The organism is Halopseudomonas phragmitis, assembly GCF_002056295.1.
In the GTDB taxonomy this organism is placed as follows: domain Bacteria; phylum Pseudomonadota; class Gammaproteobacteria; order Pseudomonadales; family Pseudomonadaceae; genus Halopseudomonas; species Halopseudomonas phragmitis.
Window position 1 is genome coordinate 1 of record NZ_CP020100.1, and the last position, 230,686, is coordinate 230,686.

Genomic DNA, 230,686 nt, shown 5'->3' on the forward strand with positions numbered 1-230,686 from the left:
ATGAGCAAAAAAGCCCGCCCTTTCATTGACACCCTGCGCGACCTTGAAGGTGGACACCTGCTGGATGAACTCACAGGCGTGCAGCATGGACTGGTCGATTCCATTCGCCACACCAACAAACCAGGCGAACTGACCATCAAGCTGACCTACAAACCAGACGGCTCAGGTCAGATGACCGTCAAGGCAGACGTCAAGTGCAAAGAACCCACCCTGCAACGCGGAACCAGCCTGTTCTTCATGACACCTGAAGGCAACCTGACCCGCAAAGACCCACGCCACCTGATCTCCCTCTCCGGTCGGTAGAGGAAGAGCCAGCAGCGCAACTGCGCACAGCAGGCGAATAACCGCAGCAAAACCATTAATCAAGGAACCGAACATGAAAGACGCCATACAACACCTGGTTGCCCTCAGCCAAGGGCTTGGTAAGCCAATTGAAGGCCATGGCCTGGCCTACCCTTTGGCCCTAGTGCCTGAAAATCTTGAGGTGCAAGACCTCGAACAACACTTGCCAGCCCCGGTGCGAGTCCGGCAACACATCTCAATGCTGGACGCAGAATCGTTTGTCGCCTATGTGAACCGATTCACCACCCCAGCCACCGCTGTTTTTTGCAACGGCCCCACCGGGCGCACCTTCAAAGCCATCATTGACTACCACAAGCCTGAGCAGCCGAGCTGGGCCGACCACACTGTCAGTTACCAATGCCCAAGAACAGTTGAATGGAGCAACTGGAAAGACACAGACCGCAAAAAAATGGACCAGGCCAGCTTTGCCGAATTCATTGAGGACAACGTCAAAGACATCGTCCAGCCCGACCAAGACACACGCGCCCCCAGCGCCGCAGACATGCTAGAGATCAGCCGCACCCTGGAAGCCAAGAAAAACATCAGCTTCCGCCAGGGAACCCGGCTGGACAATGGCCAAGTACAACTTACCTACAACGAACAGATCGACGGCCGCGCCGGCGAAACTGGCCAACTAGCGATTCCTGAGCAGTTCTACATTGGGATCAAACCGTTCCTGGGCGGCGACGCATTCTGTGTTCAAGCCCGCTTCCGCTATCGCATCCGTGAGGGCGCTCTGGTGATGTGGTTTGAACTGGTACGCCCAGACAAAGTGCTGGAAGAAGCCTACAACGCCGTCCGCGCCAAGATAGCCACCGGCATCGGCACAGTACCGATGTACGAAGCCACCATCTAAACACAGCCACGCCCGCCGCCGCCACCTACCACAACCGTCCGGCGGCGGGCACAGGAGACACAGCCATGTCAGCAACCACCGCACTCACCGCCACAGTCATCGCCCTGGCACTGCTCACCAGCGCCGCCACCTACTACGCCCTCACCGCCCGCGAACGCGGCCGGCAAATCGCCCAGATCGACTACAACCACCGCCTGCGCCTCCAGCGTGCAGAGATCCAGCAAGCCCAACAAGCCCTGGAGCACCACCGCACCAGCTACGCCGCCGCCCTGGAACAGATGGCCATCGACCACGACCACGCTATCAACCAGCTCCGCGCCCCCACAGACCTCGATCTGCAACTCATCCAGCACATGGCCGAAAAGCTCAACCTCGCCTCCCAAGCCCTGCACGCCACCCAGCAATACAGCGACGCCAAAGCCGCCAAAAACCTCGCAGATCGCGGCCATCGCCTGCTCGAACGCCTGCGCCCCACCACCGCAGAGGAGGCCGCCTGATGGCACGCAAAGACATCATCTGTGAAGACGAAAAAGCCGTCACCGACGAAATCGCCGGCCACCGCGACAGCCGCTACCGGCTCATTATCAGCCACCCCTACGTCCGGCTGATCAAAGAAAAAGGGATTGAAGTCGACCACATCCGCGACCTCAACCCCAACGAACGCCGCGCCCTCGCCACCATCAACTGGCTGGACGCCGAAATCAAAAGGCTCGAAGCCATCCTCTATCAATTCGAGACCGGGAAACTCGCCGCCCAACACCGCGCCGAATGCCTGCGGGAGATTGCCTGATGAACCACGACATGTACCTCAGCACATTCAGCGGCGCCAAACTGAGCCTGATCGACCCAGACCCGCGCAGCATCCACATCAGCGACATTGCCCAGGGCCTGGCACATCAATACCGGTTCAACGGGCACAGCCACCCGACCTACACCGTCGCCCAGCACAGCGTATTCGTTAGCCACCAGGTGCCCGCCGAACATGCCCTGCAGGCCCTGCTGCACGACGCCACAGAAGCCTACATCGGCGACCTGCCAGCCCCGGCCAAAGCCCTGTGCCCAGATTACAAAACCCTGGAACAGCGCCTGCACGCCGCCATCATGGAACGCTTCGAGCTACCCGAAGCCCTCAGCCCCGCGGTAAAACACGCCGACCTAGTGGCCCTAGCCACAGAAAAACGCGACCTCATGCCCCAATGCGCCGACGACCACTGGCCCATGCTCGACAGCATCGAGCCCGCGCCCCAGCAACTGGGCGTCAGCTTGCCCCCAGACCAAGCCCGCACCCAGTTCCTGATGCGCTTCCGCGAACTGATGCAGCCCAAAAGTTACCCAACAGGCGGGATCATGCCAACAAGCAACTCGCCAAAAATGGCGACTAATGAGGCTAATTCCGTAGAAGTCGCCAAAAATGGCGCCCCGCAACTCAGTTCGCTTTGCCGCCCCACTCAGCAGTATTACTGGCGGCATCTGATCGGCGAGCCCATTACAGATAATGTCGACCCGCTGACCCTTGCCGAGGAACGAATAACCAAATTCCGAGCCCACCTGACCATCACCAGCAATCCGGAAGCACTGGAAGTACTGACAGAAACCGACATCAAGAGAGCATTTGAGCGCCAGAAAATCGAGCGTGAACGCGCTGAGCTGCAGCACATCATCTCAGCAGCCGCCAATGCCAATGAATACTGCCAAGCCAACAATATCGGCCAGTTCGGCGAAAGTGCCATTCAGGCACTGATCGACGATCACAAGCGGCTGCTCGGCATTAAACCCGGTTGCCCACCACAACCCCCACTCGCCCGAAAACACACCGGCATGCGCATCTGCGCCGCAGGTCTACTTGGCCGGGTCGGTGGCCGCCTCAAGTTCGGAGCCCAGCACATGCTGCAGCATCTAACCGAAATGGCGACCAGGTACTACAGCGGCGACATCACAGCCGTCGACGAATTCCTGCAGCTCTACTGCCTCGACGACAAACGCCCGAGCCAACCGGACCAGCAGCAGGTGCAGCCATGACTGACAAACGATTCGATAAGCCGTCCGTGCTGGAGGCAGAACCGGATAACCGTCTGCCAGATCATGTCGCATTGGCGCTGGACAATCTTGTCTACGACAACTACGAGCGTAGCCAGGCTGGGAGTCGGGCAAGACAGGCCGATGCCGATTTGATCCGCTATGCCATAGCATCATCCACTGCTGCGCCGGATGTGGCGGGGTTGCCCTTTGTCCGTAAAGTCCTCGAAAAGCTGGACCGATTTCACGAGTGCGCTATGGACGATGAAGGTGTCGATATTGGTCGGCACTGGCTCGATATTCTGACTCGCCTCGGCCTACTGAACCGAGTCCAGAGAAGCCCGGCGCGATGGGAAATGACGGCGCAGGCTGAGGACGCCCTCGCCGCCCACCAGCAGCGGGAGGCCGGCCAACCATGACCCAATTCCGCATCCACCCCCAGCCCGCATTCAACTTCAGCGGCCTGGTCATCGACAACTTCGCCGGCGGCGGCGGGGCCAGCACAGGCATAGAAATGGCCCTCGGTCGGCCGGTTGATATCGCCGTCAACCACGACCCCGAAGCCGTGGCCATGCACGACATCAACCACCCGCACACCCGGCACTACTGCGAAAGCGTCTGGGACATCGACCCGCGCACAATCACCCAGGGCCGACCCGTGGATCTGTGTTGGTTCAGCCCAGACTGCAAGCATTTCAGCAAAGCCAAAGGCGGCACCCCGGTCAGCAAGAAAATTCGCGGCCTCGCCTGGGTAACCCTACGCTATGCCGCAACCGTGCGCCCCCGCGTGATCATGCTCGAGAACGTCGAAGAGTTCATCACCTGGGGCCCTATCGGCAGCGACGGCAGACCCTGCCCGCGCAACAAAGGCCGCACTTTTTCCAGCTTCGTCAACGCCCTGCGTCGCCACGGCTACCAAGTCGAATGGCGCGAACTCCGCGCCTGCGACTTCGGCGCCCCAACCATCCGCAAGCGCCTGTTCCTCATCGCCCGTTGCGACAGCCAGCCCATCGTCTGGCCAGAACCAACCCACGGCGACCCGAACAGCGAGGCGGTCAAAGCCAAGCGCCTCAAGCCCTGGCGCACCGCCGGCGACATAATCGACTGGTCACTGCCATGCCCGTCGATTTTTGACCGCAAACGCCCATTGGCCGAGGCCACAATGCGCCGCATCGCCAGAGGTATTCAGCGTTATGTCATCAACTCTGCCGCACCCTTCCTGGTAAAGGTCAACCACGGCTACGACTATTTCAGAGGCCAGAGCCTGGGCGATCCACTGCAAACCCTAACCAGCAAGCTCGGCACCGGAGTGGTAGTCCCCACACTGGTCCAGGTCGGTTACGGCGAACGCCACGGCCAGGCTCCACGCGCCCCAGGCCTCGCCAAGCCGCTCGGAACAGTCGTAGCCGGAGGCGGCAAACACGCATTGGTAGCCGCGTTCCTTGCCAAGCACTACGGCGGCAACTACACCGGCCCTGGCGCCGGCCTGCAGGAGCCAACCCCGACCGTAACCACAGTCGATCACAACGCACTAGTGACCAGCCACCTGGTAAAGCTGCGCAACAACCAGCATAGCCAGGCCGTGACAGATCCTGTGCCGACCATCACGGCGGGCGGCGGCCATGTCGGAGAAGTCCGCGCCTTCTTGCTCAAGTACTACGGCACCGGCGAAGGCCAGACCCTCACCGACCCACTGCACACCGTAACCACCAAGGACCGCCACGCTCTGGTGATGATCAAGGGCGAACCCTACCAGATCGTCGACATCGGCATGCGCATGCTCGAACCACACGAACTGTACGCCGCCCAAGGATTCCCGGCTGACTACATCCACGACCACACCGCTGGCGGGAAAAAACTCAGCAAAGCCGCCCAGGTCCGCATGTGTGGCAACAGCGTATGCCCACCCGTAGCCGCCGCTCTGGTCCGAGCCAACCTGGTTGATGTGCGCATTGATGGGAGGGAGGCAGCATGATCACGAACCCAGTCATTCGTTACCACGGCGGCAAGTTTCGCCTAGCACCGTGGATTATCGAACACATGCCACCACACCAAACGTATGTAGAGCCGTTTGGAGGTGCTGCCGGCGTATTGATGCAAAAGCCCCGCAGCTACGCCGAGGTTTATAACGATCTGGACGGTGAAATCGTCAACCTGTTTCGCGTCATGCAAGATCCAGCACAACGCGATCGACTCGCCGAGCTACTTGTCTGCACCCCGTATGCTCGGAGCGAGTTTGAACTGGCCTTCGAGCTAACATCCGACCCGGTAGAAATCGCCCGCCGCACTATCATCCGCGCCGAAATGGGCTTCGGCTCTGCCGGCGCAACCAAGGGCAGCACCGGATTCCGAATCGACACAGCCCGAAAATACGCGACCGCCCAGCATATCTGGCTGCGTTTCCCGGAACGCCTGGCCGGCATCGGCCAGCGCCTGGCCGGCGTACTCATCGAAAACCGAAACGCGATCGAGGTAATGCTGAATCATGACAGCCCAGAGACCCTGCACTTCGTAGACCCGCCCTATGTACACAGCACGAGAAGCCTGGGCGGCAACCGCTACTATCGCCACGAAATGAGCGACAGCGATCACCAGGATCTGCTCAACACCCTGAAAAACCTCAAAGGCATGATCATCCTGAGCGGCTACCAATCAGACCTCTACTCCAAACAGTTACAAGGCTGGATCATCAACAGCAAAAGCGTCGCTTGCGCAGCAGGCCGCGGATCAGCCAAACGGCAAGAATCCATCTGGCTGAATCCAGCCTGCGCCGATGCCCTGAACCAGCGCGGCCTCCCACTGGAGGTGACCGCATGACCACAAAAACCCCCATGGCCATCCGCCCACTCGACCTACAGAACATTTGCGACATCTGCCACCAGCGCCGCAATCAGGGCAACCACGCCCGCTGCTCGCAGCGTCGGCAGGAACTGAACAGGAGGGAGGCTAAGTGACTATCGAACAAGTAGACCGCCTGCTGACAGTCAAAGAAGTGCTGGCCATGGTCGCAATTGGAAAAACCAAACTCTACGAAATGATCCAGTTAGAAGAGTTTCCAGAGCCGATCAAACTGGGGCAAATGTCCCGCTGGTCACTGCTCGAAGTGCAAGAATGGATCACGCAACAGAAAAATAACCGGGCGGCCTAGCCAGCCCGGTATTTTCGCTCAGCCTCAATACAGTAATCCTGCCACCACTGCATCAGGCCCACACGCTCATCCAGGTACTGAGCGTGATTGTATGCCGCCTTGGTCTTGTTATCCTCAGCATGGGCAAGTTGCATTTCGATCACCTCGCCACGGAACAACCCTGAGTCGTATAGATGGGTCGAGGCAGTCGCCCGAAAGTCATGGCACGAGAACCCCTTAAAGCCCAGCCTCTCAAGAGCCCTGTTCAGGGTTGAGCCGTCAATCGGCTTGCCCGGATGGCGCAGCCCGGGGAACATCAACTCACCAGCCCCCGTGATAGCCCTCAACTCTCGCAACAGCTCAACCGCTCGTGCCGGCAACGGCACCAGGTGTCGGCGGCGCTTCTTCATCAGCTCAGGGGGAATGTCCCAAATTGCCGCATCCAGATCCACATGCTCCCAGCGCCCGCGCCGCAGCTCAACCGTTCGAACGAACAGCAGCTGCAGCAGCTCCAGCGCAATCACATTCGCCCTGAACCCACCGTAACCAGACAGCTCAGCCCGGAACCGCCCTATTTCCTCGGCACTCATCGCCGTGCTGTGCTCAACCGGCGGACGAACAAACGCCCCATAAAGTGCCGCAGCAGGATCTGCATCGGCGCGCAGCGTGCGAACTGCAAACCGGTACATCTGCGACACCCAGTTGATCATCGATATGGCGTAGTAGCGAGCCCCGCGCCGTTCCATTCGCTGCAGACACTCAAGCAGCATCGCCGCCGTCACATCACGCACAGGCACCCGCCCTATGTATGGGAACAGGTTACGAGTGAACGCCCGGGTCAGCTGCGCCCTGTATCCATCGCTGACCCCCTCCTTGCTGGCGATCCACTCCAGCGCGACCTGCCTGAACGTGTTGCCGTTCTCGGCCAACTGCTTTGCCCGCTCAGTCTGCCGAACATGCGCCGGGTGCCGCCCCTCTTTGACCAGCACCCGGGCTTTATCGCGCTCGGCCCGAGCATCCGCTAAACTCAGCTCCGGGTACTCACCCAGAGCAAAAACGTTCTCTTTGCCGTCCAGCTTGTAGCGGTACCGCCAAAACTTGCCACCCGTAGGGCGCACCTCTACATATAAGCCCCGCGAGTCGCTGAGCTTTCGGGGTTTATCACCCGGCTTGGCCTGCCGTATCTGGACATCCGTGAGGGGCATAGCGGGTATCGTCTCCGACTCAAAATACCCCGCTTTTATACCCGCTTTTTTCCCGGCTGTCTGCGCATCAATGCGAACACACGCGAACATCAAAGCCGGTCAGAACAAGGGTTTATGTCAAAAGGCGAACTGATGCGAACACCGGTGAACCGGGGTCACAGTCAACATGGATGATCTTGCGCACAGCACAGGTCCGAACCGAAAGTTACACGAACGCCAAGTGTACCCCGTTCAGGCCAGTACCACCCGATTTCGCCCGGCACGTTTACCCTGATAGAGCCCTTTGTCGGCCCGGCGAATAGTGTCCCGAATGGTTTTTTCATCATCCTGAACCCGAGTAACTGCAAAAGTAGCGGTCAACGGGTAATCGCGGTCACTGCTCAACAACAAAGGAGACTGTTCCAGCGCCTGGCGTAGCCGCTCAACCATACAGCCGGCCTGCTGCTCATCGGTATCGGGCAGCAGCATGATGAACTCCTCGCCGCCAAAACGCCCCAGGACATCGGACTGGCGCATGTGCCGGGCAAACAGACTCGCCACATGCCTGAGTGCAGCATCTCCGGCGTCATGGCCAAGCTTGTCATTCAAGGCTTTGAAGTGATCAAGGTCTGCGATGCACAGACACATCGGCGAGTTCTGCCGACGGCAACGCTCACGCTCACGGACAAACAGCATTTCGTATTGGCGTCGATTGAACAACCCAGTCAGCGGGTCAGTGGTCGCCTGGCGCTTGAGTTCAAGCTCCAGCGCCTCGCGCCGCTCAATCTCGGCCTTGAGCTCACGATTGGCCTCGGCCACCTCGGTATACAACGCGAACTCATGGCGCTGCACCAGTTGCAGACGCAGGGCCGCAACAAAACCTACCACCACCGGCAACATCAGGATGAACGACACCCCGACCAGCAATCCAGTGGAAAGCCCCGTGAGCGCCAGGCAATAAAGAGTACCGGCAATACCGAACAACGCCGCCAGCAAGGTCGGATATACCCGGCTGGGAATGAAGATAAACATGCTGATCAGCATGATCAGGGTCACACCGATGTTCCAGATGACGATATCCGGACGAGCAAAGTAGATCAGAAAGAACAGGACGAAGCCCAACGCCTCCAGAGCGGTTACCGCATAACCGGTGGTGGCCAGCTCCGGCCGCTGGCCGAGTCGCCAGGCAAACGCCAACAGCAAAGCCGCCTGCAGAATGCGGGTGGACATCAGTATCAGGAAGCCGTCACTCCAGCCCAAGTCCAGGTAATCAAGCCCGCCAAACAACAGCAGCAGAATCGCCCAGACCAGCACGGCCACCCGCAAATGCCGTGCCATAGAGGGCTCGATATGCCTGCGAAACGCCTGTTCGACCTCAGGCTCGACGAACTCTCCACGCCAGGTAGAGAGCCGATATGAGAGCGCAGCATCTGTTTCTGCCATACATCCCCGCCCCGCAATGTCAGCATTATTATTATGTGTATCACTATTAAACAAAATTACACGAATGCCAAGCATAAAGCACGGCGCAAATGCTGCCAATTTGGCATCATGCAATTTCCGTCTGACCCACCCGTCTCTGCACAGGAAAAATCTTTTTTCATCAGACGCTTGACAGTTATTCGCGAATGCGTAGAATGGCGCCCTCTGACGCGGGGTGGAGCAGTCTGGTAGCTCGTCGGGCTCATAACCCGAAGGTCGTAGGTTCAAATCCTGCCCCCGCAACCAGTTTACAAAACCGCTGATCGGCGCAAGCCAATCAGCGGTTTTTTTTATGCTCAGAAGAACGCTATCAAAGGCTCAACCGCGCCTTCAGCGCGGCTGCAAACTGAATGGTTCGACCAGCCCGGCGCCGATCGCCATACCTACCAGCGCCGGCAGACTGTCGGCCTGCATGCGCTTCATCACCCGCGCACGATATAGATCCACGGTCTTGACGCTGACATGCAGCTGCTCAGCGATTTCCCGATTGCTGTAACCCTGCACCAACGGCAGCAAAATGTCTCTTTCACGCGGGGTCAGGCTATCGAGCCGGGCCTGGACCTCATACCGGGCCCGCTGGTTGGTGGCGATTACCGGTTGACGGTTGAGCGCTCGCTGGACGCTGTCGAGCAGCAACTGTTCGTTGTAGGGCTTTTCGATAAAGTCGACCGCACCACCGCGAAAGGCCCGGACCACAATCGGCACATCGGCGTGAGCGCTAACGAAAATGACCGGCAACTCGAGGCCACGCTCACGCATCGCCTCCTGCACCGCCAGCCCACCCATGCCCGGCATGCGGATATCCAGCAGAACACAGGCCGGTACCATTGGGTCACAGGCATCAAGAAAGGCCTGACCATTGGTGAACGGCAGCGCCTTAAGTCCGACCGAGTCAAACAGCCAGACGGTGGAGTCGAGCATGCCCTGGTCATCATCGACAACATAAACCAGTTGCTGGGACATCTCGGGCATGCGCGCTCCTTTTATTGTTCGCAAAATCAGGGCTGGCAGCCTAATCGACACTGGCGCCAACCGGCAACCAGCAATGCAGGCATAACCCACCATCGTCAACCGGCAGTGCTTCAAGCCCACCACCAAAGCCTTCAACGATACCCTGACTCATCGACAGGCCCAAGCCCAAACCATCCGGCTTGCTGGTATAGAACGGGGTGAACATCTTGCTGCGCTCGTCCTCGGACAAGCCCGGCCCCTGATCGATCACCCGTATATGTACCAGCCCGGCAGCACTGTCGAGTTGCAGGGTGATCTGTGAGGACGCTTGCGGATGGCGTTCACGATTGGCCTCGATAGCGTTGCGCAGCAGGTTCAGCAGCACCTGCTGCAACAGGATTGGATCGACCTGAACCAGTGGCACCTCAGCAGCGAACTGCTCGACCACGCTGATCTGATGCTGGACGGCCTCCCAGGCACAGAGGTTGACCGCTTCACGCAACAACTGTGCCGGCGCGAGCCGTTGCAGTCGGCGCTGACCCTTGCGCAGAAAGCCGCGCAGCCGGCGAATTACCGCCGCCGCATGCTCGGCCTGCTCACTGATCCGGGCCAGCCCCTGTTCGACCTTCTCCAGCCCTACCTGCCCTTGGTGCGCGCCGCTCAGGTAACGCTGACTGGCACTGGCATAGTTGAGAATCGCTGCCAGTGGCTGGTTCAGCTCATGGGCAATTCCCGAGGCCAGCTCGCCCAGGGTCGCCAGCCGGGCGGCGTGGGCCAGCTCATCCTGCAGCCGACGGTTGCTTTCCTCGCTATGGATTCGCGCAGTGATATCCCGCGATACGCTGATGACCTCGACCACGCTGCCGGTGTAGGTTTCGCGGATGGCCCGGCTGGCAGTCTCGAACCAGAGATAGTGACCATCGTTATGCCGGATCCGGTAAGTCACTGTCAGGTAGCCGTCCTGCTCCAGAGCACGCCGGTAACGCTCACCCAATTGGGCACTGTCTTGCGGATGGTAGAGGTTTTGAATCGAACTGCCACGCAGTTGCTCGGGCGAGTAACCGAGCAACGTACGAGCAGCTGGCGAGGCGTCGAGAAACACTCCATCCGGGGTATGGCGGGAAATCAGATCGGTGGTGTTCTCGACAATCAATCGATATAGCCGATGAGCTACGGTAGCTTCATGCTGTAGGCGCAGGCTCTCGGTCGCATCCCGGCCACGTACCAGCACGGCCGCCAGCGCCGGCTGGGGGATATAGCTCCAGAGCAGATAACGCTCCCCAACATGGGCTTCCACCTCGTCGATGCAGCGCTGCTGGCGGCGACAGGCTCCGACCAGGGCCTCATGATTGGCCGGTAACCAGTCCGACAACCCGGGTCCACTAGCCAGCAACTGCTGCAACGCCGGATTGCCCTCGTCGGTGCACGCATCGGTAATCAGCAGACTGGGCTGCGGGTCACTGTCGAGCAGCTGCCTGGCCGCCCGGCGCAATGTGCTGAGCTGTGTCTTCACTCAAATTCCTTATAGTAAAAATACTATAATACTTTAGATTATCTTCCATATATCACAGAAATAAACTATAAATCCCATCGTGAAAGTCTGGTAGCCAGATCCGGACCTGTCACTACAAGAGCCAACAAATAACCAGCCCAGGTGTTGCCATGTCGATTTTTCAGGAAGGTCTGTCCCAGGCCCCGGTCAACCATATCGCTCTGAGCCCACTGAGTTTCATCGAGCGGACCGCCAGCGTCTACCCGCATTACCCTGCCGTGATCCATGGCGCAATCCGCCGCGATTGGGAGGAAACCTATCAGCGCTGCCGACGGCTGGCTTCGGCGCTACAGGGTCGTGGCATTGGTGCCGGCGACACCGTAGCCGTCATGCTGCCGAACATTCCGGCCATGCTTGAAGCCCATTTCGGCATCCCCATGATCGGTGCGGTCCTCAATACCCTCAACGTGCGCCTGGATGCCGAAGCCATCGCCTTCATGCTCAACCATGGCGAAGCCAGGGCACTGATCACCGACCGAGAATTCCATGTGGTCATCCGTGAAGCCCTGCAGCTCATCAACCGACCGATTCTGGTCATTGACGTCGATGATCCGGAATACGGTGAAGGCGAAGCGGTCAGCGACCTTGATTATGAAGCCTTTCTTGCCGAGGGCGATCCCGAGTTCGCCTGGCACTGGCCCAGTGACGAATGGCAGGCGATCTCGCTGAACTACACCTCCGGCACCACCGGCAACCCCAAGGGCGTGGTCTACCACCACCGCGGCGCCTACCTCAATGCGCTGGGCAACCAGATGACCTGGGGCATGGGCCAGCACCCGGTATACCTGTGGACCCTGCCGATGTTCCACTGCAACGGCTGGTGCTACCCCTGGACCGTCACCGCCCTGGCCGGCGTACATGTCTGTCTGCGCCGGGTCGACCCCCAGAAGATTCTCAACCTGATAGATGAGCATCAGGTCACGCACCTGTGCGGCGCGCCCATCGTCCTCAATGCCCTGGCCAACATGCCGGAATCGGCCAAGGCCGCCATCGACCATCCGGTCAAGGCGATGGTCGCCGGCGCCGCGCCGCCGGCCAAGGTGATCGGCTCAGTCGAGGCCATGGGTATCGAAGTGACCCACGTATACGGCCTGACTGAGGTCTATGGCCCGGTCACCGTTTGCGCCTGGCATGAAGAGTGGAACGAGCTGCCACTGGACGAGCGGGCCCGACTCAAGTCGCGTCAGGGCGTGCGCTACCCGACCCTGGAAGGGGTGATGGTGGCCGATCCCCAGACCTTGCAGCCGGTGCCGCGCGACGGCGAAACCATCGGCGAGATTTTCATGCGCGGCAATACCGTGATGAAAGGCTATCTGAAAAACCCCGAAGCCACCGCCGAAGCCTTTGAAGGCGGCTGGTTCCACACCGGTGATCTGGCGGTCTGCCACCCCAACGGCTATGTGGAAATTCGCGACCGGCTCAAGGACATCATCATCTCCGGTGGCGAGAACATCTCCACCATCGAAGTTGAAGACACCCTGTACAAGCACCCGGCAATACTCGAAGCCGCAGTAGTCGCTCGCCCGGACGAGAAATGGGGCGAAACACCCTGCGCCTTTATCGCCCTCAAGGGCAGTCAGCAGGCCAGTGCCGAGGACATCATGCAGTTCTGCCGCGAACACCTGGCCGGCTTCAAGGTGCCCAAGACCGTAGTGTTTACAGAACTGCCCAAGACCTCGACCGGCAAGATCCAGAAATTCGTGCTGCGCGACTGGGCCAAACAGCTCTGAGCCCGACGCCAATCACAGCGCACAACCCGTTTCACAACAACAACAAGCGGCCGGACCCGTTCCGGCCGACGGAGGCTTATCATGCAAATGTTCAAGCGCGCCGACGGCGCCGAGCAACCCTATTGGCCCTGCGGTCCGTTCAAGATCCGTCTGCCCTTCATTCATTACCGCTGGGAAACCGCCGAAATGCTCCAGGCGCTGATCATGTTCGTGGTCAGCCTGGGCATGATTCCGCTGCTGGAAAAATTCCTCGGCCTGCCCTACGACGTGGCGCTGGCCTATGTGGTGGTGTGCGGCATAGGTTTCATGCTGCCAGCTCTGCTTGGGGTGCCCATGGTGCCAGGCTGGATTACCCCGGCGATCCCGGTGGTACTGCTGTTTCTCGGTGATTTCGAGCCCGGCCCGGAAGCGATCCAGGCGCTGTTCGCGTTGCAGTTTCTGGTCTTTCTGATCTTCCTGATTCTCGGCATCACCCGGCTCGGCAGCGTGATGGTGCGCATTGTGCCCAACTCGATGAAGGGCGGGATCATCATCGGCGCCGGTATCGCCGCACTGATGGGCGAAATCTCCAGCGGCGGGCGTCTGGCCAACACGCCGATCTCGCTGGTTCTCGGCAGCCTGATCTGCCTGTACCTGATGTTCTCGGTATCGTTCAAGGGCCTGACCGAGCGTCTGCCGTTCATGCGCAAGATCGTTAACTACGGCATGGTGCCAGGGATGCTGATCGCCATCATCGTCGGCATTGCGGTTGGCGAGTACAAAATGCCCGATGTGCGCTGGGGCATCACCACACCGGCGTTCGGCGAGATGTGGAACTACCTGCCGTTCATGCTCGGTTTTCCGGAGTTCAAGGTATTTCTGCTGGCGGTGCCAACCGCAGTGATCGCCTACATCATCGCCTTCGGCGACATCATCGTCGGCCAGTCACTGATGCAGCGGGCCGATGAACTGCGCCCGGACGAAGTGATCGAGAACAACATCGACCGCGTCCACCTGGTCACTGCCATCCGTAACGCCCTGCACGCTTTCTTCGCTCCCTACCCGGGCCTGGCCGGACCGATCTGGACCGCCGTCGCCGCGACCATGGCCGAGCGCTACAAATACGGCCGCAAGGCCATGGACTCAATCTACAGCGGTGCCGGCACCTTCTGGATTACCGGCTTCATCGCTCTGTTCATGTTGCCGTTGGTTAGCTTCTTCCAGCCGGTACTGCCAATCGCCCTGTCACTGACCCTGATTCTGACCGGCTACATCTGTCTGATGGTCGGCTTCGAGCAGCTCAACAACAACACCGAGCGCGGCGTAGCCGGCACCATGGGTGTGGTCCTGGCAGTCTACGGCGCAGGCTGGGGCCTGGCCGCCGGCGCCGTGCTGTACCTGCTGGTCGAGCGCACCCACATCCTGCGCTTTCGCAGCGTCAAGGACCATGCCGAGACCAAAGCCCCGGCCCGCGACTGAACACAACAATAAAAGAGGATGACCATGAAATTACTGCAAACCACTGCCCTGCTCGGCCTCAGCGGCCTGCTGGCCCTGCCGGTCAATGCGGCTTTCCTTGAGGACAGCCAGACTCGCCTGGAACTGCGCAACTTCTATTTCAACCGCGACTTCCGTCAGTCCGGTGCCGCGCAAAGCAAGGCTGACGAATGGGCTCAGGGCATTCGCCTCGACTGGCAGTCCGGCTACACGCCGGGCCGCTTCGGCGTTGGCCTGGACGCCATCGGCCTGCTCGGCATCAAGCTCGATTCCAGCCCCGACCGCACCGGTACCGGCCTGCTCAAGGCCGACCGCAGCGAAGGTCGTGCGATGGACGAATACGCCCAGCTCGGCCTGACCGCCAAGCTGCGACTGGATGAGCATGTGCTGCGCCTGGGCACCCTGCTGCCACAGCTGCCGCTGGCCATGCACAACGACAGCCGCCTGTTGCCGCAAACCTTCCGCGGCGGCTGGCTGCAGGCCAAGGGCAGCGACGCCCTGAGCTTCGACCTGGGCCGCTTCGACGCCATCAACCTGCGCGACTCCTCCGATCACCAGCGAATGCGTCCGGTGCAGGGTGGCGCACGCAACGTCAGCGTACGCGGCAAGCCTGACAGCAATGCCTTTGACTTCGCTGGCGCCAGCTATCGGTTCAACCCGGATACCCGCGCCAGCTACCACTACGGCGAGCTTGACGGCATCTACCGCCAGCACTATCTGACCCTGAACCACAGCCGCACGCTGGGCACCGGCCGACTCAGCGCCGATCTGCGTTACGCCGACGCCAGCAACGCCGGGCGCAGCAACATCGACAACCGCATGACTAGTCTGGCACTGGCCTGGCAAACCGGTATGCAGCGCTTTGGCGCCAGCTACCAGCAGATGAACGGCCGTACCGGCTTCGCCTATCTCAACGGCACCGATCCATTCCTGGTCCACCTGGTACAGATCAACGACTTCGCCAACCGTGACGAGCGCAGCTGGCAACTGCGCCACGACTACAGCTTTGCCAACCTCGGCCTGCCGGGCCTGAGCCTGATGAACCGCTACACCCATGGCGACAACATCAAGCTGGCCAGCGGTCGCGGCAGCGAGTGGGAACGCAACACCGACCTGGCCTATACGGTCCAGAACGGCCCGCTGAAAAACCTGTCCGTACGCTGGCGCAATGCAACCTACCGCAGCAGTTTTGCCAGTGACCTGGATGAGAATAGGTTGATTGTTGGTTACACCTTTGCTTGGTAGACCGTGCCACCGACATTCTGATCGACGCTTTCGTGTAATGCCGCTCGACAGGCCAGCCAAGGGCGCCAGGATATTCCTGTGTATGATCAGAATGCCGGCCCAGATTTTGCTCAGCCACCCGCACAAGACTGGCACACGTTCTTGTCGGGCGCCTGTTCTGGACCGTCGATGCCCTGGACGGGCATCGTCGAGCGCCCAGGGATGGGTTCACAGCGTGTCCAGAACAGGCGCCCGACAAGAACGCAGAACTCATCACCTCACGTAACGAGAACCCCACCATGCGCACATTCACCACCCTGGAAGGCAACAGTCAGCGGCTTGATGGCGGCGCCATGTTCGGCAACGCGCCCAAGGCCCTGTGGTCACGCTGGGTCGAAACCGACGAGCACAATCGCATCACTCTGAGCTGCCGCGCCCTGCTGGTACAGGAAGATGGCCGCAACATTCTGGTCGAAACCGGCATTGGTGCCTTCTTCGAGCCACGCCTGAAAGAACGCTACGGCGTGGTCGAAGACCGTCATGTACTGCTAGACAGTCTGGCCGATATTGGCCTCAGCCATGAGGACATTGATGCCGTGGTCCTGACCCATTTGCACTTCGACCATGCCGGTGGCCTGCTCAGCGCCTGGCAGGACGACCAGCCAGCGCAACTGCTGTTTCCCAACGCTACCTTTATCACTGGCCAGCGTCACTGGCATCGCGCCAAGCGTCCGCACCCGCGCGACCAGGCCTCATTTATTCCCGAACTGCTCAGACTCCTGGAGGCCAGCGGCCGACTGGAACTGATCGCCGACGGCCAGCAGTCCGCCACCCTTGGTAAAGACTGGCGCTTTCGCTTCAGCGATGGCCATACCCCCGGCCTGATGATTCCCGAGTTCGACATGCCGGACGGTCCGGTAGTGTTCCCCGGCGACCTGATTCCCGGCGCACCCTGGGTTCACCTGCCGATCACCATGGGCTATGACCGCTTCCCTGAAGCATTGATCGAAGAAAAGGAAGAGCTGCTTGACTCACTGGTAGCCCGCCATGGGCGGCTGATATTCACCCATGACCCACAAGTCGCGGTGGCTGGCGTTGAACGTGACGAACACAGCGGTCGCTACCAGGCAACCAACCCGCGCGGCAATGTAGAGACGATCAGCCGATAAGCGGAAACAAGACACAGTACAGTAGTGAGCAGGCACCCTATACTGCAGGTATGGCCCAATTATAATGATGCTCTATGTACCCGATTCGCTACTGCCTGCTGCTGTTGTGCTGGTTACTGCCCATAGGTGTCCTGAGCGCCGATGAAGCAAAACCGCCGCTCAGGTTCATGACTGCCGATGTCTGGCCCTGGGGTTATATCGATGAATACGGGCAACCGGCAGGCTTGCTCAGCCGCCTGGCCAATCGCCTGAGTGAGCTGAGTGATCTGCCACTGGACAATCGCGTGCTGCCACACCAGCGTCTGGTACACGAACTGCGCCTTCATCGGGCGGATTTTGCCGTGCTGTTCGAGAACCCGACCCTGGATAGCTTTGCCAGTAGTCTTGGCGTAGTCATTCAGGCCGATATCCTGCTGGTTACCCGCCCATCCAACAGTCTGAAACTGAACCTGGAGGGTCTGTCTGGCCGCAAGGTGGCTTATATCCGCGGCACCTATTACGGCGAAAGCTTTACCGCCGATCAGCACATCATCAAAGTACCGGTCCACAATCTCGATCAGGCAGTGGAAATGCTGCTCATGGGTCGGATTGACGCGCTGATCAGCAGCGATCTGGTGCTGCATCACACTCTGGAAGCCTTGGGCATGACTACCGGGCAGTTCCGCATCGCCGTGCACGCGCCAGGTCACCCGGGCCATCTGTACATGTCCGATCAGCCCAGTTACCCAGAACAGGCTCAAGCCATGCAGAGCGCACTGGAGCAGTTGCGGGCCAGCGGTGAGCTGCGTGAGCTGTTCGACCGTTCATTACTGGTCAACGAGTAGACCGCATTTGTCCAGAGGCAGGTCTTGGGGTGCGATCACGGTGGTAAACACCTGTGCTATTTAATCTGTAGTACCCTCAGATTATGCAGTGCCCCAAACCGGAGGCCGCCATCATGTCCTCAATACTTCCCCCCACCGTCAAACTGCTGATCAACGGCGAATTTGTCGACTCGCAAACCGATCAGTGGCGCGAGGTCATCAACCCGGCCACCCAGCAGGTGCTGGCCCGGGTTCCATTCGCCACGACTACCGAGGTTGATGCAGCCGTAGCCAGCGCCCAAGAAGCTTTCAAAAACTGGCGAAGCACCCCGATCAGCAGCCGTGCCCGGGTATTTCTACGCTACCAGCAATTGATCCGCGAGCATCTCAAGGAGTTGGCCACGCTGCTCAGCGCCGATCAGGGCAAAACCCTGGCCGATGCCGAGGGTGATGTGCTGCGCGGCCTGGAGGTGGTCGAGCATGCTGCCTCGATCGGCAACCTGCAGCTTGGCGAACTGGCCCATCAGGTCGCCGGCGGGGTCGACACCTATACCCTGCGCCAGCCTCTGGGTGTATGCGCCGGCATCACCCCGTTCAACTTCCCGGCAATGATTCCGTTGTGGATGTTTCCAATGGCCATTGCCACCGGCAACAGCTTCGTACTTAAGCCTTCTGAGCAGGACCCGCTGGTAACCATGCGGCTGGCCGAGCTGGCCATGCAGGCTGGCATTCCTCCCGGAGTACTCAATGTCATCCATGGCGGAGCCGAGGTGGTCAATGCGCTTTGTGACCATCCGGCCATCAAGGCTGTTTCCTTTGTCGGCTCGACTGCGGTCGGCACCCATGTCTACCAGCGCGCCACGCAGGCCGGCAAGCGTGCGCAGTGCATGCTGGGGGCCAAGAACCATGCGGTGGTTATGCCCGATGCCAACCGCGAGCAGACGCTCAACAGCCTGATCGGCGCGGTATTCGGCGCCGCCGGGCAGCGTTGCATGGCCCTGTCGGTGCTGATTCTGGTCGGCGAGGCCAGTCAGTGGTTGCCAGAGCTGGTCGACAAAGCCAGGAAGCTGAAGGTCAATGCCGGCTGCGAACCCGATACCGACCTGGGGCCACTGGTCTCACGTGACGCCCGGACCCGGGTCGAGCGACTGATTGCCCAGGGGTTGGCCGAAGGAGCCGAGTTGCTGCTCGACGGACGCAATCCGGCGGTTAGTGGCTATGAAAGCGGAAACTTCGTCGGCCCCAGCATCTTTGCCGGCGTCACCCCGCAGATGAGCATCTACCGCGAGGAAATCTTCGGCCCGGTACTGTGCGTCATGCAGGCCGACAGTCTCGAGCAGGCCATGGCGATCATCAATGCCAACCCCTACGGCAACGGCACGGCAATTTTCACCAGCTCCGGCGCCAGCGCCCGGCGGTTCAAGGAGCTGATCGAGGTTGGCCAGGTCGGTATCAATGTACCCATTCCGGTGCCAGCCGCGATGTTCTCCTTCAGTGGCTCACGCGGCTCCAGGCTGGGTGACCTGGGCCCTTACGGCAAGCAGGTCATTCTGTTCTATACCCAGACCAAGACGGTCACCGAGCGCTGGTTCGACGAGGACGATCAAAGCGGAGCCGTCAACACCACCATCACCCTCAAGTGAACGGCCAAACTACGGAGGTAGTCACCATGCATATCGGCTTCATCGGCTTGGGCAACATGGGCAGCCCCATGGCCCACAACCTGCTCAAGGCCGGACATCAGCTCAGCGTGTTCGACCTGTCACAGCCTGCGGTCGAGGCTTTGGTCGAGGCTGGCGCCAATGCGCCCGGCAGTGTTGTCGACATCGCCCGCAGTCCGGCTGAGCTGATCATCACCATGCTGCCCGCCTCGGCCCACGTGAAAACGGTTTACCTTGGCGAGCAGGGTCTGCTGGCCCATGTTCAGCCCGGAGTACGGTTGATCGACAGCTCCACCATCGATCCTTTGACTGCGCGCGAAGTAGAAGCGCTGGCCAGAGCCCAGGGCAACCCGATGCTCGACGCCCCGGTCTCCGGCGGCACCACTGGAGCCGCAGCCGGCACTCTGACCTTCATGGTCGGAGGAGAACAGTCCGACTTCGATAACGCCCTGCCAGTGCTGCAATGCATGGGCAAGAACATTGTCCATTGCGGCCCGGCTGGCAATGGCCAGGTCGCCAAGGTCGCCAACAACCTGCTGTTGGCGATCAGCATGATCGCTACTGCCGAAGCCATGAACCTGGGGGTGGCTCTGGGCATGGACCCGAAGCTGCTGGCCGGGGTGATCAACACCTCCAGTGGCCGCTGCTGGAGCTCGGATACCTACAACCCCTATCCCGGAGTCATGGACAATGTTCCGTCGGCACGCGGCTACAGTGGCGGATTCGGCAGTGACCTGATGCTCAAGGATCTGGGACTGGCCAGCGAAGCAGCCAGGCAGACCGGCCAGCCGGTGCTGCTCGGCGCCCTGGCCCAGCAGCTGTATCAGACCTTCAGCAATCAGGGGCATGGTAATCTGGACTTTTCCGCGATCATCAAGCTGTATACCGGAGTGTCCGAATGAGTGAATCCCAACTCCCCGTACTGGCCCAAGTGCGCAACCACATCGGCCATCTGACCCTGAACCGCCCGGCCGGCCTCAACGCACTGACCCTTGAGATGGTCCGTCTGTTGCAGCACCAGCTCGACCGCTGGGCCCGCGACGATCAGGTCCGGGCCGTGGTGCTGCGCGGCGCCGGGGAGCGGGCATTCTGTGCCGGCGGCGACATTCGCGGGCTCTATGACCAATATCTGGCCGGAAACAGTGCGGCGATCGAAACCTTCTTCACTGAAGAGTACGCCCTGGATCAATGCATCCACGCCTACCCCAAACCACTTCTGGCCTTGATGGATGGTTTTGTACTCGGCGGCGGCATGGGTCTTTCCCAGGGCGCCAGCCTGCGCATCGTCACTGAACGCTCGCGGCTGGGTATGCCGGAAACCGGGATCGGCTACTTTCCCGATGTCGGCGGCAGCTACTTTCTCCCACGCCTGCCGGGTGCACTGGGTATCTACCTGGGACTGACCGGCAACCATATCCGCAGCGACGACGCACTCTATGCCGGGCTGGCCGATATCTGCCTGCCGAGTGAATGTCTGGATCAACTCGATCAGCGTCTGGACCAGTTGAACTGGGCCAGCCAAACACCTGAACAACTGGCCCACAGCCTGGCTGTCAGCGACTTGCCGGCCACCGAACTGGCCAGCCTGCAACCAGCCATCGATCAGCACTTCGCCCAACCCGACCTGCCCGCAATTCAGCACTCCCTGAGCCAGGAACAGCGTCCGGCCTATCGCGACTGGGCCCAGAACACCCTGAGCACCCTGCAGGCGCGCTCTCCCATCGCCATGGCCGTAACCCTGGAACTGCTGCGCCGCGGACGCCAGCTTGAGCTGGTCGACTGCTTCGCCCTGGAACTGCATCTGGATCGCCAATGGTTCGAGCATGGCGATATCGTCGAAGGGGTACGGGCTCTGCTGGTCGACAAGGACAAGCAACCACGCTGGAACCCGGCCCACATCGACCAGTTGGACCCGGCCCGGGTGTCCGCCTTTTTCGAGGGGGTCTGAATGCACGACATCGAACTGACCGAAGACCAGCGAATGATCCGCGACATGGCCCGCCAGTTCGCCCAGGGTGAGCTGGCCCCGCGGGCTGCCGAATGGGACAAGAGCGGCTGGATCGACTCAGCGGTGATCCAGCAGATGGGCGAGCTTGGCCTGCTCGGTATGGTGGTACCCGAGGAGTTTGGCGGCAGCTATGTCGACTACGTCGCCTACGCCCTGGCCGTGGAAGAAATTTCCGCCGGCTGCAGCGCCACCGGGGCGCTGATGAGCGTTCACAACTCGGTCGGCTGCGCTCCGGTGCTCAACTTCGGCAGCGATCAGCAGAAGGCCGAGTGGCTGACGCGGCTGGCCCGTGGTGAGGTCATCGGTTGTTTCTGCCTGACCGAACCCCAGGCCGGCTCGGAAGCACACAACCTGCGCACTCGTGCGCAGTTGCAGGACGGCGAATGGGTTATTAACGGCGCCAAGCAATTTGTCACCAACGGCAAACGCGCCGGCCTGGCCATCGTTTTTGCCGTCACCGATCCCGACTTGGGCAAGAAAGGCCTGTCGGCGTTTCTGGTGCCAACCGACAACCCCGGTTTCAAAGTCGAGCGCATGGAGCACAAGCTCGGTATCCGTGGTTCGGATACCTGCGCGGTCAGCCTGGACAACTGCCGGATTCCAGAAGCCAACCTGTTGGGCGCGCGCGGCAAGGGACTGGCGATCGCCTTATCGAACCTGGAAGGTGGCCGGATCGGCATTGGTGCCCAGGCACTGGGCATTGCCCGCGCCGCCTTCGAAGCCGCACTGGGCTACGCGCGCGAGCGCACTCAGTTCGGAGTGGCGCTGACCGAACACCAGAGCATTGCCAATATGCTCGCCGACATGCATACCCGCATCAACGCCGCTCGCCTGTTGATTCTGCACGCCGCACGCCTGCGCAGTGCAGGGCTGCCCTGCCTGTCGGAAGCCTCACAGGCCAAGCTGTTCGCCAGTGAAATAGCCGAACAGGTCTGCTCCAAGGCCATTCAGATCCACGGCGGTTACGGCTATCTGGAAGACTACCCGGTCGAACGCCTGTACCGCGACGCGCGGATTACCCAGATCTATGAGGGTACCAGCGAAATCCAGCGGCTATTGATTGCCCGGGAGCTGCGCGATTACCCGCTATAAGACGTAGCGGGCAAGTAGCCACCCTGCCCGCTACAAACCTGGCCGTCCATCCGCCAAGGCTTGTCGGATCAACCTGTGCTATCTAGTCTTGATTGCATAACGCCCGTCTCCTTCGATGACGCTACAAGAACAACAAGACAAAGGGTGCTCACTATGGCTCTCAAGTTTTTCACAGTACTTGCCATTCTGTTCCTGGCCATCTTCGCCAGCTTCTCGGCCCTGAAGCCTGATCATTCGGTCTCTTGCGCCCAATCTACCTGTTCTCAACCACAGATCAGTTGGCGCTACCTCCAGTGAGTCCTGAGACAAGAACAGCTTTTCTCGACATGAAGCAACCAATATACTGTATATAAATACAGCATAAAGGTATGCCTCATGCCCGCCCTTCTGATCGGCCCGGCCGCCACTGGCGGCCAACGCCTTCCATTGTTCGGCAGCCGAGTGGCTGCCGGTTTTCCCAGTCCGGCTGACGAATACCGTGAAGCCAGCCTGTCACTCGACGAGTTGGCCGGTATTCATGCCCCACATACCTTCCTGTTGCGGGTCCAGGGTGACAGCATGATCGAGGCCGGAATCTACGAGAACGATATTCTGGTCGTCGATCGGGCCGTACAGCCACTGCCTGGCGACGTGGTGATTGCCTGCATCAGCGGCGAATTCACGGTCAAGCTGCTGACCTGGGAAGCCGGCCTGCCAGTATTGATGCCAGCCAACGCCAACTACCGGCCGATTCGCCTGAAGTCCACCGATGAGCTGGAAATCTGGGGCGTGGTCACTCACAGCCTGCATCGACACCGATTCCGCTAAGGCCCACAGACAATGTACGCACTGGTTGACTGCAACAACTTTTATGTCAGTTGTGAGCGGCTGTTCCGCCCCGATCTGCATAAGCGGCCCGTGCTGGTACTGAGCAACAATGACGGCTGCGTGGTCAGCCGCAGCCTTGAAGCCAAGCGGCTCGGGGTAAAAATGGCGGTGCCGTTTTTTCAGATTCAGGACTTGGTCAGCCAGCATGACATCACCGTCTTCAGCTCCAATTACGCCCTGTACGGCGACATCTCCGAACGGGTCATGCGTACCCTGGAATGTCTGGCACCGCGCGTGGAACGCTACTCGATCGACGAGGCCTTTCTCGATCTGACCGGCCAGGGGCTTGAACTCGAACCCTTTGGTCAGCACCTTCGCCAGCGTATCCAGCGTGATATCGGCATGCCGGTCGGCGTCGGCATCGCACCGAGCAAGACCTTGGCCAAGCTGGCCAACTGGGCAGCCAAGCGCTGGCCCGGCAAGACCCAAGGCGTAGTCGAACTCAGCGACCCACAGCGCCGCGACAAGCTATTGGCCTATACCGATGTACACGAAGTCTGGGGCGTTGGCCGGCGTCTGGCCATGCGATTGAACAGCCTGGGCATTCGCAAGGCCATCGACCTGGCCCAGGCCGATCACAAGCTGCTGCGCAAAAACTTCAGTGTGGTACTGGAGCGCACCGCACGCGAACTCTGCGGCGAACCTTGCTTCGGTTTCGACGACAGCCCCGAGCCGAAGAAAATGATCGCCAGCACCCGCTCGTTCAGACACAGGGTTCATGATCTTGACTCACTGGCCCAGGCTGTCACCCTGCATGTCTCTCAGGCTGCTGAAAAGCTCCGCGCCCAGCGGAGCCTGTGTGGCGCCGTGCATGTCTATATCCGACCGGGCGCCTACGCCAGCGACGGGCATAGCGCCCGCTGCGCCGGTACCCTTGCCCTGCTCTCACCCAGTGATGACACCCGAGATCTGCAGGCCGCTGCCCAGCAAGTGTTGCGTAAGCATTACCGGGAAGGGCCGGGCTATGCCAAAGCCGGCGTGGTATTGATGGATCTGGTCAAACGTGAGCAATTCACCCCGGACCTGTTCAGCCCGCCACCACGACGCGGCAGCGAGGCTCTGATGCAGACCCTGGATGCGATCAACCAGCGCCAGGGCCGTGGCTGCATCCGTCTCGGCCGCTTGCCGGCCAACCCGATATGGGCCATGCGCCGGGACCACAAGAGCCCGGGCTATACCACTCGTTGGGAAGAACTACCCAAGGTAGGAGCACACAGCCTGGATAGCTACACGCCCAAGGAAGGCATCAGCCCAGCCAGTGCAGATCTTCTGGCCGGGTTATCTTGATATTGTCGGCCCGCCCCTCGATCAGCCTGGGGGAGTGGCCGGCCCATTCCATCGCCGAGGACTCATCGGTAATCGCCACACCAGCGGCCAAGGCCGCCGCCAATGCCTTGCGCAAGGCACCAAGACGAAACATCTGCGGCGTATAGGCTTGCCAGTACAACGCACGATCCGGGGTTGACTGTACCCGCCCGTCCGGGCCGGCCAGCTTCAGAGTATCGCGCACTGGCACTGCCAGCAGCCCACCAACCGGGTCATCAGCCAGCTCGCGCACCAGCTTGTGCAGATCGGTTTCAGCCAGGTTGGGACGGGCCGCATCATGGACCAGCACCCAGTCCTGTTCATCAGCACCCAGTTCACTGAGCCGTTTTAGACCGGACAGCACCGAGTCGGCCCGCTCCCGCCCGCCCGCAGCACGACTGATGCGGGTATCCAGCGCACAGGCCAGTTGCGGCCACCAGTCATCATCAGCCGACAGGCAGACCACCAGCCCCAAAAGCTCAGGCTGGCCAAGAAAACAGTCAAGGGTATGTTCGATCAGGGTACGGCCCCTGAGAGGCAGATACTGCTTGGGCCGATCGGCCTGCATGCGGGTGCCGACACCAGCAGCCGGAATCACCACCCAGTAGTGCTGACTCATTCGCTGCTCAGTTGAAACAGGATTTCGCCTTCCTTGACCATGCCGAGTTCGTGACGGGCACGTTCCTCGATGGTTTCCAGGCCCTGTTTGAGCTCAATGACCTCAGCGGTCAGCACCCGATTACGCTCCTGCAACTGCTCGTTCTCGCGTTGCTGCGCGGCGATCTGCTGCTTGAGCTGGGCGACATGGGCAAAGCTGCCGTCACCCACCCACAACCGGTATTGCAGACCGGCCAGCAGTGTCAGAGTGATAAGCCAGAGCCATTTCATAGAGGCAGGCCTTGAGAGGGCGACTGAAGGTAGTCTACCCCCTCTCCGACAGGGCGGAGAGGGGATATAACCAGACTATTAGCCACGGAACTCGGCACGGCCCTTGTACGGCGCCTTGGCACCCAGTTGCTCTTCGATGCGCAGCAACTGGTTGTACTTGGACACGCGATCCGAGCGGCACAGCGAGCCGGTCTTGATTTGACCTGCGGCGGTGCCTACGGCCAGGTCGGCGATGGTGCTGTCTTCGGTCTCGCCCGAGCGGTGCGAGATCACTGCGGTAAAGCCGGCAGCCTTGGCCATCTGGATGGCTTCCAGGGTTTCGGTCAGCGAGCCGATCTGGTTGAACTTGATCAGGATCGAGTTGCCGATCTGCTCGTCGATGCCGCGCTTGAGGATCTTGGTGTTGGTTACGAACAGGTCATCACCCACCAGTTGGACTTGCTCACCGATCTTGTCGGTCAGCACCTTCCAGCCGGCCCAGTCGGACTCGTCCATACCATCTTCGATGGAGATGATCGGGTAACGCTGACTCAGACCCGCCAGATAGTCGGCGAAGCCGGCAGCATCAAACACCTTGCCTTCGCCAGCCAGATCGTACTTGCCATCTTTGTAGAATTCGCTGGAAGCGCAGTCCAGCGCCAGGGTCACATCGTCACCCAGCTTGTAACCGGCGTTGGCCACGGCTTCGGCGATGGCGCCCAGGGCATCCTCGTTGGAGCTCAGGTTGGGGGCGAAGCCGCCTTCGTCGCCAACCGCAGTGTTCAGACCACGGGCCTTGAGTACGGCCTTGAGGTGATGGAAAATCTCGGCGCCCATACGCAGGGCATCAGCGAAGGTCTTGGCGCCTACTGGCTGGACCATGAACTCCTGAATGTCGACGTTGTTGTCGGCATGCTCACCACCGTTGATGATGTTCATCATCGGTACCGGCATGGAGTAGACACCCGGCGTGCCGTTCAGCTCGGCAATGTGGGCGTACAGCGGCATGCCCTTGGCCTGAGCCGCAGCCTTGGCCGCAGCCAGAGAGACTGCAAGGATCGCGTTGGCACCCAGCTTGGCCTTGTTTTCGGTGCCGTCCAGCTCGATCATGGCCATATCCAGGCCGCGCTGATCACTGGCATCACGCCCCACCAACAGCTCACGGATCGGGCCATTGACGTTGGCCACAGCCTTGAGCACCCCCTTGCCCAGATAACGACCCTTGTCGCCATCACGCAGTTCCAGTGCTTCACGCGAACCGGTGGAGGCTCCAGACGGCGCACAGGCGCTGCCCACAATGCCGCCTTCGAGAATCACGTCGGCTTCAACGGTCGGGTTGCCACGGGAATCGAGAACTTCACGACCCTTGATGTCAATGATCTTAGCCATGGTTGCTGCTTGCTCCATCGTATACAGAAATCAATCGGTAAATTGTCAGGCGGTTTCCAGCACGGGGAAACTCTTGACCAGTTCATCCAGCGCCTTGAGCTGGGACAGGAAAGGCTCCAGCTTGTTCAGACGCAAAGCACAGGGACCGTCGCACTTGGCATTGTCCGGATCCGGGTGGGCTTCCAGGAACAGCCCAGCCAAGCCCTGGCTCATGCCGGCCTTGGCCAGATCGGTGACCTGGGCCCGACGGCCACCGGCCGAATCGCTACGCCCGCCCGGCATCTGCAAGGCATGGGTGACATCGAAGAACACCGGGTACTCGAACTGCTTCATGATGCCGAAGCCAAGCATGTCGACGACCAGATTGTTGTAGCCAAAGCTGGAGCCGCGTTCGCACAGGATCAACCGCTCATTGCCGGCTTCCTCGCACTTGCTGAGGATATGCTTCATTTCCTGCGGCGCGAGGAACTGGGCCTTCTTGATGTTGATCACCGCATTGGTTTTCGCCATCGCCACTACCAGGTCGGTCTGGCGTGACAGGAAGGCCGGTAGTTGAATGATGTCGCAGACCTCGGCTACCGGCGCCGCCTGATAGGGTTCGTGCACATCGGTAATGACCGGCACCTTGAAGGTCTGCTTGATCTCTTCGAAGATCTTCAGCCCTTCCTCCATGCCCGGACCACGGAAGGAGTTGATCGACGAACGGTTGGCCTTATCGAAACTGGCCTTGAACACGTAGGGAATCCCCAGCTTGCCGGTCACCTCGACATAGGTTTCGCAGATCTGCATGGCCAGGTCGCGGGATTCCAGAACGTTCATGCCACCAAACAGCACGAAGGGCTTGTCGTTGGCGATCTGGATATCGCCAACGGTCACGGTTTTCTGCGACATGCTTGTTCCTCAGGCCTTGGCCGAATGTTGGTTCAGCGCTGCATTGACAAAACCACTGAACAGCGGATGGCCATAACGCGGCGTCGAAGTGAATTCAGGGTGGAACTGGCAGGCAACGAACCAGGGATGATTCGGAGCTTCAACCATTTCAACCAGTGCGCCATCGACCGAACGACCGGTAATCTTCAAACCACCCGCCTCGAGTTCAGGCAACAGGTTGTTGTTGACCTCGTAACGATGGCGATGACGCTCGACAATCACGTCCTTGCCGTAGCAGTCATAGGCCAGCGAGCCCGGCACCAAAGCACACTCCTGGCCGCCAAGGCGCATGGTGCCACCCAGATCGGACTCCTCGCTGCGCTGCTGCTTCTCGCCGCTGGCGGTCTGCCACTCGGTGATCAGACCTACTACCGGATGGGCAGAAGTCTTGTCGAACTCAGTAGAGTTTGCATCCTGCCAGCCCAGTACGTTACGGGCGTATTCGATCACCGCCACCTGCATGCCCAGACAGATCCCCAGGTAAGGGATCTTGTTCTCGCGGGCATACTGTACGGTCTTGATCTTGCCTTCCACGCCGCGCAGCCCAAAGCCGCCCGGCACCAGGATGGCATCGACCCCTTCCAGCAGGGTTGTACCCTTGGTTTCGATGTCTTCGGAGTCGATATAACGCACATTGACCTTGGTCCGGCTCTGAATGCCGGCATGGCTGAGCGCCTCGATCAGCGATTTGTAGGCATCCAGCAGCTCCATGTACTTGCCGACCATGGCGATGGTGACTTCGTGCTCAGGATTGAGCTTGGCATCAACCACCCGTTCCCATTCGGACAGGTCCGCGCCACCACACTCCAGACCGAAGCGCTCGACCACGAAATCGTCCAGGCCCTGTGCATGTAACACCGAGGGAATCCGGTAGATGGTATCGACATCTTCCAGCGCGATGACTGCGCGTTCTTCAACGTTGGTAAACAGAGCGATCTTGCGCCGCGACGACAGATCGATCGGGTGGTCGGAGCGGCAGATCAGCACATCAGGCTGCAGACCGATCGAACGCAGTTCCTTGACCGAGTGCTGGGTCGGCTTGGTCTTGGTCTCGCCGGCGGTGGCGATATAGGGCACCAGGGTCAGGTGCATCAGCATCGCGCGCTTGGCGCCAACTTCAACCCGCAACTGACGGATCGCTTCAAGGAACGGCTGCGACTCGATGTCGCCGACCGTGCCACCGATTTCGACCAGCGCCACATCGGCACCAGCGGCACCCTTGATGATCCGGCTCTTGATCTCGTCGGTGATATGCGGAATCACCTGAATGGTGGCGCCCAGATAATCGCCGCGTCGCTCCTTGCGCAGCACGTCGGCATATACCCGGCCAGTGGTGAAGTTGTTGTTCTGGGTCATGGTGGTGCGCACGAAGCGCTCGTAGTGCCCCAGGTCAAGGTCGGTCTCGGCGCCGTCATGGGTGACGAATACTTCGCCATGCTGGAACGGGCTCATGGTGCCGGGATCAACGTTGATATAGGGATCCAGCTTGAGCATGGTGACCTTGAGGCCACGCGCTTCGAGAATTGCCGCCAGGGATGCCGAGGCGATGCCCTTACCCAAAGAAGATACAACACCACCCGTGACGAAAATGTAGCGCGTCATGAAAAACCCGTGATTGAACTGTTAGGCGGCAGGGCCGCAAGGAATCGAAAGGGAGCCGGGAAAAAGGTCTTTCCCAAAGTCTCGTCAAGATGGGATATCAGGATACCAGAGCGCCCCGTCTTGCTCAATCCGTAGCTGGCCTTTCCGCACACGGAAACCAGCTCAACTCCCAGCCATCCTGGTCCGGCGCGGCCATGAAGGCCTCGGCATTCCAACGACCGGCCACCGATACCAGATGCCCTTGGCAGTATAGCAATGGGATTGATGGACGCAGCCACATAGGAATGCCAGCCTCCTGGAACAACTGTTTGAGTGACTGGCTGGGTCTGCCCGGCAGACGAATGCGCTCCCCGCCCTGGCGATAACCAATCTGCCATGGCCCAGCCCCCGGCAGCAGTCCACCCTGGCGGTGACGCCAGCACAACCAGCCATTACCCGCACGCAGCCGGATATCGGCCAGCTTGTGCAACGCCTCCCCCTTCCCTGCTGGCACGCCCGCTGCGGGCAAGCACCACAGACGATCCGACGAACGGCACAAGCGGTAGCCAGCCAGACTCAGCAGCGGCTGACGATCAGCCGCAGCAGTCAACTGCTGCTGCCACTGCAGCAACTGGCGCTGCTCCGGCGCCACATGGCCCAAACCGTGTAGCCAGAACCGCAGCAGATTGCGCTGCCGGGCTGGACTCAGCTCCAGCAGACGCCTCACCAGCAAGCTGGGCCAGGCACTCAGCCAGGCATCGGCTAAAGCGTCAGTACAGTACTCCAGATCCTCGGCCGCTCGCTCATCAAGCAGATTGTTGGCTTCCTCGGCATGGGCAGCCAGGCGCAGCAGGTTGTCATCCAGATGTGGCCAGGCCTGACGCAGGTTCGGCAGCCATTGGTGACGCAGAGCGGTGCGGGCAAAGCGCGGGTCGGTATTGGCCGGGTCGTCGATCCAGCTCAGCCCACGCCGGCGCGCCTCGCGCTCCAGCTCGGCCCGGGAAAACCCCAGTAGTGGCCGATACAACCGCCCCTGCCCCAGAGCACGCTCACGCGGCATGCCGGCCAGCCCGCGCACACCGGTGCCACGCAGCACTCGAAACAACAAGGTTTCCAACTGATCATCCCGATGATGGGCCAGCAGCAGCACCTCGCCAGACCCAATCTGCCGTTCGAAGGCAGCATAGCGCGCCTGACGGGCAGCCTCTTCAACGCTGCCGCCAGGCGCCAGCGTCACCCGTTCGCAGTGCAACGGCAAACCCCGTTGTTCACAAGCCTGACGGCAATGCTCGGCCCAGGCATCGGCATCGGGATGCAGGCCATGGTGGATATGGATAACGCGCAGAGGGGGAACTTGATGGGTTGTCGCCAACTCGGCCAACAAGTCCAGCAACAGCAGAGAATCCAGGCCGCCGGACAGCCCCAACCACCAGGCCGGGGCATGGGCGCAGGGCGCCAACTGCTCGAGCAGCGCCTGCGAAGACAGCATGTTACTGCAGGCCGTAACTCATCAGCCGCTGGTAACGCTGCTCCAGTAGTGCGTCATCAGCCAGGCCGCCGAGCTTGTCGAGTTCGGCAATCAAGCGGGCCTTGATCCGCGCAGCGGTTTCAGCCGGGTTGCGGTGCGCGCCGCCCAGCGGTTCGGGGATCAGGTTATCGACCAGCCCCAGCTCCTTGAGCCGCTCAGCGGTCACGCCCATGGCCTGAGCGGCATCAGCAGCCTTCTCGGCGCTACGCCACAGAATAGAGGCACAGCCTTCCGGCGAAATCACCGAGTAGGTGGAGTATTGCAACATCATCAGATGATCGCAGACACCGATGGCCAATGCGCCACCGGAACCACCCTCACCAATCACGGTGGCGATAATCGGGGTCTTCAGCCGCGCCATCACTTGCAGGTTCCAGGCAATCGCCTCGCTCTGGCCACGCTCCTCGGCGTCGATACCCGGATAAGCGCCTGGGGTATCGATAAAGGTGAGGATCGGCATCTTGAAGCGCTCGGCCATCTGCATCAGCCGGCAGGCCTTGCGGTAGCCTTCAGGCTTGGGCATGCCGAAGTTGCGCCGGACCTTCTCCCGAACATCGCGCCCCTTCTGGTGACCGATAACCATCACCGGGCGACCATCCAGGCGCGCCATCCCGCCAACAATCGCTGCATCGTCAGCAAAGTGCCGATCACCGTGCAGCTCTTCAAAGTCGGTAAAGATATGACTGATGTAATCCAGGGTATAGGGACGCTGCGGATGCCGCGCCATTTGCGCGATTTGCCAACTGCTGAGGTTGCCGAAAATGCTTTCAGTGAGCGACTTGCTCTTGTCCTGCAGCTTGGCAATTTCTTCGGTGATATTGAGAGAGTTGTCATTGCCGACCAGACGTAGCTCCTCAATCTTGGCCTGCAAATCAGCGATGGGCTGTTCGAATTCCAGGTATTGCTGACTCTTGCTCATAAGCATCCATTATCCGCGTGGCGGCCCGTCGGGCGTCAGAAATTGTTCGGCAATACCTTACGGGATTGCCGCAGATTCGTCGAGGATCACTGCCGTTACCTGCGCCACAAGTCTGGCGGGCAACACGCAGAGCCTATCTGTAGTGCAAAGAGACGCTGTCTTTGCCCAACTGGTCACGCAGGCTCTGCACCAGATCATCGGCCGGTTCAACGCACCAGTCATCACCCAGACGCAAAAGTACCTCGGCGTCCGGGCGCTGCAACTCAACACTGACCGCACATTCGCCACGATGCTGCTGCAGCAGTGCCGCAACCTTGCCCAAGCTATCCGGCCCATGACATTGAGTATCCAGGCGAATGCGAACACTGTCGAGCAAGGCGGTACGCGCCTCTTCCAGACTCATCACCCGCTTGGCCCGCAAGCGCATGCCGCCGGAGAAATCATCCAGCGCCACCTCGCCCTCGATGACCAACAGCGCATCTTTCTGCAATAGAGCCTGGGCGGCAGCATAGGCTTCGGAGAACAGCGAAGCCTCGATCCGTGCCGAACGGTCATCCAGGGTCACGAACGCCACCTTATCACCACGCTTGTTCTTCATCACCCGCAGATCGAAAACCAACCCGGCTACCGTTTGGCTATCACGCGAGGGTTTCAGATCGAGAATCCGCTGCCGGGCAAAGCGTCGTACTTCCTGTTCATACTCATCGATTGGGTGACCGGTCAGATACAGGCCGAGGGTTTCCTTCTCACCACGCAGCCGTTCCTTGAAACTCCATTCGCGCACCCTTCGATAGGGTTCGTAGACATCACGCTCGGTTGACGGTCCCAGCAGGTCGCCAAACAGATCATCATGACCGCTGTCAGCGCTCTTGGCGCTCTGCTCGGCCGAGGCAATGGCCTCTTCCATGGCTGCCATCAGAGCTGCGCGGTTCCGGTCGATCTGCTTCTGGTAGGCCTGTGGCTCCTCGGCAAAGAACGGTCCCAGCCGGTCCAGCGCACCGCTACGGATCAGCGCTTCCATGACCCGCTTGTTGATACGCTTGAGATCGACCCGGGCACAGAAATCGAACAAATCATTGAACGGCCCGCCGGCCTGGCGGGTCTCGACGATGGTTTCCACCGGTCCCTCGCCCACACCCTTGATGGCGCCCAGACCATAAACCACATCGCCGGCTTCATCGACGGTGAACTTGAACTCGGAAACATTGACGTCAGGCGCCTTGATCCGCAGCTTCATGCTGCGGCATTCCTCGATCAGGGTCACCACCTTGTCGGTGTTGTGCATATCGGCCGAGAGTACAGCAGCCATGAACGGCGCCGGATGGTGCGCCTTGAGCCAGGCGGTCTGGTAGGAGACCAGACCATAGGCCGCCGAGTGCGACTTGTTGAACCCGTAACCGGCGAACTTTTCCACCAGGTCGAAGATGTTGCCCGCCAGGTCGGCATCGATGCCGTTGTTCTGGCAGCCCTCCAGGAAGACGGCACGCTGCTTGGCCATCTCTTCTGGTTTTTTCTTACCCATCGCCCGGCGCAGCATATCGGCGCCACCGAGGGTGTAGCCGGCCATTACCTGGGCAATCTGCATCACCTGTTCCTGATACAGAATGATACCGTAGGTCGGCTTGAGCACTGGCTCCAGCCCGGGGTACTGGTAGTTCGGGTGCGGGTAGGAAATTTCCTCGCGCCCGTGTTTACGGTTGATGAAGTCGTCAACCATGCCCGATTGCAGCGGTCCCGGACGGAACAGTGCCACCAGTGCGATCAGGTCTTCCAGACAGTCCGGCTTGAGCTTTTTGATCAGCTCCTTCATACCGCGCGATTCAAGCTGGAACACCGCCGTGGTCTCGGCCTTCTGCAACATGGCATAGGTCGGCTTGTCATCCAACGGGATGAAATCGATATTGATCGGCTCAAGACCCTTTTTGGCCTGCTCGCGGTTGATGGTCTCCATCGCCCACTTGATGATGGTCAGGGTTCGTAGCCCGAGGAAGTCGAACTTGACCAGGCCGGCCGACTCCACATCATCCTTGTCGAACTGGGTTACCAGGCCACCACCGGACTCATCACAATAAAGTGGAGCAAAATCGGTCAGTTTGGTCGGCGCGATCACCACCCCACCAGCGTGCTTGCCGACGTTACGGGTGATGCCTTCGAGCTTGAGCGCCATGTCCCAGATTTCCTGGGCTTCCTCGTCGTTGGCGAGGAAGTCGCGGAGCATCTCTTCCTGTTCATAGGCCTTGGCCAGGGTCATGCCGACTTCGAACGGAATCATCTTCGACAGCTTGTCGGCCAGGCCATAGGACTTGCCCTGCACCCGCGCCACATCGCGCACTACCGCCTTGGCCGCCATGGTTCCGAAGGTGATGATCTGCGACACCGCGTTGCGACCGTACATGTCGGCCACATAGTCGATCACCCGGTCGCGGCCTTCCATGCAAAAGTCAACGTCGAAGTCGGGCATCGAGACCCGCTCGGGGTTGAGGAAACGCTCGAACAGCAGGTCATACTGCAGCGGATCAAGATCAGTGATCAACAGCGAGTAGGCCACCAGCGAACCGGCACCCGAGCCCCGACCAGGGCCTACCGGCACCCCGTTGCCCTTGGCCCACTTGATGAAGTCCATCACGATCAGGAAGTAGCCCGGGAAACCCATCTGGTTGATGATATCCAGCTCGAAGTTAAGCCGGTCGATATAGACCTGACGCTTAGCCTCATAATCCGGGGTATCGGGCGGCAAAATGACCTTGAGTCGTTCTTCCAGCCCCTCGAATGAAACCTGCTTGAAGTATTCCTCGATGGTCATGCCTTCGGGAATCGGGAAATCCGGCAGGAAGTAGGTGCCCAACTGCACCTCGATATTACAGCGGCGGGCAATTTCGACCGAGTTTTCCAGTGCCTCGGGGATATCGGCAAACAGCTCGGCCATTTCCGCAGGAGTCTTGAGATACTGCTCTTCGCTGTACTGACGCACCCGGCGCGGATCGTCCAGCGCCCGGCCCTCACCAATGCAGACACGGGTTTCATGGGCTTCGAAATCCTCGCGCTTGAGAAACCGCACATCGTTGGTTGCCACTACCGGGCAACCACTGCGCACCGCCAGAGCCACGGCAGCATGTACGTGCTCTTCATCGTTGGCCCGGTCGGTCCGCTGCAGCTCCAGATAAAAGCGCTCAGGGAACACCGTCATCCAGAAATCCAGCAGCTCATCGGCCACCTGCGGATTACTAGATAGCAAGGCCTGGCCGATTTCACCCTCTTTTGCCCCCGACAGCGCGATCACCCCTTCACTGGCCTCGGCGATCCACTCCCGGCGTACGGTCGACAGGCCATTGCTCTGACCTTCGGTAAAACCGCGCGATACCAGCTCGGTCAGGTTGCGGTAGCCTTTGGCATCCATCGCCAACAGGGTCATGCGAGTAAGCTGGTCATCATCATCGCGCCCGACCAACCAGACATCCACCCCGGAAATCGGCTTGATGCCCGCCCCCATGGCGGTCTTGTAAAACTTCACCAGACTGCACATGTTGCTCTGGTCGGTCACCGCCACCGCCGGCATGCCCGCCTCGCCCACCGTCTTGATCAGCGGCTTGACTTTGACCAGGCCGTCGACCAGGGAAAATTCGGTGTGTACGCGCAAATGGATGAAGCTGTGGTTCATGCGAATCCTGTGGACGCTGGAGGGATGTTCAAAGCATGGATTGTAGCGGCGGGGGTAGACTGCGGCCAGCCTGGCGCTCAGGAAACACCAAGGAAACACTGATTAATTACACGCAAGCTCAGTAGCCCAGTTGGCGCTGACCTGTTCTGGACTGTCGATGCCCCGGACGGGCATCGTCAAGCCCCCAGGGATGGGTTCACGGCGTGTCCAGAACAGGTCAGCGACAATTGGGTCAACACCGAAACTGATTTAATCAGTGTTTCCCTAACGGTCTAGAACAGCTCACCGCCAACCGTGCACCTGACTTCGGAGCAATTGATCAGCCCGCCTCAAGCGCCGTCAAGATTCCAAAACTGCCCGCACCGGTGCGAACGAGCGCCGATGGATGGGTGTAGCCCCCAGCTCGCGCAAAGCCTGCAGATGCACCGGGGTCGGATAGCCCTTATGCCCGGCCAGGCCATAGCCAGGGTACTGACGGTCCAGCTCGCACATTTCCCGATCCCGAGCCACCTTGGCCAGAATTGAGGCGGCAGCAATCGCCGGCACCCGGCTGTCACCCTTGACCACAGGTTCAGCCGGCATGGGCAGTGGCGGACAGCGATTACCGTCAATCAGCACCCGGTCCGGGATTACAGCCAAACCAGCCACCGCCCGCTGCATCGCCAGCATGGTGGCATGGAGAATATTCAACTGATCGATCTCCTCGACCTCAGCCCGGGCAATGCACCAGGCCAGCGCCCGCTCCTGAATCAGCGGAAACAGTGCTTCGCGGCGGGCCTCGGTAAGCTTCTTCGAGTCGTTCAGACCCTCAATAGGTCTGGTTGGATCAAGAATCACCGCAGCTGTCACTACCGCACCACAGAGCGGACCACGGCCAACCTCATCCACCCCTGCTATCAACTCGTCACCTGCCGGCAAGGCCCAGTCCATACTCAGCTGGGTCATAGCCGGCCCTTATCGCGCAGCAACTCCAGAATCGCCTCGGCAGCGGCATTGTCCGCGTCACGGCGCAAGAGCTGGTGCAGCTCAAGAAAGGTGGCCTGGGCGTCGTCACGTTCGGGACTGGGCTGCAGACGGGCGAGCAGTGCTCCCCCCAGCGCTTCAGGGGTCGCCGCATCCTGAAGGAACTCAGGCGCCACTTCACGCCCGGCGAGCAGATTGGGAAGAGCAACATGGCCGACCTTGACCAGCCGCTTAAGAATCTTAAAGGTCAGACCGGCCATCCGATAGGCCACGACCATAGGCCGTTTGAACAACATCGCTTCCAAGGTCGCAGTACCCGAGGCGATCAGTACAGCATCACAGGCAGCCAGTGCTTCGTGGGCCTGACCATCGAGCAGGGTCAGCGGCAAAACCATCCCGGATTCGGCAATGATTGCTTCCATCTGCTCACGACGCTGTGGGTTGGCGCACGGCAGGATGAACTGCAAAGAAGGGTCGCGCTCCAGGCACCAACTGGCAGTATCCAGGAACAGGCGCCCGAGTTTGCGCAGTTCGCCATTGCGGCTGCCAGGCATCAGCGCCACCACCCGGGCTCCAGCGGCCAGATCCAGCGTCTCACGCGCCGCCAGACGATCAGGCTCCAGGGCAATACGATCGGCCAGAGTGTGGCCGACGCAACGCACGCGCACCCCATGACGCTGATAAACTTCCTCCTCGAACGGGAACAGGGTCAGCATCAAGTCAGTGGATTCGCGAATGCCCAGCACCCGCTTCTCACGCCAGGCCCAGACTGAAGGGCTGACATAATGCACAGTGGCAATACCGGCCTCGCGCAACCGCCGCTCGACCCCCAGGGTGAAATCCGGGGCATCGATGCCGATGAACACATCGGGCCGCTCGGCCTTGAGATAATCGACCAGCTCACGACGAATCCGCAGCAATTCGCGCAGCCGCCCGAGTACTTCGACCAACCCCATTACCGACAGACGCTCCATCGGGACCCGGGTCTGCATGCCCTCGGCAAGCATTTTCGGGCCCCCGATACCGATAAAACGCGCATCAGGGAAACGCTGCCTAAGCTCCCGGATCAGGCCGGCACCCAAGGTATCGCCGGAGGCTTCTCCGGCGACCAGCGCAATACATAGAGGTTGCTGAGTTGCCACTACCGGGTAATACCGCGGGTCGAGGCCAGAATGGAGTCGCGGTAGAGCGCAACTTCGGGATATTGCTCGGCACTGCCTTCAAGCTGGGCCAGCGCCTCCTGCAGGGTCAAGCCCTGACGATAGACAACCTTGTAGGCACGGCGCAGGGCGCTGACCAGTTCTGCACTGTAGCCGCGCCGGCGCATGCCCTCAAAGTTCATGCCGTGTGCACCAGCCGGATTGCCACCGACCATGACAAAGGCCGGAATGTCCTTGAATACCGCGCTATTGGCCGCGCTCATGGCAAAAGCGCCGATATGACAGAACTGGTGCACCGTGGTGTAACCACCCAGAATCGCGCCATTGCCGATTTGCACATGACCAGCGATGGTGGCGTTGTTGGCCATGATGATGTTGTCGCCAACCACGCAGTCGTGAGCCACATGCACATAGGCCATCAGCAGGTTGTTGCTTCCGATCCGAGTCACGCCCTGATCCTGCACGGTGCCACGATGAATAGTACACCCCTCACGGATGACGTTGTTGTCACCGATTTCCAGCCGGGTTGGTTCACCGTTGTACTTCTTGTCCTGACAGTCCTCACCGACCGAGGCAAACTGAAAGATACGGTTGTTGCGACCGATTCGGGTCGGCCCTTTGATCACCACATGCGAACCGATGACACTACCGGCACCGATCTCGACCTCTGGCCCAATCAGAGTCCAGGGGCCCACCTCGACATCATCCGCCAGACGGGCGGATGGATCGACGATCGCCTGAGGGTGAATCCGACTCATACCTTATGTTCCGCACAGATGATTTCGCCGGAACAAGCCTCCTTGCCATCCACCAGCGCCCGACAGGCAAACTTCCAGATGCCCCGCTTGTTGCTCAGGTACTCGGCTTCCAACTGCAACTGATCACCCGGCACCACCGGCTGACGAAAACGCAGCTTGTCGGAGCCGACGAAGTAATACAGAGTGCCATCTTCGGCCTTGGTGTTCATCATCTTGAAGCCCAGCAGACCAGCGGCTTGAGCCATGGCCTCGATGATCAGCACACCCGGCATGATCGGATGGCCAGGGAAGTGGCCGTTGAAAAACGGTTCGTTGACCGACACATTCTTGTAGGCGCGAATCTTGCGGCCTTCCAGATCCAGCTCCAACACCCGATCTACCAGCAGGAAAGGATAGCGGTGTGGCAGATACTCTTTGATTTCGTTGATATCCATGTATGGCAAGGCCTTGCAGTGAAAATTGTGATGCGCCAGCGTGGCGCAAGCTCAGGATTCAGATGAACCCTGCGTCCCTGGAGTCACCGCCAACAACTGTTTTTCCAGTTGTTGCACCCGCTTGACCAGCGAGTCCAGTTGCCTGATCCGCGCCGCGCTCTTTTTCCATTCCGCCGCAGGTTGCATGGCCGTTCCCGAAGAATAGGCACCTGGTTCGGTGATCGAGCGGGTGACCATGGTCATACCGCTGACAAAGACGTTGTCGCAGACTTCGATATGCCCAACCATGCCGACCCCGCCGGCAATGGTACAGTGCCGACCGATACGGGTGCTGCCGGAGATACCGACACAGGCGGCCATGGCAGTGTGATCGCCAATCTGCACGTTGTGGGCAATCTGAATTTGGTTGTCGAGTTTGACCCCATCACCAATCAGGGTATCGGCCAGAGCGCCACGGTCGATACAGGTATTGGAGCCAATTTCGACATCATCACCAATACGCACACCACCAATCTGGGCAATCTTCTCCCAGCGTCCCTTGTTGTTGGCAAAGCCGAACCCTTCAGCGCCGATGACCGCACCGGATTGAATCACGACCCGGGCCCCGATAATCACGTCGTGATACAGGGTTACCCGGGCAGACAACCAACCACCTTCTCCGATCCGGCTTCGAGCTCCGACAAAGCAGCCCGCGCCCAGCGTAACACCCGGACCGATGACCGCGCCGGACTCGATGACCACGTGCGGACCGATTGCCGCACTGGCGTCGACCTCGGCATCCTCGGCCACCACCGCCGTTGGATGAATCCCGGGCGCTGGACGTGGTTTCGGATCAAACTGATGGGACAGACGGGCATAAGCCAGATAAGGGTTGGCGACGATCAGCGCATTGCCGGTAAAACCTTCGGCATCGGCCTCGGTCAGCAACACCGCCTCGGCCTGGCTAGTTGCCAGATACTTACGATACTGCGGATTGGCAAGAAAACTCAGTTGACCCGGTCCGGCTTCCTGCAGGGTAGCCAGACCGGTAATGCGCCCGCCCCCCTCACCAAGTAGCCGCGCATCCAAAAGCTGGGCCAGCTCGGACAGGGTCAGAGAGACAGTAGTACTCATGATGCTCAGCGCATGCTGTTCAGGCGTTCAATCACCTGACGGGTGATATCGAACTCCGGCTTGACATCCACCACCGCGCTGCGATCGATCACCAGATCATAGGAGCCGGCTTGCAGAACGGCTTCGACCGCCTGATCCAGCTTGGGCTTGAGCTGCTCCAGCATCTCCCGATCCGAAGCGGCCTTGGCTTCGTTCAGTTCGCGCGACTCGCTCTGAAACTCGCGGGCTTTCTGACGGAACTCCAGCTCCAGGCGTTCCAGCTCGGCCTGGGCCAGCTTGTCGCCGTCGCGCTGCATACGCTCCTGCAGTCGTTTGGCTTCTGACTCGAGGTTGCGCAGCCGCTGCAACTGGCTGCCAAATTTCTTCTCGGCATCTACGGAGTAGCGTTTGGCCGCATCCGACTCAAGCAGCGCCATCTGGTAGTCCAGCACAGCAATTTTCATCTGGGCGGCAGCCGGGAAACTGGCCATGACCAGCACCGACATCAAAGCAACGCGAATAAACTTACCCACTTAAAGGACTCCTGATAACGTTTCGTTATTAGCCGAAATTAGAAGGTCTGACCCAGAGTGAACTGGAAGACCTGGGTCTTGTCGCCCGACTGCTTGTTCAGCGGTACAGCCAGGCTGAAGCCCAACGGCCCCAGCGCCGTCAGCCAGTTCAGACCGACACCGGCACTGTAACGCAAATCCCCAAGATCGACATCCCCGCAGTTGCGGTTCTCGTTCAGACAATTGGTGTCGAACACGTTGCCGACATCAACGAACAGCACCGTGCGCAGCGAGCGCTGGTCCTTGATGAAAGGCAGCGGGAACAGCACTTCAGCACCGCCGGTGACCTTGACGTTACCACCGAAGGGCAACGGATCCTGATCCGGATCGGTCAACGATCCCTCGGGGAACCGCGGATCATCCTCGTTACTCATACTCGGCGTACTACGCGGCCCCAGGGTACTGTCACGAAAACCTCGTACCGAGCCGATACCGCCGGCAAAGTAGTGCTCATAGAACGGCACCGACTTGGTACTGCCGAAGCGATCCACATAGCCCAGGTCAGTATGCAGACGCAGAGTCAGATCTTCAGTCATCGGGAAAAACTTCTGTGCCCGATAATCGAGCGAATAGAAGCTTAGGTCACTGCCCGGCACCGTAACCTCAGCGCCTAGCGACTGCGAGTGCCCGCGGTCAGGGAAGACCCCGCGGTTGAGGGTCGACTGCGACCAGCCGGCGTTGAACTTGAAGTTGGTGAACTTATCACCTTCCTGGCGCAGGAACTCGTGGATTTCCAGTACGGTATAACGCCCGGTCTTGACCTCGTCATTCTGCACCGACAGACCGAAATTCAATCGCGAGTTGTCGCTGATCGGGTAACCGAAGTTGAAGCCGGCACCGTAGGAGTCAACCGCGTAGCTGGAGATATCGACGTTCAAACGGTCATAGTCGGTGGTGCGATAGAAGGCGTTGTAGCCCATGCTCACGCCGTCAACCGTGAAATACGGGTTGAGAAAGCCAAACGACAACGCCGTCTGGTACTCGGAACGGGTAGCACTGAAACTGACCCGGTTACCGGTGCCGAAGAAGTTGTTCTGACTGATCGAACCACCAAGAATCAGACCGGTACCCTGAGCAAAGCCCAGGCTGGCCGTGATAGAGCCGGACGGCTGCTCTTCCACCGTGTAGTTGACATCGATCAGGTCGTCAGCACCGGGCACCGGCACGGTTTCGACATTGACTTCCTTGAAGAAGCCCAGCCGTTCAAGTCGGACCTTGGACTGGTCGATCAGGTGGGTCGAAGCCCAGCCGCCTTCCATCTGGCGCATTTCCCGGCGCAGTACTTCGTCATCAGTCTTGGTATTGCCACGGAAATTGATCCGGTTGACATAGGCCCGCTGCCCCGGGTCAACCACGAAGGTCACGGTGACGCTGCGATCTTCCTCATGGATCTCGGGAATACCGTTGACGTTAGCGAAGGTATACCCCTCGTTGCCCAGGCGCCGGCTGATCAGGTCAGAGGTCGCCGTCAGCACCTGACGGGAAAAAACCTGGCCCGGCTCAATCAACAGCAACTTGCGTACTTCGTCCTCAGCCACGACCAGGTCACCGGACAAACGCACATCACGTACGCTGTACTGCTCGCCCTCGTCGATATTGACCGTGATGTAGACGTGTTTCTTGTCCGGCGTAATGGATACCTGGGTCGAGACAATATCCATATTGATATAGCCACGGTCCAGATAGTAGGAACGCAGACGCTCCAGGTCACCGGAGAGTTTCTCCCGCGAATACTTGTCGGCACTGCTGAAGAAGCGGTACCAGCGGCTGGTCTTGAGCTCGAACAGGTCGGTCAGGTCTTCGTTGGAAAAAACCGTATTGCCGACCACATTGACATGACTGATCGATGCCACCGAGCCCTCATCGATGACGATTTTCAGCGAAACCCGGTTGCGCGGCTCAGCAATTACCTGGGTTTCGATATCGGCCGAGTAGCGCCCCTGGGACACGTACTGGCGTAGTAGTTCGTTGCGCACCCCTTCAAGGGTCGCCTGCTGGAAAATCTCACCCTCCGCCAGGCCGGCCATACGCAGACCATTAAGCAGATCTTCACTCTTGATCGCCTTGTTGCCTTCCAGCTCAATCGAGGCAATCGATGGCCGCTCGACCACAGTGATCACCAGTACATCGCCTTCGCGGCCGAGTTGAATATCCTGGAAGAACCCGGTGCGAAACAGCGCCCGAGAAGCCTCAACCAGTTGCTGATTGTCGACCTGCTCACCAATATTGAGTGGCAGCGCGCTGAATACGCTGCCAGCGGATACACGCTGCAACCCATTGACGCGAATGTCGGTGATCCGGAAGGCGTCGGCAAGAGCAATCCCAGGCGCCAGGAGTGTCAGCAATAGCGCAGGCAATAGGTAACGTTTCATGAAATCCGTTCTGACTGACTGGTTGATTTTTGGCCATCTGCATGACAGCCACTTATTGGTAATTAGTAATTAGCCACCCAACCGGCTGATATCGTTATAGATGGCGAACAGCATGATCCCGACAATCAGCGTCAGGCCAATTTGCAACCCCCAGGCCTGAATCCGCTCGGACAGCGGCTTGCCGCGGATCCATTCAGCGGTGTAATAGACCAGATGCCCCCCATCAAGCACCGGAATCGGCAGCAGGTTGAGTACCCCCAGACTTATGCTCAGATAAGCAATAAATGTGAGAAAACTCTCCAGCCCCGACTTGGCCGAAGCGCCCGCCACTTTAGCAATGGTTATCGGGCCACTCAAGTTTTTTGCCGAGACCAGCCCGGTCAGCATTTTCTTCAGCGATTCCAGGGTTAGTACGGTCATGTCCCAGGTTTTGCCGACCGCCACCGGGATCGCCACCAACGGGTTGTAGTCAATTGAGCGGATCATGTGCTCGGGCCAGTCGAATGCTTCGACCCCTGCACCGATGAAGCCGACCTGACGCTCGCCCTGCTCCCGGACCGCCGGCACCAGTTCCACACTCAGGAACCGACCATTGCGTTCAACCCCCAGGTTCAGCGTCTGTCCCGCACTGTTCTGAATCGCCGGTACCACCTGGCGTACCCAGTCATCAACCGGCTCGCCATTGACCTCGACAATCAGATCACCCTCTTGCAATCCCGCCGCTGCCGCCGCACCGTCGGCATTGAGCTGACCGATCCGTGGCGCCACCACCGGCTGCCAACTGGTCAACCCCAACGCGGCAATCGGATCAGGCTGATCGGCGCCGCGCAACCAGTCGCGCAACTCCAGGGTGTAGGTTTGCGGCTCGCCGCCTTCCAGGCTCCGGGCCGTGACCTGCATCTGTCCGGTTTCGCCAAGCCGGCGGATCAATTGCAGATTAACCTCATGCCAACTGCGGGTTGTCCGGCCATCGACCTCAAGAATTTCCAGCCCTTCGCTCAAACCTGCACGCGCCGCCACACTGCCCGGCTGTACTGGACCAAGCACGGGCGCCAACGTGGTAATACCAACTACGGCGATAATCCAGAAAGCGACAATGGCCAGCAGAAAGTTGGCCAAAGGCCCTGCGGCAACGATAGCGATGCGCTGTTTGACGTCCTTGCGATTGAACGCGCGCTCCAGCTCCGCCTCATCGACCGGTGCCTCACGCTCATCCAGCATCTTGACGTAGCCACCCAGGGGAATGGCGGCAATCACGAATTCGGTGCCCTGACGGTCATACCAGCGATACAGCGGCGAGCCGAAGCCGACCGAAAAACGCAGAACCTTGACCCCACAGCGGCGTGCGACCCAGAAGTGCCCGTATTCGTGGATGGTGACCAGTAGGCCCAAAGCCACAATGGTCGCCACAATTGTAAACAGCAGATCCATTCAACGCCTCGTTGGTGAAGGCTTCAACTCAAGCCGGCAGCCTCAACTGCGCTGGGCAACCCAGTGCGCGGCCTGCTCACGCGCAACCTGATCGGCCCACATTATGTGCTGCAAATCTTTGACCGACTCCACCGTGATACGGTTCAGTGTGTCTTCGATGATAACAGGGATATCGGTAAAACCAATCCGCCGCTCAAGAAAGGCGGCCACGGCGACCTCATTGGCAGCATTGAGCATGGCGCAGGCAGTCCCACCGGCTTCAGCAGCCTGACGCGCAAGCCCCAGGCAAGGGAACCGCTGCGGATCAGGAGCCTGGAAGTCCAGCCGGGCAGTCAACAGCAAATCCAGCGCACTGACGCCCGAATCGATACGCTCCGGCCAGGCCAGCGCATGGGCAATCGGGGTGCGCATATCGGGATTACCCATCTGAGCCAGTACCGAGCCATCGACATAATCAACCAGCGAATGCACCACACTTTGCGGATGAATCACTACCTCAACCTGCTGCGGCCGGGCGTCGAACAGCCAGCAGGCTTCGATCAACTCCAACCCCTTGTTCATCATGCTGGCCGAGTCGACTGAAATTTTCTGCCCCATTGACCAGTTGGGATGAGCACAGGCCTGCTCAGGAGTCGCGCTTGCCAGCGCCTCCAGCGGCCACTCCCGGAACGGACCACCGGAGGCCGTCAATAGAATCCGACGCACCCCGACCGGTGCCAGACCACGGGTGTAATCGGCTGGCATACACTGAAAAATCGCATTGTGCTCACTATCGATGGGCAGCAACTGAGCGCCGGACTCAGCCACGGCCTGCATGAACAGCGCCCCGGACATCACCAGCGCTTCCTTGTTGGCCAGCAGTACCCGCTTGCCGGCGCGCACTGCTGCCAGGGTCGGTTCCAGACCAGCAGCACCAACAATCGCCGCCATCACCACATCGACCTGACCGCTGGAAGCAACCTGACACAACGCCTCGGGACCGTGCAGCACCTCGGTTGCCAGACCCGCCTCACGTAATTGCTGCTGCAGCACCACCGCCTGCTCGGCATGAGCGACAACCGCCACCTGCGGGCGGTGAGCCAGGCACTGCTCAAGCAGAACATCAACGCGACTGAAGCCCGTCAGCGCCCAAACCTGATAACGCTCCGGATGCCGCCCGGCCACATCCAGGGTGCTGACCCCAATCGAGCCGGTGGCGCCCAGCACACAAAGTTGCTGGCGCCTCACCCGAGCTGACTCCCAATCAACCACCAGCACAGCGAAAACACCGGAATGGCCGCCGTCAGGCTATCAATCCGATCAAGCACCCCGCCATGTCCAGGCAACAGCTTGCTACTGTCCTTGAGGCCTTGTTCGCGCTTGAACAGACTTTCAGTCAGATCGCCGACCACCGAAAACAACACCACCAGCAAGGCACCCAGCAGCCCCAGCAGCAGCGCCGGCAAGGTCCAGTTCAGATAAAGCAGCGCTGCCAGTGCCAGCGCCTGGGTCAGCAGCACACCACCCAGCAAACCTTCCAGGGTCTTGCCAGGACTGACATTGGGCAACAGCTTGCGTTTGCCCCAGGTCTTGCCGGCGAAATAGGCGCCAATATCCGCCGCCCAGACCAGCACTACCAAGGCCAGAATCAGCCACAGGCCATGCGCCTGACCTCTGAGCCAGACCAGGCCATACCAAGCCGGAACCAAAATCAGCAGCCCGAACAACCAGGCCAGCGGCATACCACTGCGCAACCCCTTGGCTTCGGGATAACGTACGATCAGGACACAGGCCAGCAGCCACCACAACAGCGCCGGCACCAGCACCGGGCCAGGTGTCCAGCCAAACTGATACAAGGCCCAGAGAATCACCGCCACAACCGCGGCATAGACCACCCGATGGGTCTGTGCGGTTTCACCAGCCAGACGAGCCCACTCCCAGGCACCAAGGGTGACCACCGCACCGATGAACAGGGCAAACAGACCACCCTGCAGGAAAATGAAGCCGGCAATTGCGATCGGCGCCAGGATTACCCCGGTTATTACCCGTTGCTTGAGCATCAGCCCTCCGCAGCTATCTGTTCGCTGGTTTTACCAAAGCGCCGCTGACGGCAAGCGAAATCGGCCAGCGCCTCACGCATAGCCTCATGCTTGAAGTCGGGCCAGTACAGATCGGAAAAGTACAGTTCAGCGTAGGCCAACTGCCACAGTAGAAAGTTGCTGATCCGCCGCTCACCACCGGTGCGGATGCACAGGTCAGGCAGTGGCCAATCGGCAGTGCTCAACCCTTGCTCCACTGCTCGCTCATCAATCATTTCGGGATTGAGCTCGCCGGCGGCTACCCGGCGGGCCAACTGCCTGGCGGCCTGGGCAATATCCCACTGCCCGCCGTAGTTGGCCGCCACCACTAACGTCATGCGTTGCCCGCCAGCGGTCAACGCCTCGGCATCACGCATGGCCAACTGCAACTCGGGGGCAAAGCGGCTACGATCACCAATGATCCGTAGACGAATACCGTTCTCATGCAGCTTGCGAACTTCACGGCGCAAGGCACCCAGAAACAGCTCCATCAACGCCCCGACCTCATCGGCCGGGCGCTGCCAGTTCTCGCTGGAGAAGGCAAACAGCGTGAGCACCTCAACCTCGGCTTCGGCGCACACCTCGATGACTGCTTTGACCGCCTCAACTCCAGCCTTGTGGCCAGCCACGCCCGGCATCAGGCGCCGACGCGCCCACCGGTTGTTGCCGTCCATGATGATCGCCACATGGCGCGGCGTGGACGCCTTGCGCCCCTCGACAGGCATATTCATGCTGACTTGAGCCGACAGCCTTAAACGGCCATCAGGTCCGCTTCCTTGACTTCCAGGGCCTTGTCAATTTCAGCGATGAACTTGTCAGTCAGCTTTTGCACATCATCAGCGGCACGACGCTCCTCGTCTTCGCTGATTTCCTTTTCCTTCTGCAGATCCTTGAGCTGGCTCAGGGCGTCACGACGGATATTGCGCACCGCGACCCGGGCATTCTCGGCTTCAGCCTTGGCCTGCTTGGTAAAGCCCTTGCGGGTTTCCTCGGTCAGCGCTGGCATCGGCACCCGGATGGTAGTTCCAGCGGTAGCGGGGTTGAGACCCAGATCAGAGGTCATGATGGCCTTTTCAACCGCCTGAATCATTCCCTTGTCGAAAACCGTCAGTGCCAAAGTACGCGAGTCCTCGACGATCACGTTGGCGACCTGACGCAACGGAGTGTCGGAACCATAGTAAGACACCATGACGCTATCGAGGATACTCGGGTGCGCACGACCAGTACGGATCTTGGCAAACGCATGGCCCAGCGATTCGACCGATTTTTTCATGCGCTCCTGCGCATCCTGCTTGATTTCGTTGATCATTCTCAGCCCTCGATCAGTGTTCCTTCGGCGCTACCGACAACCGCATTGAGCAGCGCGCCAGGTTTGTTCATATTGAATACCCGCAGCGGCATGTGATGGTCGCGGATCAGGCAGATCGCTGTCAGATCCATCACTCCCAGCTTGAGGTCGAGCACCTGGTCATAGCTCAGGCTATCGAAACGCTCGGCATTCGGGTCTTTCATCGGGTCGGCATTGTACACCCCGTCTACCTTGGTAGCCTTGAGCACAAGGTCAGCATCGACCTCGATGGCGCGCAAACAGGCTGCCGTGTCCGTAGTAAAGAAGGGGTTGCCGGTACCGGCGGAGAATATTACCACGTCACCGCTACCAAGGTAGCGCATTGCCTTGCGCCGGTCGTAATGCTCGGTCACGCCCTCCATGGTGATAGCCGACATCACCCGGGTCTGGATATTCGAACGTTCCAGCGAATCGCGCATGGCCAGTGCATTCATCACCGTGGCAAGCATGCCCATGTGATCACCGGTCACCCGATCCATCCCAGCAGCACTCAACGCTGCTCCACGGAACAGGTTGCCACCACCTATCACCAACCCCACCTGGACACCAATACCAATCAGTTGGCCAATTTCCAGGGCCATGCGATCGAGCACCTTGGGATCAATACCGAAATCCTCGGTACCCATCAGAGCCTCACCGCTGAGCTTGAGAAGAATGCGCTTGTACTTGGGCTGACGACTACTGGGAACTTGTGCCATGTTCGACTCTCTCTCGCAACATTGGAGGAAACACTCAACAAGTCACCCAGACAACAATTGGAGAGCACTTGTTCAATATTTCCTTAAAAAAGAGGCCCCCCGTCTACACGGGGAGCCTCCGTTCAACCTTGAAACGCGCCTCCGCTCCGAAGACGCGTTCTGCGGCGGTCAGCTCGCACACTTACTGCTTGGCAGCGGCAACCTGAGCGGCCACCTCGGCAGCGAAGTCAGACTCGGCCTTCTCGATACCCTCACCCACCTCAAAGCGAACGAAGGAAACGATCTTGGCGCCTGCTTTCTTGGCCAGATCGCCAACCTTGACTTCCGGATCCTTGATGAACGGCTGCTCAACCAGACTGGCTTCGGCCAGGAACTTGTTGATACGGCCCTTGACCATGTTCTCAACAATATTTTCCGGCTTGCCGGCGATCTTGTCGGCATTCAGCGCCAGGAAGATTTCCTTTTCCTTGGCCACGGCTTCTTCAGATACCTGGGTCGGGTCAAGGAATTGCGGGTTGCTAGCGGCGACGTGCATGGCGACATCACGCGCCAGCTCTTCATTGCCACCCTCGAGCACAACCAGCACACCGATGCGGTGACCGTGCAGATAGGCACCAACCACATCACCCTCAACGCGGGTCAGGCGACGGATGTTGACGTTCTCGCCGGTCTTGGCAACCAGAGCTTCACGGGCAGATTCCTGGTCAGCGATCAGCGGTGCAGCATCGGTATAACCAGCCTCGAAAGCCTTGTCCAGACTGGCGGCAACGAACGCCTTGAAATCGTCCTGCAGGGCCAGGAAGTCGGTCTGCGAGTTGACTTCAACGATAACAGCGGCCTTGTTGTCTGCGGCAACTTTGACAGCGATGGAGCCTTCGGCAGCAATGTTGCCAGCCTTCTTGGCGGCCTTGATGGCGCCGGAAGCGCGCATATCGTCGATGGCCTTCTCGATGTCGCCGTTGGCGGCAACCAGGGCCTTCTTGCACTCCATCATGCCTTGGCCGGTACGCTCGCGAAGTTCTTTGACCAGGGCTGCGGTGATCTGTGTCATGAATGATTCCTCTAAGATGGCTTGATTCTGTACTGCCCAGTTCAAGCGGGGCAGACATCTCATGGTGCGTTCAGGATATTGCAAAAAGGGGGCATAGCCCCCTTTTCGATACGGCAAGACTACAAGCCGTCAGCTCCTCAGCCTTCAGAGGCCTCGGCAGCCGGAGCTTCTTCTTCGACGAACTCGTCGCCAGCACCAGCATTGCTCTTGCCATGCAGAACGGCGTCAGCCATGGCGGCGGCATACAGCTTGATGGCGCGAATGGCGTCGTCGTTGCCCGGAATTACGAAATCAACACCCTCAGGGCTGCTGTTGGTATCGACGATGCCGATAACCGGAATACCCAGCTTGTTGGCTTCGGTAATGGCGATGCGCTCATGCTCAACATCGATAACGAAGATGGCGTCCGGCAGACCGCCCATATCCTTGATACCACCCAGGCTGCGATTCAGCTTTTCCAGATCGCGCGAACGCATCAGCGCTTCTTTCTTGGTCAGCTTGGCGAAGGTGCCGTCCTGAGCCTGAGCTTCCAGGTCACGCAGACGCTTGATCGACTGACGGATGGTCTTGTAGTTGGTGAGCATGCCGCCCAGCCAACGGTGATCAACATAGGGCATGCCGGCGCGGGTAGCTTCTTCAGCGATGATCTTGCTGGCGGCGCGCTTGGTGCCGACGAACAGCAGCTTGTTCTTGCCGGAAGCCAGTTTTTCCACGAAGCTGACGGCTTCATGGAACATCGGCATGGTTTTTTCCAGGTTGATGATGTGAATCTTGTTGCGAGCGCCGAAAATGTACTTGCCCATTTTCGGGTTCCAGTAACGGGTCTGGTGGCCGAAGTGCGCACCGGCCTTCAGCATGTCACGCATAGAGACTTGGGTCATGATAACTCCATATAGTCGGGTTGGGCCTCCACGCATCCCAGCGTCCAACCCCGAAGGGCACCCAGGACACCGTGTCGATACGTGTGCGGTTTCAGTTTTCGCCTGCCGCCAGCATGCTGACTCTATTCAGGCGGGGCGCTTTATAGCATAGAACCGCACACAAGGAAAGGCGAAGCTGTCCGTCGGAATACCGACGGGTCGCGGTCGGGCTGCCCAATCTGGTACACTTTCGTGCTTAATCCCCTGATCGATGCGCCTGCGGGCGTTACTGCACACGAGAGCTCAGCCATGACTGTAACCATCAAGACCCCGGAAGACATTGCCGGCATGCGTATCGCCGGCCGCCTGGCTGCCGAGGTGCTGGAAATGATCGGTGAGCACGTCAAGCCCGGGGTCACCACCAACGAACTGGACCGCATTTGCCATGACTATATCGTCAATGTGCAAAAAGCTATCCCAGCCCCACTCAACTATGGTGCAGCACCAGGGCGGCCAGGCTTTCCCAAGTCGATCTGCACCTCGCTCAATCACGTGGTCTGTCACGGCATTCCCAACGACAAGCCACTCAAGAGCGGCGACGTGCTGAACATCGACGTGACCGTCATCAAGGACGGCTACCACGGCGATACCAGCAAGATGTTCTCTGTCGGCGGCGTGCCGGAGTGGGCCGAGCGCCTGTCGCGGGTCACCCAGGAATGCCTCTATAAAGGCATATCGGTGGTCCGCCCAGGTGCCAGGCTTGGCGATATCGGCGCGATCATCCAGGAGCACGCCCACGCCAACCACTACAGTGTGGTGCGCGAATATTGTGGCCACGGCATCGGCAAGGTCTTCCACGAAGACCCCCAGGTACTGCATTACGGCCGCGCCGGTACCGGCCTTGAACTCAAGGAAGGCATGACCTTTACCATCGAACCGATGATCAACCAGGGACGCCCGGAAACCCGCCTGCTCGGTGACGGCTGGACCGCCATCACCAAAGACCGCAAGCTGTCGGCCCAATGGGAACACACCATTCTGGTCACCGCCGACGGCTACGAGGTTCTGACCCGTCGCCAGGAAGAGACTTTCCAGTAATACCTGCTCAGGGCGTGCCTGTGGACAACGAACTTTTCGACCCCGGCCAGTTTCAGGCGGAACTGGCCCTGAAAAGCAGCCCCGTCGCTGCCTTTAAGAAAGCCATACGTCAGGCTGACAGCGTCCTGCAATCACGCTTTGAAGGCGGGCGCGACATCCACAAACTGATTCACGAGCGCGCCTGGGTCACCGACCAGATTCTCCAGCAGGCCTGGCAACGCCTGCCCTGCGCCAACGACCCGGGCATCGCCCTGCTGGCCGTCGGCGGCTATGGTCGCGGCGAACTGCATCCGCATTCGGACATTGACCTGCTGATCCTGCTCAAGGATAGCGACGAGCCCTTCCGCGACAGCATTGAGCAGTTTCTGATGCTGCTCTGGGACATCGGCCTGGAAGTTGGTCAGAGCGTGCGTAACGTGACCGAATGCGCCGAACAGGCCCGGGCCGACATCACCGTGATCACCAACCTGATGGAGTCGCGCACCCTGCATGGCGATGAGCAACTGCGCCAGGCGATGATCGCCACCATCAGCGCCGGGCACATGTGGAGTGACGCCGAATTCTTCCGCGCCAAGCGCGCCGAACAACAGGCCCGCCACGCCAAGTTCAACGACACCGAGTACAACCTCGAACCCAACGTCAAAAGCTCCCCGGGCGGGCTGCGCGATATCCAGACCATCGGCTGGGTAGCACTGCGTCACTTTGGCACCAACGATCTGCGTGAACTGGTCGAGCGCGGCTTTCTCAACGAAGCCGAGTACACCATTCTAGCATCCGGACGGGCCTTTCTCTGGCAGGTCCGCTTCGCCTTGCACATTCTCGCCGGACGCGCCGAAGATCGTCTGCTGTTCGACCACCAGCGCACCCTGGCCAGGCAGATGGGCTATGAAGACAGCGACAGCAAGCTGGCGGTCGAACGCTTCATGCAGAAGTACTTCCGGGTAGTGATGTCACTGTCGGAGCTCAACGACCTGCTGATGCAGCATTTCGAGGAGATTCTCCTGCGTGATGCCGAGCATGCCGACATTCAACCGCTCAATAGCCGGTTCCAGATCCGCGATCACTACATCGAGGTTACCCAGCCGCAGGTGTTTCGCCGCACCCCCTCGGCCTTGCTGGAAATTTTCCTGCTGATGGCCCAGAACCCACAGATTCGCGGGGTACGAGCCGACACTATTCGTCTGCTGCGTGACCACCGGCATCTGATCGACGACGCTTTTCGCGCCGACATCCGCAATACCAGCCTGTTCATCGAATTGTTCCGCTGCAAGGAAGGTATTCACCGCAACCTGCGACGGATGAACCGTTACGGCATCCTTGGCCGCTATCTGCCGGAGTTCGGCAAGATCGTCGGCCAGATGCAGCACGACCTGTTCCACATCTATACCGTCGACGCCCACACCCTGAACCTGATCAAGCACCTGCGCAAGCTCGGACGCCCGGACTATCAGGAAAAATACCCACTGGCCTGGAAGATCTTCTGCCGCCTGCCCAAGCCCGACCTATTGTACATGGCCGGGCTGTATCACGATATCGCCAAGGGCCGGGGCGGCGACCACTCCGAACTCGGCGCCGTGGACGCCGAAGCCTTCTGCCAGCGCCACCATCTGCCAGCCTGGGATACCCATCTGGTCAGCTGGCTGGTGGAGAATCATCTGGTGATGTCGACCACCGCCCAGCGCAAGGACATTTCCGACCCCCAGGTGATCCACGACTTCGCCGTGCAGATGGGCAACCAGGTACGCCTGGACTACCTCTACGTGCTGACCATCGCCGACATCAACGCCACCAACCCGACGCTGTGGAATTCCTGGCGCGCCTCACTACTGCGCCAACTCTACACCGAGACCAAGCGCGCGCTGCGCCGTGGCCTGGACAACCCACCGGATCGCGAAGAGCAGATCCATCAGACCCAACAGGCGGCACTCGACATTCTGGTACGCAATGGCATCGACGAAGAGGACGTCCAGGCCCTGTGGACCCAGCTCGGTGATGACTACTTCCTGCGCCACACCGCCAGCGACGTAGCCTGGCATGCCGAGGCGATCATCCAGCACCCGGCCAGTCTCGGGCCCCTGGTGCTGATCAAGGAGACCGCCCAGCGCGAATTCGAGGGGGCTACCCAGGTATTCATCTATACCCCGGACCAGAATGACCTGTTCGCCGCCACGGTCGCCGCGATGGACCAGCTCAACCTGAGCATTCAGGACGCCCGGATCATCACCTCGACCAGCCGCTTCAGCCTCGATACCTATATCGTACTGGACGCCGACGGCGGCTCGATCGGCGACAACCCCGAACGCATTCGCCAGATCAAGCAAGGACTGATCGAAGCACTATCCAACCCCGACGACTACCCCGCGATCATCCAGCGCCGGGTACCACGCCAGCTCAAGCATTTTGCCTTCCCGCCGGAAGTCACCATCTTCAACGACCCGGCTGGCCAGCACACCATTCTCGAGCTCAGCGCTCCAGACCGCCCTGGCCTGCTGGCACGCATGGGACGGATTTTCCTCGACTTCGACATCAGTGTGCAGAACGCCAAGATCGTCACTCTGGGCGAGCGGGTCGATGATGTCTTTGTACTTACCGGCGCCGACAACCAGGCGCTGTCCGACCCGCAACTGTGCCAGCGCCTGCAGCAAACCATCGTCGCCACCCTGAGTGACAGCAACGGCAGCGCCACCCCGCGCCAGATAACCATTTGAGGACCCCGCGGATGAATCACGACTTGCAACGCCTGCAGCCCTACCCGTTCGAGAAACTGCGGGCGTTGATTGCCGATATCACCCCGAATCCGGCACTGCGGCCGATCTCGCTGTCGATTGGCGAACCCAAGCATCCCTCACCACCCTTTGTACTCGAAGCACTGGCCAACAATCTGGACCAGGCCGCGGTGTACCCAACTACCGCCGGACTGCCGCAACTGCGTCAAGGTATCGCCGACTGGCTGACCCGACGCTTTCAACTCAAGTCCGACAGCCTCAACCCTGCAACCCAGGTGATCCCGGTCAACGGCACACGCGAGGCGCTGTTTTCCTTCACCCAGGCTCTGGTTCAGCGCGACCCGCAAGGTCTGGTGGTCAGCCCCAACCCGTTCTATCAGATCTACGAAGGCGCAGCCTTTCTCGCCGGGGTCGAGCCGCACTACCTGGCCTGTGACGCCAGCAACGGCTTCATTCCAGACTTTGATCAGGTGCCGGTACAGATCTGGCAGCGCTGCCAGCTGCTGTTCATTTGCACACCGGGCAACCCGACAGGCGCGGTGATTCCGCTAGCGACTCTACAAAGACTGATTCAGTTAGCTGATCAGTACGACTTCGTGATCGCCTCGGACGAGTGCTACAGCGAGATCCATGCCCCCGACCGGAGTGGCCCGGTAGGTCTATTGCAGGCCTGCGCCGCCATGGGTCGGGACGACTTTGCCCGGTGCGTGGTATTCCACAGTCTGTCCAAACGTTCCAATCTGCCCGGCCTGCGCTCCGGGTTCGTGGCCGGCGACGCCAGCCTGCTCGGCCCCTACCTGCAATACCGCACCTACCACGGCTGTGCCATGCCGGTGCAGACGCAACTGGCCAGCCTGGCCGCCTGGCAGGACGAAGCCCACGTCGAGGAAAACCGCCGCCAGTACCAGGCCAAGTTCGATGCCGTACTGGATATCCTTGGCGACGTCATGGACGTGCGGCGTCCGGACGCCGGTTTCTACCTGTGGCCACGCACCCCGATCGATGACGAAAGCTTCTGCAAGCGCCTGCTGGCCGAACAAAATGTCGCTGTTGTGCCTGGACGTTACCTCTCACGCGATGTTGACGGGTATAATCCTGGCGCCGGCCGGGTGCGCATGGCCCTGGTTGCGCCGCTGGATGATTGCATCGAGGCGGCCCAGCGCATTCGTCAGTTTCTCGGGAGCCTGACCCCATGATCACTCTGTACGGCATCAAGGCCTGCGACACCATGAAAAAAGCCCGCACCTGGCTCGATGAGCACGGCGTGAACTACCAGTTCCATGATTACAAGAAAGTAGGGATCGACGCCGAACGGCTGCGAGCCTGGTGCGATGAGCACGGCTGGGAGAAAATCCTCAACCGTCAGGGCACCACTTTCCGCAAACTGGATGATGCGGACAAACAGAACATCGACACCGACAAGGCCGTAGCCCTGATGCAGGCCCACCCTTCGATGATCAAAAGACCGGTACTGGATACCGGCGACCAGCGGCTGGTCGGCTTCAAACCCGAGTGGTATGCCACCGCCTTCGACTGACACTCCATGCACCAGCATCCAAGGAATCACCCATGAGCGAATGTTTCAGCCTGGCCTTTGGCATCGGTACCCAGAACAGCGCCGGCGAATGGCTTGAAGTCTACTATCCGCAGCCCCTGCTCAACCCCGAATCGGCCCTGGTCAAGGCCGTCTCCGAGCAGGTCGGTTACACTGGCGGCAACCAGGCCATCAGCCTGCAACCCAGCCAATGTGGCGCTTTGGGCAAGGCCATGGCCGCTGCCGGCTACGCAGAAAGCGGCGCCCTGATCGCCCAACTGGAAACCAGCAACCGCCCGCTGGTAGTCACCATCCTGGCCAGCGACGAAGCGCCCAGCTCCACCCCCGAGGCCTACCTCAAACTGCACCTGCTCTCGCACCGGCTGGTCAAGCCGCACGGGGTAGTGCTGGCCGGCATCTTCCCGCTGCTGCCGAACGTAGCCTGGACCAATCAGGGCGCTATCGACATCAACGAACTGCCGCAGCGCCAACTGGCCGCCCGTCTTAAGGGTGAAACCCTGAACGTGCACAGCGTCGACAAGTTCCCGTGCATGACCGACTACGTGGTCCCGACCGGCGTGCGTATCGCCGACAGCGCCCGCGTACGCCTGGGTGCCTACGTCGGCGAAGGCACCACCGTGATGCATGAAGGCTTTATCAACTTCAACGCTGGTACCGACGGCACCAGCATGGTCGAAGGTCGCATCTCCGCCGGGGTTTTCGTCGGCAAGGGCTCGGACCTGGGTGGCGGCTGCTCGACCATGGGCACCCTGTCCGGCGGTGGCAACATCGTCATCTCGGTCGGCGAAGGCTGCCTGATCGGCGCCAACGCCGGTATCGGCATCCCGCTGGGCGACCGCTGCACTGTCGAGGCCGGCCTGTATATCACCGCCGGGATCAAGATCGCCCTGCTGGATGACGCCGACAATCTGGTCAAGGTAGTTAAGGCCCGTGAGCTGGCCAACCAGAACGACCTGCTGTTCCGCCGCAACTCGCAAACCGGCGCCATTGAGTGCAAGACCAACAAGAGCGCCATTCAGCTCAACGAGATGCTCCACGCCCACAACTGAGGCGCCGGCTGCACGTTTACAGCTGTGACATACAAAGACCCGCACCTTCCGGTGCGGGCCTTTTTGCTGCGTGCTGTTAACGTAACAGCCGCTGCACTATCTGCGCCGCCGCAACCATCCCAAACGTCGCGGTCACCATGGTCACCGCACCAAAACCACCGGCACAGTCCAGCCGCACGCCCTCACCGACAAAGGATTTCTGCTGGCACACCGTGCCGTCGGGTTTCGGATAGCGCAGCTGCTCGGTGGAATACACGCAGGGCACGCCAAAACTGCGCTTGCTCTCGGCCCGCGGGAAGTTGTGGTCACGACGCAACAACGAGCGCGCCTTGGCCGCCAGCGGATCGTTGACGGTTTTTGACAGGTCAGCGACGCTGACTTTGGTCGGATCAATCTGCCCACCAGCGCCGCCGGTGGTGATGATCGGAATCTTGCGCCGCCGGCACCAGGCGATCAGCGCCACCTTGGAGGCGACACTGTCGATGCAGTCAACTACCCCATCAAGATCATCAGTGATGTAATCGGCCAGTGTCGCCGGGGTCACGAAGTCCATCACCGGATGCACCTCGCAGGCCGGATTGATCGCCCGCAGACGCTCAGCCATGACCTCGACCTTGGGTCGACCAATCTGCCCGGCCAGCGCCGGCAACTGGCGGTTGGTGTTGGTCAGGCACAACTCGTCCAGATCGATCAGCGTGATCCTGCCTATGCCGGTGCGCCCCAGCGCCTCGACCACCCACGAGCCCACCCCGCCAATGCCGACCACCGCCACATGGCTGGTCTGCAGGCGCGCCAGGGCTTCACGGCCATAAAGTCGGGCTATGCCACCAAAGCGGGGATCATCAACAGTCATGTGCACCTCGAAATTCCAGGGCCGGCAGTATACCAGCGCACCACGTACTGATCATTAAACGCACGACCGCTACCAGCCCAAGATTCATCGGCACTGGCCCGGACTGTCCCGAACTTATCCACAGCACCATCCACAGATCGTGTGCATAACCGCAGGCACGGGACTGTCGCCAGCTCGCCCGGCATGGGACACTAAAATACTGATTAATTGCACGCAAACTCAGTAGCCCGGTCAGCGACAATTGGGCCAACACCGAAACTGATTTAATCAGTGTTTCCCTAAAGTTTATCCAGCGAATAATCCAAGCCATGTCCAAAGCCTCCACACCGCCTGCGCGCTTTCACCCGCGCAACCGCCATCAGGGACACTACGACCTGCCCCGGCTGGCCCAGACCAGCCCAGATCTGGGCCGCTGGCTGCGCACCAACCCAAACGGCGAACCGAGCCTTGACTTCGCCGAACCCGAGGCGGTCAAGGCGCTCAACCGCGCCCTACTGACGCACTGGTACGCGCTGCGCGACTGGGATATCCCCCATGGCTACCTGTGCCCACCGGTACCTGGGCGCGCCGATCTTATCCACTGCCTGGCCGACCTGCTGGGCGAAAGCCACAACGGCACGATTCCAACCGGCCCTGGCCTGGTCGGTCTGGATATTGGCACCGGTGCCAACCTGATCTACCCATTGATCGGCACGCATGAATACGGCTGGCGTTTCGTCGGTAGCGACATCGACCCGACGGCGCTCGCCAATGCCCGGCGACTTGTCACCGCCAACGCCTTGCCAACAGCTGTCGAGCTGCGCCAGCAGTCAGACCCCCAGAATATCCTGCACGGCATCATCGGCGCCGAAGAACAGTTCGACTTCAGCCTCTGTAACCCGCCATTTCACCCCAGCGCCGCCCAGGCCCGGGACGGCAGCCGGCGCAAATGGCGCAACCTCGGCCAGCCCGGCCGGGCACAGCGCGAGCCGCTGCTCAACTTTGGCGGTCAGGCCAACGAGTTGCACTGTCCAGGGGGCGAAGCCGGGTTTCTCGGGCGCCTGACCGAGGAAAGTGCGGCCTTCGCCCAGCAGGTGTTCTGGTTTACCGCGTTGGTGTCCAAAGCTACCAGCCTGCCGGCATTACAGGCGCAGCTACAGCAGCTCGGTGCCCGCGACGTCCGGATTGTGCCAATGCACCAGGGCCATAAGCACAGTCGCCTGCTAGCCTGGACCTTCCTGGACAAGAAACAGCGCCGCCGCTGGCGCCGCGAGCGCTGGCCACAGCCCGGTGAATAAGTCACGACGGCGGCCGGGTCTGTTATCATTGCGGCCTGTCCAACGCCGCAAGTGACCGTACCGATGACCGACCTGTCCCCCACCCTGTCCCTGGCCTGCGAACTGATCAGCCGCGACTCCACCACACCTGACGATGCTGGCTGCCAGCAGTTGATGGGCGAGCGCCTGGCGGCCATCGGCTTCCAGCTTGAGCCCATGCGCTTTGGCGAGGTCGATAACCTCTGGGCCCGGCGCGGCAGTCAAGGTCCGGTATTGTGCTTTGCCGGGCACACCGACGTCGTACCGACCGGTCCGCTGGAGCGCTGGAGCAACCCGCCGTTCCAGCCCCGGATCATTGACGGCATGCTGCATGGGCGCGGTGCAGCCGACATGAAGGGCAGCCTGGCAGCAATGGTGGTGGCAGTCGAGCGGTTTGTGGCCGCACACCCGAACCATCGGGGCTCGATCGCCTTTCTGATCACCAGCGACGAGGAAGGCCCCGCCACCGACGGTACGGTCAAGGTGGTGGAAACCCTCAAGGCCCGCAACGAGCAGGTCGACTGGTGCATCGTTGGTGAGCCATCGAGCACTGAACTGGTAGGTGATGTGGTCAAGAACGGCCGACGCGGCTCGCTCAATGCCCGGCTGCTGGTCAAGGGCAAACAGGGCCACGTAGCCTACCCACACCTGGCGCGCAACCCGATTCACCTGGCCGCCCCGGCTCTGGCTGCTCTGGCGGCTGAAACCTGGGACCAGGGCAACGACTTTTTCCCGCCAACCAGTTTCCAGATCTCCAACCTCAACAGCGGCACCGGCGCCACCAACGTGGTACCCGGCGAGCTGGTCGCCCTGATCAACTTCCGCTTCTCCACCGAATCCACGGTCGAAGGCCTGCAAGCACGGGTACGGGCAATCCTCGACCAACACGACCTGGAGTATGAACTGGACTGGAACCTGTCCGGTCTGCCGTTCCTGACCGAGCCAGGCGCGCTGCTTGATGGCGTCGCCGCCGCCATTGAACAGGTGACCGGGCGCACCACCCAGGCTTCCACCTCCGGCGGCACCTCCGATGGGCGCTTCATCGCCACCATGGGAACCCAGGTGGTCGAGCTGGGGCCGGTCAATGCGACCATCCATCAGGTTGACGAACAGATCAGTGCCGCCGACCTGGAGACCCTGACCGACATCTATCAGGCCACCCTGGAACGGCTGCTGGGCTGATGCTGAATCTGATCTGTCCACTGTGCCACACCGCGCTGACTCAGCAGGAGCGCCAGTGGCGCTGCTCCAACCAGCACAGTTATGACCAAGCGCGTCAGGGTTATCTGAATCTGTTGCTGGTCCAGCACAAGCGCAGCAAGCAGCCTGGTGACACACCGCAGATGCTGGGCTGCCGCCAGGCCTTTCTCGATGCCGGCCACTATCAGCCGGTCAGCGAGCAGATCAATCAGAGCCTGGCCGCGCAGACACCGGCCAGTCTACTGGACATGGGCTGTGGTGAAGGCTACTACACGACCCGGTTACAGCAGGCACTGCCAGATACCGCCATAGCCGGGCTGGACATCAGCAAGGACGCGATCATCAAGGCCTGTCGCCGCAGCAGGTCAGTCCAGTGGCTGGTCGGCTCCAGCGCGCGCCTGCCGGTCGCTGATGCCAGCCTGGACGCACTATTGTGCGTGTTCAGCCCCTGGTCTTGGGATGAATGTCTGCGCACACTCAAACCAGGTGGCCGCGCATTGCTGGTCGGCCCCCAGGCCGAGCATCTACTGAGCCTGCGCGAATCCCTGTACGACCAGATTCACCCGACTCCGGATCTGATCCGCGACTGTCCCTCCGGACTGAAGATCGTCAGTGACCAGACCCTGCGCTATGCTTTGAACCTGAACCCGGCCGACCTGGCCAATCTGATCGGCATGACCCCTCACGGCTTTCGCAGTCAGCCCGAGCGCCAGCAGGCGCTGATCGAGGCCGGCATCGAAGGACTGGAGGTGGCCATGCGTCTGGTCATGCTGCAACGCCGCTAAGAGGACCACACGTGCGCCAACCGGACATCGAGATCTACCTGCGTGAAGACCATCTGCCCGCTCTGCTCGACTGGCTGGCCAGTCTCGGCCAACTGCAACAGACCAGCACCAGCGGACGAGCCAGCCTGGAACTGGACGGTGTGCGCATCCCGGTATTGATCGTGCGCAAGGCCGCTGGCAAATGGGCCAGCATCTGGTTCGACAGCGACCGCACCCCTTGGGCCACCGACGCCGATTGCGCCCGTGCCGTGTTCGCCGCGATTGGTCAGGAAGTGCGTTGCTCGGTGGGCGGCTGGTCCGAAGACGATGGCGAAGACGATGCCGATCGCTGGCTCAAGGTCAATGCCGAGGGTGAAAACGAGTTTATCTGGGCGATGCAGCGCTAAGCCAACCTTGAAGAATCAGTGGCCGCAACCAACCTCTGACGCCCTAGCGCCAGATCACAGAGCCGGAAAGAGAAAAGGCTGTCCGCGTGCTCGGACAGCCTTTTTCTTCAGAGCTTGGCCACGTCTTCGGCCTGAAGGCCTTTTTGCCCCTGGGTCACGGTAAATTCCACCTTTTGACCTTCAGTCAGGGTGCGGTGACCATCACCACGGATGGCACGGAAATGCACGAAAACATCCGGGCCGGATTCACGCTGAATAAAACCAAAACCTTTGGCATCGTTGAACCACTTGACGGTCCCGAGCTCGCGTTCTGCCATTACCACAATCTCCACAACTGCCTGATAGGTACACGCTGTCCGAAGAAGGAGCAGCACTGTCGACGCTCCATATCAACCTGTACTTCAAACCCGTGTGCCTGGCGCAGATGCGGTCGTGCTCAACTGGGCGAGGGGCAGCCATACAGCCTGGCCGCGCCTCACATAGAAGGGTGTTATTAGAGGCCGTACCCCGATTCTAGCCAAACCCAATGCCGGTGCAAGTGGTTTTTATGCCGAGACAAAGGCCCTGCCGGCCAGATCACTGACCGGCACAAGCCCCTCCATTACTCGTCAACAGCAGTGCGAATGATATCGGCTTGGCGCTTGTTGAGGTTTTCCATCTGCCCGATACCGATCTGAAACGCCCAGCGCGAATCGGCATTGACCCGGATCTGTTCGGACTCAGACGGCTCCTGTGCAAAGCTCTCGATCACCACCCAGTAGCGGCCGGCGAGCTCATACAGCGCTGCTTGCAGCTCGGTACCAGCCCAGGTGGTGACGGTCATGCGCAGTTTTGGCTGATCCAGCTCCAGGCTATCACGCAGAGCCACACTCTGAGCGCGCAGATCGAGCAGGGCCAGAACCATGCTGTTGATCCAGCGCTCATTACCCTGCTGCTGCTCTGGAGCCAGGCCAGCGATGCGGAAGTTGTAATCGCCCTCGCCGGCCTTTTCGAGCGCCAGCACATCACCATCGGCATGGGCCCAGCGGGCACTGGCCGCAAGCTCCATCGGCAACTCGACCACCTTCAGATCAAGCCAATCATGGCTGCTCAGCGACATGCCCAGCGGCCGGCTGAGCAACCAGACCTGATCCTGCCCGGCAAAACGCATCAACTGACCACTGCCGGCGGCTTCACCAAAGATCAGCCCCAACTGGTTGTCACCAGCGCCCAGCACGACTTTCAGGCTGTTATCACCACTGGCCTGATCATCCAACCCGAGCCGGGCATGGTGCTCCGGGTTGGCGGTCTTGGCTTCAAGAATCCGCGCACCACGCAAAGCGGTCAGCAGTGCCGCCAAGCGCTCGCGCAGCACCGGAAACTGATCATGGACCGGCACGCCCCAGCCGTTCTGGTCGCGACGCAGCTCAACCACCTGATCAGCTCGTGCCAGGCTGATCCATTCAGCCTGCCCCAACAACGCCAATTGCGCCTCATCGAGCATGGGCCGGCTTTCCAGATCGGCCACCCGGTCACTGCTACGCATTTGCAGGGTCAACGCCACCAGCACCAGACTGACGATGGCGGTGACGATTATCAGCTTGTTACGCATATCCGCCCTCCCCTCAGGCCTTGCGCCGCCAGCGACCGATCAGCCACCAGCCCAGCATGCCGAGGCTGAGCAACAGCGGCACCAGACCGATGTTGATGACCTTCAGCCAATTGCCCAGGCGCTCGATGTCGGCGTTGAGCTGGAAACGGACATCACGCAGTTGCTTACGGATTTCCAGTTTGTCGTCGAGAAAACGCTGGATAGCCTCCTGCTGCTCACTGCTCAGCTCAGTCAACTGAGTGGGATCCTGATTCTGCTGCAGCTCGGCCAGACGCCGCTCGGTCTCGGCCAGTTGCTGCTGCAAGCGCTGCTCGCTGGCGCGGAACCGCCGCTCAGCCTTGCGCTGCAGATCCTGTACCACAGTGAACGGACGGCTGAAGTCGCCGCGTGAGCGCACGCTGATCAGCGCCTCGGAACCGGACAGGTTGTCCAGCGCGTTGATCAGGAAGCCACCATTGTCGGCCCAGGGCTGTGGAATACGCTGACCAAAGAAGTCCTGCACCTGCACCCACATCCGATCGCTGAGCAGATCAGTATCGGCCACCAGCAACACATTGATGTTGTCAGCCTCAGTCAGCACCGGTTCACGCCCTTCCAGCCCTTGCGGGTAGGCAGTGCTGGCCGGCCCTTGCAGGCGAGCGGCAAAGTGATAGATTTGCTCATCGGCCTGGAAACCATTGAGCAGCGCTTCCGGGTCCTGCAGGGTGGCAAAGCGGCTACTGTCGACCAACGCACTGCTCGCGGTACTTGAGAGCAGCGGCATGAACCGGGTACTGGCACCCTCGATCGGCTTCAGCGCACCACCGGTGGCAATGGTCAGCAACTGCAGTGGAGCGGTCACGGTGTCTTCGCTATCACGCTGGGCCTGTTCCAGCTCCAGCCAGCCAATATGCCGAGCCGGCAATTGGCCCTGGCCGCGGCTGACCGACATGCCCAGGCGGGTGTCGACCACCACCTTCTCCAGATCGTAGTCCACCCCCCAGGCCGCCAGCAGCGGGCCCAGGTCAGAAGCACGGCCGTCGGCCATACCTTCGATCATGGCATCAGTGCTGATGTCCATTTCCGCATAGGGATCGATAAAGCTCAGCAAACGGCCACCACGCAGCACGAACTGGTCCACCGCAAACAGTGCCGACTCGGTCAGCGACTTGGGGTGAATCAGCAGCAGCACCTCAATGTCCTCGGGTATCTCATCCAGATCAGGTTCCAGGCTCTGAATGGTGAACAACTGGCGAATCTGCTCCAGCACGGTCCACGGTGGCATGGGCTGGCCGCTCATTGGGTTCATCCCACCACCAATCGGCAGACCGCTGATCAGGCCGATTTGCGGTTTCTCTGGCTGCGACAGACTGTTAACCAGACGGCTCAGCTCGTACTCGAGCAGGCCTTCCTGTTCCAGGGTGAAGAACGGAATGATTTCACGCTGGGCCAGGCTGTTGGTACCGGCCAGACCGAAGTACAGCTTGTCACCAGTCTGACTCAGCGGAATCGCCTGCAAACCGAATTCGGCCGCGCGGTCCTCAGCCTCCGAGAACGGTTGCGGATCAATGATCTGCAAGCGCAGCTTGCCGCCGGCTACCCGCTCATATTCCTTGAGCATCTCCTCAACCCGGCGTGCGTAGTTGCGCAGCATCACCATGTCCTTACTGGCACGGTCGGAGAAGAAGAAGTACAGGGTGATCGGCTCGTCAATATCACGCAGGATCTGCCGGGTTCCATCGGAGATGGTGTAGAGCTTCTGCTCGGTCAAGTCGAGCCGGGCACCGGTCAGCAACACGCTGGAGGCCATATTGAAGGCAAGGAAGGCCAGCAGCAGTACCAGCAGGCCGGTACCGGAATACATCAGTCGTTTCATGTCGATCTCCTTTGCCTCAGTCGGCCTTTTTCAGGTCGATGACGATTGCCGTGGCCAGCAGCCAGACGGCCATCAACGAGATGAAATACAGCAGGTCACGCAGATCCAGAACGCCCTTGCTGATGGCATCGAAGCGAATCAGGAAGCTGAGTGAGGCAATGGCGTCCAGCAGCCACTGGGGAGCCCAGCCGCTGAACAGATCAAGCAGTAGCGGAAAGCCACTGACGATAAAGATAAAGCACACCACTACGCTGACGATGAAGGCGATCACCTGGTTCTTGGTCAGCGCCGAGATGCACGAACCAATCGCCAGATAGCCTCCCGCCAACAACCAGCTACCCAGATAACCGGTAAAGATCGCACCATTATCCGGCGAGCCCAGATAGTTGACGGTAATGATGATCGGGAACGTCAGCAGCAGAGCGATGCCGATGAATACCCAGGCCGCGAGGAACTTGCCCAGCACCATGTCGGCGCGTGACACCGGCAGGGTCATCAGTAGCTCGATGGTGCCTGACTTGCGCTCCTCGGCCCACAGGCGCATGGCCACGGCCGGTACCAGAAACAGATACAGCCAGGGATGGAAGTTGAAGAACGGCACCAGATCGGCCTGACCGCTTTCATAAAAGCCGCCGAGATAAAATGTGAATACCGCCGACAGTACCAGGAAGATGACAATAAAGATGAACGCCAGCGGGGTGGCGAAGTAGCTGCCCAGCTCGCGCTTGAAGATCACGCTCAGGTTATTCATGCGGCCTCCCCCGCGGTCAGACGGCGGAACACTTCATCCAGACGGCCCCGCTCGACCGACAGTTCCTTGACCGGCCAGTTGTGGCTTCGCGCCAATTCACCTACAGCCGGGAAAATAACCTCACCAGGCTTGGCCAGCACGGTCAGTAGTTGCCCTTCACGCTGCTGCTCGATCTCGACCACCCCGGGCAGACTCAGCAATGGCTGGGTATCCACCGGTTGCTGTAGCTCCAGGGTCACCGCCTGGTGATAACGTGAACGGGCTTCGAGTTCATCCGGCGTGCCGTTGGCCAGCAACTTGCCACGACCAATGATCACCGCCCGGGAACATACCGCACTGACCTCTTCGAGGATATGGGTGGAAATCACCACGATCTTGTTGCTGCCCTCGGCCAGTTGCTGAATCAGTCGGCGTACCTGATGTTTCTGATTTGGATCCAGACCATCAGTAGGCTCGTCAAGAATCAACACCTTGGGATCATGAAGAATCGCCTGGGCCAGACCAACCCGGCGCTTGAAGCCCTTGGACAGGGTTTCGATGCTCTGGTTGAGCACACCAGCAAGCTCTACCTGCTCTACCGCATGTGCCACGCGCTGCTGTTTCTCAGCACCCTTGAAGCCGCGGACCTCGGCAATGAATTCAAGAAAGCGTTTGACCCGCATGTCGCCGTAACAGGGCGCGCCTTCAGGCAAATAGCCCATCTCACGCTGAGCCTGCAGGGTCTGGGTCTGGATATCGTACCCACATACCGTGGCGCTGCCGCCGTCCGGAGTGAGAAATCCGGTGAGCATTTTCATAGTGGTGGATTTTCCTGCACCGTTCGGGCCGAGAAATCCGAGCACTTCTCCCGGCTTGACGTCGAAGGACAGGTTGTCCACTACAACGTGCTCGCCGAAGCGTTTGGTCAGGCTGTTTATGCTTATCATGGCCTCTGTTCCCCCAATATTTGTGCGACCACCCCCGCGGTCGCTTGGTGCGCCGACTGGGTGCGGATACTGGAGGGAATAGACCGCAACAGGGCCTGCAGGTTCGTCGCACGGCCACAGTTCGCAGGCAGCTTGTGGCTCCGAATCGTAGAAGCGACGCCGCAGGCGTCCCTGAAGTCTGTCCCGTATCGTGCACACGGCCAGTCAACGCGGGCTACGCAGCACACTACCCGGAGATACGCGCGGCGACGCCCAAGGTGGTGACTATATGGGCCCAGTGCCGGTCATTTCAAGCGCTGTCGCGCCAGCAATACGCCAGCCAAGCTGTAACAAGAGATTAAAACCGCTAAAATTCGCCCTGCACCCATGAACGACAGCTGCGCTGTCCTGCACACTGAGAACATGATGTCCGCCGTCTATTCATCCCTGTTCGGCCGTTTGCGCTTCGGCCTGCTCCGTCGTTTGCTGTATCTCTGGGCCCGCTCCGAGGTTATCGGCAATTCTGCGACCAATCCCGGATTGGATTCCGGGCGCCCGATCATCTATGTCCTGCCCTACCGCGCGCTGTCCGACCTGCTGGTACTGGATCGCGAGTGCAGCCGTGCGGGCCTGCCCCGGCCTGTGCGAGCGCCCGATGCCAGCCTGGACGAAAAGGAAGCCCACCTGTTTCTCAGCCGCGAACAGGTGTGGCTCGGCCGCCCCGATCCGCGCGGCCAGTCACCACGCCTGCTCAGAGTGCTGGATGCAGTCGAACAGCAGCGCGTAGAAGACGTGCAACTGGTGCCGGTCAGCGTGTTCTGGGGCCAGTCCCCGGATGTCGAATCCTCGGCCATCAAGTTGCTGTTCGCCTACAACTGGGCGGTCGGTGGGCGCTTGCGCAAGTTTTTGGCCATCCTGTTACACGGGCGCAAGATTCGCGTGCGGTTCGGCCCGCCGCTGTCACTGCGCCAGCTGGTGGCTGAGAACCTCGGCCATGCCCGCAACGTGCGCAAGGTCAATCGCCTGCTGCGGGTTCACTTCCAGCAACAACGCCGGGCCGTGGTCGGACCCGACCTGTCGCACCGCCGGACCCTGCTCAAGGGCCTCCTACACGCACCGCTGGTCCGCGAAGCGATTACCCGCGAGGCCGAGGAAAAGGGCATTGATGAAGCCAAGGCTCAGCAGCAGGCTGCCCGCTACGCCAACGAAATCGCCTCGGACTTCACCTACACCATCATCCGCTTTCTGGAGGTGGTGTTGAGCTGGTTCTGGAACAAGCTCTACGATGGCATCCGCATCAACCATATCGAGCGGGTCCAGGAGATAGCCCAGGGCAACGAGATCATTTATGTGCCCTGCCACCGCAGCCATATCGACTACCTGTTGTTGTCCTATATCCTGTTTCGCAACAGCCTGACGCCACCGCATATCGCCGCCGGCATCAACCTCGACATGCCAATCATCGGCGGCATTCTGCGCCGCGGTGGAGCCTTTTTCATGCGCCGCAGCTTCCGCGGCAACCAGCTCTACACGGCGGTATTCAACGAATACCTGCACACCCTGTTCAGCCGCGGCTTCCCGACCGAGTACTTCATCGAAGGCGGGCGTTCACGGACCGGCCGGACGTTGAACCCGAAAACCGGGATGCTGGCAATCACGCTGCGCAGCTTCCTGCGTTCCTCGCGCCGACCAATCATGTTCGTACCGGTCTACATCGGCTATGAACGGGTACTCGAAGGCCGTACCTATCTGGGCGAGTTGCGTGGCCAGGCCAAGAAGAAAGAGTCGTTTTTCGACATTTTCCGGGTGCTGTCGGCGCTCAAACTGCCATTCGGCCAGGTCGCGGTCAATTTCGGCGAGCCCGTGCCGCTGGCCAGGTTTCTCGACCAGCAGCAACCCGGCTGGCGCGAGCAGACCCATGGCCCGGACTACCGCCCAGATTGGCTGAACCCGACCACCCAGCAACTGGCACTGACCCTGACCCGCGCGATCAATGCCGCCGCCGACGTCAACCCAGTCAATCTGGTGGCCCTGGTGATGCTCGCCACCCGCAAGCTGGCACTGGATGAAACCTCGCTGGTGCGCGCCCTGGATGCCTATCTGACGTTACTGCGCCAGGTCCCTTACAGCACCAGCGTGAGCCTGCCGGAACTCGACGGCCAGACACTGATACGTCATGTCGAGGCCATGCAACTGATCGGTCGACAATCCGACGCCCTGGGTGAGATCCTCTATTTGGACGAACCTCAGGCGGTATTGATGACCTACTACCGCAATAATGTGCTGCACCTGGTCGCCCTGCCGGCGCTGATCGCCGGGCTATTCCTCAACAACGCCCGGCTAGGACGCGAACAGATCACCCGGCTGGTCAGCGCCATCTACCCGTACCTGCAGGCCGAGTTTTTCATCCATTGGGATGAAGCCGAGCTGCCGCAGGTGATTCAGCACTGGATTGATGGCCTGATCAGCCACGGCCTGCTGCGCGAGGAAGATGGTCAGATCGTGCGCCCCGACCCCAGTTCAGGCGAATTCGTGATGCTCACCCTGCTGGCCCGCAGCCTGCTGCAGACCCTGGAGCGCTTCTACATGGTTGCCGCCCTGCTGCTTGACCATCCCAACGGCAGCCTGGACGCAGAGCAACTGGAAAGCCTCTGTTCGGTCATGGCCCAACGCCTGTCGATTCTGCACGGGCTCAACGCGCCGGAGTTCTTCGACAAGACCCTGTTCCGCCAATTCATCCAACGCCTGACTGAGCTGGATGTGCTGTACAGCGACGAAACCGGCAAGCTGCGTTACCTGCCAGAACTGGAGGATATTGCCGAGAACACCGCCAAACGGGTATTGAGCGCCGAGATTCGTCTATCCATTCGGCAGGTAGCGCGCAGCTCCAAGCCGGCTTGAGGCCTTATCTAGGGTCAGACCAGACGCTGCTTGCCGTAGATATCGTAACGACTGGACTGCCCGCTCAGTTGTGCACTGGGGGGCGGCCCTTCAATCGCCGGGGCCTTGCGCGGACGCTTGACTGCTACCCGGTGACTGGCCAGCGCCAGGGCCGCGCTCAGCAGTGCCGGGGCATCCACATCATCGCCCGCCAACGGCCGGAACAGGCGCATCTCCTTCTTCACCAGCGCCGACTTGTCGCGGTGCGGAAACATCGGATCCAGGTGAACCACCTGCGGCACCTCATCAACCCATGCCGTCATCAAGGCAATGGCATCCCCTTCGATCAGCCGCATCCGGGCAACGATCTGCGCCACCTCGCCACCGGCTTGCCGGGCTCGCTCCAGGCCATCAGCCAACAGCGCGGCGATAATCGGCTGCCGCTCGATCAGCATCACCTGACACCCCAGCGCAGCCAGGACAAAGGCATCGCGCCCGAGTCCGGCAGTGGCATCGACAATCGTGGGGCGAATCGAACCCTTGAGCCCAGCCGCCTTGGCCACCATCTGCCCGGTTCCGCCGCCAAACTGACGACGATGGGCCAGAGCGCCCTCGACAAAGTCCACCCGGACCGCCCCCGGCGCACCCGGCGCAGTATCACGCAGGCTCAGACCATCCTCACCCAGGCACAGCAGCAGCCCTTGGGCAACATCCGCTGCCGCCCGACACTCCAGCCCCAGGCGCTGGGCCAAGGCTTCGGCGGCTGGACGCTGGGCTGCCAATTGCCAGCCAACAGCAATACGGTATTCAGTTGTTTCAGTCATGGTGTTCCTAAAAAAGCGCATCCTGCACAGGCTTCTCGGCCAGCTCAAGCTCGCCCGGCCAGGCCGGCATTGGCAGCAGATCGGGGACTCGCTCAGCCAGACGAGCATGGAACTGGCGCGCCAGTTGCGGCGCCAGCCGGTTATCCGGGGTGTGCATAAACAGCATCGGTACCCGGCCCTGCTCCAGCCATTGCACGCACTTGGCCAGCCAAGGCTCAAGAAACGCCAGGTTCGCGGCATTATCCATACCACCGATAAAACGTACTGCTGGCTGCTCACTCAAGGCCAGAGCATGTACCGGCAGGCGCGGCTTGCGTTCCTTGGCTTCACGGGTGGCCGGATCGTCAGCCGTACTGGCAAAGACCGCCCGGCTGTCGAAGATCAGCCGCTCGATGCCACGCTTGTGCAACTGCCGGTTGAGCTGACGTTCGGTCTCGTCCTTGCGAAAGAAGTCGGCATGCCGCACTTCCACCGCGTAACGCCAGGCGCTGGGCAAGGCGTCGAGAAACACCAGCAACTCGGCCAGCGCCGCCGGCCCAAAGCGCGCCGGCAACTGCAGCCAGATCGGTCCCAGACGCTGCTGCAACGGCGCCAGACGCTGAAAAAAACGCTGCAGTTCGCTGGCGTTCGGGTCCAGCCGGGCGCCGTGACTGATCTCGCGCGGCAGCTTGGCGCAAAACCGGAAGTCGTCCGGCAGTAGTTCAGCCCAGCGCGCTACCGTAGTCTCGCCCGGCAAGGCGTAAAAGGTAGTATTGCCTTCGACCGCACCAAACACCTGGGCATATTGCTGCAACCGCTGATCGGCATCAGCGTCGCTGCGATACAGACTCCCCAGCCAGCCGGGCTCAGCCCATAGCGGGCAGCCCAGCACAATACGTGGTGGCGGACAAAGACTCACGACTCAGGCGTAGGTATCGATACCGAAGATACCCGACTCCTCGGCGTCGACCGGCAGACTGGCAGTGAACTGATAGCTGGCCAGGGCCTGATTGGCCTTGCCGAACGCCGGCTCAGCGCTGTCACGACGCGCCGGAATGTATTCGGCATTGGCACTGGACGCATTGACCGGACGACTGGCTAGCGCCTTGACCGGCTCAACCGGTGCCGCCGGGGCCGTTTGCCCGGCGCGCGCCGACTCGCTGTTGGCCTGGGGGGCCACAGGGCGATTGATGCGCTCCGGGAGCGCATTGAAGGGCGAGAAACCGTCCAGGCGCATGGAAGAATAATCCAATTGATATTGAAACTAGGGTATCCGCCCTGACCGCACGCTGCAAGAGCCCCGGACGGCGGCATGAGCAGCGCTAGCGCTGCTTGGGCGTTGCTACCTGATCACGCAGATACACCGGCTGGGCATCGGCGGCATCCAGCCAATGACCTGCCTGCCAGTCAGGCATGGCCAGATCGAGCAGGTCTTGCGCATCGGGCAACATCTGCGGCCACTGACGTTCGGCCTGGACCGCCAGACGCTCGGCATACTGCCAGCCAGTACCAGCCCCACCCTGCAGCACCAATTCGGCGGGTGGGCTGACCTGCTCCGGCGCACAAACCCGCTCCTCCCCCTGCAAGCGCATAACGCCCTGCTCAAGCCGATAGCAGCCCCAGTACACCTCATCCATGCGCGCATCAATTGCGGCAGCGACCTGTTCAACTCCGTGCTCACGGTATGCCCGCTGTGCCAAAGCGGCCAGATTGGACACACCAATCACCGGCTTGCCGATGGCGAAAGCCAGGCCCTGCACCATGCCGGTGGCAATCCTCACCCCGGTAAAGGCACCCGGCCCGCGGCCGAACACCAGACAGTCGACCGCGGACATGCCTATCCCGGCCTCGGCCAGCAACTCCTCGATCATCGGCAGCAGGCGCTGGGCATGCAAACGGGGAATGATCTCGAAGCGGTGGTAGCGCTGGCCGTTATGCAGCAGCGCAGCCGAGCAGGCTTCGGTGGCGGTATCGATGGCAAGCAAGGTAGTCATGGGTAGTCCGTGTGACGAGTCAGGCGCGATTGTAGCCAAAACGAAAAACCCGCGCGACCGTGAGGTGGCGCGGGTTTATGAACTGCCGGTGCGGGCGATCAGCCCAGTGCGGCAATCACTTTGGCTGTGATCTGCTCAACGCTGCCAACCCCTTCCACCATGGAATAGTTCGGCTTGCCCTGGGCAGCGGACAGCTTCTGATAGAAGTCGACCAACGGTTTGGTCTGGGTGTGGTAGACCTCCAGACGCTTGCGCACGGTGGCTTCCTGATCGTCTTCACGCTGGATCAGGTCTTCACCGGTGACATCGTCCTTGCCAGCGACCTTCGGCGGGTTGTGCTGAACATGGTAGACCCGACCAGAACCCGGGTGCACCCGACGGCCAGACATGCGAGCCACGATTTCTTCGTCTTCAACGGCGATTTCCAGCACGTTGTCGATTTCAATTCCGGCCTCAACCAGAGCTTCGGCCTGGGGAATGGTGCGCGGGAAACCGTCAAACAGGAAACCCTTGGCGCAATCATCCTGAGCGATACGTTCCTTGATCAAGCCAATGATCAGGTCGTCAGACACCAGCCCGCCGCTGTCCATAACTTCCTTGACCTGCTTGCCCAGCTCGGTGCCGGCCTTGACCGCCGCACGCAGCATGTCGCCAGTCGAGATCTGGGGGATATCGAAGCGTTGGCAGATGAACTGGGCCTGAGTGCCCTTGCCCGCGCCGGGGGCGCCCAAAAGGATCACGCGCATATTGAACTCCTCGTCTAACTGAAATCTGGGGGCCGCCTGCGGCTCAGAGCCGGAGGCTGGCGGCACCAGCGGGCGGGCTCTGGGAACGACGGCACCCGGCCCGTGGCTTACCAGGCGCTGGCGTGTGACCTGTTCAGAGGCCCCGGCTGATGCGGGAACTGTTCGGTTATCGCAAAAGGGCGTTCAACATACACGCACAATCGGGCATGCACAAGCTGGACCATGGTCGCAATCGGATAAAACCCTGAAATGATTATCCGCTTGTGACCACTCGGTCAGCCGGTATTGCGCATCCCTGCCGCGATACCGGCAACCGTCACCAGCAGCGCCCGCTCCAGCGCCGGATCGATGTTTTGACCTTGGGCCCGGGTCCGTGCCATCAACTCAGCCTGAAGCAGGTGCAAGGGATCGGTATACGGGTTACGCACCGCCACCGACTCGCCAAGCACGGGATTGTGGGCCAGCAACCGGTCACTTTCGCGCAGATTGAGAATTACCGTTACAGCCTGCTCCAATGCCCTGCGCAAACGCTCGCCAAGCGGCCAGAGTGCCGGCTCGGCCAAACGCTCTTCGTAAAAGCGGGCGATGCCGGCATCAGCCTTGGACAGGACCATTTCCAGCATTTCCACCCGGGCCAGAAAGAACGGCCAGTGCGACATCATGTCGCGCAGTTGTTGCTGACGACCTGCCGCCAGGGCTTCAGCCAATGCCTGACCGGCGCCAAGCCAGGCCGGCAACATCAACCGGGTCTGGGTCCAGGCAAAAATCCACGGAATCGCACGCAGGGTTTCGATCCCCCCCTGGCTCCGCCGCTTGGCTGGCCGACTCCCCAGCGGCAGTCGCGCCAGCTCCTGCTCCGGGGTCGCCTGGCGGAAGTATTCGACGAATTGCGGTTCCTCACGGACCACTCCCCGATATATTGCCACCGAACGATCGGCCAACTGCTGCATCAACTCGCGCCAAGCCGGCTCCGGGGCGGGTGGCGGCAGCAGGGTCGCTTCCAGCACGGCGCTGGTGTACAGCCTCAGACTCTGCACCGCGATGCCCGGCAGACCAAACTTGAAGCGGATCATCTCCCCCTGTTCGGTAACCCGGAACTGCCCATTCACCGAACCTGGCGGCTGCGAAAGAATCGCCATGTGCGCCGGCGCGCCACCACGACCCACGGTACCACCACGACCATGGAACAGGCGCAGACGTACGCCATGCTGACGGGCGACTTGCACCAGCGCCTCCTGAGCCCGGTACTGGGCCCAGCCAGCGGCCAGAGTGCCGGCATCCTTGGCCGAGTCGGAATAGCCGATCATGACTTCCTGCTCGTCACCCACCAGCGCTCGATAACCCGGCAGGCCCAACAACTGATCGATTACAGCCGCCCCCTGATCCAGATCGGCCAGCGTCTCGAACAACGGTACCACCCGCATCGGCCAGCTCAGGCCGGCCTCCTTGAGCAGCAACTTAACCGCCAGCACATCGGAAGCACTACCCGCCATGGAGATCACATAGGAGCCCAGCAGTTCACGCGGTTGGGTGGCAACCACCCGACAGGTTGCCAGCACTTCGGCCACCTCCGCGCTCGGTTGCCAGTGCGGCGGCAGCAGCGGCCGCTTGCTGGCCAGTTCTGTCAACAGGAACTGGCAGCGCTGCGACTCATCCCAGTCAGCATAACGCCCCAGCTCCAGGTATTCGGTCAAGGCGCTGAGGACATCGGCATGCCGCGCCGCGTCCTGACGGATATCCAGGCGTACCAGACCAAGCCCGAAGGCATTGACCCGACGCAGGGTATCCAGCAAGGGGCCGTTGGCGATCAGCTCCATGCCCTGCTCCAGCAGCGACTGATAACAGCATTCCAGTGGCTCTCGCAGCTCATCGATACTGTGCAGACAGTCGGCCGGTTCGGCCAGCTCGGTACTTAGCGCCGCCTCTGCCCAGGAGCGGGTCGACTGCAGGCGGCTGCGCAATTGTTTCATCAGCGCCCGATAGGGCTCATCGACATCGCCTACCCGTTGGCGCAGCTCAGCGCTGGCAGCCTGCATCGAGAGCTGGTTGCTGAGCAGCTCGATATCGCGCAGATACAGATCAGCAGCCATCCAGCGGCCCAGCAGCAACACTTCGCGGGTTACCGGTGCGGTGACATTGGGGTTGCCGTCACGATCCCCGCCCATCCATGAGGCCACGCGCAAAGGTGCGCTACGCAGCCCAAGCCCCGGCCCAGCAACAGCAGCCAGTTCGTCATCGAGTCGGCGCAAGAACTGCGGCAGTGCCTGCCACAACGAATGCTCGATCACGGCAAAGCCCCATTTGGCTTCATCCACCGGGGTCGGTCGGTTGCGGCGGATTTCATCGGTATGCCAGGCCTCGCTGATCAGACGGGCCAGATCCTCACGCACGGCGGCCCGTTCTCCGGCACTCAGGTCATCGTGATCACGGCGGGCCAGCGCCAGCGCAATGGCATCATATTTCTGGATCAGGGTACGTCGGGCAACTTCGGTGGGGTGTGCGGTCAGTACCAGCTCAATATCCAGCCGTTCGACTTCGGCACTGAGCTGTTCGCCTGACAGGCCTTGGGTACGCAGGCGCTCGAACAGCTCGGTAAGGCAGCGCTCCTCGAAGCCAACGGGCTCATCCTCGCGGCGCCGGCGAATCCGGTGATACTGTTCGGCGATATTGGCCAGATTGAGAAATTGGTTGAAAGCCCGGCACACCGGCAGCAGCAGATCGTCCGGCAGGTCATGCAATTCGCTGAGCAAGGCCTCATGAGCTGCCTGATCAGTCTGGCGACCCTGCTTGGCTCCCAGGCGGATACGCTCGATCCGGGCCAGAAAATCATCCCCCAGATGCGTCTTGATGGTTTGCCCCAACAGCTCGCCCAGATCATGCACATCTTCGCGCAGCCGCACATCGATTTCCGCCATGCCATCCTCCTCTGACCTCACCATGTCCGGTCAGCATGTCGTTTTGCAACCAGGCTGACAAGCCCTGCTTTGGGCGGCAAGCGGCCTACAACTGATCTATGCTGAAAGTGTCGCCACAAGCGACTTGTCACTGGTTGTGCCCGGCACTCCGGGCGATAGGGGGAAACATGAAGATCCGTGAGCTCACCCAGCACTGGGAACGCATCGCCAAAGGCCGCGTCACCAGCAACACTTACCAGGTCAATCTGCCGTTGGAGGATGCCGCGCGGCTTGCCGCATTGCATGAGATGTATCCCAAGCGCCGGATTGAGGATCTGATCACTGACCTGCTGGGCTCCGCTCTGGAAGAGCTGGAAGCCGGCCTGCCCTACCAGCCGGGCACCAAGGTCATCGCGCTGGATGAGCTGGGCGATCCGTTATATGACGATGTCGGCCCAACCCCCCGTTACCTGGCCCTGAGCCGCAAGCATCTGCAGCAATTGGTCAGTCAGGAAAAAGAGCCGCAGCACTAGGAGCGTCAAAGCCCCTGGCGCTTGGCTTCATCCCACAGGGCGTCGAGTTCCTGCAGTGAGCACTGCTCGACGCCACGCCCACCTTCGCTCAGCTGTTGCTCGATAAAGCGGAACCGCCGCTCGAATTTGTCATTGCCGGCCCGCAGCGCCGTTTCGGCATCGACCTTGAGATGGCGCGCCAGATTGACCGTGCAGAACAACAGATCGCCGACTTCCTCGGCCACCGCGACCTGGTCGCCCTGAGCGATGGCCTGACGGATTTCGTCCAGCTCCTCAGCCAGCTTGTCGATCACCGGCAAAGTGTCCGGCCAGTCGAACCCGGCCCGGGCGGCGCGCCCCTGCAGTTTCTGTGCCCGGCTCAGCGCCGGCAGGGCTTTAGGGATGTCATCGAGCAGCGACAATTGCTCCGGCGCGTCGGCCCGATCAGCGCGCTCCTCGGCCTTGATCTCCTCCCAGCGGCGCTTGATCTGCTCCTGGGGCAGGCTCAGGGTGCCCGGCGGCGTGCGCAGATTACCGTCAGGGAAGACATGCGGGTGGCGACGGACCAGCTTGCGGGTAATCCCATCCACCACCTCATCCCAGCCAAAGTGGCCGGCCTCACGACCGAGCTGGGCATAGTAGACCACCTGAAACAACAGATCGCCCAACTCGCCGGCCAGTTGCCGGTAGTCGCCTTCGGCGATGGCATCGGCCACCTCATAGGCTTCTTCCAAAGTATGCGGCACGATGGTCTCGAACGACTGCTCCAGATCCCAAGGGCAACCATATTGCGGATCACGCAAGCGCGCCATCAGGTATAGCAGATCGTCCAGCCGGTAACTCATCCGCGGGCCTCCTGACGGTTGCGGCGAGCCTCCAGCACGTTCGGCAATTGGCTGATCCGGGCCAGCAGACGCCCCAGCAGGCTCAGGTTCGGCACTTCGACGGTCAGCAGCATGGCGGCGTAGTTGTCGTCCTTGTTGGTCCGGGTGTTGACCTCAAGCACATTGACCTTTTCATTGGCTAGCAACTGCGATACGTCACGCAACAGACCCGAGCGATCATAAGCACGAATATAGATTTCCACCGGATAGGTCTGTACCGGCTCACCACCCCAACTGACTTCGATCAGCCGCTCGGAATCGCGGTCCTGCAACTGCACGGCGTTGGCACAGTCAGCCCGGTGTACGGTTACACCACGGCCCAGGGTGATATAGCCGATGATCGGATCACCCGGCACCGGCTGGCAGCACCCGGCCAGTTGGGTCATCAGGTTGCCGACGCCCTGAATATAGACATCGCCACGCCGGCCAGGGCGGCTCGGTCGCCGGGGAATAAGCTCCAGCTGTTCGCTGTGCCGGTCCGGCTCGACCAGTTGCTGGGCGACATTGACCACATGAGCCAGACGCTGATCGCCCGAGCCTACGGCGGCGAACAGATCCTCCTGACTCTTGATCCCGAGCCGGTCAATCAGTTGCGCATAATCGGCCCCGTTCAGCGCCAGCCGGGTCAATTCACGCTCGAGCATCAGCTTGCCGGCCTGAACGTTCTGCTCCCGCGCCTGTTGCTTGAACCAGTGCTGAATCTTGGCCCGTGCCCGCGAGGTATTGACGTAACCGAGGTTGGTGTTGAGCCAGTCCCGGCTTGGGCCGTTGTGCTTGCCGGTGATGATTTCGACCTGCTCGCCGGTCTGCAGAATGTAGTTGAGCGGGACAATCCGCCCATTGACCTTGGCACCCCGGCAGCGGTGACCAATCTCGGTATGAATGCGATAGGCGAAATCCAGCGGGGTCGCGCCCTTGGGCACATCCACCGCATGGCCATCGGGGGTGAACAGATAGATGCGATCGGGCTCGAAGTCGACCCTCAACTGTTCGGCCAGACCACCAATATCGCCCATTTCCTCGTGCCATTCGAGCACCTGGCGCAACCAGGCGATCTTGTCTTCGTAGGCGTTGGAGGCGCTGTTGACGTCGGTACCCTTGTAGCGCCAGTGGGCGCAAACCCCCAGTTCGGCTTCCTCGTGCATGGCCTGAGTCCGGATTTGGACTTCCAGCACTTTGCCCTCCGGGCCGATCACCGCAGTATGCAGCGAGCGGTAGCCATTTTCCTTGGGATTGGCGATATAGTCGTCGAACTCGTTGGGAATGTGCCGCCACAGGCTATGCACGATACCCAGCGCGGTATAGCAGTCACGCACCAGCGGCACCAGAACCCGAACCGCCCGCACGTCATAGATCTGACTGAAATCGATCCCCTTGCGCTGCATCTTGCGCCAGATCGAATAAATGTGTTTGGCCCGACCGGTGATCTCGGCGTGGATACCCGCCTCTTCCAGCTCGCTGCGCAGCTGGTTCATGACACTGTCGATGTACTCCTGACGATCCAGTCGGCGCTCGTCCAGCAGCTTGGCGATCTGCTTGTATTGCACCGGCTCGAGGTAGCGGAACGACAGATCTTCCAACTCCCACTTGATGTGACCGATGCCCAGCCGGTGGGCCAGCGGGGCATAGATGTCGAACACCTCGCGGGCGACCCGATAGCGTTTCTCCTCGGGCGCATCCTTGACCGCCCGGATCGCACAGGTACGCTCGGCCAGCTTGATCAGCGCCACCCGTACGTCATCGACCATGGTCACCAGCATCTTGCGCAGATTCTCGATCTGCGCCTGAGGGCTGAACGCCTTGGTCTTGGCTGGGTTTTGCGAGACGCTGATGGCCGCCATCCGCTGCACCCCATCCACCAGCCGGGCGACTACCTCACCAAACCGGTGCTCGACCTCGGCCAGGTCAGTCTTGCGCTCACGCACCGCCCGGTAGACCACGGCGGCCACCAGTGAATCCTGGTCCAGTTTGAGATCGGCCAGAATCTCGGCCATTTCCAGGCCGATCCGGTAACTGCTGGTGCCTTCGGACCAGATGTTCTCTGCGGCGATCGCCGCCTGCTCGAGATCTTCCGCCCACTCACAGGCTTCACGCAGCACCGCCGGTGACTGCAACGGCACGCGGTGCTGAATACGCTCCAGCCAGGCATCCAGATTGACGCTGCCGTCACGATTGATCGGGTGTTCCGCTCTGACTTGTACCATTACCTCGATTCCTCGCCGCTCTGGCGACACTCACTTGTGGTGTCGAAACAGAGCCATGGCTTCCACATGGGCAGTATGCGGGAACATATCCATGATCCCGATCCGCTCCAGTCGATATCCCGCTTCGGCCAGCAGTCCCGCATCACGCGCCAGGGTCGCCGGATTGCAGGAAACATACAACACCCGACCAACCCCCAGCGCCGCCAACCCCCGGACCACCTGTTGCGCCCCGTCACGCGGCGGATCCAGCAAAGCCGCGTCCCAAACCTGTCCGGACAATATCTCCGTCACCGGCTTCGACAAGTCCGCCTGGGAAAAGTGCAGGCCCTGCAGCGCATTTTTGCCGGCGTTGGCCGCAGCCCGGGCCACCATCGCCTCACTGCCTTCGATGGCGCTGACCTGCGCACCCTGGCGCGCCAGGGCCAGGGCAAAATTACCTACCCCGCAAAACAGATCCAGGATCCGCTCACCCGGTTGTGGTGCCAGCCAGTCCAGCGCCTGGTTGACCATCCGCTGGTTGATCTCGGCATTGACCTGAGTGAAGTCACCCGGAGCGAACTCAAAGCATAGCTGCTGATCGGCCAGACGGTAGGCCGGCATTGCCTGCTCGGCATCGGCCGTCACGCACCGCGCCGCCTGCCCCTCTTCACCCTGTAGCCAGCAGTGTGCCTGGTGCGCCCGGGCCAGCACGCCAAGCGCCTCGACATCAGCCGCCGGCAACGCGCGGACATGCCGCACCAACAATGCCGGCCGCTCACCACCGATCAGCTCGACATGCCCCAACGCCTGAGGTGCCTGCAAACGCCCCAGCACTGCCGGCAGTGCCTTGAGCAAGGCTTCAAGCGCAGGCACCAGAATGGGGCATTGATTCACTTCGACCAGCTCGCTGCTGCCACGCTGGCGATAACCTACCTGCAAACGCTGCTGCTCCGGCTGCCAGCGAACGGCGATACGGGTACGCTGCCGGTAGCCGTATTCCGGCCCCAGCAGCGGTGCTGCCCAGTGCTCTGGTTGTATACCGGCAAAATGTTGCAATTGCTGGGCCAGGGCCTGCTGTTTAATCCTGAGCTGAGTCGCATGTGGCATGTGTTGGAGATTGCAGCCACCGCACAGATCGGCATGCACGCAGACCGGAACCTGGCGTTCGGAATCCCCACCGAGCACCCGTTCCAGGCGCGCCTCGATCAGCTTGCTGCGGGCCTGAACAACCCGTGCGCGGACGGTTTCTCCAGGCAGACCGCCCTCAACGAACACCGTGCGCCCCTGCCATTGACCGATGCCACGGCCATCATGGGTCAGGCGCTCCAGTCCAAGCTCCAGCCGTTGGCCAATGGCCGCTGGCGCCTGCGCCTGCGGCGTACGCCGCGCCCGCCCTCGAAATCTGTTCATGGTCAGTTGTCGTATACCCCGGTGGACAAGTAGCGGTCACCCCGGTCGCAAATGATTGCCACAATCACCGCATTCTCGACCTCAGCACTGATACGCAAGGCCCCGGCCACCGCGCCGCCAGAGGAAACACCACAGAAGATGCCCTCTTCACGAGCCAGACGACGCATGGTTCGCTCGGCCTCCTCCTGGCCCATGTCAATCACCTGATCGACCCGGCTGGCATCGAAGATGCTCGGCAGATAGGCCTCTGGCCAGCGCCGGATACCAGGAATCGAGGCGCCTTCCATCGGCTGCAGGCCGACGATCCGGATCGCCGGGTTCTGTTCCTTGAGATAGCGGGACGTGCCCATGATGGTGCCGGTGGTGCCCATCGAGCTGACGAAATGGGTAATGCTGCCTTGGGTATCGCGCCAGATCTCCGGACCGGTACCAGTGTAGTGAGCCTCAGGATTGTCCTGATTGCCAAACTGGTCGAGCACCTTGCCCTTGCCTTCGCTTTGCATCTGCAACGCCAGATCACGGGCACCTTCCATGCTTGCCTCGCGGCTGACCAAAATCAGTTCGGCACCATAGGCGGTCATCGCCGCCTTGCGCTCGGCACTCATGTTGTCGGGCATGATCAGGACCATCCGATAACCTTTGATCGCCGCCACCATGGCCAGCGCGATACCGGTATTGCCTGAGGTCGCCTCGATCAGTGTGTCGCCCGGTTTGATCGCCCCGCTCAGCTCAGCGCGCTCAATCATTGACAGTGCCGGACGATCCTTGACCGACCCCGCCGGATTGTTGCCTTCGAGCTTGACCAGTACGGTATTGCTGGTTTGGCCAGGCAAACGTTGCAGGCGAACCAGAGGGGTGTTGCCAATGCAGTCGGCAATGGTGGGATACTCGATATTCATCATTCACCTACATACTCAATTACGTCAGTTTGCCGCCCTCCAGGCCCATTGACAGGACGCTACTCTGAGGTTCGGCTCTGGCTTGAGGCTGTGCTTTTTTGTCAGTACGCCTATGATACCGACAAACGGGTCTCAGGACCCAGGTGAAACACAAATCGGACACAGAAAATCCTGGTAGGCCGGTGAACCATGTTTCCCTGAATATTCTGACCCACCAACAACCTGCACGAGAGGTCCCATGAGCGAGATTGGCATCAAGGCCCGCATCCTGTTGATGACCCTGGTCCCGGCCGGGCTTCTGGCAGTGACTCTGGGTGGCTGGTTTGCCTGGCAACAGTCGAACCAGTTGGAACGCCAGCTGCTCGAACGCGGACTGATGACCGTCGAGTACCTGCAACGCCCCAGCACCGTGGCCCTGATCCACCAACAGCCCGAAGAACTGAGTACTCTGCTGAACAACGCCCTCAATCACAGCGATGTCAGAGCCGTCAGCCTGCTCAGCCCCGACCAGCAATTGCTGACCCATGCCGGCCCACGGATGATCCCCGGCGCACGCACCCTGGCGACCGACGGGCTGGGCGCCGGCACTGGCCTGCAAGTCCGTGCTAGCAGGGCCAGCAGCCGTTTCACCCTGCCGCTGCTGGCCACCACCGAACTGATTGCACAATTTCCCGATGCCCTGCTGGAAGCCGATCAGTTGCTTGGCTGGCTGGAGGTCGAACTGAGCCACAGCAGCACCCAGATCCGCCGCTACCAGGGGCTGCTGAGCGCCAGCGCCCTGATTATCATCGGTCTGCTGATTACCGGCGGGGTAGTCAGCACCATGGGCCGACGCATCACCGATCCGGTCGGCCAGATCAACGACACCATTGACCGGATCAGCGAAGGCCAACTGGATGTACGCCTGGGCGCTACCGGCAGCCGCGAACTGGATGATCTGGCCAATGGCATCAACACCATGGCCCGCACCCTGCAGAGCGCCCAAGGCGAACTGCAGCAGAACATCGACCAAGCCACCGAAGACTTAAGGCAAACCCTGGAAACCATCGAAATCCAGAACATCGAGTTGGACATGGCGCGCAAGACTGCTCAAGAAGCCAGCCGGATCAAATCTGAATTCCTGGCCAACATGAGCCATGAATTGCGCACCCCACTCAACGGCATCCTCGGCTTCAGCAATCTGCTGCAGCGTACCGAACTGAGTCCACGCCAACAGGAATACCTGGATACCATTGGCAAGTCGGCCGACAACCTGTTGGCGATCATCAACGAGATCCTCGACTTCTCCAAGATCGAAGCCGGCAAGCTGATTCTCGACAACCTGCCATTCAACCTGCGCGACCTGATTCAGGACACCCTGACCATGCTCGCCCCGGCCGCCCATATCAAGGGCCTGGAGTTGGTCAACATCATCTACCGCGACACGCCGTTGGGGCTGAGCGGCGACCCGCTGCGGCTCAAGCAGATCCTCGCCAACCTGATCAGCAATGCAATCAAGTTCACCCATCAGGGCTCGGTTTGCGTGCGCACCATGCTCGAGCAGGAAGACGAGACCCACGCCCTGCTGAGAATCAGCGTGACCGACACCGGCGTTGGCCTGACCAGCGCCGAGCAGAAGTCGCTGTTCCAGGCCTTCAGTCAGGCCGACAACACCCTGACCAGGCAATCCGGCGGTACCGGTCTGGGGCTGGTGATCGCCAAACGCCTGGTCGAGCAGATGCACGGCGAAATCGGCCTGCACAGCAAGCCCGGCGAAGGCTCGGAATTCTGGCTGACGCTACGCCTGAACAAATCCAGTCAGGCCGCCGACGACTTACCCGATACACCGCTGGCGGGCCTCAGTGCCGCACTGATCGAGCCTCAACTGTTAAGCCGTCAGGCGCTGCTGCACGGCCTTGAGGACCTGGGCCTGAACGTTTGCCTGTATGACAGCCCGCAAGCCCTGGAACAGCAGCTTCAGAGCGGAGCCGAGCCACCGGCTTTGGTGTTGTTAAGCTCGCAGCAACCCAACTGTGGTCCCGGCGAGCCGCTAAATCTGGCCCGTGAATGGGCCAAACAGCATGACAGCAAGTACATTCTGCTGACCGAAACCAGCGAGCACCTGCCCGAACTTGATCAATTGGTCGGCTCGCAATGCCAGGTCCTTTCCAAACCGGTCTGCCAACGCAAACTGTTCCGCGCCGCCCTGCTGCTGCTACGCCCGCAACCCCAGAACGACCCCGCCGTCAACCAACCACGCCAGGAGAGCCTGCTCAAGGTTTTGTGTGTCGACGACAACCCGGCAAACCTGCGCCTGGTCGAAACCTTCCTCAGCGAAATGGGAGCCCAGGTCATCACCGCCAGCAGCGGCGAAGAAGCCCTGAGCATTACCGGTGAGCAGCGTATTGATCTGATATTCATGGACGTTCAGATGCCTGGCATGGACGGCCGCCAGACCACTGCCGAACTGCGTCTGCGCGAAGAGATTGCCGGTTGCGATGCGGTCCCGATAGTTGCCCTGACCGCCCATGCCCTGGCCGAGGAGCGGCGACAACTGCTCAAATGTGGCATGAACGACTATCTGAGCAAGCCGATCAGCCCGGAACAGCTGCGCTACTGCGTGCACCGCTGGACCGGCATCATTCTTGACCCGCTACCCGAAGCACCAGCACGTGATGATGAGCCGCAACCCGAGGCCAGCACCCTGGATGAAGCGCTGCCAGTGCTGGACAACGCCGAAGGCTTGCGCCTGGCCGCCGGCAAGCTAGATTTGGCCGAAGACATGTTGCACATGCTGATCGGCAGCCTGGCGGATGAACGCCGGCGTATCGAACAGGCACTGCAGCAGGAACAGCCAGACGCCCTGCTCGAACATGTTCACCGCCTGCATGGCGCTACCCGCTATTGCGGCGTGCCACAATTGCGTAATTGTTGCCAGGCGGCTGAGAATCGACTGAAACAGGGGCAGAACTGCCAGGCCGAGATCCACCAACTGCTACAGGCCATCGAGCGACTGCAGGCCTGTCAGGCCGACCTGGAGCAGCGCTGACCCTAGGGAAACACTGATTAAATCAGTTTCGGTGTTGGCCCAATTGTCGCTGACCTGTTCTGGACACGCCGTGAACCCATCCCTGGGGGCTTGACGATGCCCATCCAGGGCATCGACAGTCCAGAACAGGTCAGCGCCAACCGGGCTGCTGGGCTTGCGTGCAATTAATCAATGTTTCCCTAGCCGGCGGACCACAGCGCAAAAGCCAGCGCCTGCTCGCGCTCATCACTGAGCGACAGCAGCATGCGTCCGCCGCCGCCCTGCTGTAGCCGGGCCAGCGCCGTGCCGCTCAGCACCACCAGAGGCGCGCCGTTGGCATCACTGTCGATCTGGATATGCTGCCAGGACATGCCCTTGGCCAGCCCGGTTCCCAAGGCCTTGAGGATCGCTTCCTTGGCAGCGAAGCGCTTGGCCAGAAACCGCAGCGGCTGGTGATGCGTGGCGTAGCGCTGGAACTCGGCAGGGGTCAGAATGCGCCGGGCAAAGCGCTCACCCTGGCGCGCCACCACCGCCTCGATCCGCGCCACCAGCACCAGATCAGTGCCAATCCCGATGATCATCGGCCAGCCGCAGCACTCAGGATCAGCGCCCGCATTTCCCGTACCGCCTCAGCCAGACCACTGAACAGCGCCCGGGCAATGATTGCATGCCCGATATTCAGCTCATTGATTCCGGGGATAGCCGCAATCGGCTCGACATTGTGATAGTGCAGCCCATGCCCGGCATTGACCACCAGACCCAGCTTGCGGGCATAGATCACCCCTTCACGGATGCGCGCCAGCGCCTCGGCCTGCTCAGCCCCCTGGGTGTCGGCATAGTGGCCGGTATGCAGCTCGATCACAGGCGCCCCAGCCTGCTTGGCCGCCTCAATCTGGCGTGGATCAGCATCGATGAACAGCGACACTTCGGCGCCCTGGGCAGCCAGTTGCTCGACCGCTTCCTGCACCCGGGCCTGATTGCCCAGTACATCCAACCCACCCTCGGTGGTCAGTTCTTCGCGCCGCTCGGGCACCAGACACACGTGTTCAGGAGCAATCTCCCGGGCAAACACCAGCATCTCGTCGGTAACCGCTATTTCCAGATTCATCCTGGTCTGCATTACTTCCTTGAGCAGACGCACATCGCGCTCCTGAATATGCCGGCGATCCTCGCGCAGGTGCACGGTAATACCATCGGCGCCAGCCTGCTCGGCCTCGATTGCCGCCTGGACCGGGTCGGGGTAACGGGTACCACGCGCCTGACGCAGAGTGGCGATATGGTCGATGTTCACCCCCAACAGCACACGTTGTGGATCAGTCACGGGAAGACTCCTTGTTGGAAACGGAAAACAGTTGTCGGCTGAGCAGCGGTCGTTCACCCAGATGAACGCCCAGAGCCTGGCGCATCAAACGCTTGGCGGTGCGCAGAGTCTCGGCGTCACGCCAGTCATCGGCGGCCATGGCCAGCAGCGCCGCCCCCGGCAGTGCCGATGGCGGGACCGGACCCGAGAGCCGTACCAGGCCTTGCTCGAACTGCCAGTGATAATAACCCTGCGCGTCAACCCTAGTGCCCTCGGCATCCTCGACAAGACTGAAACCATAGCCCAGAACCGCCAGCAGTTGCCATTCGAAACGGCGCAGCAACGGCTCGACCGGCTCGGCCTCGGCCAGCGCCTGCAGGCTGTTCTGATAGGCGGCGAACAACAGAGTCTGGGGATCACCGGGAGTCAGCAGCCGTACCAGCAACTCGTTCAGGTACAAACCACTGAACAGTGCATCGCCCTGAAGCAGGCGATAATGCCCGGCGATCTCGGCCTGCTGCAGGGTTTTCAGTTCACCGCGCCCGCCCAGGCCGACCAGTAGCGGCACGAACGGTTGAGCAGCATTGCCCTTGCGCGCACTACGCGCGCCACGCCAGACGACTCGCTGCACCCCCTGATGCAGGGTCAGCAAATCGACCAACGCACTGCTGTCGCGATAGGGCCTGCTGTGCAGGACATAGGCGGGGGTCAGCATAAGGTGCATGGGGCACCCGATCAGTCGAAGCGGTAACCCAGCGAGTTGAGTGCCCGCTCATCATCAGACCAGCCGCGGCGCACCTTGACCCAGAGATTGAGCATAACCTTGCTGCCGAACAGCTTTTGCATGTCCAGCCGAGCTTCCTGGCCAATCTTCTTCAGTCGTTCCCCACCATCGCCGATGATGATTTTCTTCTGACCATCGCGCTCGACCAGAATCAACGCGTGAATATGCAGGATCTTGCCTTCTTGCTTGAACTGTTCGACCTCGACCGTAACCTGGTAGGGCACCTCGGCACCGAGTTGACGCATGACTTTCTCGCGCACCAGTTCGGCCGCCAGAAAACGCGAACTGCGGTCGGTCAACTGGTCATCAGGGTAGAAGTGTTCACTCTCAGGCAAACGTTCGGCAATCAGTTGCTCGAGATGCCCGATATTGCGCCCGTGCAGCGCCGATACCGGTACCACCTCTGCCTCGGGCAACTGCTCGGTCAACCACTCCAGATGCGGCAGCAGCGTATTTTTGTCATCCAGCCGATCAACCTTGTTGACCACTATCAGCACCGGGCAGCGCACCTGTTGAATCCGCTCCAACACCATCTGGTCTTCATCGGTCCAGCGCAGCCGATCAACCACGAACAGCACCACATCAACATCACGCAGTGCCTGGCTGGCACTCTTGTTCATGTAGCGATTGAGTGCCTTTTCGTTTTCCTTGTGCAGACCGGGGGTATCGACATAGATCGCCTGTACCGGGCCTTCGGTCTTGATCCCCAGCAGCGTATGTCGGGTGGTCTGCGGCTTGCGCGAGGTGATCGCCAGCTTCTGCCCTAGGATGTGATTGAGCAGTGTCGACTTGCCTACATTTGGCCGGCCAACAATGGCCACATAGCCACAACGGTTTGCGTCAGTCATCGATTTTCTCCACCCCCAGGGCTAGCAAAGCTTCCTGGGCGGCTTGCTGTTCGGCCAGCCGGCGACTGCTGCCAACCCCGAAAGTACGTTCTGATAGCAAGGCAATCTGGCAGTCGACCTTAAAGGTCCGGCAGTGCGCCTCACCGCTACTTTCGATTACCTCGTAACGCGGCAGTTCGCACTGACGCGACTGCAGGTACTCCTGCAGGCGGGTTTTCGGGTCCTTGTTGTTGTCGATCAGGGTCAGCTCGGCAATGTGTTCCTGCAACCAGTGCAGAATACGCTCGCGCGCGGTCTCCATCCCGCTATCCAGATAGATGGCTCCGATGATCGCTTCGGTAGCGTCGGCCAGTATCGATTCACGGCGAAAACCACCACTCTTGAGCTCGCCCGAGCCCAGGCGCAGGTATTCACCCAGCTCGAAGCCCTTGGCCAGCTCAGCCAGGGTCACACCCTTGACCAACCGGGCCCGCAACCTCGACAACTGACCCTCACGGGCTTGGGGGAAACGTTGGAACAGCGCCTCGGCGGCGACAAAATTGAGCACCGAGTCACCAAGAAACTCCAGGCGCTCGTTGTTGCGCCCACCGTGACTACGGTGGGTCAGGGCCAGAACCAGCAGTTCCTGGTCCTTGAAACTGTACCCTATCTTACGTTCAAGTCGGTCTAGCTTGTTGCTCACTTTAAGGGTCTGACAATATGGGTTTCATCAAAATGGACCAGCAGGTCCACGGTCTTGAGCAGCGGTGAACGTACCTCGTACTTGATCACGACGGTATAGGCGTCGGTCCCGCTGGCCGTCACATTGACCGCATCATCCATGCGGATATCGCGAATACTGTTGATCTGCATGCCGCGACTGATGTGGCTATGCATGTCACGCAACGAATTGATGCTCAACGAAGGGTCGTCATTCACCGAAGTCACTATCTTGCGCAGGGCGAAATGGTCCATATAGATGGGGATCAGTTTGGCCGCGATTACCAGACCGAAAACGATCAGAGCAATGACTGCCAGCCAACCAAAGAATGACATGCCTTTCTGCGAGTGGCGCATGATGACCTCGTTACGTCCGATGTTGATGTTGTTATCAGCCTGCCATGGCCATGTAAGCCAGGCAGGCATTCCTTGCAAGGCTGACCGGATCGAAGCTCAGTTGATCAGGGCAACGCTGGAAAAACTCGGCAGGTTGCGCAACTTCGGCTCGGGCCAGTGCATCCAGACCGCGAAGGCCTTGCCTACAATATAGTTGTCGGGAACCATACCCCACAACTCTCGAGGCATATCCGAAGCACTCCAGTAACGACTGTCGTTGGAATTGTCACGGTTGTCACCCACCATGAAATAATGCCCCTCAGGCACTACCCACTCGCGTGCGGGCGGCGCCTGCGACAGACGTTTGTGGCGAATCAGGTGAGTTGTCTCGCCCAACTGCTCCTGGAATACATCGGCTTCGGCAATGGCCTGCAACGGATGTCCGGCCGGCACTTCGTCATCGGGCTCGACTCGCAGCAACTCGCGACTGACCGGCTCGCCGTTGACGAACAACTGCTTGTCGGCGTAAGCCACGTGATCGCCAGGCAAACCGACCACCCGCTTGATGTAGTTGACCCTGGGGTCATTCGGGTAGCGGAACACCATGACATCCCCGCGCTGCGGGTCCCCGATCGGAATCACCTTGGTATCGAGTACCGGCAGGCGAATACCGTAGGAAAATTTGTTTACCAGGATGAAATCACCAACCTCCAGAGTCGGCTTCATCGAACCGGATGGAATCTGGAACGGCTCGACCAGAAAAGAGCGCAGCACCAATACCACCGCCAGGACCGGAAAGAACGACTTGGAGTACTCGATCAGCAGTGGCTCCTTGCCCAGCCGCTCTATGGTTTGCGGATCGGCAACGTCCACTTCTCTCTGATAGCGCTCCTGCGCACGACGCCGGCCGGGAGCCAGCAGGAGCCGGTCCAGCAGTGCCAGCAATCCCGTGCCGGCAACCGCAATGACCAGTATCAGCGGAAAATTGAAATGCATATCTGTCCCTGGTTATTGACTTAGCTGTCTACTTTCAACACCGCCAGGAACGCGTCCTGGGGAATTTCCACGCTACCTACCTGCTTCATACGTTTCTTACCGGCCTTCTGCTTTTCCAGCAGCTTCTTCTTACGGCTGGCGTCACCGCCGTAACACTTGGCCAGAACGTTCTTGCGCAGTGCCTTGACTGTCGAGCGGGCAACAATCTGCCCACCGATGGCAGCCTGAATGGCGACATCGAACATCTGCCGCGGAATCAGTTCCTTCATCTTTTCGACCAATTGCCGGCCTTTGTAGGCAGCATTGTCCCGGTGCACGATCAGCGCCAGAGCATCGACCTTTTCACCATTGATCAGTACATCCAGACGCACCAGTTTGGCAGCCTGGAAGCGCTCGAAGCTGTAATCGAGCGATGCATAGCCACGGCTGACCGACTTCAACCGATCGAAGAAGTCCAGCACCACCTCGTTCATCGGCAGGTCATAGGTGACCTGCACCTGAGTGCCGAGGAACACCATGTCATGCTGCACGCCACGCTTCTCGATACACAAGGTAATCACGCTGCCCAGGTGATCCTGTGGCACCAGAATATTGGCTCGCACGATCGGCTCACGCATTTCCTCGATCATCGACGGATCAGGCAGATGCGACGGGTTGTCGACGTAGATCACCTCACCGCCTTTCTTCACCACCTCGAAGACTACGGTTGGCGCCGTGGTGATCAGATCCAGGTCGTACTCGCGCTCCAGACGCTCCTGAATGATCTCCATGTGCAGCATGCCAAGGAAACCGATACGGAAACCAAAGCCCAGCGCATCGGAGCTTTCCGGCTCGAACTGCAGCGCCGCATCGTTCAGGGTCAGCTTCTGCAGTGCTTCGCGGAAATCCTCGAAGTCATCCGAACTGACCGGGAACAGACCAGCATAGACCTGCGGCTTGACCCGCTGAAAACCTGGCAGCGGATCGACGTCCGGGGTATTCGACAGAGTCAGGGTGTCGCCCACCGGAGCGCCGTGAATATCCTTGATACCGGCGATGATGAAACCCACCTCGCCAGCCTTGAGATCAGCGGTTTCAGTATGTTTGGGGTTGAATACACCAACGCTGTCGACCTGATGCACCTTGCCGGTCGATTTGACCAGAACCTTGTCGCCCTTCTTGATCCGGCCATGCTTAACCCGTACCAGCGACACGACCCCGAGGTAGTTGTCGAACCAGGAATCAATGATCAGTGCCTGCAGTGGCGCCTCAATCTCACCTTCCGGGCTGGGAATAGCCTGAATCAGGCGCTCCAGCACATCCTCGACGCCCAGACCGCTCTTGGCCGAACAGGCCACGGCGTCGGTTGCATCGATTCCGATCACGCTTTCGATTTCCGCCTTGACCCGCTCCGGCTCAGCCTGGGGCAGGTCGATCTTGTTCAGAACCGGCATCACCTCGAGTCCCTGCTCGATGGCGGTGTAGCAGTTGGCGACCGACTGCGCCTCCACACCCTGGGCGGCATCCACCACCAGCAGAGCGCCTTCACAGGCCGCCAGCGAGCGGCTGACTTCGTAGTGGAAGTCAACGTGGCCGGGGGTGTCAATGAAGTTGAGTTGGTAGGTCTTGCCGTCACGCGCGGTGTAATACAGGGTCACGCTGTGAGCCTTGATGGTAATCCCGCGCTCACGTTCAAGATCCATGGAGTCGAGCACCTGCTCGGCCATTTCCCGCTCGGTCAGGCCACCACAGATCTGGATGAAACGGTCAGCCAGGGTCGATTTGCCGTGGTCGATGTGGGCAATGATCGAAAAGTTACGAATAAGACTCAGGTCACTCACGGCGCGGTTCATCCAGACTAGATTGCCAGGCATGGCAGTGGGCGGGGCAGGCTCCCCAAAACAGCCCGCGAGTGTACCTGATTACGCCGTAAGGCGCTATCGCAAGCCCGACCACGGAGCCATATCCGGCGACGGATACAGCACCACTGGTCGGCTTGTGGATGACGGCCTATTCGGCCAATCTGAAGGTAATGTAACTGGCCCGTCCTTGACGGATTACCCGCATGGAAATCGAGCGATTATTCGGCAGCTCCTTGGCCGTCTGCTCAAAGGCGCTCACCGAATCGATCACCTTGTTGTCAAGATTGGTAATGATATCGCCAGGACGCAGCCCAACCATGGCGCCCGGGCCTGGCCGCACTTCACGCACCGCCACGCCAGCACGCACATCCAGGCTCTGCTTTTGCTCATCACTCAACTCGACCACGGTCACGCCCAGACGGTTGTCGGCTGCAGCCGGAGCGCCGGGAGCCGGCCCACCCGAGGCGGCAATGCTATCATCGTCCGGCAACGCGCCAACGGTCAGCTTGATGGTCCGGCGCTTCTTGTCACGCATCACCACCACATTGGCCTCGGTACCCGGCCGGACCCGGCCCACCGCATGCGGCAGATCGGAGGACATGACGATATCCTGGCCGTTGAACTGCAGGATCACATCACCAGCCTGCAAACCGCCCCGATCAGCCGGGCCATCGGGCTGGGTCTGGGCAATCAGTGCTCCAGCCGGACGCGGCAGACCAAAGGACTCGGCCAGATCCTTATTGACCTCCTGAATCACTACTCCCAACCAGCCGCGCTGAACGCTGCCGTCACGCTTGAGCTGCTCGACCACATCCATGGCGACATCCATCGGAATCGCAAAGGATAGCCCCATGAAACCACCGGAACGGGTGAAAATCTGCGAATTGATGCCGATCACCTCGCCATCGAGATTGAACAGTGGGCCACCCGAGTTACCCGGATTGATCGCCACATCGGTCTGAATGAAAGGCACATAGCTTTCGTTCGGCAGACTGCGGCCCTTGGCACTGACGATACCGGCGGTCACCGAATAGTCGAAGCCGAACGGCGAACCGATTGCCAATACCCACTCACCAGCTTTCAGATCTGCCGACTTGCCGATCTTGACCACTGGCAAGTCGCCGCCGGCATCGATTTTCAACAGCGCCAGATCAGAGCGCGGATCAGCCCCGACCAGTTCGGCCTGCAGCTCACGACGATCAGACAAGCGCACGAAGATCTCGTCGGCGTCGGCGATCACATGATTATTGGTGAGGACATAACCGTCCCGAGAGATGATGAAGCCTGAACCCAGCGACTGCGGCTGGCGCTGTCGGGGTGCCTGCTGAGGTGTCTGCGGGAAACCCCGCTCGAAAAACTCGCGAAACAGTGGGGGCAGGCCTTCCAGGTCAGGCATACCGGGCACCATGCGCGAAGCCCGGTCAGGAATATTCTGACGCGTACTGATATTGACCACCGCTGGCGCGGCATCTTCAACCAGCTCAGTAAAATCCGGCAGGCCTCGGGCAGCCATGGCAGCAGACTGCCAACCCAGCACCAATATCCCAAAGGCAACCACTACCCAGCGTTGCACAGACAGCATAGACCCTCATCTCCTTTGTTCATCAAGGTTCATCAAGCCTTGTTTCAGGCGCCCTGCTCACCAAGCCCCTGAACCACACCTGACGGCTGCGACCCAAGCACCCTCAGCACCCGAGGCTGCAAAGCCGGATCATGGCGACTGCGCCGATCATGCCAGCGCACCAGCAGCAAACCCAGAACCAGCCCCGTCACCGCCGCCGCAATAATCGCCGGTTCTTGCCAGCCCAAGGCCTGGGCCAGCAGCGCCAGGATAAAGAGCCCGGCCAGCGGTACGGCGTAAACCCAGAGCGAGCTTTTCACCAGAGCATCCTCTGGCACCCCGATCAGAACCTGATCACCCACTCTGGGAGAACCATCACACAACGCCCGGACAAAGCCATGCCGGGCTCCCGACCCCAGCTTCTGCAACAAAGCCTGACCGCATCCGGCGCGCGCCTGACAACTCCCACAGGTACTGCGCCGCACAGTTTCAACCCAAACTGCTCCATGCTCGACACTCAGTACCCGCCCCTGCTCCTCAATCATGGCCTGTGCCGCTCCACCGAATCACCCAGCGAGGCAGCGATCCGCTCAGCCGCCGCCGGCGGTATTTCACCCACCACAGTGGCCAGATAGCTGCCGTCGGCCAGCAGCAAGCGTCGACTGACCGCGACTGTTGGCCCCAACTGGGCGCGCAGATCATCAGCCAGCCCATCTTCACCAAGGGGCTCAACAAACAGAGTAAAACGCGCTAAACCGTCGGTATAAACATTAGCGCTCAGGAAGCGTTCGCCATCATCGACCAGCCGTACATCACGGTGTCCCAAGGCAAAGCCCGGCGGCAACCAACCAGGCTGAAGGCTTGGTCCGGCACTGGTCGGCACCGATTCCTGCGGCTTGAGCGGCAGACAGCTGGGGCCTGCACGCACCGCAGCCGCATCGGTACGACCAAAACTGATGGACGTGAACTGGAAGCGCTCAAGCAAGGCGCTGCGATCACTGATCAACAACGATTTGAGCAACAGCCCGGTGTCATTATCCAGATACAACTCGTAGGCGTAGCGAAATGCATCCCGGGGCTGTACGGCAATAACGGTTACCGGCCGCGAGGCGACCCGCGTAGTGCCCAACACCTGAAGCACATACCAGTTGTGCAGCAACGCTGGCTGCTCGGCGACCTGGCCAGCATCTTTCCAGGTGATGCCCGGTGTCAATGAGCTGGCACACAACAACTGGCCGTTGCGCCGCACCCATTCATTAGGAGGACCATCGGTCTGAACCAAACGCTCGGTGGTGGTATCACCGTCGACCTGTCGCCAAATCTGGTGAGTGGAAAAACTGCCGGTGCGCTCATAGACAAACGCACCCTGATAATTTTGCTGGTTAGCCGCTTCGGCCATTCGTGCCAACCAGTTTCGCGCCTCGTCAGCCTGCACACCTGGCGCTGCCAGCAGCACCGCCAGACAAGCACCTCGCAGCGTGCGACCCAGTATTACCACTAATTACCTTCCAGGCTCGCAGCGCGAGCATAAGGCAACAGGTGCGGTGTGGTGAACTGGGCGCTGTGCTCGGCATGTTCACGCAGATAGTTGCCAATACGCTGCTCGTGCCAAGCCGACGGAGCCTGCGGGTCGGCGTTGACGCCAGAGGAGCGGGAGAAGCCAGCCAGAACCGCGCCACCAGGCTGACGACCCGACAACGGTGCCGGCGCCATGTTCGGCGCATTGCGTTCGGCGACGATTACCGGCTCACCCGGGGTTACATCCTGATTGACCATGCGCACCCCGATCAGCACCGCCAGGGTTACCGAGGCAGCCACTGCCACCTGCCCCATGCGCGGCCACCAAGCGGCACGCCGAGGCTCAGGCTGACTGGCGACCGGAGTCGGCTCATCGGCCAAGGCAGCGGCAATCCCCGCAGACAGGTCAACCTGCCCCTGCCAGGGTTCCTTGTGCATCACCGCCCGAGCCAACTGGTAGCGCGCCCACGTGTCACGCAAGGCTTGATCCTGCTCACAGGCCTGCAGCACCCGTCGCACTTCCACCTCATCGGCATGATCATCCATGAGCGCGGAGAGAGACTCCTGCAAGGATTCGCTTCTCATTGCTGTACCTCTGCTATAGGCCCCGAAGGGCTCGCTGCATGATGCCATTCAATCCACTGCTCAGGCTTCGAGCAAGGGCTTGAGGGCTTTATCTATTGCCTCGCGCGCCCGGAAAATACGCGATCTTACGGTACCAACCGGGCAGTCCATCACAGCGGCAATGTCTTCATAACTCAAACCTTCAAATTCACGCAAGGTCAGAGCGGTTCGCAAATCGTCCGGCAACTGGCGCAAGGTGTTGTTAACCACCTGCTCAATCTCGTCACGCAGCAGATCGCGTTCCGGCGAATGAATATCCTTGAGGGCACTATCCCCCTCATAATATTCCGCCTCGTCGGCGGCGATATCAGAATCTGGCGGACGCCGACCACGGGCGACCAGGTAGTTCTTGGCGGTATTGATCGCAATGCGATAGAGCCAGGTATAAAAGGCACTGTCACCGCGAAAGTTCGCCAGCGCCCGATAGGCTTTGATAAAAGCCTCCTGGGCCACATCCTGCGCCTCATGGGCGTCATGTACAAAGCGCGTCACCAGCGCCAGAATCTTGTGCTGATACTTGAGTACCAGCAGATCGAAAGCTCGCTTATCACCGCGCTGTACACGTTCGACCAACTGCTGGTCGCTAGGTTCGGTCATGCTGACGCCCCATGGCTGTCAGTCGTTCGACCCGCCTTGATGTGGTAGACCCGCAATGTAACCAAAAGTTCTCCCCTCACTCAGGTTCAGGCATAGGAGCCCGGAGCACAGCAAAAGTTCCATACGGCCATCATGCCGCTGCCTGCATAATAGCAAGCCCGGCGCGGCAGCAGAAACAACGATGCGCCCACACATGCATCCAGACGGTATTGCAGCCCGCACGCCTTCTATATACTACTGAGTCGGCCTACACCAAACCGCCCATGGCAGCCGGTCTCCAGCCACGATTTCAACGGACGCACCTCAATCTATGAACCTCAGGCATGAATACGATGTACTGGTAATCGGCAGCGGTGCTGCTGGCCTGACCCTGGCCCTGCACCTGGCGGCAGACCTTCGCGTGGCTGTCCTGAGCAAGGGCCAGTTGTCCGAAGGCTCAACCTTCTGGGCCCAGGGCGGGGTGGCCGCGGTACTTGACGACCACGACACCGTCGACGCTCATGTCCAGGATACCCTGATCGCTGGCGGCGGCCTGTGTCATGAAGATGCGGTACGCCACATCGTCGGCCATAGCCGCGATGCTATCGGCTGGCTGATCGAACAGGGTGTGCCCTTTACCCGTGAACGACGTGAAGATGGAAGCGAAAGTGACGACTTCCACCTGACCCGCGAGGGCGGCCACAGCCACAGACGCATCATTCATGCCGCCGACGCTACCGGTGCAGCGATTTTCAATACATTACTGCAACAGGCCCAGGCCCATAGCAACATCGAACTGCTTGAAGATCGGGTAGCGGTCGACCTGATCACCAGCCAGAAGCTTGGCCGCAGTGGCAAACGCTGCCTTGGCGCCTACATTCTCAACCGTCAGAACGGTCACGTGGAAACCTTTAGCGCACGCTTCACGGTGCTGGCCACAGGCGGCGCCAGCAAGGTATACCTGTACACCAGCAACCCTGACAGCGCCTCAGGCGACGGCATCGCCATGGCCTGGCGTGCCGGCTGCCGGGTTGCCAACATGGAATTCAACCAGTTCCACCCAACCTGTCTGTACCACCCCAAAGCCAAGAGCTTCCTGATCACCGAAGCCCTGCGCGGCGAAGGCGCACTACTCAAACTGCCCAACGGCCAGCGCTTCATGCCGCGCTTCGACGCCCGCGCCGAACTGGCCCCGCGCGACATTGTCGCCCGCGCCATCGACCATGAAATGAAACGCCTGGGGCTTGACTGCGTGTACCTGGACATCAGCCACAAGCCGGCCGAGTTCATCCGCAGTCACTTCCCGACCGTGTACGAACGCTGCCTGACTTTCGGTATCGACATCACCCGCGAACCGATCCCGGTAGTACCGGCAGCGCATTACACCTGCGGCGGGATTGTCGTCGACCAGAACGGGCGTACCGATCTGGACAGCCTGTATGCGATCGGCGAGACCAGCTTCACCGGCCTGCACGGCGCCAACCGTATGGCCAGCAATTCGCTGCTCGAATGTATCGTCTACGGCCGCACCGCCAGCCAGGACATTCTCAGCCGCCTGGGCCAGACCCAGCTAGCCAGCGACCTGCCGCGCTGGGATGAAAGCCAGGTCACCGACTCCGACGAAGACGTGATCATTTCGCACAACTGGGACGAGTTGCGGCGGTTCATGTGGGATTACGTGGGGATCGTGCGTACCACCAAGCGGTTACAGCGCGCCAAGCACCGGGTCGACATGCTGCGCGCCGAAATCCACGAGTTCTACAGCAACTATCGGGTCAGCCGCGACCTGCTGGAACTGCGCAACCTGGCATTAGTAGCCGACCTGATCATCCGTTCGGCAATGCTGCGCAAGGAAAGTCGCGGCTTGCATTACACCCTTGACTACCCGGCCCAGCTCGAGCAGGCCGAGGACACTATTCTGCAGCCGCCCAGCGCTGACGACTGAAACGCAGGCGCAGACGCAAACGCCGCAAGGCATCCTCGGACGCCGCGTCGGCCGGCAAAATCACAGAGACCGGGCGCCAGCGCCCGGGCTCACGCAGCCGCACCACGGTCAGGAAGGCACTGACATAGGTATCGGCCTGCAGACTCACATCAGCTTCGGAACCATCGCGCCGCAACACATGCCAGCCCTGGCTGTCGAACCGCAGCCCGGTTACCGACTGGGCATGCCGCAGGCTGACCTGCCGGGGCCACAGCCACAGGCAGTAACCCAGCACCAGGATGATGCCCAGCAGCACACCCAGCCCAGGCAAGGCGCTGCGATACAGCGCCAGGCAGGCCAGCAGGCTCACGACCAATACCAGCCCCCCCAGCACACGCGAAGGCTGGCGTCGCAGCAGTAGATATTCAGTCGGGCTGTACACGGTCCAGAATAATCCTCACGATGCGCTTGAGCTCCGGATCTTCCGGTTCGCCACGTTGCATGAACCAGCCGAACATGTCCTGATCCTCGCACTCAAGCAATTTGTGGTAGCGTGCCTTGTCCGCCTCATCCAGCCCCGGGTAGGCCTCCTGCAGAAAGGGAACCAGCAGCACATCCAGCTCCAGCATGCCGCGCCGGCTGTGCCAGTACAAACGTTTCATTTCTATATCGGCCGACATCAACATCTCCACACCGGGTTGAAAGCTATGCATTAAACATCATTATAACCTCAACACCGGAACTGGGCCGCACTGACAAGCCACCAACCCTGCCTTATGATGTTAGGGAAACACTGATTAAATCAGTTTTGGAGCTGGCCCAATTGGCGCTGACCTGTTCTGGACACGCTGTAAATACATCCCTGTACGCTCTTAGATGCCATCCCTGGCATCTAACGGTCCAGAACAGGTCAGCGCCAACCGGGCTACTGAGCTTACGTGCAATTAATCAGTGTTTCCTTAGGACCAACCACAAGCAATGACTGACATGACCGCCATTATTGAGCCCCTGCACTCCCGCTTCGCCACCTGCGAACCCGATCATGAGCCCGCCACGGCTCTGACCCTGCTCAGTCACGAGGCCATCCTGGCGATCTCCGGCCCCGATGCCGAGCGCTTCCTGCAGGGTCAGATCACCTGCGACATCAGTCGCCTGCCAGTTCCCGGCAGTACGCCGGGCGCGCGCTGCAACCCCAAAGGGCGGATGCAGTCGAGCTTTCGGCTGCTGCGCAGTGAACCCGAGCATTACCTCTTGGCGCTGGAACAGTCACTGCTAACACCACAACTGGCCGACCTGAACAAATACGCCGTCTTTTTCCGCAAGGCCCGCCTGGAAGACGCCAGCCAGCACTGGTGCCGACTCGGACTCTGGGGTGAACAGGCCGGCCGGGCTCTGGAGCAGGCAGGACTGGCCGTACCCGAGACCACTGACATCCCGAGCCAAACCGCCCAAGGACTGGTAATTCGCCTCAGTGACGGCGCCTACGAGCTATGGCTACCGGCCGACAAGGCCCCAGCCGTACTTGAGCAGTTGTGCCAACAGGCCACTGCCGCTCACCTCAACCAATGGCTGCTGCGCCAGATCCGTGCCGGGATCGGCCAGGTCATGGGGCCAACCCAGGAGAGCTTCATTCCGCAGATGCTGAACCTGCAACTACAGGGCGGCGTCAGCTTCAGAAAAGGCTGTTACACCGGCCAGGAAATCGTCGCCCGCATGCAGTATCTGGGCAAACTCAAACGCCGGATGTTTCGCCTGCTACTGGCCGGAACCGCGATACCACCGCCAGGTACACTGATCGTCGAGCGCGACAGCGGCAAGCCGATCGGTGAACTGGTTATCGCCGCACGTACCACCCAGCGAGTGGAAATGCTGGCCGTGCTGCAAAAGGATGCGGCACAATATGCCACTTTGAGTCTGGCCGATGCCGACGGGCCGCTGCTGACCCTGGCCGACCTGCCCTACGACCATGAACTGGCAGCCACCGAAACCGACAACGCCTCCGAATAAGGGAAACTGCATGACCGATCTGGCCCAACGCGTTCAAGACGAACTGATCGACGCCATCAACAAGGACCAGTTGACGCTTCCCACTTTGCCGGAAATCGCCCTGCGAGTTCGCGAAGCCGCCGAAGACCCGAATGTCAGCATCCCCTTTCTGGTCAAGGAAATCAGCAACGACGCTGCACTCAGTGCGCGCCTGATCAAGGTAGTCAACAGCCCGCTACTGCGCAGTCGGAGCGAAATTACCGACCTGTCGATGGCCGTCAACCGCCTAGGCATCACCTATACAGCCAACCTGGCCACCGGCCTGGCCATGCAGCAGATGTTCCAGGCCACCTCGGACGTGATCGACCGCAAAATGCGTGAAGTCTGGGCACGCAGCACCGAAGTCGCCGGCATCAGCCACGTGCTGTGCCGCCACTACACCCGGCTCAAGCCCGACCAGGCGACCTTGGCCGGCCTGGTCCACCAGATCGGTGTTTTGCCGGTCCTCAGTTATGCCGAGGAAAACAGCCAACTGCTGCGCGATTCGATCAGCCTGAATCTGGTCATTGAACGCATCCATCCGGTCCTGGGTGACAAGATTCTCGAGGCCTGGGACTTCCCCGCACCGCTATTGAAGGTACCCAGCCAGCACCTGGACTTCACCCGCAACTCGGCCACAGCCGACTATGCAGATATCGTCCAGGTCGCCATGCTCCATGGACTGGCCGGCAGCGAACATCCATTCGCCCAGATGAACTGGAATCAGATTCCCTCCTTCGCCAAGCTGGGTATCAACCCGCTCGGCGAGGAAGAAGACCTGTCAGCAGAGATGGAAGCAGCTACGCACCTGCTCGGCTGAACGACCCTTACCCATTGCGAGGACTGCTGCGTCGCCACGCTCCTCGCAATGGCCGATTTTCAGCCTGCAGTTAGCGGTTACGCCATTGCGGCGGCCGCTTCTCCAGAAACGCATTGACACCCTCAAGGGTGTCCTGCAGCTCGAACAGATCAACAAAGCGCTCGCGCTCGTCGGCCAGCAGGCTGTTCAACGGCTGACTTCGGGCACCCTGGATCAATTGCTTGCAGGCCTTGACCGCACGCGGCGACTGACGCCCAACCTGAGCGGCCAGATGTAGCGCCGCCGGCACGGCCTGCCCTTCCTCGACCACCTCCTCGACCAGACCAATGCGCTCGGCCTTGACCCCATCGATCCGCTCACCACACAGAATCATCCGCTTGGCCCAGCCCTCGCCCACCAGCCAGGCCAGTGCCTGGGTCCCACCGGCACACGGCAGCAGCCCGACACTGGCCTCCGGCAAAGCCAGTTGCACCTGACGCTCGGCAATACGGATATCGCAGGCCAGAGCGCACTCCAACCCACCACCCATGGCATAGCCATTGATCGCGGCAATCGACACTCCAGAAAAGTCCCGTAGCGCCTCAAAGGCCAGGCCAAACCAGCGTGCCATTTGCCGGGCCTGAGCCCGATCACCCTCAGCAAACAGCTTCAGGTCGGCACCGGCCGAGAAAAACCGTTCGCCACGTCCCGTGATCACCAAAGCATAGATCTCCGGATCGCTGTCCAGATGCTTCACCAGTTCATACAGGCCGTGCAGGGTATCTTCATCCCAGGTATTGGCCGGCGGGTTGTCGATGGTCACCAGCGCGGTATGGCCCACCTTCTGGACCACCAGCATCTTGGTCTTGGGTACCAGCGCGGTATAGGGTTGCAGAGCATGTTCCATGGTGGTTCTCCAGGCAGGTTCAAACTGCCTCAAGGATAAGCCATAACCCACCGGGCCACACAACCTTCGGGATCAGGGCAGACGCCAATCGATCGGCGTCAGGCCATGCTCTTGCAGATAACGGTTGGCGGCCGAGAAATGTCCGTTACCGAGAAAACCGCGATGGGCCGACAGCGGCGAAGGGTGTGGCGAGGCCAGCACGCAATGGCGGTCAGAGTCGATATGCGCACCTTTTTTCTGTGCGTAGCTGCCCCAGAGCATGAACACCAGATGCTCACGTTGCTCGTTCAGCACTTCAATGATCCGCGAGGTAAAACGCTCCCAGCCCCGATTGGCATGCGACCCGGCATTGGCCTGCTGCACGCTCAACACCGCATTGAGCAATAGCACGCCCTGATCAGCCCAGCTTTGCAGGCAACCATGGTCAGGAATGGGGTAGCCAAGGTCACGCTGGATTTCCTTGAAGATATTCTGCAGCGACGGCGGTGCCGGCACACCCGGCGGCACCGAAAAGCTCAAACCGTGTGCCTGCCCCGGACCGTGATAGGGGTCCTGACCGATGATCACCACTTTGACCTGCTCCAGCGGCGTGCTGTTAAGGGCATTGAACATCAGCGGCCCAGGCGGAAAGATCACCTTGCCAGCACTTTTCTCGGCCTGCAGGAAACTACGCAACTGCTGCATGTAAGGCTGTTCGAACTGGTCTGCCAGAACCTGCTTCCAGCCCTCGTCCAGTTGCACAGTACGCTCAGTCATCCGCGCCTCCCAGCACTGGCACCGACTGCGCTTCACAGCGCACCACCCGCTGACGACCATCGACCAGCACCCCGGACAGAGCATTGTGCCGCCGCGAATGCAGCACCAGCACTCCATCCACACACTCGGCCAAGTAATCGGCCGGGGTGCCACGCAACTGCCCCTGGGCATCGGCTACGGTAACCAGATCGAAACTGGCCAGCTCACGCCCCTGATCATCCTGAGTCAGGTTCAGATAGCCATACAGGTGCAACACCGTCACAGTGGCGATGACCGTGGCAAACGCGGTCAAAATCATGGGTATCTTGTTGGCTTCCTGAATCCAGGCCATGCGAAACTCCGTTACAGAATATTGGCGTAATCGGCCTCGATCCGCTCGAGGCTGAGGTTGGTAAGAAATCCGGAAAAGCACATCCAGGCGCTCAGCGCATTGAGATCGGCAAACGGCTCGGGCAAGTAGCGCGGCGGCACCACCAGACCTTCGTCCACCAGTTGCCCCAGGGTGCGCATATCCTCCAGCGTGGTCTTGCCACAGAACAGCAACGGAATCTGCTGCAGTTTGCCTTTGCGCACCGCCAACTGGATGTAGTTATAGGTCAGGATAAAACCCTTGAGGTAGGCCAGATCCTTGGTGAATGGCAAACCAGCGCTGCTGGAGCCACGGAACACACGGCTGGCGTTGGCATAACTGTCCTCGCGGCTGTAACCCTCGCCACGATAGAACTCGAACACTTCAAGGAAATTGGCCCCGGACTCGGCCAATTGGATTGCCCGGGTACGGTTGGTCAGCTTGCGCAGCCGGGCTGGATAGGAGGCAAAGGTAATCACCTCCATCAAAATCGCCAGGCCTTCCTGGGTCACGGTCGAGGACGGCGGCCCCTTGGCCAGAAAGGTACAGATCGGCTGGTGCTGACCATTCAGACTGGTCGCCACATGCACCATGCCTTCATGCACTGCCAGAATTTTCAGGTCGCGCTGATTGAACATGGCATCGCTGCGAATCTTGATGTAATCGGCGCCAGCGGCCGCATCGGCAACGATGCCGTCGGACTCGAAGACCCGCACCGCCTGATCATCGGGAAACGCCTGATTCATCCTGTCCTGCAGAATCGCCACCGCTTCTGGCGCTGCAATGGTCTTGGGCTCTCGGCCCAGGTCGTTACCGATATTGCTCAAGGACTCACTAAGCATGATGCCCAGGTCGGTAATGGTCGGGTCGCCAGCGTGGAACGCGTCCGAAGCCGAGCCATAGAGCTCTTGGGAGATTCGCCCGAACTCCGGCGTACCGCGCCCTTCCAGCATGCGGATGACCATGCGATATTCGCGGCACATGCGGCGCATGATCTGGCCGACCGGGCTGAAGGTGCCTAGCTGGCGGGTAATGTCGCGCTCAATATCCTGGAACAGTTGCAGACGCTCGGCCGGATCGAAGCTCAGCGGGCGCTGGGCATAGTAATCGGCATCCACTGGCGGCAGGCTCTTGCAGCGTTTGCGAAAAAACTCCTCGCGCACACTATCATCCCACTTGATCGCATCCAGCACCCGAATCGGCGCCTGCGCCTCCACCAGCCGATCGGACAGGCTGCGGATCACCAGTTGGTATTGCTCGCTCTGTTTGACTGCCATGACCGAAATCTCTGAATGACGAGCGTTGACATTACGGGGCTTGTTTGTTGGGTGCAATGCCCTGCCGAAGGCCACTCATTGTGGACACGCCACAAGTACATCCCTGTAGGCTCGGCGATAGCCATCCCTGGCTATCGACGGTCCACAATGAGTGACCTTCGACAGCGCAAGGAGCGTTGGCTCCGTCTGGCCGTCTGGGGAAACCCTGAGCCCCATCAATGTATCCAAGCGCGCCTGGGGACGGCCTATGGCGGACCGTCGATGGCCAGGGATGGCCATCGTCGAGCCCCAGGGATGGCTTGTAGCGTGTCCGCCATAGGCCGTCCCCAGGCGCGCCAGCAGCACATCACTCCAGGGCTCAAGGTTTCCCTGCACTGACCAACGGAAAAACGATCAGTGATGCTCCGGACGCATATGCGGGAACAGGATCACGTCGCGGATCGATGGCGAGTCGGTCAGCAGCATCACCAGGCGGTCGATACCGATGCCCTCGCCGGCGGTCGGCGGCATGCCGTATTCCAGCGCACGCACGAAGTCGGCATCAAAATGCATGGCCTCATCGTCACCGGCGTCCTTGTCGGCCACCTGGGCATGGAAACGCTCGGCCTGATCCTCGGCGTCGTTCAGCTCGGAATAGGCATTGGCGATTTCACGGCCACCGATGAACAGCTCGAAGCGATCGGTCACGCTCGGATCGTCATCGCTGCGGCGCGCCAGCGGCGAGACCTCGAACGGATAGCGGGTAATAAAGGTCGGCTGCTCCAGCTTGTGCTCGACCAGTTCCTCGAACACCATGGTCTGCAACTTGCCCAGTCCTTCAAAGCCCTTGACGTCGGCACCGGCCTTTTTCGCTATCGCCCGGCACTGCCCCAGGTCACGCAGGTCCTCGGCGCTGATCTCGGGATTGAAGTGCAGAATCGAGTCGAACACCGACATCCGCGCGAACGGCTTGCCGAAATCGAACACCTTGCCCTGGTAGGGCACCTCGGTAGTACCCAGCACCGCCATGGCCAGCTCGCGGAACAGTTCCTCGGTCAGGTCCATGTTGTCCTCATAGTCGGCGTAGGCCTGGTAGAACTCGAGCATGGTGAACTCGGGGTTGTGCCGGGTCGATACGCCTTCGTTACGGAAATTGCGGTTGATCTCGAACACCCGCTCGAAGCCACCTACCACCAGCCGCTTCAGATACAGCTCCGGGGCGATGCGCAGGAACATCGGCAGATCCAGCGCATTGTGATGGGTTTCGAACGGTTTGGCTGCGGCACCGCCGGGGATGGTCTGCAGCATGGGCGTTTCGACTTCGAGGAAGTTGCGCTCGGCGAGGAACTTGCGGATGTGGCCGATCACCTGCGAACGTACCTGGAAGGTGTGGCGGGTGTCCTCGTTGACGATCAGGTCAACATAACGCTGCCGGTAGCGCTGCTCGGTGTCGGTCAGACCGTGGAACTTGTCCGGTAGTGGCCGCAGCGACTTGGTCAGCAGTTGTACGGCGGTCATATGCACATACAGGTCGCCCTTGCCGGAACGCGCCAGGGTGCCTTCGGCAGCGATGATATCGCCCATGTCCCAGGTCTTGATCGCTTCCAGGGTTTCGGCCGGCAGGCCCTTGCGGTCAACATACACCTGAATCCGCCCACTCATGTCCTGAATGACCATGAAAGCGCCACGGTTGAGCATGATGCGCCCAGCCACCTTGACCGGAATCGCCGCGCCTTCCAATTGCTCCTTGCTGTGCTCGGCATAGGCCTTCTGCAGATCACCGGCGTAGCTGTCACGGCGGAAGCGGTTGGGGAAAGCGTTGCCCTTGGCCCGTTCGGCGGCAAGCTTTTCCTTGCGCAGGGCAATCAGGCGGTTTTCTTCCTCGTGATGGGCTTGCTGGTCATGCTGCTGATCGGTCATGTCGGGTCTTCCTGGGTAAAACACGTAATAGAGTTGGCCTGGCGGGAGCTTAGAGCCCCTGCTTCAGGCTGGCCTCGATATATTCATCGAGATCGCCATCGAGCACCTTGTCGCAGTCGCTGCGCTCGATACCAGTGCGCAGATCCTTGATCCGCGACTGGTCCAGCACGTAGGAGCGGATCTGATGGCCCCAGCCGATATCCGACTTGCTGTCTTCCAGCGCCTGGGCGGCGGCGTTGCGTTTCTGCATTTCAAGCTCATAGAGCTTGGCACGCAGCATCTTCATTGCAGTATCACGGTTGGCGTGCTGCGAACGCTGGTTCTGGCAACTGACCACGGTATTGGTCGGCACGTGGGTGATCCGGATTGCCGAGTCGGTAGTGTTAACATGCTGACCACCGGCACCGGAGGAGCGGTAGGTGTCTACCCGCAGATCGGCCGGGTTGATGTCGATTTCGATGTTGTCATCGATTTCCGGCGAGGCGAATACCGCGCAGAACGAAGTATGCCGACGGTTGCCGGAGTCAAACGGGCTCTTGCGCACCAGCCGGTGCACACCAATCTCGGTACGCAGCCAGCCAAAGGCATATTCACCACGCACATGCACGGTGGCACTCTTGATCCCGGCGACTTCACCTTCGGACAATTCGACAATTTCCGCCTCGAAGCCGTGCTTGTCGGCCCAGCGCAGATACATGCGCAGCAGCATGTTGGCCCAGTCCTGGGCCTCGGTACCGCCAGAGCCGGCCTGGATATCCAGGTAGCAGTTGTTGGCGTCCATCTCGCCGCTGAACATGCGCCGGAATTCGAGTTTTTCCAGACTGTCCTGCAAGCGCTGCAGCTCGCTGACGATGTCGGCCACGGCGGCCTCGTCGTTTTCTTCAGCGGCCATTTCCAGCAGTTCGGAGGCATCCGTCAGGCCAGCGTGCATATCGTCCAGCGTTTCGACGATCTGCGCCAGTTGAGCCCGTTCACGGCCCAGGTTCTGAGCCCGCTCCGGATCATTCCAGACGTTTGGATCTTCGAGCTCACGCTCGACTTCGGTCAGACGATCACGTTTGTGATCGTAGTCAAAGATACCCCCTGATGGTCTCGGAACGACCACGCAGATCTTTGATGTTGTTCAGAATCGGATTGATTTCCATAGGTCAGGCAGCCCGCTTGGGAAAAAGCCGGCATTGTAGCGGAAATCGGCCGCCCCGTGCAGTTTCTCCACGACCGAAGGCGGTTGACCGCAGCGCCACCAGCCTTGACCCAGATCAGAGAAGTTCCAGCCAGAGCGCCTACACTAAGGAAACACTGATTAAATCATTTCGGTACTGGCCCAATTGTCGCTGACCTGTTCTGGACACGCTGTAAATACATCCCTGTACGCTCTTAGATGCCATCCCTGGCATCTAACGGTCCAGAACAGGTCAGCGACAACCGGGCTACTGAGCTTGTGTGGAACTAATCAGTGTTTCCCTAGTACACACTGTTTGCCATGAACAACGGAGCCATACCGTGAGCCAGCTGCTTCCCGATCAAGCCACCCTTGACCAGCATGCCAATGACCACCCCAGCTTTGCCCAATGGCGCGCCGGTTACGGGGTAATAGAACACAGCCTGACGACCCAGGCCGCCGCCTTCCGGCTCGCCCATCAACTGGTCCAGTTGCACTGTCAGCCCAATCTGGATGCGGTCTACCAGCAACTCAGGGCCCTTGATCTGTTGACCAGTGCCGGCCTTTGGCTGGTGGTCCACATGACCTACGCCAAACGTTGCCATACCGACGGCAGCCCGCTGCCGGCCGAAGATTTCAAATCCCGGCCAGAAGGCCATACCGGCGGGGCCCTGAACATGGTGCCGGGCTACGCCGCCTACCTGGCGCTGAACAACCTCACCGGCCAGACCCGCAGTTGGCTGATGGGTCAGGGTCACTGCGTGGCGGCCATCGATGCACTCAACGTACTGACCGGCAACCTGCATCCGGAACAGGCCGAACGCTACCAGGGTGATCAGGGTCTTCATCTCTTGTTGCGCGACTTCTATGGCTATACCCAGTTACCCGACGGTCGCCCGGCCGCACCTCTCGGCAGTCACGTCAATCCTTACACCGCCGGAGGCATCAGCGAAGGTGGCTACCTGGGCTTTGCCGAACTGCAGTATGCGCACATGCCACTACCCGGAGAAACCTTGGTGGCATTTCTCTCTGACGGCGCTGCCGAAGAGCAACGTGGCAGTGATTGGATACCCCGCTGGTGGCGTTTCGAAGATTGCGGCACGGCCTTGCCGATCATGATCGCCAATGGCCGGCGCATCGAACAACGCACCGAGCTGGGTACGCTGTCCGGTCTGGAAGGCTTCGCCGAGCACCTGACTCGCTGCGGCTTCGATCCGATCCGGTTTGACGGGCGCGACCCGGCGGCCTTTGTCTGCGTACTGTTCGAGATGGAGCAACGCCTGGGCCGACGGGTGCATGAATATCAGCATGGCCTGCTGCATTACCCGCTGCCGATCCCCTACGGCATTGCCGAAACCACCAAGGGCTTCGGCTTTTATGGCGCGGGCGAGAATGCGGCTCACAACCTGCCATTGCCGGGCAACCCGCGCCATGACGAGGCTTCGCGCGAGCTGTTCAACCAGCATGCCGCCAAGCTTTGGGTCGAGCCCGAACAGTTAGCCCAGGCTTGCCAGCAGTTGAGCCGGCATACCGAGCAACAGCGCCCGCTGGAGCGCGACCACCCGCTGACGCAACGCCACCCGGCCCAACCGCTGATCCCGGAAATTGAATGGAGCAGCGATGAGCGCTCGGCGATGCAGGCAGTCGATCGCTTCTTCGTTGCGCTGGTGCAGGCCAACCCCGAGCTGCGAGCCCGGGTCGGCAACCCGGACGAGTTGGCCAGCAACCGTCTGGGCGGCGTGCTTGAATCGCTCAAGCATCGAGTCAGCGAGCCGGAAAGCGCTCTGGAGGACATCCACGGTCAGGTGATCACTGCCCTTAATGAGGAAGCCATTGTATCGGCCTGCCTGGCCAACAAGGGTGGCCTGAATCTGGTGGCCAGCTACGAAGCCTTCTGCGTCAAGATGCTCGGTGCGGTCCGCCAGGAACTGATCTTCGCCCGACACCAAAAGGAAGTCGGCCGGCCGGCCGGCTGGCTTGGTTTTCCACTGATCGCCACTTCGCATACCTGGGAAAACGGCAAGAACGAGCAGTCACATCAGGACACCACCTTCTGCGAAGCCCTGCTGGGTGAAATGCACGATGTGATGCAGGTCGTGTTCCCGGCCGACTACAACAGCACCCTGGCGCTATTGCCGCAGCTATATCTGCAGCGCGGCCGACTGAGCTGTCTGGTGGTAGCCAAGCGTGACCGCCCCAGCCTGCTGACACCGCCACAGGCCCGCCAGCTGGCCCGTGATGGCGCCTTGCTGCTGGCTGAGCACCAGGCCAACGGCGAACCGCTGCTGCTGATCGCCAACGGCGCTTATCAACTGGCGGAGATGCAACGCGCCGCACAACGTCTGAGCGAACATGGCCAGTCCTGGCAACTGATCTATCTGCAGGCCCCCGGCCATTTCCGCATCCCGCGTGACACCCACGAGGCCAGCGCCTGCGCCAGCCCGGAGCTGCGCGAAAAGCTGTTCCCGGCCGAGATCAGCCGCCGGGTTATGCTCTGCCATATGCGCCCGGAAGTGATGCGCGGGCACCTGGCCAACCTGTTGCCGCACTTTGAACGTAGCAGGGTGCTGGGCTATATCAATCGCGGCGGCACTCTGGACGAAGCCGGCATGCTGTTCGCCAACCGCTCAACCTGGGCCCACGTAGTCGCCGCCTGTGCTGAAGTCTGCGCGGTCCCGGTACAGCACTGGCTGGATGAAGAGGAGCTGCTGGCAGTTCAGGGCTTGGGCAACCCGCATATCCTGCGTTAACGTCGCTACCTGATCGACCCTGATCAGTTGATCAGGGTCGGGCGCAGCCGGTCGACGCCTGCCACGGACCCGGCCAGACTGGCCAGCACCGGCTCAAGCTGTCGGGCAGACTGCGGTCGGCTGAACCAGTAGCCTTGAACGAAGTGACACCCTTCCTGATCGAGAAACGCCATCTGCTCGGCGGTTTCGATCCCCTCGGCAATCACATCCATCTCCAGACCCCGCCCCAATCCGATGATTGCCCGACTGATAGCCTTGAGCCGTTCGTTATCCGGTTCCATGGACACGAAGCTCTTGTCGACCTTGATGATATGTAACGGATAACGGTGCAGATAGCCCAGCGAAGAAAAGCCGGTGCCAAAATCATCAAGGGCAATACGTACCCCCATGCTCTCCAGTTCACGCAGCGTCGCCAGGGTCTGTGGACCATCCTGCATCAACAGGCTTTCGGTAATTTCCAGCACCAAACTGCTGGCCGGCAGGCCGGTCTCGGCCAGGATCAGAGCCACCCGTTCGGCGAACCCTTGCTCGAGCAATTGGCGGCTGGACAGGTTGACCGAGCAGCGCAGCCCAGGGTATCCGTGGGTCTGCCAGGTTTGCACCTGGGTGCAGGCCTGACGCAGCACCCACTCGCCAACCTTGACGATGTCACCGGTCTCTTCCAGCACAGGAATGAACTCATCCGGCGCCACCAGCACCTCGCCCTGCCACCAGCGCAGCAAGGCTTCTACCCCGATCACCCGCGAACGTCCAGCGGTAACCTTGACGATGGGCTGATAGAACAGTTCGAACTGGCCCCGTCCCAGCGCCTCGCTCAGCGCGGTTTCCAGATTCAAGCGTTGATGCACTTCCTGTTGCAGCGTCTCGTTGAACAGCGCCAGTTGCGACTTGCCGAACGCCTTGGCTCGATACAATGCCAGGTCAGCCTCGCGCAGGGCATCCTGCTGCTGATCCTGGCCTTTGAGCGGAGCCACCCCGATACTGGCGCTGATATTCAGCCGCCGACCACCAGCGATCAGCGGATAATGCAGGCTGCTCATGATCCGCTTGGCCACGTGCTCGGCATCCGCCGCCCGGGCCATGTCATCCAGCAGCACCACAAACTCGTCTCCGCCAAAGCGGCACAGGTGATCACCTGGGCGGATACAGCGCTCGATCCGGTTCGCCACCTGTACCAGCACCTGATCGCCTATCTGGTGCCCCAGGCTGTCATTGATCAGCTTGAAACGGTCCAGGTCAATGAACAGTACGGCGGCATAACGGGCACCGGGCTTGGCCTGGCGCTGCAAAGCCTGCAACAGCAGTTCATTCATGCGCTGCCGATTGGGCAAGCCAGTCAAAGGGTCATGCAAAGTGGCATGGGCCAGTTCCTGCTCAGTGCTCTTACGCAGGGTTATATCCGACTGCGAGCCGGCCAGCAGGCGTTCGCCATGCTGATCCACCGACAGCAACCCGCGGATCAGGACCCAGACTAGGCGGTCCCAGCGATCACGGACCTGACATTCAATATGCAGGAACGGTTGGCGCCCTTCCAGATGCTCGGTCACTGCCGCGGCAAAAGCCTGTCGATGGTTTTCCGGCATGCGCTCGGACCAGGCATGCAGGGTAGCCGGTGCGGTAACGGCATCCAGCCCCAGCATCTGCAGCCAGCGCTCGGATAATTGCAGGCGATCATCATCTACATGCCATTCCCAAAGCCCGTCGTTGGCCCCTCGCACAGCTCGCGCATAACGCGCTTCACTGTCTTCCAGCGCCAGTCGGCTGGCGGCTGCATAGGTATCGACCGCCAGGGTCATGTCGAAGAACACCGCCTTCATCAGCCCACGATACAGTCGCGCAGCCAGCTCAGGCTGATCCGGCCATTGGCCAAACAATGCCCGATGCATAAAGTTCAGATAAAAATGATAGGCGCCCAGATACCACTTGGATTCGACCTGTTCACGCTCATGGGTCAACCCCACCAGAATGCGCAAACGGGCATACTGCAAGTCATAAGGGCCACGCAACAACTGTCCGTAATAACGCAGTTGATGCTCTTTCAGGCGCACCAGTAGTCCGGGCCTGGCAAACTGCGCAGCTGGCGAATCAAAGCCCTGAAGGTGCTCATGCAGGGCCTCAACACAACGCTGATGCATGGTATCGAGCTCGGCCAGATAAGGGGTCAGTTCGGCCTGATCACCCTCCTCCAGCATCAGCAAACGCATGCGTCGCTGCAGCTCAGCCGCGTTCAACCCGAGGCTGCGCTGCATTTCCTCCAGGCGTTTTTTCAGGTCAGGCACTACCCAGGCTCCCCCCGCCAAGAGCATGCCCCCATGCTCCACTTAACGCTGTCGACTGACGTATTGCAGTCTCGACTTTGGCAAAGGGCTATCACACCCCATTCATATCGACTCCGTCAATCCCCCGTTCTAGGGTCTGGTCGACGAACGCGCTTCTCCAATTCCAGCACCAGCAACACCACAACCCCGGCCAGAGGTGCCAGGATCAATGGCCACAGGCCCAGGCTTTCGGTTGCGAACAGCGCCTGCATCGGTGAACTATAAGTGAAGGCCAATTGCAACGCCGTGACCGCCAGCACCACAATCCATACCGTCGGCGTACCGAGCACTCCACGCAGTGTCAACGCCGGGCTGTCCAGATAACGCACAGCAAACAGATAGAACACCTCCATCGCCACCAGGGTGTTGACCGCCAGCGTGCGCGCCGCACCCTCACCCAGACCGGCATGCAACGCCCACTGGAAGGTGGCGAAGATCCCGCCAAGAAACAGCAGCGAGACCAGCACGATACGCCAGACCAGGAAACTGTCGAGGAATGCAGCCCTGGCCGAGCGCGGCGGCTTGCGCATCACATCCGGTTCGGCAGGCTCAAAGGCCAGGCCCATGGCCAGGACCACCGAACTGACCAGGTTGACCCAGAGAATCTGCAAGGCGGTGATCGGCAACGTCAGGCCAATCAACAACGCCACCACCAGGCTGGCCGCCTCACCGCCATTGATCGGCAACAGGAAACTGATGGCCTTTTTCAGGTTGGCGTAGACCGTCCGCCCTTCTCGCACCGCCGCGGCAATGCTGGCAAAATTATCGTCGAGCAGCACAATATCGGATGCCTCACGGGCCGCTTCCGACCCCTTGACGCCCATAGCGATACCAACATCGGCGCGCTTGAGTGCTGGTGCATCGTTGACCCCATCCCCAGTCATCGCCACCACTCCGTGGGCTGACTGCAGGGCCTGAACCAGTCTCAGCTTGTGCTCCGGGCTGGTCCGGGCGAACACGTCGACCTCCTGAGCCAGAGCCAGCAATTGCTGATCGTCCAACCCATCCAGCTCCTGCCCGGTGGCAACCCGTTCGGTATTGCGCAACCCCAGACGCGCGGCAATCGCCCGGGCAGTCAGGGCATGGTCGCCAGTAATCATCTTGACCCGAACCCCGGCCTGATGACACTCGGCTATGGCTTCCATGGCTTCCTGGCGCGGCGGATCCATCAACCCAACGATCCCGATCAACTGTACACCACTGGCCAAATCGTCACTGGCCAGCACCACCTGGCTGGCCGCTACCGGCTTGCGTGCCAAAGCCAGCACTCGCAGGCCCTGCTCCGCCAGTATCTCAACCTGCTGCAGCCATTGTTCAGGCCGCAGCGGCTGGACACCGCCCTGTTCGTCCAGTTGGCTATCGCACAACGTCAGCAATCGCTCCGGAGCGCCCTTGAGCAGAATCACGCCATGACCCTGGTGGTCATGGTGCAAGGTGGCCATATAGCGCAGATCGGCATCGAAAGGTATTTCATCGACCCGCGGCCACTGCCCGGAACAGGCCTTGGTATCCAGACCGGCCTTGGCCGCCAGCACCAGCAAGGCCCCTTCCATCGGATCCCCGAGCACTTGAATCTGGTCGCCCTTATGCTCCAGCTGCGCGTCATTGCACAGCACCGCCGCCTGAGCCAACGGCTCCAGCAATGGCGCCGGCGGTTCAGCGGCAACGTCGCCAATCCGGCCATCAACGATGTAACCGTCACCGCTGACCGGATATTCACGCCCAGCCAACACCACCGCCGCGACCATCATCTCATTGCGGGTCAATGTGCCGGTCTTGTCCGAGCAGATCACCGAAACCGCGCCCAGGGTTTCAATCACCGGCATGCGCCGCACTACCGCCTGGCGGGTGGCCATGCGTCGTACGCCAATCGCCAGGGTAATGGTCAGGATCGCCGGCAACCCCTCGGGAATGGCTGCCACGGTCAGCGCCACCACCGCCATGAACAGCTCGACCGGCGGCCGGCTACCGAACAGCCAGCCAGCGATAAACACCATGGCACCAGCCAGCACAATGACCAGCGACAGGTACTTGGCAAACCGGTTCATCTGCTCAAGCAGCGGTGTCTGCAGCACCGTGAGGGTATCCAGCAACCCGGAAATGCGGCCGATTTCGGTCGTTTCACCGGTGGCCACGACAATCCCCCTGGCCGTACCGGCCCGCACCAAAGTGCCGGAATAGGCCATGCCCAGCCGATCCCCCAAGGGCGCATCTTCGGCCTGGGCTTCAACCGACTTGTCCACCGCCACCGACTCCCCGGTCAGCAGCGCCTCATCAACCTTGAGCCCATGTACCTGATCCAGGCGTACATCAGCCGCCACCCGGTCACCGGCCTCAAGCAGCAACAGGTCACCCGGCACCAGTTCGGCGGCATCGATTCGCTGACGTTCCCCCTTACGCCAGACCGTGGCCTTGGGCGCCAGCATGTGGCGAATGGCAGCCAATGCCTGCTCGGCCCGCCCTTCCTGGATAAACCCGACTACCGCCTGCAACACCACTACAGCCAGAATCACACTGGTATCCAGCCAGTGCCCGAGCACCGCAGTGACTGTCGCCGCCACCAGCAGAATGTAAATCAGCACATGTTGGAACTGGGCCAGCAAGCGCCGCCATAGTGGCCGTGGCTTGACCCCAGGCAGGCGATTCTCACCATACCGAGCGAGCCGTTCAGCCACCTCTGGCGGACTCAGACCCGACGATGTGCAGTTCAGCGTGTCATAGACCTGCTCAACCGGCTGGGCATGCCATGGCCGGGAGCTTTGCGGTTGATCCATCATCAGTCTCCATAAGTGCAAGCTAGCCTCAATTGCACCTCGACAGCCTTGTCGACGCATTGGCCCAAGTCAAGATTCCACCCGATTATCCGATCATCAGTTGCGCCAGCTTTTCAGCGATCATCAAGGTTGGCGAGCAGGTATTGCCCGAGGTAATACTCGGCATGATCGACGCATCCGCCACCCGCAGCCCGCTCAAGCCATGTACCCGAAGCTGATGATCGACCACCGCATCGGGACCACTGCCCATGGCACAGGTGCCGACCGGATGAAAAATCGTCGTACCGATCAGCGCGGCCGCCGCCGCCAGCTCCTCATCAGTCTGATAGGCCGGCCCCGGCTTGTACTCCTGTGGCTGGTATGGCTGCAGCGCCGGAGCTGCCACAATACGTCGGGCCAGGCGAATTGCCGCCACCGCAGTACGCAGATCCTCCGGATGACTCAGATAGTTGGGCTGGATCAGCGGTGCCTGGGCCGGGTCGTGACTGGCGATCCGCACATGCCCACGGCTGTGTGGATGCAGATCACACACCGAGGCAGTGAACGCCGGGAACCGGTGCAACGGCTCACCAAAACGCTCCAGCGATAACGGCTGCACATGAAACTCCAGATTGGCCGCCGGCTGCTGCGGATCAGAACGGGCAAAGGCACCTAACTGACTCGGCGCCATGGCCAACGGGCCGCTACGCTTGAAGGCATAACGCAGTGCCATACTCAGCTTGCCATGCCAACTGGCGGCCAATTGATTGAGGGTCAGGGCATTGCTGACCTGATAGATCAGGCGCAATTGCAGGTGATCCTGCAGGTTTTCACCAACGCCCGGCAGGACATGATGCACCGGCACCCCGAGCGACTCAAGCAGCCCCCGAGGGCCAACCCCGGAGCGCTGCAACAGCGCTGGCGAACCTATGGCGCCGGCACAGAGAATGACTTCACCCCGACACTCCAGATCAAGCACCTGATCATGCCAGCGCACACTCAGGCCCTTGACCCGCCGCCCGCTGAAGTTCAGGTAAAGCGCCTCGGCTGCGGTCAGCACGGTCAGGTTGGCGCGTTTGCGGACCGGTTGCAGAAAGGCCTTGGCAGCATTCCAGCGCACGCCACTGCGCTGATTGACCTGAAAATAGCCGCAACCCTCGTTATCGCCGCGGTTGAAGTCGTCTACCGGCGGGATGCCACACTGGGCGGCGGCCCGTTGAAAGTCATCGAGCAAGGTCCAGTGCAGCCGCTGATTTTCCACCCGCCATTCGCCGTCACCGCCATGCACCTCACTGGCCCCAGCAAAATGACTTTCACTGCGTTTGAATAGCGGTAGCACCTCCTGCCAGCTCCAGCCGGGGTTCCCGGCCGCTGCCCAGCTGTCATAGTCACGCGCCTGACCACGCATGTAGATCATGCCATTGATCGACGAGCAGCCACCCAACACCCGACCGCGCGGATAGCCCAGACTACGACCGCCCAACCCCGGCTCAGGCTCGGTCTGATAGCACCAATCGGTGCGAGGGTTGCCGATGCAGTACAGGTAACCAACAGGGATATGAATCCAGGGATAGTCATCGCGGCCGCCAGCTTCCAGCAGCAGCACCCGCTTGTCTGCCTGGGCAGACAGACGGTTGGCCAGCAGGCAACCCGCCGGACCGGCCCCCACAATGATGTAATCGTAACTGCTCGCGCCAGGATTCATGGTTCACCACGCGTATTGTTTTACTTTAAGCGTGGCACACATCCCCGGGGACGCAAATGACTTGGCGGGGTTGGACCGGGGGACCGCTGAAAAACGTAAGCGAGGCAGGCAAGACAAGGCAAAAACGGCCGAAAAAGCGCAATTTACGTGGTGTAAATGAGCATTTTGACCGGGCTCGCGATCGAGGCCGTTTTTAACGCCGTATTGCCAACGCAGCTAGTTTTTCGGCGGTTCCCTAAAGTGGCTGCAGAAACCTGACTACCAGCTGCAAACTCTGACGCCCACGGTACTCGTTGATATCCAGGCTATAGGCCAGACGTACTCGCTGAATGCGCGGATTGGGCCAGACTTGAGGATCAATATTGAAGGCAATCGCATCCAGCACTTCGGTGCTGCCTGGCGGTTGCAGCACCATTTTCAGGTGGCGCTCGCCAACCAGCCGCTGCTGGATCAATTGAAATTCACCATGAAAGCCCGGCTCGGGAAAGTGCTGCCCCCAGGGGCCGGCTTCGCGCAGTTGCGCGGCCAGTTCGAGCCGGAATTCGCTGACCGTCAGTTCGCCGTCAGACAGCAGCCGGCCACTCAGGTCCTCGGCGCTGAGCTGACGCCGGACCTCGGCATCGAAGGCCGCCCGAAACGTCTCGAAGTGGGCCCTGGGCAAGGACAACCCAGCCGCCATGGCATGGCCGCCGAACTTGCTGATCAGACCGGGGTTGTGCGCCGCCACCGCATCCAGCGCATCACGAATATGCAGCCCGGCTACCGAACGGGCCGAGCCCTTGATGTCATCATTACCGGCATCAGCAAAGGCAATCACCGGACGGTGATAACGGTCCTTGAGCCGTGAGGCAAGAATGCCGATCACGCCCTGGTGCCAGTCCGGGTCGAACAGGCACAGCCCAAATGGCAGTTGCTCGGCATCCAGACTCATCGCCTCCAGAGTAGCCAGCGCCTGCTGCTGCATCTCACGCTCGATGCTTTTGCGTTCGCGGTTGAGGCTATCCAGTTCACGGGCCATTTCCCGGGCCTGGTCCTCGGACTCGGTCAACAGGCACTCAATGCCCAGGCTCATGTCGTCCAGACGTCCGGCGGCATTGAGCCGTGGCCCGAGAATGAAACCAAGATCGCTGGAGCTCAGCCGCCCCATCGGCCGCCCAGCCACCTCCAGCAGCGCGCGGATACCTGGCCGACAGCGACCGGCGCGGATCCGCGCCAGCCCCTGATGTACCAGAATCCGGTTATTGGCATCCAGCGGCACCACATCAGCCACTGTGCCCAGTGCCACCAGATCAAGCAACTCGCCCAGATTCGGCTCGGGCCGCTCAGTGAACCAACCCGATTCGCGCAATGCCGCGCGCAATGCCAGCATCACATAGAAGATCACCCCGACCCCGGCAATTCCCTTGCTGGGGAATTCACAACCTGGCTGATTGGGATTGACGATGGCGTCGGCTGCCGGCAGTTGTTCGGCCGGCAAGTGATGATCAGTGACCAGCACCCGCATTCCGGCGGCCCGTGCTGCCGCTACCCCGTCGATACTGGAGATGCCGTTGTCCACGGTCACCAGCACGTCGGGCTGATATTGCCGGGCCACGGCGACGATTTCCGGGGTCAGACCATAGCCATACTCGAACCGGTTGGGCACCAGGTAATCGACCCGCGCCGCACCCAACGCCCGTAGCGCCAGTACCGCTACGCTGCTGGCGGTGGCGCCATCGGCATCGAAGTCGCCGACAATCAGCAGCGACTGACGCTGCTCCAGTGCCTGCTGCAACAGCGCCACCGCCGCCTCAATGCCCTTGAGCAGGGAATATGGCAACAAGGCCTGCAAACGCCGATCGAGTTCGGCCGCGGAGCAGACACCACGGGCGGCATACAGACGGGTCAACAGCGGCGGCAGCTCACCCAGGTCAGGCAACTGCTCGGGCAGCGGGCGGGACTCGATACGCATCAGAACCTCAGCGCTCACCCTGCAACCATTCCAGACTCAGTTCATGCTGGGCCTGGGCATCGCTGACATAGATAACGCCGTCACTGATCATCACCCCCCAGTCGATACTGCGTGGCAAGTCAGTGGCCAGCGCCTCCAGCGGCTCCTGCTCAACCACCGCGATGCTCAGATTCTTGAGCATCGCCGCCGCCGAACCCACTTTGCTGGCCCACACCCGGGTGTTGCCATAGGCTAACAATGACACCCTTTCGGCCCGCCGCGAACACCAGGTCAGACGGTCTGCATCCGGCAAACCCACTTCAATCCAGTGCATAACCCGACCATCCAGACTTTTTTCCCACAGAGCCGGCTCATCGGTATCCGACAACCCGCGACCAAAACTCAGCGCTTCGTTGTACCAGAGGGCGTAGGCCAGAATCCGCACCGTCAGCCGCTGCTCGGTTTCGGAAGGATGGCGCGCCACGGTCATGCGCAGATTTTCGTAGACCCCGCGATCGGTGTCACTGAGGTTGAGATTGATCTTATAAGGCGTGGCTTGCAGAGCCATGAGATGCATATCCAGAACTGGGTGGGCGGCCAGTGTAGCGCAAAACCACCCCCGCAGTGAGGGTGGTATGACTAACGCAACGCGCTCAGCCGCGCTCTCGCTCGACAGGCTGGCCGAGGGCTCGCAACTGTTCGACAATGCTGACCAACTGCGCCACTACCCGATTGCCGACATCCTCGTCGCTGCCGCCCATGGCCTTGTTGCGCATGAAGTCGGCCTTGATCCTGGCCCAGCGCTCAGCCTGCTCCGAAGTCAGGTTACCTCGCAGTTCAGCCAGTTTGAGCAGGTTCTCCTCCGCCCCAGTGGTCAGCAACTGAGCCTCCCCCTGATAATGATCGGCAATCAGTTGCAGCAGCTCCTGCTCATTCATCACCGGCGAAATCTTCTCCGCCAGCTTGTTCATGTTGCGGTAACTGCCCTGCAGGCGGAATGCCGGCTCGGTACGGTAGCGATCATCCTGGGCAGCACTGGCGATGTACTGCTGATTGACCCGGAACACCACATCACGCACCTGCATCATCCGCTCCAGGGTAGCCACGATCTCGTTGATCTCGGCGGTGCTGTAGCTGTGACTCAGTTCATTGCTGGAGAACGGCTTGCCTTCAGCCTTGGCAACAAACCGATAGACATCCTGCATGTCGCGAGTTGCCAACGGTGCCAGCACCGGGCTGGAGGTCAAACTGTTCTCGATGTAACTGAGTGCGAACACCTCCTGCATACCGCCCAGGGTGTCACCAAGGTTGTAGATGTCGGCGCGGTTGGCCAGCATGTCGGGAATCTTGAATACCTCACCGGATTCGGTATAGGGGTTACCGGCCATTACCACACAGAACTTGCGCCCACGCATGTCATAGGTGCGCGTGCGTCCTTTCCATACCCCTTCGATACGCCGAGTGCCATCACACAGGGAAATGAATTTCTGCAGAAACTCCGGATGGGTATGCTGGATGTCGTCGACATAGAGCATGACGTTGTTGCCCATTTCCAACGCCAGGTTGAGTTTGACCAGTTCCTGCGCCGAGGTCGCATCCGGGGCCTGGGCCGGGTCCAGCGAACGCACTTCATGCCCCAGCGACGGTCCATTGATTTTCATGAATACCAGGCCCAGGCGATGGGCCACGTACTCCATCAAGGTGGTCTTGCCATAACCGGGCGGTGAAATCAGCATCAACAAGCCAGTCAGATCCGAACGCCGGTTCTCTCCGGCGGTGCCCATCTGCTTGGCCAGGTTGTCACCGATTACCCCAAGATAGACATCGTTGATCAGCTTGTTGCGTACAAAGGAACTAAGCGGTCTGGGCTTGAACTCGGACAGCCGCAAGTCATCGCGCTGCTGCTGGATCACCGCCTGACGCAGGCTCTGGTAGCGGCGCAAACCAGGCAGGAAACGCTCGCGGTGATAGCGCAGCCGAGCAAAGAAGTCGTCCACCGCCAGGTCCATACAGCCCTGACTGATACGCGGGTGCTCGCCCAGCAGTTGCTCAACCCGAAACTGCAGGTCAACCTCGGTTATCCGTGTAGTCAGCCCGTCAGCGAGCAGTGCCAGGGCGACGGCCTCCGGAATGTAGGCTGCCAGCCCCGCATACTCGGGGGCCTGACAGAGCCCGCGCAACCAGTTGTCCACCAGCCACCAGCGCGCCCCCGGCCGGCCATCCAGACGCGCCAGCGCCTGCTGATAGTCATCCCAGATGGCGGCTTGCTCAAGTCGTTGGCGCAAGCCTTCGAGCAGATGTTCGGCATACTTGCTGAACAGCCATTCGTGCGACTCGCCAGCCAGCACCAACACCAGATACTCGGCCGCCTCGCCGAGCCCTTGCTCGGCTGTCTCCAGCCCCTGCTCCTCGCACCACTGACGCAAGCTCTGGAGCACTTCCTGCTGCAGTTGCCGCAAACCGTCATCAGGGCCGAACAACTGACGGATATGCAGCGCGCTGCGAGCACGCTGCGGCCAGTGGGCAGAGGCCTCATCCTGGCTGCACTGGCTCCAGAAGAACACCGCCTGGCCCCGCGCCTGCGGCGAGAAGCGCAGCAAACCAGCGCTATCTCGCAGCGGCAACAACTGCGCCAGAATCAGTGCGGCATCATGATCGTGGATACCTTTCTCATAACCTTCGCGGTAGCGCGGGGTGGCGAAATCGCGCAAGGTCCGGACCAGTTGCTCGGGGTCCAGCAATTGCCCATGCAACAGTTCCAGGCTCAGACCGTGCTCACCCGCTTCGGCAGCCGCCAGCAGCTCACCGGCCAGGTATTCGGCGCGATACAGTTGTGCCGATTCAGACTCCAGCGCTACCTGCCAGAACTCACGCAACTGCTCGAGTTCGGGGTGGACCAACGGCTCCAGAAAGTCAGTGCCGGTCAGATGCAAATGCAGGTGATCGCCGCGCGGCATCAGCGTCAGATCGAGTTCCTGGGTATTGACGCTGAAGCGATGACGCGGCCCCAGGCGAATGATATTGCCGCCGTCCTCGAACAGCTCACTCTTGTCGCGCAGCCCCCGCACGGCCTGATCCCTGGCTTGCTTGAGCCGGGCTTCGACATCATCAGCCTTGACGTTATCCTGCAGCTCGCGCAAGCGCTCGGTCAGCTCACGCAACTTGAGAATCAGTGGATCGGAGGCAAAGAATGCGTTCAGCTCATCGGCCTGGGTAAAACGCGCGGTACGCCGGCCAAGGCTGTCGATAATCCGCAACGCCGCATCCAGCAAGCCCTGAGCCCGACGCTGGCGCTCATCGACCAGAGCCTGGCGATGGGTCTCGAAGGTTTCCAGCAACTCTTCACGCTTGGCCAGGATATCGCCGAGAAACTCCTCGTGATCACCAAATCGGCTTTCCAGTTCCTCTAGCTGCACCAGCAAGCGCGACAGTTGCTCATCACAGCGCTCCGGGTCACGAGCCTGCCCCAGCGCACTGGTAATGCCCTGACTGAACAGCCGGAACTGGGCCCCGAACTGTGCCACCTGCTCGGCTGAGCCCAGACTGCGACGCTGTTGATCCGCCCGCGCCCGGGCCTGATTGAGCCGGGCATAGACCTCAGAGATTGACTCGACGATCGCGGTACGCTGGGTGGCATCATCGATCTGCAGAGAGGCCATCAGCCCCGACAGCATGTCGAGATCGGTCGCCATCGTCTCGAATGCCTCGAGATGCTCGCGCAATTGCGCCACGCTGACAGCCTCACGGGCCTGCTGGTCGTGCTCCTGCAACGCCTCGGCATAGGGCTGCAGGGCGGCATCACTGGCAAGAAACGCAGCAGTGGCGGCGGCAACCCGCTCCTGGGATTCGAGCAGTTGCTGTTCCATCTCATCGATGCGGGCGACATCGATATAGCGGTAGTCACGAATCGTCAGCAACTGACCACGCAAGGCATTGATGCCATTGAGCGCAGCGACGTAATCCTGCACCTGCTTCCAGTCATCGCTGCGCAGACTCTCATTGAGGGTCCGGAAACGCGTCTCGGCCTCAGCCATTGCCCGGGCCGACTGCTGACGAATGCTTTCAACCTTCTCGAACTCATCAAGTACCAGTTCACCGGTGGCGGCAATCTCGTGCAGTACCGATGCAAGACCCTGACAGTGTGGGTCATCCAGCCAGTGATAGGCATCGAACAGCCGCCGGGTATTGATACACAGTTGCGTATAGCGCTGAATCGACACCTCAGAACTGTCGATCTCGCGGCTCAGGTTGAGCAGTTCGGAAATTCCGCGAACCAGCTCGGGGTTGCCGATACGGCCGAAGAAACCACTGCGTTGCGGCTGGCGAGCGGCGAACTCGTCGGAGCAGAACGGCGTTTGCCAGATCTGCATCGGATGGATACGGGTCGGCTCATCGCCCTCGGCAGCGAAGATGACCATGCGGCCATCCTCGAGCCGGGCATAGCCATGGCCAAAAATCGGGTTCTGCAGCTCACGACTGATCATGTTGTAGGTGAACAGCGCCGAGCGCCCTTGCTCGGGATGGTAGAAGATGTACTGCACATCCTCACCATTGGGTGAACGCACCGCCCGCTTGAAGCGCATGCCCTGCATCGATTGGTCGAAGGCCTTGTGTTCACCGTTCTGCAGATAGTAGCCGCCGGGAAAGATAATCCCGTGGTCTTCCGGCAGTTGCACACAGGCCAGACCAATGGCGTCGATGCGCTCGACCTGTCGGGTCAGGGTATTGAAGACCAGATAGCGCCACTGCTCTTCGCGGTAGGGCAACACCTTGAGCAGAATCAGGCTGCCGAGCCTGGCGTATTCGATCTCCGCGTCATCCAGCGACTGGGTCTTGTCGAGCACCGCTTCGCGGTAGATGCCCAGACCATCTTCGGTATTATTCTCAACCTTGATGGTCAGGTTGCCGCCGAGAGTTTCGATGAACACGCTATCGAGAATATTGACGTGCGGATGGCGGCCACTGACCACCATCTCACGGTCGGTCTTCTGCCACTCGAAATCGTAGCGTCCGGGCAGAGAAATATCCCGCTCACCACGGTTGTCGATATAGCGTACCTGCTTGCCATCAACCGATATCGACCAGCGGAACACTCGCACGTCGCTGACCCGGTCACCGATCTGGAAGCACGCCAGCAACTTGCCGTCACGCACCAGCAATTGCAGCAGATGAGTGTTCTTGTAATAGGTATAAAGTTCGTTGAAATCGTTGACGAACCCCGGCTCGGCCAGGAAGCTGCCAGCCAGAGCAACCTGCTCGGCCTCATAACCTTCATCCTGCGCACTCAGCCGATAGAGCGAGAAAACGTCCTCGACGCGGGTTTCCTTTTTCAGGCCGAGAAAGACGTTGTAACCGAACAGCAGGCAGTCGCCGACCTGTACGATATCGCGGGCAGTGCAGTTGTTTTCGGTACGGATCCTGACCCGCCCGATCACCTCCATGCGACTGCTGCCGAACTCCTCCTGGCGCTGCTGATTGAGACTGTCGGCAATCTGCCGTAGCTGGCGCCCCTGCTCCTGCAGACGTCGCTGCAGTACCTCGTAGGCCCCGCCTTCGGCCACCGCCTTGTCCAATACGTCCTGTGTCTGGCTGATCGCCTGCGCGTCCGACATCCTGTTTTTCCTGGCTCAGAAGTGTATGGGTGACAAGGCCCCGGCGTATGCCGGGGCCAGGAGCGACACGTCCGGGATCAGATATCGCCGGAGTTGCCGGCAGCGGCGTGGCTGCCGTTGGCCACGGGAGTGCCGTTGGCCTGAGTTGTGGCCTTGCCGGCCAGCAATCGCTGCAATACGTCCTGTACCACCGGACTCTTGCCAACCACACCTTCGATCGCCTTGCCAACCGACAGAGACTTGGCAAACGAGTTGAAGAAGTCGCCTTCGCCGCCAACGATCTCGATTTTTGCCTGACCCAGTGCGGTAGCCAGTACCTCGGCCTGATCCTTGGCAATATCCTTGTTCGCGGCAATGGCGGCCATCGATTCCTCGAAGCCCTTCTCCAGTTGCATGCGGAACTCTTCGTGCTGACGGGCAGTGTCGCTGAGCGCGTCCAGGGCACCGAATTTCTTGCCCAGACCCTCGGCTTCGGCATTGAAGCGCTCAAGCAGCACTTCGGCTTCGGCCAGACCCTGATCCTTGGTGGCGCGCGCCTTGGCTACACCGAGCTGCTCTTCGCCACGAGCCTGCGCAGTGAGCTTCTCTTCCAACACCTTGGCTTCGGTCAGGCCTTCCTTCTCGCGAGCCTGCGCCTGAGCTTCGGTCACCCGTGCCGCTGCCAGGCCTTTTTCTTCCTCGCCACGAGCCTCGGCGGCCATCTGTTCGGCCAGCACCTTGGCCTCGGCCAGACCTTCCTTCTCCATAGCCGCTGCGGTGATTTCCCGCACCTTGGCAGCAGCCAGGCCAGTGGCAGCCTGCTCGGCCTGAATACCTTCGGCCAGTTTCTTCTTGGCTTCGGCCTGCTTGGCCGCCGCTTCCAGCTCGGCCTGGGCCATGTTGTTGATTTCCACTGCCTTGTGCCGCGAACGAGTCTCGTCGGCTTCGGCCTGCTTGACCTGACGCACCAGCTCCTGCTCGGCTTCGGCCTGGGCGTTGAGCACCACCACCTGCTTGAGGCGCTCGGCCTCGGAGACTTCGCGCACTTCCTTGATCCGCTCTTCTTCCTGGGCTACGGTCTTCTCGACCGCTACCCGCTCGCGGATCACTGCGGCAATCGCCTTGCGCTCTTCCTCCAGGGCCTTTTCCTTCTCGATGCGCTGCAGTTCGACTTCACGCTCACGTGCCACTACTTCCAGAGACCGGGCACGCTCAACCTTTTCAACCTCGATCACGACTGCACGCTGGCGATTCTGCTGAGCAACCTCGACTTCGCGCTGGTGGTTTTCGTTGCGAATATCCAGCTCCTGCTGAGTCTGGATGCGTGCCTGCTCGGCCTTGAGGCGCTCCTCCTCGCGGACCTTGAAGGTCTCTGCCTCTTCGCGGGCGCGAATGGTTTCAATCTCACGCTTCTGCCGCGCCTCGGCATCAGCCTGCTGACGCTCAAGCGACAGTGCCGCTTCGCGGGTCTCAACGTTCTTTTTCTGGATCGCCAGTTCCTCGTTGCGCTCCAGTTCATTAGTGATCACATTCTGGGCTGCCGTCAGTTCGGTAATCTTGCGAATACCCTCGGCGTCGAGAATGTTGTGCGGATCGAGCGAAGCCTTGGGGGTCTGCTCAAGATAGTCGATCGCCACGTCTTCGAGCACATAACCGTTAAGGTCGTTACCGATCACCTCGATAATCCGATCACGGAAGTTCTGCCGCTCCTCGAACAGGCTGACGAAGTCGAACTTCTTGCCCACAGTTTTCAGCGCTTCGGAAAATTTGGCATTGAACAGCTCGTTCACTGCGGCGCGATCAGAGGCACGTTCGACACCAATAGCCTTGGCCACCTTGAGCACATCTTGCTGGGTTTCGTTAACTCGCAGATAGAAGGCCACGGTAATGTCGGCGCGCAGGTTGTCCATACAGATCAGGCCGTCCTTGCCGCGCCGATCGACCTCGAGCGTCAGCAGCGAGATCTTCATGAACTCCTTTTTGTAGATCACCGGATAGACCAAAGCACCGGTGAAATGCACCTTGGGCGTCGACGACATATCGTTGACGATCAGCGCGGTTCCCTGCGGCACCTTGATATAGAAGGCCTGGAACAGTACGAAAAAGCCCACGATCAGCAGGAAGAAAATACCTACGCCAATCAGAAAAGGCATGAACATTGCCAGATTCATTGCAATCAATCTCCTTTGATAAAAGGCCCTGGGCGCACCCTTGCGCCGGGTGCTCAGTGACCGTTGAACTCGTCCTCGGTAATGACTCGATAGGCGTGCTCGGGCTCCAGGTACTCCAGCAGTACCAGACGGTCGCCGCGCTTGTAGCCCAGCGACTCATCAGCCCGAATCCGCAAAATCAGCCCCGCCCCACCATCTTCCAGCAGCGCTTCGCCCTGCATCGCGGTGACCCGCGGGCTGCGCACGACCACGGTCCGCCCCAACAGCGACGACGTGGTATTGGCCAGCAGACGCTGAAACAAGGGACGCAGGGGGTAAATCACGACACGCACCACCGGTGCGGCCAGCATCAGGGCGGCAATCAGAACCACCAGCCCAAGGGGGTAACGCAGGATGCCCAAAGGCAGGAAACGCAGAACCAGCAGTTCGGCGAAGTAGCAGAACAGCCAGGCGAAAAACACCAACAGGGTAATCAGCAATGTGACCGGCACGCCACCCAGCCCAAGCTTGAGCAGCAGCCCGCCCAACCCTTCGGCCTGCAGCCCCCCGTCACTGGCGCTGTCGAGCAGATCGATATCCAGCAGCCCCAGAGCTACAACCAGCCAGTAAAGAATGGCCAGACACAGCACAAAGCTGAGCAATACCACCGGAAAGGTCATTGAGGTCTGAAAAAACAGCTCCATGAGCAACTACATCCCTGTCAGTGTCGGCCTGGCTGGCCAGTTTCTATCCGGTCAGTTACCGGCCTTGCCCTTCAGACGCGCCAATACGCTGTCGGCACTGCCGCTCTCGGCAACGATACCGGCCTCACGCAGTTTCTGGTCCAGCGCCTGATCAACATCGGCCTCGGCAGCCAGTTCAGCTGCGGCTTCCATGCGAGCACCACGTTCGGCCTGCTTGCGCTTGATCCGCTCGAGTGACTCCAGCGCGGTATGCATCTTGGCCTGCGAGCCACCATAGCGCTGCGAGACCGCCAACTGCGCCTTGTGTACGCTTTCAGTCGCCTTGATGGTATCGGCCTGCTGCTTCAGTCGCTTGATATTGCTTTCGGCCTGGCTGACCGCCTTGCGCAACTGCGCCACACTGGCAGTAAAGGCATCCGCCTGCTCACGCTCGCTATTGAGAGAAACTTCCAGGTTGGCGATCTTTTCTGCCACTTCACGGGCCAGCGCCTCGTTGCCGGCATCCAGGGCCTTGAGCGCATACTGTTCATATTCGGCCACCTTGGCCTGCAGCTTGGCCACCTGCTCGGCAGCCAGCTTCTGCTTGGCCATGATCCCGGCCAAGGCTTCACGCGAGCGATGCAGTTCCTGATCGGCATCGCGAATTTCCTGATCGAGGATCCGCAGTGCCTGACTATCGACTACCGCCTCACCGGCCTCATGCACGCCGCCACGTACCGCTGTCAGCAATTTGCTCCAGACATTCATTCGCTTGTCTCCTCAGACACCGGCCTTGAGAAAGCCTTCATAGGCTTCCGTGGCCTTGATCACGTTATCGGCCAGCAACTCAATCTCGAACACCACATCCGAGAGCGTCGAAGCCGAGCTCAGAGCACCGAACATGGTGTAGCACAGGCTGCCGTCAGCCAGAGTTTCCAGACCGATACTCGAAAGCGGGAACAGTTTATGGGTGCGCAGCACCTCTTCGTTGAAGGCCACTGCATTCTCGACATCCGACGCCGGCCAAAGCAGCCCTTCCACCACGATCTGCTCACCGAACACTGCCAGAAACAACGGCAAATCGCCGTATTCATGCATGGTCAGGTGCAAGCTGGGATCACTGCCATCGATCAGCTCAATGCTGGCCTGGCCGCCCGAGAACAGCTCGGTGGCGGACAAGGCTTCGAACAACCCCTGGGCAGTCCATATCTGCTGCATGCTCATTCCTTCCTCCTTCTCCTGCGGAACCAGCTTCGAATCGGGCTGGCGCAATTTCCTTTCAAATGCCAAAAGCTGTGCCGTGTGCTCCGGCAGAATCCAGACTTCCTTCTTGACCAACCCCTGCTCACGCAGGCGCTGGCGGTACAAACGTTGGTAATGGGCGGACGATTTCTTTTCCATGAAGTCACCCTAATTTATTACATGTAACAAATCAACACATCACATGTAATAAATCAAAAAATAAACGGGCACGAGCCAACGCTCCTACAAGCAGAGGGCTGAGCATCGACATGAACAGGGTGAGAATCACTCGGAGGGAGAAGAATTCCATTTCCTGCTGACGGGCGCATCCAGTGCCGCCCAACTATTAAACAACAGCGCAACCACAAGGCAAAGCCCCAAATCCGCCAACCCGGTCGCACTCTGGCCCAGTGCTATCACCCAGACCAGAATGCATTGCGGTTGCGCGAAGCATCACAGCTCAGTAGTGTCTGACCGTCATCATGCTCACATCACCAGGAGAGCGCATGCCCAGCAAGCCCCTTTCAGGCCTCAAGGTCGTCGAACTCGGCACCCTGATCGCCGGCCCCTTCGCCGCCCGAATCTGCGCCGAGTTCGGCGCCGAGGTGATCAAGGTCGAATCGCCCGATGGCGGCGACCCGCTGCGCAAATGGCGCAAGCTGTACGAGGGCACCTCGCTGTGGTGGTTCGTCCAGGCCCGCAACAAGCGCTCACTGACCCTCAACCTCAAACAGGCCGAAGGCATCGAGATTCTCAAGCGACTGCTGGCCGACGCCGACATCCTGATCGAGAACTTTCGCCCCGGCACCCTGGAAAAGCTCGGGCTGAGCTGGGACGTTCTGCATGCACTGAATCCAGGACTGGTGATGGTCCGGCTGTCCGGCTTCGGCCAGAGCGGCCCGCTGAAAGATCAGCCGGGCTTTGGTGCGGTGGGTGAATCGATGGGCGGACTGCGCTACATCACCGGATTCGAGGATCGCCCGCCGGTACGCACCGGCATCTCCATCGGCGACTCGATTGCCGCCTTGTGGGGCGTGATTGGCGCGCTGATGGCGCTGCGTCACCGTGAAGTCAACGGTGGCCAGGGTCAGGTTGTGGATGTAGCCCTGTATGAGGCGGTGTTCGCGATGATGGAGAGCCTGGTCCCGGAGTTCGACGTACTGGGTTTTATCCGCGAGCGCAGTGGCAATATCATGCCCGGCATCACCCCATCCTCGATCCATACCTGCGCCGACGGCAAGGCGATTCAGATTGGCGCCAACGGCGATGCGATCTTCCAGCGTTTCATGCGCGCCATCGGCCGCAACGACCTGGCCGACGACCCGAGCCTGGCCGACAATGCCGGGCGTGATGCCCGGCGTGACGAGCTCTATGCACTGATTGACGCCTGGGCCGCGAGCCTGCCGCAGGATCAGGCGCTCAATCTCTTGAACGCAGCCGAAGTACCGGCCAGCCAGATTTACTCGGTAGCCGACATGTTCAAGGACCCGCAGTTTCTCGCCCGTGACATGTTCATTGACGCCCAACTGCCGGATGGCAAGCCGTTCAAGATGCCCGGCATCGTACCCAAACTGTCGGCGACCCCGGGCTCAAGCGAATGGCGCGGACCAGAGCTGGGCGAGCATACCGAAGAACTGCTCAAGACCCTGGGCTACGACGCTGCAGCCCTGGCCCGACTGCGCACTGCCGGCGTGGTCTAGGGAGACACTGATTACACCAATGTCGGTGTTGATCCAATTGTCGCGGCATCGCTCAGGCGCGGACGCTACCCAGATCAGGCTCCAATCTCTGTGCAACCCGCCGAGAGGATCCGCAACTGATTTAGTCGGTGCGTCCTAGCACGCCCGGCAAAACTCACTGGCCGAACACGAACTGCTCGCCTTCAACCCCGACCTTGATCAGCGCACCCGGCTCGAAATCACCGGCCAGAATGCGCTGTGCCAGCGGGTTCTCGATCCAACGCTGAATCGCCCGCTTGAGCGGCCGAGCGCCATAGACCGGGTCGTAGCCGACGGCAATCAGCTTATCCAGCGCCTCACCTGAAAGCTCCAGATTCAGCTCGCGCTCGGCCAGACGCTGGCGCAGGCGCTGCAACTGGATCTCGGCAATGCCGCCGATCTGCTCCTTGCCGAGCGGATCGAACACTACCACCTCATCAATCCGGTTGATGAATTCGGGACGGAAGTGACTGCTGACCGCATCCATCACCGCTGCCTTTTGCGCCTCGGGATCGCCAGCCAGATCCTGAATCTGGGCCGAGCCCAGGTTGGAGGTCATGACCACCACACTGTTTTTGAAGTCGACAGTATGCCCCTGACTATCGGTCAGGCGACCATCCTCCAGTACCTGCAGCAGCACGTTGAACACATCCGGATGGGCCTTCTCGACCTCATCCATGAGAATCACCGAGTAGGGCTTACGCCGCACCGCCTCGGTCAGATAGCCACCCTCTTCATAGCCGACGTAACCCGGAGGCGCACCGATCAGACGAGCCACCGAGTGCTTCTCCATGAACTCGGACATGTCGATACGCACCATCGCCTCTTCGGTATCGAACAAGAACTCGGCAAGCGCCTTACACAGCTCGGTCTTGCCCACCCCGGTCGGACCAAGGAACAGGAATGAGCCGCTCGGGCGATTCGGGTCGCTCAGGCCTGCACGCGAGCGGCGCACCGCATTGGCCACCGCGACCACTGCCTCGTGCTGACCGACCACCCGCTTGTGCAGAGCGTCTTCCATACGCAGCAGCTTGTCGCGCTCGCCTTCGAGCATCTTGCTCACCGGAATGCCGGTCCACTTGGACACCACTTCGGCGATTTCCTCGTCGGTGACCTTGCTGCGCAGCAACTGGTTCTCGCTCTTGCCATGGGCATCGACCATCTGCAGGCTGCGCTCCAGGTCCGGGATCACCCCGTACTGCAACTCAGCCATGCGGTTGAGATCACCCTTGCGCCGGGCCAGCTCCAGCTCGGTCCGGGCCTGCTCAATCTTCTGCTGGATCTGCGCCGACCCCTGCACCTCGGCTTTCTCGGATTTCCAGATATCTTCCAGATCGGCGTACTCGCGCTCGAGCTTGGCGATGTCTTCTTCCAACTTGGCCAGACGCTTTTTGGTCGCCTCGTCATCTTCCTTCTTCAGCGCTTCGCGCTCGATCTTGAGCTGAATCAGACGCCGATCCAGGCGGTCCAGCTCCTCCGGCTTGGAGTCGATTTCCATGCGGATGCGACTGGCTGCTTCGTCGATCAGGTCAATGGCCTTGTCCGGCAGTTGGCGATCGGTGATATAGCGGTGACTGAGCTTGGCTGCGGCAATGATCGCGCCATCGGTGATGGTCACGCCGTGGTGCACTTCGTAGCGCTCTTTGAGACCACGCAGGATGGCGATGGTATCTTCCTCGCTCGGCTCATCGACCAGCACCTTCTGGAACCGGCGCTCCAGCGCGGCATCCTTCTCGATGTACTGGCGGTACTCATCAAGGGTGGTGGCACCCACGCAGTGCAACTCACCCCGGGCCAGTGCTGGTTTGAGCATGTTGCCGGCATCCATGGCACCCTCGGCCTTACCGGCCCCAACCATGGTGTGCAGCTCGTCAATGAACAGGATGATCCGACCTTCCTGCTTGGACAGCTCGTTGAGCACAGCCTTGAGACGTTCCTCGAACTCGCCACGGAACTTGGCCCCGGCGATCAGCGCGCCCATGTCCAGCGCCAGCAGACGCTTGTCCTTGAGGCCATCAGGCACTTCGCCATTAATGATGCGCTGGGCCAGCCCCTCGACAATCGCGGTCTTGCCCACGCCGGGCTCACCGATCAGCACCGGGTTGTTCTTGGTCCGGCGCTGCAGGACCTGAATGGTGCGGCGGATTTCGTCATCACGACCGATCACCGGATCGAGCTTGCCGTCCTCGGCCCGCTTGGTCATGTCGACGCAGTACTTGTCCAGCGCCTGGCGCGACTCCTCGGCATTCGGGTCGTTGACCGCTTCGCCACCGCGCAGGTTGTTGATGGCGTTTTCCAGGGCCTTTTTCGATACCCCCTGACCCAGCAGCAGCTTGCCCAGAGTGGTGCTGTCATCCATCGCCGCCAGCAGTACCAGCTCACTGGAAATAAACTGGTCGCCACGTTTTTGCGCCAGGCTATCGGCCTTGTTCAGCAGCCGTGCCAGCTCCTGCGACAGAGTCACATCACCAGTCGGATTGCTCACCGTGGCCAGCTTGTCGAGCGCCTTGCCCAACTCCTGCTTGAGATGATTGATGTCGAAGCCGGTCTGCATCAGCAACGGACGGATCGAGCCGCCCTGCTGGTCGATCAACGCCAGCATCAGATGCAACGGGTCAATTTGATTATGGTCGCGACCGACCGCCAACGACTGGGCGTCGGACAGGGCGACCTGGAGTTTGCTGGTCAAACGGTCAATACGCATGGACTTGTCCTATCTGCATGGCCCCGAGTCGGGCCCGATCAATGTCAATGATCACTAGATAGGGACGATTATTGCTCTTTCAAGCCACACAATGTTGACTGGAGTCAAATGTTTGTCGGCTCGAGCCAAATCAGCGAAGCCATCCGCCCGGTCTGACCATCACGTCGATAGGAATAGAATCGTTGCGCATCGCTGACCGTGCACAGGCCGCCGCCATACAGATGCTGCACCCCCAGGCGCTTGAGCCGCAGGCGGGCAAGCTGATAGATATCCGCCAGGTAGTGGTCTTCGCGCTCGGTCGGCTCGAACGCCTGTACGGCAGACTCATCAGTTGCCGTAAAGGCTTCAAAAACCTCTTCCCCCACCTCGAACACCTGTGGTCCGATTGCCGGCCCCAACCAGGCCATCAGCGATTCTGGTGCACAGCCCATGGCCTGCACCGTCGCTTCCAGCACCCCATCGGCCAGCCCACGCCAACCGGCATGCGCCGCCGCAACCCGGTTGCCGGACTGATCACACAATAATACCGGCAGGCAGTCGGCGGTCAGCACCGCACAGGCAATGCCCGGCTGATCGGTCCAGCTGGCATCGGCATCAGCAACAACCGCAGGATCGGCCCTGACCACCCGGGTACTGTGGGTCTGCTCCAGCCACGCCGGCTGACAGCCCAACGCAGCCTGCAGGCGCTGGCGATTGGCAGCCACATGCGCAGGGTCATCCCCAACATGGGTAGCCAGATTGAAACTATTCCACGGGGCCAGGCTGTCACCCCCCAGTCGGGTGGTGATACAGGTACGCACCTGCCTTGGTGCCGGCCATTTGGCAGTCAAGATATCCTTGGTCATTCGTCGAGTTCACCGTCTTCACGCAGCAGCGTCAGCAATTCAATCATGTCCCGGGGCAATGGAACCTCCCAGCTCATCAATCGACCATCGAGCGGGTGCTCCAGTTCCAGACGCCGGGCATGCAATGCCTGACGCGGAAACTCACGCAGCAGTTTGACCAGCTCAGGACTGGCGCCCGGCGGAATCCGCAGCCGCCCGGCATAGGTCTGATCGCCGACCAGCGGAAAATGGATATGACTCATGTGCACACGAATCTGGTGGGTACGACCGGTCTCCAGCTTAACCCGCACATGAGTATGCGCACGAAACCGCCGGATCACCCGATAATGACTGACAGCTGGTTTGCCATCAGCGACCACCGCCATTTTCTGCCGGTTGACGCCATGCCGGGCAATAGGAGCATCGACCTTACCGCCGGCAGTCATCACCCCGACCACCACACATTCGTATTCGCGGGTTACAGTCCGGGCCTGGAGCTGGGCCACCAGATCGGTCTGCGCCTCCAGTGTCTTGGCCACCACCATCAGGCCGGTGGTGTCCTTGTCCAACCGGTGGACAATCCCGGCCCGGGGTACCGTGGCCAGCTGTGGTGCGTGATGCAGCAGGGCATTGAGCAACGTGCCATCCTGGTGCCCGGCAGCCGGATGCACCACCAGCCCGGCAGGCTTGTTGATCACCAACAGGCTGTCATCCTCGTAGACCACAGCCAGCTCGATAGCCTCGGGCTGCCAGTCGCCCTGCACCTCACGTTCGGCATCCAGTTCCAGTTGCTCACCACCATACAGAGTGTCACGCGGGCGCAGCGAACGGCCATCGACGGTCAGGCTGCCATCCTTGATCCAGCCTTGCAGGCGAGAACGCGAATGATCGGGGAACAACTGGGCGGCAATCTGGTCAAGGCGTTGACCACCTTGTTCGGGTGCCACCTGGGCGGATAGACGAATGCGTTCGGACATGCGGGACTCATTACTACACGGGGTTTACGGGCTTGTATTCCCTTTTGGTTTCACCACCGCGCTGTGGTTAAATACGGGCTCGGTTCACAGGCTGGTCGAGATCGACCACCTGGATATGCAAGGGAACCTCTGAAAAACGTAGACGAGGCAGGCAAGACAAGGCAAAAACAGCCGAAAAAGCGCAGTTTACTCGGTGTAAATGAGCATTTTGAGGCTGTTTTTAACGCAGTATTGCCAACGCAGGTAGTTTTTCAGCGATTCCCAAGAAGCGCCAACTATAACAGGACGTTCCCTAGCTTCACAGCTCGGGCCATCCCTCCGGAATCATGCTATGTCGATGAAACATCTTCTGCTGGTCGCTATGTTGTCTCTGCTGGTCGCCTGCTCCTCCAAACGGGGCGTGCTCGACGAGTCGCTGAGCGAATCAGAGCTCTACGTGATGGCCCAGCAGGATCTGAATGCCAACAACTACGGCCCGGCAATCGAAAAACTCCGGGCCCTGGAGTCACGCTATCCGTTTGGCCGGTTTGCCGAGCAGGCGCAGCTTGAGCTGATCTACGCCTACTACCAGAACCTGGAGCCGGAAGCCGCTCGCGCCTCGGCCGACCGCTTCATCCGCCTGCACCCGCAGCACCCGGATGTCGACTACGCCTACTATATCCGTGGCCTGGCTTCATTCACCCGTGACCGCGGCATCTTCGAACGCTTCCTGCCGCTGGACATGACCCGGCGCGACCCGGGTGCCGCCCGCGACTCGTTCAACGAATTCGCCCAGCTGGTCAGCCGCTACCCCGACAGCCGCTACGCACCGGATGCCCGCCTGCGCATGATCTATCTGCGCAACCTGCTGGCCGCCTACGATGCCCACGTTGGCCATTACTACCTCAAGCGCGGGGCCAATGTCGCCGCCGCCAACCGCGGTCGCTATATCGTCGAGAACTTCCAACAGACGCCTTCGGTACCCGATGGCCTGGCACTGATGGTCGAAGGCTACCGGCGTCTGGCCATGGACGAGTTGGCCGATACCGCCCTGCAGACCCTGCAGAGCAACTATCCGGATCACCCCAGCCTTAAGTCAGGCGAGTTCCGCCACCATGTCCAGCCAGCACAACGCGAAGCAGGCTGGGTCGAAACCATGACCCTGGGCTCACTGAACAAGCTGGTCGCCCCACCCAGCCGTCGCAGTGGCCAGACCCAGATGGAACGGGAAATGGAACGTCAGTATCAGGACGCGGTAACCTCGCTGCCCCGCGAGATCCGTGCCCCACAGCAGCCCAAACGCTCAATCTGGAGCCGCCTGACCTTCGGTCTTTTCGACGACTGAACCAGCAGCCAATAAAAAACCGGCTGATGCCGGTTTTTTATTGCCCAGTTGACTGCCCTCCAGTCGATCAGTCGTCCATCGCCCAACCAGAGGTGATCGGATAGCGCCGGTCACGACCAAAGCCACGCTGAGTAATCCTTGCCCCGACCGCGGCCTGACGACGCTTGTATTCATTCAGGTCGACCAGCCGCACTACCCGCTTGACCACATCCTCATCGAACCCAGCGGCGATAATGGCGCTGGCCGACAGGTCGTGCTCGATATACAGGCGCAGGATTTCATCCAGCACCGGGTAGGCCGGCAGTGAATCCTCGTCCTTCTGGTCCGGCGCCAGTTCGGCCGACGGCGGGCGATCGATGACCCGCTGGGGAATCACCCGCCCCAAGGTATTGCGGTATTCGGCCAAGCGAAACACCAGCGTCTTAGGTACATCCTTGAGGACATCGTAGCCGCCGGCCATGTCGCCATAGAGCGTGGCATAACCCACCGCCATTTCGCTCTTGTTGCCGGTGGTCAGCACCAGCGCGCCGGTCTTGTTCGACAGCGCCATCAGCAGGGTGCCACGACAGCGCGCCTGAAGGTTTTCCTCGGTGGTGTCGCGCGGCAACCCCTCGAACACCGGTGCCAGGGTCTGCATGAAAGCCTCGACCATCGGCGCAATCGGCAGCACCCGATAGGTGACATGCATGGCCTTGGCCTGAGCCTCGGCATCCTCCAGGCTCATGCTGGAGGTATAGTGATAGGGCATCATCACCGCCTCGACCCGCTCGGCGCCAAGCGCATCCGCAGCCACCGCCAGGGTCAGCGCCGAGTCGATGCCTCCGGACAGGCCCAGCACCACGCCCTTGAAGCCGTTTTTGTTGACATAGTCACGCACGCCACAGACCAGTGCCTGATAGACACTGGCCTCAAGCTCGGGCATCGGCGCCAGAGTGCCCTGACGCAGGCTGACCTGCTCATCGTCATACAGTACATCGACCGGATACAGCCCTTCGGCGAAGGCCGGTGCGCGCAAAGCGATCTGGCCATCGGCAGCCATGGCCACCGAGCCACCATCGAAAATCAGTTCGTCCTGGGCCCCCACCTGATTGACGTAGAGCACCGGCATTTCGCCCTCGGCGCAGCGCTCGGTCAGGGTTGCCTCACGCTCACCCTGCTTGTCCATGTGAAATGGCGAGGCGTTGAGATTGAGCATCAGCCGCGCCCCGGCCGCCCGAGCCTGGACCATCGGCTGTGGATGCCAGATGTCTTCACAGATACTCAGGGCCACCGGCAGGCCATCCAGCTCGAGCACACAGGAGCCCGAGCCTTCGCTGAAGTAGCGCTTCTCATCGAACACCCGGTAATTGGGCAGGTGCTGTTTGGCGTAACTGGCCAGCAGATTGCCGTCGGCAATCACCGCCGCCTGGTTAAAGCACTGCTCGCCTTCGTACCACGGGTAACCAACCACCAGATAGATGCCCTGGACCCGCTCGCACAGGGCATGCAGAGCCCGCTCGATACGGGCCTGCATACTGGAACGCAGCAGCAGGTCTTCCGGCGGATAACCGCACAACGACAACTCGGGGAACACGATAACCCGGGCCCCCAGCTCATCCCGGGCATGACTGGCGGCCTCGATGATCCGCTCCAGGTTGCCGTGAATATCACCTACCCGCAAATTGAGCTGGGCCATCACTACACGCAGACTATTGGTCATCTGCCTTCTCCTGAATCCTGACTGGCGCTTATTGTCCGGTATAGCTCGGCCCCGCCGCAATCACCAGAGGCATCGAAAGCCATGCCCAGCCGGGGCCGAGTCAGCTAAACTGGACACTCATCAGCAAACAAGGCACCCCATGGGCTTGATCAAACTCATCATTCTGGTCGTACTGATTCTGGCCATCATGGCCTTCTGGCGCCGGCTCAAGGCCTGGCAGGCGGCCAACCGCCCTACCAACGCCCAGCCTGAACGCCCGCAACTGATGGTTCGCTGCGCCCATTGCCAGCTCCATCTGCCACAGTCCCAGGCGGTTCGCGCCGGCGACCATTGGTACTGCTGCCCAGAGCACCGTGATGCCGCTGACCAGCACTGAGCGAATCGACTCGCAGCGACCGCGCATTCTCCGGCTTTACAATCTCTACCGGGTCATTCTGGGCCTGGGGCTGGCGTTGCTGACCAGCAATGCGCTACGTGACGGACTGCTGGAGCTGAACAGCCCGGAGCTCTACGAAACCGTCAGCTGGCTGTACCTGATCATCAACCTGGTGATCGCGCTGATCCTGCACCAGGGCCATCGCAACCTGTACCTGTTCGCCCTGGCGGCGCTCGACATTCTGCTGCTCGGCATTCTGTTCTATGCCGCCGGCGGCGCCGGCAGCGGGCTCGGCAACCTGCTGATCATTCCAGTGGCCGTCGGCAACACCCTGCTGCATGGCCGGATCGGTCTATTGCTGGCGGCGTTGGCCAGCCTGTTGCTGATCTATCTGACCTTTTTCCTCAGCCTGTCGCACCCCGGCATCGGCCAGAATTACCTGCAGGTCGGCGTACTGGGCTGTATTTTCTTCGCCGTCGCACTGTTCGTTCAGCGCCTGAGCCGGCGCCTGTCGCATTCGGAAAACCTGGCCAAGCAGCAGGCCGCCAGCCTGGCCAGCCTGGAGCGGCTCAACCAACTAATCATTCAGCGCATGCGCACCGGCATCGTGGTGGTCGGCACCAGCAGCCAGGTTCTGCAGGCCAACGAAGCCGCCGCGCAAATGCTCGGCAAACCGATCATTCGCGGCATGGCGTTGGACAGCCTGGCGCCACAACTAGCCGAACGCCTGCAACACTGGCAAGCCAACCCATCACGCCGCTCCGGGAGCTTTCGCAACCACAGCGGCGGCGTCGAGATCATGGCCAACTTCAAACCCCTGACCGGCGGAGAAGACAACGCCGTCCTGGTATTTCTTGACGACAACACCCAGGTGGCGCAGCAGGCCCAGCAACTCAAACTGGCATCGCTCGGCCGCCTGACCGCCAGCATCGCCCATGAAATCCGCAACCCACTGGGCGCGATCAGCCATGCCGCGCAACTGTTGCACGAGTCAGATCAGATCGTCGAACAGGACCAGCGACTGACCGAAATCATTCAGCAGCATTCGCAGCGCATGAACCGGGTGATCGAAACCGTGCTGGAACTGTCACGCCGACGCCCCAGCGAGCCGCAACTGATCAACCTGGCAGACTGGGTCAGGCAGTGCGCCGACGACTTTCGCGATGCCCACCCAGGCACCGACCAGCTTGAATGCCAGATTCAGAAGGATGTTATCCAGACTCGCATGGACCCCAGCCAGCTCAGCCAGGTACTCGGCAACCTGCTTGACAACGCTCTGCGCTACAGCGGCCCACCCGGCACTGCGCGGACCATCTGGCTAAGACTATACTGTCACCCTGAGACCGAATTGCCGGTATTGGAAGTGATCGACCATGGCCCAGGCATCGCAGAAGAACACCTGAGTCACATTTTCGAGCCTTTCTACACTACCGAACGTACCGGCACCGGCCTGGGCCTGTATATTTCCCGCGAACTGTGTGAAAGCAATCAGGCACGTCTTGAATACCAGCGCCTGGAGCCCCGGGGAAGTTGTATGCGCATTACCTTCGCCCACCCCAAACGCCTGGTATGAACAACCACCCAACAAGGAACTTGCAGGTCACCGATGAGTAGTCCGCTGGTACTGATTATTGACGATGAGCCAGACATTCTCGAACTGCTCGACATGACGCTGGGGCGCATGAATGTCAGGACCCGCAGCGCGACCACTCAGGCCGAAGCACTCACACTGCTCGACCAGCAGCAGTTCCAGCTCTGTCTGACCGACATGCGCCTGCCCGACGGCGATGGACTGAGCATCGTTCGCCATATCCAGCTCCATTGCCCGCAGACCCCGGTCGCCATGATCACAGCTTACGGCAGCCTGGATACCGCCATCAGTGCACTCAAGGCCGGCGCCTTCGACTTTCTGACCAAGCCGGTGGACCTGCAGCGCCTGCGCGAACTGGTTGGCAGCGCACTGCGTCTGAGTAACCCGCCGGCCGAAGACGAACAAACCGATCTCGACGATCCACTGCTGGGGATATCTCCACCTATCCAGCAACTGCGCCGGCAAATCGGCAAACTGGCCCGCAGCCAAGCGCCGATCTATATCAGCGGCGAGTCCGGCACCGGCAAGGAACTGGTGGCCCGGCGCATTCACGCCCTTGGCCCACGAGCCGAGCAGCCGTTCGTGCCGGTCAACTGCGGCGCCATTCCTTCGGAACTGATGGAAAGCGAATTCTTTGGCCATCGCAAAGGCAGCTTCAGTGGTGCCGTGGCCGACAAGCCCGGACTGTTCCAGGCCGCTCATGCCGGCACCCTGTTTCTCGACGAAGTTGCCGACCTGCCCATGGCCATGCAGGTCAAGCTGTTGCGGGCCATTCAGGAAAAGGCCGTGCGCCCGGTCGGCACCCAGCAGGAAGAGTCGGTCGATGTGCGTCTGCTCTGCGCCACGCACAAGGATCTGGCCGCCGAAGTGGCCGCCGGGCGCTTTCGTCAGGATCTGTTCTACCGGTTAAACGTCATTGAGCTGCATGTGCCGCCGCTGCGCCAGCGGCGTGAGGACATTCCACTGTTGTGTGACCACATCCTCAGCCGACTGGCCGAACGCAACCAGCGCCCACAGCCTCGCCTGAGTTCAGCCTGCCTCGAGCGGCTATGCATCTACCGCTTCCCCGGCAACGTCAGGGAGCTGGAAAATGTTCTGGAACGGGCCTTCACCCTGTGCGAGGGCAACGCCCTGCAGGCCGATGACATTCATTTGAGTGGCGGCCCAAGCAGCGGTGACGACCAGCCGGACCTGACCCAGATCGACTCGCTGGAAGACTATCTGGATCAGATCGAGCGCCAAGCTATTACCCAGGCCCTGGAAGAAACCCGCTGGAACAAGACCGCAGCAGCCAAGCGCCTGGGCCTGACTTTCCGCTCACTGCGCTACCGACTGAAAAAACTCGGCCTGGAGGATTAACGAACCCGGACAGACTCCAGCCGCCCGGTCGGCGCATAGGGCTGCGGATCGATCAGCGGCGCACGCCCTTCCATCAGATCAGCCAGCAACCGGCAGGAAGCCGGTGCCAACACCAAGCCATTACGGTAATGCCCGACATTCAGCCATAGCCCGGGCAGACTCGGCAGCTCACCAATGAACGGCACGCCATCAGGCGAACCCGGACGCAGGCCGGCCCACTGAGCGACAGGAGCCTGATTTTCCAGAGCCGGCAGAAGCCGCTGCGCCGACTCACGTAACGAGGCCAGCGCCTGCTCGGTCGGGGTTTTATCAAACCCGGCATGTTCCAGAGTACTGCCGACCAGCACATGTCCGTCACGCCGGGGAATCGCATAACGTCCCCCGAACAGAACCATACTCGGCAGCCAGCCTGGCTCGCACTTGTACAGCAGCATCTGCCCCTTCACCGGCTCGACCGGCAAGCTCAGACCCAACGCCGCAGCCCACTCGCCACTCCAGGCGCCAGCCGCCAGAACCACCGCATCAGCCCGCAACTCACCCTTGGTGTGACGTACACCACAGGCACGGCCCTGCTCAACCAGCAGGGACTGCACCGGCGTGTGTTCCAATAAAGTAAAACCGGGAAACTGCAGCAGCCGGGCCCGCAACGCGGCCATCAGCCGAGGGTTACGCACATTGGCCAGATCAGCCTGCCACAGCGCACTGCGATAACCCGGGGCCAAACCGGGAACCTGGCGATAAATAAAATCGGCGTCGACGCTGAGCAGCGGCTTACCTTCGCGCTGAGCCCAACTCAGAGCATCGGCCTGCTCATCATGATCAAGCCACATCAAGCCACAACTACTGACCTCAGGATCAATGCCGGTGAGCTCAGCCAGCTCGCGCCCAAGCCCGGGATAGAATCCCTGCGACCAGTCAGCCAGAGCACTAATCGGTTGACTATAACGCCAGGGATACAACGGCGAGACGATACCGCCACCGGCCCAGGACGCTTCGCGGCCCAGCTCAGAGCGCTCGACCAGCGTCACCCGGGCACCGGCCTCCAGCAGATTGAGCGCCGACAGGCACCCCATCACCCCTCCCCCGATCACCACGGCATCACTCATCGTCACACGCTCTCCACTGACTGTTTCCGGGCTGGCAGCTTAAACCATGGCGCGCCAGCCGAACATGACACAGGACAATTTTGAACGCCGCGTTGCATGGCGTAGTAAGCGTGACTTAGACCATCGGCCTAGTCATGAACAGTGTCCCCGAACCGGATAAACCGGTATCATTGGCCGCAGTTTTACCCCCAGAGGCGACATGTAAATGACAGCAAAAAACGTTGATGTATTGCTGGTCGGCGGTGGCGTCATGAGCGCTACCCTAGGAATGTTGCTCAAACAGCTGGATCCGGCCATGACCATTACCCTGGTCGAACGCTTGGATCACGTTGCTCACGAGAGCACCGATGGCTGGAACAATGCCGGCACAGGTCACGCCGGCTACTGTGAGCTGAATTACACTCCTGAAGGCCCCGATGGCACTATCAGTATTGACCGGGCCCTGTCGATCAACGCGTCCTTTGAAGTGACCTTGCAGTTCTGGTCCTACCTGGTAGAGCAGGACATACTGCCCGGGCCGAAAAGCTTCATCAATCCGACCCCGCACCTCAGCTTTGTCTGGGGCGACAAGGATGTAGCTTTCCTGCGCAAGCGCCATGAACTGCTCAGCGCCCACCATCTGTTCTCCGAGATGCAGTTCAGCGAATCCGCCGAACAGCTGGCCGAATGGATGCCGCTGGTGATGGAACAGCGCAAGCCTGGCGAAAAAGTTGCCGCCACCCGGGTCGACTTCGGCTCGGACGTCGACTTCGGCTCACTGACCCGCAGCATGATTGCCAATCTCGAACGCCACGAGCAATTCGAGTTGAACCTCAGTCACTCGGTCAGCAGTCTGCGCAAGAGCAAACGCGGCTACTGGCGAGTCGAGGTGCGCGACGAGAAGACAGGTGAAGACAAACAGATCAACGCCAACTTTGTCTTCCTCGGTGCCGGCGGCGGCTCGCTGCCCCTGCTGCAGAAATCCAACATCGATGAAAGCCAGGGCTACGGCGGCTTCCCGGTCAGCGGCCAATGGCTGGTCTGCAAGAAGCAGGACATCGTCCAGCGCCACCACTCCAAAGTGTACGGAAAGGCTCCAGTTGGCGCCCCGCCGATGTCGGTCCCACACCTGGATACCCGCATCATCAACGGTCAGCCCGCGCTGCTGTTCGGCCCCTTTGCCGGCTTCACCACCAAGTTCCTGAAAAAGGGCTCGGTGCTGGACCTGTTCTCATCGGTCAAACGCTACAACGTAAAACCGATGATGGCAGTCGGGATCGACAATATGGATCTGACCCGTTACCTGATCGCCGAGTCCTTCCAGTCACACAAGGATCGGGTGGCCTCGCTGCGCAACTTCTTCCCGAATGCCAAGGCCGAAGACTGGGCCCTGCAGAATGCCGGCATGCGCGTGCAGATCATCAAGAAGGACGCCAATGGTCACGGTAAGCTGGAGTTCGGCACCGAGATCGTTGCGGCCAAAGACGGTAGCCTGGCGGCACTGCTGGGCGCCTCTCCCGGCGCCTCAACCGCCGTGCAGGCAATGATCAACGTGCTGGAACGCTGCTTCAAGGAGCGCATGGCCTCGGCAGAATGGCAAGCCAAGATGCGCGAGCTGGTACCGTCCTATGGTCAGTCACTGATCAAGGATGCCGAGCTGCTCAAGAGCGTCCGCCAGCGGACCCTCAGCACCCTGGGGCTGACTCAGTCCTGAGCCTCGGTCTCGAACAGCACCAGCCGTTCACGGGTCGGCGGGTGGGTTGACAGGAAATCAGTCAGCCCGCCCGTCTGCTCCGCAGCCGAACCCGAGCCCTCCAGACGCCGCATGATATTGGCGAAATGGCGCAGTTCCAGTTGCTGTTCACGCATGAATTGCAAAGCAAAGGCATCCGCCTCACGCTCCATCCCCCGCGAATAACTGAGACTGGCCAGAACCGCCGGCAAGCTGGCGGCCATGTCCGACGCTGCCGACAGATCCCCGGTCAGCGCCACCATCATCCAAACCGCCAATGAACTCTGGACAATCCCCCGCAGGCTGTGGCGATGGACCACATGCCCTACCTCGTGCGCCAGAATACTGACCAGTTCGTGGTCATCGCGAGCCAGCTCGACCAGCTCATCGGTAAACACAATGATGCCCGCTGGCAATGCCATGGCGTTGGCACCCACCCGGTCACCATGGCGAAACAACACTTTCAGACTGTATTGTGGGTACTCTTCGGCCCACCGCTGCAGGTAAGGCTGGAAACTGGCCAGCACCTCTGCCTGGCGCTCCTCGCTCAAACGGCTGGGCTCCAGCCAGCGATCCAGACTATCGAGTGATTGCTGGCCCAGGTAACGCTCCACCTCGACCGGCAGCGCCTCGGCCACTAGCCGCGAAACCCAGGGTATGCCATGGGTGAAGCTGCCGACCAGAAACCCCAGCATCAACACCGTGCCCAGCACAATCAGTTTGAAATTGGTCTCCAGACGGCTCAGCCACCAGCCGGATGAACGTCCGCTGGCAGCCTGCCACACGGCCCGCAGAGCAGCCTGATCACGACTTTCGAACACGCCGCCGTCGGCCAGATACAGGCTCCCGGCCGCGCCACTGACCTGGGTCCCCAGGCGTAGGCCATCACGGTTCAGCAACCGCTCACCGGCATCGCTGATCAGCCAAAGCTGCTCTGCACGCCAACCCAGCCGGGCATTGTGACTACGACTGCGCTTGCCGTCGAAAAACTGCCCTTCGACCCACAGCTCAGATGACCGGGATGCCGACATCGAAGGCCTCGCCCAGCTCCTGACCAATGGCGCTGGCGCGCTGGGTTTCAGCAGCGACGAAGCTGTCCAGATCGCCATACACCTGCACCTGAGTACAACTGGCCCGATAGGCGGCCATCCGCACTTTGGCCCAAGGCGTGAACAGCCCCAGCGTCAGCACGATGAACAGGCTGTTGGTCAGATAGATCCAGACCATCCGGCGTTTGCCCAGAGTTGACTCGAAGCCATGCAGCCCCAGCACCGTGGAGTTCATGATCAGATTGGTCAGGCCAGCCAGGAAATAGCCAAACAGCGCCAGATAGCCGATCGCGGCCGTGATGATAGCCAACGCGCCATGCAGAGAACTGACCAGCAGAGACAGCAGTACAAAACCAACCAGCACGCCGATCACTCGGAAAAAGAATACATAATAGTCAGTGCCGCTGGCCTTGAAGCGGAACGGCATGGTGCCGAAGCGCATGTTGTTGACCACAAAGCCGTGCAACTTGAACAGACTGTAGGGCAGCGCCAGCAACAAGCTCAGCACAGCAAGAAGCGGCCAGATATAGATCGCCATGAACGCCTGGCCGTAGCCACCCTGAAAGTCGAACCGGACATTGCGCCAGGCGCTGTTGACCGCATTGAATTTCAGCGCCCGAATGACGATCCAGGGCACCAGCGGTATGAACAGTAACAGCAGAATCAGCGCCCCCATTGCCCAGAAGTTGGAGACCACCATCCAGAGAATCAGTGCCGCCAGAGCCACCAGCCGGCCACGAAAAATCACCCAGGGATCAGCCAGATACTGAAAACTGGCGCCAGCAACCTCGGTATGGCCATAGAAGTACTGGTTGGTACGTACCTTGGCCCAGGGCGCATAGAACCCCAGAGTCAGAACAATAAGCAGGATATTGACGATCCAGATGCCGAAAAACTCACTGCCGATCCCGGTAAACTTTACCGGCTCCAGGCGCCGCGGCAGGCTTGGCTCGGTGGATTGTTCACGACTGGGCTCGCGTGCCTCAAAGCGTACCGAGCCCCCTGCTGGCGCTACGTCTGCAGCAGGCGCCTCGTCCTCAACTTCAAGCTCAACCAGCAGGCCTGCGACTTTCAAACGCGCCCGGTAGATTTCCGCCTGGGTTCTTGGCAGGCCTTTTTTGATCGTTGCCGAGCGACCGCTCAACAAGCTATCGATCTGGCTGTCAGTGAAGCCCAGTTCTTTCAGGTTGGCGCTCAATTGCGCCGGCGAGACCCCCTCGACCAATTGGCCGCTATAGCGTACCCGGTAATGCCTGGTGTCCATACAGGTCCTTCCATTGGATGAATGCAGAGAAAAGTCATACGCGGCATACCGGCAAATCGGCATCCTTGCGTAATAGGCTATTCAAGCAGGCTGTAACATTTTGTGCAACTTGGAGAGTTCTCGGCGCCTTCCAGGCGACAGCGAAGATGCCTGAACTCCATCGTGCACTACCTCTGTGCCGCTGCAAAGCCGTGCCGCTTTGCAGCCCATAACACCACCAGTGTGGCGGTCAGCAGCACTAGCAGTGCAGGTGCGAATGCAGCGACACCAAGGCGGTCCAACAGGATGCCACCAACAATCCCCCCACCTGCAATCGCCATATTCCAAGCCGTGACCAGCATCGACTGCGCCACGTCGGCGGCCCCCCTGGCCGTCTTGGCGATAGCCGTCTGAAACAGCGTTGCCGCACCACCAAACGCCAACCCCCAGACAGCCACAGCGGAATATACGGCGGCAGGTGCATCTGCCGCGATGCCGAGCACCAGCGCAGCCAGGCCGAACAACGCCGTGCTGGCGAGTGTCAGCGCACGCAGGTACCGGTCAATCAACACACCGATAACCCAAATGCCCAACAAAGAAGTCACGCCAAATACCAGCAGCACCAGATCCGCGCGTTCGGCCATGCCCGCCGTCGCCAGGAAAGGCGTGATGTAGGTGTAGAGGATGTTGTGCGCCAGCACGAAAGCCAATACCACAAAAAGCACCGGTCGAATCCCTGGCATGATGAACACACGCCCAACCGACAAGCGCTTGCCCGCAGCCTGCCCAGCGAAGTCCGGCACCCGAATGCGCACCCACAACATCAGCACCAATGCCAATACGCTCATAATGCCGAAACACATTCGCCAACCCACCAGATTGCCCAGGAACGTCCCGGCCGGCACGCCCAACGACAAGGCCAGGGGGGTACCGACCATCGCAATGGCGATGGCGCGACCCTTCTGGTGCTCAGGCACCATGCGCGCCGCGTAGCCCGCCAACAGCGCCCACAGCAGCCCAGCCGAGACACCGGCCAAGAAGCGCGCCACCATCGTCACGGCATAACTGCCCGAGAAGGTCGTGACGGTATTGGCGACGACAAAGCCCGCAATGGCCACCAGCAGCAACGGACGGCGGCGCACGCCTTGCGTAGCAGCAGTCAGTGGAATGGCAGCCACGAGAGATCCGATGGCATAAATAGTGACGAGCTGCCCTGCCAGCGCTTCGGAAATGTTTAGACCTGCACTGATCTGCGGCAGAAGACCAGCGGGCAGCGCCTCGGTCAGGATCGTGACAAAGCCCGCTAACGCCAAGGCCAACAGCGATGCAAAAGGAAGACGGGCGTTTGGCGAGCCCGCACTGTCGAATGTGGATGTTGAAGGAGCCATAACGATGCCTTGTCGGGCGCCGGTTGCGTGCGGAACAGGCACGGAAGCGGCACGGGAGAGATAGGCAGCCATGGTGAGAGCATTGTCGATACAAGACAATAATGCTACTTTTCAAAATATATCGGACAAATATTCACAAATTGGCAAAACGATGGAATCCCTCAACAGCATTGCGTTCTTCGTGCAGGCGGCGGAAACCCGCAGCTTCTCCGAAGCCGGACGCAACCTTGGCGTGTCCTCGTCTGCGGTGGGTAAAAGCGTGTCCCGTCTGGAGGAACGGCTGGGCGTGCGTCTGTTCCACCGTAGCACGCGCAGCATCACGCTGACCGCCGAGGGCACGCTGTTTCTCGAACGCTGCCGACGCATCCTTTGCGAAGTGGAAGCCGCCGAACTGGAGCTGGCCGAAACCCAACAAGCGCCACGGGGCCGGCTGCGCATCAGCCTGCCGCTGGTCGGGATGCTGGTCATGCCTGCTCTGACAGCCTTCATGCACCGCTATCCGGCCATCGAACTGGATGTGGATTTTTCGGATCGCCTAGTGGACGTGATCGAGGAGGGCTTCGATGTTGTGATGCGCACAGGTAAGCCGGCGGATTCGCGCTTGATGTCGCGCCCCCTTGGCAATTACCGGCTGAAACTTGTTGCTTCGCCGGATTACCTAGCGAGCCACGGGACACTCGAGGTTCCCGCCGATCTGGCGCACCACGCCTGCTTGCAGCACAAGTTCCCTAGCACGGGCAAGTTCGAGCCATGGCCGTTGAAACGCGCTGAAGATGCGTCGGAATGGGTATTGCCGGCCTCGATGGTGTGCAACACATCGGCAGCCTTGATGGACGTGGCCGTAGCGGGATTGGGTATCGCGTGCCTGCCGGACTTCATGGTGCGCCGAGCCATCGAGCGTGGAGAACTGACACCCGTGCTGGACGCGTATATAGAACACCAGGGCACCTTCCGACTGCTGTGGCCGTCGAGCAAGCACCTGTCGCCAAAGCTACGCGTGTTCATCGACTTCATGGTCGAGACGCTTTTTGCGGAGAAGGCTGTGGCGCAGGAGGAAAGCACGGAACTGACGACACACCATTGAACGCAGACATATCGCTTGGATGCTCGCGGTTACTGCACCACTTGAATGGCTCGCCCAAGCGTTTGCCGGGCCACTCAGCTACCCACGCTACTGACGCTTGAACGCCAGATAACTGCGGTGCGGATTTGGAGTACGCCAGATAAAACCCTCGACGTAGTAGTGCAGAAATGACAGCGTGAGGATAACGATACCAATCAGAGGCAGCTGCTGGTAATAGGTCAGCACGTAGGCAATCAGCCCAGACAACAGCGGCAACAGCAGCCAGACCGGCAATCGCGTAACACGGGCCATCCGGTAAATCAGGTTCACCGGTTGCTGGCGATTACGGTTGCTGTCGTGGCTTATGTAAATGATATACGCGGTTACATCATGGATAACGCGCGGAATCAGGATCACGAACAGGGTATAGCCGGCTTCATTGATGACAAAAGCCGACAGCAGCAAGGCGACATTACCCCACAGATACCAGACGCCGATCCGATGCCTGGCCTGCCAGGTCAACTGCCATGCCAGCACCATCACCGCAGCGCACAATGCGGCAGCCATATAGCGCAGCATCAGGTAAATATCCAGCGAACCCAGACTCAGCCGGCCTATATAGGTTGCGCCATAGACATTCATGTAGATGGCAAATCCGGCCAACACCGATAGCCATTTCCAAGCCCTGAATACAGGCGAAGGCGCAATGCCAAGCATCATCAGCGACAATCCCAACTGCTGCGCCAGCACATGGTAGATCGTGTAAAAGGCCAGGAATACGAACAACAACTGATAGCTCAGCGGCTGCGGGCCGACATAACCGAGCGTGGACAGCGCGGCAAAGCCCAGCAACGGCCACAACAGGCGGCGCCGATAGTGCTGCAGGTAATCACGGTCAGCCATGCTGACGAAACTGGCCACAATGTGCGGCAGACCAAATACCAGGGTCCAGAACGGCCAGTGCATGGGGTCATTGGGTAAGGACCGGCGCAGCCACCCGCCACCTGGCAGGCTATCCAGCAGCACTATCAGCAGCACCAGCGGAATCAGGGCATATAACCCCAGCAGCCAGCGGCAATCAACCTCGCGCAGCACCGGCAATGTAGTTGTTGTATCAACGCTCATGCCAGCATTGTTGGCCAGCCATACAGCCCCGGCAATCGCCTGAATGGGTCACCCTAGTGCTACAAGCGGGTCGGATCCAACTCAACACCCTGCGCCTTCAGCTCGTCATAAGCCCGATCCAGATCCTTGCGCAACTGCTCGGCAAACTGGGTCTGGCGCGACAACACCAGACGCATCGGCTGATTGTCCACGGCGATATGCGGCAACTCGTCCAGAGCGAAATCACTCAGCAGCGGCTCCACCTGACTGCGGTATTCCAGCAAATAATCCGCCCGCCCCAACAGCAGCATGCTGATCGCCCCCTGATGCGAAGCACTGCGGTGTATCGTGAGATTCAGTCCCGGATCATCCATGATCCGGCGTAGCCGGTCGGTGTAGGTGTAATTGGTGATCAGGATCAGACTGCTACCTTGCAGACTGTCCGGCCATACCGGGGCCGGGGTACCGGGCCGGTGATAAAGGTTGATCCGCACCTGGGTCAGGTCGCGTTCAGTCTCCAGCGTGTAGGGCGCCAGATCAGGCTTGTTGAGCAACCCCGGCCACAGATGCACGGCCCCGTCCTGCAATCCGACAAACACCCTGGCCGCAGGCAAAATCCGTAATTCATAGGGATAACCGGCCTGCTCAAGCAAACGTCGAACCAGGCTGACCGTGCGCCCGACCGGCTGGCCGTCCTGGTCTGGCTCAGCGTGCCCTGGGAATTTCATGAAAGCCACCTGCACCACGGGCTTGGCAGACTCCACAGCCCAGGCAGCCGGCACCACCAACATGAACATGCTAATCAGCAGGACGATGCGCATCCTGTACTCTCTTATTGTTTTGACCACTGCCCAGCTCCTGCCCCACTACCCGCCAGCTCCGCTGGCGCACATCATTGGTAGACCATGGTAGCTTAGCCAAAAAACCAGCGTCAAAACACTCTCACACAACTCTCCAGGGAAATACTGATTAAATCAGCTTCGGCCGAGGACCATAAAAAAACCCCCGCGGGAATGTTCCCAACGGGGGTTGATCGGCAAATTGTGCGATCAGTCGGTATATACCGGCAGACGGGCACAAATCGCCTTGACCTGCTCACGCACACGCTCGATCACTGACTCGTCACCCATGTTGTCGAGGATGTCGCAGATCCAGCCAGCCAGCTCGCGGCAGTCAGCCTCAACAAACCCACGAGTGGTAACCGCCGGGGTACCGATACGCAGGCCCGAGGTAACGAAGGGCGAACGCGGATCGTTCGGCACAGCGTTCTTGTTCACGGTAATGTGAGCGCGACCCAGCGCAGCGTCGGCATCCTTACCGGTGATGTCCTGCTTGATCAGCGACAGCAGGAACAGGTGGTTCTCGGTACCACCGGATACCACGTCAAAACCACGCTCGATGAACACCTGAGCCATAGCCTTGGCATTCTTCACCACCTGCTGCTGGTAGGTCTTGAATTCCGGCTGCAGTGCTTCCTTGAAGCAGATCGCCTTGGCCGCGATCACATGCTCCAGCGGGCCACCCTGGGCACCCGGGAAGACTGCAGAATTGAGCTTCTTCTCGATCTCTTCGTTCTTGCGCGCCAGGATCAGGCCGCCACGCGGACCACGCAGGGTCTTGTGGGTGGTGGTGGTGACCACATCGGCATAGGGTACCGGGTTCGGATAAACGCCGGCAGCAATCAGACCAGCCACGTGCGCCATATCGACGAACAGATAGGCACCGACCTTGTCGGCGATCTCGCGAAAGCGCGGGAAGTCCAGCACCTGAGAGTAAGCCGAGAAACCGGCCACGATCATCTTCGGCTTGTGCTCCAGCGCCAGGCGCTCGACTTCGTCGTAGTCGATCAGGCCATCATCATTGATGCCGTACTGGATGGCGTTGTAGAGCTTGCCGGAAGAGGACACGGAAGCACCGTGGGTCAGGTGACCGCCATGGGCCAGGCTCATGCCCAGGATAGTGTCGCCAGCCGACAGCAGAGCCAGATAAACGGCGGCGTTGGCCTGCGAACCGGCGTGCGGCTGAACGTTGGCATAGTCGGCACCAAACAGTTGCTTGGCCCGGTCAATGGCCAGTTGTTCGGCCACGTCAACATACTCGCAACCACCGTAGTAGCGCTTGCCCGGATAGCCTTCGGCGTACTTGTTGGTCAGTACCGAGCCCTGGGCCTGCATGACTGCCGGACTGGTGTAGTTCTCGGAAGCGATCAGTTCGATGTGCTCTTCCTGACGACGCTCTTCCTGCTGCATGGCAGCCCAGAGTTCGGCATCGAAGCTGGCGATATCGTTGGAACGGCTAAACATGTCACGGCCCCCTGTCAGGCGTTCGGGAATGAAAGGCGCGCATTTTACCCCAAGCCGCGGCCCCTGGCACATGAAAAGCGTTCAGCGGTACAACAAAATCCATTCACGCAGTGCCTGGTCAGCCCAAACAGCCCCTAGCCCCCTTCCTTCGCCTGACACAGGAAGTCGTCGTGCAGTACCTGGGCCGGAACCGGATGCCCGAGCAGATAGCCCTGCACCTCGTCACAACCAAAACCGCGCAGCAGTTGCAATTGCTCGTCGCTCTCCACCCCTTCGGCAACCACTCGCAGATGCAGGCTGCGGGCCATGGCGATGATGGCCTGGGACAAGCGCGCATCGCGACTGTCGGCGGCCATCGCCTGAATGAAACCTCGATCGATCTTCAGGGTATCAATGGGAAACTCCTTGAGGTAACTGAGCGAGGAGTAGCCGGTTCCAAAATCGTCCACCGCAATAGCCACTCCCAGCGCCTTCAAGCCGGCCAGTGCCTGCATGGTATCTTCGACGTCGCGCAACAACACGCTTTCGGTCAACTCCAGCTCAAGCACGGTCGGATCCAGTGCGTAGCGTTCCAGCACCGCCCGTACCTGACCAACCACCTGCCCGCTGGCGAACTGCTGAGCCGAGACATTGACTCCCAGCCGCGGCAAATGCAAACCAGCATCACGCCACTGCGCCCACTGCTGGCAGGCTCGATCCAGCACCCACTCGCCCAGACTACCAACCAGGCCGATTTCCTCGGCAATTGGCACGAAGACACTGGGTGGCACCGCACCCAAGCGCGGGTGCTGCCAGCGCAGCAGCACCTCGGCCCCGCTCAACTGCAAGCTGGCACAGTCGAACTGCGGTTGGAAATGCAGGTTCAGGCTATCCTCCTGCAGTGCTCGGCGCAGCTCAGCCTCCAGACTCAAACGCTCCAGCGCCTGAGAGTTCATCTCGTTCTGGTAGAACTGGAACGTCGCCTTGCCCGTGGATTTGGCGTGATACATGGCAGTATCGGCAAACTTGAGCAAGGCACTGGCCTCCTGAGCATCCTGCGGGCACAAGGCAATACCGATACTGGCGCTGATAAAGAACTCCCGCTCCTGCAGGACAAAGGCCGGAGCCAGACTGGCCAACACCTTCTCGGCCACATGCACACTGGCGGCCATCGCTGAATCCCGGTTCTTGAGACCGACCAGCAGCACGGTGAATTCGTCCCCACCCATCCGCGCCACGGTATCGCTGTCGCGCACACAGTCACACAGGCGCCTGGCCACCTCTCTGAGCAAGGCGTCGCCAGCCGCATGCCCGAGGGTGTCATTGATCGGCTTGAACCGATCCAGATCCAGAAACATCACCGCCAACCATTCGTTACGCCGCTGGGCCTGCTGCAATGCATTGCCCAACCGGTCCTGGAACAAGGTACGGTTCGGCAGTCCGGTCAACGCATCGTAATAGGCCAGACTTTCAATCCGGGCTTCATTGGCCTTGCGCTCGCTGATATCGACGAAGAAACACACATAGCTGACCAGATCACCTTCGTGATCATAGACTGCATTGATTCCGGCCCAGGAAGGAAAATCCTCGCCGCTCTTGCGTCGCTGCCACAGCTCACCCTCCCAGCGTCCTTGCTGGCGCAGGGTTCTGAGAATATCCGGGTAGAAGCTTTCACCATGCACCGGCGAGGAGAACAGTTGCGGGGTCTGGTCAATCACTTCATCAGCCAGATAGCCGGTGATCTGGCTGAAGTTCTCGTTGACCTGGACGATATAGCCGACCGGATCGGTAACCACAATCGCCCCAGTAGTGTTCTCGAACACGGTGGCCGCCAGGCGCAGGCGGTTTTCCGTACGGCGCTGTTCGCTGATGTCGCGGGCAATGCCCAGCAACCCAAGAAAACGCCCCTGCTGACTCCACATCAGCGAAACCCGCAACTCCACCGGACATTTGCTACCGTCAAGCTTTAAGCAATCGAAGCTGATCTGGCGCCGGAATCCCTGCTCACGCAGTTGCTGTGCTTGGTCAGCCTGATGCACCAGAGGACGCAACTCGTCGAGCAATGCGTCCATGAACTGGCGAAACTGCGGGCCAACCACAATATCATCGAAACCTCGGCTCAACAGTTCACCAGGGCTGTAGCCCAGCGCCGCGACCACCGACGGACTGATATAGTCCAGATGGAACTCGGCATCGGTGGACCAGATCACGTCGCTGATATTCTCAGCCAGCAGCCGGTAGCGCTGCTCGCTGGTCTGCAAACGCTGATTGGCCAGGGTTTGCTGGGTGATATCCTTGGCCGTGCCGATGACCTGACGCACCCGTCCCTGCGAGTCATGCGCCAGCAACTTGGCCTGCAGCAAAAACCAGCGCCAATCACCGTGCCGATGGCGCCAGCGTACCCGCCACTCCAACATCTGATCGGCACTGAGTACCTGCAACTGATTGCGACAGGCCTGCATGTATTCCAGGTCATCCGGGTGCAACAGGCGATCACGCTGATAGGCCGGCAGGGCCTGTTCCTCTTCGCGGCTGTAACCCAGTTGACGCATCAGAGAGCGATTGGTGAAAACAAAACGGTTGCGCTGAACATCCTTGATGAACACTACATCCGGCACTGACCTGACCACCTGGGCCCAGAACTGCTCGCGTTCAATCATCGAAGCCTCTACCCGGCGCCGGGTGGTGACATCGGTCATGCTCAGAGTTACCGCACGGTAATCCTCGACCTGCTCCGGCAGGCACATCACCACCCACAGCCAGCGCAGCGTACCCCGGCGAGTGCGCAGGGGCGTCTCCAACTCCATCCGGGTCTTGCCCTGAATCACTGCCAGCACCAGTTGATAGCGAGCGCCTCCGACACGCAGACTGTGGTCCTGATGGAACAGCGTATCCAGCTCCTCCACTGTCTGCAGCGCCAGCAGATCCAGGGTGACCTGATTGGCATCCAGTATGCGGATCGTCTCCAGCAGCTCCTGATGACGTTCAGGGTTGGCCTCCAGCCATTGATCAAGAACCTGCTGACTATCAATACGCTGAGCGCGCAAAAACACGCGCAAAGTCGACAAGTCGAGCAGGCAAAGCGCCATCCCGACCCCTTGAAAAATATCGCGGTAACGGCGCTCACTGACTTGCAGATGCTGCAACGAGGCCTTGCTGTCGGCATCGAGCCGGCGGTTGAGTCGCTGCATGCGGGTCAACACCCAAAGCACCAGGATCAAACCCAGTACAAAGGCTGTGAACAACAGCAACTTGTAGGTCACCATGCGGCCTAGTTGCCCACGGTAGTACTCAGGCTCGACCAGCCCCCGCACCTGCCACAACGTACCGGCAACCGGCGCGCTGACCAGCACCTGCTCGCGCTCGATCGACGATAACGGCGCGTTATCGAGAAACACCAGCCGGTCACGCTGCTGGCGGGCCATGACCCGCGCATGCCCGGCATCTTCCAGCAACCAGCTATAGCTGTGTGCCGCCTGGGCCGAGACCAACCGCGACAGCACCCGGTCATCCAGCGTCAACAGCCAGTAACGGCCATGTTCACGACCCGGCACCGCCCAGTACAGCGCGCGCTGGCGTGGATCGGAATCCAGCGCGAAGGCCTGGCCACTCAGGTGCAGGCGCCAGATTAGTTGACTCCAGGACTCGCGTGGCAGCCCCAGGGCGCTGGCCGGCACATCAACCGGCTGGATATGCCGCAGCCCCGGCAATAGCTCGCTCAGGACAGGGTCGTCAGGCTGAGCCCCCAGACTATCCAGAACATGGGCCAGGGCGCGTGATTTGACATCCAGGTTGAGCGCCAGTTGATCAGCGATCAGCCAGACACTTTCCTCCACCTGGGCATGATGTTGCAAACGCAACAACTGGAACCCCTGCCAGGCCTGCCAGCCCATCAGAACAGCCAGAAACAGCCCGGCAACCAGCACCGGTATCGGCCCCAGCCCCTGGCTTCGCCGGCCTTTGGCCCGGCTGGCTTGCGGCGGCCAGTCAGTCGGCCAGCCCGGAGGTGTCTGCATATTATTCAAAACCGTAGTGCACCAACGGATGAGCTAAAGAAACCGACAGTACCATAACAGGAGACATGATTGAGGGGGGTTTGCCCTTGAGCCTCAGTTGGGCTAGCCTTGCCACCACTTTCCAGCCCCGCCTGACACAGGCCAGGGTTTTGTCGAATCCATCCCATTCAACAGGTTCCGCCACCATGGCTCAATACGTATATAGCATGCATCGGGTTAGCAAGGTTGTCCCCCCGAAGCGTGAAATTCTCAAAGACATTTCGCTGTCCTTCTTCCCTGGCGCCAAGATCGGTGTACTCGGCCTCAACGGCGCGGGCAAATCGACCCTGCTGCGGATTATGGCTGGGGTCGACACCGAAATCGACGGCGAAGCCCGGCCCATGCCCGGTATCAAGGTCGGCTACCTGCCCCAGGAGCCACAGCTCGACGCCAGCAAGAGCGTGCGCGAGATCGTTGAAGAAGCTGTGAGCGAGATCAAGAACGCCCAGGCTCGGCTCGATGAAGTCTACGCCGCCTACGCCGAACCGGACGCCGACTTCGACGCCCTGGCCGCCGAGCAGGCCAAACTCGAAGCCATCCTCCAAGCCGCCGACGGCCACAACCTTGAGCGCCAGCTGGAGGTCGCCGCTGACGCCCTGCGCCTGCCGCCGTGGGATGCCAAGATCGAGCACCTGTCCGGTGGTGAGAAACGTCGGGTAGCACTATGCCGCCTGCTGCTGTCGGCTCCTGACATGCTGCTGCTGGACGAACCGACCAACCACCTGGACGCCGACTCGGTGGCCTGGCTGGAGCGGTTCCTCCATGACTTCCCCGGCACCGTGGTGGCCATTACCCACGACCGTTACTTCCTCGACAACGTCGCCGGCTGGATTCTCGAACTCGACCGCGGCCACGGCATTCCGTTCGAAGGCAACTACTCGCAGTGGCTGGAATCCAAGGCCGCGCGCCTGGAGCAGGAAGCCAAGCAAGAGGCCGCCCATGCCAAGGCGATGAAATCCGAGCTGGAGTGGGTACGCCAAGGCGCCAAGGGCCGCCAGGCCAAGTCCAAGGCACGCCTTGCACGCTTTGAAGAGCTGCAATCGCAAGAATTCCAGAAACGCAGTGAAACCAACGAGATTTACATTCCGGCCGGCCCGCGCCTGGGTGACAAGGTCATCGAGTTCAAGAACGTCAGCAAAGGCTTCGGCGACCGGGTACTGATTGACGACCTGTCCTTCAGCATCCCCAAGGGTGCCATCGTCGGGGTGATCGGCGGCAACGGCGCCGGCAAATCGACCCTGCTGCGCATGATCACCGGCAAGCAGCAACCCGATTCCGGCACTATCGAACTTGGCGAGACCGTGCAGATCGCCAGCGTCGACCAGAGCCGCGACAACCTGGACGGCAACAAGACTGTCTGGCAGCAGGTGTCCGACGGCTTCGACATGATCAAAGTCGGCAACTATGAAGTGCCTTCGCGCGGCTATGTTGGCCGTTTCAACTTCAAGGGGGCCGACCAGCAGAAGTTCGTCAAGGATCTGTCCGGCGGGGAACGTGGCCGCCTGCACCTGGCCCTGACCCTGAAACAGGGTGCCAACGTACTGCTGCTTGACGAGCCGTCCAACGATCTTGACGTGGAAACCCTGCGTGCGCTGGAAGAAGCGCTGCTGGACTTCCCTGGCTCAGCCATCGTGATCTCCCACGACCGCTGGTTCCTGGACCGCATCGCCACTCATATCCTGTCCTACGAGGACGATGGCAAGGTGACCTTCTTCGAAGGCAACTACACCGAGTTCGAGGCTGACCGCAAGAAACGCCTGGGCGAAGCCGCCACCCAGCCGCACCGGGTACGCTATAAGAAGCTGGCCTGAGTCATAGCTTTCAGGCCCGAGGCGCACACGCCCCGGGCCTGAAGGTCCATACCGCCCCTCTTTGCCCGCACAAACAAGGTGCAAATTATTGATTTGCACCATTTCTGAGCACACTGCGCTCTGCTAAAGTTGCATCCCTTCGTCTAAAACGTTCATAAAAGAGACTTTGAACATGACCGACACTCTGGATGCCTGCCTGGCTCACCTGAAGCTTCGCGACCCTGATCAACCGGAATTCCATCAGGCTGCCGAAGAGGTGCTCAGCAGTTTGTGGCCATTCCTTGAGGACAACCCCAAATACCTCAACAACGGCATTATCGAGCGGATGCTCGAGCCGGAACGGGTCATCATGTTCCGAGTACCATGGGTGGACGACCACGGCCAGGTCCATGTCAATCGCGGTTTCCGGGTCCAGATGAGCAGCGCTATCGGCCCCTACAAGGGCGGTCTGCGCTTCCACCCGTCGGTCAACCTTGGCGTACTCAAGTTCCTGGCTTTCGAACAGGTCTTCAAGAACGCCCTGACCAGCCTGCCAATGGGCGGCGGCAAGGGCGGCTCGGACTTCGATCCCAAGGGCAAGAGCAACGCCGAAGTAATGCGTTTTTGTCAGTCATTCATGACCGAACTGGCCCGCCACATCGGTGAGGATCTCGATATTCCGGCTGGCGATATCGGCGTGGGTGCCCGGGAAATCGGTTTCATGTACGGTCAGTACAAGCGTCTGCGCAACGAGTTCACCTCGGTATTGACCGGCAAGGGGCTGAGCTATGGCGGCAGTCTGGTACGTCCCGAGGCCACCGGCTTCGGCTGCGTGTACTTCGCCGAACAGATGCTCCGCCAGCAGGGGCGAGGCTTCAGCGGTCAGCGCGTCTGTATCTCCGGTTCCGGCAATGTGGCCCAGTTTGCCGCACTCAAGGTCATGGAGCTGGGTGGCCGGGTAATGTCGGTATCCGATTCCGGCGGCACCCTGCATTTCCCTGACGGCATGACCGAACACCAGTGGCAGGCGCTGATGAACCTGAAGAACGAACGGCGCGGCCGGCTCGAAGAGTTCGCCAGCGAGGAAGGCGTCGAGTACCTGGCCGGACACCGGCCCTGGCACCTGCCCTGCGACATCGCCCTGCCCTGCGCCACCCAGAACGAGCTCAATGGTGACGACGCCCGCACCCTGGTCGCCAACGGCTGCCACTGCGTAGCCGAAGGTGCCAACATGCCTTCGACGTTGGAAGCAGTCGACGTGTTCATTGAACAGCGTATTCTGTTCGCCCCGGGCAAGGCCGCCAACGCTGGCGGAGTCGCGGTCAGCGGTCTGGAAATGAGCCAGAACGCCATGCGTCTGCACTGGAGCGCCGGCGAAGTCGACGAGCGCCTGCACAGCATCATGCAGTCGATCCATGCTGCCTGTGAGCGCTATGGCAAGGAAGAAGATGGCTACATCAACTATGTCAAAGGCGCCAACATCGCCGGTTTCGTCAAGGTTGCCGACGCAATGCTTGCCCAAGGCGTGGTTTGATGGATAAAAGCGGCTATAGTGAGGGCATGAGTCTCATCCCGGAAGCCAGACCGATGAGCGACGACAGACGGCGCTTTACCCGCATTCCCTTCGATGCCCACACCAGTCTCCAGCAGGACGACTGGTGTGCCAGCGTTCAATTGGTCGACCTCTCGCTGCGCGGATTGCTGACCCTGCAACCGGCCGACTGGCAGGTACAGCGTGGCAAGGCTCCGTTCATCGCGATCATCGATCTGTCCGAAGGCAGCCAGATCCGCATGGAAGTGCATCTGGTCCACGCCGAGGAAGGCCTGCTGGGCTTCGAGTGCCTGCACATCGATCTCGACTCGATCAGTCACCTGCGCCGCCTGATCGCCCTCAACCTGGGCGATGAAGCACTGCTGGAGCGCGAACTGGCAGCACTTATCTAAGCAGCGGCTGAGCCCCGCTGACTTATTCGAAAATCGCCGACAGGGCCTGATCCAGTCGCGTCACCGCCACTACCGCCATGCCCTTGGGTGCTTCCTTGGGGGCATTGGCGGCCGGGATGATGGCGCGCTTGAAACCATGTTTGGCGGCTTCCTTCAGACGCTCCTGACCACTGGGCACCGGCCGGATTTCACCCGACAGGCCCAACTCGCCGAATACCATCAAGTCCATCGGCAGTGGCCGGCTACGCAGACTCGACATCACCGCCGCCAGCAACGCCAGATCCGAGGCAGTTTCCAGTACCTTGACCCCACCGACGACGTTGACGAACACGTCCTGATCGTAGGTCGCCACTCCACCGTGGCGATGCAAGACCGCTAGCAGCATAGCCAGTCGGTTCTGATCCAGCCCCAGAGTGACGCGGCGTGGATTGCCCAGATGGCTGGTATCGACCAACGCCTGTACCTCCACCAGCATCGGTCGCGAGCCTTCCCAGGTAGACATCACCACACTGCCCGGAATCGGCGCCTCGTAGCGCGACAGAAAGATCGCCGAGGGATTGGCCACTTCCTTCAGACCCTTGTCGGTCATGGCGAACACGCCCAGCTCGTTGACCGCACCAAAACGGTTCTTCACTGCTCGCAACAGCCGCAGCCGACCATCGGACTCGCCCTCGAAGTACAGCACCGTATCGACCATGTGCTCCAGCACTCGCGGCCCGGCCAGCGCACCCTCCTTAGTCACATGGCCGACCAGAAAAATCGCCGTGCCGCTCTGCTTGGCATAGCGCACCAGCAGCGCCGCACTCTCACGCACCTGGGCCACGCCGCCGGGAGCCGACTGCAACTGCTCGGTAAAAATGGTCTGGATCGAATCGACCACCATCACCTTCGGCTGCTCGTGCCGAGCGGTGGCGACAATGCTTTCGATGCAGGTCTCGGTCATGACCTTGAGCCGGTCTTCCGGCAGCCCCAGACGCCGCGCGCGCATCGCCACCTGCTGCTGCGACTCTTCGCCAGTGACGTACAAGGCCGGCATATCCTGAGCCAATCGGCACAGCGTCTGCAGCAAAATGGTCGACTTGCCGATTCCGGGATCACCACCAATCAGTACAACCGAGCCAGCCACCAAGCCACCACCTAGCACCCGATCCAGCTCCGAAGAGCCGCTGGGCTGGCGTGGCATTTCCTCAGTTGAGACCTCGGCCAGGGTCTTGACCTGGGCCTGCTGACCAGCCCAGTTGCCGCTACGCGCACCGCCCGAGCCGCCCACCGGCGTAGTATCAACTACGGTCTCAACCAGAGTATTCCAGGCTTGACACTCACCACACTGCCCAGCCCATTTGGAGAAGGTTGCACCGCACTCGGTGCACCCGTAAACACGTTTCTGTTTGGCCATGGATTCCTGCTTGTCGCTAGTTATTTGCCGCAGCCTCGATAGGCGCGCCCGCTGATTCCTTCCAGCTATTTTCCTCTATACTGACCAGCAATGTGCACTGGAAAACACCTTATGACGTCAGAGCTGACAACCGCCAAACCCTGCAAAGCCTGCCAGGATCGCGAACCACTGGGGTTCGAGTTTTCCATGGCCTTTCAGCCAATCATCAACCTGCATGATCAGACGCTGTTCGCCTACGAAGCCCTGGTGCGAGGTACTGACGGTGCTGGAGCAGCCAGCATTCTGTCACAGGTAAACGCCGATAACCGCTACCAGTTCGACCAGTCCTGCAGGGTCAAAGCCGTGGAGCTAGCAGCCCGGCTGAACGTTCCTTGTCACATCAGCATCAATTTTCTGCCCAATGCGGTGTATCAGGCAGCCACCTGTATCCGAGCCACCCTGGAAGCTGCACAACGCTTTAACTTCCCCACCAATAGGTTGATCTTTGAAATCACCGAAAATGAGCACCTGGTCGATAAGCAACACCTCAAGAACATCATTGAGGAATATCGGCGCCAAGGCTTCAAGACGGCAATTGACGACTTTGGTGCCGGCTATTCCGGGCTCAACCTGCTGGCCGAATTTCAGCCGGACATTATCAAACTGGACATGGCCCTGATTCGTGACATCCACAAGGACCGGGTCCGCCAAGCCATTCTCATCGGCATCCTCGGCTTTTGCCGTACGCTCGATATCGAAGTAATTGCCGAAGGTATTGAGACAGCGGAAGAACTCGCGTTCCTCCAGGACCAGGGTATTCAACTCTTTCAGGGCTATCTGTTTGCCCGTCCTGGCTTCGAGCAACTACCCGCGGTTATATGGCCACAATCTGCATGACCAGCAAGGATAAATCGGCACAAAAGCGGCGCAAGGCTGAGCTGGAAAACCTGCGAGAAGAATTGCTCGAAGCCCAGTTCGAGCTGCGCAAGACCAACAAGGGGCCGATTCTGGTCCTGATTACCGGCAACGACTTTGCCGGCAAGGCCGAAGTCATCTACACCTTCTACGAATGGCTTGACCCACGCTTTCTGCACACTCGGGCGTTTGGCCTGCCACAGGGTATCGAGCGGCGTATGCCCTGGCTGTGGCGCTACTGGCGGACTTTACCACCCACCGGCGAGCTGGCGTTCTACCTGGGTAGCTGGTACCACCAACCACTGATGCGTCTGAGCCGGGGGCAGATCAGCCCCACTACCTTCAAGCGCCAGATGCAGGAGGTGACCGCCTTCGAACAATTGCTGATTGACGAAGGCGCCACCCTGATCAAGCTGTGGCTGCAGTTGAGCGACAGCGATACTCGCAAGCGAGCCGACCCAGCCCTGAATCAAACCGTCGCCATGCGCGAATGGGGTGATTTCAGTGCCGCCGACTATGAAAAGGTTCGCAGTGGCGCGCAATACATGGAGGAACTGACCTCCACCACCGAAGCGCCCTGGATCCGCGTACCCAGCCAAGACCCTCAGGAACGCGATCTGCGCATAGGCCAGATCCTGCTCCAGGCGATCCGCCAGCAACTGACCAGCCAACCCAGTCAGCACCCGGTCTACGGCTGGACAGCCAGTCAGAATGAACGCCTGGCGGCGCTGGACTACACGCTCAAACAGGACAAAGACCACTACCAACAGCAACTCAGCACGCTGCAACAGCGTCTGCGGCAACTGGTCCAACACCCAAAATTCGCCCGCCGCAGCCTGCTGCTGGTGTTTGAAGGCACCGATGCTGCCGGCAAGGGCGGCACCATCCGGCGCATTACCCAGTGCCTGGACCCACGCACATTGCGGGTCCATGGTACCCGGGCACCAACCGAAGAGGAGCGCAGGCTGCCTTACCTGTGGCGTTTCTGGCGGCGCATTCCGGCACCAGGTAACGTAGTGGTATTCGATCGCAGCTACTATGGCCGGGTATTGGTCGAACGGGTTGAAGGCTTTTGCACAGAACCCCAATGGCAGCGGGCCTACCGGGAGATCAACGACTTTGAACGGCAACTGGCCGACAAGGGCACACTGGTGATCAAATTCTGGCTGGCCATCACTCAGGATGAACAGTTACAGCGCTTCCAGGCCCGCGAAGGCTCGCCGCTCAAACGCTACAAGCTGACCGATGAGGACTGGCGCAACCGCAAGCAATGGCCGGCCTATGTTCAGGCCATGAATGACATGATCGAGCACACCTCGACACAACTGGCCTCCTGGCACCTGATTCCGGCCGAAGACAAGCGCTACGCCCGCATCCAGGCCTTGAATATCGTCTGTGACCAGCTCGAAGCCGCCTTGAAATAATCGGCAACAAATCCTGACGGTAGCGGCTATGCTTGCAGTACGCCACGGTGGCGCTGTAGAGGATGAGTCAGATGAAATTACTGGAAGAATTCAAGGCTTTCGCGATGCGCGGCAATGTCGTCGACATGGCCGTGGGGATCATTATTGGTGCTGCCTTCGGCAAGGTGGTGTCCAGCTTTGTGTCCAACATCATCATGCCGCCGCTGGGACTACTGATCGGCGGTGTCGATTTTGCCGATCTGGCCGTTGTGCTCAAGGAAGCTGAGGGTGAAGTGGCCGCAGTGACCCTGGGTTACGGCGCATTCATCCAGAGTATTGTCGACTTTCTGATTGTCGCCGCGGCTATCTTCGTCGCAATCAAGGTTATGAACAGCCTCAAACGCAAGGAAGAAGAGGCTCCGCCCGCCGCACCACCGGCCCCGAGCAATGAAGAAGTACTGCTCGGCGAAATCCGCGACCTGCTCAAACAGCAAAAGCAGGGCTGAGCACACGGCCTGGAGCGGCCGGCAAGCACACTCAGCGCTACCGCCGTCCGCTCCTCTGCGAACCTGTAACCGGCCCTGTTATACTGCCGGCCCGATTGAGCAGCGACAGCGGCTATGCAGACCTGTGACACCCCATTCGGCGCCCTGAGCCTTGGGCGCTATCCGCCTACCCGCAATCCGACCCTGCAGGCGTTCGATGCTGCCGACCAGTATCTGTTGCAACGTCTGCACGAAGATGGCCTGGGCGAGCAGCCAATACTGGTCATCAACGACGCTTTCGGCGCACTGGCTATAGCGCTGGCTAAAGCCGGTCACCGGATTCACAGCTGGGGCGATTCCTGGCTGGCCCAACGGGCCATGCAGGACAACCTCCAGGCCAATGGCCTTGACGCTGACTGCGTGCAGTTCATCGACAGCCAAAGCCTGCTGCCCGAGCATTACCAGCAGGTGTTGCTGCGCATTCCCAAGAGCCTGAGCCTGCTTGAGTCGCAACTGCGCCACCTGCACAGTCGACTCCAGCCCCAGGCTCTGGTACTGGCTGGCGCCATGATCAAGCACCTGCCGCCCAGCGCCGGTGACTTGCTGGCCCGCTACATCGGCCCCTACCAGGCCTCGCTGGCCTGGAAGAAGGCCCGGCTGCTATGTGTCCGGGCTCAGACCGATCTCAACCCGCCAACCAGCGAACTGAACAGCCATTACCCGTTGCCCGACACAGCGCTACAGTTGCACAACCTGCCTGGAGTGTTTTCCCGCAACCAGCTTGATATCGGCACCCGGGTACTGCTGCCCTGCATTCCCCGGGATCTGGGCAACGCCCGGGTCGTTGACCTGGGTTGCGGCAACGGCGCGCTGGGGCTATTCGCGGCCTGGCACAACCCTGAAATTCAGCCAACCTTCATCGATGAGTCCTACGCCGCTGTAGCCTCGGCCCGGAAAAACTTTCACCAGGGCTTCGCCGGTCGCTCAGCGCAGTTTCTGGTCAGCGACGGCCTGACCGAAGTCGCTCCGGCCAGTGCCGAGCTGATCCTGTGCAACCCACCTTTCCACCAACAGCAGGTGATCGGCGATGAAATCGCCCTGCGCCTGTTCAAACAAAGCCGTCAGGTTCTGGCACCGGGTGGCAGTTTGCTGGTGGTCGGCAACCGGCACCTGGGTTATCACATCAAACTCAAGCGCTTTTTCCAACGGGTCGAACAGCTCGGCTCAAGTGCCAAGTTTGTGGCCTGGCGCGCCTGGCGCTGAGTTCAGCCCCCTGACCCACAGCACTCCTGGGTGCCAACAAGCAGTGCACCGATACGCCTGAGCGCTTTCCACAGAAGCTGTGGATAACTCTGTGCGAAAGGTTGGTACATCTGCTCGCAAGCCTGCAATACAGGGTCACCAGCCTAATCGATCAAAAACCATCCAACCGCCAGACAGCTCAGCCCGGACGGTTACTCCAGGCGCCTTCTCGCTGCACAACCGTGCAAAGCCCACCGGGTCCCGGCCCTGTTTCGGTGCAGAGCGCCGCAGAACCATAAAAGACTAATACTTTCATACTATTAACAAGAAGCTACCGGAGCCGGGTTGCGCTGAGCGGAAACGACAGAAAAAGCCCCTAGTCCGATCCATCACACCGTCAGACGCTTCGCGCAGCAATGCCACCGGCCTTGCGCTCACTGGTCGCACATGCAGGTTATTGACAGCGATCAAAGTGGCTGTTAAGCCAAGCCAGGCATCCACACAATCTGTGGATAACTCTGTGTGAAAGGTTGGGAAAGACCGTGCCGGCCCAGTCCCGGCAAGGGAGCAGGCCGGCTGATCAAAGGCTGATCAAGTCTGACTATCGGGTTTTGCTTCGTCATCCTCGGGCTTGGCCTCCTCCCGATCACGCTCGGCAATTTCGCGCAAGCGCTCGACCACCCGAGCATTGACCGAGTCATCCGGGAAGCTGCCCTCAGAGTCCAGTTCACCAACCGGTTGGCCGGACAGCAGCGCCATGGCCTGATCGACATGGCTGACCGCGTAGATTGCAAACTGGCCTGCCCTGACCGCATCCAGCACGCTCTGGTCGAGCATCAGGTTGGGCACGTTGGAGCGCGGAATGATTGCCCCCTGAGTACCGGTCAGGCCACGCGCCTGACACAGCCGGAAGAAACCTTCGATCTTCTCGTTGACCCCACCAACCGCCTGCACCTCACCAAACTGGTTGATCGAGCCGGTAATGGCGAAATCCTGTTTCAGCGGCGTACGCGACAAGGCCGAAATCAGCGCACAGACCTCGCCGAGCGAGGCACTGTCACCATCGACATAACCGTACGACTGCTCCAGCGCGATACTGGCCGAGATTTCCAGCGGAAACTGCTGGGCATAGCGACTGCCAAGAAAGCCAGTCAGGATCATCACCCCCTTGGAGTGAATCGGCTGGCCCAGGCTAACCTCACGTTCGATATCGACAATCCCGCTGCTGCCGGGATAGACCGTAGCACTGATCCGGGCTGGCACCCCGAATACCGAGTCACCGACCTCCAGCACAGTCAGCCCATTGCACTTGCCCACCGCCGCACCATCAGTGTCGATCAGAATCACCCCGGACAGCATGTCTTCGCGAATCCGTGCGCTGACGCGGCCGGTTCGGGTTTCCTTGGCTCGCAGCGCCCGCTCGATATGTGCGATGTCGGTAATAGGATCGCTGGCCAACTGACGAATGAAATCAGCCTCGGCGACCAATTGAAAAATGTCGCTGATCCGCGCCGACAGACGGTGCTGATGCTCGGCCAGTCGAGCACTATAGGTCAGTACCCGGGCCACGGCAGCAGCGGTCAATGGCGCCAACCCCTCTTCCGAAGTCCGGGTCTTGAGCAACTGCGCCATACCCTCGATGCTATCCGGAGTACGTGGCAGGTCCTCGTCGAAATCGACCAGCACCCGGAACATCTCCTGAAAATCCGGATCCAGATCCTGCAAGGTGTAGTACACCTGGCGCGAACCGATGAGCACCACCTTGACGTTCAGCGGTATCACTTCCGGGGTCAGAGTCACCGTGGTCAGACGACCCAGTTCAGCCCAAGGCGATTCGGTCTTGAGTTCACGCGAATGCAGCGCCCGCTTGAGCGCTTCCCAGACAAAGGGCTCGCTCAACAAGCGTTCGGCTTCCAGGACCAGATAACCGCCATTGGCCCGATGCAAGGCGCCAGGGCGGATATGCCGGTAACTGGTGACCAGCGCACCCTGCTCCGAGCTGTACTCAATCCGCCCGAACAGGTTGTCATAGGAAGGGTGCGGCTCCTGCACCACCGGCGCGCCGCCGGTATTGTGATGACCAACCACCAGGCTCGGGCAATACTGCTCGGTCAGCAGCGCTTTCTTGTAGGCTTCCGGGCGCGGCTCAAGCCCACGCTCCTCGACCAACTGATCGATCACGGTCTTGAGCAGGTTCTGACGCATCGCCTGCAGATAATCGCAGACCGCCTGATTGCCGCAGTAACTCTCCAGCAGCGGTTCAAGCAATGGTTGAATGGCCTCGGTGATGGTCTGCTCGTTGAGCTCACGCAACTGGTTGCTGGACTCACGCTTCCACTGCGGCAGATTGGACAAGCCTTCGTTCAGCACCTCCTCCAGATTGGCGATATCCTCATGGAAACGCTCGCGCTCGGCCTCAGGCAACTGGGCAAAATCAGCCTCATCGAGCGCCTTGCCATCCTTCATCGGGGTAAAGGCAATGTTCTGCGCATCGCGGTAGATGGCGATACTCTGTTCCAACGCCTGGCGCTCGACCGAATCGATCGCCCGGTCATAGCGCTGATTGAAAGCCCGGTCGATGCTGCTCTTCTTCTGTTGATAGGCCGGATGCTCAAACACCGCCGGAAAGGTCGCCATCAGGTTGTCGATCAGCTTCTCGATATCGGTGATCAACGTCCCGGCTGTGCCTGGCGACAGGCTCAGAGAGCAAGGCTCGCGTGGCTCATCGAAGTTGTTGACATAGACATAGTCCTGCGGCGTTACCTGACGTTTGGCCTCGGCCTTCAGATAACGCATCACATAGGAAAACCGCCCGGTTCCAGGCTCACCCATGACAAAAACGTTGTATCCAGGGCGGTGCATGGCCACCCCGAACTGCAACGCCTCGACCGCCCGCTCCTGGCCAAGAATGCCGCGAAACGGGTCAAGATCATCAGTGCTGGAAAAACCCAGATTGTCCAAGTCAATGGGGGCGGTCAATTGTTCGGGGGGCAGGCGTAACGCGTCAACGTCGATGGTCATCAAACATCCTTGGCATGAAATCTAGGCACTGATTGGCATTGTTGCCCCAGCGAGGTGGAACTGACAAGCACCAGCAACCTGGCAAAGCCCCAATTCCTACACTAGAGTCAGTGCCGGGGAAAATAACAATACAAGGTTGTAAGCGATGTCATTAACCACCCGGGAGTATCTCAACCACGACGCCACCGCCCTGGCAGAGCGCATCGCCCGCCGCGAAATCAGCGCCAGCGAATTACTCGACCTGACACTGGAACGCTGCCAACGGCTCAATCCACAACTCAACGCCATCTGTCAGCCAATGTTCGAGATTGCCCGCCAGCGCCTGAACGAACCCCTGAATGGCCCGCTGGCCGGAGTGCCGATCCTGATCAAGGATGCTGTGCAAGACTACGCCGGCCTGCCGACCGGCAATGGCAGCAAAGTGTTCAGCCGTATCCCGCAACGCAAACACTCGCATATCGTCCAGCGCCTGCTTGAGGCCGGTGCGGTGATCATTGGCAAGACCAACACCCCCGAGCTGGCCTTAAAGGGCGTCACCGACCCAGCCCTGTTCGGCACTACCCACAACCCCTGGAACCCGGCCCACACCCCAGGCGGCTCCAGCGGCGGCTCAGCCGCGGCAGTGGCAGCCGGTCTGGTGCCCATGGCTGGTGCCAACGATGGCGGCGGCTCGATTCGCATTCCTGCAGCCTGCTGCGGACTGTTCGGTCTGCGCCCATCACGCGGGCTGATCTCGGTCGGCCCGGGAGCAGCGGAAATCTGGGAAGGCGCCTCCAGTGACGGGGTACTGACCCGCAGCGTTCGTGACACGGCACTGGCGCTGGATATCCTCGTCGGCAACAACCCCGGCGACCCGCTGCACACGGCCTTGCCGGAGCGCAGCTACCGAAGCCTGACCCAACAGGAGCCCGGCCAACTGCGCATCGGCTTCAGCACCCGTTCACCGCTTGGCACGCCGGTTCATCCCGAAGCAGTCAAGGCCGTTGAGCATGCGGTCAAATTACTGCAGGCGCTGGGTCACGAGGTAGTCGAAGCGGCACCGGACCATGACGGCCAAATGCTGGCTCGCTGTTATCTGAATCTGTACTTCGGCCAGGTCGCCGCGACTCTGGACGAGGCTCGGGCGATAGGCGCCCGTGACGAGGAGTTTGAACTGCTGACCCGCACGCTGGCGGCCTTTGGCCGGGTCATGAGCAGCGCCGACTATGTACGCAGCCATCGCCAGTGGAACAGCTTCAGCCAGGCCCTGGGGTTGTTCCACCAGCAGCACGACCTGTACCTCACACCAACCCTGGCCCACCCGCCCATTCGCCACGAACAGGGCCAGCTACCGACAGCGCAGGCGCGAATACTGGAGCTGCTGCTGGCCACCGGACTACTGCCAATGCTCGCGCGCTGGGGGGTACTGGAGAACATGGTCAACGATATGGCTCGCAAAAATCTGACCTACGTGCCCTTTACCCAGTTGGCCAATCTGACCGGCACCCCAGCCATGAGCGTACCACTGTACTGGACCGCTGACGGTCTGCCGCTTGGTGTACAGTTCGGCGGGCCACCCGGCAGTGAACCTCGCTTGCTGCAGCTGGCCCGACAACTGGAGCAGGCTCAGCCGTGGGCCGAGCGCTGGCCAGCGATGGTGCAGCAGGATCTGGGACGCGCTGGCAGCGCCGCGCCACAAGTTCGCAAGGCGGTGCCCTGCAAGGCCTGAATGGTCAGGCCCCGAGCGCCTTGACCAGCTCGCGCACCAGCGGTTTCATGAAGAAGCTCTCCTGCGGCATCAGGTCAACTCGGATGCCGCGCTCGCGTAGCTCGTCGGCCACTACCGGCCCAACAGCCGCCACCGTCAGCCCAGCCAGGGCCACCAGCAATTCGGACTCACACTGCATCCGCCGGGCAATCTGCAGCAACCGGCGCACCTGCGTGGCGCTGGTGAAGGCGATGGCATCAACGGCCGGCTCAATCAAGGCCCGGACCAGGGCCTCGACCTGGGCATCCTCGACATCATCGGCATAGACATAGGGCGCCACCGTGCTGATCTGGGCACCGGCTTCCTGTAGAAACGTCACCAGCGGCACATTCGGCTCGGTGCCATAGAGCTGCACCGCCACACGCCGGCCCTGGAGATTTTCCGCTCGCAGGGTCTGAATAACCCCCTCGGTGGTCGGCTCCTGCGCCAGCACATCCGGCTTCAGGCCGATCTTGCGCAACGCCGCCCCCGGCTTCGGCCCACGCGTGATCTTGCGTACCTCGCCAAGCTTGACCACAAAGGCCTCACACAGCCCGCCACCGGCACGTTCGGCACTGGCGAGCAGGCGTCTCAGCCCCTCACCGGTCAACAGAATCAGGTCATCTACCGGCTGCTCGATGAAGGCCTGCAGCCAGGCCAGCACTGGAGTCTGGTCCGGAGCATCATGAATCGACACCAGCGGACAACGCAGCACATCGGCCCCGCGCTTGATCAACATATCGGCGAACAGATCGAGTTCGCGGCTTTCCGGCAAGGCTATGCGGCGACCGGTCAGGGGCAGAGTTTCGCTACTCATGGGCTATCACATTCGGCAAAAGGAACATTGTGCGGGCCTGCCGCACGAATGAAAAGCACTCATGGCACAGGGCAATGGAAACACCGGTTAATCACACGTAGCCGCAGGCTCGGTTGGCGCTGACTTGTTCTGGACCATTAGATGCCAGGGATGGCATCTACGAGCCCCCATGGATGGGTTCACGGCGTGTCCAGAACAAGTCAGCGCCCACCGAGCCCAACACTGAACCCGCTTAACCCAGACTGTTTTAACTCTCCCAACCGCGCCGGTGCAGAATTTCGTCCAGAGTACGGCTGACCGCTGTGCAGTTGCGCACCATCTCGACCCGCTCCCAGGTCGACCGTTCGCCCTCATGGATCAGCCGGTGCATGGCCTCGCGCGAGGGCGGAGCCAGCAGGCGCAACGGGTGATCCCAGCGGTTGCGCAGAAAGATGTTGATATCAGCGGTGTAATCCTGGGCCAGCACACCGTAGGTCAGATGCTGCATCAGATTCAGTACCGGCGACTTGATCCGGATGTGCTCACGACTGAAGCGCAGCATCTCGGCACTGCCCATCTTCCACCAGCGGGCCTGATAGTTGACCAGACTGCGCAACAGGTTGCGCGGCACATCCGGATCAGGCGTGATGGCCAATGCAGCCGGATTGGTCATGCTGGAAATGAAGTGGTTTACCCCATACAAACGCGCCAACCGCTTGGCTGGCAGATCATCGGCAAAGGAGCCGTCGATCCATTTCTCTCCAGGCAGATAGGGCACGGTTTCACCCTTGGCATTGCGACACATCAGGGTTACCGGCGGATAAATACCGTAGATCGCACAGGAAGCCTGAACTGCAGAACGGATCAGCACATTGGGTGAGGTAATGGCGTTGAGCAAACGCGGTGCCTGACGTGGCTCCAGCCCCGTCACGGTGATATTGAGCTTGCGCCCGGTCAGCTCGAAAGCCTCCTGGAAGGTCAGATCGGGAATGATCTTGCCCAGATAGGCAATCAGATTCTCGGCATCCATATTCGGTCGCCCACTGCCCAGCAACGACAGTACCGGCCGAATCGCCCGGGTTTCCTCCACTTCATGGTGCAGGTTGTCCAGACTCAGGCGCTCATGCAGCTCTTCGTCGGTATGAGTGCAGGCAGTGGCCGCCAAAATCGAGCCGGCGCTGCTGCCGGAGATGATTTCCGGCAGCAGACCCTGCTCGAATAGCGCCCGCAGCACCCCGGCATGGAAAAACCCCAAGACAGCCCCACCACTGAGCATCAACGCCGAGCGGCCATTGCAGTGACTGGCACGCAGGAAAAAGTCCTGTTTCTCGGCCAGGGGAATGATCTTGTCGTCTACCTGATCCAGGTCATGCAGTGCTCCGCACAACTCATCCAGATAGCGGCGGATCAGTTGCTTGGTCCCCAGCTTGGCCTTGTTGTACAGCGACGGCTTGCCCATCCCGCCGAGATTGCCGTGTACTCCCTCGTTGAGGGTGAACAGCAGCTGCGGGTAATCGCGGCGAAACCGCAAGTCACGCAGGATATCCAGGCGCCGACGAATCGCCCGAAAGTCATAACTTTCGCAGGCATCGTCCTGCTTCCAGTCATCCAGCCCACATTCGTGGTCATAGGCCAGGGCCAACTCGACCCAATCCTGGTAGCTCTCTGACTGTTCCATCTCACGCAGCAACTGCCGCGCGCGGGTACGTTGAAACAATTTCATATCCATCTCCTGCGTACAGAGCAAACCGTTACCGGCTCACCATCAAGCCTTGCTGGCCACCAGCGATGCCACCGGACTATCAGCCGGGCGTTGGTCCGGGCCTTCGGCCGCCATCTTCAACCTGCTCGGTGCCGGCTTGCGGGTACGCGGGCTACGGCGTTTGCCGGCACTGTCGCTGTGAGGCTCCTGCACGGACGGAGCAGACTCCTGAACGCTCAAGGCTGCCAGGCGTTCACGAAACTCCACGGTCGAAGCCTCCAGACAGGCGATATACACATCCATATCCGGCATCACTTCGCGGTCAGCCAACACACCCAGATTGAGGCGATCGTAGATGCCGGTGATGCCATGACTGATGGCCATGCCATCGACAATCGGTACCACCGGATAGACCTGACGAATCAAGGCTCCGGCAAAGTATTGCGGCGTCATCCCGGGAATCCCCGGCACATTGGTAATCAGGGTATTGATCAGTGGAACCCGCCCGGTCAAACGGGCCTTGTTCTGCAGCCAGGCACTCAGAGCCCGGACCGAGGGCGGCAGCATCTCGCCAGCCGAGTTATTGAGTTCGTACAGCACCTCCCGCGCCAGCGGGATTCCTTTGGCAGTGCGCCGCTGAACCGCCGTGAGGCGCTCCACCGGATCCTCGATATCGGTTCCGATGCCGATGAACATGGCTGAGATCAGATTGCCGCAATCCTTTTTCGCTTCTTCCGGGCGCAGCGACACCGGGCACATCGACACCAGCGATTCGCTCGGCAGTGCATGACGCTGCAGCAGATAGCGACGCAGTCCGCCAGCAATGATCGACAACACTACGTCATTGAGGCTGGCGCCCGGGCAGAGCTGACGCAATTGCTTAAGCTCAGGAATGCTCCACTCGAAGCCGCCGTAACTGCGATGCGGAGTGATTTCGGTATTGAACAACGTGCGTGGTACCCGGCGCTGCTCGGGCATCGCATCGCCCCGCAAGCGCTTGATCAGCTCAAAGCTCTTGCGCGAAAACTTCAGACCGGCCTTCATGCTGCGCAATGACTGCCCCATCATCCGGGGAGTGGTGCGGGCCCAGAGTTCCAACCGGCTGGGTGCCCGCTCCGCCACCACTACCCGGTTCTGCCGGCCGTACTCGTGCTGAGCGGTGGTTTCCATCAGCGCCTCACTCAACTCAACCGCAGCCTTGCCATCGACATAGGCATGGTGAAAACGGATCAGCACCGCAAAGCTGCCCGGCGGTACACCTTCGACATTGTTGAGCCCCTCGATGATATAGACCTCCCAGGGTGCCCGGCGCATATCGACACTGCGCGACATGGTCCGCGCGGTGAAAATACACAGTTGCCGCCAGTCACCCGGCTGCGGCAAGCCGACATGCCGCACGTGGTATTCCAGATCGAAATTGGGGTCATCCAGCCAGTACGGATCATCCAGCCCCAGCGGGGTCTGCACCAGACGGCGGCGAAAGTAGGAAGTAGCATTCAGGCGGTCGGCAATGTACTGCAGGATTTCCTTGTGGCGTACCAGCCCACCGGGAGCGGTCTGCTGATCACACAGCCACAGACTGCCGATCATCATCGGCTGGTTGGGTGCCTCGAAATAAAAAAAATGTGAATCCATGGGTGTCAGTTGTTTCATTAGTCTTGTCCTCGTGGAGACAGGGGGCAAAGGCGGCGGAACAGTCCAAAGAATTGACTCACACCAAAATACAGGCATTGACGACAATCAACAAAAGACCTTATTCCATAAGGGTTGGCGACTACCGGAAAGACCACGCCAAGACCACAATGAGACACTTATAGATAATGCAATTTTATGACCAACAAGTCACGCAGTGGCTAAAAACCAGCTGAAAAATGCAGAAAGGGCTCTGCCATTGATATGGGAGCAGCAACGGAATATCTGCCGGAGCCAGGCTCCGACAGCAGATGAGAGGCAAATCAGTGACAACGCACCATCAAGGTGCGCGCAAACTCAGGTACTGGAGCGCTTGACCAGCGCCAGCAGCCCGGCGGCACCGGCAAACAACCCGGCAAAGCTGCGGTTGACCAGACGCTGCTGGCCGGGTGAACGCAGCAGACGCAACACCTTGGCCGCCAGCCCGGTGTACCCGGCCATCACGACCAGATCGACGCCAACCATGGTCAAGGCCATGACCCCGTACTGCGGCAGTAGCGGCTGGGCCGGATTGATAAACTGCGGCAGCACCGCCAGCATGAACACCACCGCCTTGGGGTTGCTGACGTTGATCAGCAGGCCACGCAGCACCAGGCTCAACGGTCGCCCCGTTGGGCGGGGCGCCCGCTCATCGAGCACCGGCGCTGGCGGGGCTTGCCACTGACGCAGGGCCAGATACAGCAGGTACAATACCCCGAACCACTTGATCAGGGTAAAGGCCAGCGCCGAAGTCGCCAGCACGGCCCCAACCCCAGCTGCAACGATCGCGATCTGAAGCAGCAGCCCCAACTGCAGCCCAAGCGCCGTCCAATAACCGCGTGAAAAGCCGTATTGAAGGCCACTGGCCATGGACGCGATGGCCCCCGCCCCGGGGGAAAGACTGATGATCCAGCAGGCCACAAAGAAGGCCAGCCAGGTTTCCAGAGCCATAATTACCTCTTGAACACACTCGAATGTTTACGCCAGCCTTGAGCCATCAATACCAGCAGAGTCAGTACGGTCAGTGGCAAGGCGTAATAAAGAACTGCGGTTTGCAGATCCTGCCGTGCGGGTGAGTCGCTTGCCGTCAGGATGAGATGCAGGGTGTAGAGCGCATAATAGCCCAGAAACAGCAGCCCTTCCCAACGGTTGATCCGCATGCCGCTGAAAAACACCGGCAGGCAGGCCACAGCCACCGCCAGCATGATCAGCATGTCGAACCTGAGCATCGCCGCCGATACCGCGATCCCACTGGGCGCCAGCAACGAAGCCAGACCCAGTACCGCCAGCAGATTGAACAGGTTGCTGCCAACCACATTGCCTACCGCAATGTCACGATGGCCGCGCACACTGGCGACCACCGAGGTCGCCACTTCCGGCAACGAAGTGCCAGCCGCAATGATGGTCAGACCGATCACTCGCTCCGACACGCCCAGCACCTGGGCCATGGTCACCGCCCCGGCAACCAGCCAGCGTGCACCCAGAACCAGCATGACCAACCCGCCCACAATCATCAGCAGGTTGACCGGTAGCGAGCCGCTTTCCGTCGGCACCTCAAGCTCAGAAGCCTCACCCGCCTGACGCCCGGCACGGCGACTGCTAACCACCAGAAACAGCGTATAGACGATGATCAGACCGAGCAGCAAAGCTCCTTCACTGCGCCCCAGATGACCATTCATCGCCAGCAACCAGACCAACAGGCTGGCACCGATCATCAGCGGCACATCAAGCCGGATCAGTTGCCGAGACACCAGCAGGGGCGCGATCAGCGCCGACAGACCGAGAATGAACAATACATTGAAGATATTGCTCCCGAGCACATTGGCCAGAGCGATATCCCCCTGCCCTGCTACTGCCGCTCCGGCACTGACTGCCATTTCCGGAGCGCTGGTACCAAAAGCCACCACGGTCAGACCGATAACCAACGGCGAAATCCGAAAGCCAACCGCAAGCCGCGAAGCCCCTTTGACCAAAACCTCGGCACCCAGCACCAACAAACCCAGACCGAGTACGAACAACAGCAACTGCAACCATGACATGATGAAGCCCCTCCTGGGGCACGGGAAACCTGCGAACGCAGGCCTGATCAATCTAGCATGCCGGCCCAGGCGACTGAAGCCCCTCTCTTTTTGCACGCCGCAGGTTTGCGCGCTAAATTATGAATTCATACAGAGGGCCACCCCATGTCCACCCCCGATCCTTGCGCTGCATTGCTGCTCGATAATCAACTGTGCTTCGCCTTGCACTCGACCTCACTGCAAATGACCAAGGTCTACAAACCGCTGCTCAAGTCTCTTGGGCTGACCTATCCACAGTATCTGGCCATGCTGGTACTCTGGGAAAGTGATGGCATTAGTGTTGGCGATCTTAGTCAGCGGCTGCTGACCGACCCCGGCTCAGTGACTCCGGTACTGAAGCGTCTGGAAGCCGAAGGCCTGATCAACCGGGTGCGCAGCAAGAGCGACGAGCGCGTGGTCGAACTGTTCCTGACTGAGCGTGGTCAAACCCTGCGCGAACAGGCCAAGGCTCTGCCCGGCTGCATTCTTAAGGCCAGCGATCAGCCGCTGGAACGCCTGATGGCACTGCGCGATGAACTGCTTGCGTTGCGGGCCAGCCTGATCAAGCAAAGCTGACCCACCCGCCTTACCGCTCGTCGGCAAGTGCGGCTTTGCCTGGCAAATTATATTGCGCGCAAAATAAATAGACGCTAACTTAATATCGTTAGCGCACAAAATATCATCCATACCCAGGAGGTTTATATGTCGATCCAACAAGTTGCCTACCGCGCCTATGCTGAAGCCACTGGTGGCCGCGATGGCCGAGCCATTTCATCCGACGGGATTCTTGACGTCGCCCTGACCACGCCGAAAGAGCTCGGCGGTGCCGGTGGTGCCGGAACCAACCCGGAACAATTGTTTGCCGCTGGCTATTCGGCCTGTTTTATCGGCGCGATGAAGTTCGTCGCCGCCCAGGAAAAAATCGCCCTGCCGGCAGATGTGTCGATTGAAGGTGTCGTCGGTATTGGTCCGATTCCCAATGGCTTCGGGATTGAAGTCGAATTGCGGATCAACCTGCCAGGCATGGAACGTAGTCAGGCTCAGGCGCTGATTGAAAAGGCTCACCAGGTCTGCCCCTACTCCAACGCGACCCGTGGCAATATCGATGTCACCCTGACTCTGCTCGACTGAGCCCACAGGTTTAGGTAAAACTCTGCCGAGACCTCAGCCCAGTGAGGAGACCGGCCCCAGTCTGGCTTCGGCCAGGCTCTGGCCGGCTCGCTCAATCAAAGTGTCCAGATTGTCATAGGCCGTGACACTGGCGACACCCGTGCTGACCCTGAGCGGCCAGCCTATAGGAAAATCATGGTTGCGGATCATCAGCAGAATCCGCTCGCCAACCAGATCCGCCTCCTCGATGCCGGCTTCAGTGCAAACCACCAGAAAGCGCTCGGCCTCCCAGCGAAAAACCTTGTCCACATCGCGCAACCCGTCACGCAGCAGTTCGCTAAGCTCAATCAGTACCCGGTTGCCCATCATCGGGCCATGCTCACGACTGATTTTGTCGAAGTCATCAAGATCCAGCAGTATCACCGACAGCGGCCGGCCAAACCGTTGGGCGCGTTTAAGTTCATGGTTGAAGAACCCGATCAGGGCATTGTGGTTGGGCAAACCGGTCAATTCGTCCAGCCCCTGCAAGCTGTGCAAACGGCGTTTAAGCCGGCGCTGGCGCCGCCACCAGAACAGGCTGGTCAGGCCAATCGCCAGCAGAGTCCAGCCAAGCGACGGCAACAGCGGCAAAAATAGTTCAGTCACCAGAAAGCGATAAGTCCCGATCCAGGCCGCAGGCTCCAATGCCAGGGCCTGATCCGAACACAGCAATAGAAATACGCCCAGCCCTATTGGCAGGCGTCGGACCTCAATAGCAGTGATACTGGAATGGACGGGGTTCAAAGTGGCTCATTACCATCATGGGATAACCCAAGAATAGCGTGGTTTTGAGCACAACGTGGGGAGAAGAAAGAGCTTTATCGGCTCATTCCCCGCCCGCAGCCGGTCAAACCGGCAGCGGGCGAGGAGCACCAATCAGAGAGGCTTGCCGCGATTGCCGTGGGCTGCCACGAACGCCTGCACCGCTGGCAGCTCGTTGGCCAGTACAGTGCAGCGCTCGGGACGCTCGAACAAATCAGCCAGGTGGGCCGGCAGATGCGGCTCCTCACCAACGGCCGCCTTGCGTACCGCCTCGGGGAACTTGACCGGATGCGCCGTACCCAGCGTAATCATCGGCGTGCTCATGCTGCGCCGGCACTCCCGCGCAGCTCGCACACCAATGGCAGTATGCGGGTCGAGCAGCTCGCCACAGTCACGGTACACCTCGGCAATGGTCGCACAGGTACCTTCGTCATCTACCGCCAACGAGTCAAACAGCTTGCGCGCCTCAGTCCAGCGATCATCCTCAACCGACAGCTTGCCGGTTTGCTTGAAGCTGTCCAGCAGCTCGGCTACCAAGGCTCCATTGCGCCCGTGCAGATCGAACAGCAGGCGCTCGAAATTGGACGACACCATGATGTCCATCGACGGCGACAGCGACGGATGCAGGGTGTCCTTGTCGTAGCGGTTGCCGCTCATGAAGCGGTGCAGGATATCGTTGCGGTTGGTGGCGACGATCAGTTGGCTGATCGGCAGCCCCATGTTGCGCGCCAGATAGCCGGCAAAGATGTCGCCAAAGTTGCCGGTCGGTACCGAGAACGCCATCGAGCGTGCCGGTCCGCCGAGCTGCAGCGCGGCATGGAAGTAGTAGACGATCTGGGCCATGATCCGCGCCCAATTGATCGAGTTGACCGCCACCAGCCGGGTCCCCTTGAGGAAACCCTGATCAGCGAAGCTGGCCTTGACCATCTCCTGACAGTCATCGAAGTTGCCTTCGATGGCGATGTTGTGGATGTTGTCACCGGCAATGGTGGTCATCTGCCGACGCTGTACCTCGGACACCCGGTTGTGCGGGTGGAGGATGAAGATGTCGACATTTTCACAGCGCCGGCAACCCTCGATGGCCGCTGAACCGGTGTCACCAGAGGTTGCCCCCATGATCACCACGCGCTCACCGCGCTTGATCAGGAAGTGATCGAGCAACCGCCCCAGCAGTTGCAGGGCAAAGTCCTTGAACGCCAGGGTCGGGCCGTGGAACAGCTCCAGCACCCATTCGTTGCTGTCGAGCTGACGCAGAGGTGCTACCGCGCTGTGGGCGAATACGCCGTAGGTATCCTTGAGAATCGCCTTGAAATCGGCGTCGCTGATCGAGCCGGTCACAAACGGGCGCATCACGTTGAAGGCCAGCTCGTGATAAGGCAGGCCAGCCCAGGAGGCAATCTCTTCCTGGCTGAAGCGCGGCAGATTCTCAGGCACGTACAAACCGCCATCACTGGCCAGACCGGCCAGCAACACATCTTCAAAATTCAGGGCCGGCGCCTGGCCGCGGGTGCTGATATAACGCATGACAAAACCCTTCAGGTTTTAGTTGAGTTGTTCAACCCGGATCCGGGTTACCGGGCCGGCGATGTCGTCGAGCGCCTCGATGGCAGCAATGGCGTCGTTCATCTGCCGCTCGAGCACTTCGTGGGTCAGCAGGATCATCGGTACCAGGCCGTCATGCTCCTCGGCTTCCATCTGCATGATCGACTCGATGTTGATCCCGCGCTCGGACAGAATGGTCGCCACCTTGGCCAGCACGCCCGGACGATCCTGGGCCTGTACGCGCAGGTAGTAGGCGGTCTCGACCTCTTCGACCGGCAGCACCGGATGATCGGACAGGCTGTCGGCCTGGAACGCCAGATGCGGCACGCGGTTGTTCGGGTCAGTGGTCAGGGTACGGACCACGTCGATGATATCGGCCACCACCGCCGAAGCGGTCGGCTCAGCACCGGCGCCGGCACCGTAATACAGAGTCGAGCCCACTGCATCGCCGTTCACCATCACCGCGTTCATCACACCGTTGACGTTGGCGATCAGGCGATCCTCGGGAATCAGCGTCGGGTGTACCCGCAGCTCGACCCCGGCATCGGTCCGGCGGGCTACACCCAGATGCTTGATCCGGTAGCCCAGCGCCTCGGCGTAATTGACGTCGGCAGTGGTCAGCTTGGTGATGCCCTCGGTATAGGCCTTGTCGAACTGCAGCGGAATACCGAATGCGATGGAAGCAAGAATGGTCAGCTTGTGCGCGGCATCGATACCTTCGACATCGAAGGTCGGATCGGCCTCGGCATAGCCCAGCGCCTGGGCTTCGGCCAGCACATCCTCGAAGGCCCGGCCCTTGTCGCGCATTTCGGTCAGAATGAAGTTGCCGGTACCGTTGATGATGCCGGCCACCCAATTGATCTGGTTGGCCGCCAAACCTTCACGCAGAGCCTTGATGATCGGAATCCCGCCAGCCACGGAGGCTTCGAAGGCAACCATCACGCCCTTGTCTCGGGCAGCCTGGAAAATTTCGTTGCCGTGTACGGCGATCAGCGCCTTGTTGGCAGTGACCACATGCTTGCCGTTGGCAATCGCCTGCATCACCACCTCGCGCGCCACACCATAACCGCCGATCAGCTCGACGACGATGTCGATCTCGGGGTTGTTGACCACGGCAAATACGTCATCAGTCACCGGGGTTGAACCCAGGTCGCAGTTAGGGTTGAGCTGACGGGCGGCAATCTGGCCGACCTCAATGCCCCGACCTGCCCGGCGGGCAATTTCAGCGGCGTTGCGCTGCAAGACATTGAATGTACCACCACCAACGGTGCCCAACCCACAGATACCTACTTTGACCGGTTTCAAACTATGGTCCCCACGTATTCGTTGTGTCTGATTATATGAAAGTTCACTGACGCCCTACTCCGAAGGCGCACATTATTGAGCCATACGGCCGGCGTCAATGACCCCGGCGACGACTGGCTCACTGATTGGCCAGTGCTTCCTCGGCCAGCATTCCGGCCGGCTTGTAGCCCGGCACCAGGGTGCCATTGGCCAGGAAGATCGCCGGCGTTCCCTGCACCCCCACCTGCGCGCCCAGAGCGAACTGCGCTTCGACCGGGTTGTCACAACTGGCCTGCGGCACCGACTGGCCAGCCTTGGCCCGGGTCATGGCCGCCTGTTTGTCCGCCGCGCACCAGATCGATTGCATGGTCACAGCGGTCGGAGTGTTCATGCCCGAACGCGGGAACGCGGCGTAACGCACTTCGATCCCCAGCGCATTGAGCTCTTCGACCTCGGTGTGCAGCTTGCGGCAGTATCCACAATCCACATCGGTGAACACCGTGATATGGGTCTTGGGCTGTTCCGGCGAGAAAATCACCAGGTCTTCACGCGGCAGGCTGTTGATCAGGTCACCAATGACCTTGGACTCAGCAGCAGCGGTCAGGTTGCGCGGTTGCTCGCCATCAACCTGGAACAGCGCGCCCTGAAGCATGTAGCGGCCATCGGCACTGGCGTACAGTACCCGGCCATTTTCGAGCTGGACCTGATACAGACCGCTGATAGGGGTTTCACTGATGCTTTTGACCGGTATGCTGATGTTCAGCCGGCCGAGGGTATCGCGGATGGCCTGATCATCAGCCAGTGCTTGACCGGCCAGCAGCGCCAGAGCCACGCCGGCAAGGTATTTCAGTCGCATGCATTATTCCTCTTGAAGACGTACAAGCTTACCACGAAACCCGCCCATCACCCACGGGGATGATGGCGCGCGTGCAGTTCCTGCAAGCGCTGCCGGGCCACATGGGTGTAGATTTGGGTAGTCGACAGGTCGCTGTGCCCCAACAGCATTTGCACCACGCGCAGATCGGCGCCGTGATTGAGCAGGTGCGTGGCAAAGGCGTGGCGCAGGGTATGCGGTGACAAGCTGCCACGCACCCCCGCCACCTGGGCATGCAGCTTGATTCGATGCCAGAAGGTCTGACGGGTCATCTCCCGGGCCTGGCGGCTGGGGAACAGCACATCACTGGGCGTCCCGCCAAGCAGCGCCGGCCGTGCTTCCTGCATGTAGCGCTGAATCCAGACCAGCGCTTCTTCGCCCATCGGCACCAGCCGCTCCTTGCTACCCTTGCCGGTCACCCGAATCACCCCCTGGCGCAGATTGACCTGATCCAGACGCAGACCGACCAGTTCGCTGACCCGCAGCCCACAGGCATACAGCACCTCAAGCATGCAGCGGTCACGCAGCCCCAGACTGTCGGACACATCCGGCGCCGCCAGCAAGGCTTCAACATCAGCTTCGCTCAGACTCTTGGGCAGAGGCCGACCCAGCTTGGGCATGGCCACATCCAGACTCGGGTCTTCGCCAAGCAACCCCTGACGCACTGCATAGCGGTAAAACCCACGCACACAGGACAGCAAACGTGCGGTCGAGCGGGCCTGGTATCCCTCACCGATCCGCCAGGCCAGATAATCCATCAACTCGCCCCGGCCAACAGCCAGCAACCCGCCACGCCGAGCCATTAACCAGCGCGCCAACTGCTCCAGATCACGCCGATAGGCATCCAGGCTATGCTGCGACAGGCCGCGCTCAAGCCACAGGCTGTCGATATAGCGGGCAATCAGTTGCTGTTCGGTATCAGAAAGCGCAGTCATGCGCAGGAGTTTGCAGCGCCAGCCGATAAGCTGCAAGCGGCCCGGCGCTCAGACCAGGGAAAGACTGGAAGCACAAATAAAAAAAGCAGCCCGAAGGCTGCTTTTCTGGGAACCACCGTCCAATCAGGACAGCTTCTCCTTGATACGCGCGGCTTTGCCGGACAGCTCGCGCAGGTAGTACAGCTTGGCCTTGCGAACGTCACCACGACGCTTGACGCTGATGCTGTCGATCAGTGGGGAGTAGGTCTGGAAGGTACGTTCAACACCCACACCGCTGGAAATCTTACGCACGGTGAAGGCAGAGTTCAGACCACGGTTACGCTTACCGATAACCACGCCTTCGAAGGCCTGCAGGCGCTGACGATCACCTTCCTTTACTTTTACCTGAACGATGACGGTATCACCCGGAGCGAACTCGGGGATTTCCTTGTTCATCTGTTCTGCTTCAAGCTGAGCAATAATGTTGGACATTTCAAACTCCTGCGCAAGCCGCCGGACTTGCATTACTGGTTATCGGTTGCCTGTTCGCGAAGAAACTCCGCCAACAGCTGTTGCTGTTCATCGCTCAATGCCAGATCCTTGAGCAACTCCGGTCGGCGTTGCCAGGTTCTGCCCAAAGACTGTTTGAGTCTCCAGCGCCGGATCAGAGCATGGTTACCACTGAGCAGCACCTCCGGTACGCGCCGCCCGGCGAATTCTTCCGGACGGGTGTAGTGCGGACAATCCAGCCACCCTTCCGTAAAGGAATCCTCCACCGCCGAATCCGCATGCCCAAGCACGCCAGGAATCAGTCGGGTTACCGCATCCAGGAGCACCATGGCCCCCAGTTCGCCACCGGACAACACATAGTCACCGATGGAAATCTCTTCATCGACGCACATCTCAATAATGCGCTCGTCGATTCCCTCATAACGCCCGCAGACCAGTACCAGACTGTCCAGCGCCGCCAACTCGGTGACTCGCTGTTGAGTCAGCGGCCGACCCTGGGGCGACAGATAAATCACCCGTGGCGGTGAGGGTGCCTGCTGGCGGATCGCCTGAATGGCTTCCAGCAGCGGCTCAACCTTCATCAGCATGCCCGGACCACCACCAAAGGGCCGGTCATCAACCGTACGGTGACGGTCATGGGCATGGTCACGCGGGTTACTGAAGGCTACCTCCAGTTGACCGCGCTTGACTGCGCGACCACTCACCCCGTGCTCGGTCAAGGCCGAAAACATCTCCGGGAACAGGGTTACTACACCGGCCCACACCGGTCAGAACTCCGGATCCCAGTCGACCTGCATGACACCAGCATTCAAGTCGATATCCAGCACGTACTGCCCGGGCAAATAGGGCAACAAGCGCTCGCGCTTGTCCAGGCTGCCGTCACAGGGTTTAACCACCATGACATCGTTGGAGCCGGTTTCCAGCAGGTGGTCGACACGCCCCAACAACTGGCCATCAACGGTTATCACCTGCAAGCCTTCGAGCTGGTGCCAGTAATACTCACCTTCTTCAAGGTTCGGCAGGGCCGATCGCGGCACGCAGATCTCGAAGTCGACCATCTCCAGTGCCTGGTCACGGTCACTGACACCCTTGAGCGTCGCAACCACAACCCGCCCCTGAAGACGGCCCGAGGTGACGGACACCGTGCGCAACTCCGAACCACGCCGCAGCGTCCAGGTCCGGTAATCCAGCACGTTATCCAGCGGGTCGGTGTGGGAATACACCTTGACCGCCCCGCGAATGCCATGAACCGATACGATTTTACCGAGGACCACCAGCGGTGATTCGGCCGATTCAGGCAGGGCTGTCATCTCAGGCAGAGGCCTGGGCTTCCTTCAGCAGAGCAGCAACGCGGTCAGACGGCTGTGCACCTTGACCCAGCCAGTAGCTGACGCGCTCCTGGTTGACCGACAGACGCACTTCACCACCGGTAGCGACCGGGTTGAAGAACCCTACGCGCTCGACGAAACGGCCGTCACGGGCGTTGCGGCTGTTGGCGACGGTCAGATGATAGAAGGGGCGCTTCTTGGAGCCACCACGAGCAAGACGAATGGTTACCATGTCGACATCGTTTCCTGTGTTTGAGTAACGCTGCAATAATTCTTACAACAAAAGTTCAGCACGAGCCTATAGCCCGAAAGGTCGCGTATTCTACGGAATATCACGACCAAAGAAAACTCTTTTTTGATCAAGGGCTGTACAGCACTCAGAAGCGCGGCATACCACCACCCGGCGGCAGCATACCTCCGCCGCCCATACCGCCCATACCGCCCATTCCACCCATGCCGCGCATGAGCTTGGCCATGCCACCTTTGCCGGCGACCTTTTTCATCATCTTCTGCATCTGCTTGTGCTGCTTGATCAGCCGGCCAATATCCTGAATCTGGGTACCGGAACCGGCCGCGATCCGGCGCTTGCGCGAGCCGCTGATGATGTCAGGGTTACGCCGCTCAGCCGGCGTCATCGAATTGATGATCGCCTCCATCTGACGGAACTGCTTCTCGGCCTGGGTCTGGGCCGTTTCCATCTGACTGGCGTTGATCTTGCCGCCCATCATCGGCAGCTTGTCCATCATCGAACCCAGACCGCCCATGCTGCGCATCTGCTGCAACTGGTCGCGGAAGTCCTCGAGATCGAAACCCTTGCCCTTCTTGAGCTTCTTGGCCAGTTTGTCGGCCTTGTCCTTGTCGAGCTTCTGCTCGGCCTGCTCGATCAGGCTGAGCACATCACCCATGCCCAGAATCCGCGAGGCGACCCGATCCGGATGGAACGGCTCCAGCGCATCGGTTTTCTCGCCTACCCCAAGGAACTTGATCGGCTTGCCGGTGATATGCCGCACCGACAGCGCCGCACCACCACGGGCATCACCATCGACCTTGGTCAGAATTACCCCGGTCAGCGGCAACGCCTCATTGAAGGCCTGAGCCGTATTGGCCGCATCCTGACCGGTCATGGCATCGACCACGAACAGGGTTTCGGCTGGCTTGGCGGCAGCATGGACCAGCTTGATCTCGTCCATCATCTCGGCATCGACATGCAGACGACCGGCGGTATCGACGATCAGCACATCCATGAAACGACTCTTCGCCTCGCGCAGAGCCGCCTCAACAATAGCTACCGGCTTCTGGCTCAGGTCCGAGGGGAAGAAATTCACCCCCACTTCGCCAGCCAGGGTCTCCAACTGCTTGATCGCGGCCGGACGGTAAACGTCAGCGCTGACCACCATGACCTTTTTCTTCTGCCGCTCGCTCAGGGTCTTGGCCAGCTTGGCCACGCTGGTGGTCTTGCCCGCCCCCTGCAAACCGGCCATCAGGATCACTGCCGGCGGCGTAACCGCCAGATTCAGGCCCTCGGCCTGGCCCATGACCGCTTCGAGTTCCGCCTTGATGATCTTGACGAACACCTGACCCGGCGACAGGCTGCGGCTGACCTCCTGACCTACCGCACGGTCACGCACCTGATCGACAAAGCTCTTGACCACCGGCAAGGCCACGTCGGCCTCGAGCAGCGCCATGCGCACTTCGCGCAGGGTATCCTTGATATTCTCTTCGGTGAGCTTGGCCCGGCCGGTCACACCCGCCAGGCTGCGTGACAAGCGTTCGGTAAGATTTTCAAACATCGGCGAATTCTCCTCGGCCACGCCCTGAAATCAGGCGGCGCCACAATCAAGCGGCAAAGTATAACCCGCCACCGCCCATGTTAATAGCAAGGCGCTTTATCCGCGCCGCGGCTTGTGCCACACTTCGGGTTTGTTGATAACCACTCTCAAGGATGTATGACAGCGCTGACTTCCAGCCTGCTTGCCGCCAGCCTCTACCTGGGCGGTACGCTCTATCAAATGCACTGCCTGGGCAAACGCCTGGCAGTCAACGCCAACCTGCTGCGCGGCATCGGTGTGTTTGCGCTATTGGCGCACGCAGTCAGCCTGTACCTGCAACTGATCACCGACCAGGGGTTGTCGCTGGGCTTTTTCAACGCCGCCTCGCTGATTGCCTGGCTGATCATTGCCCTGACGCTGTTGTCGAGCCTGCGCGCACCGGTCACCAGCCTGCTACTGGGACTCTACCCGCTGGCCCTGATCACCGGCGTACTGGCCTGGCTGTTTCCTAATCACGGCACCACCCTGGTAGCCGGACAAAGTGGCCTGCTGGTGCATGTGCTGCTGTCGATCCTGGCCTATGGCATTCTGACCATCGCCGCGTTCCAGGCGATTCTGCTGGCCATTCAGGAATATCAGCTCAAGCACAAGCACCCCACCCGCTTTATCCGCACCTTCCCGCCACTGCAAACCATGGAGCGGCTGCTGTTCCAGTTTCTGCTGTGCGGCGAAATCCTGCTGACCCTGGCTCTGTTGTCGGGCTTCATGTTCCTCGACAACATGCTGGCACAGGGCATAGCGCACAAGACCCTGCTGTCATGCCTGGCTTGGGTGGTGTTCGGTATTCTGCTATGGGGCCGGCATTTCCGCGGCTGGCGTGGCAGCTATGCGATCCGCTGGACCCTGGCCGGGTTCCTGCTGTTGATGCTGGCCTACTTCGGCAGCAAACTGGTACGCGAATTCCTGCTACCGCTGTGATCACACTGTCCGAGGCCCGACCTTGAACGATACCCACACAGGCACACTGCTGATTCTGCTGGGCCTGCTGATCATCCTCTCGGCGTTCTTTTCCAGCTCCGAGACCAGCATGATGAGCCTCAACCGCTACCGGTTGAAGCACCTGAGCAAGGAAGGCAATAAAGCGGCCCGGCGCGCCTCCCGGCTGCTGGAGCGCCCGGACCGACTGCTGGGCACCATTCTGGTTGGCAACAACATCGTCAACATCCTGGCCGCCTCGATCGCCACCGTGGTCGCAGTGCAGATCTGGGGCGAGGCCGGAATCGCGATTGCCACCTTTGGCCTGACCATCGTCATTCTGATCTTCGGCGAGATTACCCCCAAGACCCTGGCCGCCCTGCGCCCCGAGCTGATCGCCTTTCCGGTCAGCATCATTCTGGCCGTGCTACAGAAGGTGCTGTATCCCATCGTCTGGGTCTGCAACGCCATCAGCAATCAGTTACTGCGCCTGCTCGGGGTCAACCCTAACGCCGCCGACGGCGACCAGCTCAGCACCGAAGAACTGCGCACCGTAGTGCGTGAGGCCGGACTGGGCATCACCCGCAGCCGCCAGAACATGCTGCTGGGCATCCTCGATCTGGAAAAGATGACGGTCAACGACATCATGGTGCCGCGCAACGAAGCCGTGGGCATCGATATGGAAGACGACATCGACACAATCATCAACCAGTTGCGCAACTGTCATCACACCCGGCTGCCGGTCTACCAGGGCGACATCAACCACGTCACTGGCATAGTCCACATGCGCTCGATCGCCCGTCTGCTCAGCCGCGGAGAGCTGACCAAGGACGCTTTGGTCGGCGCCTGCAAGGACCCCTATTTCATTCCTGAAAGCACGCCACTGCACACCCAACTGTTCAACTTCCAGAAACAGAAGCGCCGGATCGCCATCGTGGTCGACGAATACGGAGACGTGATTGGTCTGGTCACCCTGGAAGATATTCTTGAAGAGATCGTCGGCGAATTCACCACCGATATGCTGCTGCCCAGCCAGGATATCCACCCGCAGTCCGACGGCAGCTACGTGATCGACGCCGCCAGCTCGATCCGCGACATCAACCGCCACCTACAGTGGAAATTGCCGGCCGACGGCCCCAAGACCCTCAATGGCCTGATTACCGAGCAGCTGGAAAGTATTCCGGAAACCAGCGTGTGCCTGAGTATCGGCCCCTACCGGATGGAAATCCTGCAAACCAAGGACAATATGGTCAAAAGCGTGCGGGTCTGGCAGCGAACCCTGGATCCCCAGGTCAACACCGCCGCAACAGGCAATCAGGACTCAAGCGCCAGCCATTGACGCACTATTGAGCCCGCCCACAGGCGATAGCCTTCGGCGGACGGGTGATAGCCATCACGGGCCAGGTAATGTGCCTGAAAGGGGATATCCAGCGTGCAGTAAGCCGCTCCGCTATGCGCCACCAACCGGCGCAGATCAGCATCCAGCAGGCCAGCACGCAAGCCGAACCAGGCCCGCAGCGGCTGCGGCAAAGCCCGGAACTGCCCCAGGGGAGGCACCGCGCTGACCAGCACCTGAGCACCGCTGGCACCCAAGGCAGTGATCAGCGCGGACACTTCAGTCCGCCAGCGCCAGCGCGGGGTCAAATGCGTAGTGTCGTTGACGCCCAGCACCAGCACCACCAGATCCCAGCGCTGACCACTCACAGCCGGCAGCAACTCACTGCGACACTCAGCAGCCCGCACACCGTTACGGCCACAGGCCCGCCACTCGACGGCACGCCCGGTAGCCTGCGCCAACTGCCGGGCCAATTGACCGGCCAGAGCTTCAGCCTGTGAATCCACACCAACCCCGGCCACGGTCGACTCACCGACCAGCAACAAGCGCAGCGGCTCAACATTCCAGACGCCTTCCGGCTGCTCGCAACCCTGCCAGGGCTGCGCCGCATCCGGCAGGCGCAAGGCCGTGCGTTTGACCCACAAGGCCTGCGGCAGCAGCAGCGGTAGTGCCGGTGCAGCCAGATACCACCAGCGGCTCAGAGCTTGACCTCGACAGCATTGGCCGCGCGCAGCGCCTTGGCCCGTGCCGTTTCAATATCCGCATCCAGCGCCAGCGCCACCCCCATGCGCCGCTGCCCATCGACCTCAGGCTTGCCGAACAGACGCAACTGGGTATCCGCCTCACTCAATGCCCGTTCCAGATTGCCAAAACGCACATCCTGCGACTGGCCATTGACCAGAATCACCGCCGAGGCGGCCGGGCCGAACTGACGAATCGCCGGTACTGGCAAGCCGAGGATCGCCCTGGCATGCAGGGCAAACTCGGACAGATCCTGGGAAATCAGCGTGACCAGCCCGGTATCGTGCGGGCGCGGCGACACCTCGCTGAACCAGACCTGATCACCCTTGATGAACAGCTCGACTCCAAACACCCCGCGCCCACCCAGAGCATCAGTCACCGCCCGGGCCACCCGTTGCGACTCGGCCAGAGCAGCCTCGCTCATGGCCTGCGGCTGCCAGGACTCCTGGTAATCGCCGGCTTCCTGACGATGACCAATAGGCGCGCAGAAACTGGTGCCACCGGCATGGCGCACGGTCAGCAGTGTGATCTCGTAATCAAAATCGACAAAGCCCTCGACGATCACCCGCCCCTGGCCGGCCCGGCCACCCGCCTGGGCATAATCCCAGGCTGGCTCCACCTGATCGGCCGTGCGCACCAGACTCTGGCCCTTGCCCGACGAACTCATCACCGGCTTGACCACACACGGCAAGCCAATCTCGCGGATCGCCCGCTGGTAGTCTTCCAGGCTGTCGGCAAACCGGTACGGCGAGGTCGGCAACCCCAGCTCCTCGGCGGCCAGACGGCGGATACCTTCCCGGTCCATGGTCAACCAGGCCGCCTTGGCGGTCGGGATCACGGTATAACCTTCCTGTTCCAGCTCCAGCAGCACCGGCGTGGCAATGGCCTCGATCTCCGGCACGATATAGTCGGGCTGCTCAGACTCGATCACCTCACGCAACAGGCGGCCATCGAGCATATTGATCACATGATGGCGGTGGGCGACCTGCATAGCCGGAGCATTGGCGTAGCGATCCACCGCGATCACCTCGCAGCCCAGGCGCTGCAGCTCGATCACCACTTCCTTGCCCAGCTCGCCCGAGCCCAGCAGCAATACCCGCGTGGCCCCGGCGGCCAGTGGCGTTCCAATTTGCGTCATACCGATGTTCCTTGTTGTGAAGCAGGCTCGAACAGCAGCCCCTGATCCCGAGCGCGCTGCTCGCAACGCGCCAGCACCGCGCGCCGCTCGGCGTCACTCATCCGTCCCCATTGAATGATTTCCTGACCGCTGCGCTGGCAGCCGGTGCAGATATCCTGCTCATCAAGCATACAGACAGAGACACAGGGCGAAGGGACGGGCGTTGTCATGACTCAGTCGACCTGCACCTTGAGCTCATCGCGGAAACGCCGGGCATTCATGACGTAATGCGCCGCACTGGCTTCCAGCATCTTCTTCTGCGCCTCGCTCAACTGCTTGACCACCTTGCCCGGCGAGCCCATCACCAGCGAACCATCAGGAATTTCCTTGCCCTCCGGGATCAGGCTGTTGGCGCCGATGATGCAATGCTTGCCGATCTTGGCGCCGTTGAGCACCACCGCATTGATGCCGATCAGGCTGTAGTCGCCAACATCGCAGCCGTGCAGCATGGCATTGTGGCCAACGGTAATGCCCTTGCCCAACACCAACGGGATGCCGTGATCGGCATGCAGCACAGCGCCATCCTGCACATTGCTGTGCTCACCGATCACGATCCGCTCGACATCGCCACGCACCACCGCGCCAAACCAGACGTTGGCACCGGCGGCCAGCGAAACCTTGCCAATCACGGCGGCAGTCTCAGCGATCCAGGCGTCCTCGGCCATTTCGACCCGATCATTACCCAGGCTGTATTTCATCACGACTCCTCAATCAGCGTTCTTTATCATAGGGGGTATGCAAAGGGATCCGTGCATCGAAGGCCACGTTCATCAACTCGACCAGCATCAGCGCCGTCAGCCCCCAAATCTTGTGCCCCTGGAAGCGGTAGCTGGGCACATACCAGCTCCGCCCTTCGTAATCGATGCGATGGGTCATTTCGCGCTGGTCCTCAAGGAAAAACTCGACCGGCACCCGGAACACTTCCTCGATTTCACCGCTGTTGGGCGCCAGGTCGAACACCTCAGGCACGATCCCGACATAGGGCGTGACCTTGATTCCGTAGCGCGACACCAGGCTGCCCATAGGGCCGACCACGTCGACCAGCTCCGGCAGCAGGCCGATTTCCTCGTGCGCTTCACGCAGGGCGGTGTAGCACAGATCGACATCCCCCGGGTCCCGACGGCCACCAGGAAAAGCCACCTCGCCGGAGTGGGTAGACAGACGCTGGGAGCGTACCGTCAGAATGATTTCCGGTTGTTCGTGCACACAAGTGACAGGTATCAGGACCCCGGCCTCGGGGAGACCGACCACATCGATCTGCCGGGGTTGGTAGTCGAGCACTCGACTGCGCATCAGGTCCAGCATGCAAACCACCTCAAAGCATTTTTCCCAATGATGGCATGATCCCCCGGCGGGAACCAGTTGCCCAACCGGCAAATGGGCCGCAAGATAGGACAAAACAACGAGCGTGATATCGTCAGGGTCTGTTCACTTATCATGAGATTTTGCAGCCAATGCGGCCAACCCGTCAGCCAGCGCATCCCGGAAGGCGATGACCGGCTGCGCTACGTCTGCGACACCTGCGCCACGGTGCATTACCAGAACCCGCGGATCGTCGCCGGCTGCCTGGCGGTATACCAGCAACAAGTACTGCTGTGCCGGCGCGCCATCGAACCGCGCCGGGGCTTCTGGACCTTGCCGGCCGGCTTCATGGAGAATGGTGAAACCACGATTGAGGCGGCCCTGCGCGAAACCTGGGAAGAGGCTCGCGCCCGAGTCCATGCCGAACAGCTCTACATGCTGTTCAACCTGCCACATATCAATCAGGTCTACATGTTCTTTCGTGCCGAGCTGAGCGATCTGGACTTCGCCGCCGGCGAAGAAAGCCTCGAAGTCAAACTGTTCGATGAGTCAGAGATCCCCTGGGAGCAGTTAGCCTTCCCTACCGTAGGCAAAACCCTGCGCCAGTTCTTTGTCGACCGGCAGCAGCACAACTACCCGGTCCACGTTCAGGACATTCGCTACAACCCCGGAAAAAGGTCGTAACAATGCCCCGCCTGTTCCTTGCCCTGCTGCTGTCACTGGCCTGCCTGAGCACCCAGGCCGACGTTCCTCCGATCGACAAGATCCTGATCCTCAAGTCCGAGCGCCGACTGGAAGTGATCAGCCAGGGCGAGACCATTCGCCAGTACCGGGTCTCACTCGGCCGCTACCCGGTCGGGCACAAGCAGCAAAAGGGCGATCAGCGCACACCCGAGGGTGTCTATACCATCGACTGGCGGCATGAAAGCCCGCAGTTCAACCTGAGCATGCACGTCGACTACCCCAACCTCAAGGACCGCATGGCCGCCTGGGATCGCGGCGTCGACCCCGGCGGCATGATCATGATTCACGGCACGCCAATCAATGACGAGTTCCCCGAGTGGTTCTACAAGGGTCTGGACTGGACAGATGGCTGCATCGCCCTGCAAAACAGCGACATGAAAGAGCTCTGGGATCTGGTTCCTGACGGCACCCTGGTCGATATCCGCCCCTGAGCCACCAACCCACATTGATATGAGTCAAAACCCTCGTTTACCCGACAGGTGACACTAAAGGCATAAAAAGTCATGCCTTGTGCAGCATGCGCCAACCTGTCCGGATGAGGAGTTACCTGATGAATATCAAGCTAGTGAGCACACTGCTGGCCACTACCCTGGCCATGCCTGCGCTGGCCGATCGCCTATCGACCGAGCCGGTGCAGCCGATCGAACCTGCGGTCATCACCGAACCTGAAAAGGTCGAGCTGGGCAAGAAACTGTTCTTCGACCCACGGCTATCGCGTTCGGGCTTCATTTCCTGCAACTCGTGCCACAACCTGAGCATGGGCGGCAGCGACAACCTGCCGACCTCCATTGGCCACAACTGGCAGGAAGGCCCGATCAACTCGCCAACCGTCCTCAACTCCAACCTTAACGTCGCCCAGTTCTGGGATGGCCGCGCCGCCACCTTGCAGGAACAGGCCGCCGGCCCGATCGCCAACCCGATGGAAATGGCCTCCAACCACGTTCTGGCGCTGGACGTACTGCGCTCGATTCCGCAATACCGGGCCGAGTTCGCCAGCATCTATGGCGACGAGGACATCACCCTGGAGCGGGTCACCGACGCCATCGCCGTCTTCGAGGAAACCCTGGTCACTCCCAACTCACGCTTCGACCTGTGGCTCAAGGGTGACGACAGCGCCCTGACCCAGCAGGAGCTAGCCGGCTACAACACCTTCAAGGAAATCGGCTGCACCGCCTGTCACAATGGTCCGGGCCTGGGCGGCACCTCGTTCCAGCGCATGGGGATCGTCCAGCCCTACATTACCGACAACCCTTCCGAGGGCCGGGTTGCGGTAACCGGCAACGATGCCGACCGCTTCTCGTTCAAGGTCCCCACCCTGCGCAACGTCGAGCTGACCTACCCCTACTTCCACGACGGTGCCTACTGGAAGCTGGAGGAAGCCGTTGACCTGATGGCCAAACTGCAACTCGGCCGCGAGCTGGCACTGGAAGACATCGACAACATGACCGCATTTCTCAAGACCCTGACCGGCGAGCAGCCCAGCTTCACCATCCCGCTGCTGCCCCCATCAAACAACGACACCCCGCAACCGGTGCCGTTCGAGAAATAACGTCCTGCCATCACGAGCGACGCAGCCGCGTGGTGATCCATGCACACGCATGGATCACCACGTCGCTGCGCTCCTCGCCATGACCTTGAGAGCCTTACGGCAACGCCTGCAGATCACTCAAACGCCACACATCATAGGCAGGTTCTTCATAGGGATGCGCCTGCCTCAGCGCAGCCACCACCGCCCTGATCAGCTCATCGGCGCAGACCAGCTCAACCCGCCACTCCTCAACCTGCTCAACGTCACCCTGGCGGCCCAGAAACGGATTGCTGCCGGCCAGCGGCCGGAACTGCCCCAACCCCCTGACCTGCCAGCAGCACTGATCGTAGTCGCCGATACGTCCACCACCGGCGGCGAACACCGCCTGCTTGACCGCCTCCAGATGGGAATCAGGTACATAGAAACAGAGTTTGAACATAAAAAAGGCTCCGGACCGCAAACTGGAATAACCAGTCTTGCAGCCCGGAGCCTGGAGCACAACGCGAGGTATGCGGTTTAGAAGCTGTAGCGAACGCCCAGCGTCATATTCCGCCCCGGCAGCAGCACTTCATCCTTGATAAAGGAGCTGTGCTGACGAGCCTTTTCGTTCAGCAGGTTGTTACCACGGACAAACAGCAGGTAGCTGGAGCCCTGGTTGACCTGCCCCCGGTAGTTCAGCCCGGCGTTGAGCATGGTGTAGCCCGAGGTATCGGTTTCATACTCGGCGGTCCGGTTCTGGCGCTGGACCCGGTAGCTTTCAAGCTGACCGGACAGGCTTGAAGTAAAGGCCTGATCCAGGCGCAGACCGTAGCGATCAGCCGGAATCCGCGGCAGATCACCGCCCGACTTCAGCTTGCCACGCACATGGTCACCGAACAGGGTCAGCCCCAGACTGTTGGTGGCCTGCCAACGCACACTACCTTCCACACCGCGCAGTACGGCATCGGCCTGACGGTATTCCACCTCACGGTAGCCGGCACCCGGCTCATGACCGGTATCGGCAGCGTAGATGTAGTCTGACACCTGATTGCGATACGCACTGACATCAAAGGTCCAGGGGCCGGTCAGACGACGCAAACCCAGCTCGGCGTTGTAGGCAGTCTCCTTGTCCAGATCCGGGTTGCCCAGCTCGATAGTGCGGGTGGCTGCATGCGGACCATTGGCATACAGCTCCTCAGCGGTCGGCAGACGCTGCGAACGCGACAGCGAGCCATACAGCGCATAATCGGGCTGGAACTGCCAGGTCGCCCCGGCCGACAATGAATTGCCGCGATGCCGGGCATCCTCACTGCTGCGCTTGACGTCCACTTCCTGCCACTCATGGCGCAGGCCAAGTTCATAGCGCCAGTCGTTCCACTGATACTCTTCAAGCAGGAACAGCGCCCGGTTGTGGGTCAGGGTCGGCGGCACATAGGCCTCTTCACCTACCGCAGCAAAATCACGCCGCGACAACTGGCCACCTACCACCCCGCGCCAGCCGGCCAGCGGTGCATGGGTCAGCTCGACACGAGCCTCGCTCCCCCGATTGTCGAACCGGGTACCCACTTCGTGCCCTTCCAGCTCCTTGTGCTTGTAGTCGGTATGCGCCATGCGCACCCGCAGGCGCTCAAACCCGGCAAAGGGATCACGGTAGTCAGCGCGCAGGTCCCAGCGCCGTTGCTGCATATCGATCCGCGCCTTGCCATGGTCGTGGTCGTGGTCGTGGTCGTGGTCGTGGTCGTGGTCGTGGTCGTGGTCGTGGTCGTCGTGATCATCGTGGTCGTCATGATCATCATGGTCGTCGTGATGGTCATGATCATGGCCGCCGCAATGCCAGTCACGCGGGCCATGGGTATGGCAGTCGGCATGCTCATGGGCCAACAGACCGTACTCACGGTTCTGGCGGCTGTAAGCCAGGCCAACGTAGCCGCGATCAGTCACCCAGCTCAGCCCCAACGAGGCCGAGTCGGTATCATTGAACGAGCCATCCTGACGCGAATGGTGGCCAGGGATACGGTAAGGATCAGCCTTGCTCTTGCTGGCCTCGATCCGCCCGGCAAATTGTCCGGCGCCCATGGTCAGGCCCACAGCGCCCGCCCGCTCATCCGCCACCGTGTTGCCACGCAGTTCCAGATCACCTTCAATGCCGGCCTCCGGCACATAGGTCGGCACCCGGCGGTCAATCAGGTTGACCACCCCGCCAATCGCCCCACCACCGTACAGCAAAGTGGCCGGCCCCTTGAGCACCTCAACCCGCTCCAGCAGCAGGGTATCGGCGGTCACCGCGTGATCCGGGCTGGTGGTCGAAGCGTCCAGCACATCCACCCCATCGCTCAGGACCCGCACCCGGGCACCATCCAGGCCACGGATCACCGGGCGGCTGACGCCGGCACCAAATCCGCTGGCGCGCACACCAGGCACGCTTTCCAGACTGTCACCCAGATTGGTTTCGCGCAGCCGGAACCACTCCTCACCCTGCAAAACGGCCGCTGGGGTGATCATATCTACCGCCCGACTGTTCAGCGCACTGGCACTGATGGTCGTATCCGGCAGGCTCAGGGCCGAGGTATTGGCAGCCAGCGCCACAGGGCTGGCCAAAGTAGCCAGGGCAACCGCCCAGGCCAAAGGTGTCTTGTTCATCTACATGCTCCCCACATGTCATCCGGTTACTGACGAAACCTGGTGCATGGCACCGGGGCAGCATAATAATTGTTATAACGTAACAAATAAACCCAAAAACACCCTTGCGGCTTAAAGAGAACAGCTAAAGCCTACAGCTCAGCAAACGACGGCAAAGGCTCGGTAAAGATCGACAGCACCTGCATAAAGCTGGCCTCAGGGGCTGCGTGCAGTTCCAGCCGCTGACTCGTGTGCGGGTGGCGAAAACACATCCCGGTAGCAGCCAGCATCAGCCGACTGCCACCAAAGCGCTCGGCAAAATAGTGATTGTGGCGGGTCCGGCCATAGTTGGTATCGCCGATGATCGGATGACTGATGTGCTGCATGTGGCGGCGCAGTTGATGCTTGCGCCCGGTCTGCGGATAAAGCGCGACCAGACTATAGCGGCTGGCCGGATAACGCTCGATCGTCACCGGAATTTCTGTCGTTGCCAGGCGCCGGTAACGGGTAAAGGCTTCACGCAGTGGCTGCGGCTCATCCTTGCAGCGCCGGTCGGTGGCCTGTTCACGCAGCGGGTGATCGATCTCCCCCGCCTCCGGTGTCCAGCCGCGCACCAGTGCCAGATAGGTCTTGCTCACCTCTCCGGCCATCAGCGCCTTGCCCAGGATGCTGGCGGTCTCTGGGTCGCGGGCAAAGACCAGCAGCCCCGAGGTTGGCCGATCCAGCCGATGTACCGGATAAACATGCTCGCCGCCATTCAAGGCCCGTGCGTACTGCAACGCGAACTCGGTTTCATGGCGGTCGATAGGGCTGCGATGCAGCAACAGGCCCGCCGGCTTATGCACTACCAGCAACCACTGGTCGCGATAGATCTCGCGCAGGGGATTGGCTGCACAAACAATGCTGGCGGTATTGGAATCAGACAGTGGCACGACAACTCCAGGCAGTCTCGGCAGCAACAGCCGGCTGAGTATCAGAGGTCGGCCATGGTAGCAGATGAAGGTGCAAGCACTGTGCGCAAAAAATCTTCCAGGGCGGCAGCAGCTTCGGCCGGCGCCACCTGCAGCAGGCAATGCGGCGCCTGTATCCCAACCACCTGCAAGGCCGGCTGAATACGCGTCAGCCGTTGGCTGACACGGCCCGGCACCAACCGGTCATGATCACCACGCAAATACAATATTGGCACGTCTACCTGAGCCAGCTCCTGGTCAACATTGACCCTTAGAATCGCCTCAGCCCGCGCCCGCAGCACCCGCTCATGGACCGGTTCAAGCGCCTGGGCAAGAGCCTGCCGCAAGGCCGGGTTGGCAAAGCGCCCCAACAGCACGGCAGACAGCAGCCACGCAGGTAACGCCTTGAACGGCAGTAGCGGCAACAGCCAGCGCAGAGCCCACAACCCTGGCCGGGGATTGCGGGTAAAACTGACGCACAACACCAAAGCGCACAATCCCGGTGGTTGCTGCGCCGCCAGCGAGATTGCCAGCGGCCCAGAGAACGACTCACCCAGCAGTACAAAAGCGCGCCCCTCAGGCAGATGCGCTCGCACCCACTGCGTCAACGCTGCATAACCCAGGGGCTGGTCCGGCGGATAGCGCATAACCAAAAGCTCACACTGATCGCCCAATACCGCTGTCAGCGGCGCAAACAAGTCACCGCTGCCATCCATACCCGGTAACAGTACCAGCACCGGCGGCTCTGCGCAGGTCGTCATCAAGCCAGTTCCAGACGGCTGTCATGCACCCGGCACAAACCGTCATGCAGGCGGCGCACCTGCTCGGCCCGTGGCGTCACCTGGCGGCTGCCCATTTCGGTGACGAAGCGACAGGCCGCATAGGCCAGTGCCTGGCGCTCATAAGCGGCCACCCAAGCACGACGCGCGGCCAGGCGTTCAGGCTTAACCGGCCAACTGCCAGTGACCGTCATCCGCTCGACCCCGATACGCCACGGCTTGGGGCTGACGCGAGCGCGGAAACATTGCTGATTACGGCACATCCGGGTATAAACCGGATCAGATCCCAGCTCAGCCAGCAGCGCCTGCGCCTTGTCACTGGCAGGCGCATAAGTGGCATTCATCGCCAGTACCCGCAACCCCAGGGGCGTGCGGTAAATGCGCAGATTAAGCTCCGGATGCCGTTGTACCACCGCCGCAATTCGGGCCAACGCCAGCGCCTCCACCCCGCCCTGCAAACGGACCCAAAGCGCCCGCAAGCGGCGTGCAACAAGCCCACCGCACAACAACGCCACGACAGTTCCCAACGCCAACAGCCAGCCCATTCCCGTGAGCATGGCCAGCAACAGCGACACCCCGAGCACAGCAGCAAACACCATCAGACTCAGGCCTCGCCCAGGCCGCGAGTCGAAATCGACATCGGCAAACAACACATCGGGAGTGTTCAGACACAGCGCCCCGTAACTGTTGCGCGAGATCACCACGTCACCGTGCTGCTCCACCACCTCCTCACGAATCGGCAGGCCCTCGGCACCGTTATAGGCAATCTTGTGATCTACCCGGCGCACATCCCCTTCAGCCTGCAATGTACTCAGGGCCGCCTGAACCCGCTCCAGAGCATGCGCCTGCGCCGCCTGCTCACTGACATCCGACCAGCCAAATCGCTTGAGCGTGAACGAACGCCCGGCGTGTCGTGTGTGCTGGGTTGCCTCGGACCAGTAACGGGGAACGATCATCTCAACCTCTATTTAGCAACAGGCTAGTGAACCGGCCCGGCCGGGGTCCGCGCCATACCCGCAGCCTTTTGCAGCGTCGTCTGCAATGGCACCTCATGCTCGACGAACGTCAGATGAGCGCCCCAACCATCCAGACAGGTACGATAGACGCCCGGCTGGCAGTGCCGGGAAAAACGGCGCTTCAATGCAAAAACCCGCTGCGGAGCAATCCCGGCTCGCTCGTAGGCACTGAAGTCGGTAGCGGAATCGCCATAGGCGTAACTCAAGGTCCAGCCAGCTTGTTGGTAACCCTGCAGGATCGCCGCCTTGAACCCGACCGGATCACGACGTTCGGCAGAGCTCTGCGCCACATGCACAGGCCCCGGCGCGAAACCATGCTTGTGCAGCCAGGCCGTCAAACCAGACTGAAACAACGGAACGCGGGTGCTCACATAGATCACCTGATAACCCCGCGCGGCATAGCTATTAACCACCTCGGCCGCTCCCGGTCTGGCCTCATGCACAAACAGATTGTGCGGCGTCAGCGTCCCGTCGATATCGAACACCACCACCGCACTGTGCGGCAATGGCGCCTGCTCAATTGGCGTTGGCGGCAGACTTGCGGCGGCTGTAAGACTGGCAGTGGTCGCAGCAAACAGCAGCGCACAGGGGAATTTTGTCAACATGATTGGCACTCTCGACTTCCCTGATCTCGTAACTTGATTCCCATGGGCATGCCCACAGGGCAGACCGGCTCAACACATCCGGTAGATCACCCGCAACGGGCAGCCCAACAAGGCCTCCAACTGCGTCAGCAGTGCCGGCTCCAACAAACCGCCAGGCGCCTGAGCGATCACGGCAAACCGGCTGAACGCCTGAGGCCAGGCATAGTCCAGCTCATTGACTGTCGCCACTGCGGCGCAGCAGGACAGAGTCTGCGACGCCAGCGTAAAACCACCGCTTTGCTCACAATAATCGGCATCCATCAGTGCATGCCAGGCGGCAATATCCAGCTCGGCGCCACAGTGCGGGCAACCAACGCGCTCGAAATTCTCACCGCAATCGCGATAGACAACCTGCTCTGCCACCTCGCAGTCAATCTCGCCAACCTGCGGCCAAAGCTCACGCAACAACGCCACAACCGCCTGCTGCGCCGCCAAGCCGGGGATGAAATGCGCATCAACGGGTACTAGCTGTACGTAATGCTCAGACATGGCGACTTCTGTCATGAAGTAGAAAGACAACCGCCAGCAACACGCGAATAATCATGCCCGCTCCTTAGCCGCGATTAACCGGACAGCTCAGCCTTCGCTTTATTGATGTAATCCTTGTACAGCTCATTGAAGTGCCTGCCAGACCTCTTCGATTTCTCAATGACCTCTGAGAACAAGGCCTTAGCCCTGGCGGTTTCACCCTGGCCTTTGAGAAACAGCGCAAAATGGAACATGGCCTGTGGCCCGGTGAAATAGGTATAAAGCGTCTCATACTCGTGCTGAGCAGCAGCCCTGTCACCCAGCCCTTCCAGCGCCCTGGCGTACAACAGATGAGCATCTTGATTCTTGTAGCCAGGATTCTCCGCAATCAGCCGGTCCAGCGTTTGCCTGGTAGCCGCGAAATCATTCAGCCCAAACTCCGCACTCGCCAAGCCAAACATCAAATCGGGATCGTTGGCATAAGGCCCTTTCAGACATTTCTGATATAAGCTTTTTGCCTCCTGGAACATATTCCGATTCAGGCACTGCCTGGCCAGCTCCATAGAATTTTGCACGGTGTCGGCTGCGGAATAGTCACTAGCCGCCCGGTTGATATCCCTGTCTGGATTTATGATGTCCTGAACCTTTCTCGCCGCCTTTTTCCCAGTACGGCTATTGGAAGCCCCAGGAAGAACCTCAAGAATCAAATAAGCGATAGCCCCGGCCAGTGGCAGCATCACGATTATCCATATCCATGTTGTATTGCGACCCGTTTTCACAACATGAATAACAAGCGCCACCTGCATCAGCACTGAGAGAATAAAAAAAGGCATTGAACTCCCCACCTCCGTGTGTCAAAAAAATACCCGCGACTCAGGCGGGCAGCATGCGGCCAGTCCAGCACCGCAGCACGATGCGCTGGAGATTACTAAATACCCCAACCGCCCTCAACCCTGAGCGGCTCTGGTTGTGAGGCGGGTATTCACTTTAGCGGGGAGGTTCACGACCCCAGTTGAAGCCATTGCCAGGCTAAAATTTACGCGCCTGGTAATGAATGCCCGCCCCACCTTCACAGTATTGCTTAAGGCTCAACAGAAAAATCGCCCAATTATAATTACAGAACCGGTAAAACTCGGTGACTTCACGCCAGTCTGTATGCCGCAGGGTGACAGCTGTCTTGTTGCCCATATCATTTAGCTCGAAACTGACGTTAGTCCCAATCCACTCAGGGTCTGAATCGACACAATGCCAGGTCATTCTGGTATCGGGTATCAGCGCTGTAATTTTCATCTTCGTCGGACGCTCGTCGCCGAACCGAAACTCATTAACCGCATCAATTTCAGCAGAGAACTGTAAATCCTGGGTCCAGACCTCAGCCAACCCGCTCGCCGTCGTCAACGCTTGGTAAACGAGTGCAGGGGGAACATTCACGTACTGGACATGCTCAATATTTGCCATAAATTTAACTCCTTGTATGCGGCAGCCTGGATTTTGGTGCGACAGCGTAAAACCGGTCCGGTTGACCGCTGGTTAAATGCCGTACTCACGCTCGACCTTGGCCACTCGAACCCGAAAACTTGAGTACCATTGCTGATAGCCAAGCCGCTGAGCTTCTCGATGCTCAGCATTCTTCTTCCAGTTAGTGATTGCCTCAAGGCTCGCCCAGTACGACACCGTGATACCAACGCCCTCTCTAGCAGACTCAATGCCCAGAAAACCGGGTTGCTCTGACGCCAGTTCCACCATCCGTTCAGCCATTTCAGAGTACCCGTCATCACCCTCCGTACGCTGACTGCTGAAAATCACCGCGAAGTATGGAGGTTCAGGAGTTTTGGCGATCGCTGACATGGTTCCCTCTAGGTATTTAACGACTCAGTACCCGGCGGACGAAACGGAGCGCAAGCGAAGTGTAGGCCGTCCGGCGCCGCAGGCGCGAAGTTGACTGGCTTGTTACATTTTCCCTAGCCAACACCTAGGGCCCCAAGCACTGCTGATACAAGGATTACCACCACAAGCGCGGCGAGCGCCAATACTGCGAACTGAAATGCTATTGCCGCAACACCGAGAACCGCTGCGCCTCCAGCCACACGAACCGGTTCCTTCAATGCAACTCCCATAACCGCCAGTATCACTGCCATCCCACCCAGAATCGCAGTGGCTAGGCTGACAACCCAGTCAGTGTCGTAATTTTTCGACGAATGGCTATAAGCCACCTCTCCCTTCAACGCTGCCACAGTGGCTTCGCGTATCGATACTGCTTTCTCTGCTACGACCTGCTCTAAAGATGGCTTAGGAGAGAATGGGCCAGCCCAAAAGTGAACCAGCGCGAGCATTAAAGCTACCGCTCCAACCCCGATGCCAAGAAAGCTTATCGTGGACTTTCTGTCATCCATGCTTGATCTCCTTAGAAAATGTCACGCCCGCAGCACGGGCAGAGTTGTAGCGCAGCGGAAATTCTGTCCCTGTGGCTGCGATTGTTACATGCAAGCTCATGACTAAAGCTCTGGCAGCGAACTTGCCTCGGAGGCTGGCATCATTTCCCAGGTCACCAATACACCGCTGGGCAGCTCTACGGAGGCACCAGACGAAATGCTCTCCATAAAGGCGAGCACGGATTCTTCACGAGGGTTTCTCTCATTGAGATCGGCTTCAGACTGGGGTACGTACCAAATTCCTCCAGCAGAGTTCCAGACTGATGAGCTGACATTAACTGGGTAAAACGCGCCCAACGGATAGGCGCCATCGGATGGTCTACTGCCATACAGTCGTCGAATCGCTTCTGTGAGTGGGTAGATCACGCCTCGGATATTACGCCGAAAGTTTGGCATTGGTCTAAACGGCATCTTTAAGCTTCCCTTTCTCTATCTGGTTGGTGCGCTGTCGGGCTGGCATGTAACGTCTGAATTCACCGGCCTGCGCGGCTTTTCGCGCAGGTCCGGTGGAATGATGGGTTAGCCATTTGTCGCATCGGATTGCTCTGGCAGTTCGGCCAGCCCCTCTTCCAACTTCACCTTGCGAAACTCTTGCAGGAGCTTTTTCCCTAGCTTGGTGAGAGACCAATATGTATTTGTGTCGCTGACTTGGTGCTTCTTCTTGGACGGCTCCACAAGATCAAGGGCAGCGAAATCAGCAATTATTTCTGCCGTTTGATTCTTCCCAATTGGCCAGTTCTTGAAATATTTCGGCCCTCTAAGCACCTTGAGCGCTAAATCCTGGGCGACACCAAGCGATGAATTTTCATCAATTAAATTTGGCGCCACGTAACCAAAGATATCAGCGAGCGAAAGCGTATATCTATCGGCCTCTTTCCAATTTGCGGTCTTTCGAAGTTGAAACCGTACTTCGTTCTTGGCAAGAACTCTCATAGCCCTTCCAACCGCATTTTCGCTTTCGGTGACGGCCTTTTTCATCGAATCGACTTGGTCTCGCAAGGCGGCATTTTCACTGCTCAAGCGGGTCAGTTCTTTGGTGACAAGCGGCCCTGCGACCTCATCGGCACGAACCCATCCAGTGCGCGGTGTGTTGATGATGGACTTCATTAAGGCCACAGAAAACTTCCCACGCAGGTCGTCTCTGTTACTCCAGAACTGAACCAGTCTGGCCTTTACTTTGGTCTTGAATGCCGCGAGCTTCTTAAGCTTCTTGCTGTCACTCTCGGTTCTTGTGGATGGCCATGGAGCTACGTCGTCTATGACAAATCCGAGAACGGGCACACCTTTGCTTGATGCGTAATCGAACTCCTTCTCTGTGTAACTAATTCCTTCGCTCGTGACTGAACCGTATCGATGCGCGACAACCACCGCATAGTAGTCAACCGAATCGATCGTTCGCGCGATTACTTTCCACTGTTCTTCGTCTGCAGCGCTGAACATTTCCATTCCGACTGGAATATGCCCCATCTCTAGCACCGCCTTAATGATCTCGTTTCGTTCATCTTTGAGATCCTCGTAGGTCGAGCTGACGAATATCTGAAACTTCTTTTCCATAGGAGCCTTCGCTGGGTATATGGCTAACGCCCGCGTAATAGGCGCGAGCTTGCAAGCGTCCTAATTGACGCGATTGTTAGAATCATTGCTGTCATCTAGACGAATTAAAGCACTTTTCAAATGTATTTTCGCAGTGTAGAAACTGAAAGCATTTACTGATAATGCACCAGCGAAACCGACAAACACCCAGGCCCCAACCAACGTATTTAATGCGCTCATAATCCAAACAGCAAAGCACGGAATAGTAAACAATATACTATTTGTTATGCCGACATCAAAATGAACCTTAAGCCTCCAGTAATCCGGCCATTCATGCAAAGCCTTCTCGTTCTTATCACTTGGAAAAAGAACTGCCACTCCCTCTTTAAAAGTCCAGCCTGCGATTCCAGCAGGAAAGATCATTGCCCATTTAATCGCATCCTCATTTAGAGTTGACAACGGAAAATGGGCTGAGAGAAATTGTTGCGAAAGCATATATCCAGCCAAACACAAAACGAGAAATGCGAACTCGTAGCTGACAAAATATACTCGCAAAAAATAGAGCGCCTTCATCAGTGCTTCATATCCCGCTCTTTTGAAATCTTTTCGAACTGACTTTTCGCCTTTACCGCAAGCTCTTCAGGAATTGGCTCTTTGTCGTGAAGGAAGCTTTTTTGTGTATCACTCGTCTTGATCACGACTTCATCACCATTTTCTATTCCAACTACTTTACCCCTGCCATACCCATCGGCAGCCATCAGAATTGCAGCATCCCCAATTGCAGGCGGCTCATCTGGTTCGTATTCTGGCGCATCCATTATTTGATCCATTAGTTCGATAATTCTAGACTTCAAACCTTTTGCCTTAGAAGTCTGCTCCTTGACTGTTACTTCGGATGCGTTTCGACTTTCGATGTAATCGTTTAAGCTTCCCCATAACCTTCCAAAAAGAGGGTTTGGAGGGTGAACTGTTGCCGAAAATTCTGTGAAATAACTCAACTTCTTGAGGCGTGAAGTAAAAGCGCGGTAGTCTGATACTGGTTCCACATCGCAAGCCACGAAGAAACCGTCAAAGGCAGCCTCAATTATAGACTTGAATCTTCTTGGAAATACATCTTCTTGAATGCCATTCCATACATGCAAAAATGCAACGCCCGAATACTCCGGCAGATATATAAATGAAGAACTGGCTTCAAGGAGGTTTGGTACATCTGCATCAACCTGAGAGCGGCTGATTTCATCAATTACCGTAGCATGCCCTTCCTTTGCATACTTAGAGAGCTTGCCAAAGATATAAGGAGTTTATTCACTTCTATTGTCGACCACATCCGTTATCGTCCAATCAAACTTTCCGATAGACACTATAGGGGAGTTGGCAATAGCATCCATCAACCTTTCTTGATCAAGATTTATTTTTATAACTCGGCCAAGATAGTATCTTCCTCTTCTCACTAGCAACTCCCCATAATCTGTAAAATTCTAACGCCCGCAGCACGGGAAAAATTGTAGCGCAGCGGAAATTTTGTCCCTGTGCCTGCGATTGTTAGCTCTTGAACGGTGTTGATTGAGACACCCATATTGATATTGCTGCACAAAGCTGCAACCCAAAAACCCAATTAATAAAACCTTCAATTTCCTTTCCTTCTAAACTGCGATTAATTTCCTTATTTCTGAATGTCGTTGGCAGTTCGTGGCTTTCGTTCTTGAAACTCCACTTCCCGTTGTGGCCAATTGCATTTCGCAAATGAAGGCAAAAGAAGAAAAAGTCCTGATTTCTGAACTCCGAGTTTAAACTATTAGATTTTGCGTAGCTCCAAGCAGCTTCAAAAGTCTGCAAAATCATATGATTAAATGTCTGTTTGACAAATATCTCCGCTGAATCATTTTGTAAAGCATCGGAAAAACTGAACTCGTATTGAAGCCACGCTTTTGGGGCAGTCTCGTCAGCATCTAACACATGTATATTGTTTTCTTGAACTACAAATTTGAAGTTTTTAAGTAAATCACTTGATGGTGGTTTAGTAGCTAAACCAAATGCTCCGACACTAAAGTAGAAAGCGTTGCGTGCATACTTCATTTTATACTGACATTCTTCTTTAGTGCTCATAATTACCCTTAGAGCTAACGATTAAGCTAACGGGCGGCCAAAAGCGCAGCTTTTGGACGTCCAGCGAGCGAAGTGAGCGGCGTTGAGCGCATTGTTAGCTTGGACGCTCAGCAAGAAACCATGCGGAAATAATGTTTGCTCCAACTGCAGCCGTGATGGCCGAGATGATAAAGCCCCATGCGGTTGCATTCGATTTGGCTGCGTAGTGGGAGGCCTTATCTATTTCGCCCGTGGACAACATTGAGTCGAAAAGTAGTGATAAATCTGAGAACATTCCAAATGATATTCCTGAAATCATTATAAGTAGAACGCCGGCTATTAGATTTACGGCGCCCCAGTGTGGTTTTCCTTTGATAAAGGTGGTGATAAGCAGCGCGCTTACGCACAATGCAATGCCTGAATATGTTGAAACGTGTTCCATGGATACCTCAAAAGCTAACGCCCGGCTTTGGGGCGGACTTGTAGCCGCGAAGCGGCGGAAAGGCCGTCCCAGCCCCGAAGGGGCGACAACAGCCGATTGTTAGGGTGCATACCTGACCCCGCCAGAGCCAAACCCGGATTTCGCATCGTAGTACGACCAGACCTCGCCCCAAGAATGATTGCCTGTTTGAAAGCCCTTAGCCTGAAGCCAAGACCGGGTGGTTTCTGCGCGAAGCTGTTCCTTTTCCTCAGACCAATCATTCCAGCTCTTCCCATAAACAGGGTCATCATGAAACAAGGTAAGCTCTCTCAAATTTCCTTGACTAAAACCCAGTTCAATTCCGATGCCTAATTCACCATCAAAGAACGTGGGCAGGCGGTACCAAACCCAACCAGTACCGACGTCACGTACGTTGATGTCCAGACGACCAAGGAACTCCCTTAACTCTTGCTCCTTGAGGCCACGATGTATGTAGGGCCCTCCTGGATAGTTGAGTTCGAAATCGCTCACGCTTTCACCCTAACGCCCTGCACAGCGGAAAAGCGGAGCAGAGCCAATTTTTGGTAAAGTGAGCGCAGCGAACCAAAAATTGGCGGCGCGTAGCTTTTTCCGCTGCTGCTACTTGTTATGTGTTTACTCGTATTTAGCCAATTCATCGGTGATTGCGCTCTTTAAATCAGTTGGATTAATACACCAAAACGTCCATTCTCTATTTGGAAAAACAGCCACTTTCAATTTGTCTTGCTCGAATAGCGGCAACCAATGCTCAAGTAGATCTTCAAGAGAAATTTCAGTGGCAGTATGACCAGGGAAATTTTCATCCGCGATTTTCTGCGCATAATCCGGATGTGGCCACAATGGGAAATATTCGAATCCTTCTGGGGCAACAGGAACCAGCCAGCCTTCATCGCTCTTAACACCCCACAATTGCTCCCAGTCGGCAATCTTGCCTATGAAGTGTACATATCTATCGAAAGTATCAAGAGCAAGAACTGATGCGAACTGCTTTCCATTCATTTTATATGGCACGCAACTCACCTTGACACATAACGCCGTGCACAGCGGCGGCAGCGCAGCTGACGTCCGGCGCCGCCAGGCGCGAACTGCTGCACTTTGTTATGTGTTGTTCTCAAACTCATATACTCTTTATTTTCTTAGCTTCTTATTGATTAAAACTTCTTGCTGCCATTTACCAGGCTTCTTGTCAGTGCGATGAATGCAACCTACCCAGCAACATGGCTGTTTCTTTCCTTCAAGAAGTTCCTCAATGGCACGATCAATCCGTTTTACTCGGGTCTTTTCCTGTTTCGCATCCTCTACCCAGCAAATAAATTCATTACGAGCAATGGGTGTCAGACTTTCCCAAAGTTCAATAATTTTCTTATTTTTACTCAAAGCCTCAACAAAATCTTGAGGCAGTTCATGTACAAGACCACCGGAGAGATTAGACATAATACTTCGACCTACTCTTTGTTACCCACCCAATGGCTATCCGATGTGTGGTTCGATGATGAAGCGCTCGAAACACATAACGCTCACGCTAACCCGCCGGCGCCGCGCACGCGCGGTGCGGACCCAAACGCGCTAGCGGTTGGGCGGTCGGTGTTGAGCGTGTTGTTAGGCTTCATGGGTTTGCCGAACCTCGCTGAACCGCATGTAGGCGAGGTTGCCTTGAGACTCCAGCTTCCCGGAGCCCACGAGTGCACGCACGCGCTCAGCATAAAAGACATCCGAAAACTCGGGATATTGCTGGCTGAGAGTTTCCATACTCAGGCTGACCACCATAGCCGCCTTGCGCCAGCGAGAATGCGTACAAGACAACACCGCCGAATCGATGGCCTCGAGTTCTGCCGAGCTGAGCTTCGCGAGCAGCGATCTCTCTCGTGCGCTCAATGGCGGGTTGGGTATAGGTGCTTCGTCCATGTCTCTTCTGAAGCCTAACGCCAAAATATGCGGCGCCCGACGCAGGAGGGCGTCCGGCGCGTGAAACGCGCGTACATAATTTTCTTGTTAGGCTCGCTGGTCATAGCCCATTGCCTTGACTGTATAGGCTGTTGTTGAAATCGCGCTTCTGAATATTTCGATTATCGTACTCTGCCCACCACAAGACGTTCCGAGGATCGTCGACGGCCTTCTTCGCATAGACAGCTAAAGCATCATAGTCACGCTCTGATAGATAAAGGACACTTCTCAGAATGCGGGAAATGCTGATCGCGGTCTCAATGGTGAGTACAGGCTCCAATGCCTGTTTTGCTCGCATTACGTCCGCATAGTTTTCCTTTATCCAGCGCTCGATGTCATCTTCAAAAACGGTCATGGAATTGCCTAACGCTCGCCATAAACGGCGCGAGGAATGAGCGTCCGGCGACCGCAGGGAGCGAATTTAATGGCTTTGTTAGGCAACAGCTTTACCGCTCCAGATAACATCATTATTTTTTCGCCAATCGTTCAGCAAACCATTTGTAGTGGGTGCTATTCTCAACTGGTATGTTTTTGATAGCTGCTCGAAGTACCCGCAGTTCTTCATCTGTTTCTTTTCTTTTTGAATATATAATTGCAAGCCGTCGATATGTAAACGGAGTGTCGACCCCTTCTTCTAGCAGCCGTTCATATTCAAGTATGGCTGCATCTACATTTCCTTCTTTTTCTAACTCTTGGCCGCGCATATTTCCTTCAGCGGCCTCCCGATATTGCGCCTGCAGGAATTCTTGCTCTAAATCAGCTATTGATTGCTCAACTTTTGAAAGCTGAGTGAGCTTGATAAATGAATGCTCGTCTGAAAGTTTTTTAAGTTCTTCCAGGCGTTTCTTAGCTACATCTAGCCTCGATACTTTTGTGTCAGCATTCTTTGACTCGTTGGCAATCTTCAGTGACTCGTTAATGATCTCAACCAATCGCTGTGCCGTAGCCGAAATCGCTTGATGGTATTGATCTAGCTTCGGCTCTAATTCATTCGCGGCCTGTTTTGGTGAGTTTTTCTGGGACTTTTTTACCCAGACCCAAACGGCTGCTACAGCCGCGATGATGAACAGAATTGTAAATGCTTCCACTAGGAATCCCCTGTTGCCTAACGCCTGCATAAACGGCGGCCTGACAAGGCCGTCCGGTGGAGGCCCTTCAGGGCCGGAACGAATTTGATGCAATTGTTAGGCATGCGATGTTGCCAACTGCTTAAATGCAGGACTTGTACCTGTGCGTGTTACGCCACACTCAGTACGAGCATATGCACATTTTAAAGTGTGCTGCGGGTTACTGGAGAATGGCGGCTGTCCGTATATGGTTACCGAGCTTCTAGGCTCTAAACGCCTTGGCCAAGGCTGGCCATCAATCAGTACGGGGTTGCCGTAAGCACCTCGTTTATTTGTATTTCGATAAAAAACTCCCGCCTCCGCTATCGTAATCGCAAAAGAGCTCAGATTAGTGATTTCAATACAGAACGTCAGGCGGGGATCAGCATCACCAAAAGGTACAGCGTGTTTTGGTCTTACTCGTAGCTTTACTCTTGAGCTATCGAGTGCCTTCCAAGTGTTCATGACACCCAGAACAGCGCCGAGCACTGCTATAGAGAGCGTGATTCCTTCAACGATACTCATGCTGTTCCTTTGCCTAACATGTAAGCATTTGAACGGTGTGCGCAGCATGCCGCTCAGATGCCTGTTGGACTAAGCCGCCACGCTGGTCGTGCAGCATCTATAGGGTTTTGTATTCGGCGACGAGGGTGGTCACGACCCGGTGGTCGTGGTTGTCGCGTTGAAGCATGTCGAGTGGCCTATGCATATTGTCCCTATTCGGCGCCTGATGGTCCTTGTATGCTCCAAAATTAGCGCGATTTCCCGGTGATTGCCAGCCCTTGGCCAGCACTGCCCGTGCCTGCGTTACTCGGGCTGTCGATATCCCCCGGTCTGGCCATGATGTCAGCGTCGTCGCATCCGACCGCTATCGCTTACGGTGCGTGGTGCGAAGATGGCAGTACAGCGTAGCGTCGTCCGCTGGCACTGCTGGCATGGTGCCGGAACCGCTGTGGTCATGACCGGTGCGCAAGCGCTGTCGTTTTCAGTCGCAGGGTTTTCCAGGGCTTTACGTATCTGCCCCAGGCGTACCCGCCGGCAACGGTTGGCCAGAAAACCGTAATGCCTGACCCGCATCAGCCCCTTGGGCAGGATATGCAGCAGGAAACGGCGGACGAACTCGTCACCAGCCAGGGTCATGCGCCGCAGTCGTGCGCCATGCCGATAGTCCTTGTAGCTCAAGGTGACCGTCTGACTATCGATCTGTAGTACCCGGGCATTGCTGATGGCGATGCGGCGGGTGTAACGCGCCAGGTAATCGATGACACGGGTTGTGTGCTGCAAGCAGGGCTTGCTGTAGACCACCCACTCGGTCGCCATCAGCGCATTGAGCATATGCCCGACTTCTCCCGGATGTGTCACGCGCCGCAATTGCTGCTGGTCTGCCGCCTGGCGCAAGGCACTGACCATCAGGCCCCGATAACGCCGGGATAACGCCCGTACCGGGAACAGGTAGTTGCTGCGGGCCGCTTGCCACTGGCCCTGCTGATCCAGAGCGCCGGCCGGCACCAGACAATGCAAGTGCACATGCTGGCTCAAGGTTTGCCCCCAGGTATGCAGTACGGCGGTCATGCCCAATTGGCCGTTCAATCGTTTGGGATCATGGGCAAAGTGATCCAGCGTGCGCCAGACCGTACTGAACAGCAGCCGGTAGATCAGTTCTGGATGCAACTGCACCCAGCCGTTGAGCTGATGCGGCAGGGTGAACACCAGATGGTGGTAGGGCACCGGCAGCACATGGCTGTGCTGACGTTGGGCCCACTGCAGGGTTGCTCGCCACTGACACTGTGGACAATGGCGGTCTCGACAACTGAAGTATTCCACCTGCTCGTGTTGACACTCGCTGCACTGCCAGCGTCGACCACCCATGGCCGCGGTGCGACAGTGCAGCAGGTGGCGGCAGACACGCTGACGCTGTGCGTCCAGCATCTGGGGCTGAAGAAACTGGCTCAGCGCCTGCTGGACACTGGCTTCGTTACCCATGGATCACCTCCAGGCCAGCCAGCAGGTCGGTCTCGGCATTGCTGCGTTCGGTCCGACCTGGCAGCCAGTGGACATAGCGCAGCGTGGTTCGAATGTCGCTGTGGCCCAGCAAATGCTGCAACTGATGGATGGGTAATCCTGCTTCCAGCAGGTGCGTGGCATAGGCATGGCGTAACCCATGTATGCCGCCTTGACGGTACACCCCGGCACTGGCCTTGGCCCGGCAATAGACTTTCTGGATGCTGCTCGGATGAATGGCGCGCTCAGGTATCAGGTTACTGGGGAACAGCCAGTCGCTAGGTCGGTAGTGCTGCCAGTAGGCTCGCAGATGCTGTAGCACGGTGTCGCTCAGAATTACCGGGCGATCCTTGGCGCCTTTACCTTGGGTGACACGCAACAAGTGTCGCTGGCTATCAATATTGCTGACTTTGAGTTGGCATAGCTCACTGACCCGCAAGCCACAGCTGTAGCAGACCTCCAGCATCATGTGGTGCTTGTGGTTGCGACAGGCCGCCAGGATCCGGGCCACTTCGGCCCGCGTCAGCAACTCCGGAATGCGTTGCGGCTGCTTCGGTACGGGAATCGGTGTATCCAGATCCCCGCGCTTGAGCACCTGCATGAATAGAAAACGAATGGCATGCAGCGCTTGCCGGCAACTCGAAGCGGACAAGTGCCGCTCACACGCCAGGTATTCCAGGTACGCACTGACCTGTTCCAGGCTAAGTTGATCAGGTGATTGCCGGTAATGCCGGGCTAGCTTCTGCACGGCATAAAGATAGGACTGATGGGTTCGGGGTGAAAAACCGCGCACTTGCATGGCGGTAATCATTTTTTGCCTGAGCGGTGTCATCTTTTGTTTCCTCACGCTGTGGGTGGAAACAAAAGTGTGGTTCGGGAACCCTGAAAGGGCCGTAACCACTCAGCCCCGCGAAGCGGTTTAGTTCAACAGTGAAGTGGATCGACAGCTTTATGACCACATATCAGTGGCTTCTCTATGATCACGCTTCTGCCAGTTTCCACCTTAAAATAATGTCGAATAGAATCAAGTGCTTACATAACAGCGCACTGCTCCAGCATGTAATCGCTTGACTTCTCTAAAATGCGCCACCAATAATACTGTATATGCATACAGCACGGACGCACTATGGATACGTTACCACCCAAACCTCGACTCAGAGAACTGTTTCGCAACGTCATCCGGGTTAACCGTTACAGCATCAGGACGGAAAAAACCTATTGGTACTGGGTCCGCTTTTATCTTCGTTATCATAAGATGCGACACCCGCTTAAATGGGGCCTGCTGAAGTCAATGAATTTCTGACCTGGCTTGCAGTCAAACGCAACGTTGCTGCGGCCACCCAAAATCAGGCGTTGAATGCGCTCGTATTTCTATATGCGAAGGTACTGGAACAACCCTTGGGTGATATTGGTGAGGCTGTTCGTGCCCGTAAATCAATGCGTATTCCTACGGTGCTCACCCATGATGAAGCGATCAAGATTATAGCTCTGCTGAAAGAGCCCTATAATTTGCTCGCATCACTTATGTACGGCTCAGGCTTGCGTGTTGTCGAAGCCTGTCGGTTACGCTTGAAAGATATCGACTTTGAGCGCCAAATTATTACGGTTCACAGCGGTAAAGGTGACAAGGATAGAACCACGCTGTTGCCAGTCAGTTTGATCCAGCCTTTGCAACAGCGCAAAGCTCGGATCTTTACAGCATGGCAAGCACAAAACCCTTTTTATCAGTGCCAGGTCAGCTTGCCATTTGCGCTGAAGCGAAAGTACCCCGAGGCATCCAGGTCTGTGGAATGGCAGTGGTTTTTTCCTTCTTTGACGCTTTGCCACGACGACGATGGTGCCGTTGTTCGCCATCATTTGCATAACAGCACTGTGCAAAAAGCAGTAAAGCAAGCTGTTCGGCAAGCTGCGATTGGCAAACCCGCTGGCTGCCACACTTTCCGCCACACCTTTGCGACCGAGTTGCTGCGTCGTGGCAGCGATATCCGTACGGTACAGACGTTGCTGGGTCATGCTGACGTGCGCACGACCCAAATCTATACCCATGTTCTCGGTCAGGGATTTGCCGGGGTGCAGAGTCCATTGGGTTAGGTATCCAACTTCAGGCACGCTACCGCCCTACCCTTGCGTGGCGGGCATGGCCGGTGAGTTTATGGGGAATGGCGGCTGTCCGTGCCGGGAGGCGGGGTTGGCTGGCATTCCCTTGCTTTGATCAAGATAATGCAGGCCAGTGGCCAGAGCCAAGTGTTTTTTGTCAGGCCGCGTGAAGGGCCCGGCTGTGCCGGGCTTTGTTCGAGCGGGTGCTCGAACTTCCCAGGAAGGTGCGTTCAGGGCAGAGGGTGGCACAAGACTTAAGGCAGCCGGCTGGCAGAGGAAAGAGAGGACAGGACTGCCCCCCTCCGGGCTGGCCGGAGGGGTTCGGTTGGGGTTAGCCGACCCAGGCGCGAGCGTTGCGGAACATGCGCATCCAGCCGCCGTCTTCGTTCCAGTCGTCAGGACGCCAGGAGTTCTGGACAGCGCGGAATACCCGCTCGGGGTGCGGCATCATGATGGTGACGCGGCCATCGCGAGTGGTCAGGCCGGTGATGCCGTGCGGCGAACCGTTGGGGTTGGCGGGGTAGCGTTCGGTCATGCGGCCACGGTTGTCGATGTAACGCAGGGCGACGCTGTTGCTGGCTTCGCAGGCGTCGACGGCGCTGCTGTCGGCAAACTCGGCGTGCCCTTCGCCGTGGGCGATGGCGATCGGCAGGCGCGAGCCGACCATGCCGCTGAGGAAGATCGACGGTGAGGCCTGAACTTCGACCATGGCTACCCGGGCCTCAAACTGCTCGGAACGGTTGCGCACAAAGTGCGGCCAGTGATCGCTACCAGGGATCAGTTCGCGCAGGTTGGAAAGCATCTGGCAACCGTTGCAGACACCAAGGGCGAAGGTGTCCGGGCGCTGGAAGAAGGCGCTGAAGGCTTCGCGGGCCTGGGCGTTGAACAGGATCGACTTGGCCCAGCCTTCGCCGGCGCCAAGTACGTCACCGTAGGAGAAGCCACCACAGGCGACCAGCCCGCGGAATTCGGCCAGATCGACGCGGCCGGCGAGAATATCGCTCATGTGTACGTCGATGGCGGTGAATCCGGCACGGGTGAAGGCAGCCGCCATTTCCACCTGACCGTTGACGCCCTGCTCGCGCAAAATTGCCACCTGCGGGCGAATGCCGGTGTTGATGTAGGGCGCGGCGATGTCCTCATTGACGTCAAAGCTGAGCAGCGTGCTCAGACCCGGGTTGGCGTCGTCGGCCAGGGCTTCGAACTCCTGATCGGCGCACTCGGCGTTGTCGCGCAGGCGCTGGATCTGCCAGCTGGTTTCGCTCCAGGCCTGTTGCCAGGCGGCGCGGCTGCCGCTGAGTACAGCGTCGCCGTTGAAGCTGAAGTTCAGGGTCTGCTCGCTCTGCGGCTGGCCGATCACGGCGCTGCAGTCGCCCAGGCCGGCGGCGGACAGTTGCGCCAGCACCGCTTCGGTGTCGGCCTGACGTACCTGGATCACCGCGCCCAGCTCTTCGTTGAACAGTACGCCTGCCAGTTGTGCGGCGTTGTCGGCCAGCACATCAAGGCTGATATCCAGGCCACAGCGGCCGGCAAAGGCCATTTCCGCCAGAGTGGCAAGCAGGCCACCGTCGGAGCGGTCGTGGTAAGCCAGCAGCAGTTCGTCCTGATTCAGCCCTTGAATCACGGCGAAGAAGGCCTTGAGGTCTTCGGCGTCGTCCAGGTCCGGGCCGGTCTGGCCGATACGGTTGTAGACCTGGGCCAGCGCCGAGCCGCCAAGGCGGTTCTGGCCACGGCCAAGGTCGATCAGGATCAGGTCGGACTCGCCCTTGTCCAGCCGCAGTTGCGGGGTCAGAGTGGCGCGCACGTTCTGCACCGGGGCAAAGCCGGTGACGATCAGTGACATCGGCGAGGTGACGCTCTTGTCTTCGCCGGCATCGTTCCAGCGGGTCTTCATCGACATCGAGTCCTTGCCCACCGGGATGGTAATACCCAGTTGCGGGCACAGCTCCATGCCCACGGCCTTGACCGTGTCGTACAGGCGGGCATCTTCACCGGGGTGGCCGGCAGCGGCCATCCAGTTGGCCGACAGTTTGATGTCAGACAGTTTTTCGATCCGCGCGGCCGCCAGGTTGGTGACGGTTTCAGCGACGGCCATGCGCCCGGAAGCCGGGGAATCGAGCAGGGCCAGCGGAGTGCGCTCGCCCATTGCCATGGCTTCACCGGTATTCACATCAAAGCTGGTGGCGGTCACGGCGCAGTCGGCAACCGGTACCTGCCAGGGGCCAACCATCTGGTCGCGGGCTACCAGGCCGGTGATCGAGCGGTCGCCGATGGTGATCAGGAAGTTCTTGCTGGCTACGGCCGGCAGGCGCAGTACACGCAGGGCGGCTTCTTCCAGGTTCATGTCCGGCTGGAAGTCGTCGCTCGGCTCGGCCTCACGCTCAACACTGCGGTGCATGCGCGGCGGCTTGCCAAGCAGGACTGACAGCGGCATGTCGACCGGCTGGTTGTCAAAATGCGTGTCATTGAGCAGCAGGTGACGCTCTTCAGTTGCCTCGCCAACCACCGCAAACGGGCAGCGCTCGCGCTCGCAGATGGCCTGGAAGCGCTCGAAATCGGCGGGATCGACCGCCATCACGTAGCGCTCCTGGGATTCGTTCGACCAGATTTCCAGCGGGCTCATGCCCGGCTCGTCGTTGGGGATATTGCGCAGCTCGAAACGCCCGCCGCGCTCGCCATCGTTGACCAGCTCCGGGAAGGCGTTGGACAGGCCGCCGGCACCTACGTCGTGGATAAACTTGATCGGGTTCTTCTCGCCCAGTTGCCAGCAGCGGTCGATCACTTCCTGGCAGCGGCGTTCCATTTCCGGGTTGTCGCGCTGGACTGAGGCAAAGTCGAGGTCTTCGGCACTGGCACCGGTGGCCATCGACGAGGCTGCACCGCCGCCCAGGCCGATCAGCATGGCCGGGCCGCCGAGCACGATCAGCTTGGCGCCGACCGGGATCTCGTCCTTTTCAACATGATTGGCGCGGATGTTGCCCATGCCGCCGGCAATCATGATCGGCTTGTGGTAGCCGCGTACTTCCGGGCCGCGCGGGGACTGCACGGTCTGCTCGAAGGTACGGAAGTAGCCGGTCAGGTTCGGCCGGCCGAATTCGTTGTTGAAGGCGGCGCCGCCGAGCGGGCCGTCAATCATGATCTGCAGCGGGGTGACGATGCGCCCGGGCTTGCCGTTGTCTTCTTCCCAGGGCTGCTCGAAGCCAGGAATCCGCAGGTTGGACACGGTAAAGCCGCTCAGACCAGCCTTGGGCTTGCCGCCCCGGCCGGTTGCGCCTTCGTCACGGATCTCGCCACCGGAGCCGGTGGAAGCGCCGGGGAACGGCGCAATGGCGGTCGGGTGGTTGTGGGTTTCCACCTTCATCAGAATGTGGACCGGCTCTTCAACCGCACGGTATTCACGGCTGTCGGGCTGCGGGAAGAAACGCCCGGCGACGAAGCCCTCGATCACCGCCGCGTTGTCCTTGTAGGCCGACAGCACGCCCTCGCGGTGCATCTCATGGGTGTTCTTGATCATGCCGAACAGGCTCTTGTCCTGGGCCTGACCGTCGATATCCCAGCTGGCGTTGAAAATCTTGTGCCGGCAGTGCTCGGAGTTGGCCTGGGCGAACATCATCAGCTCGACGTCGCTGGGGTTGCGCTTGAGCTCGCTGAAGCTCTGTACCAGATAGTCGATTTCATCCTCGGCCAGGGCCAGGCCCAGCTCGACGTTGGCCTGCTCCAGCGCAGCGCGACCACCGCCGAGAATGTCGACCCGATTGAACGGCTTGGGCTCGGTATGGGCGAACAGGCTGGCGGCGTCTTCGACCTGATCCAGTACCAGTTCGGTCATGCGGTCGTGCAGCAGCGCCTTGACCTTAGCCAGTTCCTCGCTGCTCAGCTCACCGCTGACGTAATAGGCAATGCCGCGCTCCAGCCGCTTGATTACACCCAGGCCACAGTTATGGGCAATATCGCTGGCCTTGCTCGACCACGGCGAGATGGTGCCAAAGCGCGGTACTACCAACAGCAAAGCACCATTGGGTTCTTCCACCGGTACCGAGGGGCCATAGCTGAGCAGCCGCTCAAGGACAGCCTGCTGATCGCTGTCGAGCGCCGCTGACAGGTCGGCAAAGTGCATGAATTCGGCATACAGCCCGGTAACCCCTGGCACTTTGGCCTGCACACGGGCGAGCAGTTTATTGCGGCGGAAAACGGAAAGGGCTGGGGCTCCACGCAGGCTATGCATGTCGGTAACGGCCTCGGTTCGGAATGGGGGGATGCAGAGAATCGAGTTCACGCATCCTTGGAAAAAATGGAAGGCGCATAGGATACCCCAAGCGCCAGGGGGAAGCCATCAGCCGCATGCTTTGCCAACATCCGGTAGCTTTTCAGCGCCCGGTCAAGCTATTGCCGGCGAGCGCTTTTGCCTATACTGGCGCCATGCATCGACGTACATTCCGCTCCCCTCTGCTGCTGGCCCTGATTCTGGGGCTGGGAAGCACCCTGCTCAGTGGCTGTGATAAACCAGACCGCTTGGAGCAGATCCGTTCCGAAGGCACCTTGAAGGTGCTGACCCGCAATACGCCTACCACCTTCTACCAGGATCGCCATGGCGATACCGGGCTGGAATACGAGCTGAGCAGGCGCTTTGCCGAGAGCCTGGGGGTGAAGCTGGAAATGACCGCCATCGGCACCCTTGATGAGATCTACCAGCAGCTTGACGGCAAGAACGCCCACCTGGCCGCCGCCGGGCTGGCGATCAACCCCGAACGGCTGGATCAGGCCCGTTACTCCAGCACCTATCTGGAGGCTACACCGCAGGTGGTCTATCGCCGTGGCAACCGCCAGCCTCGGGGGCTGGATGATCTGTATGGCAAGCGGATCATGGTGCTCAAGGGCAGTAGCCTGGCCGATCAGTTGCGCAACCTGCAACTGGACAACCCGGAGCTGGTGTTTGAGGAGTCCGACTCGGTTGAAGTGGTTGACCTGCTGCGTCTGGTCAATGACGACGAGATCGATTACGCGGTGCTCTATTCCAACGAACTGGTGGTCAACCAGGCTTTCTACCCGGCGGTAAGGGTCGGCTTTGACCTGAGCGAGCCCCGTGGCCTGGCCTGGGCTCTGCCGCGCGACAATGACGACAGTCTGCTCAAGGCGGTTGAGCGGTTTTTTACCGACATTCGCACCGACGGCACCCTGGATCAGTTGATCGAGCGCTTCTACGGCCATGCCGATGTGCTCGACTACGTTGGCGCCCAGGCCTTCGCCCGACACATGCTGCAGCGCCTGCCCCGCTATGAAACCTGGTTTCGTCAGGCCGGCGATCAGTACAGCCTGGACTGGCGCCTGCTGGCGGCCATGGGTTATCAGGAATCGTTGTGGGACCCGGAGGCTCGCTCACCGACCGGGGTACGCGGGCTGATGATGCTGACCCTGCCGACTGCCAAGTTCGTTGGGGTCACCAACCGGGTCGACCCCAAGCAGAGCATCTTTGGCGGTGCCCGTTATCTGGTCTGGGTGCGTGATCAATTGTCGACCGACATACCCGAACCGGATCGCACCTGGTTTGCCCTGGCCGCCTACAACGTTGGCCTGGGCCATCTGGATGACGCCCGGATTCTGACCCGCAACAACGGCCGCGACCCCAATCGCTGGATTGACGTCAAGGACCATCTACCATTGCTATCGAAGAAACAGTGGTACAGCCAGACCCGCTACGGTTATGCGCGCGGTAACGAGCCGGTGCATTACGTGCAGAACATCCGCCGTTATCACGAGATTCTGCAGTGGGTGACTCAACCGCTGTCGGAAAGCGCTCAGGTGCCGGAGGGGCAGTATCACACCCCAGGGATTCTGGAACAGTTGCCGCAGGGGATCTGAGTTCAGCTCGGGCTCCCTCCCCGGCTCGCTCAATGTCATCACGCAACTCAATGTCATCACGAGGCGCGCAGCGCCGTGGTGATCCATAGGCCACTTGGATGGCCACGGCGCTTTGCGCCTCGCCATGACGGGATGGGGCGGGTTCTGAGTTCAGCTCGGCGCCCCTCCCCGACTCGCTCGATGCCATCACGCTACTCAATGTCATCACGAGGCGCGCAGCGCCGTGGTGATCCATAGGCCGCCTGGATGGCCGCGGCGCTTTGCGCCTCGCCATGACGGGATGGGGTGGGTTCTGAGTTCAGCTCGGCGCCCCTCCCCGACTCGCTCAATGTCATCACGCCACTCAATGTCATCACGAGGCGCGCAGCGCCGTGGTGATCCATAGGCCGCTTGGATGGCCGCGGCGCTTTGCGCCTCGCCATGACGGGATGGGGTGGGTTCTGAGTTCAGCTCGGCGCCCCTCCCCGACTCGCTCGATGCCATCACGCTACTCAGTTTCATCACGAGGCGCGCAGCGCCGTGGTGATCCATAGGCCGCCTGGATGGCCGCGGCGCTTTGCGCCTCGCCATGACGGGATGGGGTGGGTTCTGAGTTCAGCTCGGCGCCCCTCCCCGACGCACTCGATATCATCACGCCACTCAATGTCATCACGAGGCGCGCAGCGCCGTGGTGATCCATAGGCCGCTTGGATGGCCGCGGCGCTTTGCGCCTCGCCATGACGGGATGGGGTGGGGCGAGGAGACGGGACGGTGCGGGGGCGGGACGGTGCAGTGCAGTGCGGGGACGAGACGAGGACGTTAGCCCTGGGCGGGCTGGCGTTTGAGCCGGAAGAACTCGGTAAGCAGGGCCCCGCACTCCTCGGCCAGCACCCCACCTTCGACTTCAACCCGATGGTTCATCCAGGGCTGGGCCAGAACCTGGCTGCGGCTGACCACTGCGCCCGAGCGTGGCTCACTGGCGCCATAAACCAGCCGTTTGATACGGCTGTGGACCAGCAAGCCGGCGCACATGGTGCAGGGTTCGAGAGTAACGTAGAGGGTGGTATCGGGCAGGCGGTAGTTGCCGTCGGCCGCCGCCGCTGCACGCAGGGCGATCATTTCGGCATGGGCACTGGGGTCATGACTGCTGATCGGCTGATTGAAGCCACGGGCGATCACCCGACCGTCGCGCACCAGCACGGCGCCGACCGGCACTTCACCAAGGTCAGCGCCCTTGCGCGCTTCGGCGATAGCCTCGCGCATGAAGTCGATATCAGCCGGTTTCATGACATCCCCCAGGAGCGGTCATCCCACAGCCACCAGCGGCCATGGGATGAGTCCAGACTCAGATCAGTGCCCGCTCACGCAGCAGCGCAATCACCCGGTTGACGCAGGTTTCGAGATCCAGCTCGGCGGTGTTCAGCACCAGATCGGCGTCGGTCGGCGCCTCATAGGGGTAGGACACACCGGGAATGGTACCTTCGAGATTGGCAGCATACAGGCCCGAGGGGTCTCGCTCCTGGCACACCGCCAGCGGCGCATCCAGATGCACCATCAGGCAGCGATTACCAAGGATATGCCGTGCCACGGCGCGGCTTTCCTCGGTCGGCGCGACGAAGGCGCCCAGGGCGATCAGACCGGCTTCGTTCATCTGCCGGGCAATTCGCGCACCCTTGTGCAGGTTCTCGGCGCGACCGGCGGCGTCCTGGTTCAGGCCCTTGGACAGATCCTGACGCAGTACCTTGCCATCCAGCACGTAGCAGGCCCGGCCGCTGTCGAACAGCTTGCGTTCAACGGCGTAGGCAATAGTGCTCTTGCCACTGCCAGACAGCCCGGTGAACAGCAGGGTTACCGGCTGCTGACCAAAGCGTTCGGCGCGCTCATCGGCGGTCACGTGAGCCAGACGGCCGTGCTTGCTGCCACTGGTGTTCTGGCCATCCAGCCCCTTGGCGACGATCATGCCGGCGCCTACGGTGCCGTTGGTCATGCGGTCGATGACGATAAAGGCACCGGTCGTGCGGTTGCTCAGGTAATCGTCAAAGGCAATCGGCCGCTCCAGCGACAGCTCGACCCGGGCGATCTCGTTCAGCGCCAGCGCGCCAGCCGACTGCTGCTCCAGGGTATTCACATCGATCCGGTGCAGGATACGGGTGAATGAACCCGGGCTGTAGCTGGTGGCCCGCTTGATGTCGTACTTGCGCCCAGGCTGCATCGGTTGCTCGGCCATCCACACCAGGGTGGCCTCAAACTGATCACCGATCAGCGCGCGGTTGTCGACATGGGTCAGCAGGTCGCCACGGGAAATGTCGATTTCATCTTCCAGGGTCAGGGTCACCGCCTGGCCGGGGCCGGCGCTTTCCAGTTCGCCGTCGAAGGTAACGATCGACTTGACCCGGCTGCTCTTGCCCGAGGGCAGCGCTACCAGTTCATCGCCCTTGTGTACGATGCCCGAGGCGATGGTGCCGGCAAAGCCACGGAAGTTCAGGTTCGGCCGGCTGACCAGCTGCACCGGGAAGCGCAGGTCGGTCATGTTGCGGTCGGCGGCGACTTCGACGCTTTCGAGAATCTCCATCAGCGTCTGCCCGGTGTACCACGGGCTGCGCTCGCTGCGGTTGACCACGTTGTCGCCCTTGAGCGCCGACATCGGCACGAACTGCACGCTGTTGCCGTCGAGCAGCTCCAGGCCCTTGGCGAACTCCAGGTAATCAGCGCGGATCTGCTCGAACACGCCCTGATCGAAGTCCTTGAGGTCCATCTTGTTGACGGCCACGACGATGTGCTTGATGCCCAGCAGCGAGGCAATGAAGCTGTGACGCTTGGTCTGGGTCTGCACGCCGTAGCGGGCGTCGATCAGGATGATCGCCAGGTCGCAGGTCGAGGCGCCGGTGGCCATGTTGCGGGTGTACTGCTCATGGCCGGGGGTGTCGGCGATGATGAACTTGCGCTTGGCGGTAGAGAAATAGCGGTAGGCAACATCGATGGTGATGCCCTGCTCGCGCTCGGCCTGCAGGCCGTCGACCAGCAATGCCAGATCCACTTCTTCGCCGGTGGTACCGGACTTTTTCGAATCTTTGGTGATCGCTTCCAGATGATCCTCATAGATCATCTTGGAATCATGCAGCAGACGCCCGATCAGCGTGCTCTTGCCGTCATCGACGTTACCGCAGGTAAGAAAGCGCAGCAGCTCCTTGCGTTCGTGCTGAGCGAGGTAGGCCAGAATGTCCTGGCCGATCAAATCGGATTGGTGACTCATGAAATTCTCCGGACAGCGTACCGCGCTTAGAAGTAGCCTTGACGTTTCTTTTCTTCCATCGACCCGGCCGAATCGTGGTCGATGACGCGCCCCTGGCGCTCGGAGGTCTTAGCCAGCAGCATTTCCTGGATGATCTCCGGCAGGGTGTCGGCGCTCGACTCAACCGCACCGGTCAGCGGGTAGCAGCCCAGGGTGCGGAAACGCACCATCTTTTTCTGGATGCCGGCTTTCTGCTCGGGGCTCAGGTGCTGCAGGATGCGCTCATCATCGATCATCACCAGCGCACCATTGAGTTCGACCACTTCACGCTCGGCGGCGTAGTACAGCGGCACGATCGGGATGCTTTCCAGATAGATGTATTGCCAGATGTCCAGCTCGGTCCAGTTCGACAGCGGGAACACGCGGATGCTCTCGCCCTTGTGCACCTTGCCGTTGTAGATGTTCCACAGCTCGGGGCGCTGGTTCTTCGGGTCCCAGCGGTGGTGTTTGTCACGGAACGAGTAGACTCGCTCCTTGGCCCGGGACTTCTCCTCGTCGCGGCGCGCACCACCGAAGGCGGCATCGAAGCCGTACTTGTCCAGCGCCTGCTTCAGGCCCTGGGTCTTCATCACGTCGGTGTGCACCGCGCTGCCGTGGGTGAAGGGGTTGATACCCTGCGCCACGCCTTCGGGGTTCTGGTGCACCAGCAGGTCGAGGTCCATTTCCTTGACCATCTTCTCGCGGAATTCGTACATGGCCTGGAATTTCCAGCCAGTATCGACGTGCAGTACCGGGAACGGCAGGCGACCCGGATAGAAGGCCTTGCGCGCCAAATGCAGCATTACGGCGGAGTCCTTGCCGATCGAATAAAGCATGACCGGGTTCTGGAATTCGGCCGCCACTTCACGAATGATGTGGATGCTTTCGGCTTCCAATTGCTTGAGATGGGTCAGTTTTTCCAGCATGGCGTACTCACGGACAAAAAGGGGACGCCGGGCATCCCGGGAAATTATCGGGGCATTGTAACAAAGCGGATTGCTTATAATAAGGAGTCGCGCAAGAACCTTGGGCTATATGCATATATGCGAAAATACACAGCCCGCTCTAACCTTCTGCCCCAAACCTGGATTGCCACGGGCCTGCGGCCCTCGCAATGACGAGGTAAGGCTCACGCCCCAAGCCCTCCACTCCACACGCATCACCGTCATTGCGAGTTGCGTAGCGGCGAAGCAATCCAGACGCACCCCGACCCATACCCCCCGTCATTGCGAGTCGCGTAGCGGCGAAGCAATCCAAGCGCACTCCCCCAGGTGAGGGCGGGACTGGAGGGGGTTAGACCGGGTTGTCTATGTCGATAAACCGGTGTTCAAGACCAAAATGCTGCGCCAGATGTTCACCCAGCGCCTTGACCCCATAGCGCTCAGTGGCGTGGTGGCCGGCGGCGAAGAAGTGGATGGCGTTTTCACGGGCGGCATGAACGGTCGGTTCAGAGACTTCACCAGTGACAAAGGCATCCACACCCAGGGCGATGGCCTTGTCGATGTAACCTTGGGCTGCACCGGTGCACCAGGCGATGCGCTTGATCGGGCGGTCATTGCCGGCGACATGCAGCGGTTCGCGGCCCAGCTGTTCATGCAGCCGAGCGGCCAGTTGTGCGCCGCTCAGCGGCTCCGGCAACTCGCCCTCCAGCCCGACCGAGCGCGGATTACCCGGCTCCAGCCCGCCAGTAATACTCCAGCCCATCAGCCTGGCCAACTGCACGTTGTTGCCCAGCTCGGCGTGCACATCCAGCGGCAGGTGATAGGCCATCAGGTTTAGGTCATGGCTGAGCAGAGCCTTGAGCCGGCGCTGCTTGATGCCGGTCACCGGGCTGGCTTCACCCTTCCAGAAGTAGCCATGATGCACCAGCAACAGATCGGCATCGGCGGCAATCGCGGCATCCACCAGGGCCTGGCTGGCCGTGACCCCGGTAACAATACGCTGGATCTGCTCACGCCCTTCGACCTGCAAACCGTTGGGACAATAATCTTGAAACAAACCACTGTCCAACAGGCTATTGCAGTAGTTCACCAGAGTGTTACGGTCAACCATCACGCCTCTCCGCGGATATAAAAGCTCATTGTCCCGGCAGAATGTCACGGATTCAACCGTGAGCGCCTGCAGAATGGCGTCATAATCCTTATAATGACATGCACTAGCCGTACACGTCGGCCATGACCATCGGGACCGGATCGATGAAAGATCTTTTGCGTACACTGGGCTGGCCCGCACTCTGCGGCCTGCTCCTGGCCTTGCTGATCATCCAACAGTATCCGCAATGGATTGGCCTGTCTGGCCGCGACAGCGTCCCGCAACTGACCTATGAGGCCCGCAATAACAGCAATGGCCCGGCCTCTTACAGCAGTGCCGTTCAACGCGCTGCGCCGGCCGTGGCCAATATCTACACCAGCAAGCAGGTCAACCAAGGCAGCAACAGCCAAGCTTTCATCAACCCGACCCTGCGCGACTATTCCGAAAGCATGCCGGCGCCCTCACGGCGCCAATCGAGTCTGGGCTCGGCGGTAATTCTCAGCCGCGACGGCTACCTGCTGACCAACAACCATGTAATCGCTGGTGCCGACGAAATCCTGGTCGCCCTGCAGGATGGCCGCGAGGCCCTGGCCACCCTGATCGGCACCGACCCGGAGACTGACCTGGCGGTACTCAAGATCGATCTGCCCAACCTGCCAACCGTGACCATCAGCCCCAATGAACAGCAGCATATCGGCGATGTGGTCATGGCTATCGGCAACCCGTTCGGTCTGGGCCAGACGGTAACCATGGGCATTATCAGTGCCACCGGGCGTAATCAGCTTGGCCTCAATACCTATGAAGACTTTATCCAGACCGACGCGGCGATCAATCAGGGAAATTCCGGCGGCGCGCTGGTCGATGCCAATGGCCACCTGATCGGCATCAATACCGCGATCTTCTCCCAGTCTGGCGGCTCGCAGGGTATCGGTTTTGCGATTCCGGCCAAGCTGGCGGTCGAGGTCATGCAGGCCATCATCGGCCAGGGCCGCGTGGTACGTGGCTGGCTGGGGGTCGAGGTACAGCCGCTGACCAGCGAGCTGGCCGAGTCGTTCGGGCTGGATATCAGTGAAGGGATCGTGGTTTCTGGCCTGTACCGCAACGGCCCGGCCTGGCAGTCGGGACTGCAGCCGGGCGATGTGATCCTGAAGATCGACGGCAAGCCGGCCAGCAGCGGCCGTCAGGCCATGAACCAGGTCGCCCGGGCGCGCCCCGGCGACAAGGTCGCGCTGGATGTGCTACGTAACGGCGAGCCGATGCACTTTGAGGCCGAGGTGGGCATGCGCCCGAGCTTCCGTAGCTAGGGAACCAGAGCCGCCATAATGAAGCCCCGGAGTCGCTGAACAGCCTTGTCTCGCGCAGGCGCGCGACAACTCCAGGGCGGGCCTCAGACCATCAGAGCAATAGTTTGAGTGCGGCTACCAGTGCCTTGTTTTGCGCTTCGTTGCCGATGGTGATGCGCAGGAACTGTTCGATCCGCGGTAGCTTGAAGTGCCGCACGATCACCCGATGCTCACGCAGACCATGAGCCAGCAGCGCTGCATCATGTTGCGGATGACGGGTAAAGACGAAGTTGGCCGCCGACGGCAGCACCTCAAACCCCATGCCCTGCAATTCGGCCGTCAGCTTGTCGCGGCTGGCGATCACCGCCTTGCGGGTATGGTCGAACCAGTCATGATCCTCGAATGCGGCGACGGCACCGACAATCGCCAGACGATCCAGCGGGTAGGAGTTAAAGCTGTTCTTGATCCGCTCCAGCGCCTCGATCAGGTCCGGATGACCAACCGCCAGCCCAACCCGCAACCCAGCCAGTGAGCGCGATTTAGACAGGGTCTGAGTTACCAGCAGGTTGTCATAGCGCTCGACCAGGCTGATCGCCGTCTCACCACCGAAATCGACATAGGCCTCATCAACCACCACTACCGAGTCCGGATTGGCCTGAACGATCTGCTCGATCTGCTCCAGCCCCAGCAACACCCCGGTGGGCGCATTGGGGTTGGGGAAGATGATCCCGCCATTGGGCTGACGATAGTCCTCGACCCGCAGACTGAAGTCCTCGGCCAGCGCCTGCGGCTTGGGCTCAATGCCGTATAAACCGCAATAAACCGGGTAGAAGCTGTAGGTAATGTCCGGGAACAGCAGTGGCCGGCCATGCTGGAACAGCCCGTGAAAGATATGCGCCAGCACTTCGTCGGAGCCGTTGCCGACAAACACCTGGGTGGTGTCGACGCCATAGTAATCAGCAATGGTCGCTTTCAAGGCATCGGCATTCGGCGCCGGATACAGCCGCAGGCTGTCATTAAGCTCGGCCCGAATCGCCTCAATCACCTTGGGCGAAGGCCCGTAGGGGTTCTCATTGGTATTGAGCTTGACCAGGTTCTCGACCTTGGGCTGCTCGCCCGGCACATAGGGCACCAGATCCTTGACGAAAGGACTCCAGAAACGACTCATGCGTTATTACCCCTTGATCCGATATTCGGCGCTGCGTGCGTGCGCGGTCAGGCTTTCGCCACGGGCCAGTACCGAGGCAGTCTTGCCCAGTTCCGAGGCGCCATCGGGCGAGCAGAAGATGATCGACGAACGCTTCTGGAAGTCGTAAACCCCCAGCGGCGAGGAAAACCGCGCCGTGCCGGAGGTCGGCAAGACGTGGTTGGGTCCGGCACAGTAGTCGCCCAGCGCTTCCGGAGTGTGGCGGCCCATGAAAATGGCGCCGGCATGGCGGATTTTCGGCAGCAGCGCTTCGGGATCGGCAACCGACAATTCCAGGTGCTCGGCGGCAATACGGTTGGCAATTTCGCAGGCTTGATCCAGGCTCTCGACCTTGATCAGGGCACCACGGGTTTCCAGGGAAATGCGCACCATGTCGGCCCGCTCCAGACTGCCGAGCAGTTTGTTCAGGCTGGCTTCCACCGCATCAAGGAAGGCGGCATCCGGTGACAGCAGGATCGATTGGGCGTCCTCGTCGTGTTCGGCCTGGGAGAACAGATCCATGGCGATCCAGTCCGGGTCGGTCTGACCATCGCAAACCACCAGGATTTCCGAGGGTCCGGCGATCATGTCGATACCAACCTGGCCGAACACCGCACGCTTGGCGGTAGCCACGTAGATATTGCCGGGGCCGACGATCTTGTCCACCTGCGGAACACTCTCGGTGCCATAGGCCAGCGCTGCCACAGCCTGGGCGCCGCCAATGCTGAATACCCGGTCAACCCCGGCCAGACAGGCGGCAGCCAGTACCAGTTCATTGATCTCGCCACGCGGGGTCGGGACCACCATGACCACTTCCGGCACCCCGGCAACCTTGGCCGGAATCGCGTTCATCAGTACCGAGGACGGATACGAGGCCTTGCCACCCGGCACATACAGACCAACCCGATCCAGCGGGGTGATTTTCTGGCCAAGCACGGTGCCGTCGGCTTCGGTGTAGCGCCAGGAGTCCTGACGCTGGTGTTCGTGATAGCTGCGCACCCGCTCGGCGGCCACTTCCAGGGCCTGACGCTGTTCGGGGGAAATGCGCTCCAGCGCCAGCTCCAGCCGGGCCCGGTCCAGGGTCAGATCGGCCATGCTGCTTGCGTCCAAAGCATCGAACCGGGCGGTGTATTCGACCACTGCGGCATCACCGCGCTGGCGCACGGCGGCAATGATTTCCTCGACCCGCTCGTTGACCGCCTTGTCCGACACCCCTTCCCAGGCCAGCAGCGCATCCAGATGATGGTTGAAATCGGCCTGATTGGCGTTCAGACGGGCGATTTTCAACGGTGCGCTGCTCATGGGTGATTACCTTTGCGTTGGGAATAATTCGGGTGACCGGTCAGCCGGCACGCTGTTCGACAGCCTGCCCCAGTTGCTCAATCAGAGCGGTGATCCGGGCATGCTTCATCTTCATCGAAGCCTTGTTGACGATCAAGCGCGAACTGATGGTGGCGATCAGTTCCTGCGGCTCCAGGCCGTTGGCCTTGAGCGTGTTGCCGGTGTCGACCACGTCAATGATCTTGTCGGCCAGGCCAACCAGCGGTGCCAGCTCCATCGAACCGTACAGCTTGATCACTTCAACCTGGCGGCCCTGTTCGGCGTAATAGCGCTTGGCGACATTGACGAACTTGGTCGCCACCCGCAGCCGGCCCTTGGGCTCTGGCGTATTGACCGGCCCTGCGGTCATCAGCTTGCAGTTGGCGATTTTCAGATCCAGCGGCTCGTACAGGCCCTGGCTGCCGTACTCCAGCAGCACGTCCTTGCCGGCCACACCCAGATCGGCGGCGCCGTGCTCGACATAGGTCGGCACGTCGGTGGCGCGCACGATCAGCAGGCGTACGTTCGGGTCGCTGGTGGTGAAGATCAGCTTGCGGCTTTTCTCCAGGTCCTCGACCGGCTCGATCCCGGCCTGCTTGAGCAGTGGCAGGGTGTCGTCGAGGATGCGCCCTTTGGACAGGGCGATGGTCAGTGTCTGGCTCATGCGGGCTCTCTCAGAACAGTCTCAGGCCGGCACCCGGCGGATGATCGCGCCCAGTGACTGCAATTTCTCTTCGATGCACTCGTAACCACGGTCGATGTGGTAAATGCGGTCGACCAGGGTGTCACCTTCGGCGACCAGACCGGCAATGACCAGACTGGCCGAGGCGCGCAGGTCGGTAGCCATGACCGGTGCGCCCTTGAGCCGCTCGACCCCGGTAATGATCGAGGTGTTGCCCTCGACCAGAATATGGGCGCCCATGCGGTTCATTTCCTGGCAGTGCATGAAGCGGTTCTCGAACACGGTTTCGATCACCGTACCGGTCCCCTCGGCCACTGCATTCATGGCCACGAACTGGGCCTGCATGTCGGTCGGAAAGGCCGGATAGGGTGCGGTGCGCAGGTTGATCGCCTTGGGCCGGTTACCCTTCATGTCCAGGCTGATCCAGTTTTTGCCGGTATCGATCTGGGCACCGGCTTCTTCCAGCTTGAGCAGTACCGCTTCAAGAATCGACTCGTCGGTATCCTTGAGCTTGACCCGGCCCCGGGTCGCAGCCGCAGCCACCAGATAAGTGCCGGTCTCGATCCGGTCAGGCATCACGCTGTGACGGGCAGCACCCAGACGCTCAACCCCTTCCACCACAATGGTGTCGGTGCCATGGCCCTTGATGTTGGCGCCCATGGCGATCAGGCAGTGGGCCAGATCGACCACTTCCGGCTCGCGCGCGGCGTTTTCGATCACGGTACGGCCCTTGGCCAGGGTCGCGGCCATGAGAATGTTCTCAGTACCGGTCACGGTCACGGTGTCGAAGAAGATATGCCCGCCGCGCAGCCCGCCTTCCGGTGCTCGAGCCTTGATATAGCCACCGTCAACCTCGATCTGCGCGCCCATGGCTTCGAGCCCGCGAATGTGCAGGTCTACCGGCCGGGTCCCGATGGCACAGCCACCAGGCAGCGCAACTTCGGCATAGCCGAAATGGGCAACCATCGGGCCCAGTACCAGAATCGAGGCGCGCATGGTCTTGACCAGTTCATAGGGCGCTACCAGGCTGCTGATGCTGCGTGGGTCTACCTCGACATTCAACCGTTCATCGACCACCGGCTGCACACCCATGCGCCCGAACAGCTCGATCATGGTGGTGATATCGTGCAGATGCGGCAGATTGCAGATGGTTACCGGGCCGTCAGCCAACAGGGTTGCGGCCAGGATCGGCAGGGCCGAGTTCTTGGCTCCGGAAATGCGAATTTCACCGTCCAGTCGGTTGCCGCCGG

The 230,686-nt window shown here is 60.0% G+C and carries 204 protein-coding genes, 1 tRNA gene and 1 pseudogene (1 of these 206 cut by a window edge); 64 read left to right on the forward strand and 142 right to left on the reverse strand.

What is annotated here, in order from left to right; genetic code table 11:
• The 10 genes from BVH74_RS18900 to BVH74_RS00045 all read left to right on the forward strand — a co-directional run bounded on the left by BVH74_RS18900 (position 1) and on the right by BVH74_RS00045 (position 6,362).
• Positions 1-303 (forward strand): YfdP family phage-associated protein, encoded by a 303-nt coding sequence (locus BVH74_RS18900; protein WP_155121749.1) that lies wholly within the window; start codon positions 1-3, stop codon positions 301-303.
• 73 nt (positions 304-376) lie between these two features.
• Positions 377-1,198, forward strand: coding sequence for a YfdQ family protein (locus BVH74_RS00010; RefSeq protein WP_080048089.1), 822 nt, complete (start codon positions 377-379; stop codon positions 1,196-1,198).
• Between the two features lie 65 nt (positions 1,199-1,263).
• The gene (locus BVH74_RS00015; protein ID WP_080048090.1) at positions 1,264-1,695 is read left to right on the forward strand and encodes a hypothetical protein; all 432 of its coding nucleotides are present in this window, start codon (positions 1,264-1,266) and stop codon (positions 1,693-1,695) included.
• The gene (locus tag BVH74_RS00020; RefSeq protein WP_080048091.1) at positions 1,695-1,988 is read left to right on the forward strand and encodes a hypothetical protein; all 294 of its coding nucleotides are present in this window, start codon (positions 1,695-1,697) and stop codon (positions 1,986-1,988) included. Before BVH74_RS00015 ends, BVH74_RS00020 begins: the two co-directional genes overlap by 1 nt.
• The gene (locus BVH74_RS18905; protein ID WP_218189157.1) at positions 1,988-3,217 is read left to right on the forward strand and encodes a hypothetical protein; all 1,230 of its coding nucleotides are present in this window, start codon (positions 1,988-1,990) and stop codon (positions 3,215-3,217) included. Before BVH74_RS00020 ends, BVH74_RS18905 begins: the two co-directional genes overlap by 1 nt.
• Positions 3,214-3,633, forward strand: coding sequence for a hypothetical protein (locus BVH74_RS00030; protein ID WP_080048092.1), 420 nt, complete (start codon positions 3,214-3,216; stop codon positions 3,631-3,633). The genes BVH74_RS18905 and BVH74_RS00030 overlap by 4 nt, the downstream gene beginning before the upstream one ends.
• Positions 3,630-5,189: a DNA cytosine methyltransferase gene (locus BVH74_RS00035; RefSeq protein ID WP_080048093.1), complete on the forward strand. Its 1,560-nt coding sequence runs from the start codon at positions 3,630-3,632 to the stop codon at positions 5,187-5,189. The genes BVH74_RS00030 and BVH74_RS00035 overlap by 4 nt, the downstream gene beginning before the upstream one ends.
• A complete protein-coding gene (locus BVH74_RS00040) occupies positions 5,186-6,031 on the forward strand; it encodes a DNA adenine methylase (RefSeq protein WP_080048094.1) in 846 nt (281 codons plus the stop codon). Before BVH74_RS00035 ends, BVH74_RS00040 begins: the two co-directional genes overlap by 4 nt.
• Positions 6,028-6,168, forward strand: a complete 141-nt coding sequence (locus BVH74_RS18685; RefSeq protein WP_155121663.1) for a hypothetical protein — start codon at positions 6,028-6,030, stop codon at positions 6,166-6,168. Before BVH74_RS00040 ends, BVH74_RS18685 begins: the two co-directional genes overlap by 4 nt.
• On the forward strand, positions 6,165-6,362 hold the full coding sequence (locus BVH74_RS00045) for a helix-turn-helix transcriptional regulator (RefSeq protein ID WP_080048095.1): 198 nt from the start codon (positions 6,165-6,167) through the stop codon (positions 6,360-6,362). Before BVH74_RS18685 ends, BVH74_RS00045 begins: the two co-directional genes overlap by 4 nt.
• On the opposite strand, the gene BVH74_RS00050 is transcribed toward BVH74_RS00045, so the two are convergent.
• Positions 6,359-7,546, reverse strand: a complete 1,188-nt coding sequence (locus BVH74_RS00050; protein ID WP_080051562.1) for a tyrosine-type recombinase/integrase — start codon at positions 7,544-7,546, stop codon at positions 6,359-6,361. The genes BVH74_RS00045 and BVH74_RS00050 overlap by 4 nt on opposite strands.
• A gap of 231 nt (positions 7,547-7,777) precedes the next feature.
• Positions 7,778-8,968 carry a GGDEF domain-containing protein gene (locus tag BVH74_RS00055; protein WP_177344494.1) on the reverse strand — a complete coding sequence of 397 codons (1,191 nt, stop codon included), beginning with the start codon at positions 8,966-8,968 and terminating at the stop codon, positions 7,778-7,780.
• Between the two features lie 208 nt (positions 8,969-9,176).
• On the opposite strand from BVH74_RS00055, the gene BVH74_RS00060 reads away from it, so the two are divergent.
• Positions 9,177-9,253, forward strand: a tRNA-Met gene (locus BVH74_RS00060).
• Positions 9,254-9,337: 84 nt separating this feature from the next.
• Here the strand turns inward: BVH74_RS00060 and BVH74_RS00065 are convergent.
• Both BVH74_RS00065 and BVH74_RS00070 read right to left on the reverse strand, forming a co-directional pair.
• Entirely contained in the window at positions 9,338-9,970 is a 633-nt protein-coding gene (locus BVH74_RS00065; RefSeq protein ID WP_080051563.1) for a response regulator transcription factor, read from the reverse strand.
• A 49-nt stretch (positions 9,971-10,019) separates the two neighbouring features.
• Complete coding sequence (locus BVH74_RS00070; protein ID WP_080051564.1) at positions 10,020-11,450, reverse strand: PAS domain-containing sensor histidine kinase; 1,431 nt, start codon at positions 11,448-11,450, stop codon at positions 10,020-10,022.
• Positions 11,451-11,620: 170 nt separating this feature from the next.
• On the opposite strand from BVH74_RS00070, the gene BVH74_RS00075 reads away from it, so the two are divergent.
• From BVH74_RS00075 to umuC, 11 genes are all read left to right on the forward strand, one after another.
• Positions 11,621-13,240, forward strand: coding sequence for an acyl-CoA synthetase (locus tag BVH74_RS00075; RefSeq protein ID WP_080048097.1), 1,620 nt, complete (start codon positions 11,621-11,623; stop codon positions 13,238-13,240).
• Positions 13,241-13,321: 81 nt separating this feature from the next.
• The gene (locus BVH74_RS00080) at positions 13,322-14,698 is read left to right on the forward strand and encodes a solute carrier family 23 protein (protein WP_080048098.1); all 1,377 of its coding nucleotides are present in this window, start codon (positions 13,322-13,324) and stop codon (positions 14,696-14,698) included.
• A gap of 24 nt (positions 14,699-14,722) precedes the next feature.
• Positions 14,723-15,961, forward strand: coding sequence for an OprD family porin (locus tag BVH74_RS00085; protein WP_231705550.1), 1,239 nt, complete (start codon positions 14,723-14,725; stop codon positions 15,959-15,961).
• Positions 15,962-16,239: 278 nt separating this feature from the next.
• Complete coding sequence (locus tag BVH74_RS00090; protein ID WP_080048100.1) at positions 16,240-17,109, forward strand: MBL fold metallo-hydrolase; 870 nt, start codon at positions 16,240-16,242, stop codon at positions 17,107-17,109.
• A gap of 74 nt (positions 17,110-17,183) precedes the next feature.
• Positions 17,184-17,933 carry a substrate-binding periplasmic protein gene (locus tag BVH74_RS00095; RefSeq protein ID WP_080048101.1) on the forward strand — a complete coding sequence of 250 codons (750 nt, stop codon included), beginning with the start codon at positions 17,184-17,186 and terminating at the stop codon, positions 17,931-17,933.
• Between the two features lie 113 nt (positions 17,934-18,046).
• On the forward strand, positions 18,047-19,555 hold the full coding sequence (locus BVH74_RS00100) for a CoA-acylating methylmalonate-semialdehyde dehydrogenase (protein ID WP_080048102.1): 1,509 nt from the start codon (positions 18,047-18,049) through the stop codon (positions 19,553-19,555).
• A 26-nt stretch (positions 19,556-19,581) separates the two neighbouring features.
• On the forward strand, positions 19,582-20,475 hold the full coding sequence (mmsB, locus tag BVH74_RS00105; protein WP_080048103.1) for a 3-hydroxyisobutyrate dehydrogenase: 894 nt from the start codon (positions 19,582-19,584) through the stop codon (positions 20,473-20,475).
• Positions 20,472-21,521 (forward strand): enoyl-CoA hydratase/isomerase family protein, encoded by a 1,050-nt coding sequence (locus BVH74_RS00110; protein ID WP_080048104.1) that lies wholly within the window; start codon positions 20,472-20,474, stop codon positions 21,519-21,521. The genes mmsB and BVH74_RS00110 overlap by 4 nt, the downstream gene beginning before the upstream one ends.
• Positions 21,522-22,673, forward strand: a complete 1,152-nt coding sequence (locus BVH74_RS00115; protein ID WP_080048105.1) for an acyl-CoA dehydrogenase — start codon at positions 21,522-21,524, stop codon at positions 22,671-22,673. It begins immediately after the preceding gene.
• Between the two features lie 375 nt (positions 22,674-23,048).
• Positions 23,049-23,480, forward strand: a complete 432-nt coding sequence (locus tag BVH74_RS00120; protein ID WP_080048106.1) for a LexA family protein — start codon at positions 23,049-23,051, stop codon at positions 23,478-23,480.
• 12 nt (positions 23,481-23,492) lie between these two features.
• On the forward strand, positions 23,493-24,827 hold the full coding sequence (gene umuC, locus BVH74_RS00125) for a translesion error-prone DNA polymerase V subunit UmuC (RefSeq protein ID WP_080048107.1): 1,335 nt from the start codon (positions 23,493-23,495) through the stop codon (positions 24,825-24,827).
• Here the strand turns inward: umuC and ispD are convergent.
• The 23 genes from ispD to rpsB form a co-directional block, all read right to left on the reverse strand.
• Positions 24,787-25,464 carry a 2-C-methyl-D-erythritol 4-phosphate cytidylyltransferase gene (gene ispD, locus BVH74_RS00130; RefSeq protein ID WP_080048108.1) on the reverse strand — a complete coding sequence of 226 codons (678 nt, stop codon included), beginning with the start codon at positions 25,462-25,464 and terminating at the stop codon, positions 24,787-24,789. The genes umuC and ispD overlap by 41 nt on opposite strands.
• On the reverse strand, positions 25,461-25,733 hold the full coding sequence (gene ftsB, locus BVH74_RS00135; protein WP_080048109.1) for a cell division protein FtsB: 273 nt from the start codon (positions 25,731-25,733) through the stop codon (positions 25,461-25,463). Before ftsB ends, ispD begins: the two co-directional genes overlap by 4 nt.
• 78 nt (positions 25,734-25,811) lie before the next feature.
• Positions 25,812-27,101, reverse strand: coding sequence for a phosphopyruvate hydratase (eno, locus tag BVH74_RS00140; protein ID WP_080048110.1), 1,290 nt, complete (start codon positions 27,099-27,101; stop codon positions 25,812-25,814).
• A gap of 45 nt (positions 27,102-27,146) precedes the next feature.
• Positions 27,147-27,992 carry a 3-deoxy-8-phosphooctulonate synthase gene (kdsA, locus tag BVH74_RS00145; protein ID WP_080048111.1) on the reverse strand — a complete coding sequence of 282 codons (846 nt, stop codon included), beginning with the start codon at positions 27,990-27,992 and terminating at the stop codon, positions 27,147-27,149.
• Positions 27,993-28,001: 9 nt separating this feature from the next.
• Positions 28,002-29,633 (reverse strand): CTP synthase, encoded by a 1,632-nt coding sequence (pyrG, locus tag BVH74_RS00150; RefSeq protein WP_080048112.1) that lies wholly within the window; start codon positions 29,631-29,633, stop codon positions 28,002-28,004.
• 124 nt (positions 29,634-29,757) lie between these two features.
• Positions 29,758-31,101 carry a tRNA lysidine(34) synthetase TilS gene (gene tilS / locus BVH74_RS00155; RefSeq protein ID WP_080048113.1) on the reverse strand — a complete coding sequence of 448 codons (1,344 nt, stop codon included), beginning with the start codon at positions 31,099-31,101 and terminating at the stop codon, positions 29,758-29,760.
• A 1-nt stretch (position 31,102) separates the two neighbouring features.
• Positions 31,103-32,059: an acetyl-CoA carboxylase carboxyl transferase subunit alpha gene (accA, locus tag BVH74_RS00160; RefSeq protein WP_080048114.1), complete on the reverse strand. Its 957-nt coding sequence runs from the start codon at positions 32,057-32,059 to the stop codon at positions 31,103-31,105.
• Between the two features lie 133 nt (positions 32,060-32,192).
• Positions 32,193-35,717, reverse strand: a complete 3,525-nt coding sequence (gene dnaE / locus BVH74_RS00165) for a DNA polymerase III subunit alpha (RefSeq protein WP_080048115.1) — start codon at positions 35,715-35,717, stop codon at positions 32,193-32,195.
• Between the two features lie 339 nt (positions 35,718-36,056).
• Positions 36,057-36,647: a ribonuclease HII gene (gene rnhB / locus BVH74_RS00170; protein ID WP_373279498.1), complete on the reverse strand. Its 591-nt coding sequence runs from the start codon at positions 36,645-36,647 to the stop codon at positions 36,057-36,059.
• An 11-nt stretch (positions 36,648-36,658) separates the two neighbouring features.
• Positions 36,659-37,822: a lipid-A-disaccharide synthase gene (gene lpxB, locus BVH74_RS00175; RefSeq protein ID WP_080048117.1), complete on the reverse strand. Its 1,164-nt coding sequence runs from the start codon at positions 37,820-37,822 to the stop codon at positions 36,659-36,661.
• A complete protein-coding gene (gene lpxA / locus BVH74_RS00180; protein ID WP_080048118.1) occupies positions 37,822-38,598 on the reverse strand; it encodes an acyl-ACP--UDP-N-acetylglucosamine O-acyltransferase in 777 nt (258 codons plus the stop codon). The genes lpxB and lpxA overlap by 1 nt, the downstream gene beginning before the upstream one ends.
• Positions 38,595-39,032: a 3-hydroxyacyl-ACP dehydratase FabZ gene (gene fabZ / locus BVH74_RS00185; protein ID WP_080048119.1), complete on the reverse strand. Its 438-nt coding sequence runs from the start codon at positions 39,030-39,032 to the stop codon at positions 38,595-38,597. Before fabZ ends, lpxA begins: the two co-directional genes overlap by 4 nt.
• A gap of 51 nt (positions 39,033-39,083) precedes the next feature.
• Complete coding sequence (gene lpxD, locus BVH74_RS00190; protein WP_080048120.1) at positions 39,084-40,145, reverse strand: UDP-3-O-(3-hydroxymyristoyl)glucosamine N-acyltransferase; 1,062 nt, start codon at positions 40,143-40,145, stop codon at positions 39,084-39,086.
• Between the two features lie 5 nt (positions 40,146-40,150).
• Positions 40,151-40,630, reverse strand: coding sequence for an OmpH/Skp family outer membrane protein (locus BVH74_RS00195; RefSeq protein ID WP_373279499.1), 480 nt, complete (start codon positions 40,628-40,630; stop codon positions 40,151-40,153).
• A gap of 65 nt (positions 40,631-40,695) precedes the next feature.
• Entirely contained in the window at positions 40,696-43,068 is a 2,373-nt protein-coding gene (gene bamA, locus BVH74_RS00200; RefSeq protein WP_080048122.1) for an outer membrane protein assembly factor BamA, read from the reverse strand.
• A 69-nt stretch (positions 43,069-43,137) separates the two neighbouring features.
• Complete coding sequence (rseP, locus tag BVH74_RS00205; RefSeq protein WP_080048123.1) at positions 43,138-44,499, reverse strand: sigma E protease regulator RseP; 1,362 nt, start codon at positions 44,497-44,499, stop codon at positions 43,138-43,140.
• Between the two features lie 42 nt (positions 44,500-44,541).
• Entirely contained in the window at positions 44,542-45,726 is a 1,185-nt protein-coding gene (gene ispC / locus BVH74_RS00210) for a 1-deoxy-D-xylulose-5-phosphate reductoisomerase (RefSeq protein ID WP_080048124.1), read from the reverse strand.
• Positions 45,723-46,538 carry a phosphatidate cytidylyltransferase gene (locus BVH74_RS00215; protein ID WP_080048125.1) on the reverse strand — a complete coding sequence of 272 codons (816 nt, stop codon included), beginning with the start codon at positions 46,536-46,538 and terminating at the stop codon, positions 45,723-45,725. The genes ispC and BVH74_RS00215 overlap by 4 nt, the downstream gene beginning before the upstream one ends.
• Positions 46,538-47,287: a polyprenyl diphosphate synthase gene (gene uppS, locus BVH74_RS00220; protein ID WP_080048126.1), complete on the reverse strand. Its 750-nt coding sequence runs from the start codon at positions 47,285-47,287 to the stop codon at positions 46,538-46,540. The genes BVH74_RS00215 and uppS overlap by 1 nt, the downstream gene beginning before the upstream one ends.
• A 20-nt stretch (positions 47,288-47,307) precedes the next feature.
• A complete protein-coding gene (frr, locus tag BVH74_RS00225) occupies positions 47,308-47,865 on the reverse strand; it encodes a ribosome recycling factor (protein ID WP_080048127.1) in 558 nt (185 codons plus the stop codon).
• A 2-nt stretch (positions 47,866-47,867) separates the two neighbouring features.
• Complete coding sequence (gene pyrH, locus BVH74_RS00230; RefSeq protein ID WP_080048128.1) at positions 47,868-48,602, reverse strand: UMP kinase; 735 nt, start codon at positions 48,600-48,602, stop codon at positions 47,868-47,870.
• 181 nt (positions 48,603-48,783) lie between these two features.
• Positions 48,784-49,653, reverse strand: coding sequence for a translation elongation factor Ts (gene tsf / locus BVH74_RS00235; protein WP_080048129.1), 870 nt, complete (start codon positions 49,651-49,653; stop codon positions 48,784-48,786).
• Between the two features lie 137 nt (positions 49,654-49,790).
• Entirely contained in the window at positions 49,791-50,534 is a 744-nt protein-coding gene (gene rpsB / locus BVH74_RS00240; RefSeq protein ID WP_080048130.1) for a 30S ribosomal protein S2, read from the reverse strand.
• 288 nt (positions 50,535-50,822) lie between these two features.
• Here rpsB and map point away from each other — a divergent pair, with 288 nt between their 5' ends.
• From map to dapD, 5 genes are read left to right on the forward strand one after another with little or no spacing between them, the layout of a single operon-like run.
• Entirely contained in the window at positions 50,823-51,611 is a 789-nt protein-coding gene (gene map, locus BVH74_RS00245) for a type I methionyl aminopeptidase (RefSeq protein ID WP_080048131.1), read from the forward strand.
• A 14-nt stretch (positions 51,612-51,625) separates the two neighbouring features.
• Entirely contained in the window at positions 51,626-54,319 is a 2,694-nt protein-coding gene (locus BVH74_RS00250; RefSeq protein WP_080048132.1) for a [protein-PII] uridylyltransferase, read from the forward strand.
• A gap of 11 nt (positions 54,320-54,330) precedes the next feature.
• The gene (gene dapC, locus BVH74_RS00255; RefSeq protein WP_080048133.1) at positions 54,331-55,533 is read left to right on the forward strand and encodes a succinyldiaminopimelate transaminase; all 1,203 of its coding nucleotides are present in this window, start codon (positions 54,331-54,333) and stop codon (positions 55,531-55,533) included.
• Positions 55,530-55,874 (forward strand): ArsC family reductase, encoded by a 345-nt coding sequence (locus BVH74_RS00260; protein WP_080048134.1) that lies wholly within the window; start codon positions 55,530-55,532, stop codon positions 55,872-55,874. Before dapC ends, BVH74_RS00260 begins: the two co-directional genes overlap by 4 nt.
• Positions 55,875-55,906: 32 nt before the next feature.
• Positions 55,907-56,941 (forward strand): 2,3,4,5-tetrahydropyridine-2,6-dicarboxylate N-succinyltransferase, encoded by a 1,035-nt coding sequence (dapD, locus tag BVH74_RS00265; RefSeq protein ID WP_080048135.1) that lies wholly within the window; start codon positions 55,907-55,909, stop codon positions 56,939-56,941.
• A 76-nt stretch (positions 56,942-57,017) separates the two neighbouring features.
• On the opposite strand, the gene tcdA is transcribed toward dapD, so the two are convergent.
• Complete coding sequence (gene tcdA, locus BVH74_RS00270; RefSeq protein WP_080048136.1) at positions 57,018-57,794, reverse strand: tRNA cyclic N6-threonylcarbamoyladenosine(37) synthase TcdA; 777 nt, start codon at positions 57,792-57,794, stop codon at positions 57,018-57,020.
• Between the two features lie 308 nt (positions 57,795-58,102).
• Here tcdA and rlmF point away from each other — a divergent pair, with 308 nt between their 5' ends.
• The 4 genes from rlmF (at position 58,103) to BVH74_RS00290 (ending at position 61,460) form a co-directional block, all read left to right on the forward strand.
• Positions 58,103-59,071 (forward strand): 23S rRNA (adenine(1618)-N(6))-methyltransferase RlmF, encoded by a 969-nt coding sequence (gene rlmF / locus BVH74_RS00275; protein ID WP_080048137.1) that lies wholly within the window; start codon positions 58,103-58,105, stop codon positions 59,069-59,071.
• A gap of 63 nt (positions 59,072-59,134) precedes the next feature.
• Positions 59,135-60,271 carry a succinyl-diaminopimelate desuccinylase gene (dapE, locus tag BVH74_RS00280; RefSeq protein WP_155121665.1) on the forward strand — a complete coding sequence of 379 codons (1,137 nt, stop codon included), beginning with the start codon at positions 59,135-59,137 and terminating at the stop codon, positions 60,269-60,271.
• Complete coding sequence (locus BVH74_RS00285) at positions 60,271-61,074, forward strand: putative RNA methyltransferase (RefSeq protein ID WP_080048139.1); 804 nt, start codon at positions 60,271-60,273, stop codon at positions 61,072-61,074. The genes dapE and BVH74_RS00285 overlap by 1 nt, the downstream gene beginning before the upstream one ends.
• An 11-nt stretch (positions 61,075-61,085) precedes the next feature.
• Entirely contained in the window at positions 61,086-61,460 is a 375-nt protein-coding gene (locus BVH74_RS00290) for a hypothetical protein (RefSeq protein ID WP_080048140.1), read from the forward strand.
• A 107-nt stretch (positions 61,461-61,567) separates the two neighbouring features.
• Here BVH74_RS00290 and BVH74_RS00295 read toward each other — a convergent pair whose 3' ends face one another.
• The 5 genes from BVH74_RS00295 to BVH74_RS00315 all read right to left on the reverse strand — a co-directional run bounded on the left by BVH74_RS00295 (position 61,568) and on the right by BVH74_RS00315 (position 66,583).
• Positions 61,568-61,777: a cold-shock protein gene (locus tag BVH74_RS00295; RefSeq protein ID WP_080048141.1), complete on the reverse strand. Its 210-nt coding sequence runs from the start codon at positions 61,775-61,777 to the stop codon at positions 61,568-61,570.
• Positions 61,778-62,061: 284 nt separating this feature from the next.
• On the reverse strand, positions 62,062-63,051 hold the full coding sequence (locus BVH74_RS00300) for a DUF4340 domain-containing protein (protein ID WP_080048142.1): 990 nt from the start codon (positions 63,049-63,051) through the stop codon (positions 62,062-62,064).
• A gap of 13 nt (positions 63,052-63,064) precedes the next feature.
• Positions 63,065-64,906, reverse strand: coding sequence for a GldG family protein (locus BVH74_RS00305; RefSeq protein WP_080048144.1), 1,842 nt, complete (start codon positions 64,904-64,906; stop codon positions 63,065-63,067).
• A gap of 16 nt (positions 64,907-64,922) precedes the next feature.
• On the reverse strand, positions 64,923-65,657 hold the full coding sequence (locus BVH74_RS00310) for an ABC transporter permease subunit (RefSeq protein ID WP_080048145.1): 735 nt from the start codon (positions 65,655-65,657) through the stop codon (positions 64,923-64,925).
• Positions 65,654-66,583, reverse strand: coding sequence for an ABC transporter ATP-binding protein (locus BVH74_RS00315; RefSeq protein ID WP_080048147.1), 930 nt, complete (start codon positions 66,581-66,583; stop codon positions 65,654-65,656). Before BVH74_RS00315 ends, BVH74_RS00310 begins: the two co-directional genes overlap by 4 nt.
• 405 nt (positions 66,584-66,988) lie before the next feature.
• On the opposite strand from BVH74_RS00315, the gene plsB reads away from it, so the two are divergent.
• Complete coding sequence (gene plsB / locus BVH74_RS00320) at positions 66,989-69,463, forward strand: glycerol-3-phosphate 1-O-acyltransferase PlsB (protein WP_080051565.1); 2,475 nt, start codon at positions 66,989-66,991, stop codon at positions 69,461-69,463.
• A 14-nt stretch (positions 69,464-69,477) separates the two neighbouring features.
• On the opposite strand, the gene BVH74_RS00325 is transcribed toward plsB, so the two are convergent.
• The 6 genes from BVH74_RS00325 to ppc all read right to left on the reverse strand — a co-directional run bounded on the left by BVH74_RS00325 (position 69,478) and on the right by ppc (position 75,900).
• On the reverse strand, positions 69,478-70,266 hold the full coding sequence (locus BVH74_RS00325) for a class I SAM-dependent methyltransferase (RefSeq protein ID WP_080048149.1): 789 nt from the start codon (positions 70,264-70,266) through the stop codon (positions 69,478-69,480).
• Positions 70,267-70,273: 7 nt separating this feature from the next.
• Positions 70,274-71,164 carry a DUF72 domain-containing protein gene (locus BVH74_RS00330; RefSeq protein WP_080048150.1) on the reverse strand — a complete coding sequence of 297 codons (891 nt, stop codon included), beginning with the start codon at positions 71,162-71,164 and terminating at the stop codon, positions 70,274-70,276.
• 3 nt (positions 71,165-71,167) lie between these two features.
• A complete protein-coding gene (locus tag BVH74_RS00335) occupies positions 71,168-71,482 on the reverse strand; it encodes a hypothetical protein (protein WP_080048151.1) in 315 nt (104 codons plus the stop codon).
• Between the two features lie 85 nt (positions 71,483-71,567).
• Positions 71,568-72,239 (reverse strand): tRNA (adenosine(37)-N6)-threonylcarbamoyltransferase complex dimerization subunit type 1 TsaB, encoded by a 672-nt coding sequence (gene tsaB / locus BVH74_RS00340; protein ID WP_080048152.1) that lies wholly within the window; start codon positions 72,237-72,239, stop codon positions 71,568-71,570.
• Positions 72,240-72,337: 98 nt separating this feature from the next.
• Entirely contained in the window at positions 72,338-72,985 is a 648-nt protein-coding gene (gene adk, locus BVH74_RS00345; protein WP_080048153.1) for an adenylate kinase, read from the reverse strand.
• Between the two features lie 275 nt (positions 72,986-73,260).
• Positions 73,261-75,900, reverse strand: coding sequence for a phosphoenolpyruvate carboxylase (ppc, locus tag BVH74_RS00350; protein WP_080048154.1), 2,640 nt, complete (start codon positions 75,898-75,900; stop codon positions 73,261-73,263).
• Positions 75,901-76,067: 167 nt separating this feature from the next.
• Here ppc and BVH74_RS00355 point away from each other — a divergent pair, with 167 nt between their 5' ends.
• Entirely contained in the window at positions 76,068-76,412 is a 345-nt protein-coding gene (locus tag BVH74_RS00355) for a pilin assembly protein (protein WP_080048155.1), read from the forward strand.
• A gap of 5 nt (positions 76,413-76,417) precedes the next feature.
• Here the strand turns inward: BVH74_RS00355 and mazG are convergent, their stop codons facing one another.
• The 4 genes from mazG to cysM are packed head-to-tail and all read right to left on the reverse strand — an operon-like array spanning position 76,418 to position 81,767.
• A complete protein-coding gene (gene mazG, locus BVH74_RS00360; RefSeq protein WP_080048156.1) occupies positions 76,418-77,236 on the reverse strand; it encodes a nucleoside triphosphate pyrophosphohydrolase in 819 nt (272 codons plus the stop codon).
• Complete coding sequence (gene relA, locus BVH74_RS00365) at positions 77,233-79,479, reverse strand: GTP diphosphokinase (protein ID WP_080048158.1); 2,247 nt, start codon at positions 79,477-79,479, stop codon at positions 77,233-77,235. The genes mazG and relA overlap by 4 nt, the downstream gene beginning before the upstream one ends.
• Before the next feature lie 30 nt (positions 79,480-79,509).
• Positions 79,510-80,868 carry a 23S rRNA (uracil(1939)-C(5))-methyltransferase RlmD gene (gene rlmD, locus BVH74_RS00370; protein WP_080048159.1) on the reverse strand — a complete coding sequence of 453 codons (1,359 nt, stop codon included), beginning with the start codon at positions 80,866-80,868 and terminating at the stop codon, positions 79,510-79,512.
• Between the two features lie 2 nt (positions 80,869-80,870).
• Complete coding sequence (gene cysM, locus BVH74_RS00375; protein ID WP_080051566.1) at positions 80,871-81,767, reverse strand: cysteine synthase CysM; 897 nt, start codon at positions 81,765-81,767, stop codon at positions 80,871-80,873.
• A gap of 238 nt (positions 81,768-82,005) precedes the next feature.
• Between cysM and BVH74_RS00380 the strand changes: the two genes are divergently transcribed.
• Positions 82,006-84,795 (forward strand): response regulator, encoded by a 2,790-nt coding sequence (locus BVH74_RS00380; protein ID WP_080048160.1) that lies wholly within the window; start codon positions 82,006-82,008, stop codon positions 84,793-84,795.
• A 179-nt stretch (positions 84,796-84,974) separates the two neighbouring features.
• Here the strand turns inward: BVH74_RS00380 and acpS are convergent, their stop codons facing one another.
• From acpS to rpoE, 13 genes are all read right to left on the reverse strand, one after another.
• On the reverse strand, positions 84,975-85,355 hold the full coding sequence (gene acpS, locus BVH74_RS00385; RefSeq protein ID WP_080048161.1) for a holo-ACP synthase: 381 nt from the start codon (positions 85,353-85,355) through the stop codon (positions 84,975-84,977).
• Complete coding sequence (pdxJ, locus tag BVH74_RS00390; RefSeq protein WP_080048163.1) at positions 85,352-86,095, reverse strand: pyridoxine 5'-phosphate synthase; 744 nt, start codon at positions 86,093-86,095, stop codon at positions 85,352-85,354. The genes acpS and pdxJ overlap by 4 nt, the downstream gene beginning before the upstream one ends.
• Entirely contained in the window at positions 86,088-86,789 is a 702-nt protein-coding gene (gene recO / locus BVH74_RS00395; protein ID WP_080051567.1) for a DNA repair protein RecO, read from the reverse strand. Before recO ends, pdxJ begins: the two co-directional genes overlap by 8 nt.
• A 20-nt stretch (positions 86,790-86,809) precedes the next feature.
• Entirely contained in the window at positions 86,810-87,706 is an 897-nt protein-coding gene (gene era, locus BVH74_RS00400) for a GTPase Era (protein ID WP_080048164.1), read from the reverse strand.
• Entirely contained in the window at positions 87,699-88,388 is a 690-nt protein-coding gene (gene rnc / locus BVH74_RS00405) for a ribonuclease III (protein WP_080048165.1), read from the reverse strand. Before rnc ends, era begins: the two co-directional genes overlap by 8 nt.
• Positions 88,385-88,762 (reverse strand): DUF4845 domain-containing protein, encoded by a 378-nt coding sequence (locus tag BVH74_RS00410; protein ID WP_095623992.1) that lies wholly within the window; start codon positions 88,760-88,762, stop codon positions 88,385-88,387. The genes rnc and BVH74_RS00410 overlap by 4 nt, the downstream gene beginning before the upstream one ends.
• Positions 88,763-88,858: 96 nt before the next feature.
• Positions 88,859-89,737: a signal peptidase I gene (gene lepB, locus BVH74_RS00415; RefSeq protein ID WP_080048167.1), complete on the reverse strand. Its 879-nt coding sequence runs from the start codon at positions 89,735-89,737 to the stop codon at positions 88,859-88,861.
• Positions 89,738-89,757: 20 nt separating this feature from the next.
• A complete protein-coding gene (gene lepA, locus BVH74_RS00420) occupies positions 89,758-91,557 on the reverse strand; it encodes a translation elongation factor 4 (RefSeq protein ID WP_080051568.1) in 1,800 nt (599 codons plus the stop codon).
• 169 nt (positions 91,558-91,726) lie between these two features.
• A complete protein-coding gene (locus tag BVH74_RS00425) occupies positions 91,727-93,160 on the reverse strand; it encodes a DegQ family serine endoprotease (protein ID WP_080048168.1) in 1,434 nt (477 codons plus the stop codon).
• A 44-nt stretch (positions 93,161-93,204) separates the two neighbouring features.
• On the reverse strand, positions 93,205-93,684 hold the full coding sequence (locus BVH74_RS00430; RefSeq protein ID WP_080048170.1) for a SoxR reducing system RseC family protein: 480 nt from the start codon (positions 93,682-93,684) through the stop codon (positions 93,205-93,207).
• Positions 93,681-94,637 carry a MucB/RseB C-terminal domain-containing protein gene (locus tag BVH74_RS00435; RefSeq protein ID WP_080048172.1) on the reverse strand — a complete coding sequence of 319 codons (957 nt, stop codon included), beginning with the start codon at positions 94,635-94,637 and terminating at the stop codon, positions 93,681-93,683. The genes BVH74_RS00430 and BVH74_RS00435 overlap by 4 nt, the downstream gene beginning before the upstream one ends.
• Positions 94,637-95,242, reverse strand: coding sequence for a sigma-E factor negative regulatory protein (locus BVH74_RS00440; protein ID WP_080048174.1), 606 nt, complete (start codon positions 95,240-95,242; stop codon positions 94,637-94,639). The genes BVH74_RS00435 and BVH74_RS00440 overlap by 1 nt, the downstream gene beginning before the upstream one ends.
• Positions 95,243-95,302: 60 nt before the next feature.
• Positions 95,303-95,878, reverse strand: a complete 576-nt coding sequence (gene rpoE / locus BVH74_RS00445) for an RNA polymerase sigma factor RpoE (RefSeq protein ID WP_080048175.1) — start codon at positions 95,876-95,878, stop codon at positions 95,303-95,305.
• Between the two features lie 310 nt (positions 95,879-96,188).
• Here rpoE and nadB point away from each other — a divergent pair, with 310 nt between their 5' ends.
• The gene (gene nadB / locus BVH74_RS00450) at positions 96,189-97,802 is read left to right on the forward strand and encodes an L-aspartate oxidase (RefSeq protein ID WP_080048176.1); all 1,614 of its coding nucleotides are present in this window, start codon (positions 96,189-96,191) and stop codon (positions 97,800-97,802) included.
• On the opposite strand, the gene BVH74_RS00455 is transcribed toward nadB, so the two are convergent.
• Positions 97,771-98,223 (reverse strand): hypothetical protein, encoded by a 453-nt coding sequence (locus BVH74_RS00455; protein ID WP_080048177.1) that lies wholly within the window; start codon positions 98,221-98,223, stop codon positions 97,771-97,773. The genes nadB and BVH74_RS00455 overlap by 32 nt on opposite strands.
• Positions 98,207-98,461, reverse strand: a complete 255-nt coding sequence (locus BVH74_RS00460; protein ID WP_080051569.1) for an FAD assembly factor SdhE — start codon at positions 98,459-98,461, stop codon at positions 98,207-98,209. The genes BVH74_RS00455 and BVH74_RS00460 overlap by 17 nt, the downstream gene beginning before the upstream one ends.
• Positions 98,462-98,768: 307 nt before the next feature.
• On the opposite strand from BVH74_RS00460, the gene ygfZ reads away from it, so the two are divergent.
• Positions 98,769-99,788 carry a CAF17-like 4Fe-4S cluster assembly/insertion protein YgfZ gene (ygfZ, locus tag BVH74_RS00465; protein ID WP_080048178.1) on the forward strand — a complete coding sequence of 340 codons (1,020 nt, stop codon included), beginning with the start codon at positions 98,769-98,771 and terminating at the stop codon, positions 99,786-99,788.
• A 10-nt stretch (positions 99,789-99,798) separates the two neighbouring features.
• A complete protein-coding gene (locus BVH74_RS00470) occupies positions 99,799-100,626 on the forward strand; it encodes an HDOD domain-containing protein (protein WP_080048179.1) in 828 nt (275 codons plus the stop codon).
• 70 nt (positions 100,627-100,696) lie between these two features.
• Here BVH74_RS00470 and BVH74_RS18690 read toward each other — a convergent pair whose 3' ends face one another.
• The 6 genes from BVH74_RS18690 to prfB form a co-directional block, all read right to left on the reverse strand.
• The gene (locus BVH74_RS18690; RefSeq protein WP_119701007.1) at positions 100,697-101,512 is read right to left on the reverse strand and encodes an enoyl-CoA hydratase; all 816 of its coding nucleotides are present in this window, start codon (positions 101,510-101,512) and stop codon (positions 100,697-100,699) included.
• A 72-nt stretch (positions 101,513-101,584) separates the two neighbouring features.
• Complete coding sequence (gene ung, locus BVH74_RS18695; protein WP_119701006.1) at positions 101,585-102,268, reverse strand: uracil-DNA glycosylase; 684 nt, start codon at positions 102,266-102,268, stop codon at positions 101,585-101,587.
• Complete coding sequence (locus BVH74_RS00480; RefSeq protein ID WP_080048180.1) at positions 102,261-102,599, reverse strand: PA3694 family proteiin; 339 nt, start codon at positions 102,597-102,599, stop codon at positions 102,261-102,263. Before BVH74_RS00480 ends, ung begins: the two co-directional genes overlap by 8 nt.
• Before the next feature lie 11 nt (positions 102,600-102,610).
• On the reverse strand, positions 102,611-103,894 hold the full coding sequence (locus tag BVH74_RS00485) for a flavohemoglobin expression-modulating QEGLA motif protein (RefSeq protein WP_080048182.1): 1,284 nt from the start codon (positions 103,892-103,894) through the stop codon (positions 102,611-102,613).
• A gap of 393 nt (positions 103,895-104,287) precedes the next feature.
• Complete coding sequence (gene lysS / locus BVH74_RS00490; protein ID WP_080048183.1) at positions 104,288-105,793, reverse strand: lysine--tRNA ligase; 1,506 nt, start codon at positions 105,791-105,793, stop codon at positions 104,288-104,290.
• Between the two features lie 49 nt (positions 105,794-105,842).
• Positions 105,843-106,938, reverse strand: a protein-coding gene (gene prfB, locus BVH74_RS00495; RefSeq protein ID WP_119701005.1) for a peptide chain release factor 2 whose coding sequence is annotated in 2 segments (ribosomal slippage) — positions 105,843-106,865 and positions 106,867-106,938 — 1,095 coding nt in all. Because the reading frame shifts where the segments join, the coding sequence is not laid out codon by codon here.
• 358 nt (positions 106,939-107,296) lie between these two features.
• On the opposite strand from prfB, the gene BVH74_RS00500 reads away from it, so the two are divergent.
• Positions 107,297-109,705: a phosphoketolase family protein gene (locus tag BVH74_RS00500; protein ID WP_080048186.1), complete on the forward strand. Its 2,409-nt coding sequence runs from the start codon at positions 107,297-107,299 to the stop codon at positions 109,703-109,705.
• A 23-nt stretch (positions 109,706-109,728) separates the two neighbouring features.
• On the opposite strand, the gene BVH74_RS00505 is transcribed toward BVH74_RS00500, so the two are convergent.
• From BVH74_RS00505 to bacA, 10 genes and pseudogenes are all read right to left on the reverse strand, one after another.
• Entirely contained in the window at positions 109,729-111,984 is a 2,256-nt protein-coding gene (locus BVH74_RS00505; RefSeq protein ID WP_231705551.1) for a putative bifunctional diguanylate cyclase/phosphodiesterase, read from the reverse strand.
• Between the two features lie 116 nt (positions 111,985-112,100).
• The gene (locus tag BVH74_RS00510; protein ID WP_080048189.1) at positions 112,101-114,800 is read right to left on the reverse strand and encodes a cation-translocating P-type ATPase; all 2,700 of its coding nucleotides are present in this window, start codon (positions 114,798-114,800) and stop codon (positions 112,101-112,103) included.
• Positions 114,801-114,882: 82 nt separating this feature from the next.
• Positions 114,883-116,481, reverse strand: coding sequence for a GMC family oxidoreductase (locus tag BVH74_RS00515; RefSeq protein ID WP_080048190.1), 1,599 nt, complete (start codon positions 116,479-116,481; stop codon positions 114,883-114,885).
• A gap of 235 nt (positions 116,482-116,716) precedes the next feature.
• A complete protein-coding gene (gene recJ / locus BVH74_RS00520; RefSeq protein ID WP_080051570.1) occupies positions 116,717-118,432 on the reverse strand; it encodes a single-stranded-DNA-specific exonuclease RecJ in 1,716 nt (571 codons plus the stop codon).
• A gap of 7 nt (positions 118,433-118,439) precedes the next feature.
• Positions 118,440-118,979 (reverse strand): YaeQ family protein, encoded by a 540-nt coding sequence (locus tag BVH74_RS00525; protein WP_080048191.1) that lies wholly within the window; start codon positions 118,977-118,979, stop codon positions 118,440-118,442.
• Between the two features lie 100 nt (positions 118,980-119,079).
• Positions 119,080-124,023 (reverse strand): annotated as a pseudogene (locus tag BVH74_RS00530) (DNA repair ATPase); the annotation flags it as partial.
• A 77-nt stretch (positions 124,024-124,100) separates the two neighbouring features.
• Entirely contained in the window at positions 124,101-126,173 is a 2,073-nt protein-coding gene (locus BVH74_RS00535) for a flotillin family protein (protein WP_080048193.1), read from the reverse strand.
• A 53-nt stretch (positions 126,174-126,226) separates the two neighbouring features.
• On the reverse strand, positions 126,227-126,856 hold the full coding sequence (locus BVH74_RS00540) for a hypothetical protein (RefSeq protein WP_080048194.1): 630 nt from the start codon (positions 126,854-126,856) through the stop codon (positions 126,227-126,229).
• A gap of 51 nt (positions 126,857-126,907) precedes the next feature.
• Positions 126,908-127,603 (reverse strand): PspA/IM30 family protein, encoded by a 696-nt coding sequence (locus tag BVH74_RS00545; protein ID WP_080048196.1) that lies wholly within the window; start codon positions 127,601-127,603, stop codon positions 126,908-126,910.
• A 12-nt stretch (positions 127,604-127,615) separates the two neighbouring features.
• Positions 127,616-128,236, reverse strand: coding sequence for a biofilm formation regulator BacA (bacA, locus tag BVH74_RS00550; protein WP_080048197.1), 621 nt, complete (start codon positions 128,234-128,236; stop codon positions 127,616-127,618).
• A gap of 323 nt (positions 128,237-128,559) precedes the next feature.
• On the opposite strand from bacA, the gene BVH74_RS00555 reads away from it, so the two are divergent.
• A complete protein-coding gene (locus BVH74_RS00555) occupies positions 128,560-129,777 on the forward strand; it encodes a CaiB/BaiF CoA transferase family protein (RefSeq protein ID WP_155121666.1) in 1,218 nt (405 codons plus the stop codon).
• A gap of 154 nt (positions 129,778-129,931) precedes the next feature.
• Here BVH74_RS00555 and clpB read toward each other — a convergent pair whose 3' ends face one another.
• From clpB to rluD, 3 genes are all read right to left on the reverse strand, one after another.
• Complete coding sequence (gene clpB / locus BVH74_RS00560; protein ID WP_080048199.1) at positions 129,932-132,499, reverse strand: ATP-dependent chaperone ClpB; 2,568 nt, start codon at positions 132,497-132,499, stop codon at positions 129,932-129,934.
• A gap of 104 nt (positions 132,500-132,603) precedes the next feature.
• Positions 132,604-133,344 carry a peptidoglycan editing factor PgeF gene (gene pgeF, locus BVH74_RS00565; RefSeq protein WP_080048200.1) on the reverse strand — a complete coding sequence of 247 codons (741 nt, stop codon included), beginning with the start codon at positions 133,342-133,344 and terminating at the stop codon, positions 132,604-132,606.
• Positions 133,341-134,300: a 23S rRNA pseudouridine(1911/1915/1917) synthase RluD gene (gene rluD / locus BVH74_RS00570; RefSeq protein ID WP_080048201.1), complete on the reverse strand. Its 960-nt coding sequence runs from the start codon at positions 134,298-134,300 to the stop codon at positions 133,341-133,343. Before rluD ends, pgeF begins: the two co-directional genes overlap by 4 nt.
• Before the next feature lie 331 nt (positions 134,301-134,631).
• Between rluD and BVH74_RS00575 the strand changes: the two genes are divergently transcribed.
• Positions 134,632-135,624, forward strand: coding sequence for an outer membrane protein assembly factor BamD (locus BVH74_RS00575; protein ID WP_080048202.1), 993 nt, complete (start codon positions 134,632-134,634; stop codon positions 135,622-135,624).
• A gap of 67 nt (positions 135,625-135,691) precedes the next feature.
• Here the strand turns inward: BVH74_RS00575 and BVH74_RS00580 are convergent, their stop codons facing one another.
• Positions 135,692-137,323: an NAD+ synthase gene (locus tag BVH74_RS00580; RefSeq protein WP_080048203.1), complete on the reverse strand. Its 1,632-nt coding sequence runs from the start codon at positions 137,321-137,323 to the stop codon at positions 135,692-135,694.
• Positions 137,324-137,462: 139 nt separating this feature from the next.
• On the opposite strand from BVH74_RS00580, the gene BVH74_RS00585 reads away from it, so the two are divergent.
• The 3 genes from BVH74_RS00585 to BVH74_RS00595 are packed head-to-tail and all read left to right on the forward strand — an operon-like array spanning position 137,463 to position 140,649.
• Positions 137,463-137,699 carry a PP0621 family protein gene (locus BVH74_RS00585; protein WP_080048204.1) on the forward strand — a complete coding sequence of 79 codons (237 nt, stop codon included), beginning with the start codon at positions 137,463-137,465 and terminating at the stop codon, positions 137,697-137,699.
• The gene (locus BVH74_RS00590; protein WP_080048207.1) at positions 137,680-139,272 is read left to right on the forward strand and encodes a sensor histidine kinase; all 1,593 of its coding nucleotides are present in this window, start codon (positions 137,680-137,682) and stop codon (positions 139,270-139,272) included. Before BVH74_RS00585 ends, BVH74_RS00590 begins: the two co-directional genes overlap by 20 nt.
• A gap of 33 nt (positions 139,273-139,305) precedes the next feature.
• Positions 139,306-140,649 carry a sigma-54-dependent transcriptional regulator gene (locus BVH74_RS00595; protein WP_080048208.1) on the forward strand — a complete coding sequence of 448 codons (1,344 nt, stop codon included), beginning with the start codon at positions 139,306-139,308 and terminating at the stop codon, positions 140,647-140,649.
• Here BVH74_RS00595 and thiO read toward each other — a convergent pair.
• Positions 140,646-141,755 (reverse strand): glycine oxidase ThiO, encoded by a 1,110-nt coding sequence (thiO, locus tag BVH74_RS00600; RefSeq protein WP_080048209.1) that lies wholly within the window; start codon positions 141,753-141,755, stop codon positions 140,646-140,648. The genes BVH74_RS00595 and thiO overlap by 4 nt on opposite strands.
• A 205-nt stretch (positions 141,756-141,960) precedes the next feature.
• Between thiO and mqo the strand changes: the two genes are divergently transcribed.
• On the forward strand, positions 141,961-143,448 hold the full coding sequence (gene mqo / locus BVH74_RS00605; RefSeq protein WP_080048211.1) for a malate dehydrogenase (quinone): 1,488 nt from the start codon (positions 141,961-141,963) through the stop codon (positions 143,446-143,448).
• On the opposite strand, the gene BVH74_RS00610 is transcribed toward mqo, so the two are convergent.
• The 3 genes from BVH74_RS00610 to BVH74_RS00620 all read right to left on the reverse strand — a co-directional run bounded on the left by BVH74_RS00610 (position 143,439) and on the right by BVH74_RS00620 (position 147,146).
• Positions 143,439-144,497 carry a M48 family metallopeptidase gene (locus BVH74_RS00610; RefSeq protein ID WP_177344495.1) on the reverse strand — a complete coding sequence of 353 codons (1,059 nt, stop codon included), beginning with the start codon at positions 144,495-144,497 and terminating at the stop codon, positions 143,439-143,441. The genes mqo and BVH74_RS00610 overlap by 10 nt on opposite strands.
• Complete coding sequence (locus tag BVH74_RS00615) at positions 144,475-145,779, reverse strand: YjgN family protein (protein ID WP_080048216.1); 1,305 nt, start codon at positions 145,777-145,779, stop codon at positions 144,475-144,477. The genes BVH74_RS00610 and BVH74_RS00615 overlap by 23 nt, the downstream gene beginning before the upstream one ends.
• 167 nt (positions 145,780-145,946) lie before the next feature.
• Positions 145,947-147,146, reverse strand: a complete 1,200-nt coding sequence (locus tag BVH74_RS00620) for an MFS transporter (RefSeq protein WP_080048217.1) — start codon at positions 147,144-147,146, stop codon at positions 145,947-145,949.
• Between the two features lie 151 nt (positions 147,147-147,297).
• Here BVH74_RS00620 and BVH74_RS00625 point away from each other — a divergent pair, with 151 nt between their 5' ends.
• Complete coding sequence (locus BVH74_RS00625; protein ID WP_080048218.1) at positions 147,298-148,230, forward strand: LysR family transcriptional regulator; 933 nt, start codon at positions 147,298-147,300, stop codon at positions 148,228-148,230.
• 87 nt (positions 148,231-148,317) lie between these two features.
• Here the strand turns inward: BVH74_RS00625 and BVH74_RS00630 are convergent, their stop codons facing one another.
• The 4 genes from BVH74_RS00630 to BVH74_RS00645 form a co-directional block, all read right to left on the reverse strand.
• A complete protein-coding gene (locus BVH74_RS00630) occupies positions 148,318-149,334 on the reverse strand; it encodes a hypothetical protein (protein WP_155121667.1) in 1,017 nt (338 codons plus the stop codon).
• 59 nt (positions 149,335-149,393) lie between these two features.
• Positions 149,394-150,134: a substrate-binding periplasmic protein gene (locus BVH74_RS00635; protein ID WP_080048220.1), complete on the reverse strand. Its 741-nt coding sequence runs from the start codon at positions 150,132-150,134 to the stop codon at positions 149,394-149,396.
• Between the two features lie 228 nt (positions 150,135-150,362).
• A complete protein-coding gene (gene glyA, locus BVH74_RS00640; RefSeq protein WP_080048221.1) occupies positions 150,363-151,616 on the reverse strand; it encodes a serine hydroxymethyltransferase in 1,254 nt (417 codons plus the stop codon).
• Positions 151,617-151,750: 134 nt separating this feature from the next.
• Positions 151,751-155,611, reverse strand: a complete 3,861-nt coding sequence (locus BVH74_RS00645) for a bifunctional diguanylate cyclase/phosphodiesterase (RefSeq protein ID WP_080048222.1) — start codon at positions 155,609-155,611, stop codon at positions 151,751-151,753.
• Between the two features lie 185 nt (positions 155,612-155,796).
• Between BVH74_RS00645 and ettA the strand changes: the two genes are divergently transcribed.
• The 3 genes from ettA (at position 155,797) to BVH74_RS00665 (ending at position 159,384) form a co-directional block, all read left to right on the forward strand.
• Positions 155,797-157,461: an energy-dependent translational throttle protein EttA gene (gene ettA / locus BVH74_RS00655; protein ID WP_080048224.1), complete on the forward strand. Its 1,665-nt coding sequence runs from the start codon at positions 155,797-155,799 to the stop codon at positions 157,459-157,461.
• A gap of 172 nt (positions 157,462-157,633) precedes the next feature.
• Positions 157,634-158,974: an NADP-specific glutamate dehydrogenase gene (gene gdhA / locus BVH74_RS00660; protein ID WP_080048225.1), complete on the forward strand. Its 1,341-nt coding sequence runs from the start codon at positions 157,634-157,636 to the stop codon at positions 158,972-158,974.
• Positions 158,975-159,027: 53 nt separating this feature from the next.
• Positions 159,028-159,384, forward strand: coding sequence for a PilZ domain-containing protein (locus tag BVH74_RS00665; protein ID WP_080051571.1), 357 nt, complete (start codon positions 159,028-159,030; stop codon positions 159,382-159,384).
• 22 nt (positions 159,385-159,406) lie between these two features.
• Here the strand turns inward: BVH74_RS00665 and radA are convergent, their stop codons facing one another.
• Positions 159,407-160,780: a DNA repair protein RadA gene (radA, locus tag BVH74_RS00670; protein WP_080048226.1), complete on the reverse strand. Its 1,374-nt coding sequence runs from the start codon at positions 160,778-160,780 to the stop codon at positions 159,407-159,409.
• A 111-nt stretch (positions 160,781-160,891) separates the two neighbouring features.
• On the opposite strand from radA, the gene BVH74_RS00675 reads away from it, so the two are divergent.
• From BVH74_RS00675 to BVH74_RS00690, 4 genes are all read left to right on the forward strand, one after another.
• The gene (locus tag BVH74_RS00675) at positions 160,892-161,656 is read left to right on the forward strand and encodes an EAL domain-containing protein (RefSeq protein ID WP_080048227.1); all 765 of its coding nucleotides are present in this window, start codon (positions 160,892-160,894) and stop codon (positions 161,654-161,656) included.
• Positions 161,653-163,098, forward strand: a complete 1,446-nt coding sequence (gene pap, locus BVH74_RS00680) for a polyphosphate:AMP phosphotransferase (protein ID WP_177344496.1) — start codon at positions 161,653-161,655, stop codon at positions 163,096-163,098. Before BVH74_RS00675 ends, pap begins: the two co-directional genes overlap by 4 nt.
• Positions 163,099-163,169: 71 nt before the next feature.
• Positions 163,170-163,583 (forward strand): large-conductance mechanosensitive channel protein MscL, encoded by a 414-nt coding sequence (gene mscL / locus BVH74_RS00685; RefSeq protein ID WP_080048229.1) that lies wholly within the window; start codon positions 163,170-163,172, stop codon positions 163,581-163,583.
• Positions 163,584-163,697: 114 nt separating this feature from the next.
• Entirely contained in the window at positions 163,698-164,825 is a 1,128-nt protein-coding gene (locus BVH74_RS00690) for a methyltransferase (RefSeq protein WP_080048230.1), read from the forward strand.
• Positions 164,826-165,395: 570 nt separating this feature from the next.
• Here BVH74_RS00690 and BVH74_RS00695 read toward each other — a convergent pair.
• Entirely contained in the window at positions 165,396-167,825 is a 2,430-nt protein-coding gene (locus tag BVH74_RS00695; RefSeq protein WP_080048231.1) for a Lon protease family protein, read from the reverse strand.
• Positions 167,826-167,970: 145 nt separating this feature from the next.
• Between BVH74_RS00695 and BVH74_RS00700 the strand changes: the two genes are divergently transcribed.
• Positions 167,971-169,533, forward strand: coding sequence for an amidase (locus tag BVH74_RS00700; protein WP_080048232.1), 1,563 nt, complete (start codon positions 167,971-167,973; stop codon positions 169,531-169,533).
• Positions 169,534-169,537: 4 nt separating this feature from the next.
• Here the strand turns inward: BVH74_RS00700 and BVH74_RS00705 are convergent, their stop codons facing one another.
• From BVH74_RS00705 to BVH74_RS00725, 5 genes are all read right to left on the reverse strand, one after another.
• Positions 169,538-170,368 carry a uroporphyrinogen-III synthase gene (locus tag BVH74_RS00705; RefSeq protein ID WP_080048233.1) on the reverse strand — a complete coding sequence of 277 codons (831 nt, stop codon included), beginning with the start codon at positions 170,366-170,368 and terminating at the stop codon, positions 169,538-169,540.
• A 247-nt stretch (positions 170,369-170,615) separates the two neighbouring features.
• The gene (locus tag BVH74_RS00710; protein WP_177344497.1) at positions 170,616-172,070 is read right to left on the reverse strand and encodes a DUF3336 domain-containing protein; all 1,455 of its coding nucleotides are present in this window, start codon (positions 172,068-172,070) and stop codon (positions 170,616-170,618) included.
• 42 nt (positions 172,071-172,112) lie between these two features.
• Positions 172,113-173,702: a wax ester/triacylglycerol synthase family O-acyltransferase gene (locus BVH74_RS00715; RefSeq protein ID WP_177344498.1), complete on the reverse strand. Its 1,590-nt coding sequence runs from the start codon at positions 173,700-173,702 to the stop codon at positions 172,113-172,115.
• 336 nt (positions 173,703-174,038) lie between these two features.
• Positions 174,039-174,671, reverse strand: a complete 633-nt coding sequence (locus BVH74_RS00720; protein ID WP_080048236.1) for a LysE family transporter — start codon at positions 174,669-174,671, stop codon at positions 174,039-174,041.
• A gap of 2 nt (positions 174,672-174,673) precedes the next feature.
• Positions 174,674-175,759 carry a calcium/sodium antiporter gene (locus tag BVH74_RS00725; RefSeq protein WP_080048237.1) on the reverse strand — a complete coding sequence of 362 codons (1,086 nt, stop codon included), beginning with the start codon at positions 175,757-175,759 and terminating at the stop codon, positions 174,674-174,676.
• 144 nt (positions 175,760-175,903) lie between these two features.
• On the opposite strand from BVH74_RS00725, the gene BVH74_RS00730 reads away from it, so the two are divergent.
• Positions 175,904-176,353 (forward strand): MarR family winged helix-turn-helix transcriptional regulator, encoded by a 450-nt coding sequence (locus BVH74_RS00730; protein ID WP_080048238.1) that lies wholly within the window; start codon positions 175,904-175,906, stop codon positions 176,351-176,353.
• Between the two features lie 126 nt (positions 176,354-176,479).
• Positions 176,480-176,908: an organic hydroperoxide resistance protein gene (locus BVH74_RS00735; RefSeq protein WP_080048239.1), complete on the forward strand. Its 429-nt coding sequence runs from the start codon at positions 176,480-176,482 to the stop codon at positions 176,906-176,908.
• Between the two features lie 33 nt (positions 176,909-176,941).
• On the opposite strand, the gene BVH74_RS00740 is transcribed toward BVH74_RS00735, so the two are convergent.
• The 10 genes from BVH74_RS00740 to ffh form a co-directional block, all read right to left on the reverse strand.
• Positions 176,942-177,532, reverse strand: coding sequence for a GGDEF domain-containing protein (locus BVH74_RS00740; protein WP_218189158.1), 591 nt, complete (start codon positions 177,530-177,532; stop codon positions 176,942-176,944).
• A 270-nt stretch (positions 177,533-177,802) separates the two neighbouring features.
• Positions 177,803-179,212: a threonine synthase gene (gene thrC / locus BVH74_RS00745; protein ID WP_080048241.1), complete on the reverse strand. Its 1,410-nt coding sequence runs from the start codon at positions 179,210-179,212 to the stop codon at positions 177,803-177,805.
• An 18-nt stretch (positions 179,213-179,230) separates the two neighbouring features.
• Positions 179,231-180,535 carry a homoserine dehydrogenase gene (locus tag BVH74_RS00750; RefSeq protein WP_080048242.1) on the reverse strand — a complete coding sequence of 435 codons (1,305 nt, stop codon included), beginning with the start codon at positions 180,533-180,535 and terminating at the stop codon, positions 179,231-179,233.
• A gap of 118 nt (positions 180,536-180,653) precedes the next feature.
• Positions 180,654-181,370: a bifunctional protein-disulfide isomerase/oxidoreductase DsbC gene (gene dsbC, locus BVH74_RS00755; protein ID WP_080048243.1), complete on the reverse strand. Its 717-nt coding sequence runs from the start codon at positions 181,368-181,370 to the stop codon at positions 180,654-180,656.
• A gap of 47 nt (positions 181,371-181,417) precedes the next feature.
• A complete protein-coding gene (xerD, locus tag BVH74_RS00760) occupies positions 181,418-182,323 on the reverse strand; it encodes a site-specific tyrosine recombinase XerD (protein WP_080051572.1) in 906 nt (301 codons plus the stop codon).
• A 123-nt stretch (positions 182,324-182,446) separates the two neighbouring features.
• Positions 182,447-182,794: a 50S ribosomal protein L19 gene (gene rplS / locus BVH74_RS00765; protein ID WP_080048244.1), complete on the reverse strand. Its 348-nt coding sequence runs from the start codon at positions 182,792-182,794 to the stop codon at positions 182,447-182,449.
• A 32-nt stretch (positions 182,795-182,826) separates the two neighbouring features.
• Positions 182,827-183,576: a tRNA (guanosine(37)-N1)-methyltransferase TrmD gene (trmD, locus tag BVH74_RS00770; protein ID WP_080048245.1), complete on the reverse strand. Its 750-nt coding sequence runs from the start codon at positions 183,574-183,576 to the stop codon at positions 182,827-182,829.
• 3 nt (positions 183,577-183,579) lie between these two features.
• On the reverse strand, positions 183,580-184,122 hold the full coding sequence (gene rimM, locus BVH74_RS00775; protein ID WP_080048246.1) for a ribosome maturation factor RimM: 543 nt from the start codon (positions 184,120-184,122) through the stop codon (positions 183,580-183,582).
• 1 nt (position 184,123) lies between these two features.
• On the reverse strand, positions 184,124-184,372 hold the full coding sequence (gene rpsP / locus BVH74_RS00780; protein WP_080048247.1) for a 30S ribosomal protein S16: 249 nt from the start codon (positions 184,370-184,372) through the stop codon (positions 184,124-184,126).
• 145 nt (positions 184,373-184,517) lie between these two features.
• The gene (gene ffh / locus BVH74_RS00785; protein ID WP_080048248.1) at positions 184,518-185,930 is read right to left on the reverse strand and encodes a signal recognition particle protein; all 1,413 of its coding nucleotides are present in this window, start codon (positions 185,928-185,930) and stop codon (positions 184,518-184,520) included.
• Positions 185,931-186,086: 156 nt separating this feature from the next.
• Between ffh and BVH74_RS00790 the strand changes: the two genes are divergently transcribed.
• Positions 186,087-186,887: a cytochrome C assembly family protein gene (locus tag BVH74_RS00790; RefSeq protein ID WP_080048249.1), complete on the forward strand. Its 801-nt coding sequence runs from the start codon at positions 186,087-186,089 to the stop codon at positions 186,885-186,887.
• A gap of 22 nt (positions 186,888-186,909) precedes the next feature.
• The gene (locus BVH74_RS00795) at positions 186,910-188,223 is read left to right on the forward strand and encodes an HlyC/CorC family transporter (RefSeq protein ID WP_080048250.1); all 1,314 of its coding nucleotides are present in this window, start codon (positions 186,910-186,912) and stop codon (positions 188,221-188,223) included.
• Here the strand turns inward: BVH74_RS00795 and BVH74_RS00800 are convergent.
• The 5 genes from BVH74_RS00800 to BVH74_RS00820 are packed head-to-tail and all read right to left on the reverse strand — an operon-like array spanning position 188,199 to position 191,443.
• Positions 188,199-188,864: an SGNH/GDSL hydrolase family protein gene (locus BVH74_RS00800; RefSeq protein WP_231705552.1), complete on the reverse strand. Its 666-nt coding sequence runs from the start codon at positions 188,862-188,864 to the stop codon at positions 188,199-188,201. The genes BVH74_RS00795 and BVH74_RS00800 overlap by 25 nt on opposite strands.
• 53 nt (positions 188,865-188,917) lie before the next feature.
• Positions 188,918-190,099: a formate-dependent phosphoribosylglycinamide formyltransferase gene (gene purT, locus BVH74_RS00805; protein ID WP_080048252.1), complete on the reverse strand. Its 1,182-nt coding sequence runs from the start codon at positions 190,097-190,099 to the stop codon at positions 188,918-188,920.
• Positions 190,096-190,308, reverse strand: coding sequence for a DUF1289 domain-containing protein (locus BVH74_RS00810; protein ID WP_080048253.1), 213 nt, complete (start codon positions 190,306-190,308; stop codon positions 190,096-190,098). The genes purT and BVH74_RS00810 overlap by 4 nt, the downstream gene beginning before the upstream one ends.
• Positions 190,309-190,311: 3 nt before the next feature.
• Positions 190,312-190,836, reverse strand: coding sequence for a gamma carbonic anhydrase family protein (locus tag BVH74_RS00815; RefSeq protein WP_080048254.1), 525 nt, complete (start codon positions 190,834-190,836; stop codon positions 190,312-190,314).
• Between the two features lie 13 nt (positions 190,837-190,849).
• On the reverse strand, positions 190,850-191,443 hold the full coding sequence (locus BVH74_RS00820) for an NUDIX hydrolase (protein ID WP_080048255.1): 594 nt from the start codon (positions 191,441-191,443) through the stop codon (positions 190,850-190,852).
• A gap of 132 nt (positions 191,444-191,575) precedes the next feature.
• Between BVH74_RS00820 and BVH74_RS00825 the strand changes: the two genes are divergently transcribed.
• The 3 genes from BVH74_RS00825 to BVH74_RS00835 all read left to right on the forward strand — a co-directional run bounded on the left by BVH74_RS00825 (position 191,576) and on the right by BVH74_RS00835 (position 193,733).
• Positions 191,576-192,124, forward strand: a complete 549-nt coding sequence (locus BVH74_RS00825) for an NUDIX hydrolase (protein WP_080051573.1) — start codon at positions 191,576-191,578, stop codon at positions 192,122-192,124.
• Positions 192,125-192,126: 2 nt separating this feature from the next.
• On the forward strand, positions 192,127-192,615 hold the full coding sequence (locus BVH74_RS00830; protein WP_080048256.1) for a L,D-transpeptidase family protein: 489 nt from the start codon (positions 192,127-192,129) through the stop codon (positions 192,613-192,615).
• A gap of 164 nt (positions 192,616-192,779) precedes the next feature.
• On the forward strand, positions 192,780-193,733 hold the full coding sequence (locus tag BVH74_RS00835) for a cytochrome-c peroxidase (RefSeq protein ID WP_205890260.1): 954 nt from the start codon (positions 192,780-192,782) through the stop codon (positions 193,731-193,733).
• 94 nt (positions 193,734-193,827) lie between these two features.
• Here the strand turns inward: BVH74_RS00835 and BVH74_RS00840 are convergent, their stop codons facing one another.
• From BVH74_RS00840 to BVH74_RS00940, 25 genes are all read right to left on the reverse strand, one after another.
• Complete coding sequence (locus tag BVH74_RS00840) at positions 193,828-194,151, reverse strand: YqfO family protein (RefSeq protein ID WP_080048258.1); 324 nt, start codon at positions 194,149-194,151, stop codon at positions 193,828-193,830.
• Between the two features lie 77 nt (positions 194,152-194,228).
• Complete coding sequence (locus tag BVH74_RS00845; RefSeq protein WP_080048259.1) at positions 194,229-196,331, reverse strand: TonB-dependent receptor; 2,103 nt, start codon at positions 196,329-196,331, stop codon at positions 194,229-194,231.
• 131 nt (positions 196,332-196,462) lie between these two features.
• Positions 196,463-197,242 carry a pseudouridine synthase gene (locus BVH74_RS00850; protein ID WP_218189159.1) on the reverse strand — a complete coding sequence of 260 codons (780 nt, stop codon included), beginning with the start codon at positions 197,240-197,242 and terminating at the stop codon, positions 196,463-196,465.
• Between the two features lie 41 nt (positions 197,243-197,283).
• On the reverse strand, positions 197,284-198,021 hold the full coding sequence (locus BVH74_RS00855) for an alpha/beta fold hydrolase (protein WP_080048260.1): 738 nt from the start codon (positions 198,019-198,021) through the stop codon (positions 197,284-197,286).
• Positions 198,021-198,995 carry a hypothetical protein gene (locus BVH74_RS00860; protein WP_080048261.1) on the reverse strand — a complete coding sequence of 325 codons (975 nt, stop codon included), beginning with the start codon at positions 198,993-198,995 and terminating at the stop codon, positions 198,021-198,023. Before BVH74_RS00860 ends, BVH74_RS00855 begins: the two co-directional genes overlap by 1 nt.
• Before the next feature lie 23 nt (positions 198,996-199,018).
• Positions 199,019-199,660 (reverse strand): LNS2 domain-containing protein, encoded by a 642-nt coding sequence (locus tag BVH74_RS00865; protein WP_080048262.1) that lies wholly within the window; start codon positions 199,658-199,660, stop codon positions 199,019-199,021.
• 69 nt (positions 199,661-199,729) lie between these two features.
• The gene (locus tag BVH74_RS00870; protein ID WP_155121668.1) at positions 199,730-200,188 is read right to left on the reverse strand and encodes a hypothetical protein; all 459 of its coding nucleotides are present in this window, start codon (positions 200,186-200,188) and stop codon (positions 199,730-199,732) included.
• A gap of 74 nt (positions 200,189-200,262) precedes the next feature.
• Complete coding sequence (locus BVH74_RS00875; RefSeq protein WP_080048264.1) at positions 200,263-201,000, reverse strand: tetratricopeptide repeat protein; 738 nt, start codon at positions 200,998-201,000, stop codon at positions 200,263-200,265.
• 196 nt (positions 201,001-201,196) lie between these two features.
• Positions 201,197-201,625: an SRPBCC family protein gene (locus tag BVH74_RS00880; protein WP_080048265.1), complete on the reverse strand. Its 429-nt coding sequence runs from the start codon at positions 201,623-201,625 to the stop codon at positions 201,197-201,199.
• 72 nt (positions 201,626-201,697) lie between these two features.
• On the reverse strand, positions 201,698-202,015 hold the full coding sequence (locus BVH74_RS00885) for an antibiotic biosynthesis monooxygenase family protein (RefSeq protein WP_080048266.1): 318 nt from the start codon (positions 202,013-202,015) through the stop codon (positions 201,698-201,700).
• Positions 202,016-202,128: 113 nt separating this feature from the next.
• A complete protein-coding gene (gene yidI, locus BVH74_RS00890; protein ID WP_080048267.1) occupies positions 202,129-202,560 on the reverse strand; it encodes an inner membrane protein YidI in 432 nt (143 codons plus the stop codon).
• 558 nt (positions 202,561-203,118) lie between these two features.
• Positions 203,119-204,153, reverse strand: coding sequence for a DUF4062 domain-containing protein (locus tag BVH74_RS00895; protein WP_080048268.1), 1,035 nt, complete (start codon positions 204,151-204,153; stop codon positions 203,119-203,121).
• Positions 204,154-204,213: 60 nt separating this feature from the next.
• Entirely contained in the window at positions 204,214-204,705 is a 492-nt protein-coding gene (locus tag BVH74_RS00900) for a hypothetical protein (RefSeq protein ID WP_080048269.1), read from the reverse strand.
• Entirely contained in the window at positions 204,705-205,274 is a 570-nt protein-coding gene (locus tag BVH74_RS18700) for a hypothetical protein (RefSeq protein WP_155121669.1), read from the reverse strand. Before BVH74_RS18700 ends, BVH74_RS00900 begins: the two co-directional genes overlap by 1 nt.
• 400 nt (positions 205,275-205,674) lie before the next feature.
• A complete protein-coding gene (locus BVH74_RS18705) occupies positions 205,675-206,238 on the reverse strand; it encodes a hypothetical protein (protein ID WP_155121670.1) in 564 nt (187 codons plus the stop codon).
• 94 nt (positions 206,239-206,332) lie between these two features.
• Positions 206,333-206,659: a hypothetical protein gene (locus BVH74_RS18710; RefSeq protein WP_155121671.1), complete on the reverse strand. Its 327-nt coding sequence runs from the start codon at positions 206,657-206,659 to the stop codon at positions 206,333-206,335.
• 99 nt (positions 206,660-206,758) lie between these two features.
• Positions 206,759-207,169 (reverse strand): hypothetical protein, encoded by a 411-nt coding sequence (locus BVH74_RS18715; RefSeq protein ID WP_155121672.1) that lies wholly within the window; start codon positions 207,167-207,169, stop codon positions 206,759-206,761.
• Positions 207,170-207,292: 123 nt separating this feature from the next.
• Positions 207,293-207,688, reverse strand: a complete 396-nt coding sequence (locus BVH74_RS00910) for a DUF2750 domain-containing protein (RefSeq protein ID WP_155121673.1) — start codon at positions 207,686-207,688, stop codon at positions 207,293-207,295.
• Positions 207,689-207,805: 117 nt separating this feature from the next.
• Positions 207,806-208,111 (reverse strand): YdeI/OmpD-associated family protein, encoded by a 306-nt coding sequence (locus BVH74_RS00915; RefSeq protein ID WP_177344499.1) that lies wholly within the window; start codon positions 208,109-208,111, stop codon positions 207,806-207,808.
• Positions 208,112-208,276: 165 nt separating this feature from the next.
• Positions 208,277-208,582, reverse strand: a complete 306-nt coding sequence (locus BVH74_RS00920; RefSeq protein ID WP_080048273.1) for a DUF3658 domain-containing protein — start codon at positions 208,580-208,582, stop codon at positions 208,277-208,279.
• A 100-nt stretch (positions 208,583-208,682) separates the two neighbouring features.
• The gene (locus BVH74_RS00925) at positions 208,683-208,976 is read right to left on the reverse strand and encodes a hypothetical protein (protein ID WP_080048274.1); all 294 of its coding nucleotides are present in this window, start codon (positions 208,974-208,976) and stop codon (positions 208,683-208,685) included.
• 112 nt (positions 208,977-209,088) lie between these two features.
• Entirely contained in the window at positions 209,089-209,709 is a 621-nt protein-coding gene (locus BVH74_RS00930; RefSeq protein ID WP_155121674.1) for a tetratricopeptide repeat protein, read from the reverse strand.
• Positions 209,710-209,805: 96 nt separating this feature from the next.
• Positions 209,806-210,252 (reverse strand): hypothetical protein, encoded by a 447-nt coding sequence (locus BVH74_RS18720; RefSeq protein ID WP_155121675.1) that lies wholly within the window; start codon positions 210,250-210,252, stop codon positions 209,806-209,808.
• A gap of 321 nt (positions 210,253-210,573) precedes the next feature.
• Positions 210,574-211,710, reverse strand: a complete 1,137-nt coding sequence (locus BVH74_RS00935; RefSeq protein ID WP_080048276.1) for an IS91 family transposase — start codon at positions 211,708-211,710, stop codon at positions 210,574-210,576.
• On the reverse strand, positions 211,703-212,560 hold the full coding sequence (locus BVH74_RS00940) for a tyrosine-type recombinase/integrase (RefSeq protein WP_080048277.1): 858 nt from the start codon (positions 212,558-212,560) through the stop codon (positions 211,703-211,705). Before BVH74_RS00940 ends, BVH74_RS00935 begins: the two co-directional genes overlap by 8 nt.
• Positions 212,561-212,854: 294 nt before the next feature.
• Between BVH74_RS00940 and BVH74_RS19030 the strand changes: the two genes are divergently transcribed.
• Positions 212,855-213,031 carry a phage integrase N-terminal SAM-like domain-containing protein gene (locus BVH74_RS19030; RefSeq protein ID WP_269434097.1) on the forward strand — a complete coding sequence of 59 codons (177 nt, stop codon included), beginning with the start codon at positions 212,855-212,857 and terminating at the stop codon, positions 213,029-213,031.
• Complete coding sequence (locus BVH74_RS00945; RefSeq protein ID WP_269434098.1) at positions 213,001-213,819, forward strand: integron integrase; 819 nt, start codon at positions 213,001-213,003, stop codon at positions 213,817-213,819. Before BVH74_RS19030 ends, BVH74_RS00945 begins: the two co-directional genes overlap by 31 nt.
• Positions 213,820-214,156: 337 nt before the next feature.
• Here BVH74_RS00945 and purL read toward each other — a convergent pair whose 3' ends face one another.
• Positions 214,157-218,050 carry a phosphoribosylformylglycinamidine synthase gene (gene purL, locus BVH74_RS00950; RefSeq protein ID WP_080051575.1) on the reverse strand — a complete coding sequence of 1,298 codons (3,894 nt, stop codon included), beginning with the start codon at positions 218,048-218,050 and terminating at the stop codon, positions 214,157-214,159.
• Between the two features lie 194 nt (positions 218,051-218,244).
• On the opposite strand from purL, the gene mltF reads away from it, so the two are divergent.
• Complete coding sequence (gene mltF, locus BVH74_RS00955) at positions 218,245-219,684, forward strand: membrane-bound lytic murein transglycosylase MltF (protein WP_080051576.1); 1,440 nt, start codon at positions 218,245-218,247, stop codon at positions 219,682-219,684.
• A 798-nt stretch (positions 219,685-220,482) separates the two neighbouring features.
• Here mltF and tadA read toward each other — a convergent pair.
• From tadA to BVH74_RS00975, 4 genes are all read right to left on the reverse strand, one after another.
• Positions 220,483-220,950, reverse strand: a complete 468-nt coding sequence (gene tadA / locus BVH74_RS00960; RefSeq protein WP_080048278.1) for a tRNA adenosine(34) deaminase TadA — start codon at positions 220,948-220,950, stop codon at positions 220,483-220,485.
• 58 nt (positions 220,951-221,008) lie between these two features.
• On the reverse strand, positions 221,009-222,916 hold the full coding sequence (gene cysN / locus BVH74_RS00965) for a sulfate adenylyltransferase subunit CysN (RefSeq protein ID WP_080048279.1): 1,908 nt from the start codon (positions 222,914-222,916) through the stop codon (positions 221,009-221,011).
• Between the two features lie 26 nt (positions 222,917-222,942).
• Positions 222,943-223,860, reverse strand: a complete 918-nt coding sequence (gene cysD, locus BVH74_RS00970; RefSeq protein ID WP_080048280.1) for a sulfate adenylyltransferase subunit CysD — start codon at positions 223,858-223,860, stop codon at positions 222,943-222,945.
• Positions 223,861-224,227: 367 nt separating this feature from the next.
• Complete coding sequence (locus tag BVH74_RS00975; protein WP_373279469.1) at positions 224,228-224,989, reverse strand: Nif3-like dinuclear metal center hexameric protein; 762 nt, start codon at positions 224,987-224,989, stop codon at positions 224,228-224,230.
• 140 nt (positions 224,990-225,129) lie between these two features.
• On the opposite strand from BVH74_RS00975, the gene BVH74_RS00980 reads away from it, so the two are divergent.
• Positions 225,130-226,269, forward strand: coding sequence for a S1C family serine protease (locus BVH74_RS00980; protein WP_080048282.1), 1,140 nt, complete (start codon positions 225,130-225,132; stop codon positions 226,267-226,269).
• 91 nt (positions 226,270-226,360) lie between these two features.
• On the opposite strand, the gene hisC is transcribed toward BVH74_RS00980, so the two are convergent.
• The 4 genes in view from hisC to murA are tightly spaced (at most 40 nt apart) and all read right to left on the reverse strand, a layout consistent with a single transcriptional unit that may run on beyond the window.
• Positions 226,361-227,416 (reverse strand): histidinol-phosphate transaminase, encoded by a 1,056-nt coding sequence (gene hisC / locus BVH74_RS00985; protein ID WP_080048283.1) that lies wholly within the window; start codon positions 227,414-227,416, stop codon positions 226,361-226,363.
• Between the two features lie 6 nt (positions 227,417-227,422).
• The gene (gene hisD / locus BVH74_RS00990) at positions 227,423-228,736 is read right to left on the reverse strand and encodes a histidinol dehydrogenase (RefSeq protein WP_080048284.1); all 1,314 of its coding nucleotides are present in this window, start codon (positions 228,734-228,736) and stop codon (positions 227,423-227,425) included.
• 40 nt (positions 228,737-228,776) lie between these two features.
• A complete protein-coding gene (hisG, locus tag BVH74_RS00995) occupies positions 228,777-229,418 on the reverse strand; it encodes an ATP phosphoribosyltransferase (protein ID WP_080048285.1) in 642 nt (213 codons plus the stop codon).
• A gap of 21 nt (positions 229,419-229,439) precedes the next feature.
• On the reverse strand, positions 229,440-230,686 hold the 3' portion of the coding sequence (gene murA, locus BVH74_RS01000; protein WP_080048286.1) for a UDP-N-acetylglucosamine 1-carboxyvinyltransferase. It continues 19 nt past the right edge of the window; the window shows 1,247 of its 1,266 coding nt (coding positions 20-1,266); the start codon falls outside the window, past its right edge — the gene reads right to left on this strand; it ends in the stop codon at positions 229,440-229,442.

Bases quoted from the DNA above. Each gene is read 5' to 3' on its own strand.
- purL (WP_080051575.1), bottom strand. From the start codon at position 218,050: ATGCATAGCCTGCGTGGAGCCCCAGCCCTTTCCGTTTTCCGCCGCAAT.
- BVH74_RS18905 (WP_218189157.1), top strand. From the start codon at position 1,988: ATGAACCACGACATGTACCTCAGCACATTCAGCGGCGCCAAACTGAGC.
- BVH74_RS00945 (WP_269434098.1), top strand. From the start codon at position 213,001: ATGGGGCCTGCTGAAGTCAATGAATTTCTGACCTGGCTTGCAGTCAAA.
- frr (WP_080048127.1), bottom strand. From the start codon at position 47,865: ATGATCAACGAAATCAAGCAGGATGCGCAGGAGCGCATGAAAAAATCG.
- BVH74_RS00305 (WP_080048144.1), bottom strand. From the start codon at position 64,906: ATGAAACGACTGATGTATTCCGGTACCGGCCTGCTGGTACTGCTGCTG.
- BVH74_RS00595 (WP_080048208.1), top strand. From the start codon at position 139,306: ATGAGTAGTCCGCTGGTACTGATTATTGACGATGAGCCAGACATTCTC.
- rplS (WP_080048244.1), bottom strand. From the start codon at position 182,794: ATGTCCAACATTATTGCTCAGCTTGAAGCAGAACAGATGAACAAGGAA.
- BVH74_RS00295 (WP_080048141.1), bottom strand. From the start codon at position 61,777: ATGGCAGAACGCGAGCTCGGGACCGTCAAGTGGTTCAACGATGCCAAA.
- BVH74_RS00875 (WP_080048264.1), bottom strand. From the start codon at position 201,000: ATGCCTTTTTTTATTCTCTCAGTGCTGATGCAGGTGGCGCTTGTTATT.
- rlmF (WP_080048137.1), top strand. From the start codon at position 58,103: ATGTCCAAAGCCTCCACACCGCCTGCGCGCTTTCACCCGCGCAACCGC.
- cysM (WP_080051566.1), bottom strand. From the start codon at position 81,767: ATGAATATCGAGTATCCCACCATTGCCGACTGCATTGGCAACACCCCT.
- BVH74_RS00110 (WP_080048104.1), top strand. From the start codon at position 20,472: ATGAGTGAATCCCAACTCCCCGTACTGGCCCAAGTGCGCAACCACATC.
- BVH74_RS00380 (WP_080048160.1), top strand. From the start codon at position 82,006: ATGAGCGAGATTGGCATCAAGGCCCGCATCCTGTTGATGACCCTGGTC.
- BVH74_RS00555 (WP_155121666.1), top strand. From the start codon at position 128,560: ATGCTCACATCACCAGGAGAGCGCATGCCCAGCAAGCCCCTTTCAGGC.
- BVH74_RS00525 (WP_080048191.1), bottom strand. From the start codon at position 118,979: ATGGCTCTGCAAGCCACGCCTTATAAGATCAATCTCAACCTCAGTGAC.
- BVH74_RS00935 (WP_080048276.1), bottom strand. From the start codon at position 211,710: ATGGGTAACGAAGCCAGTGTCCAGCAGGCGCTGAGCCAGTTTCTTCAG.
- tadA (WP_080048278.1), bottom strand. From the start codon at position 220,950: ATGAAACCGGCTGATATCGACTTCATGCGCGAGGCTATCGCCGAAGCG.
- adk (WP_080048153.1), bottom strand. From the start codon at position 72,985: ATGCGCGTGATCCTTTTGGGCGCCCCCGGCGCGGGCAAGGGCACTCAG.
- nadB (WP_080048176.1), top strand. From the start codon at position 96,189: ATGAACCTCAGGCATGAATACGATGTACTGGTAATCGGCAGCGGTGCT.
- BVH74_RS00815 (WP_080048254.1), bottom strand. From the start codon at position 190,836: ATGAAATACAGCCTGGGTAATGATCGGGTCGAAATGGCCGAGGACGCC.
- tsaB (WP_080048152.1), bottom strand. From the start codon at position 72,239: ATGACTACCTTGCTTGCCATCGATACCGCCACCGAAGCCTGCTCGGCT.
- BVH74_RS00840 (WP_080048258.1), bottom strand. From the start codon at position 194,151: ATGTTCAAACTCTGTTTCTATGTACCTGATTCCCATCTGGAGGCGGTC.
- rlmD (WP_080048159.1), bottom strand. From the start codon at position 80,868: ATGAACAGATTTCGAGGGCGGGCGCGGCGTACGCCGCAGGCGCAGGCG.
- BVH74_RS00410 (WP_095623992.1), bottom strand. From the start codon at position 88,762: ATGCGCCACTCGCAGAAAGGCATGTCATTCTTTGGTTGGCTGGCAGTC.
- BVH74_RS00920 (WP_080048273.1), bottom strand. From the start codon at position 208,582: ATGGACGAAGCACCTATACCCAACCCGCCATTGAGCGCACGAGAGAGA.
- BVH74_RS00865 (WP_080048262.1), bottom strand. From the start codon at position 199,660: ATGTTGACAAAATTCCCCTGTGCGCTGCTGTTTGCTGCGACCACTGCC.
- rseP (WP_080048123.1), bottom strand. From the start codon at position 44,499: ATGGATCTGCTGTTTACAATTGTGGCGACCATTGTGGCTTTGGGCCTA.
- BVH74_RS00610 (WP_177344495.1), bottom strand. From the start codon at position 144,497: ATGTCGGCATCCCGGTCATCTGAGCTGTGGGTCGAAGGGCAGTTTTTC.
- lpxA (WP_080048118.1), bottom strand. From the start codon at position 38,598: ATGAGTCGGATTCACCCTCAGGCGATCGTCGATCCATCCGCCCGTCTG.
- BVH74_RS00830 (WP_080048256.1), top strand. From the start codon at position 192,127: ATGCCCCGCCTGTTCCTTGCCCTGCTGCTGTCACTGGCCTGCCTGAGC.
- BVH74_RS00810 (WP_080048253.1), bottom strand. From the start codon at position 190,308: ATGACAACGCCCGTCCCTTCGCCCTGTGTCTCTGTCTGTATGCTTGAT.
- kdsA (WP_080048111.1), bottom strand. From the start codon at position 27,992: ATGTCGCAGAAAACCGTGACCGTTGGCGATATCCAGATCGCCAACGAC.
- BVH74_RS00080 (WP_080048098.1), top strand. From the start codon at position 13,322: ATGCAAATGTTCAAGCGCGCCGACGGCGCCGAGCAACCCTATTGGCCC.
- BVH74_RS00545 (WP_080048196.1), bottom strand. From the start codon at position 127,603: ATGAATGTCTGGAGCAAATTGCTGACAGCGGTACGTGGCGGCGTGCAT.
- tsf (WP_080048129.1), bottom strand. From the start codon at position 49,653: ATGACACAGATCACCGCAGCCCTGGTCAAAGAACTTCGCGAGCGTACC.
- pyrH (WP_080048128.1), bottom strand. From the start codon at position 48,602: ATGGCACAAGTTCCCAGTAGTCGTCAGCCCAAGTACAAGCGCATTCTT.
- BVH74_RS00825 (WP_080051573.1), top strand. From the start codon at position 191,576: ATGAGATTTTGCAGCCAATGCGGCCAACCCGTCAGCCAGCGCATCCCG.
- BVH74_RS00590 (WP_080048207.1), top strand. From the start codon at position 137,680: ATGCCGCTGACCAGCACTGAGCGAATCGACTCGCAGCGACCGCGCATT.
- hisC (WP_080048283.1), bottom strand. From the start codon at position 227,416: ATGAGTCGTTTCTGGAGTCCTTTCGTCAAGGATCTGGTGCCCTATGTG.
- mscL (WP_080048229.1), top strand. From the start codon at position 163,170: ATGAAATTACTGGAAGAATTCAAGGCTTTCGCGATGCGCGGCAATGTC.
- BVH74_RS00335 (WP_080048151.1), bottom strand. From the start codon at position 71,482: ATGCGCCTGGACGGTTTCTCGCCCTTCAATGCGCTCCCGGAGCGCATC.
- BVH74_RS00645 (WP_080048222.1), bottom strand. From the start codon at position 155,611: ATGCAGACACCTCCGGGCTGGCCGACTGACTGGCCGCCGCAAGCCAGC.
- BVH74_RS00115 (WP_080048105.1), top strand. From the start codon at position 21,522: ATGCACGACATCGAACTGACCGAAGACCAGCGAATGATCCGCGACATG.
- relA (WP_080048158.1), bottom strand. From the start codon at position 79,479: ATGGTACAAGTCAGAGCGGAACACCCGATCAATCGTGACGGCAGCGTC.
- BVH74_RS00845 (WP_080048259.1), bottom strand. From the start codon at position 196,331: ATGAACAAGACACCTTTGGCCTGGGCGGTTGCCCTGGCTACTTTGGCC.
- BVH74_RS00090 (WP_080048100.1), top strand. From the start codon at position 16,240: ATGCGCACATTCACCACCCTGGAAGGCAACAGTCAGCGGCTTGATGGC.
- BVH74_RS00485 (WP_080048182.1), bottom strand. From the start codon at position 103,894: ATGGCAGTCAAACAGAGCGAGCAATACCAACTGGTGATCCGCAGCCTG.
- dnaE (WP_080048115.1), bottom strand. From the start codon at position 35,717: ATGAACCACAGCTTCATCCATTTGCGCGTACACACCGAATTTTCCCTG.
- pap (WP_177344496.1), top strand. From the start codon at position 161,653: ATGACCAGCAAGGATAAATCGGCACAAAAGCGGCGCAAGGCTGAGCTG.
- BVH74_RS00820 (WP_080048255.1), bottom strand. From the start codon at position 191,443: ATGCTGGACCTGATGCGCAGTCGAGTGCTCGACTACCAACCCCGGCAG.
- ygfZ (WP_080048178.1), top strand. From the start codon at position 98,769: ATGACCGCCATTATTGAGCCCCTGCACTCCCGCTTCGCCACCTGCGAA.
- BVH74_RS00470 (WP_080048179.1), top strand. From the start codon at position 99,799: ATGACCGATCTGGCCCAACGCGTTCAAGACGAACTGATCGACGCCATC.
- dapE (WP_155121665.1), top strand. From the start codon at position 59,135: ATGACCGACCTGTCCCCCACCCTGTCCCTGGCCTGCGAACTGATCAGC.
- BVH74_RS00085 (WP_231705550.1), top strand. From the start codon at position 14,723: ATGAAATTACTGCAAACCACTGCCCTGCTCGGCCTCAGCGGCCTGCTG.
- BVH74_RS00705 (WP_080048233.1), bottom strand. From the start codon at position 170,368: ATGAGTAGCGAAACTCTGCCCCTGACCGGTCGCCGCATAGCCTTGCCG.
- accA (WP_080048114.1), bottom strand. From the start codon at position 32,059: ATGAGCAAGAGTCAGCAATACCTGGAATTCGAACAGCCCATCGCTGAT.
- BVH74_RS00900 (WP_080048269.1), bottom strand. From the start codon at position 204,705: ATGAAGGCGCTCTATTTTTTGCGAGTATATTTTGTCAGCTACGAGTTC.
- BVH74_RS00790 (WP_080048249.1), top strand. From the start codon at position 186,087: ATGACAGCGCTGACTTCCAGCCTGCTTGCCGCCAGCCTCTACCTGGGC.
- ispD (WP_080048108.1), bottom strand. From the start codon at position 25,464: ATGAGTCAGCACTACTGGGTGGTGATTCCGGCTGCTGGTGTCGGCACC.
- BVH74_RS00980 (WP_080048282.1), top strand. From the start codon at position 225,130: ATGAAAGATCTTTTGCGTACACTGGGCTGGCCCGCACTCTGCGGCCTG.
- BVH74_RS00880 (WP_080048265.1), bottom strand. From the start codon at position 201,625: ATGGCAAATATTGAGCATGTCCAGTACGTGAATGTTCCCCCTGCACTC.
- lpxD (WP_080048120.1), bottom strand. From the start codon at position 40,145: ATGAGTACTACTGTCTCTCTGACCCTGTCCGAGCTGGCCCAGCTTTTG.
- BVH74_RS00075 (WP_080048097.1), top strand. From the start codon at position 11,621: ATGTCGATTTTTCAGGAAGGTCTGTCCCAGGCCCCGGTCAACCATATC.
- mltF (WP_080051576.1), top strand. From the start codon at position 218,245: ATGCATCGACGTACATTCCGCTCCCCTCTGCTGCTGGCCCTGATTCTG.
- BVH74_RS00035 (WP_080048093.1), top strand. From the start codon at position 3,630: ATGACCCAATTCCGCATCCACCCCCAGCCCGCATTCAACTTCAGCGGC.
- BVH74_RS00065 (WP_080051563.1), bottom strand. From the start codon at position 9,970: ATGTCCCAGCAACTGGTTTATGTTGTCGATGATGACCAGGGCATGCTC.
- umuC (WP_080048107.1), top strand. From the start codon at position 23,493: ATGTACGCACTGGTTGACTGCAACAACTTTTATGTCAGTTGTGAGCGG.
- BVH74_RS00835 (WP_205890260.1), top strand. From the start codon at position 192,780: ATGCCTGCGCTGGCCGATCGCCTATCGACCGAGCCGGTGCAGCCGATC.
- BVH74_RS00535 (WP_080048193.1), bottom strand. From the start codon at position 126,173: ATGAATCTGGCAATGTTCATGCCTTTTCTGATTGGCGTAGGTATTTTC.
- BVH74_RS00510 (WP_080048189.1), bottom strand. From the start codon at position 114,800: ATGATGGATCAACCGCAAAGCTCCCGGCCATGGCATGCCCAGCCGGTT.
- BVH74_RS00675 (WP_080048227.1), top strand. From the start codon at position 160,892: ATGACGTCAGAGCTGACAACCGCCAAACCCTGCAAAGCCTGCCAGGAT.
- dapC (WP_080048133.1), top strand. From the start codon at position 54,331: ATGAATCACGACTTGCAACGCCTGCAGCCCTACCCGTTCGAGAAACTG.
- BVH74_RS00355 (WP_080048155.1), top strand. From the start codon at position 76,068: ATGAAGATCCGTGAGCTCACCCAGCACTGGGAACGCATCGCCAAAGGC.
- BVH74_RS18720 (WP_155121675.1), bottom strand. From the start codon at position 210,252: ATGAGTATCGTTGAAGGAATCACGCTCTCTATAGCAGTGCTCGGCGCT.
- BVH74_RS18690 (WP_119701007.1), bottom strand. From the start codon at position 101,512: ATGGAACATGCTCTGCAACCCTATACCGCGCTGGTACCCAAGACCAAG.
- BVH74_RS00870 (WP_155121668.1), bottom strand. From the start codon at position 200,188: ATGTCTGAGCATTACGTACAGCTAGTACCCGTTGATGCGCATTTCATC.
- BVH74_RS00725 (WP_080048237.1), bottom strand. From the start codon at position 175,759: ATGTCATGGTTGCAGTTGCTGTTGTTCGTACTCGGTCTGGGTTTGTTG.
- BVH74_RS00440 (WP_080048174.1), bottom strand. From the start codon at position 95,242: ATGAGAAGCGAATCCTTGCAGGAGTCTCTCTCCGCGCTCATGGATGAT.
- BVH74_RS00625 (WP_080048218.1), top strand. From the start codon at position 147,298: ATGGAATCCCTCAACAGCATTGCGTTCTTCGTGCAGGCGGCGGAAACC.
- pyrG (WP_080048112.1), bottom strand. From the start codon at position 29,633: ATGACGCGCTACATTTTCGTCACGGGTGGTGTTGTATCTTCTTTGGGT.
- BVH74_RS19030 (WP_269434097.1), top strand. From the start codon at position 212,855: ATGGATACGTTACCACCCAAACCTCGACTCAGAGAACTGTTTCGCAAC.
- BVH74_RS00430 (WP_080048170.1), bottom strand. From the start codon at position 93,684: ATGATTGAGGAGCAGGGGCGGGTACTGAGTGTCGAGCATGGAGCAGTT.
- gdhA (WP_080048225.1), top strand. From the start codon at position 157,634: ATGACCGACACTCTGGATGCCTGCCTGGCTCACCTGAAGCTTCGCGAC.
- yidI (WP_080048267.1), bottom strand. From the start codon at position 202,560: ATGGATGACAGAAAGTCCACGATAAGCTTTCTTGGCATCGGGGTTGGA.
- BVH74_RS00010 (WP_080048089.1), top strand. From the start codon at position 377: ATGAAAGACGCCATACAACACCTGGTTGCCCTCAGCCAAGGGCTTGGT.
- BVH74_RS00575 (WP_080048202.1), top strand. From the start codon at position 134,632: ATGTCGATGAAACATCTTCTGCTGGTCGCTATGTTGTCTCTGCTGGTC.
- BVH74_RS00665 (WP_080051571.1), top strand. From the start codon at position 159,028: ATGAGCGACGACAGACGGCGCTTTACCCGCATTCCCTTCGATGCCCAC.
- lepB (WP_080048167.1), bottom strand. From the start codon at position 89,737: ATGCATTTCAATTTTCCGCTGATACTGGTCATTGCGGTTGCCGGCACG.
- recO (WP_080051567.1), bottom strand. From the start codon at position 86,789: ATGCTGACCCCCGCCTATGTCCTGCACAGCAGGCCCTATCGCGACAGC.
- tcdA (WP_080048136.1), bottom strand. From the start codon at position 57,794: ATGACTGTTGATGATCCCCGCTTTGGTGGCATAGCCCGACTTTATGGC.
- BVH74_RS00100 (WP_080048102.1), top strand. From the start codon at position 18,047: ATGTCCTCAATACTTCCCCCCACCGTCAAACTGCTGATCAACGGCGAA.
- BVH74_RS00460 (WP_080051569.1), bottom strand. From the start codon at position 98,461: ATGTCGGCCGATATAGAAATGAAACGTTTGTACTGGCACAGCCGGCGC.
- BVH74_RS00120 (WP_080048106.1), top strand. From the start codon at position 23,049: ATGCCCGCCCTTCTGATCGGCCCGGCCGCCACTGGCGGCCAACGCCTT.
- BVH74_RS18900 (WP_155121749.1), top strand. From the start codon at position 1: ATGAGCAAAAAAGCCCGCCCTTTCATTGACACCCTGCGCGACCTTGAA.
- BVH74_RS00695 (WP_080048231.1), bottom strand. From the start codon at position 167,825: ATGACCATCGACGTTGACGCGTTACGCCTGCCCCCCGAACAATTGACC.
- BVH74_RS00285 (WP_080048139.1), top strand. From the start codon at position 60,271: ATGCTGAATCTGATCTGTCCACTGTGCCACACCGCGCTGACTCAGCAG.
- hisD (WP_080048284.1), bottom strand. From the start codon at position 228,736: ATGAGCAGCGCACCGTTGAAAATCGCCCGTCTGAACGCCAATCAGGCC.
- dsbC (WP_080048243.1), bottom strand. From the start codon at position 181,370: ATGCGACTGAAATACCTTGCCGGCGTGGCTCTGGCGCTGCTGGCCGGT.
- BVH74_RS00540 (WP_080048194.1), bottom strand. From the start codon at position 126,856: ATGGAGCTGTTTTTTCAGACCTCAATGACCTTTCCGGTGGTATTGCTC.
- xerD (WP_080051572.1), bottom strand. From the start codon at position 182,323: ATGACTGCGCTTTCTGATACCGAACAGCAACTGATTGCCCGCTATATC.
- BVH74_RS00690 (WP_080048230.1), top strand. From the start codon at position 163,698: ATGCAGACCTGTGACACCCCATTCGGCGCCCTGAGCCTTGGGCGCTAT.
- mqo (WP_080048211.1), top strand. From the start codon at position 141,961: ATGACAGCAAAAAACGTTGATGTATTGCTGGTCGGCGGTGGCGTCATG.
- BVH74_RS00720 (WP_080048236.1), bottom strand. From the start codon at position 174,671: ATGGCTCTGGAAACCTGGCTGGCCTTCTTTGTGGCCTGCTGGATCATC.
- BVH74_RS00040 (WP_080048094.1), top strand. From the start codon at position 5,186: ATGATCACGAACCCAGTCATTCGTTACCACGGCGGCAAGTTTCGCCTA.
- rpoE (WP_080048175.1), bottom strand. From the start codon at position 95,878: ATGACCGAACCTAGCGACCAGCAGTTGGTCGAACGTGTACAGCGCGGT.
- cysN (WP_080048279.1), bottom strand. From the start codon at position 222,916: ATGAGTCACCAATCCGATTTGATCGGCCAGGACATTCTGGCCTACCTC.
- BVH74_RS00585 (WP_080048204.1), top strand. From the start codon at position 137,463: ATGGGCTTGATCAAACTCATCATTCTGGTCGTACTGATTCTGGCCATC.
- eno (WP_080048110.1), bottom strand. From the start codon at position 27,101: ATGGCTAAGATCATTGACATCAAGGGTCGTGAAGTTCTCGATTCCCGT.
- recJ (WP_080051570.1), bottom strand. From the start codon at position 118,432: ATGCGTATCGAGTCCCGCCCGCTGCCCGAGCAGTTGCCTGACCTGGGT.
- BVH74_RS18710 (WP_155121671.1), bottom strand. From the start codon at position 206,659: ATGGAACACGTTTCAACATATTCAGGCATTGCATTGTGCGTAAGCGCG.
- BVH74_RS00310 (WP_080048145.1), bottom strand. From the start codon at position 65,657: ATGAATAACCTGAGCGTGATCTTCAAGCGCGAGCTGGGCAGCTACTTC.
- mazG (WP_080048156.1), bottom strand. From the start codon at position 77,236: ATGAGTTACCGGCTGGACGATCTGCTATACCTGATGGCGCGCTTGCGT.
- ung (WP_119701006.1), bottom strand. From the start codon at position 102,268: ATGACTGAGCGTACTGTGCAACTGGACGAGGGCTGGAAGCAGGTTCTG.
- BVH74_RS00710 (WP_177344497.1), bottom strand. From the start codon at position 172,070: ATGAAATTGTTTCAACGTACCCGCGCGCGGCAGTTGCTGCGTGAGATG.
- cysD (WP_080048280.1), bottom strand. From the start codon at position 223,860: ATGCTGGAAAAACTGACCCATCTCAAGCAATTGGAAGCCGAAAGCATC.
- glyA (WP_080048221.1), bottom strand. From the start codon at position 151,616: ATGTTTAGCCGTTCCAACGATATCGCCAGCTTCGATGCCGAACTCTGG.
- BVH74_RS00615 (WP_080048216.1), bottom strand. From the start codon at position 145,779: ATGGACACCAGGCATTACCGGGTACGCTATAGCGGCCAATTGGTCGAG.
- uppS (WP_080048126.1), bottom strand. From the start codon at position 47,287: ATGAATATGCCTGTCGAGGGGCGCAAGGCGTCCACGCCGCGCCATGTG.
- BVH74_RS00195 (WP_373279499.1), bottom strand. From the start codon at position 40,630: ATGTCGGTGCTGGTCATGGCCAGTTTCCCGGCTGCCGCCCAGATGAAA.
- BVH74_RS00215 (WP_080048125.1), bottom strand. From the start codon at position 46,538: ATGCTCAAGCAACGGGTAATAACCGGGGTAATCCTGGCGCCGATCGCA.
- purT (WP_080048252.1), bottom strand. From the start codon at position 190,099: ATGACGCAAATTGGAACGCCACTGGCCGCCGGGGCCACGCGGGTATTG.
- BVH74_RS00050 (WP_080051562.1), bottom strand. From the start codon at position 7,546: ATGCCCCTCACGGATGTCCAGATACGGCAGGCCAAGCCGGGTGATAAA.
- ettA (WP_080048224.1), top strand. From the start codon at position 155,797: ATGGCTCAATACGTATATAGCATGCATCGGGTTAGCAAGGTTGTCCCC.
- BVH74_RS00055 (WP_177344494.1), bottom strand. From the start codon at position 8,968: ATGGCAGAAACAGATGCTGCGCTCTCATATCGGCTCTCTACCTGGCGT.
- BVH74_RS00925 (WP_080048274.1), bottom strand. From the start codon at position 208,976: ATGACCGTTTTTGAAGATGACATCGAGCGCTGGATAAAGGAAAACTAT.
- BVH74_RS00895 (WP_080048268.1), bottom strand. From the start codon at position 204,153: ATGGAAAAGAAGTTTCAGATATTCGTCAGCTCGACCTACGAGGATCTC.
- bacA (WP_080048197.1), bottom strand. From the start codon at position 128,236: ATGGAAAAGAAATCGTCCGCCCATTACCAACGTTTGTACCGCCAGCGC.
- plsB (WP_080051565.1), top strand. From the start codon at position 66,989: ATGTCCGCCGTCTATTCATCCCTGTTCGGCCGTTTGCGCTTCGGCCTG.
- thiO (WP_080048209.1), bottom strand. From the start codon at position 141,755: ATGAGTGATGCCGTGGTGATCGGGGGAGGGGTGATGGGGTGCCTGTCG.
- BVH74_RS00095 (WP_080048101.1), top strand. From the start codon at position 17,184: ATGTACCCGATTCGCTACTGCCTGCTGCTGTTGTGCTGGTTACTGCCC.
- BVH74_RS00015 (WP_080048090.1), top strand. From the start codon at position 1,264: ATGTCAGCAACCACCGCACTCACCGCCACAGTCATCGCCCTGGCACTG.
- BVH74_RS00630 (WP_155121667.1), bottom strand. From the start codon at position 149,334: ATGAGCGTTGATACAACAACTACATTGCCGGTGCTGCGCGAGGTTGAT.
- hisG (WP_080048285.1), bottom strand. From the start codon at position 229,418: ATGAGCCAGACACTGACCATCGCCCTGTCCAAAGGGCGCATCCTCGAC.
- BVH74_RS00030 (WP_080048092.1), top strand. From the start codon at position 3,214: ATGACTGACAAACGATTCGATAAGCCGTCCGTGCTGGAGGCAGAACCG.
- BVH74_RS00940 (WP_080048277.1), bottom strand. From the start codon at position 212,560: ATGACACCGCTCAGGCAAAAAATGATTACCGCCATGCAAGTGCGCGGT.
- rpsP (WP_080048247.1), bottom strand. From the start codon at position 184,372: ATGGTAACCATTCGTCTTGCTCGTGGTGGCTCCAAGAAGCGCCCCTTC.
- mmsB (WP_080048103.1), top strand. From the start codon at position 19,582: ATGCATATCGGCTTCATCGGCTTGGGCAACATGGGCAGCCCCATGGCC.
- BVH74_RS00020 (WP_080048091.1), top strand. From the start codon at position 1,695: ATGGCACGCAAAGACATCATCTGTGAAGACGAAAAAGCCGTCACCGAC.
- thrC (WP_080048241.1), bottom strand. From the start codon at position 179,212: ATGCGTTATATCAGCACCCGCGGCCAGGCGCCGGCCCTGAATTTTGAA.
- fabZ (WP_080048119.1), bottom strand. From the start codon at position 39,032: ATGGATATCAACGAAATCAAAGAGTATCTGCCACACCGCTATCCTTTC.
- lysS (WP_080048183.1), bottom strand. From the start codon at position 105,793: ATGACCGATCAGCAGCATGACCAGCAAGCCCATCACGAGGAAGAAAAC.
- dapD (WP_080048135.1), top strand. From the start codon at position 55,907: ATGAGCGAATGTTTCAGCCTGGCCTTTGGCATCGGTACCCAGAACAGC.
- BVH74_RS00620 (WP_080048217.1), bottom strand. From the start codon at position 147,146: ATGGCTCCTTCAACATCCACATTCGACAGTGCGGGCTCGCCAAACGCC.
- acpS (WP_080048161.1), bottom strand. From the start codon at position 85,355: ATGATCATCGGGATTGGCACTGATCTGGTGCTGGTGGCGCGGATCGAG.
- rimM (WP_080048246.1), bottom strand. From the start codon at position 184,122: ATGACAGCCCTGCCTGAATCGGCCGAATCACCGCTGGTGGTCCTCGGT.
- tilS (WP_080048113.1), bottom strand. From the start codon at position 31,101: ATGCTGTCTTCGCAGGCGCTGCTCGAGCAGTTGGCGCCCTGCGCCCAT.
- BVH74_RS00730 (WP_080048238.1), top strand. From the start codon at position 175,904: ATGTCCACCCCCGATCCTTGCGCTGCATTGCTGCTCGATAATCAACTG.
- BVH74_RS00885 (WP_080048266.1), bottom strand. From the start codon at position 202,015: ATGTCAGCGATCGCCAAAACTCCTGAACCTCCATACTTCGCGGTGATT.
- BVH74_RS00915 (WP_177344499.1), bottom strand. From the start codon at position 208,111: ATGTCTAATCTCTCCGGTGGTCTTGTACATGAACTGCCTCAAGATTTT.
- rpsB (WP_080048130.1), bottom strand. From the start codon at position 50,534: ATGACCCAAGTCTCTATGCGTGACATGCTGAAGGCCGGTGCGCACTTC.
- BVH74_RS00635 (WP_080048220.1), bottom strand. From the start codon at position 150,134: ATGCGCATCGTCCTGCTGATTAGCATGTTCATGTTGGTGGTGCCGGCT.
- BVH74_RS00735 (WP_080048239.1), top strand. From the start codon at position 176,480: ATGTCGATCCAACAAGTTGCCTACCGCGCCTATGCTGAAGCCACTGGT.
- BVH74_RS18685 (WP_155121663.1), top strand. From the start codon at position 6,028: ATGACCACAAAAACCCCCATGGCCATCCGCCCACTCGACCTACAGAAC.
- BVH74_RS00425 (WP_080048168.1), bottom strand. From the start codon at position 93,160: ATGCTGTCTGTGCAACGCTGGGTAGTGGTTGCCTTTGGGATATTGGTG.
- BVH74_RS00480 (WP_080048180.1), bottom strand. From the start codon at position 102,599: ATGGCCTGGATTCAGGAAGCCAACAAGATACCCATGATTTTGACCGCG.
- BVH74_RS00260 (WP_080048134.1), top strand. From the start codon at position 55,530: ATGATCACTCTGTACGGCATCAAGGCCTGCGACACCATGAAAAAAGCC.
- BVH74_RS00715 (WP_177344498.1), bottom strand. From the start codon at position 173,702: ATGAAACAACTGACACCCATGGATTCACATTTTTTTTATTTCGAGGCA.
- BVH74_RS00515 (WP_080048190.1), bottom strand. From the start codon at position 116,481: ATGAATCCTGGCGCGAGCAGTTACGATTACATCATTGTGGGGGCCGGT.
- bamA (WP_080048122.1), bottom strand. From the start codon at position 43,068: ATGAAACGTTACCTATTGCCTGCGCTATTGCTGACACTCCTGGCGCCT.
- BVH74_RS00700 (WP_080048232.1), top strand. From the start codon at position 167,971: ATGTCATTAACCACCCGGGAGTATCTCAACCACGACGCCACCGCCCTG.
- clpB (WP_080048199.1), bottom strand. From the start codon at position 132,499: ATGCGTATTGACCGTTTGACCAGCAAACTCCAGGTCGCCCTGTCCGAC.
- BVH74_RS00315 (WP_080048147.1), bottom strand. From the start codon at position 66,583: ATGATAAGCATAAACAGCCTGACCAAACGCTTCGGCGAGCACGTTGTA.
- BVH74_RS00300 (WP_080048142.1), bottom strand. From the start codon at position 63,051: ATGCGTAACAAGCTGATAATCGTCACCGCCATCGTCAGTCTGGTGCTG.
- ffh (WP_080048248.1), bottom strand. From the start codon at position 185,930: ATGTTTGAAAATCTTACCGAACGCTTGTCACGCAGCCTGGCGGGTGTG.
- BVH74_RS00325 (WP_080048149.1), bottom strand. From the start codon at position 70,266: ATGACTGAAACAACTGAATACCGTATTGCTGTTGGCTGGCAATTGGCA.
- BVH74_RS00860 (WP_080048261.1), bottom strand. From the start codon at position 198,995: ATGATCGTTCCCCGTTACTGGTCCGAGGCAACCCAGCACACACGACAC.
- radA (WP_080048226.1), bottom strand. From the start codon at position 160,780: ATGGCCAAACAGAAACGTGTTTACGGGTGCACCGAGTGCGGTGCAACC.
- ftsB (WP_080048109.1), bottom strand. From the start codon at position 25,733: ATGAAATGGCTCTGGCTTATCACTCTGACACTGCTGGCCGGTCTGCAA.
- ppc (WP_080048154.1), bottom strand. From the start codon at position 75,900: ATGGCGGAAATCGATGTGCGGCTGCGCGAAGATGTGCATGATCTGGGC.
- pgeF (WP_080048200.1), bottom strand. From the start codon at position 133,344: ATGACCAAGGATATCTTGACTGCCAAATGGCCGGCACCAAGGCAGGTG.
- rnhB (WP_373279498.1), bottom strand. From the start codon at position 36,647: ATGGACTGGGCCTTGCCGGCAGGTGACGAGTTGATAGCAGGGGTGGAT.
- rluD (WP_080048201.1), bottom strand. From the start codon at position 134,300: ATGTCCGAACGCATTCGTCTATCCGCCCAGGTGGCACCCGAACAAGGT.
- BVH74_RS00580 (WP_080048203.1), bottom strand. From the start codon at position 137,323: ATGACCAATAGTCTGCGTGTAGTGATGGCCCAGCTCAATTTGCGGGTA.
- map (WP_080048131.1), top strand. From the start codon at position 50,823: ATGACTGTAACCATCAAGACCCCGGAAGACATTGCCGGCATGCGTATC.
- era (WP_080048164.1), bottom strand. From the start codon at position 87,706: ATGACTGACGCAAACCGTTGTGGCTATGTGGCCATTGTTGGCCGGCCA.
- BVH74_RS18705 (WP_155121670.1), bottom strand. From the start codon at position 206,238: ATGAGCACTAAAGAAGAATGTCAGTATAAAATGAAGTATGCACGCAAC.
- BVH74_RS00855 (WP_080048260.1), bottom strand. From the start codon at position 198,021: ATGACGACCTGCGCAGAGCCGCCGGTGCTGGTACTGTTACCGGGTATG.